227 protein-coding genes, 1 tRNA gene and 1 pseudogene (1 of these 229 cut by a window edge) are annotated in these 230,159 nt (G+C 36.3%); 122 read left to right on the top strand and 107 right to left on the bottom strand.

What is annotated here, in order from left to right; genetic code table 11:
• The 4 genes in view from ACN5L8_RS03340 to ACN5L8_RS03325 are tightly spaced (each overlapping or abutting the next) and all read left to right on the top strand, a layout consistent with a single transcriptional unit that may run on beyond the window.
• Positions 1–481: the 3' portion of a hydroxymethylglutaryl-CoA lyase gene (locus ACN5L8_RS03340; RefSeq protein WP_419172292.1), read on the top strand. 434 nt of this gene lie to the left of the window's left edge; 481 of the gene's 915 nt are visible here — the last part of the coding sequence; its start codon lies off the left edge, out of view; its stop codon occupies positions 479–481.
• A complete protein-coding gene (locus ACN5L8_RS03335; RefSeq protein WP_115363388.1) occupies positions 481–1,296 on the top strand; it encodes an enoyl-CoA hydratase-related protein in 816 nt (271 codons plus the stop codon). The genes ACN5L8_RS03340 and ACN5L8_RS03335 overlap by 1 nt, the downstream gene beginning before the upstream one ends.
• Entirely contained in the window at positions 1,253–1,654 is a 402-nt protein-coding gene (locus ACN5L8_RS03330) for a hypothetical protein (protein ID WP_115363386.1), read from the top strand. Before ACN5L8_RS03335 ends, ACN5L8_RS03330 begins: the two co-directional genes overlap by 44 nt.
• Positions 1,641–1,970 (top strand): hypothetical protein, encoded by a 330-nt coding sequence (locus ACN5L8_RS03325; protein ID WP_120405034.1) that lies wholly within the window; start codon positions 1,641–1,643, stop codon positions 1,968–1,970. Before ACN5L8_RS03330 ends, ACN5L8_RS03325 begins: the two co-directional genes overlap by 14 nt.
• Here the strand turns inward: ACN5L8_RS03325 and ACN5L8_RS03320 are convergent.
• Positions 1,951–3,999 (bottom strand): ATP-dependent helicase, encoded by a 2,049-nt coding sequence (locus tag ACN5L8_RS03320; RefSeq protein ID WP_115363382.1) that lies wholly within the window; start codon positions 3,997–3,999, stop codon positions 1,951–1,953. The two genes, ACN5L8_RS03325 and ACN5L8_RS03320, sit on opposite strands and share 20 nt — an antisense overlap.
• Positions 4,000–4,181: 182 nt before the next feature.
• Here ACN5L8_RS03320 and ACN5L8_RS03315 point away from each other — a divergent pair, with 182 nt between their 5' ends.
• The 5 genes and pseudogenes from ACN5L8_RS03315 (at position 4,182) to ACN5L8_RS03295 (ending at position 11,988) form a co-directional block, all read left to right on the top strand.
• Positions 4,182–5,198 carry a C1 family peptidase gene (locus tag ACN5L8_RS03315; RefSeq protein ID WP_133296978.1) on the top strand — a complete coding sequence of 339 codons (1,017 nt, stop codon included), beginning with the start codon at positions 4,182–4,184 and terminating at the stop codon, positions 5,196–5,198.
• A 400-nt stretch (positions 5,199–5,598) separates the two neighbouring features.
• Positions 5,599–7,044: pseudogene (locus ACN5L8_RS03310) on the top strand (FumA C-terminus/TtdB family hydratase beta subunit); the annotation flags it as partial.
• Between the two features lie 27 nt (positions 7,045–7,071).
• A complete protein-coding gene (locus ACN5L8_RS03305; protein ID WP_199506664.1) occupies positions 7,072–9,000 on the top strand; it encodes an acetoacetate--CoA ligase in 1,929 nt (642 codons plus the stop codon).
• A 107-nt stretch (positions 9,001–9,107) separates the two neighbouring features.
• The gene (locus ACN5L8_RS03300) at positions 9,108–9,809 is read left to right on the top strand and encodes a hypothetical protein (RefSeq protein WP_115363378.1); all 702 of its coding nucleotides are present in this window, start codon (positions 9,108–9,110) and stop codon (positions 9,807–9,809) included.
• Between the two features lie 4 nt (positions 9,810–9,813).
• Positions 9,814–11,988, top strand: a complete 2,175-nt coding sequence (locus ACN5L8_RS03295) for a hypothetical protein (protein ID WP_419172291.1) — start codon at positions 9,814–9,816, stop codon at positions 11,986–11,988.
• Here the strand turns inward: ACN5L8_RS03295 and ACN5L8_RS03290 are convergent.
• From ACN5L8_RS03290 to ACN5L8_RS03280, 3 genes are all read right to left on the bottom strand, one after another.
• A complete protein-coding gene (locus tag ACN5L8_RS03290) occupies positions 11,983–12,579 on the bottom strand; it encodes a hypothetical protein (protein ID WP_419172290.1) in 597 nt (198 codons plus the stop codon). The two genes, ACN5L8_RS03295 and ACN5L8_RS03290, sit on opposite strands and share 6 nt — an antisense overlap.
• A 102-nt stretch (positions 12,580–12,681) precedes the next feature.
• Positions 12,682–13,809, bottom strand: a complete 1,128-nt coding sequence (locus ACN5L8_RS03285) for a hypothetical protein (protein WP_419172289.1) — start codon at positions 13,807–13,809, stop codon at positions 12,682–12,684.
• Positions 13,809–14,168 carry a response regulator gene (locus ACN5L8_RS03280; RefSeq protein WP_115363369.1) on the bottom strand — a complete coding sequence of 120 codons (360 nt, stop codon included), beginning with the start codon at positions 14,166–14,168 and terminating at the stop codon, positions 13,809–13,811. Before ACN5L8_RS03280 ends, ACN5L8_RS03285 begins: the two co-directional genes overlap by 1 nt.
• Positions 14,169–14,373: 205 nt before the next feature.
• Between ACN5L8_RS03280 and ACN5L8_RS03275 the strand changes: the two genes are divergently transcribed.
• Genes ACN5L8_RS03275 through ACN5L8_RS03265 form a run of 3 tightly spaced genes read left to right on the top strand, consistent with a single transcriptional unit; the run spans position 14,374 to position 19,795 of the window.
• On the top strand, positions 14,374–18,483 hold the full coding sequence (locus ACN5L8_RS03275) for a proline dehydrogenase family protein (RefSeq protein WP_115363367.1): 4,110 nt from the start codon (positions 14,374–14,376) through the stop codon (positions 18,481–18,483).
• Positions 18,483–19,298, top strand: coding sequence for a pyrroline-5-carboxylate reductase family protein (locus ACN5L8_RS03270; protein WP_419172288.1), 816 nt, complete (start codon positions 18,483–18,485; stop codon positions 19,296–19,298). Before ACN5L8_RS03275 ends, ACN5L8_RS03270 begins: the two co-directional genes overlap by 1 nt.
• Positions 19,298–19,795, top strand: coding sequence for a DUF4442 domain-containing protein (locus tag ACN5L8_RS03265; protein WP_419172287.1), 498 nt, complete (start codon positions 19,298–19,300; stop codon positions 19,793–19,795). Before ACN5L8_RS03270 ends, ACN5L8_RS03265 begins: the two co-directional genes overlap by 1 nt.
• 1 nt (position 19,796) lies before the next feature.
• On the opposite strand, the gene ACN5L8_RS03260 is transcribed toward ACN5L8_RS03265, so the two are convergent.
• The 3 genes from ACN5L8_RS03260 to ACN5L8_RS03250 all read right to left on the bottom strand — a co-directional run bounded on the left by ACN5L8_RS03260 (position 19,797) and on the right by ACN5L8_RS03250 (position 24,255).
• A complete protein-coding gene (locus ACN5L8_RS03260) occupies positions 19,797–20,564 on the bottom strand; it encodes a Nif3-like dinuclear metal center hexameric protein (protein WP_115363361.1) in 768 nt (255 codons plus the stop codon).
• A 21-nt stretch (positions 20,565–20,585) separates the two neighbouring features.
• Positions 20,586–21,809: a tetratricopeptide repeat protein gene (locus ACN5L8_RS03255; protein WP_419172286.1), complete on the bottom strand. Its 1,224-nt coding sequence runs from the start codon at positions 21,807–21,809 to the stop codon at positions 20,586–20,588.
• Positions 21,810–22,020: 211 nt separating this feature from the next.
• Positions 22,021–24,255 carry a hypothetical protein gene (locus ACN5L8_RS03250; protein ID WP_419172285.1) on the bottom strand — a complete coding sequence of 745 codons (2,235 nt, stop codon included), beginning with the start codon at positions 24,253–24,255 and terminating at the stop codon, positions 22,021–22,023.
• 228 nt (positions 24,256–24,483) lie between these two features.
• Between ACN5L8_RS03250 and ACN5L8_RS03245 the strand changes: the two genes are divergently transcribed.
• Both ACN5L8_RS03245 and ACN5L8_RS03240 read left to right on the top strand, forming a co-directional pair.
• The gene (locus ACN5L8_RS03245) at positions 24,484–24,939 is read left to right on the top strand and encodes an acyl-CoA thioesterase (protein WP_115363357.1); all 456 of its coding nucleotides are present in this window, start codon (positions 24,484–24,486) and stop codon (positions 24,937–24,939) included.
• Between the two features lie 68 nt (positions 24,940–25,007).
• Positions 25,008–25,286, top strand: coding sequence for a hypothetical protein (locus ACN5L8_RS03240; RefSeq protein WP_419172284.1), 279 nt, complete (start codon positions 25,008–25,010; stop codon positions 25,284–25,286).
• Here the strand turns inward: ACN5L8_RS03240 and ACN5L8_RS03235 are convergent.
• On the bottom strand, positions 25,283–25,981 hold the full coding sequence (locus ACN5L8_RS03235; protein WP_419172283.1) for a M15 family metallopeptidase: 699 nt from the start codon (positions 25,979–25,981) through the stop codon (positions 25,283–25,285). The genes ACN5L8_RS03240 and ACN5L8_RS03235 overlap by 4 nt on opposite strands.
• 16 nt (positions 25,982–25,997) lie before the next feature.
• Entirely contained in the window at positions 25,998–27,842 is a 1,845-nt protein-coding gene (locus ACN5L8_RS03230; RefSeq protein WP_419172282.1) for a hypothetical protein, read from the bottom strand.
• Positions 27,843–27,972: 130 nt separating this feature from the next.
• Between ACN5L8_RS03230 and ACN5L8_RS03225 the strand changes: the two genes are divergently transcribed.
• Together ACN5L8_RS03225 and ACN5L8_RS03220 are read left to right on the top strand one after the other, a co-directional pair.
• Positions 27,973–28,566: a YiiX/YebB-like N1pC/P60 family cysteine hydrolase gene (locus tag ACN5L8_RS03225; protein WP_115363349.1), complete on the top strand. Its 594-nt coding sequence runs from the start codon at positions 27,973–27,975 to the stop codon at positions 28,564–28,566.
• A 3-nt stretch (positions 28,567–28,569) separates the two neighbouring features.
• Entirely contained in the window at positions 28,570–29,202 is a 633-nt protein-coding gene (locus ACN5L8_RS03220; RefSeq protein ID WP_419168358.1) for a class I SAM-dependent methyltransferase, read from the top strand.
• On the opposite strand, the gene ACN5L8_RS03215 is transcribed toward ACN5L8_RS03220, so the two are convergent.
• The 4 genes from ACN5L8_RS03215 to ACN5L8_RS03200 form a co-directional block, all read right to left on the bottom strand.
• Positions 29,203–29,571 carry a hypothetical protein gene (locus ACN5L8_RS03215; protein ID WP_115363345.1) on the bottom strand — a complete coding sequence of 123 codons (369 nt, stop codon included), beginning with the start codon at positions 29,569–29,571 and terminating at the stop codon, positions 29,203–29,205.
• A 235-nt stretch (positions 29,572–29,806) separates the two neighbouring features.
• A complete protein-coding gene (gene nqrM / locus ACN5L8_RS03210; protein WP_115363343.1) occupies positions 29,807–30,019 on the bottom strand; it encodes a (Na+)-NQR maturation NqrM in 213 nt (70 codons plus the stop codon).
• Between the two features lie 22 nt (positions 30,020–30,041).
• Complete coding sequence (locus ACN5L8_RS03205) at positions 30,042–31,070, bottom strand: FAD:protein FMN transferase (RefSeq protein WP_120405021.1); 1,029 nt, start codon at positions 31,068–31,070, stop codon at positions 30,042–30,044.
• Entirely contained in the window at positions 31,070–31,462 is a 393-nt protein-coding gene (locus tag ACN5L8_RS03200; protein ID WP_115363339.1) for a nucleoside triphosphate pyrophosphohydrolase family protein, read from the bottom strand. The genes ACN5L8_RS03205 and ACN5L8_RS03200 overlap by 1 nt, the downstream gene beginning before the upstream one ends.
• A 176-nt stretch (positions 31,463–31,638) precedes the next feature.
• Here ACN5L8_RS03200 and ACN5L8_RS03195 point away from each other — a divergent pair, with 176 nt between their 5' ends.
• The 3 genes from ACN5L8_RS03195 (at position 31,639) to lpdA (ending at position 37,098) form a co-directional block, all read left to right on the top strand.
• Entirely contained in the window at positions 31,639–34,365 is a 2,727-nt protein-coding gene (locus tag ACN5L8_RS03195) for a 2-oxoglutarate dehydrogenase E1 component (RefSeq protein ID WP_120405020.1), read from the top strand.
• A gap of 20 nt (positions 34,366–34,385) precedes the next feature.
• The gene (gene odhB, locus ACN5L8_RS03190) at positions 34,386–35,618 is read left to right on the top strand and encodes a 2-oxoglutarate dehydrogenase complex dihydrolipoyllysine-residue succinyltransferase (RefSeq protein WP_419172281.1); all 1,233 of its coding nucleotides are present in this window, start codon (positions 34,386–34,388) and stop codon (positions 35,616–35,618) included.
• A gap of 76 nt (positions 35,619–35,694) precedes the next feature.
• Complete coding sequence (gene lpdA, locus ACN5L8_RS03185; protein ID WP_120405018.1) at positions 35,695–37,098, top strand: dihydrolipoyl dehydrogenase; 1,404 nt, start codon at positions 35,695–35,697, stop codon at positions 37,096–37,098.
• Between the two features lie 20 nt (positions 37,099–37,118).
• Here the strand turns inward: lpdA and ACN5L8_RS03180 are convergent, their stop codons facing one another.
• Positions 37,119–38,060 carry a hypothetical protein gene (locus ACN5L8_RS03180; RefSeq protein ID WP_419172280.1) on the bottom strand — a complete coding sequence of 314 codons (942 nt, stop codon included), beginning with the start codon at positions 38,058–38,060 and terminating at the stop codon, positions 37,119–37,121.
• Positions 38,061–38,211: 151 nt separating this feature from the next.
• Between ACN5L8_RS03180 and ACN5L8_RS03175 the strand changes: the two genes are divergently transcribed.
• On the top strand, positions 38,212–39,702 hold the full coding sequence (locus ACN5L8_RS03175) for a PilZ domain-containing protein (protein WP_419172279.1): 1,491 nt from the start codon (positions 38,212–38,214) through the stop codon (positions 39,700–39,702).
• A gap of 90 nt (positions 39,703–39,792) precedes the next feature.
• On the opposite strand, the gene ACN5L8_RS03170 is transcribed toward ACN5L8_RS03175, so the two are convergent.
• Positions 39,793–39,879: transfer RNA gene (locus tag ACN5L8_RS03170), tRNA-Leu, on the bottom strand.
• A 32-nt stretch (positions 39,880–39,911) separates the two neighbouring features.
• On the opposite strand from ACN5L8_RS03170, the gene ACN5L8_RS03165 reads away from it, so the two are divergent.
• Both ACN5L8_RS03165 and ACN5L8_RS03160 read left to right on the top strand, forming a co-directional pair.
• Positions 39,912–41,255: a hypothetical protein gene (locus ACN5L8_RS03165; protein WP_120405015.1), complete on the top strand. Its 1,344-nt coding sequence runs from the start codon at positions 39,912–39,914 to the stop codon at positions 41,253–41,255.
• 7 nt (positions 41,256–41,262) lie between these two features.
• Positions 41,263–42,792 carry a hypothetical protein gene (locus ACN5L8_RS03160; protein ID WP_419172278.1) on the top strand — a complete coding sequence of 510 codons (1,530 nt, stop codon included), beginning with the start codon at positions 41,263–41,265 and terminating at the stop codon, positions 42,790–42,792.
• A gap of 75 nt (positions 42,793–42,867) precedes the next feature.
• Here the strand turns inward: ACN5L8_RS03160 and aat are convergent, their stop codons facing one another.
• The 4 genes from aat to ACN5L8_RS03140 are packed head-to-tail and all read right to left on the bottom strand — an operon-like array spanning position 42,868 to position 47,267.
• Positions 42,868–43,572, bottom strand: a complete 705-nt coding sequence (gene aat, locus ACN5L8_RS03155) for a leucyl/phenylalanyl-tRNA--protein transferase (RefSeq protein ID WP_120405013.1) — start codon at positions 43,570–43,572, stop codon at positions 42,868–42,870.
• Positions 43,559–44,659 carry an arginase family protein gene (locus ACN5L8_RS03150; RefSeq protein ID WP_419172277.1) on the bottom strand — a complete coding sequence of 367 codons (1,101 nt, stop codon included), beginning with the start codon at positions 44,657–44,659 and terminating at the stop codon, positions 43,559–43,561. The genes aat and ACN5L8_RS03150 overlap by 14 nt, the downstream gene beginning before the upstream one ends.
• A 14-nt stretch (positions 44,660–44,673) precedes the next feature.
• Positions 44,674–45,627 (bottom strand): NAD(P)-dependent oxidoreductase, encoded by a 954-nt coding sequence (locus ACN5L8_RS03145; RefSeq protein ID WP_419172276.1) that lies wholly within the window; start codon positions 45,625–45,627, stop codon positions 44,674–44,676.
• A 32-nt stretch (positions 45,628–45,659) separates the two neighbouring features.
• Positions 45,660–47,267: a YiiX/YebB-like N1pC/P60 family cysteine hydrolase gene (locus tag ACN5L8_RS03140; protein WP_419172275.1), complete on the bottom strand. Its 1,608-nt coding sequence runs from the start codon at positions 47,265–47,267 to the stop codon at positions 45,660–45,662.
• Positions 47,268–47,426: 159 nt separating this feature from the next.
• Between ACN5L8_RS03140 and map the strand changes: the two genes are divergently transcribed.
• Both map and ACN5L8_RS03130 read left to right on the top strand, forming a co-directional pair.
• Complete coding sequence (gene map / locus ACN5L8_RS03135; protein ID WP_115363315.1) at positions 47,427–48,197, top strand: type I methionyl aminopeptidase; 771 nt, start codon at positions 47,427–47,429, stop codon at positions 48,195–48,197.
• Positions 48,198–48,200: 3 nt separating this feature from the next.
• On the top strand, positions 48,201–48,899 hold the full coding sequence (locus ACN5L8_RS03130) for a (2Fe-2S)-binding protein (protein ID WP_419172274.1): 699 nt from the start codon (positions 48,201–48,203) through the stop codon (positions 48,897–48,899).
• On the opposite strand, the gene ACN5L8_RS03125 is transcribed toward ACN5L8_RS03130, so the two are convergent.
• Positions 48,892–49,491: a hypothetical protein gene (locus tag ACN5L8_RS03125; protein WP_419172273.1), complete on the bottom strand. Its 600-nt coding sequence runs from the start codon at positions 49,489–49,491 to the stop codon at positions 48,892–48,894. The two genes, ACN5L8_RS03130 and ACN5L8_RS03125, sit on opposite strands and share 8 nt — an antisense overlap.
• Positions 49,492–49,573: 82 nt before the next feature.
• Between ACN5L8_RS03125 and tatC the strand changes: the two genes are divergently transcribed.
• The 7 genes from tatC (at position 49,574) to ACN5L8_RS03090 (ending at position 54,751) form a co-directional block, all read left to right on the top strand.
• Positions 49,574–50,305: a twin-arginine translocase subunit TatC gene (tatC, locus tag ACN5L8_RS03120; protein WP_233500283.1), complete on the top strand. Its 732-nt coding sequence runs from the start codon at positions 49,574–49,576 to the stop codon at positions 50,303–50,305.
• A gap of 16 nt (positions 50,306–50,321) precedes the next feature.
• Positions 50,322–50,840, top strand: coding sequence for a hypothetical protein (locus ACN5L8_RS03115; protein ID WP_419172272.1), 519 nt, complete (start codon positions 50,322–50,324; stop codon positions 50,838–50,840).
• Positions 50,837–51,817, top strand: coding sequence for an ADP-glyceromanno-heptose 6-epimerase (gene rfaD, locus ACN5L8_RS03110; protein ID WP_419172271.1), 981 nt, complete (start codon positions 50,837–50,839; stop codon positions 51,815–51,817). The genes ACN5L8_RS03115 and rfaD overlap by 4 nt, the downstream gene beginning before the upstream one ends.
• Positions 51,807–52,232 (top strand): FliG C-terminal domain-containing protein, encoded by a 426-nt coding sequence (locus tag ACN5L8_RS03105; RefSeq protein ID WP_419172270.1) that lies wholly within the window; start codon positions 51,807–51,809, stop codon positions 52,230–52,232. Before rfaD ends, ACN5L8_RS03105 begins: the two co-directional genes overlap by 11 nt.
• 321 nt (positions 52,233–52,553) lie before the next feature.
• A complete protein-coding gene (locus tag ACN5L8_RS03100) occupies positions 52,554–53,057 on the top strand; it encodes a TraR/DksA family transcriptional regulator (RefSeq protein WP_419172269.1) in 504 nt (167 codons plus the stop codon).
• A gap of 91 nt (positions 53,058–53,148) precedes the next feature.
• On the top strand, positions 53,149–53,715 hold the full coding sequence (locus tag ACN5L8_RS03095; protein WP_419168367.1) for a hypothetical protein: 567 nt from the start codon (positions 53,149–53,151) through the stop codon (positions 53,713–53,715).
• Positions 53,702–54,751, top strand: a complete 1,050-nt coding sequence (locus ACN5L8_RS03090) for a hypothetical protein (RefSeq protein ID WP_419172268.1) — start codon at positions 53,702–53,704, stop codon at positions 54,749–54,751. The genes ACN5L8_RS03095 and ACN5L8_RS03090 overlap by 14 nt, the downstream gene beginning before the upstream one ends.
• 80 nt (positions 54,752–54,831) lie before the next feature.
• On the opposite strand, the gene htpG is transcribed toward ACN5L8_RS03090, so the two are convergent.
• Positions 54,832–56,757 (bottom strand): molecular chaperone HtpG, encoded by a 1,926-nt coding sequence (gene htpG, locus ACN5L8_RS03085; protein WP_419172267.1) that lies wholly within the window; start codon positions 56,755–56,757, stop codon positions 54,832–54,834.
• A gap of 172 nt (positions 56,758–56,929) precedes the next feature.
• On the opposite strand from htpG, the gene ACN5L8_RS03080 reads away from it, so the two are divergent.
• The 6 genes from ACN5L8_RS03080 to ACN5L8_RS03055 all read left to right on the top strand — a co-directional run bounded on the left by ACN5L8_RS03080 (position 56,930) and on the right by ACN5L8_RS03055 (position 61,760).
• Complete coding sequence (locus tag ACN5L8_RS03080; protein ID WP_120405001.1) at positions 56,930–57,466, top strand: asparaginase domain-containing protein; 537 nt, start codon at positions 56,930–56,932, stop codon at positions 57,464–57,466.
• Positions 57,467–57,486: 20 nt separating this feature from the next.
• Positions 57,487–58,173 (top strand): hypothetical protein, encoded by a 687-nt coding sequence (locus tag ACN5L8_RS03075; protein ID WP_419172266.1) that lies wholly within the window; start codon positions 57,487–57,489, stop codon positions 58,171–58,173.
• A 205-nt stretch (positions 58,174–58,378) separates the two neighbouring features.
• On the top strand, positions 58,379–60,256 hold the full coding sequence (locus ACN5L8_RS03070) for a hypothetical protein (protein ID WP_115363292.1): 1,878 nt from the start codon (positions 58,379–58,381) through the stop codon (positions 60,254–60,256).
• 59 nt (positions 60,257–60,315) lie between these two features.
• Positions 60,316–60,726 carry a methylmalonyl-CoA epimerase gene (gene mce, locus ACN5L8_RS03065; RefSeq protein WP_115363290.1) on the top strand — a complete coding sequence of 137 codons (411 nt, stop codon included), beginning with the start codon at positions 60,316–60,318 and terminating at the stop codon, positions 60,724–60,726.
• A 9-nt stretch (positions 60,727–60,735) separates the two neighbouring features.
• A complete protein-coding gene (locus ACN5L8_RS03060; RefSeq protein ID WP_115363288.1) occupies positions 60,736–61,473 on the top strand; it encodes a rhomboid family intramembrane serine protease in 738 nt (245 codons plus the stop codon).
• Between the two features lie 110 nt (positions 61,474–61,583).
• The gene (locus ACN5L8_RS03055; RefSeq protein ID WP_162929634.1) at positions 61,584–61,760 is read left to right on the top strand and encodes a hypothetical protein; all 177 of its coding nucleotides are present in this window, start codon (positions 61,584–61,586) and stop codon (positions 61,758–61,760) included.
• Between the two features lie 52 nt (positions 61,761–61,812).
• On the opposite strand, the gene ACN5L8_RS03050 is transcribed toward ACN5L8_RS03055, so the two are convergent.
• Positions 61,813–62,715, bottom strand: coding sequence for a LysR family transcriptional regulator (locus ACN5L8_RS03050; RefSeq protein ID WP_120404998.1), 903 nt, complete (start codon positions 62,713–62,715; stop codon positions 61,813–61,815).
• Between the two features lie 152 nt (positions 62,716–62,867).
• On the opposite strand from ACN5L8_RS03050, the gene ACN5L8_RS03045 reads away from it, so the two are divergent.
• The gene (locus ACN5L8_RS03045) at positions 62,868–63,290 is read left to right on the top strand and encodes a Kazal-type serine protease inhibitor family protein (RefSeq protein ID WP_115363284.1); all 423 of its coding nucleotides are present in this window, start codon (positions 62,868–62,870) and stop codon (positions 63,288–63,290) included.
• Between the two features lie 82 nt (positions 63,291–63,372).
• On the opposite strand, the gene ACN5L8_RS03040 is transcribed toward ACN5L8_RS03045, so the two are convergent.
• Positions 63,373–63,843, bottom strand: a complete 471-nt coding sequence (locus ACN5L8_RS03040) for a flagellar basal body-associated FliL family protein (protein ID WP_115363282.1) — start codon at positions 63,841–63,843, stop codon at positions 63,373–63,375.
• A 170-nt stretch (positions 63,844–64,013) separates the two neighbouring features.
• Here ACN5L8_RS03040 and ACN5L8_RS03035 point away from each other — a divergent pair, with 170 nt between their 5' ends.
• From ACN5L8_RS03035 to ACN5L8_RS03025, 3 genes are all read left to right on the top strand, one after another.
• Complete coding sequence (locus tag ACN5L8_RS03035; protein WP_158536911.1) at positions 64,014–64,160, top strand: hypothetical protein; 147 nt, start codon at positions 64,014–64,016, stop codon at positions 64,158–64,160.
• A gap of 126 nt (positions 64,161–64,286) precedes the next feature.
• A complete protein-coding gene (locus ACN5L8_RS03030) occupies positions 64,287–65,438 on the top strand; it encodes a hypothetical protein (protein WP_419172265.1) in 1,152 nt (383 codons plus the stop codon).
• Complete coding sequence (locus ACN5L8_RS03025) at positions 65,439–66,548, top strand: lipase family alpha/beta hydrolase (protein ID WP_419172264.1); 1,110 nt, start codon at positions 65,439–65,441, stop codon at positions 66,546–66,548.
• Here the strand turns inward: ACN5L8_RS03025 and ACN5L8_RS03020 are convergent.
• Complete coding sequence (locus tag ACN5L8_RS03020) at positions 66,538–66,816, bottom strand: barstar family protein (RefSeq protein WP_115363276.1); 279 nt, start codon at positions 66,814–66,816, stop codon at positions 66,538–66,540. The two genes, ACN5L8_RS03025 and ACN5L8_RS03020, sit on opposite strands and share 11 nt — an antisense overlap.
• A gap of 50 nt (positions 66,817–66,866) precedes the next feature.
• Here ACN5L8_RS03020 and ACN5L8_RS03015 point away from each other — a divergent pair, with 50 nt between their 5' ends.
• The 4 genes from ACN5L8_RS03015 (at position 66,867) to ACN5L8_RS03000 (ending at position 71,499) form a co-directional block, all read left to right on the top strand.
• Entirely contained in the window at positions 66,867–67,226 is a 360-nt protein-coding gene (locus tag ACN5L8_RS03015) for a hypothetical protein (protein ID WP_419172263.1), read from the top strand.
• A gap of 96 nt (positions 67,227–67,322) precedes the next feature.
• Positions 67,323–68,747 carry a glutamate--tRNA ligase gene (gene gltX, locus ACN5L8_RS03010; protein ID WP_419172262.1) on the top strand — a complete coding sequence of 475 codons (1,425 nt, stop codon included), beginning with the start codon at positions 67,323–67,325 and terminating at the stop codon, positions 68,745–68,747.
• On the top strand, positions 68,747–70,012 hold the full coding sequence (gene tyrS, locus ACN5L8_RS03005) for a tyrosine--tRNA ligase (protein WP_419172261.1): 1,266 nt from the start codon (positions 68,747–68,749) through the stop codon (positions 70,010–70,012). Before gltX ends, tyrS begins: the two co-directional genes overlap by 1 nt.
• Positions 70,013–70,032: 20 nt before the next feature.
• Entirely contained in the window at positions 70,033–71,499 is a 1,467-nt protein-coding gene (locus tag ACN5L8_RS03000; RefSeq protein WP_419172260.1) for an ATP-binding protein, read from the top strand.
• Between the two features lie 37 nt (positions 71,500–71,536).
• Here ACN5L8_RS03000 and ACN5L8_RS02995 read toward each other — a convergent pair whose 3' ends face one another.
• The 4 genes from ACN5L8_RS02995 to ACN5L8_RS02980 form a co-directional block, all read right to left on the bottom strand.
• The gene (locus ACN5L8_RS02995; protein WP_419172259.1) at positions 71,537–73,705 is read right to left on the bottom strand and encodes an APC family permease; all 2,169 of its coding nucleotides are present in this window, start codon (positions 73,703–73,705) and stop codon (positions 71,537–71,539) included.
• 79 nt (positions 73,706–73,784) lie between these two features.
• Entirely contained in the window at positions 73,785–74,054 is a 270-nt protein-coding gene (locus ACN5L8_RS02990; RefSeq protein WP_115363260.1) for a hypothetical protein, read from the bottom strand.
• A 61-nt stretch (positions 74,055–74,115) separates the two neighbouring features.
• Positions 74,116–74,757, bottom strand: a complete 642-nt coding sequence (locus ACN5L8_RS02985) for a hypothetical protein (RefSeq protein ID WP_205570948.1) — start codon at positions 74,755–74,757, stop codon at positions 74,116–74,118.
• Between the two features lie 40 nt (positions 74,758–74,797).
• The gene (locus ACN5L8_RS02980; protein WP_419172258.1) at positions 74,798–76,552 is read right to left on the bottom strand and encodes an NAD+ synthase; all 1,755 of its coding nucleotides are present in this window, start codon (positions 76,550–76,552) and stop codon (positions 74,798–74,800) included.
• Positions 76,553–76,666: 114 nt separating this feature from the next.
• Here ACN5L8_RS02980 and trmFO point away from each other — a divergent pair, with 114 nt between their 5' ends.
• From trmFO to ACN5L8_RS02960, 4 genes are read left to right on the top strand one after another with little or no spacing between them, the layout of a single operon-like run.
• Positions 76,667–78,034: a methylenetetrahydrofolate--tRNA-(uracil(54)-C(5))-methyltransferase (FADH(2)-oxidizing) TrmFO gene (gene trmFO, locus ACN5L8_RS02975; protein ID WP_120404989.1), complete on the top strand. Its 1,368-nt coding sequence runs from the start codon at positions 76,667–76,669 to the stop codon at positions 78,032–78,034.
• On the top strand, positions 78,034–78,966 hold the full coding sequence (locus ACN5L8_RS02970; RefSeq protein WP_115363252.1) for a DMT family transporter: 933 nt from the start codon (positions 78,034–78,036) through the stop codon (positions 78,964–78,966). The genes trmFO and ACN5L8_RS02970 overlap by 1 nt, the downstream gene beginning before the upstream one ends.
• Positions 78,967–78,985: 19 nt before the next feature.
• Positions 78,986–79,951 (top strand): NAD-dependent epimerase/dehydratase family protein, encoded by a 966-nt coding sequence (locus ACN5L8_RS02965; RefSeq protein WP_205570947.1) that lies wholly within the window; start codon positions 78,986–78,988, stop codon positions 79,949–79,951.
• A gap of 11 nt (positions 79,952–79,962) precedes the next feature.
• Positions 79,963–81,039, top strand: coding sequence for a hypothetical protein (locus ACN5L8_RS02960; protein ID WP_419172257.1), 1,077 nt, complete (start codon positions 79,963–79,965; stop codon positions 81,037–81,039).
• Positions 81,040–81,046: 7 nt separating this feature from the next.
• Here ACN5L8_RS02960 and ACN5L8_RS02955 read toward each other — a convergent pair whose 3' ends face one another.
• Entirely contained in the window at positions 81,047–82,834 is a 1,788-nt protein-coding gene (locus tag ACN5L8_RS02955) for a hypothetical protein (protein WP_419172256.1), read from the bottom strand.
• A gap of 184 nt (positions 82,835–83,018) precedes the next feature.
• On the opposite strand from ACN5L8_RS02955, the gene ACN5L8_RS02950 reads away from it, so the two are divergent.
• A complete protein-coding gene (locus ACN5L8_RS02950) occupies positions 83,019–83,642 on the top strand; it encodes an alpha-ketoglutarate-dependent dioxygenase AlkB family protein (RefSeq protein WP_419172255.1) in 624 nt (207 codons plus the stop codon).
• Here the strand turns inward: ACN5L8_RS02950 and ACN5L8_RS02945 are convergent.
• Genes ACN5L8_RS02945 through ACN5L8_RS02935 form a run of 3 tightly spaced genes read right to left on the bottom strand, consistent with a single transcriptional unit; the run spans position 83,616 to position 85,389 of the window.
• Positions 83,616–84,341 (bottom strand): arginyltransferase, encoded by a 726-nt coding sequence (locus ACN5L8_RS02945; protein ID WP_412473482.1) that lies wholly within the window; start codon positions 84,339–84,341, stop codon positions 83,616–83,618. The two genes, ACN5L8_RS02950 and ACN5L8_RS02945, sit on opposite strands and share 27 nt — an antisense overlap.
• A 13-nt stretch (positions 84,342–84,354) precedes the next feature.
• On the bottom strand, positions 84,355–84,927 hold the full coding sequence (locus ACN5L8_RS02940; protein ID WP_419172254.1) for a DTW domain-containing protein: 573 nt from the start codon (positions 84,925–84,927) through the stop codon (positions 84,355–84,357).
• Between the two features lie 6 nt (positions 84,928–84,933).
• Positions 84,934–85,389, bottom strand: a complete 456-nt coding sequence (locus ACN5L8_RS02935) for a hypothetical protein (protein ID WP_115363240.1) — start codon at positions 85,387–85,389, stop codon at positions 84,934–84,936.
• 188 nt (positions 85,390–85,577) lie between these two features.
• On the opposite strand from ACN5L8_RS02935, the gene ACN5L8_RS02930 reads away from it, so the two are divergent.
• Positions 85,578–85,751 carry a hypothetical protein gene (locus tag ACN5L8_RS02930; RefSeq protein ID WP_158536910.1) on the top strand — a complete coding sequence of 58 codons (174 nt, stop codon included), beginning with the start codon at positions 85,578–85,580 and terminating at the stop codon, positions 85,749–85,751.
• Between the two features lie 14 nt (positions 85,752–85,765).
• Positions 85,766–85,900 (top strand): hypothetical protein, encoded by a 135-nt coding sequence (locus tag ACN5L8_RS02925; protein ID WP_334678389.1) that lies wholly within the window; start codon positions 85,766–85,768, stop codon positions 85,898–85,900.
• Positions 85,901–85,904: 4 nt separating this feature from the next.
• Here ACN5L8_RS02925 and ACN5L8_RS02920 read toward each other — a convergent pair whose 3' ends face one another.
• Positions 85,905–86,333, bottom strand: a complete 429-nt coding sequence (locus ACN5L8_RS02920; protein WP_419172253.1) for a hypothetical protein — start codon at positions 86,331–86,333, stop codon at positions 85,905–85,907.
• Positions 86,314–87,207 carry an endonuclease I family protein gene (locus tag ACN5L8_RS02915; protein ID WP_419172252.1) on the bottom strand — a complete coding sequence of 298 codons (894 nt, stop codon included), beginning with the start codon at positions 87,205–87,207 and terminating at the stop codon, positions 86,314–86,316. The genes ACN5L8_RS02920 and ACN5L8_RS02915 overlap by 20 nt, the downstream gene beginning before the upstream one ends.
• A gap of 218 nt (positions 87,208–87,425) precedes the next feature.
• Here ACN5L8_RS02915 and ACN5L8_RS02910 point away from each other — a divergent pair, with 218 nt between their 5' ends.
• Complete coding sequence (locus ACN5L8_RS02910; protein WP_120404982.1) at positions 87,426–88,445, top strand: 3-oxoacyl-ACP synthase III family protein; 1,020 nt, start codon at positions 87,426–87,428, stop codon at positions 88,443–88,445.
• A gap of 50 nt (positions 88,446–88,495) precedes the next feature.
• Here the strand turns inward: ACN5L8_RS02910 and ACN5L8_RS02905 are convergent, their stop codons facing one another.
• From ACN5L8_RS02905 to ACN5L8_RS02890, 4 genes are all read right to left on the bottom strand, one after another.
• Entirely contained in the window at positions 88,496–89,053 is a 558-nt protein-coding gene (locus ACN5L8_RS02905; RefSeq protein WP_115363232.1) for a hypothetical protein, read from the bottom strand.
• Between the two features lie 94 nt (positions 89,054–89,147).
• Positions 89,148–89,759 (bottom strand): hypothetical protein, encoded by a 612-nt coding sequence (locus tag ACN5L8_RS02900; protein WP_115363230.1) that lies wholly within the window; start codon positions 89,757–89,759, stop codon positions 89,148–89,150.
• 86 nt (positions 89,760–89,845) lie between these two features.
• A complete protein-coding gene (locus ACN5L8_RS02895; protein ID WP_419172251.1) occupies positions 89,846–90,898 on the bottom strand; it encodes an NADP(H)-dependent aldo-keto reductase in 1,053 nt (350 codons plus the stop codon).
• Between the two features lie 24 nt (positions 90,899–90,922).
• Entirely contained in the window at positions 90,923–91,627 is a 705-nt protein-coding gene (locus ACN5L8_RS02890) for a VC0807 family protein (RefSeq protein WP_115363226.1), read from the bottom strand.
• A 195-nt stretch (positions 91,628–91,822) separates the two neighbouring features.
• Here ACN5L8_RS02890 and ACN5L8_RS02885 point away from each other — a divergent pair, with 195 nt between their 5' ends.
• The gene (locus ACN5L8_RS02885; protein ID WP_120404979.1) at positions 91,823–93,088 is read left to right on the top strand and encodes a S8 family peptidase; all 1,266 of its coding nucleotides are present in this window, start codon (positions 91,823–91,825) and stop codon (positions 93,086–93,088) included.
• Between the two features lie 59 nt (positions 93,089–93,147).
• Positions 93,148–93,567: a group II truncated hemoglobin gene (locus ACN5L8_RS02880; protein ID WP_334678393.1), complete on the top strand. Its 420-nt coding sequence runs from the start codon at positions 93,148–93,150 to the stop codon at positions 93,565–93,567.
• Here the strand turns inward: ACN5L8_RS02880 and ACN5L8_RS02875 are convergent.
• Both ACN5L8_RS02875 and ACN5L8_RS02870 read right to left on the bottom strand, forming a co-directional pair.
• Positions 93,490–93,888, bottom strand: a complete 399-nt coding sequence (locus tag ACN5L8_RS02875; RefSeq protein ID WP_419172250.1) for a DUF309 domain-containing protein — start codon at positions 93,886–93,888, stop codon at positions 93,490–93,492. The two genes, ACN5L8_RS02880 and ACN5L8_RS02875, sit on opposite strands and share 78 nt — an antisense overlap.
• Before the next feature lie 77 nt (positions 93,889–93,965).
• Complete coding sequence (locus ACN5L8_RS02870; protein ID WP_419172249.1) at positions 93,966–94,736, bottom strand: 3'-5' exonuclease; 771 nt, start codon at positions 94,734–94,736, stop codon at positions 93,966–93,968.
• Positions 94,737–94,846: 110 nt separating this feature from the next.
• Between ACN5L8_RS02870 and ACN5L8_RS02865 the strand changes: the two genes are divergently transcribed.
• The 3 genes from ACN5L8_RS02865 to ACN5L8_RS02855 all read left to right on the top strand — a co-directional run bounded on the left by ACN5L8_RS02865 (position 94,847) and on the right by ACN5L8_RS02855 (position 98,064).
• Positions 94,847–96,427 carry a sensor histidine kinase gene (locus tag ACN5L8_RS02865; RefSeq protein WP_419172248.1) on the top strand — a complete coding sequence of 527 codons (1,581 nt, stop codon included), beginning with the start codon at positions 94,847–94,849 and terminating at the stop codon, positions 96,425–96,427.
• On the top strand, positions 96,420–97,118 hold the full coding sequence (locus tag ACN5L8_RS02860) for a response regulator transcription factor (RefSeq protein ID WP_120404975.1): 699 nt from the start codon (positions 96,420–96,422) through the stop codon (positions 97,116–97,118). Before ACN5L8_RS02865 ends, ACN5L8_RS02860 begins: the two co-directional genes overlap by 8 nt.
• 130 nt (positions 97,119–97,248) lie before the next feature.
• Complete coding sequence (locus tag ACN5L8_RS02855) at positions 97,249–98,064, top strand: DsbA family protein (protein WP_419172247.1); 816 nt, start codon at positions 97,249–97,251, stop codon at positions 98,062–98,064.
• An 8-nt stretch (positions 98,065–98,072) separates the two neighbouring features.
• Here the strand turns inward: ACN5L8_RS02855 and ACN5L8_RS02850 are convergent, their stop codons facing one another.
• The 5 genes from ACN5L8_RS02850 to ACN5L8_RS02830 all read right to left on the bottom strand — a co-directional run bounded on the left by ACN5L8_RS02850 (position 98,073) and on the right by ACN5L8_RS02830 (position 102,686).
• The gene (locus ACN5L8_RS02850; protein ID WP_115363210.1) at positions 98,073–98,849 is read right to left on the bottom strand and encodes an endonuclease I family protein; all 777 of its coding nucleotides are present in this window, start codon (positions 98,847–98,849) and stop codon (positions 98,073–98,075) included.
• Positions 98,850–98,986: 137 nt separating this feature from the next.
• The gene (locus ACN5L8_RS02845; protein ID WP_115363207.1) at positions 98,987–99,742 is read right to left on the bottom strand and encodes a PilZ domain-containing protein; all 756 of its coding nucleotides are present in this window, start codon (positions 99,740–99,742) and stop codon (positions 98,987–98,989) included.
• Positions 99,717–100,928 (bottom strand): lytic transglycosylase domain-containing protein, encoded by a 1,212-nt coding sequence (locus tag ACN5L8_RS02840; RefSeq protein WP_133296972.1) that lies wholly within the window; start codon positions 100,926–100,928, stop codon positions 99,717–99,719. Before ACN5L8_RS02840 ends, ACN5L8_RS02845 begins: the two co-directional genes overlap by 26 nt.
• A 127-nt stretch (positions 100,929–101,055) precedes the next feature.
• Positions 101,056–101,922, bottom strand: a complete 867-nt coding sequence (locus ACN5L8_RS02835) for a vWA domain-containing protein (protein WP_419172246.1) — start codon at positions 101,920–101,922, stop codon at positions 101,056–101,058.
• An 8-nt stretch (positions 101,923–101,930) separates the two neighbouring features.
• Entirely contained in the window at positions 101,931–102,686 is a 756-nt protein-coding gene (locus ACN5L8_RS02830) for a MotA/TolQ/ExbB proton channel family protein (RefSeq protein WP_115363201.1), read from the bottom strand.
• A gap of 70 nt (positions 102,687–102,756) precedes the next feature.
• Here ACN5L8_RS02830 and ACN5L8_RS02825 point away from each other — a divergent pair, with 70 nt between their 5' ends.
• From ACN5L8_RS02825 to ACN5L8_RS02805, 5 genes are read left to right on the top strand one after another with little or no spacing between them, the layout of a single operon-like run.
• On the top strand, positions 102,757–103,185 hold the full coding sequence (locus tag ACN5L8_RS02825; RefSeq protein WP_412475749.1) for an acyl-CoA thioesterase: 429 nt from the start codon (positions 102,757–102,759) through the stop codon (positions 103,183–103,185).
• 9 nt (positions 103,186–103,194) lie between these two features.
• On the top strand, positions 103,195–103,923 hold the full coding sequence (locus tag ACN5L8_RS02820) for an ABC transporter ATP-binding protein (protein ID WP_334678398.1): 729 nt from the start codon (positions 103,195–103,197) through the stop codon (positions 103,921–103,923).
• Positions 103,916–104,749, top strand: a complete 834-nt coding sequence (locus ACN5L8_RS02815; RefSeq protein WP_158536909.1) for an ABC transporter permease — start codon at positions 103,916–103,918, stop codon at positions 104,747–104,749. The genes ACN5L8_RS02820 and ACN5L8_RS02815 overlap by 8 nt, the downstream gene beginning before the upstream one ends.
• Positions 104,749–106,113: a hypothetical protein gene (locus ACN5L8_RS02810; protein ID WP_115363192.1), complete on the top strand. Its 1,365-nt coding sequence runs from the start codon at positions 104,749–104,751 to the stop codon at positions 106,111–106,113. Before ACN5L8_RS02815 ends, ACN5L8_RS02810 begins: the two co-directional genes overlap by 1 nt.
• A gap of 23 nt (positions 106,114–106,136) precedes the next feature.
• Positions 106,137–107,408, top strand: a complete 1,272-nt coding sequence (locus ACN5L8_RS02805; protein WP_419172245.1) for an acetyl-CoA C-acetyltransferase — start codon at positions 106,137–106,139, stop codon at positions 107,406–107,408.
• Between the two features lie 74 nt (positions 107,409–107,482).
• On the opposite strand, the gene ACN5L8_RS02800 is transcribed toward ACN5L8_RS02805, so the two are convergent.
• Genes ACN5L8_RS02800 through ACN5L8_RS02790 form a run of 3 tightly spaced genes read right to left on the bottom strand, consistent with a single transcriptional unit; the run spans position 107,483 to position 108,915 of the window.
• The gene (locus tag ACN5L8_RS02800) at positions 107,483–107,758 is read right to left on the bottom strand and encodes a hypothetical protein (protein WP_115363188.1); all 276 of its coding nucleotides are present in this window, start codon (positions 107,756–107,758) and stop codon (positions 107,483–107,485) included.
• A 10-nt stretch (positions 107,759–107,768) separates the two neighbouring features.
• Entirely contained in the window at positions 107,769–108,116 is a 348-nt protein-coding gene (locus tag ACN5L8_RS02795; protein ID WP_419172244.1) for a hypothetical protein, read from the bottom strand.
• 58 nt (positions 108,117–108,174) lie between these two features.
• Positions 108,175–108,915, bottom strand: a complete 741-nt coding sequence (locus ACN5L8_RS02790) for an NAD-dependent deacylase (protein ID WP_115363184.1) — start codon at positions 108,913–108,915, stop codon at positions 108,175–108,177.
• 49 nt (positions 108,916–108,964) lie between these two features.
• On the opposite strand from ACN5L8_RS02790, the gene ACN5L8_RS02785 reads away from it, so the two are divergent.
• Positions 108,965–109,981: a metal-dependent hydrolase gene (locus ACN5L8_RS02785; protein ID WP_115363182.1), complete on the top strand. Its 1,017-nt coding sequence runs from the start codon at positions 108,965–108,967 to the stop codon at positions 109,979–109,981.
• Here the strand turns inward: ACN5L8_RS02785 and ACN5L8_RS02780 are convergent.
• Positions 109,970–110,635, bottom strand: coding sequence for a hypothetical protein (locus ACN5L8_RS02780; RefSeq protein WP_334678407.1), 666 nt, complete (start codon positions 110,633–110,635; stop codon positions 109,970–109,972). The genes ACN5L8_RS02785 and ACN5L8_RS02780 overlap by 12 nt on opposite strands.
• A gap of 36 nt (positions 110,636–110,671) precedes the next feature.
• On the opposite strand from ACN5L8_RS02780, the gene ACN5L8_RS02775 reads away from it, so the two are divergent.
• Complete coding sequence (locus tag ACN5L8_RS02775) at positions 110,672–110,944, top strand: hypothetical protein (RefSeq protein ID WP_133296971.1); 273 nt, start codon at positions 110,672–110,674, stop codon at positions 110,942–110,944.
• A gap of 11 nt (positions 110,945–110,955) precedes the next feature.
• Here ACN5L8_RS02775 and ACN5L8_RS02770 read toward each other — a convergent pair whose 3' ends face one another.
• Both ACN5L8_RS02770 and ACN5L8_RS02765 read right to left on the bottom strand, forming a co-directional pair.
• Positions 110,956–111,669 (bottom strand): diacylglycerol/polyprenol kinase family protein, encoded by a 714-nt coding sequence (locus tag ACN5L8_RS02770; RefSeq protein ID WP_334678408.1) that lies wholly within the window; start codon positions 111,667–111,669, stop codon positions 110,956–110,958.
• A 53-nt stretch (positions 111,670–111,722) separates the two neighbouring features.
• Positions 111,723–113,051, bottom strand: coding sequence for a cation:proton antiporter (locus tag ACN5L8_RS02765; protein ID WP_419172243.1), 1,329 nt, complete (start codon positions 113,049–113,051; stop codon positions 111,723–111,725).
• Between the two features lie 195 nt (positions 113,052–113,246).
• Between ACN5L8_RS02765 and ACN5L8_RS02760 the strand changes: the two genes are divergently transcribed.
• From ACN5L8_RS02760 to ACN5L8_RS02750, 3 genes are all read left to right on the top strand, one after another.
• On the top strand, positions 113,247–113,714 hold the full coding sequence (locus ACN5L8_RS02760; protein WP_115363172.1) for a hypothetical protein: 468 nt from the start codon (positions 113,247–113,249) through the stop codon (positions 113,712–113,714).
• A 7-nt stretch (positions 113,715–113,721) separates the two neighbouring features.
• Positions 113,722–114,072, top strand: coding sequence for a LuxR C-terminal-related transcriptional regulator (locus tag ACN5L8_RS02755; RefSeq protein ID WP_419172242.1), 351 nt, complete (start codon positions 113,722–113,724; stop codon positions 114,070–114,072).
• Between the two features lie 68 nt (positions 114,073–114,140).
• Entirely contained in the window at positions 114,141–115,055 is a 915-nt protein-coding gene (locus ACN5L8_RS02750) for an ATPase, T2SS/T4P/T4SS family (protein WP_419172241.1), read from the top strand.
• 8 nt (positions 115,056–115,063) lie between these two features.
• Here the strand turns inward: ACN5L8_RS02750 and ACN5L8_RS02745 are convergent, their stop codons facing one another.
• The 9 genes from ACN5L8_RS02745 to ACN5L8_RS02705 are packed head-to-tail and all read right to left on the bottom strand — an operon-like array spanning position 115,064 to position 123,708.
• Positions 115,064–115,198, bottom strand: a complete 135-nt coding sequence (locus ACN5L8_RS02745) for a hypothetical protein (protein WP_255509249.1) — start codon at positions 115,196–115,198, stop codon at positions 115,064–115,066.
• Positions 115,189–115,902, bottom strand: a complete 714-nt coding sequence (locus ACN5L8_RS02740) for a sulfite exporter TauE/SafE family protein (protein WP_419172240.1) — start codon at positions 115,900–115,902, stop codon at positions 115,189–115,191. The genes ACN5L8_RS02745 and ACN5L8_RS02740 overlap by 10 nt, the downstream gene beginning before the upstream one ends.
• The gene (gene ccoG / locus ACN5L8_RS02735; RefSeq protein ID WP_419172239.1) at positions 115,886–117,289 is read right to left on the bottom strand and encodes a cytochrome c oxidase accessory protein CcoG; all 1,404 of its coding nucleotides are present in this window, start codon (positions 117,287–117,289) and stop codon (positions 115,886–115,888) included. Before ccoG ends, ACN5L8_RS02740 begins: the two co-directional genes overlap by 17 nt.
• Positions 117,290–117,292: 3 nt before the next feature.
• Positions 117,293–117,901, bottom strand: coding sequence for a cbb3-type cytochrome c oxidase N-terminal domain-containing protein (locus ACN5L8_RS02730; protein ID WP_419172238.1), 609 nt, complete (start codon positions 117,899–117,901; stop codon positions 117,293–117,295).
• Positions 117,894–118,094 carry a cbb3-type cytochrome c oxidase subunit 3 gene (locus ACN5L8_RS02725; protein ID WP_419172237.1) on the bottom strand — a complete coding sequence of 67 codons (201 nt, stop codon included), beginning with the start codon at positions 118,092–118,094 and terminating at the stop codon, positions 117,894–117,896. The genes ACN5L8_RS02730 and ACN5L8_RS02725 overlap by 8 nt, the downstream gene beginning before the upstream one ends.
• A gap of 2 nt (positions 118,095–118,096) precedes the next feature.
• Entirely contained in the window at positions 118,097–120,250 is a 2,154-nt protein-coding gene (gene ccoN, locus ACN5L8_RS02720) for a cytochrome-c oxidase, cbb3-type subunit I (RefSeq protein ID WP_419172236.1), read from the bottom strand.
• A gap of 2 nt (positions 120,251–120,252) precedes the next feature.
• The gene (gene ccoS, locus ACN5L8_RS02715) at positions 120,253–120,459 is read right to left on the bottom strand and encodes a cbb3-type cytochrome oxidase assembly protein CcoS (RefSeq protein WP_120404961.1); all 207 of its coding nucleotides are present in this window, start codon (positions 120,457–120,459) and stop codon (positions 120,253–120,255) included.
• A complete protein-coding gene (locus ACN5L8_RS02710; RefSeq protein WP_419172235.1) occupies positions 120,459–122,942 on the bottom strand; it encodes a heavy metal translocating P-type ATPase in 2,484 nt (827 codons plus the stop codon). The genes ccoS and ACN5L8_RS02710 overlap by 1 nt, the downstream gene beginning before the upstream one ends.
• 52 nt (positions 122,943–122,994) lie before the next feature.
• A complete protein-coding gene (locus tag ACN5L8_RS02705) occupies positions 122,995–123,708 on the bottom strand; it encodes a Crp/Fnr family transcriptional regulator (protein WP_115363158.1) in 714 nt (237 codons plus the stop codon).
• Between the two features lie 222 nt (positions 123,709–123,930).
• Here ACN5L8_RS02705 and ACN5L8_RS02700 point away from each other — a divergent pair, with 222 nt between their 5' ends.
• Both ACN5L8_RS02700 and ACN5L8_RS02695 read left to right on the top strand, forming a co-directional pair.
• On the top strand, positions 123,931–125,688 hold the full coding sequence (locus tag ACN5L8_RS02700) for a DUF6178 family protein (protein WP_419172234.1): 1,758 nt from the start codon (positions 123,931–123,933) through the stop codon (positions 125,686–125,688).
• 129 nt (positions 125,689–125,817) lie between these two features.
• Entirely contained in the window at positions 125,818–126,315 is a 498-nt protein-coding gene (locus ACN5L8_RS02695) for a hypothetical protein (RefSeq protein WP_419168391.1), read from the top strand.
• Positions 126,316–126,340: 25 nt separating this feature from the next.
• On the opposite strand, the gene ACN5L8_RS02690 is transcribed toward ACN5L8_RS02695, so the two are convergent.
• Both ACN5L8_RS02690 and ACN5L8_RS02685 read right to left on the bottom strand, forming a co-directional pair.
• Positions 126,341–127,141 (bottom strand): LysR family transcriptional regulator, encoded by an 801-nt coding sequence (locus ACN5L8_RS02690; RefSeq protein ID WP_115363153.1) that lies wholly within the window; start codon positions 127,139–127,141, stop codon positions 126,341–126,343.
• 21 nt (positions 127,142–127,162) lie between these two features.
• Positions 127,163–127,594 carry a HesB/IscA family protein gene (locus tag ACN5L8_RS02685; RefSeq protein ID WP_120404956.1) on the bottom strand — a complete coding sequence of 144 codons (432 nt, stop codon included), beginning with the start codon at positions 127,592–127,594 and terminating at the stop codon, positions 127,163–127,165.
• A gap of 130 nt (positions 127,595–127,724) precedes the next feature.
• Here ACN5L8_RS02685 and ACN5L8_RS02680 point away from each other — a divergent pair, with 130 nt between their 5' ends.
• Positions 127,725–129,467 (top strand): M61 family metallopeptidase, encoded by a 1,743-nt coding sequence (locus ACN5L8_RS02680; protein WP_419172233.1) that lies wholly within the window; start codon positions 127,725–127,727, stop codon positions 129,465–129,467.
• Here the strand turns inward: ACN5L8_RS02680 and ACN5L8_RS02675 are convergent.
• A complete protein-coding gene (locus ACN5L8_RS02675) occupies positions 129,464–130,015 on the bottom strand; it encodes a 4'-phosphopantetheinyl transferase family protein (RefSeq protein WP_419172232.1) in 552 nt (183 codons plus the stop codon). The two genes, ACN5L8_RS02680 and ACN5L8_RS02675, sit on opposite strands and share 4 nt — an antisense overlap.
• A gap of 69 nt (positions 130,016–130,084) precedes the next feature.
• Between ACN5L8_RS02675 and ACN5L8_RS02670 the strand changes: the two genes are divergently transcribed.
• Positions 130,085–130,231: a hypothetical protein gene (locus tag ACN5L8_RS02670; RefSeq protein WP_158536906.1), complete on the top strand. Its 147-nt coding sequence runs from the start codon at positions 130,085–130,087 to the stop codon at positions 130,229–130,231.
• Positions 130,232–130,306: 75 nt separating this feature from the next.
• Positions 130,307–132,493 carry a glutamine synthetase III gene (locus ACN5L8_RS02665; RefSeq protein WP_158536905.1) on the top strand — a complete coding sequence of 729 codons (2,187 nt, stop codon included), beginning with the start codon at positions 130,307–130,309 and terminating at the stop codon, positions 132,491–132,493.
• 40 nt (positions 132,494–132,533) lie between these two features.
• Here the strand turns inward: ACN5L8_RS02665 and ACN5L8_RS02660 are convergent, their stop codons facing one another.
• The gene (locus tag ACN5L8_RS02660; protein WP_419172231.1) at positions 132,534–133,271 is read right to left on the bottom strand and encodes a glutathione peroxidase; all 738 of its coding nucleotides are present in this window, start codon (positions 133,269–133,271) and stop codon (positions 132,534–132,536) included.
• Between the two features lie 330 nt (positions 133,272–133,601).
• On the opposite strand from ACN5L8_RS02660, the gene ACN5L8_RS02655 reads away from it, so the two are divergent.
• Positions 133,602–135,701 carry a hypothetical protein gene (locus ACN5L8_RS02655; protein ID WP_419172230.1) on the top strand — a complete coding sequence of 700 codons (2,100 nt, stop codon included), beginning with the start codon at positions 133,602–133,604 and terminating at the stop codon, positions 135,699–135,701.
• A gap of 75 nt (positions 135,702–135,776) precedes the next feature.
• On the top strand, positions 135,777–136,601 hold the full coding sequence (locus tag ACN5L8_RS02650; protein ID WP_412473461.1) for an SAM-dependent methyltransferase: 825 nt from the start codon (positions 135,777–135,779) through the stop codon (positions 136,599–136,601).
• Positions 136,602–136,625: 24 nt separating this feature from the next.
• On the opposite strand, the gene ACN5L8_RS02645 is transcribed toward ACN5L8_RS02650, so the two are convergent.
• Positions 136,626–138,404 carry a S41 family peptidase gene (locus tag ACN5L8_RS02645; protein ID WP_419172229.1) on the bottom strand — a complete coding sequence of 593 codons (1,779 nt, stop codon included), beginning with the start codon at positions 138,402–138,404 and terminating at the stop codon, positions 136,626–136,628.
• Positions 138,405–138,745: 341 nt separating this feature from the next.
• Between ACN5L8_RS02645 and ACN5L8_RS02640 the strand changes: the two genes are divergently transcribed.
• The 3 genes from ACN5L8_RS02640 to ACN5L8_RS02630 are packed head-to-tail and all read left to right on the top strand — an operon-like array spanning position 138,746 to position 141,564.
• Positions 138,746–139,417, top strand: a complete 672-nt coding sequence (locus ACN5L8_RS02640) for a hypothetical protein (RefSeq protein ID WP_419172228.1) — start codon at positions 138,746–138,748, stop codon at positions 139,415–139,417.
• Positions 139,418–139,456: 39 nt separating this feature from the next.
• Complete coding sequence (locus ACN5L8_RS02635) at positions 139,457–140,542, top strand: hypothetical protein (RefSeq protein WP_419172227.1); 1,086 nt, start codon at positions 139,457–139,459, stop codon at positions 140,540–140,542.
• A complete protein-coding gene (locus tag ACN5L8_RS02630; protein ID WP_419172226.1) occupies positions 140,539–141,564 on the top strand; it encodes a hypothetical protein in 1,026 nt (341 codons plus the stop codon). Before ACN5L8_RS02635 ends, ACN5L8_RS02630 begins: the two co-directional genes overlap by 4 nt.
• Here the strand turns inward: ACN5L8_RS02630 and ACN5L8_RS02625 are convergent.
• Entirely contained in the window at positions 141,551–146,512 is a 4,962-nt protein-coding gene (locus ACN5L8_RS02625) for a hypothetical protein (RefSeq protein WP_419172225.1), read from the bottom strand. The two genes, ACN5L8_RS02630 and ACN5L8_RS02625, sit on opposite strands and share 14 nt — an antisense overlap.
• Before the next feature lie 378 nt (positions 146,513–146,890).
• Here ACN5L8_RS02625 and ACN5L8_RS02620 point away from each other — a divergent pair, with 378 nt between their 5' ends.
• From ACN5L8_RS02620 to ACN5L8_RS02610, 3 genes are read left to right on the top strand one after another with little or no spacing between them, the layout of a single operon-like run.
• Positions 146,891–152,212, top strand: a complete 5,322-nt coding sequence (locus tag ACN5L8_RS02620) for a hypothetical protein (protein WP_419172224.1) — start codon at positions 146,891–146,893, stop codon at positions 152,210–152,212.
• Between the two features lie 29 nt (positions 152,213–152,241).
• Positions 152,242–153,219, top strand: a complete 978-nt coding sequence (locus tag ACN5L8_RS02615; protein ID WP_115363125.1) for a hypothetical protein — start codon at positions 152,242–152,244, stop codon at positions 153,217–153,219.
• Between the two features lie 40 nt (positions 153,220–153,259).
• Positions 153,260–153,724 (top strand): cyclic nucleotide-binding domain-containing protein, encoded by a 465-nt coding sequence (locus ACN5L8_RS02610; RefSeq protein ID WP_115363123.1) that lies wholly within the window; start codon positions 153,260–153,262, stop codon positions 153,722–153,724.
• Between the two features lie 134 nt (positions 153,725–153,858).
• Here ACN5L8_RS02610 and ACN5L8_RS02605 read toward each other — a convergent pair whose 3' ends face one another.
• Positions 153,859–155,112: a CinA family nicotinamide mononucleotide deamidase-related protein gene (locus ACN5L8_RS02605; protein ID WP_419172223.1), complete on the bottom strand. Its 1,254-nt coding sequence runs from the start codon at positions 155,110–155,112 to the stop codon at positions 153,859–153,861.
• A gap of 79 nt (positions 155,113–155,191) precedes the next feature.
• Between ACN5L8_RS02605 and ACN5L8_RS02600 the strand changes: the two genes are divergently transcribed.
• Positions 155,192–156,739: an NAD(P)/FAD-dependent oxidoreductase gene (locus ACN5L8_RS02600; protein ID WP_334678426.1), complete on the top strand. Its 1,548-nt coding sequence runs from the start codon at positions 155,192–155,194 to the stop codon at positions 156,737–156,739.
• Between the two features lie 9 nt (positions 156,740–156,748).
• Here ACN5L8_RS02600 and ACN5L8_RS02595 read toward each other — a convergent pair whose 3' ends face one another.
• From ACN5L8_RS02595 to ACN5L8_RS02585, 3 genes are all read right to left on the bottom strand, one after another.
• A complete protein-coding gene (locus tag ACN5L8_RS02595; protein ID WP_419172222.1) occupies positions 156,749–157,579 on the bottom strand; it encodes a S1 family peptidase in 831 nt (276 codons plus the stop codon).
• Positions 157,580–157,586: 7 nt separating this feature from the next.
• On the bottom strand, positions 157,587–158,735 hold the full coding sequence (tgt, locus tag ACN5L8_RS02590; protein WP_115363116.1) for a tRNA guanosine(34) transglycosylase Tgt: 1,149 nt from the start codon (positions 158,733–158,735) through the stop codon (positions 157,587–157,589).
• 304 nt (positions 158,736–159,039) lie between these two features.
• Positions 159,040–161,253, bottom strand: a complete 2,214-nt coding sequence (locus ACN5L8_RS02585) for a hypothetical protein (protein ID WP_419172221.1) — start codon at positions 161,251–161,253, stop codon at positions 159,040–159,042.
• 169 nt (positions 161,254–161,422) lie between these two features.
• Here ACN5L8_RS02585 and ACN5L8_RS02580 point away from each other — a divergent pair, with 169 nt between their 5' ends.
• The 3 genes from ACN5L8_RS02580 to ACN5L8_RS02570 all read left to right on the top strand — a co-directional run bounded on the left by ACN5L8_RS02580 (position 161,423) and on the right by ACN5L8_RS02570 (position 164,575).
• On the top strand, positions 161,423–162,724 hold the full coding sequence (locus ACN5L8_RS02580) for a hypothetical protein (RefSeq protein WP_419172220.1): 1,302 nt from the start codon (positions 161,423–161,425) through the stop codon (positions 162,722–162,724).
• Positions 162,725–162,834: 110 nt separating this feature from the next.
• Complete coding sequence (locus tag ACN5L8_RS02575) at positions 162,835–164,142, top strand: DEAD/DEAH box helicase (protein WP_419172219.1); 1,308 nt, start codon at positions 162,835–162,837, stop codon at positions 164,140–164,142.
• A 16-nt stretch (positions 164,143–164,158) separates the two neighbouring features.
• Positions 164,159–164,575: a hypothetical protein gene (locus tag ACN5L8_RS02570; protein ID WP_419172218.1), complete on the top strand. Its 417-nt coding sequence runs from the start codon at positions 164,159–164,161 to the stop codon at positions 164,573–164,575.
• Here the strand turns inward: ACN5L8_RS02570 and ACN5L8_RS02565 are convergent.
• Entirely contained in the window at positions 164,572–165,027 is a 456-nt protein-coding gene (locus ACN5L8_RS02565) for a hypothetical protein (protein ID WP_419172217.1), read from the bottom strand. The genes ACN5L8_RS02570 and ACN5L8_RS02565 overlap by 4 nt on opposite strands.
• Before the next feature lie 2 nt (positions 165,028–165,029).
• Positions 165,030–165,428, bottom strand: a complete 399-nt coding sequence (locus ACN5L8_RS02560; RefSeq protein ID WP_419172216.1) for a hypothetical protein — start codon at positions 165,426–165,428, stop codon at positions 165,030–165,032.
• 48 nt (positions 165,429–165,476) lie between these two features.
• On the opposite strand from ACN5L8_RS02560, the gene ACN5L8_RS02555 reads away from it, so the two are divergent.
• Positions 165,477–166,166: a hypothetical protein gene (locus ACN5L8_RS02555; protein WP_419168406.1), complete on the top strand. Its 690-nt coding sequence runs from the start codon at positions 165,477–165,479 to the stop codon at positions 166,164–166,166.
• Positions 166,167–166,195: 29 nt separating this feature from the next.
• Here the strand turns inward: ACN5L8_RS02555 and ACN5L8_RS02550 are convergent, their stop codons facing one another.
• From ACN5L8_RS02550 to ACN5L8_RS02540, 3 genes are all read right to left on the bottom strand, one after another.
• Positions 166,196–166,627 (bottom strand): TraR/DksA family transcriptional regulator, encoded by a 432-nt coding sequence (locus tag ACN5L8_RS02550; RefSeq protein ID WP_115363100.1) that lies wholly within the window; start codon positions 166,625–166,627, stop codon positions 166,196–166,198.
• A 194-nt stretch (positions 166,628–166,821) separates the two neighbouring features.
• Positions 166,822–167,178 (bottom strand): hypothetical protein, encoded by a 357-nt coding sequence (locus ACN5L8_RS02545; RefSeq protein ID WP_419172215.1) that lies wholly within the window; start codon positions 167,176–167,178, stop codon positions 166,822–166,824.
• A gap of 17 nt (positions 167,179–167,195) precedes the next feature.
• Entirely contained in the window at positions 167,196–167,726 is a 531-nt protein-coding gene (locus tag ACN5L8_RS02540) for a hypothetical protein (protein ID WP_419172214.1), read from the bottom strand.
• A gap of 114 nt (positions 167,727–167,840) precedes the next feature.
• On the opposite strand from ACN5L8_RS02540, the gene ACN5L8_RS02535 reads away from it, so the two are divergent.
• The gene (locus ACN5L8_RS02535) at positions 167,841–168,542 is read left to right on the top strand and encodes a 7-carboxy-7-deazaguanine synthase QueE (protein WP_334678435.1); all 702 of its coding nucleotides are present in this window, start codon (positions 167,841–167,843) and stop codon (positions 168,540–168,542) included.
• A gap of 7 nt (positions 168,543–168,549) precedes the next feature.
• On the opposite strand, the gene ACN5L8_RS02530 is transcribed toward ACN5L8_RS02535, so the two are convergent.
• From ACN5L8_RS02530 to ACN5L8_RS02505, 6 genes are all read right to left on the bottom strand, one after another.
• Positions 168,550–168,927: a hypothetical protein gene (locus tag ACN5L8_RS02530; RefSeq protein ID WP_115363092.1), complete on the bottom strand. Its 378-nt coding sequence runs from the start codon at positions 168,925–168,927 to the stop codon at positions 168,550–168,552.
• A gap of 89 nt (positions 168,928–169,016) precedes the next feature.
• Positions 169,017–170,111: a SprT-like domain-containing protein gene (locus ACN5L8_RS02525; protein ID WP_419172213.1), complete on the bottom strand. Its 1,095-nt coding sequence runs from the start codon at positions 170,109–170,111 to the stop codon at positions 169,017–169,019.
• Positions 170,111–170,695, bottom strand: coding sequence for a redoxin domain-containing protein (locus tag ACN5L8_RS02520; protein ID WP_419172212.1), 585 nt, complete (start codon positions 170,693–170,695; stop codon positions 170,111–170,113). The genes ACN5L8_RS02525 and ACN5L8_RS02520 overlap by 1 nt, the downstream gene beginning before the upstream one ends.
• A gap of 141 nt (positions 170,696–170,836) precedes the next feature.
• Entirely contained in the window at positions 170,837–171,598 is a 762-nt protein-coding gene (locus ACN5L8_RS02515) for a succinate dehydrogenase/fumarate reductase iron-sulfur subunit (RefSeq protein ID WP_115363743.1), read from the bottom strand.
• A 29-nt stretch (positions 171,599–171,627) separates the two neighbouring features.
• Positions 171,628–173,562, bottom strand: coding sequence for a fumarate reductase/succinate dehydrogenase flavoprotein subunit (locus ACN5L8_RS02510; RefSeq protein ID WP_419172211.1), 1,935 nt, complete (start codon positions 173,560–173,562; stop codon positions 171,628–171,630).
• A complete protein-coding gene (locus tag ACN5L8_RS02505; RefSeq protein ID WP_115363086.1) occupies positions 173,562–174,233 on the bottom strand; it encodes a succinate dehydrogenase cytochrome b subunit in 672 nt (223 codons plus the stop codon). Before ACN5L8_RS02505 ends, ACN5L8_RS02510 begins: the two co-directional genes overlap by 1 nt.
• A gap of 147 nt (positions 174,234–174,380) precedes the next feature.
• On the opposite strand from ACN5L8_RS02505, the gene ACN5L8_RS02500 reads away from it, so the two are divergent.
• Together ACN5L8_RS02500 and mgtE are read left to right on the top strand one after the other, a co-directional pair.
• Entirely contained in the window at positions 174,381–175,238 is an 858-nt protein-coding gene (locus ACN5L8_RS02500) for an MBL fold metallo-hydrolase (RefSeq protein ID WP_419172210.1), read from the top strand.
• An 80-nt stretch (positions 175,239–175,318) separates the two neighbouring features.
• Entirely contained in the window at positions 175,319–176,653 is a 1,335-nt protein-coding gene (gene mgtE, locus ACN5L8_RS02495) for a magnesium transporter (protein ID WP_115363082.1), read from the top strand.
• Between the two features lie 34 nt (positions 176,654–176,687).
• Here the strand turns inward: mgtE and ACN5L8_RS02490 are convergent, their stop codons facing one another.
• The gene (locus tag ACN5L8_RS02490; RefSeq protein ID WP_419172209.1) at positions 176,688–177,434 is read right to left on the bottom strand and encodes a hypothetical protein; all 747 of its coding nucleotides are present in this window, start codon (positions 177,432–177,434) and stop codon (positions 176,688–176,690) included.
• Between the two features lie 196 nt (positions 177,435–177,630).
• Between ACN5L8_RS02490 and ACN5L8_RS02485 the strand changes: the two genes are divergently transcribed.
• Positions 177,631–178,083 carry a MerC domain-containing protein gene (locus ACN5L8_RS02485; protein ID WP_115363080.1) on the top strand — a complete coding sequence of 151 codons (453 nt, stop codon included), beginning with the start codon at positions 177,631–177,633 and terminating at the stop codon, positions 178,081–178,083.
• Between the two features lie 3 nt (positions 178,084–178,086).
• On the opposite strand, the gene ACN5L8_RS02480 is transcribed toward ACN5L8_RS02485, so the two are convergent.
• Both ACN5L8_RS02480 and ACN5L8_RS02475 read right to left on the bottom strand, forming a co-directional pair.
• Complete coding sequence (locus tag ACN5L8_RS02480; RefSeq protein WP_419172208.1) at positions 178,087–179,148, bottom strand: tRNA dihydrouridine synthase; 1,062 nt, start codon at positions 179,146–179,148, stop codon at positions 178,087–178,089.
• Entirely contained in the window at positions 179,103–179,816 is a 714-nt protein-coding gene (locus ACN5L8_RS02475; RefSeq protein ID WP_419172207.1) for a TatD family hydrolase, read from the bottom strand. The genes ACN5L8_RS02480 and ACN5L8_RS02475 overlap by 46 nt, the downstream gene beginning before the upstream one ends.
• Before the next feature lie 137 nt (positions 179,817–179,953).
• On the opposite strand from ACN5L8_RS02475, the gene rpsP reads away from it, so the two are divergent.
• From rpsP to ACN5L8_RS02460, 3 genes are all read left to right on the top strand, one after another.
• Positions 179,954–180,202: a 30S ribosomal protein S16 gene (gene rpsP, locus ACN5L8_RS02470; RefSeq protein WP_115363074.1), complete on the top strand. Its 249-nt coding sequence runs from the start codon at positions 179,954–179,956 to the stop codon at positions 180,200–180,202.
• A 57-nt stretch (positions 180,203–180,259) separates the two neighbouring features.
• On the top strand, positions 180,260–180,499 hold the full coding sequence (locus ACN5L8_RS02465; RefSeq protein WP_021267274.1) for a KH domain-containing protein: 240 nt from the start codon (positions 180,260–180,262) through the stop codon (positions 180,497–180,499).
• Positions 180,500–180,612: 113 nt separating this feature from the next.
• Positions 180,613–180,981, top strand: coding sequence for a response regulator (locus tag ACN5L8_RS02460; protein WP_334678440.1), 369 nt, complete (start codon positions 180,613–180,615; stop codon positions 180,979–180,981).
• 3 nt (positions 180,982–180,984) lie between these two features.
• Here the strand turns inward: ACN5L8_RS02460 and tatA are convergent, their stop codons facing one another.
• Both tatA and queF read right to left on the bottom strand, forming a co-directional pair.
• Entirely contained in the window at positions 180,985–181,197 is a 213-nt protein-coding gene (gene tatA, locus ACN5L8_RS02455) for a twin-arginine translocase TatA/TatE family subunit (protein ID WP_334678441.1), read from the bottom strand.
• A 21-nt stretch (positions 181,198–181,218) separates the two neighbouring features.
• Positions 181,219–181,803, bottom strand: a complete 585-nt coding sequence (queF, locus tag ACN5L8_RS02450) for a preQ(1) synthase (protein ID WP_419172206.1) — start codon at positions 181,801–181,803, stop codon at positions 181,219–181,221.
• A gap of 64 nt (positions 181,804–181,867) precedes the next feature.
• On the opposite strand from queF, the gene hemH reads away from it, so the two are divergent.
• Entirely contained in the window at positions 181,868–184,306 is a 2,439-nt protein-coding gene (hemH, locus tag ACN5L8_RS02445; RefSeq protein ID WP_419168412.1) for a ferrochelatase, read from the top strand.
• Between the two features lie 24 nt (positions 184,307–184,330).
• Here the strand turns inward: hemH and bfr are convergent, their stop codons facing one another.
• The 3 genes from bfr to ACN5L8_RS02430 all read right to left on the bottom strand — a co-directional run bounded on the left by bfr (position 184,331) and on the right by ACN5L8_RS02430 (position 186,112).
• Positions 184,331–184,816, bottom strand: coding sequence for a bacterioferritin (gene bfr, locus ACN5L8_RS02440; protein ID WP_115363064.1), 486 nt, complete (start codon positions 184,814–184,816; stop codon positions 184,331–184,333).
• Positions 184,817–184,888: 72 nt separating this feature from the next.
• Positions 184,889–185,104, bottom strand: a complete 216-nt coding sequence (locus ACN5L8_RS02435) for a (2Fe-2S)-binding protein (RefSeq protein ID WP_419172205.1) — start codon at positions 185,102–185,104, stop codon at positions 184,889–184,891.
• A gap of 105 nt (positions 185,105–185,209) precedes the next feature.
• The gene (locus ACN5L8_RS02430) at positions 185,210–186,112 is read right to left on the bottom strand and encodes an ATP-grasp domain-containing protein (RefSeq protein ID WP_419172204.1); all 903 of its coding nucleotides are present in this window, start codon (positions 186,110–186,112) and stop codon (positions 185,210–185,212) included.
• A gap of 88 nt (positions 186,113–186,200) precedes the next feature.
• Here ACN5L8_RS02430 and ACN5L8_RS02425 point away from each other — a divergent pair, with 88 nt between their 5' ends.
• The 5 genes from ACN5L8_RS02425 to ACN5L8_RS02405 all read left to right on the top strand — a co-directional run bounded on the left by ACN5L8_RS02425 (position 186,201) and on the right by ACN5L8_RS02405 (position 191,762).
• The gene (locus tag ACN5L8_RS02425) at positions 186,201–187,334 is read left to right on the top strand and encodes a M14 family zinc carboxypeptidase (RefSeq protein WP_419172203.1); all 1,134 of its coding nucleotides are present in this window, start codon (positions 186,201–186,203) and stop codon (positions 187,332–187,334) included.
• Between the two features lie 18 nt (positions 187,335–187,352).
• Positions 187,353–188,264 carry an agmatinase gene (speB, locus tag ACN5L8_RS02420; RefSeq protein WP_419172202.1) on the top strand — a complete coding sequence of 304 codons (912 nt, stop codon included), beginning with the start codon at positions 187,353–187,355 and terminating at the stop codon, positions 188,262–188,264.
• Positions 188,261–190,174, top strand: coding sequence for a biosynthetic arginine decarboxylase (gene speA / locus ACN5L8_RS02415; protein ID WP_334678445.1), 1,914 nt, complete (start codon positions 188,261–188,263; stop codon positions 190,172–190,174). The genes speB and speA overlap by 4 nt, the downstream gene beginning before the upstream one ends.
• 92 nt (positions 190,175–190,266) lie before the next feature.
• A complete protein-coding gene (locus tag ACN5L8_RS02410; RefSeq protein WP_419172201.1) occupies positions 190,267–191,415 on the top strand; it encodes a hypothetical protein in 1,149 nt (382 codons plus the stop codon).
• An 89-nt stretch (positions 191,416–191,504) separates the two neighbouring features.
• Positions 191,505–191,762, top strand: a complete 258-nt coding sequence (locus tag ACN5L8_RS02405) for a hypothetical protein (RefSeq protein WP_419172200.1) — start codon at positions 191,505–191,507, stop codon at positions 191,760–191,762.
• Here ACN5L8_RS02405 and ACN5L8_RS02400 read toward each other — a convergent pair.
• From ACN5L8_RS02400 to ACN5L8_RS02390, 3 genes are read right to left on the bottom strand one after another with little or no spacing between them, the layout of a single operon-like run.
• The gene (locus ACN5L8_RS02400; protein ID WP_419172199.1) at positions 191,742–192,206 is read right to left on the bottom strand and encodes an EVE domain-containing protein; all 465 of its coding nucleotides are present in this window, start codon (positions 192,204–192,206) and stop codon (positions 191,742–191,744) included. The genes ACN5L8_RS02405 and ACN5L8_RS02400 overlap by 21 nt on opposite strands.
• Positions 192,207–192,218: 12 nt before the next feature.
• Positions 192,219–193,094 carry a polyamine aminopropyltransferase gene (speE, locus tag ACN5L8_RS02395; RefSeq protein WP_419172198.1) on the bottom strand — a complete coding sequence of 292 codons (876 nt, stop codon included), beginning with the start codon at positions 193,092–193,094 and terminating at the stop codon, positions 192,219–192,221.
• A gap of 16 nt (positions 193,095–193,110) precedes the next feature.
• Positions 193,111–194,043 carry an adenosylmethionine decarboxylase gene (locus ACN5L8_RS02390; protein ID WP_115363045.1) on the bottom strand — a complete coding sequence of 311 codons (933 nt, stop codon included), beginning with the start codon at positions 194,041–194,043 and terminating at the stop codon, positions 193,111–193,113.
• A 207-nt stretch (positions 194,044–194,250) separates the two neighbouring features.
• On the opposite strand from ACN5L8_RS02390, the gene ACN5L8_RS02385 reads away from it, so the two are divergent.
• The gene (locus tag ACN5L8_RS02385; RefSeq protein ID WP_419172197.1) at positions 194,251–196,182 is read left to right on the top strand and encodes a sigma 54-interacting transcriptional regulator; all 1,932 of its coding nucleotides are present in this window, start codon (positions 194,251–194,253) and stop codon (positions 196,180–196,182) included.
• Positions 196,183–196,226: 44 nt separating this feature from the next.
• On the opposite strand, the gene ACN5L8_RS02380 is transcribed toward ACN5L8_RS02385, so the two are convergent.
• The 5 genes from ACN5L8_RS02380 to fsa all read right to left on the bottom strand — a co-directional run bounded on the left by ACN5L8_RS02380 (position 196,227) and on the right by fsa (position 200,840).
• Positions 196,227–197,807 (bottom strand): intermembrane transport protein PqiB, encoded by a 1,581-nt coding sequence (locus ACN5L8_RS02380; RefSeq protein WP_158536903.1) that lies wholly within the window; start codon positions 197,805–197,807, stop codon positions 196,227–196,229.
• Complete coding sequence (locus ACN5L8_RS02375) at positions 197,800–198,396, bottom strand: paraquat-inducible protein A (RefSeq protein WP_158536902.1); 597 nt, start codon at positions 198,394–198,396, stop codon at positions 197,800–197,802. The genes ACN5L8_RS02380 and ACN5L8_RS02375 overlap by 8 nt, the downstream gene beginning before the upstream one ends.
• Complete coding sequence (locus tag ACN5L8_RS02370; protein ID WP_419172196.1) at positions 198,383–199,039, bottom strand: paraquat-inducible protein A; 657 nt, start codon at positions 199,037–199,039, stop codon at positions 198,383–198,385. Before ACN5L8_RS02370 ends, ACN5L8_RS02375 begins: the two co-directional genes overlap by 14 nt.
• Before the next feature lie 72 nt (positions 199,040–199,111).
• On the bottom strand, positions 199,112–200,002 hold the full coding sequence (locus ACN5L8_RS02365; RefSeq protein WP_158536901.1) for a matrixin family metalloprotease: 891 nt from the start codon (positions 200,000–200,002) through the stop codon (positions 199,112–199,114).
• 193 nt (positions 200,003–200,195) lie between these two features.
• Entirely contained in the window at positions 200,196–200,840 is a 645-nt protein-coding gene (gene fsa, locus ACN5L8_RS02360) for a fructose-6-phosphate aldolase (protein WP_115363034.1), read from the bottom strand.
• 101 nt (positions 200,841–200,941) lie between these two features.
• On the opposite strand from fsa, the gene ACN5L8_RS02355 reads away from it, so the two are divergent.
• Positions 200,942–201,772, top strand: coding sequence for a hypothetical protein (locus ACN5L8_RS02355; RefSeq protein WP_120404916.1), 831 nt, complete (start codon positions 200,942–200,944; stop codon positions 201,770–201,772).
• Here the strand turns inward: ACN5L8_RS02355 and ACN5L8_RS02350 are convergent.
• Positions 201,769–202,743 (bottom strand): tyrosine-type recombinase/integrase, encoded by a 975-nt coding sequence (locus ACN5L8_RS02350; protein WP_419172195.1) that lies wholly within the window; start codon positions 202,741–202,743, stop codon positions 201,769–201,771. The two genes, ACN5L8_RS02355 and ACN5L8_RS02350, sit on opposite strands and share 4 nt — an antisense overlap.
• 146 nt (positions 202,744–202,889) lie before the next feature.
• Between ACN5L8_RS02350 and rnc the strand changes: the two genes are divergently transcribed.
• The 3 genes from rnc to ACN5L8_RS02335 are packed head-to-tail and all read left to right on the top strand — an operon-like array spanning position 202,890 to position 206,559.
• Positions 202,890–203,738, top strand: a complete 849-nt coding sequence (rnc, locus tag ACN5L8_RS02345; protein WP_419172194.1) for a ribonuclease III — start codon at positions 202,890–202,892, stop codon at positions 203,736–203,738.
• A 17-nt stretch (positions 203,739–203,755) separates the two neighbouring features.
• On the top strand, positions 203,756–204,730 hold the full coding sequence (era, locus tag ACN5L8_RS02340) for a GTPase Era (RefSeq protein WP_115363026.1): 975 nt from the start codon (positions 203,756–203,758) through the stop codon (positions 204,728–204,730).
• A 32-nt stretch (positions 204,731–204,762) separates the two neighbouring features.
• Positions 204,763–206,559: a GTPase gene (locus ACN5L8_RS02335; protein WP_419172193.1), complete on the top strand. Its 1,797-nt coding sequence runs from the start codon at positions 204,763–204,765 to the stop codon at positions 206,557–206,559.
• 8 nt (positions 206,560–206,567) lie between these two features.
• Here ACN5L8_RS02335 and ACN5L8_RS02330 read toward each other — a convergent pair whose 3' ends face one another.
• The 4 genes from ACN5L8_RS02330 to ACN5L8_RS02315 all read right to left on the bottom strand — a co-directional run bounded on the left by ACN5L8_RS02330 (position 206,568) and on the right by ACN5L8_RS02315 (position 209,175).
• The gene (locus ACN5L8_RS02330) at positions 206,568–207,398 is read right to left on the bottom strand and encodes an NAD(P)H-hydrate dehydratase (RefSeq protein ID WP_419172192.1); all 831 of its coding nucleotides are present in this window, start codon (positions 207,396–207,398) and stop codon (positions 206,568–206,570) included.
• Between the two features lie 53 nt (positions 207,399–207,451).
• Positions 207,452–207,826: a DoxX family protein gene (locus ACN5L8_RS02325; RefSeq protein WP_115363021.1), complete on the bottom strand. Its 375-nt coding sequence runs from the start codon at positions 207,824–207,826 to the stop codon at positions 207,452–207,454.
• A gap of 81 nt (positions 207,827–207,907) precedes the next feature.
• The gene (locus ACN5L8_RS02320; RefSeq protein ID WP_419168419.1) at positions 207,908–208,681 is read right to left on the bottom strand and encodes a hypothetical protein; all 774 of its coding nucleotides are present in this window, start codon (positions 208,679–208,681) and stop codon (positions 207,908–207,910) included.
• 14 nt (positions 208,682–208,695) lie between these two features.
• Complete coding sequence (locus ACN5L8_RS02315) at positions 208,696–209,175, bottom strand: hypothetical protein (RefSeq protein ID WP_115363017.1); 480 nt, start codon at positions 209,173–209,175, stop codon at positions 208,696–208,698.
• Positions 209,176–209,293: 118 nt separating this feature from the next.
• Here ACN5L8_RS02315 and ACN5L8_RS02310 point away from each other — a divergent pair, with 118 nt between their 5' ends.
• The 9 genes from ACN5L8_RS02310 (at position 209,294) to rplT (ending at position 216,972) form a co-directional block, all read left to right on the top strand.
• The gene (locus tag ACN5L8_RS02310; protein WP_115363015.1) at positions 209,294–209,956 is read left to right on the top strand and encodes a tetratricopeptide repeat protein; all 663 of its coding nucleotides are present in this window, start codon (positions 209,294–209,296) and stop codon (positions 209,954–209,956) included.
• Between the two features lie 9 nt (positions 209,957–209,965).
• Positions 209,966–211,096: a PQQ-binding-like beta-propeller repeat protein gene (locus ACN5L8_RS02305; RefSeq protein ID WP_419172191.1), complete on the top strand. Its 1,131-nt coding sequence runs from the start codon at positions 209,966–209,968 to the stop codon at positions 211,094–211,096.
• Between the two features lie 88 nt (positions 211,097–211,184).
• The gene (locus ACN5L8_RS02300) at positions 211,185–212,246 is read left to right on the top strand and encodes an IMP dehydrogenase (protein ID WP_334678456.1); all 1,062 of its coding nucleotides are present in this window, start codon (positions 211,185–211,187) and stop codon (positions 212,244–212,246) included.
• Positions 212,247–212,257: 11 nt separating this feature from the next.
• Positions 212,258–214,042 (top strand): 1-acyl-sn-glycerol-3-phosphate acyltransferase, encoded by a 1,785-nt coding sequence (locus ACN5L8_RS02295; RefSeq protein ID WP_419172190.1) that lies wholly within the window; start codon positions 212,258–212,260, stop codon positions 214,040–214,042.
• 14 nt (positions 214,043–214,056) lie between these two features.
• On the top strand, positions 214,057–214,959 hold the full coding sequence (locus ACN5L8_RS02290; RefSeq protein ID WP_419172189.1) for a cation diffusion facilitator family transporter: 903 nt from the start codon (positions 214,057–214,059) through the stop codon (positions 214,957–214,959).
• Complete coding sequence (locus ACN5L8_RS02285; protein ID WP_115363004.1) at positions 214,960–215,388, top strand: hypothetical protein; 429 nt, start codon at positions 214,960–214,962, stop codon at positions 215,386–215,388.
• 91 nt (positions 215,389–215,479) lie between these two features.
• Positions 215,480–216,079, top strand: a complete 600-nt coding sequence (gene infC, locus ACN5L8_RS02280; protein ID WP_255509247.1) for a translation initiation factor IF-3 — start codon at positions 215,480–215,482, stop codon at positions 216,077–216,079.
• Positions 216,080–216,282: 203 nt separating this feature from the next.
• The gene (rpmI, locus tag ACN5L8_RS02275) at positions 216,283–216,489 is read left to right on the top strand and encodes a 50S ribosomal protein L35 (RefSeq protein ID WP_115363003.1); all 207 of its coding nucleotides are present in this window, start codon (positions 216,283–216,285) and stop codon (positions 216,487–216,489) included.
• Between the two features lie 138 nt (positions 216,490–216,627).
• Entirely contained in the window at positions 216,628–216,972 is a 345-nt protein-coding gene (gene rplT, locus ACN5L8_RS02270) for a 50S ribosomal protein L20 (RefSeq protein ID WP_115363001.1), read from the top strand.
• A gap of 74 nt (positions 216,973–217,046) precedes the next feature.
• Here rplT and ACN5L8_RS02265 read toward each other — a convergent pair whose 3' ends face one another.
• Positions 217,047–217,466, bottom strand: a complete 420-nt coding sequence (locus tag ACN5L8_RS02265) for a secondary thiamine-phosphate synthase enzyme YjbQ (RefSeq protein ID WP_158536899.1) — start codon at positions 217,464–217,466, stop codon at positions 217,047–217,049.
• A 47-nt stretch (positions 217,467–217,513) separates the two neighbouring features.
• Here ACN5L8_RS02265 and cdaA point away from each other — a divergent pair, with 47 nt between their 5' ends.
• The 7 genes from cdaA to ACN5L8_RS02230 all read left to right on the top strand — a co-directional run bounded on the left by cdaA (position 217,514) and on the right by ACN5L8_RS02230 (position 223,939).
• Positions 217,514–218,320 carry a diadenylate cyclase CdaA gene (gene cdaA, locus ACN5L8_RS02260; RefSeq protein ID WP_419172188.1) on the top strand — a complete coding sequence of 269 codons (807 nt, stop codon included), beginning with the start codon at positions 217,514–217,516 and terminating at the stop codon, positions 218,318–218,320.
• Positions 218,321–218,322: 2 nt separating this feature from the next.
• Positions 218,323–219,255, top strand: coding sequence for a YbbR-like domain-containing protein (locus ACN5L8_RS02255; protein WP_115362995.1), 933 nt, complete (start codon positions 218,323–218,325; stop codon positions 219,253–219,255).
• Position 219,256: 1 nt separating this feature from the next.
• Entirely contained in the window at positions 219,257–220,621 is a 1,365-nt protein-coding gene (gene glmM, locus ACN5L8_RS02250) for a phosphoglucosamine mutase (protein ID WP_419172187.1), read from the top strand.
• Positions 220,621–221,385, top strand: coding sequence for a pyridoxine 5'-phosphate synthase (locus ACN5L8_RS02245; RefSeq protein ID WP_419172186.1), 765 nt, complete (start codon positions 220,621–220,623; stop codon positions 221,383–221,385). The genes glmM and ACN5L8_RS02245 overlap by 1 nt, the downstream gene beginning before the upstream one ends.
• A gap of 76 nt (positions 221,386–221,461) precedes the next feature.
• Positions 221,462–221,917, top strand: a complete 456-nt coding sequence (gene tsaE / locus ACN5L8_RS02240; RefSeq protein ID WP_158536898.1) for a tRNA (adenosine(37)-N6)-threonylcarbamoyltransferase complex ATPase subunit type 1 TsaE — start codon at positions 221,462–221,464, stop codon at positions 221,915–221,917.
• Between the two features lie 320 nt (positions 221,918–222,237).
• Positions 222,238–222,801, top strand: a complete 564-nt coding sequence (locus ACN5L8_RS02235) for an Rrf2 family transcriptional regulator (protein ID WP_115362987.1) — start codon at positions 222,238–222,240, stop codon at positions 222,799–222,801.
• Positions 222,785–223,939, top strand: coding sequence for a cysteine desulfurase family protein (locus ACN5L8_RS02230; protein WP_419172185.1), 1,155 nt, complete (start codon positions 222,785–222,787; stop codon positions 223,937–223,939). The genes ACN5L8_RS02235 and ACN5L8_RS02230 overlap by 17 nt, the downstream gene beginning before the upstream one ends.
• A 302-nt stretch (positions 223,940–224,241) precedes the next feature.
• On the opposite strand, the gene ACN5L8_RS02225 is transcribed toward ACN5L8_RS02230, so the two are convergent.
• The 3 genes from ACN5L8_RS02225 to ACN5L8_RS02215 form a co-directional block, all read right to left on the bottom strand.
• Positions 224,242–224,703, bottom strand: coding sequence for an ankyrin repeat domain-containing protein (locus ACN5L8_RS02225; protein ID WP_115362983.1), 462 nt, complete (start codon positions 224,701–224,703; stop codon positions 224,242–224,244).
• Positions 224,696–226,033: a D-alanyl-D-alanine carboxypeptidase gene (locus ACN5L8_RS02220; protein WP_419172184.1), complete on the bottom strand. Its 1,338-nt coding sequence runs from the start codon at positions 226,031–226,033 to the stop codon at positions 224,696–224,698. The genes ACN5L8_RS02225 and ACN5L8_RS02220 overlap by 8 nt, the downstream gene beginning before the upstream one ends.
• Positions 226,034–226,103: 70 nt before the next feature.
• Complete coding sequence (locus tag ACN5L8_RS02215) at positions 226,104–226,739, bottom strand: MarC family protein (RefSeq protein WP_115362979.1); 636 nt, start codon at positions 226,737–226,739, stop codon at positions 226,104–226,106.
• An 85-nt stretch (positions 226,740–226,824) separates the two neighbouring features.
• On the opposite strand from ACN5L8_RS02215, the gene ACN5L8_RS02210 reads away from it, so the two are divergent.
• Complete coding sequence (locus tag ACN5L8_RS02210) at positions 226,825–227,325, top strand: DUF805 domain-containing protein (protein WP_419172183.1); 501 nt, start codon at positions 226,825–226,827, stop codon at positions 227,323–227,325.
• A gap of 249 nt (positions 227,326–227,574) precedes the next feature.
• Here ACN5L8_RS02210 and ACN5L8_RS02205 read toward each other — a convergent pair whose 3' ends face one another.
• A complete protein-coding gene (locus tag ACN5L8_RS02205; RefSeq protein WP_419172182.1) occupies positions 227,575–228,270 on the bottom strand; it encodes a hypothetical protein in 696 nt (231 codons plus the stop codon).
• A 255-nt stretch (positions 228,271–228,525) separates the two neighbouring features.
• Between ACN5L8_RS02205 and fusA the strand changes: the two genes are divergently transcribed.
• On the top strand, positions 228,526–230,159 hold a 1,634-nt coding region (gene fusA / locus ACN5L8_RS02200; RefSeq protein WP_419172181.1), incomplete at its 3' end, for an elongation factor G.

Raw genomic sequence — 230,159 nt, 5'->3', positions numbered from 1 at the left:
TCTTTCAACAGTTTTTGGTTGTCCTTATGAAAAAGATATTGAGGATGAAGCCATTATTGATGGGATAAAGAGATTACTTGATTTAGGTTGTTATGAGATTTCTTTAGGTGACACTATTGGTGTTGCAAACCCAGTACAGGTTAGACGAATTACTAAAATGATTGCAAATGAGTTTGATCTTAATCAGATGGCCATGCATTTTCACGATACAGAAGGTATGGCCTTAGCAAATATCTATGCTTCTCTGGAAGAGGGGATTACTGTCTTTGATTCATCTGCTGCAGGTCTTGGTGGCTGTCCTTATGCAAAAGGTGCCAGCGGAAATGTTGCAACAGATGATGTGGTTAATCTTTTAAATAAATTAGGATGTGATACTGGTATTGATATGGATAAGCTTCATGCTGCAAGTGAATTTATCACATCAAAGATTGGACATCAGGCTCCATCGAAGTTTTTTCAAGCATATAAAGGAAGAAAGTAATGGCAATTTACGGATACGAGTTTGAGCAATTAAAAGTTGAAAAAAACGGACATGTATTATGGCTAAGTTTAGATAATCCTAAAATGGCAAATGCCATTACAAATAAAATGATCGCATCTCTTACTGAAGTCTTAGAATATGCTGATACTGATAGTGAAGTTAGAGTTATTGTTATAAGTGGAGAAGGAGATAACTTCTGTGCTGGCGGTGATATTAAAGCGATGCAGGCCCGAAAAGGTATGTTTGCAGGTGAGCCATTCGAGTTAAGAAACCGTTACTCTAAAGGAATTCAAAATATTCCTCGTACAATCGAAAAATTACAAACACCAGTTATTGCAATGGTTCACGGAGGTGCTATCGGTGCAGGTTGTGACTTAGTTGCAATGTGTGATCTTGCTATCGCTAGTGATGATGCAAAATTTGGTGAAACATTCTGTAAGCTATCTCTTGTTCCTGGAGATGGTGGACCTTATTTTCTAACTCGAAAAGTTGGTTATACTAAGGCAATGGAGATGTATCTTACAGGTCGTATTTATACTGCTAAAGAGTCGATGCATATGGGTCTTATCAATAATATTGTAACGGGTGAGGATCTAAAGCTTGCTGTTTCTGCTACTGCAAATGAAATTGCGGCCAATGCTCCTGTTGCTGTACAATTAACTAAAACAGCTATGAAGCGTGCTAGTCGTGATGATCTGGAAAGTCATTTAAATCTTATGAGTGCATATCAAGGAATAGCTCAAAGAACTAATGATCACTTTGAAGGACTAAGTGCTCTTAAAGAAAAACGTAACCCGGACTTTAAAGGTAACTAAGATTAAATTCTTAATTTTTTTAATATTTTTTGTTTCCTGCTCACATACTCTTTATACTGGAGATGGTGAGCGTCTATTACATATTTCAAAGCATGCCAATCGAGAAGTTATTATTCTAAAAGGTGATCACACTAACGATAATATGTTTTATGGAACCTTACCTAAGGTACATCACGTAAAAATGGGAAATGATTTCTTTAGAAGACGTAGTGAATATGTTTCGAGAGTAGAGATAACTGAAATCGAAACAACATGGTATCAGTGGGTCAAGTTTTTAAGTCTGGGTTTATTTTCACGCAAGGATGTAAAAGTTAGGGCCGTGACAGATATTGGGGAGAATGAATATGAAGTTTATTAATCTTCTCTTTGTTTCACTCTTAATTACTTCTTGCGCAAGTGGTGTGAAGTTAAATAGTCAGTTCTGTGCTTCAAGAAATGGTGTTTGGGCAAAAAAAGATGAAGTCCTTGATTACAAAGCATCCAAGAAAGTTGTTGGCTTTGGTATAGAAGAGAGACGAATAAGAGATATTCTTTCTCAAAGAAGTTATGACTGTCGTAAAGTAAGCCGTATGCGCGTAAGAATCGATCAGGATTTCTTCGATGCTCTTTTAAGCCTTATACCTGGTTATTCTTCAAACACAGTTACAATTGAATTTAATCTAGAAGATTCATAAGCCCTGAAAAGAAGTCCTTTTTATATTTATCAACTTCTTCTTGGCTTTCAAGGTGACCAAAGTTTTGGCGATCTTGTTCCTGATAAAACCTCTTGGCATCATCAGTTACAATAAAGCGAGAGCGATGTCTTGGAAGCATATTCCCATATATCTTTCTCTCTTTACACACTGTCATGATAAGCTTTTCTTGTGCTCGTGTAATTCCAACATAACAAAGTCTGCGCTCTTCAGCGTCACCTTCGTTATTAATGATTGTTCTCTTATGTGGAAGAAGTTCCTCTTCAACTCCAATCATATAGACTTGTTTAAATTCAAGGCCTTTAGATGAATGTAGTGTCATAAGAGTTACTTCATTCTTTCTAACATCGTCATCTTCTTCATCGTCATCTCTTGAATCTTGAGAGTCTTGTAGCATTAGTTTTTCTAAAAATTTAGATAATGTTGCAGACTCTTTAAAGTTTTCAGTAAAACGAGCTGCTGATTCTATAAAGAAGTGAATATCATCTTTTCTTCGACTTGCCTGTTTTGCTTGATCGTAGCACTTATCGATGTATTCAAAGTATTTTAGGTCTTCAATTAAGTTTGTTATGGCCTCACTAAGTGAATACTTATCAAAGTAATTCTTTGTGTTCTCAATTAGCTTAACAAAGTTTTTTATCTTTTCTTCACGACTTCCTGCAAGTTCTGGCGATTTCTTCATCGCAGAAAATAAGTCAATTTCATGGGCCTCACTTTCTTCAAGAAATTTCTCAAGTGTTCTTATACCGATTCCTCGACTTGGAACATTTAGTACCCGTCTTAATGCCATTTGGTCGGCCGGATTACGGATTACCTGAAGGTAGGCCATGATATCTTTTACTTCTTTCTTCTCGTAGAATTTTTGACCACCAATAATTGTATAAGGAACTTGTGAAAGCCTTAGTTGTTCTTCAATTGGTGCTGCTTGTGTATTTGATCGATATAAAATTGCAATGTCACCTAAATGTCCACCTTTTGACTGGTGGGATACAATATCTTCAACAACGATTTCTGCTTCGTGATCAGTATCCGCTAATTCCCAAAGAATTGGCTTCATATCACTTGGCTTATCTGACCACAGTGTTTTATCACGACGATCTTTATTCTCTTTAATAACTGAGTTTGCTAATTTCAAAATAGGTGAGACTGAGCGATAGTTTTGCTCAAGTTTTACAACTTTAGCTCGTGAGTAGTCTCTTTCAAAACCAATAATATTAGAAATATCGGCACCTCTAAATGAATAGATGGCCTGGTCATCGTCACCAACTACACAGAGATTATCATGGGCACATGTTAGATGACGAATAAGTCTAAATTGTAATGGATTAGTGTCTTGGTATTCATCGACCATGATATAGCGAAATTGTTCTGAATATTCGCGGGCCAACTCTGGGTTTTCATCAAAAAGTCTAACTGTAAGTAGTAGAATGTCATCAAAGTCGATTGCATTATAGAATTTCAATTTATCTTGATAGAATTCATACATGAAGTTAACTGCATGATCGTATGGATCTTCGCCGTCAAAAAACGGTGAGTCTGCAAAGTCTTCTGGTTTTATCCCTTCATTTTTTAGCTTACCAATCTTAGATGCAATGATCTCTTTTTTAAATGCACCTTTATTATCGTGATAAAGCCTAAGGCCTTCTCGTATAATACTTAATTGATCTGTTTGATCATAGATTGAAAAGTTCTTATGATAACCAAGATGAGTAATCTCTTTTTTTAGAATCTTAAGCCCTAGAGAGTGAAATGTTGCAAGGGTCATTCCTCTTGATTTTTGTTTACCAAGTAGGGTAATAACGCGCTCTTTCATTTCCTTTGCGGCCTTATTTGTAAATGATACGGCAAGGATACTCTTTCCAGGAATATGAAGGTTGTCGACCATGTGCGCAATTCGGTAGGTAAGAGTTCTTGTCTTGCCACTACCTGCACCCGCTAGAATTAGCACTGGGCCATCGATAGTCTCAGCTGCTTCGCGTTGTTTGTCGTTTAATCCTGCCAATGAAATCATATCCTATAATGTGCCCTCCTAGAGCTGATTAGGCAATCTATTTTGGCCACAAGTGAGAGAATATTTATGCACTGCTTGTTTATAAATTTATAAGTATTTAAAGTCGCAATGCATCTTGCTAAAACCGAGTTAAATGGTCAAAATTTCAAGTTATGAACACAACACTTATAAAAATTATTTTATTGAATTTGGTAATTCTCTTTAGCTCAGTCCATGCCGATGAGCTTCCATCTAAGAGTGATATTCACGGCCTCATTGGTTTACAAACTGCTGTAAAGTCTCAAGGCTCTCGAGGCACTTGTACAATGTTTACGGCCATTGGAATGGTGGAGCACTTGTTGATACGTAAACAAGGATTTTTACCCGTTGAGTTAGATCTGTCCGAGCAATGGATGGAGTATATTATTATGAAAGATAAGCTCACTGAAGGCTCTTCAACTTCGAAGAATATGAGGGCCATCTTAGATATGGGTGTTGTTTATGAAAAGACCTGGCCTTACTCACGTAAAAAATGGCCATCTCTTGATGAAGACTTCCCACAAATTAATATTGCAAAGAAAACCTGCGGGCACCTTGTTGTTCTTCCTAAGTATTTAAAGTCTTGCTTACTTGGTCAAAGAGATCCAAGACTTTTTACAATGTCTGATTATGATATTGCACAAATTGACCCTGACTTTATTCCAATTAGAAAGGAATCAATTTATCTAAGAGATACTTTAGTAAGTAACTTATTTAAGAGAAAAAAATCATATAAATCAAGAGACCTCAATAAAATTAAGCAATGGTTAAATGACGGGAAGTCCGTTATTATGGGTACTAAATTATATTACGGTTCTTGGAATTCTAAGAAGACAATTACTCACGAAATTCAAGAGCGTGATAAGTCTAAATGGTATGCAGGTATTGTTGGATATCCTGAGATTGGGACTCGAGATCGTCGAATTTCTTCTGTCAAAGGAGGAGGCCATTCTATGATCCTTGTTGGTTACGATGATGATGTTATTGTAGAGACAAAGATGCAAATGGAAGATGGTTCTTGGAAAGAGTTTGAATATAAGGGAGTTTATTATTTTAAAAACTCTTGGGGCGTAAAAGGTTTTGGGAAAAAATTTAAACTCGATGGAGTAAGCTATCCAGGATACGGAATGATTACTCAAAAGTATGCACATGAATTTGGAAGATTTTTCTATATCGATTAAATAATTTAAGGAGTTGGCCATGGCCGTAAAGAAGAAAGTAGCTAAGAAAAAAGTAGCTAAGAAAAAAGTAGCTAAGAAAAAAGTAGCTAAGAAAAAAGCAACTAAGAAAAAAGTAGCTAAGAAAAAAGTAGCTAAGAAAAAAGTAGCGAAGAAAAAAGTAGCTAAGAAAAAAGTAGCGAAGAAAAAAGCAACTAAGAAAAAAGTAGCGAAGAAAAAAGCAACTAAGAAAAAAGTCGCTAAGAAAGCAACTAAGAAAAAAGTAGCGAAGAAAAAAGTCGCTAAGAAGAAAGTAGCGAAGAAAGCAACTAAGAAGAAAGTAGCAAAGAAAGCAACTAAGAAGAAAGTCGCGAAGAAAGCAGCTAAGAAGAAAGTAGTAAAACTACCAAATAAGAATACGGCCCTTTTTGATTCTCTACTTGAGCTAATTCGTGTTACTTCTACAGTCCTGCCAGACGACGTACAGAAAGTTGTTCTTGAGGCCCTTCATAGAGAAGAAAAGAACACAACTGCTGAGTATGCAATGAATATTATTCAAGCAAATATTAAAATGGCAAAGATGAAGTCTCAGCCTCTATGTCAGGATACTGGAACAATTGTTTTTAAAGTTTCTCATCCTAAAGACTTTGATCAAGCAGCTTTTCGTAAAATCTGCGAGAAGGCCGTTTTAAAAGCAACTGAAATTGGATACCTAAGACAGAATTCCGTTAATTCTCTTACTGGAAAGAATGACTGTATGAATGTCGGTGGTGGCCATCCTGTCATTAAGTTTGAACAACATAAGTCAAAATCACTAAATGTAAAACTAATGCTTAAGGGTGGAGGATGTGAAAACGTCGGTGCACAATATTCACTTCCTAATACAGAGCTAAATGCTGGACGTGATCTTGATGGTGTAAGAAAAGCGATTCTCGATTGTGTACAAAAGGCACAAGGAAAGGGATGTGGACCAGGTGTTCTAGGTGTTTGTATTGGTGGTGATCGTGGAACAGGTCATGTCGCTGCTAAAGATCAATTCTTAAGAAAGCTTGATGATACAAATGAAAACCCAGAGCTTGCTGCTCTTGAGAAAGATATCGTTGAAACAGCAAATAAATTAGGTATTGGACCAATGGGATTTGGTGGAAAGACAACTCTTCTTGGATGTAAGGTAACAGATCTAAACCGTCTACCAGCATCATTCTTTGTTTCAGTTTCATATATGTGCTGGGCATTTAGAAGACAAGGTGTTGCTCTCAAATCAAATAACGAAATTAAGAACTGGTTATACTAAGAGGTCGAAATGAAAAGACTAGATTATCCTTTTACAAAAGAACAAATAAGAGAACTTAAAGTTGGTGACATGGTTCTTATTTCAGGAAAAATGTTTACTGGCCGTGATGCTGTACATAAGCGCTTACATGAGGGCACAGAACCTCCTGTTGATTTAAATAATCAAATTATTTATCACTGCGGTCCAGTCGTTCTTGAAAAAGATAATGGTACATATGAGGTAAAAGCAGCAGGGCCTACGACTTCAATTCGTGAAGAACCATATCAATGGGAAGTTATGAGAGATCATGGAATCCTAGGAGTTATCGGTAAAGGTGGAATGGGTCAAAAGACACTTGATGGTTGTAGAGAATATGGCTGTGTATATTTCCACGGTATTGGTGGTGCAGCTCAGGTTCTAGCTGAAAAGATTAAATCAGTGGATAATGTTTATTGGCGTGATCTTGGTTCACCAGAAGCTATCTGGGAATTAACTGTTGAGGAGTTTCCTGTTGTCGTAACAATGGATGCTCATGGAAACTCTCTCCATGAAAAAGTAGAAGCTGATAGCGCTCAAGCATTAAAAGGACTGCTTTAAATATAATCGAGTACTGAGGAAGAAGAAGTGAGTAATATTTTATACACGCCAAGCAACGTAAGAATTCAGTCATCAAATATGATGGAGTTCATTAAGTATATTAATAAGTCTCAAGGCCTTGATTGCCAGTCTTATCATTCTCTCCATAAGTACTCGGTTGATAATCCAAATAGTTTTTGGAAAGAACTCGTAAAATTCTATGATGTTGATTTTAGCGGAGAGTTAGAGCCTGTATGTACTGATCTAAGTTTTGATACTTATGGTTGGTTTCCAAATATGAAGCTTAACTTCGCAAAGAATATGCTCAAGAAAGGCCGTGATGTAAATATTGCTCTAAGCAGTGTTCGAGAATCTGGTAAAACAATTAAAACGACATTTGAGCAATTGCGAAAAGATGTTTCAGGATTACAAAAAGTCATAAAAGATCATATTTCTAAAGGCGATGTTCTTGCTTGTTATATGCCAAATATCACTGAAACTGCGACATCAATGTTAGCGACAACAGCTCTTGGTGGAGTATTTACTTCGACTTCAAGTGACTTTGGTATCGAAGGTGTTATTGATCGTTTTGGCCAATCAAAACCGAAGGTCCTTGTTACTGTTAACGGATACGAATATGGTGGAAAATACTTTGATCTAACAGATAAGATAAATGCTGTTGTTTCAAAGATTGATAGTATTGAAAAAGTTATTGTCGTTGATTTCAAGGGCGAGGGGATGGATGTTTCATCAATTCATAAGGCCGTCTCTTGGAGTGATATTGTAAAGCCAAGTGAAGATGAAATCGAATTTATAGAGTGTGATTTTAAAGATCCTCTTTATATCATGTATTCATCGGGGACAACTGGAAAGCCGAAGTGTATTGTTCACTCAATTGGAGGAACATTACTTAACCATATTAAAGAATTAGGCTTACATACAAATCTAAAAGAAGATTCGACAATAATGTATTTCACTACTTGTGGTTGGATGATGTGGAATTGGTTGATCTCTTCACTTTATTTTGGAGCAACTACAGTTCTTTATGAAGGATCACCTGCATATCCAACTTTCGGTGACTTTATTTCCTTAATTGAAAAAGAACAAATTAATATATTTGGAACGAGTCCTAAGTTTTTAAAGGCCCTTGAAGATTCAGGTATCGATCTTTCTAAATATGACTTTTCATCTTTAGAAACAATGCTTTCAACAGGTGCACCGCTACTACCTGAGCAATTTGACTATGTTTATAATAAATTTAAAAAAGATATCCAGCTTTCAAGTATATCTGGTGGAACAGATATTATTGGTTGCTTCTTCTTAGGAAATCCTATTCTTCCAGTTCATCGAGGAGAGTTACAATGTGCAGGCCTTGGAATGGATGTCACTTGTTTTGATTCTCGTGGAAAAGAGGTAAAAGGTGAGGAAGGGGAACTCGTTTGTCTTCAAAGCTTTCCATCTCGACCAATTTATTTCTTAAATGATGATAACGGCGAAAGAATCCATAAAGCCTATTTTGCAGAGTTTAAAGGCGTTTGGCATCATGGTGACTTTATTAAAATCACTGAAACAGGTGGTGCACAAGTTTTAGGGCGATCTGATGCTACTCTTAATCCTGGTGGTGTTAGAATTGGTACCGCAGAAATTTATCGCCAAACTGAAACAATTGACTTCATCGAAGATTCAGTTTGTGTCGGAAAGAATATTGATGGGGATGTCGAAGTATGGCTCTTTGTTGTCACAAAAGATGGCCATGAACTTTCAAAAGAAGATATCAAACTAATTCGCTCGCGTATTCGTGAGAACACAACACCAAGGCATATGCCTAAGAAGGTGATTGCAGTGAAGGGCATCCCATACACACGCTCAGGTAAAAAAATGGAAATGGCCGTAAGTCGTTTAATAAACGGACGCAAGCTCGATAATGTTCAAGCGGTATCAAATCCAGAAAGTCTAGATTATTTTAAAAGCCTCTAAAGACCGACAGATACAGTCGGCCTGGCCGATCTAAGCTAAATTAAAAAATTATAAGTAATCCCTAAAGTCAGTAACTTAGAAGCCGATTAGCTGACAAAGGATTACTTATGAATAAATTCATTTTACCATTTTTAACATTTCTTTTTGCCTTTCATAGCAGTGCTTTTGTGGGCGTAAGAGCAATTCAAGGTGCAGATGTTGACTGTCTAACTGAGTCAGTTCCACCTATTCTCGATCGTAAAAATGAACTTAACTTTAGAATGATTGCTGATGTAAAATCATATGGCACAAATACATCTTATCCAAATTATCCGGATAATATTGCTGATATTATGTATCCAAGTCGTAGGGCAGTCTGTGATGCTTATCGTACGCCAAATAAGCTTTTACCTTCATATAAAAAAATTATGCAACATATAGATGAAACATACAAAGAAGGAAATCATAGAGACTTCTTTTTTAAATATATGTTGTCTATGGATTGCTGGGCATTTAGTAAAAACTTTTTTGATCATGTAAGTAGTGGTGGTGATTACTCATACTATCTAGGTTCTATGATGAAGTCTACATATGGGGGCGTTGATCCTAATGCATATATTCGAATTACTAGAGAAGGTAAGTCATTTGAAGGACCCATGTTCTATGTCTTTGAACATCTAGAAAAAAATTATAAAAATTCAAAAAATGCGAAAGAGTACTCAGCTGTAATGAGAAGATTAAGGTCTGGTGAACGATTTAACTTAGTCCCAGTGAAGTCTATAAGAGAGATTAAAAGGTCTGAACCAAATATGCCAATAAACCTTAATTAAGGATATGATGAAGATATTAATTACGTTCCTAATGATTTTAGTATCACAATTAGCAACAGCTGAATGTCGCCAAGGGATTGTTTCGATTTTCACAGGTGGAGATAGCTTTGCTGATATTGCGGAACGTATGGGAACTGGTTTTCATTCTAAGGTTGGTAAGACTTGTGTTGAGAGTATCGGCTCTGATGTAAATATAGACTCTTACTGTGAATGTGTCTCTGCAAATGATAAAGCAGACTATAGTCAAAGTCGTAAGATTTTTCGTCAAAGAAATGGAAAGCACCTCAAGGGGAGTATTTTCATGATGGCAAGAAATTTAGTTAAGGCCGTTGATCAGGATTTAGAATTAAATTGTAAGCTCCATAAGACTCTTAATTCACATTGTAGTGAACAAATGATTAATGAGATGTTTCCTGAATATGTAGGAAAAGACTTTGCAAATGAATTAGGTATTGATTTTCATGAAATTTTTAGTTCAAGTGTTGATAATACAAATAATACTATAAGCAAGTTTAGAACAAATTCTTGTCAGTCTCTAATTAAGAATGATGTTGAAAGTTTGAGTATGGAGCAGTCTGACTTAGATAACTTCTGTGTTGATTTTAATCAGAAGGTTAAGAGCTTTTGCTCAGGTGAATCGATAACTTCTACAGAAAAAGACGATTTTGAATTTGAACTACCATTTTTAGAAAATGTAGATAGTTATAACTACTATTGTAAGATAAAAGATCGACCTAAGAGACAAGACTTATCATTAAATATATTTAGCACTCTTTCAGCCGCCTATAAGAATAATAACGAGGAAGCTAATCCTAGGTGTGAAAAGATATGTAAAGATAAAGCACCTTATTCAATTCATGGCTGTAATGTTGATAAGGAAAAAGCCTTAAGTGAATTTGTAAAGGAAGGATGTACTTCAAAAGAAAATCAAAATTTACCAAATTGTTTATTTTTAAAAGAGGCAATTGGAAACCAACTAATCAAAGATATTAAATCAGGGTCTATGAGTGAAGAAGATATCTCTTATTTAGAAGAGTATCTACATAAAGATGATTTTGATGATATTAAGTCTATGGTTGGACATGCAAAGAATGAGACGGCATCACTTAATAAAGGTTCTCTTGTTTCTCAATTCTTTGAGAGTAAAGATGGGGAGTCTTTTGATATTGGTGGGACAGATAACGAAAATATCGCACAGGAAGTTGTTGACAATAAAGGTAACTCAGTTGCCCAAGTAAGTTCTAAAATTAATTCTTCAAATGATTCTAATATTAATAATGTTGTTACGAATGCCCCTGCTCAGCAAATAGCACAACAGGGTCCAGTTCAACAAAGCAACTTAAACACAAATAATAGCGGAAGATTAACGATGGGATCACGCGGACGTGGTCGCAGAAAAGTTTCAGCTAGAACTAAGCAGATGGTTGAGACGATTAAGACATTACGTGAAGCAGGTAGCTCTTTAAAAGATGCGATTGCAGCGCAAGATCGTCGTATGAAGAAAGAGCGAGAGGAGCTTGCAAGAGCTAATCGTGAAAAGTATCAGCGCTATGATGCTGAGACTTTAGAGCCAATTAGAAGATCTCCTTCAAGTGATGATCGTAGAAGAAGTAATGATAGACAAATTGCAAATGTGGGGAGCCCAACTTCTGGAAGTGGTGGCAGTAATGGGATGAGCTCTGGAGCTGGTGGTTCTGGTGGTACAGGAAGCTCAACTTTCTTGCCTCCTGAAAAGAAGGCCACTGTAGTTGATATTACAGGACGTTCTGCTCCAGAGTTAGATTTAAATAATTTACAAAGCTCAGGTGCAACATTACCAGCATCAATAACAAATCATCCTGATGCATCTGAAATTTCTAAGATGTTTAATGGACTTGAATATAAAAAAGATAGTGGGCGAGGGCCTGCAAGTAAGGATGATGAAATAAAGAAGATAAAAGTTGATTGGTCTGCAAAAAGTATCGATCTTGGATCTCTTCTTATTAATGCTAAGGATATTAAGCCAGGTGAAGAGTTTATTTTATACAAAGGCGATATGGACCAATATGTTCGCCTTGTTCCTTCATATACTTTCCGTAGAGGAAAGAAGGTCTTTATAGGTTATCGTATTGATAATCGTAGTAGCGAAAATGCCGATCTAGCATCTAGTATCTTTGCTAAGAAATTTCTTATTTTATAATTCTTCAGATGGTAGATCATCCGACGGAGGTAGATCATCATCAGAGTCTGTTGGAGGCACATCATTAACTGGTGCTTCTGTTAGACGCTTATAAATTACAATGAGGCGATCCTTTTGCGCATTAAAGAATAGCACAAGGTAGAATTCGTCTGATTGATCATCTCTAAGAGACTCTAGGTTTCCTGATTGTTTAAGAGAATCAGCTTTAGTTGAAGAATAGAAGTCTTCAATTTTCTTTGTGTCTTCATATGAAAAACGACTTGAACCAACGTGTTCTGTTGCAAGAGTGTCCATAATGACATTGATTTTTTCGTCTTTTAGTGAAAGTTGTAATCTTCCTTCTCCTTCAAAAGGCAGGGCCGCTTGAAGTTTCTCTTTTAATTCTTTTGTGAAGTCAGCGTATGAACATTTATTGGAAATGAATACTAGCTCATTTTCAGGCTTACTCTCAAGACCAATTAACTTATCTTGACTAAGCTCGAGGCAGACTTGGTTATCATCTTGCCCATTATCACCAATTGTAGTGTCATCTTGAGCTGGATTTGCAATGATTGCGTATGAAATAAATAATGTTAAAAGTGACTTGATCATAATTAACAGTTCCCTAATATTTATTGTTGTGCTTGATATTCCCACATTTGTGAACATCAGGCAAGGAAATGCTAGGAAATAAGAGGTTTTTACCTGGTCTAACTAGTTGATTTTCTTAGCGCCAGAGTATTTAAGTCGCACAGTGTCGCTCATCCACTTGCCGGCCACTTCTTCGGCCATGAAATCGTCACAATGTAGGGCAGGGTTTCCGCGAGCAAATTTCACTTTTCCACTGTAGAAATTGAGGCACGTTTCACCATAGAAATTTAGGTACTCTGGAAAGTTTTCTGCAAAGCGTTTGATGATGATTTTAGATTTTTCAGCGACTTTTCCATTTTTGCGCTCAAAAATCTCACCACTAAGAGGATATTGCTTTTTAAGATTATCAAATATTTTCATTCTCTTTTTATAGTTGGCTGAAAGCATCTCTATCTGGTTCCAGGCCATATTCATGATTGGCCCCGGTTTAGGTGAAGTTAAAAGATACGTCATGAGATATGTGTCTGAAGTAATATCATCAATCTTCTCAAATGCACGAAACGTTAGGTATATGATTTCACTTGTATAATCTGCTTTGTCTAAAAGAGCATGGATATCTTCTTTTGAGAAACCATTGAGGCAATCAGGATTAAAGATATCTTTGGACTTTTTTACAATTGTATCCTTGGTATCTTCTCTTCCAATTTCATCAACAAGGATTTTGACTAAAGCTTTCTGGCCTTGCTCTTCTTTACAGTAGTAAATTGAATCATTACTTTTTAAAGGAGCTTTAACTAGGTTGTCATAATTTGATTTAATCGAGTTATTAAGGTTTTTATAAATATCGAAATCAATATCTGGATATCTGGCCGAGTGTGAAATGTATCGTTCGAGATCCTTAATACAGTTATTGCACTTCTTAAAATAGAGTCTTGCAAATTTAGAATAGGCCAATGTGTAAAATGCGTAGGCTTTTAAATTTTTATTTTCTATATACTTAGTTAAAAGATTGAAGTTTTCACGAGTGACTTGATCTTTCTTTATAAATTCATCAGCTTGGGCCGTGGCCATCTCTCGTGTCATCTTCTTCCACTCAAAGTCTCTTTTGGATGGACGTACATCGAGGTGATGCTTCATATATTCATTATATGACTTCTCACTATAGAGGACACGTAAGTCCGCTAGTGTATATGTCAGTGCAAGCGCTTGCAATGACAGAAGTGATAGAATGAAGCAAAAGCTTTGGCGCATTAAAGAATTTCCTCAATTAAAGATAAAAGTTGTTCTTTCTTAAACGGTTTTCTCATAAAGTGAACTTTTTGAGAGATATCGTCGCTATCTAACTCTTCGTCACCAGAGATAATTATATACTCAAGTTTTCCCGCTTTTGGGCCACTTTCAAAACGTCTTACGACTTCAGGGCCATTGATGACGGGCATATTCTTGTCTGCAATAACGATTTTAAGGTCATCGCTAATATTATGAAAATATTGCTCTACGTCGTGTTCTCCGCTTAGGGCCTTCGTCTCATGACCACCTGCACTCAATGTCATGGCAAATAGGTCAGCAATATTCTCATCGTCATCAATAAAAACAATTTTTTCTTTCATAGTCTTATCTTCGCAAAGTTAGACTATTATCAAAAGTAATATTTAGTTATTTTTGTGCTCTGTGACACTACGTAAATATGTTTTTTTAATATCTACTTTGTTTTATTATACCCTTTGGAAGTTAAATGACAAAATAAATCGGCTATCTTGATTCTAAGAGAAAGGATCAAGTTGCCAAATTTTTATAATTTTTAAGGGAGTTAATGTGAAGCTACCTGTTATTAAACAGATCAATTTAGATGAGAATTTTAGACTCGATTTTTATGAGCATTTCTCATCACTTATTCTCGATGAAGAGAATAATCTAAAAGAAGAAGTAAAAAAAGAATTAGTCTTTTGGACTTCTTTTGATAGTTCATTCAAATTTCAAATTGCTCTAGAAGGAACACAATTCCTTTTAGGTGTTGATAATAAAGATAAGGTTCTAAGACTTTGTAATGTTAAGATGGCAAATGAGATTTTTCTTCTTGATAATTTCAACGGAGAAAAGAATAAAGCCTATAAAGCATTTAAGAATCATGTAACGAAGGTTATGAAGGTTAGAATTGGGGACTTCCCTGGTGTTAGTCGTATCATTACAAAACGTTATAACTTAGATACACACGCTCAAATTGATACTGAAGAAGTTTCAAAAATGACTGAGACGATTACTAAAAAGCTTTTAGTATATATCAATGGATATTCTCCTGTCTTTTTTGAAAAAATCTCTGACTTTGCTTTAGGTCTTACGGCCAATTATGCTCTTCTAAGAATTCACTTACTTAAGTTCTTGGCAATTCTTCCTTCTCTTGATCACGATGATGAAGGAACAGAAGTTAAGAGGACTTTAAAAGAAGCGTTAAGACGTCTTATTGTCGATTCTAAGAAAGCTGAAGAACTTGGCCTAAAAGGGGATAGACAACCTCTTCCTTCTCAATTAGTTCTTCTTTTCTACTTTACTTTATTAATTGTAAAAGTCTTTCCAGCAAAACCACTTGCTGCCATTGTTCGTTTTAAAGTTCGATTTATGGCAAGAAGATTTATTGCAGGTGAGACAATTGAAACGGCCCAAAAGAATTTCTCGACGATCTTTAAGTCTGGTCGTGATGTAACCCTGGATCAGTTAGGTGAGTTAGTTGTATCAGAAGAAGAAGCTGATAATTATATGAATGAAGTTCTAAAACTAGTTAATGGTTTTAGTATGCATATCTCTCCAGGTCGTAGAAATAAGGCCGGAATTCTTCGTGCCCACGTATCGATTAAAGTTTCAGCTCTTTGTTCTGACTTTAGGCCAGAAGCTTTTAATTATACATATAGTTTAGTTGCTCCAAGACTTATCAAGATCTTAAAAGCAGGGATGGAGCAACAGGTTTTTATCAATATCGATGCCGAACACTATCACTACCGCGATATAGTTTTTGAGGTTTATAAAAAGGCGCTTCTTGATACTCCTGAGTTAAAAGATTATGCAGATACTGGTATTGTTGTTCAAGCCTACCTTCGTGACTGCTACGAGCATCTACAAGACATTATTGATCTAGCAAAACAGCGTGGACATAATATGCCAATACGTCTTGTAAAAGGTGCTTATTGGGATGCTGAAACAGTTGAGGCCGAAGCTCATGCTCACAACGCTCCTGAATTTTTAAATAAAGAAGAAACAGATATTAACTTTAGACAAATGATCGATGAGACATTTAAGGCCTTTCCACATATTAAATTATGTCTTGCCTCTCACAACTTCTCTGATCACGCTTTTGCAAGTGCTCTTAGAGAGACTAAATATAGTGATATCGATGAAATCGAACACCAGTGTCTACATATGACATATGAGGCCTTGTCTACGGCCATGGCCAAGATGGGATGGGCAGTCAGAAATTATGTACCTATCGGTTCATTAATTGTTGGTATGGCATATCTCGTTCGTCGTATTATGGAGAACTCATCTCAAGTTGGTGTTCTTACAATTATGAGAAGTCATAAGAAGAATGCAAAACTTATGGCACCAAATGATATTTATGCTAAACATCATGAGGAAGGGCTTCTAAATCTTGACTCAACAATCACAAATATCTTTGGTGATTTTTCTAATTGTCCACCACTGAAAACTTATCTCGAAAAAGAATTGAAGTACTTTAGAAGAGACTTTGAAAAGTTTGAATTAGGTAAAGATTATGAAAGTGATTTCAAACTAAGTGGTGAAGTTGAAAATGTACTTTCTCCTTCAGATGGAAAATCTGTCGTAGGTAAAATTACTTTTGCTACACTTGATGATGCGCAAAAAGCGTTAGATACAGTTGATAAATCATTCTATGATGGAGAGTGGTCGAGTTACTCTTGGCAGAAACGTGCCAGTATTATGGCCCATGCTGCTGAGATTATGTATATGCGCAGAAATTACTATTCTGCACTTATTATGCATGAGTCTGGTAAGGCCATTAGTGAGGCACTTGCAGATGTCGATGAAGCAATTGATTTTTTAAATTATTATATTCGCCGTTTACAAGAAGTTGGCCCAAGTCGAGACATCGATGCTCGAGGTCCATTTGCTATTATCGCACCTTGGAATTTTCCAATGGCCATCCCATGTGGAATGACTGCATCAGCACTTCTAACAGGCTCAAGTGTTATCTTAAAGCCTGCAGAACAAACTCCACTGATTACATGTGAGCTAGTTAATCTATTCCATGAAGTAGGTGTTCCAAAAGATGCTCTTATTCATCTTCCTGGTGTTGGTGAGACTGTTGGACAAAAGCTTGTTGAAGATGAGCGTATTGCAGGTGTTATCTTTACTGGTTCAAAACCAGTAGGGGTTCATATCGCAAAAGTTTGTAGCCAACGTTTATATCATAATCGCGAAACGCAAAAGACTTATCCAGTTAAAGTCATCACTGAGATGGGTGGAAAGAATGCTGTAATTGTAACGAATAACGCTGAACTTGATGAAACAGTTGATGGAATTCTCTACTCAGCATTTGCTCACGCTGGACAAAAATGTTCGGCGGCATCACGAGTTCTTGTTGACCGTGAAGTTAAAGATAAACTCATTGCAAGGTTAAAACAGGCTGCACTTGATATTAATGTCGGGCCAGCAACAGACTTTGCAAGTTATATTAATCCACTTGTAAGCCAAGAAGAAAAAGATCGTTTAATCGCTCAAGTGAAACAAGCATGTGAAGAAGCTCATAAGTATGGTGGTAAAGTTCACGTAAATCGTAGTGAGGAAGATCTTCCAGGTTATTGCGTTGGACCAACTGTTATTGAACTTCCAAAGTCTCGCGCCTATGATCCTGAAAGCTTTGCATGTCGAGAGTTATTCGCACCAGTCGTACACATTCTTCCTTATGATGATCATGACGATGCATTAGAGTTATTCAATAGCGTTGAATACGGACTAACAGGTGGGATTTTCTCTCAATCTCAAGATGATATTGATTATCTTTCAAAAGAGATGCTTGTGGGGAGTAATTATATCAACCGTGGTATCACTGGTGCTCGAGTTGCGATTGAGCCATTTGGTGGATTTAAAATGTCTGGTACAGGTCCAAAGGCCGGTGGTGAAGACTACTTACGAAGCCTATTTGTAAGGCCAAGTGATGAAGATATTTCTGAGTCTTTCTATGAAGAGGGTGGAAACGATTCTCCTGTCATCTCTCGCTCTTCTCGATCAGATCACTTTATTAGACGTGAAAAGATTCTAGGTGCTATTGATGAAATCCTTGGGAATTTTGGTCCTCTCTTTCCTGGAACATTTGGTGGTCAAAGACATAATATAATTGAATTAAAAAAATGGTTTGAAGTAGAATACCTTGAGCTCTTAAATCATGGCCGAAATAACCGCTATATTCCTGGTCAGATTAACTATTCTGTATTTGATGCTAATAAAGACCGCGCACTTTATTTAAGTTTAAATAAAGATATTAATATGCAGACATTCTTTGCTGTTCTAATGTCTTTAGCGGCAGGAACAGGTGTGACAGTTCTTTGCTCTAATAAAGCATCTTATCAATGGTGGAACTTCCTTATTGATATTTTAAAGAAGAATCGTTTCTCTAAGAAGAATATTGATTGTTACTTTGTAAACAAAGATAAAATGCATGAGCTTCTAAAAGAGAACTTTGATGTTGTGATTTGTGATGGAGATGAGGAGAATATTAGAGAGTTCAATAAAATTCAAGGTGAGTATAATGGGCAATCTGTAATGACGACTTTTATCACTCCTCTTGAAGACTTTATCAATTGTTCTTACTTTGATCTCTTCCACCTTTTCTCATGTGAAAGAAGTTACGCTGTAAATATCATGAGGCATGGTGCACCGATGGAGTTAGATCAGTAATGGCCTATCGACATCTTATTTTAGGCGCAGGGAATATGGTCCGTGCGCTTTTACCTAACTTTATTTCAGTTGCTAAAGAAAGTGATGAGAGTGAGTTCTTTGTGTTTACTCCTTCTGGGACAAAGGCCAAGAAATTCGCCGAGGACTTTGATGTAAGCTGGATTGAAAGTTTAGAGGACTTAAGAAATCAACATATCGACTTCATTTGGTGTGGATTTAAGCCACAACAATTAATGGAAGTTGCAAAAGAGGTTGAATTCTTATCTCATCCATATCTTACAATTGTTTCTCTTCTTGCGGGTGTTGATAGTACATCACTTGCTTCTGCTCTTGGAAGTGAGGAGGTTATTAGAATAATGCCTAATACTCCTGCTCAAGTTGGTCTTGGTGTAAATGCCCTTTATAAGTCTAAAAGAGTTCATCAGGATAAATGGAAGTACTTCTGGGATGCCTTTAATACAAAAGGAATCAATACTGTCTTTGAGAAAGAAGATGATATCGATATAATCACTCCTTTTTCTGGTTCTGGTCCTGCATATTTTTTTGAAATAGCTCGTATTTTAATTTCTGATCTTGAAAGAAGAGGAATTGATAAGAAGCTTGCACACCAAATGATTGCCGGTACAATAGAAGGTGCTGGGAAAATGCTAGTACAAAATGACGATGCTCAAGAACTTCGTGAAAACGTTACATCAAAAAAAGGTGTTACATTTGAGGCCTTGGAATCTTTAAAAGAATCAAATTTAGAAAAAATATTTAATATTGCAATGGAGCGTGCTTATCAAAGAACGCTTGAATTAAAGGGAAATAAGTAATGAAGAAAGTTCTAGATAAGCTTCCCGAAGGCTTAAGAAATACTGCTTTTGTGCGTCTTTTTGGTCTTACAAAAGTTCCAATGATCTTTTGGTTAAGGCCGACTGTAATAGAATTAAGCGAAGAAGTTACTGCCATCAAGATTCCATTATCGAGAAGATCAAAGAACCATCTAAATAGTATGTACTTTGGTGCTCTTGCTTGTGGAGCTGATTTAGCAGGCGGATTTGCAGCAATGAAGAAAACGATGGATAAAGGAAAGAGAGTCTCTCTTGCTTTTAAAGATTTCCATGCGGAATTTCTAAAACGTGCTGAAGGGGATACTGTCTTTACTTGTAAGCAAGGTAAGGAAATCGACGAATTCGTTGATATGGTTCTAGCAAGTGACGAAAGACATAATCTTCCGCTTAAGATCACAGCAACTTGTCCTGATATTGATGATGGGCCAGTTGCTGAATTTACAATTACTCTCTCTCTTAAAAGAAAGTCTAAGAAATAAGCTAGGCTGGGTTGGGTGAGTCGATGAAGACGCACTCAATCCCGTACTTTTCTTCAATCAAATCTTTAAGCGCAAGGACACCAAATCTTTCTGTCGCATTATGCCCTCCTGCAAAGAAGTGGATTCCTTCTTCTCTGGATTCATGCCAGTCGTGCTCACTCATTTCTCCCGTAAGATAGGCATCTAGCCCTTCGCGAACACAGTAGCGCCAATCTGAGTTAGCTCCACCTGTGATGATTCCCATCGATGAAATCTTTTCATCATTTGGTTCACTATGAATGATATCGTGATTTAAAATATTTTTTAGGAGGTCTTTTAGCTCGCTTGGACTAAGTGGTCTTTCAAACCTTCCTTGAAGCCCTGTAGGCATTCCTTTGTGATCCCCGTATGGTGCTAAGTCCTTTAGACCAAGCCTCTTTGCTATTCCAGCAGCATTACCATCCTCAAGATGAGCATCAAGAGGTAAGTGGTAACCAAATAGGTTAATATCATTTTTAATAAGAGGTTTAACTCTTTTTGCAAAGCTTCCTGTAACGGTTCTTACTCCATGAAATTTCCAGAATAGTCCATGGTGAACAATCATTGCATTTGCTCCCATTTCTACTGCTTTTTCAATTGAGTCACGTTGTGCTGATACAGCAAATGCAATTTTTGAAATCTCAGAACTACCTTCAATTTGAAGGCCATTTGGTCCATAGTCTTGATAATCATAAATATTTAAATGATTATTTAAAAACTTTGCTAGCTCACGTGCTGAAACTTTTGCCATAAATGATATCCATACCTTTAATTATTGTGTTGGTTGGTTATCATTATCGCCTTGGTTATCAGAGAAATCAACTTTGAACTTTTGGAAGCCGCGCTTTGTCGTATTATCTTCTTCTTTTAGTACTGAAGCTCGAATTTTACTAACAGTGTGGCGAAGTTCTTGATTTTCAGGAACTAATTTAAGAGCAACTTCAAACTCTTCCATTGCTTTGTCGAAGTTATTAAGTTGCATATATGCGCGACCAGCATTGATGTACGGGTATTCGCGATTTGTATATTTAGGGGCCTTCTTAGCAAGTTCATACCATTTGATTGATTCATTGATATGACCTTCATTTAAAAGTAGGGTTCCTAGATCGTTGTATGGAGCACCATATTCAGGATCGATCTCAATGGCCTTTAAGCAAAGAGATTTTGCTTCTTCATTATTTCCCATTTGAGAGTTTACCCAGGCCATCAGTGTTAAGACTTCTGCCGTCTCTTTATGGCCACGTGCCTTTTCAAATAACTCTAGGGCGCCGGCCAAATCTTTCTTAGATACTAGAACGTGAGCTTGTGAAATATTTTGCTCATATTTCTCTTCTCTTTTTGCATTCATTCCAAGTATTGGCGCAGTCTTAGCATGTGCAAGATTTAAAATTTCTAATGTTTCAAGAAAGTAGAGTGGAGGATTAAGGCTGGCCTCATCTTCAAACTCATCTTCGTCAACTTCATCAACACGTCCACCTTCAATCAAAGTAAAAGGACCTTTCTTGATAACTGCATGTGGTTTGATGACTTCTTTCTTTTCTTTGATATCAATTGCCTTAAGTAGACCCATGCGAGGAGTGGCCACATCAAGTGATGACTTTTCAATAAGAACGAGGTGTAATTCTCTTGTGTACTTATAAACGAGATTAATTAATCTTGTGATTGCACCAACAACTTCTTCATCATTCTTTGGCCCAAGAGCAACAAAGCTTTCAATAAAGTTATTCATTATTCTAAGATTTTCTCTTCCTTGGCGGAAGTTATCTTGGTGAATAAGATTTAGTTCTCCAAAGTGACTTGGAATAATTAGTTCACATACTAATTTCTCATATTCAGCGCTAAATTCTTGAATAACTACTCTAGCTTTAGGCGTTAGGTGAGTGTCACTCAATTCACATACTGCGTGAAGGATTCTTTCTACGTAACTTCTTGCTTGTGTTAGTTCACTTAATAGGATCTCTTGAACACTTGTCATATCTTCCCTTGATTTTTTCATATCTCAGTCCTTGAAATATGCACTTTCGGCATCATTATGTCTACGTTGCGACGCATCGTGCTCGCTCATTTAGTTACTTTATACACATACACGTTACGTGCCAATTTTCTTCTTTTTAAGTATTTGATTTTATTAGGGTAGAATTAGAATGGGGCCAAATTATCTGGCCCCAGTGTTTAAACTTTTGATGTATTTGTTCGTACTTTAGCTTCTATTCAATTGATTTTGTTTCGTACTTTAAAAGGTTTCCTTTATTATTGGCCTTATCATAGGCAGATGAAATTCTTTGGAAGAGATTTCCTGACTTTGAACCAATGGCCGCCTTACCTTTAAAGTTAAGTGAACTTAGGTTACGGTTCTTATTTTTATCGAACATATTCTTAAATGGATTTGCATCATTCTTTGTGTTCTTTCTTCTACTTGCGATTCCACGTCCACCAACAAAACTTGGTCCACGTCCACCGATATAGCTTAGGCCTTTGGTTCCACCTGAAGCCGCTGTCGCTCCGGCTTGTTGTTCACCGCCACCGCCTGCTGAGGAGCCTCCGCCGCCTCCGCCGCCACCAGGGTTACTTCCACCACCACCGGCACCTTGTGCTAGGCCTCCACCTTCTGTAACAGTTGCACCAGAACCAAATCTTCCCTTAAGTCCTCCGCTTGGAGATGACTTCGTTACCGCTGTTGATGTATCTACATTAGCGGCAGTTGGGTCTGAAGTTGTTGAAGCTGCTGAACCAGTTGATTCTGTTGTATCTGTAGGCTGGTAAGCTTGATTTGTTCCAAAGCCTCCAACGTTATAGTCGCCAAAACTTGGGACATTTACAGCTGCACCAAATCCTGTCTGGCAATCTGGGTGAGTAGGGTTTGCTGTACAAAATTGCATATAAACATCTTCATTTTGATAAAAGTCTTCTGGTAGTTCAAGAGTGTTCATCCCTTCTATTTTTCCAATCGCTCCATCAATCATTCTCTTTTGTTTTCCAAGTTGAGAAACGGCCATGGTCTCTGCCGCTACTTCAACACCTGCTTCTGCTGCGATCTTATTCCCAGCTCTCTTTGCATTTCCATTTCTAAAGTAATTAAATCTTGATCCATCTAGTAGATTTCGACAAAGTACTTTTCCCTCGCCAATACCTGTCGTTAATTGACTTACATGTGTATCAAATTTTGAAATTGCACCATCTACTGGATTTTCACAAAATGCTGGATTATCTAAGAAGTCATCAACTGTTGGGATGGCCGCTGAGAAACCAGCGATGGCCGCTAGTCTTGCTGCTTGAATGGCACGTCTGTTTTCTGCCATATCTTGTTGAGTGGCAAGATTATCTTTTTGTGTTTTAAGCGCTTCCGTTGTCACATTTGAATTAGGGTCCATATTCATAAGCTTTTGCTGCTGCTCACTACGAAGTGATTGGGCCTCATATTGTTGGAATGTATTATTTGCAGCTGTTCCAATTTCCGCACTATTATGAGCTACGATAAGAGCTGAACACTCGTCATAATCAAGTGTTTCTAGTCCTGTTAGGTTACAAGTGATCTTGCCATCCATTGATGTTAATTTTTCAGGATTAATATATGGATCTTCTTGTTCTCGTCCTTCTTTAAAATTTTCACCAAAGACTGCTGCTAGTTGAGAACAAGCTGCAACTTTCTTTGCTGCTTTTGAAACTGTCACAGAAGGAATTTCCTGACCTCTTTTAGAGTCGCCATGAAGACGTACAGTGAAAATAGCTACGGCCTTATTATAGTCTAGCTCAGCACTTCCATTAGAGTAAGTCTGCGTTGAAATATCTTTCCAATCAGTTCCATTTGCTGCTTTTACAAAGACTGCCTGACACTCTCTTGCAGCACTTGAACCACGATAAGCGACATCATCACTTGAGATATTTGAAATAACTAAATCATCCCAAGCGCTATTTGCGCATTCTTTAAACTTATCAGGGGTTAATGTCTCCCCATTGGCTGTCGAGTAGCATGTATTCCAAACGGTCTTATTATCATCGCTCGCATCTGGAGCTTCTTCCATTGTTGGTCTTGCTGCTCTTGCTGCACTTTGTCCTGCCGTTCTTCCTGCTGCATCTATCCCTTGAGCATCAAATACATTTCTACAAGCTTCAGAAGCTTGAGCAGCATTTGCACCTGTACAAGTTACTTGAACTGTTGCTGTTCCTGGTGAGCCTTGGTCTTGTTGAACTAAACCTGCTGGATCAGCCAACTCTTCATCACGAGATTCTTCAGTGTAGAGCGATAGACCTTCGTTAGCACATAGTTCTCTCTTTCTTTCTTGAACACCTGCACTAGAGCGACTATTGAAGCTGCCTTCAAAAATATCTCCAGTCGTTGCATTTATGCACCTGTACTCAAATTTTTGAGTACCACCATTGGCGAATGAATAAACTGGTAATAGACACGCTATAATGAGAATTTTATTTAATTTGTTGTTCATAGTTATCTCGAAAGTTAAGTTATCCTTACTTAAATTATAAGTTCTAATCGGTTAATTATTGTTAAAAGTTGAGTATTTAAGCATGTTTTGGCCTCTTGAGGGGTGTTGCATTACTTAAGTACTTAAAAACCTGTTCATTTATAGTTGAGCAAGAGGTAAAATAGCCTTTGGCCACTTGCCAAGTTAAATGGCCAATTTTAAGATTTCAGTAAGTTAGAGGTGCTAAATATGAGTGAACAATTTGATGTAAATATTGAAAATTACGATGTGGAAGAATCTGTCTTTGATTTTATTGTGCAAGAGACTCATTTAGATTTTTTAGGGCATATGAATAATGCCACATATTTAGAAATTTATGAGCAGGCACGATGGGAGATGATCACTAAGAATAATTGGGGTGTTGGCCGTATCATGAAAGAAAAACGAGGCCCTGTTATTATTGAGATCAATATCAAATACAAGGCCGAGCTAACATTAAGACAGCCAATAAAGATTCATACGAAGATTATAGAAATAAAGAATCCAAAGGTCTTAACGATTCAGCAAGAAATGCGTGATCATGATGGCAAAGTCTATAATACGATTACTATGGATGTAGGGCTTTTTGATCTTAAGGCAAGAAAGCTTATCGCTGCTAATAGTGAATGGTTAGATGCGATTGGCTTAAAAAAGAAAAGTTTGTAAGTTTTACTCAAAACTCATGCTAGAAGCTCAATTGTGATAAATAGTTTAAAACTATTTAGGGAGCCAGTATGAAGATTTTAGCAGTATTATCAGTTCTATTTATTGCACTTAGTGCACAAGCTTTTTCAGTTCAAGGTGAGCTTAAAGAAGTTAAGGTTGGAATGCTTGGAACAGCGATTCCTATTAAAGTTATCAAGACTCAGGATGAAACTCTTGTTGTAGACTTTAAACAAGGAAATTACCTTGAAGAATGTTCTAACGGAGAATATGAATTAACTCAGGTTACTTCAAATGATGTTGAAGGTTATAATAGCTTCTACGTTGAAGAATTAAATTGCCTTGATTAGGCCAAAAGTTTTTTAAAGAAATGATCATATATATGCTGTGAGTTTGCTTTCACTTCATCTAAGAAAGTAAGCTCACGCATCTTTTCATGCTCTAATAATTCACAGAAAATTTCGTATGTATATTGCTTGTGATATTTCGCGGAAATCTTAGCGTAACTAATATGCCATGCTTCAGGAGCAACTCCTCCTAGATCCTCAAGATATGGCCTATAGTAAGAATAGCTTTTTTGCTCTTCAATTTGCTTATTTAGCCATTGGCCAAATTCATAAAAAGGGCCATCTTTTTCAAATTCAGAAGGTATGAGTTGGATATGATAACCTTGTGGCCAGCTATTTCCATCAACGACATCTAGCTCTGTTCCCCAATGATGACGTGAAGTTCCTGGTAGGGCAGACCAGTTAATAATACTTTTTACAATTTCACGGGAAGATAATTTCTCAACGTCTAGCTCAACACCTTCACGATTATAGATCGGTCTTTTACCTTCACACTTTTCGTTCCAGATCCTTAATTGATCTTCAAAAGAGCGAAATGAGCTTGTTACATAAAAATCAATTCCATTTTCATGGGCGTATTTCTTAAATTCTTGAAAGTCATTATATGAGTCTTTGTGAAAGTAGCGGTTAATTGATTCATCAAAGATAAGATGATCTTTGGTCATACCAAATAGAACTTCCTTGTTAACATTACTCATAGTTTTCCTAATCTATCTATTCTTCAAATAATTTCTTTAGTCCTGACTGAACATAGCGATGTGAGATAACTTTAAAAATTGAGACGGACTTGTCTTTAATAATATCGTTATCACCGTAATCATAGCGCTTCTTTGAATCGCCATCACCAGCTCCTTGTCCATAACTTAAAACTTCAGAGCTTGAGTCATTACTAAACTTCCACTTACTACCAGTGCTTTTCTTATTTGATCGACGCGTATTTTGTTTTCTTACAACAAGAGACTTCTTTGCTGGAGAGTTTTTCTCTACACTAGTTAGCGCATTTTGAAATGATGAATCTGTTGGCCTAAGACGAGCAAATTGTTCACCTGCTCCGGCACCATTAAAGATAGCAACATTATTATTTCCACTTTTTGCAAGATCTCTAGCTATTTTATCTGCGACTTTATCAAGACTAACACCTGTTGATTTAGCAAAAGGTCCTTCGATTTTCTTCTTTAATGCCTGTATCGTCTTTCCGGCCATAGCAGCTGTTTTATCTGAAGTGCTAGCATTGTAAGTTCCACCGTTTCCTTGAAGAGCTTCATTTGCAACTCTTACACCTTCTGAAGCATCAAGTCCTCCAAGTGCTCCACTTAGGGAACCAGGTGAAACAGAAACTGTCATACAAGCGTTTTCACCCTTATTATTTTTTAACTTACGACACTGACATTCGCGGTCAAATTTCCCGTCTTTAAAAATACAGCCTTCTGGATTGCTACTTTTTGCAGCTCGACTTGAATCACTTGTTGCCACAAACTTACCAAAGTAACGATTCCAGTATGCTTGACATGTATTAGACTTTTCTCGATTTGGATTTCTATTTCCATCAGAAGTATAGCAGTAGCAAGGAGGATTACTTAAATCATCTCTTCCATCTGGACAGAATGAAGCAATGGACTTCGTGTACTTCTCTTTTAAGATCTTTACTTGTTCAACATTTGATTCTGCATCTTGTTTATTCTTCTTTGCCTGTGAAGAGACGAGTAGGGCAGATGGAACTGTAATAACAGAAGTCAAAAGGATACCACATGGATTATTAAAGAGGTTTTTCCAGTTTTTTGAAGGCTCAGATAATGCATCTTTCAATGGGCCACAGCTGGCACCAAAGTCTCCCCACATTTCCATAACCGCAACACCGGCTGCAGCTGTATAACCAAGGGCAAGAGTTTTAAATTGTTTTTCTTGCTTACCTGAAACTTCTGCAACATATTCTTGCTCTTTTTCTAGCATATCATAGGCTGATATCTGAGCGTTCTTCATTGTTTCAGCATTACTTGAGATCTCTTCGTATTCGTCTTTCATCTCATTGGTTTTCTTCTTAACGTCTTCTTTATTCATTTTTGTTTGATAGACACTATAAAGAGATACACCTGTTTGAATTAAGCAGGACTTACAAGTATCACTATCAGAACTTTCTCCTTCTGCTTTCGTTTCATCGCCACCCCACCATTCTTTTTGTTCACCAAAAGAGTACGCTGCAGCGATTCCATTCATAATTCCCCAAGCTTCCGAGAATCCTGTGAGAAGATTACCGTCACCTGTATCCTCTGCATCACCACCTGTAACACGTTTAGTACCATCGGAGTTCATTTCTTCAACGGCCTTGGCCTGGCGCTCATCTGCTGCATTCTTCATACACTCTTGTCTTTGGGCCTTGCCTTCGATCTTTTCACATTTCGTGAACTCATCTCGATTCTTGATTGAGCCTTCTGTGTACATACAGCGATTTAATGTTCGATTGAATGTTTGTCCAGTAGGGCACGACTTTGAGGAAGCAAAGATATCAAAGTGCCCAAGTGCGAAACTTAAAAATATGAACGTTAGAATTATGCCTTTCATTTTTACTTGTCCCTTTTTTTTAGGGTATAAATCTAGTTACTTAAGTAGTATAACAGCAAAGCTTGGTCTTATGATAGTAGGGAAATGAGGAGTACCTACTTTAAGTATCTGAAAAGATAGAGGTTTTGATATGAAGACAGCTGGATTAATACTGATAATGTCGATTTTTGCTAGCCTTAAAACATTGGCACTACCAATGGATGAGCTAAAAACAGGAGATATCCTACTTTTAGATATGGACTGCTTCAGCTGTGAGTTAATTGAAAAACAAACCAATGGGCCATTTTCTCATTCTGGTATTATTTTAAAATATGGAACGAAAGTATATGTGGCCCAGTCTCTTGGGATTGTTCATCATCTGCCGCTTGCAAAATTTCTTCGCTATACAAATAAGCCAGTTCAAGTTGTAAGACCTAAGTTTATAAATTTCACAAAGAGAAGAGCTCTTCTAGAAAGTTATCAAAATGATTTCTTAAATATGCCATTTGACCATGAATACACTTGGGATGATGATAAGCTTTATTGCTCTGAATTTATCTATAAGCTTTTAAAGAGTGTTTATGCAATTGAGAACTTTGCGCCAAAGCCGATGCGCTATGATGTAAATGAAGATGGTTGGCGCCGCTACTTTGGTGGAAATGAGCCTCCACATGGTCAACCTGGACTATCACCAAATGATTTTTATCGCTCAAGTGACTTTGTAGAGATGGGGCCGCTATACTAAGGTGTGGATAAGTTTAATAAGGCCCATTTAGATAGTGACCATTTTCAATTAGCTCCTAGCTTGCAAGAGCTTGTGGCAAAGGCCCTTGATTTAAGTTCAATTGATATTCATCGAGCTTTAGAAGTAGGCTGTGGTCAAGGTCTACAGCTGTCTTCTTTTGAATTCTTTGAAACTTTGGGCATCGACCGATCGCAAGAGGCGATTAAGAAGGCATCTCTAAACTTTCCACAAGGCTCCTTTAAATGTTTATCAAGTCTTTCACTTAATGAATTAGAAGGTGAGTTTGATCTCATTTTAGATTCTCATCATATTCATTATCTTTCATCTAAGGATGATATTTCTCATTACTTAGAAAACGTATTTCAAAAGTTAAGTGTAGGCGGGCTCTTTTGTATGGAGGCCATGGTTTCACATAAGAAGATGTTACTTGAGAATATGGAAGTGACTGTATTAGATTTTATGGAATATGAAAGACTATTTATCAATAAAGGATTTAGAATTCTTTATTTAATGATGCCTACAGGACGTAAAATAATTGCAGATAAAAAAAGAAAGGCCGCTCTTTCGAGCGACCCGGATGTCTTACTGGTCATTGCTACTAAGGAAGACGTAGCAAATTGTATTGAAAATAATTGATTACTCCTCGTCATGTGGTGTTCTTGCGATTTCTAACTTCTTTCCTCTCTTTGGTGCATCTCCACCAAATCTTTCAACATATAGAAATTTGATATCTTGTGCTGTTAAAGTATCACCGTTCTTAAGTCTGATCTCACGACCATCTTTAAGATCTGCTAAGTTTCCAAAAGTCTTGCGGATATTTGAGATTGAGCTGATATCGAGAAATTCTCCTCTGTAAGTCTCAACTGCCATTCCACGATCAAGTTTTTGTACTTGCTCAGGCGTGATTCTCTTCATTGTTCTTGCGTGAACTCTTTCTTGGATTGTTATTGATAACATAACTAATCCTAAAGTGATGTAAAGTGCTCTCCTCATTGTACTTTTCATATTGGCCTCTTTTCCCTAATGGTTCGCTCTTCCTGAAGCCGTCAGCTTTAAACTTCCTGTTTAATAGCTTTGTTGCCAATATAAAAGCATGAACTGTGCCAAGTTTGAACACGTACATTCAACTACTTACGCTGGTGCAAAAGTGCTTAAAGGGTTCCTTTTGGCCCTATAGGATAGTAAAAAGGCCCCAATTTGGAGCCTTTTTGTTATTTGAAATCTATTTGAGGAATTTTGATTATGCCTTTAGGCAATCTTGCGCTTCTTCAGGGTGTTCTTTGCATTCTTCTTTTTTTTCACAAAACATGCAATCTTCACCAATGATTTTTCCAAGTCCACCACAAGAGCCTTGAAGCTTACGATTTGAAAGGATGACACCTACTGCCATTCCCGTAATCGAGATAGCAAGGACAGCAAAAGTAACGAAAAATAGCTTAATATTTGAATCCATAATGTCTCCGTATCAGAGTGTTTTACTTGGTTATCTTATCAAATTCCTCTGTCGATGTCTCTAAATACTTTCCTGAACCATCGTCAGAACGATAGATGAAGAACGCTTTCAATTTATTTTTTTTAGCATAGGCAATGGCCTTCTCTTTACCCATTGCCATTAAGGCCGTGGCCCATGCATCTGCATCCATACATGTCTCTGAAACAACGCTCACTGATGCAAGTTGTGATGCAACAGGTGCTCCAGATTTGAAGTTGATCGTATGTTGATAGCGTTTGCCACCTTCTTTAAAAAAGTTTCGATAATCACCAGAAGTCGCTAGAGCAACGTCTTTCATTGTTACGACACGAACGACGGGATTGCCGTCTTTATTAGAAGGGGACTCAACTCCAATTTTCCACGGTCTTGTAAGGGATTCTCCCATTGTTCGTACTTCGCCTCCCACTTCTACTAAGGCATTTCGTATTCCTTGAGATTTCAATAGCTCAATTAATGCATCAACCCCGTAACCTTTGGCAGAAGCAGATAAGTCTAAGTAGACTCCATCAACAGACTTCGTAAGAGTATTGCCATCTAGTTTGATTTTCTCATAACCAACTTTCTCTTTTGCAGCTAGTACATCAGACTGTGATGGAATCTTTCTCTTCCCATTTGGACCAAAACCCCAAAGGTTTACAAGAGTTCCTATTGTTGGATCGAAAGTACCATCTGTCTTTTCCGCTACATCAAGTGCATGCTCAAGAGTTCTCTTAAAGTCATTGCCAGGGAAGAATTTCTCATCTTTACCCATTTTGTTAAATAATGAGATCTCTGAGTCGCTTATATATGTACTCATGGCCTTGTTGACTTCATCGAGACGAATTTCAACATCTTTTTTTAGCTTTAATTCATTGTATCCCTGTGGTGCAATAAATTTTATGTTGTATATTGTCCCCATAGTTGGGCCAGAAAGGCGATAGAATTGTAGTTTATCGCTCTGACAAGATGAGAAAGTAGTTAAGGCGATTAAAAAGATCGCCAAATTAAATATAAAGATTCTGTTAAGTTTCATTAGTTAAAAGCCTGACCCTCAAGAATTTTTCTTTCGCTTTCAAGATCGCGCTTGTCGGCCTTTTCTTCACTGAACTTTTCACCATAACGCGCCTTAAGTTTTGTGATATTGCGCTCCATTACGTCTTCAAACTTAATTCCTAGCTCATCACCAACAATTGCCATATACCAGAAAAGATCTCCTAGCTCTTCCGCAAGATTAACGCGGTCAAGTTCCTTACCGTAGAATATATGCTTCTTTAGAGCATCAAGGAATTCACCTGCTTCTGTTGAAATACCAATTCCAGCGTGAAGAAGTCTTTTAACTCCATCGTCTAAAAGACGTGTGTTCATCGCATCAAAGTCTCTTGATTCCGTTCTGATTGCATCACTCATATATTTTCTTGAGTCCATAAATTCTCCTGTTATTTTTTGTGTGGTGAAGCCGACTTTATCACTTTAATTTTTATCTAGTCAAAGCTTGCCTGTGCAAAAAGAAAACTTCACGAACTGTTAAGATATAATGTATATTAAGACGCCTAAATTATTAATTTGTAGTAACTGCAAAGCAGTAAAATGGATTTTATCAAATGGAAAAATTCGACTTTTCAACCCTCTCTAGTTCAGACATTTCTTACATCGACTCTCTCTATGAACAATACGAAGCAAACCCTCAAGAAGTTGAGGAGAGCTGGCGTAACTTTTTCCTAGGTTTTGAGTTTGGTGCAGGTAAGGGATCAGCTAGTGGCGGAGATGTCAGCGATGAAAAACTTCGCAAGGAATTCAACGTATTTAGACTTATTCAATCATTTCGTTCACGTGGACACTTACTATCGGATACAAACCCGATTCGTCCAAGAATTGATCGTCATGCCCATATTTCTTTAAAAGATTACGATTTAACTGACTCTGATTTAAAAGAAGTATTTACTTGTGGTGAGTTTGTTGGCCTAGGAGCAACGACTCTTCAAAATATTATGGACCACATGATGAAGCTTTACTGCGGAAAGATCGGTGTTGAGTATATGCACTCAGATGACACTGAAATGAGACGTTGGTTTAGAGAAGAATTTGAAAGCACATATTTAAAGAAAGAATTTACAGTTGATAAGAAGAAACGAATTCTTCACAAACTGAACGAAGCTAATGTTTTTGAAAACTTTCTTCAAACAAAATACACAGGTCAAAAGAGATTCTCACTAGAAGGTGGAGAGTCGACAATTCCTGGACTTGATGCCGTTATCAATGAAGGTGCAAGACTAGGAGCTAAAGAATATATTATTGGAATGGCCCACCGTGGACGTCTAAACGTTCTTGCCAACACTCTTGGTAAAACATATGAGTATATCTTCTCTGAATTTGAAGGAAACTCTGTTGAACAAGCTGAAGGTGAAGGTGATGGTGACGTTAAATACCACATGGGATTTACTTCTGTAACAAAAACAGAAGACGATAAAGAAGTTTATTTAAAACTTCTACCAAATCCATCTCACCTTGAAACAGTATCTCCTGTGGCAACTGGTTATGCTCGTGCACAAATTGATATTGCTTATGAAGGTGATGAAAGTAAGATTATCCCAATTGTCATTCACGGTGATGCGGCCGTTGCTGGTCAAGGGATTGTTTACGAAACATTACAAATGTCGGAACTTCCTGGTTACCGTACAGGTGGCTCGATCCACTTTGTTATTAATAATCAAATCGGTTTTACTACTGACTTTACAGATGCACGTTCATCTCATTACTCAACATCTGTAGCAAAGATGTTAAATATTCCAGTTATTCACGTTAATGGTGACTGCCCTGAAGACGTTGTTTACGCTTGTGAGCTTGCTGTTAAATTCAGACAGAAGTTTAAGCGTGATGTTTTCGTTGATATGGTTTGTTACCGTAAGCACGGTCATAACGAAGGTGATGAGCCGAAATATACTCAACCTGAACTTTACGGGATGATTTCAAAGCATAAGAATCCTCGAGAAATGTATATTGAAGAATTAGCAGCAAGTGGATCAGTTGATCGTGCAGTTGCAAAAGAGATGCAAAAAGAATTTAAAGACCTTCTTTCTGATCGTTTTAATAATGTTAAACAAAACGAAATTCCAAAGAAAGTACCAGGTCCACATAGAGAGTGGGGAGATCTTCGTTTTTCTAAATTAGAAGACTTTTTAAGCTCACCTGAAACTGCTGTTGAAAAGAGCGTTCTAGATAATATTATTTCATCAATAACTTCAACTCCTGAAGGCTTTAAGACTTTAAGAAAAGCTCAAAAGCTTCTTGATCAAAGAAAGGCAAGTTATGAGAATGATGAAATTGATTGGGCACTAGCAGAGCTATTTGCTTACGGTTCAATTCTGACAGAAGGAAATGACGTACGCTTTTCTGGTGAAGACGTCATTCGTGGGACATTCTCTCACCGTCACGCAAAAGTTTTTGATGAGAAAACAAATGAAGCATACTGTGGTCTAGAACACCTTACAACAGGTCAAGGCCACTTCTATATTTATAACTCACTTCTTTCTGAGTATGCGGTTCTTGCTTTTGAATATGGTTATTCGCAAGCAACACCACATGCTCTAAATATTTGGGAAGCACAATTTGGTGATTTTACTAATGGTGCTCAAATTGTTATCGATCAATTCATCTCATCTGCAGAAAGTAAGTGGAGAAGAATGAGTAACTTAGTTATGCTTCTACCACACGGTTATGAAGGAGCAGGACCTGAGCACTCTTCTTGTCGACCAGAGAGATTCTTACAACAATGTGCTGAAGAAAATATGGTTATTTGTAATATTACAACTCCAGCAAATATGTTCCATGCTCTAAGACGTCAGCTTAAGTGGGAATTTAGAAAACCACTGGTTGTTTTCACTCCAAAATCTCTTTTAAGACACCCTCTTTGTCAGTCTAAAGTAGAAGACTTCACAAGTGGGAAGTTTGAAGAAGTTTTTGATGATTCTTGGGTTAAAGCTAAAGATGTTAAGAAGGTTCTTCTTTGCTCAGGTAAAGTTTATTACGATCTACTTAAGCATCAGCAAGAAAATGACCGTAAAGATGTGGCCATTGTTCGTCTGGAGCAATTATACCCGCTACCAACAACTAAAATTAAGGAAATCCTTGATAAGTATCCTGATGCAACTCACCGTTGGGTCCAAGAAGAACCATCGAATATGGGAGCTTGGATGCACTTAAATCGTTGGCGTGATACTTTTAGAGATATTGATTGTGTATCAAGAAAAGCTTCGGCTTCTCCAGCAACAGGATATGCTTCGGTACACGTTAAAGAACAAGAGACTATAGTAGAAAAAGCTTTTAGCTAAAAAATAAATAAGGATAAAAAATGGCAATCGTAAAAATTACTATTCCACCAATTGGAGAATCAATCACAGAAGTAGCTCTTGGAGAGTGGCTTGTTGCTGATGGAGACTTTGTAAACGAAGGTGACGAACTTGTTGAAGTAGAATCAGACAAGGCGACACTTCCTCTTCCTGCTGAAGAAAGTGGTGTAATCAAGATTATCGCTGAAGAAGGTGCAGAGCTTGAAATTGGTGCCGTAGTTGCTGAGCTTGATACTTCAGCTTCTGCTCCAGAACAAGGTTCAAGTGATGATGCTCCAACTTCAACTGAAGCTCCTACAACTCCAGCCGCAAATGCACCTGAAGGTGGAGATAAGAATTATCCATCTCCAGCCGCTTCAAAGATTCTTGCAGAAAAAGGAATTGATGCTACAAGTGTAAATGGAACAGGGAAAGATGGCCGCATAACAAAGAATGATGCAGTAAATGCAAAAGCTTCTAAACCAGCTTCGGCTCCAGCTGCAAAAGCTGCTCCAGCTCCTGAAATTGAAACACAAACACCTATGGGTGGAGCAAGTAGAGGAAAAGAAGAAGTAAAAATGAAGCGTATCCGTAAGACAATCGCTAAGCGTCTTGTGGAAGCTAAGAATACAACGGCAATGCTAACAACTTTTAATGAAGTTGATATGTATAACGTGATGGAGCTTCGTAAGAAGTATAAAGATGCTTTCAAAGATAAGCACGATATCGGACTTGGGTTCATGTCTTTTTTCACAAAAGCATGTACAAAAGCTCTTATGGAAATCAAGGGTGTTAATGCACAGATTGATGGTGAAAATATCATCTATCACGACTATGCAGATGTTGGTATCGCGGTATCAACTCCAAAAGGTCTAGTTGTTCCAGTTATTAGAAATGCTGAAAGCTTAAGTCTTGCTCAAATTGAAAAAGAAGTAAGAAGACTTGCTCTTAAAGGTCGTGATGGAAAGCTTACAGTAGACGAAATGACTGGTGGAACATTTACCATTACAAATGGTGGTGTTTTCGGTTCAATGCTTTCAACGCCAATTATTAACGTTCCTCAATCTGCGATTCTAGGAATGCACAATATTGTTGAAAGACCTGTAGCTGTTAACGGACAGGTTGTTATTCACCCTGTAATGTATCTTGCACTATCTTATGACCACAGAATTATTGATGGTAAGGAATCAGTAACATTCCTTAAGATGGTAAAAGAAATGTTAGAAGATCCTGCTAGAATGCTTCTAGATATCTAAAATGTAGGGTGCCATGCACCTTTTGTTTCGCACATGCGAAACAAAAGGTGCATGGCACCCGTAGAAAGGAATAAATATGAGTAAAGAATTTGATGTTGTTATAATTGGTTCAGGTCCTGGTGGATATATCAGTGCTGTTCGTTGTGCACAACTAGGAATGAAAGTAGCGATCGTTGAAAAGTACGATACTCTTGGTGGAACATGCCTAAATGTTGGTTGTATCCCATCAAAAGCATGGCTTGATTCAAGTGAGAAGTATCATGAAGCAGTTCATGAGTTTGAGGCGCACGGAATCACAACTGGTAAAGTTAAGGCCGATCTAAAAAAGATGGCAGAACGTGTCGCTGGTGTTGTCGCAGATACTTCAGGTGGTATCACATACCTTATGGGGAAGAATAAAGTTGAAACTTTCCATGGGTTTGGATCATTTGTTGATGCTCACACTCTTAAAGTTGAAGGTGAAAAAGAGGAAACTCTTAAGGCAAAAAACTTTATTATTGCAACAGGTTCAAAGCCTGCAACAATTCCTGGAATCGAGATTGATAAAGAAAGAATCATCACATCAACAGAAGCTCTTAAGCTTGAGACTCTTCCAAAGCACTTCATCGTAATTGGTGGGGGAGTTATTGGACTAGAGCTTGGTTCAGTTTTCCTAAGACTTGGATCAAAAGTTTCTGTTGTTGAGTATGCTGATTCAATTCTTGCAACAATGGATAAGGACTGTTCGAAAGAGATGAGAAAAGTTCTTAAGAAGCAAGGAATGGAATTCTATACTGGTCATGGTGTAACTGAAGTTGTTAGAAAAGGCGCAAAAGTTCACGTTAAGGCCAAGAATAAGAAGAATGAAGAAGAGATTAAGCTAGAAGGTGACTACTGCCTAATGGCCGTTGGACGTCGTCCATATACTGACAAGCTTGGTCTTGAGAACGCTGGTGTAAACCTTGATGAGCGTGGACGTGTTATTACAGATGATCATCTAAGAACTAACGTTTCTCATATCTATGCAATTGGTGACGTGACAACAGGGCCAATGCTTGCGCATAAAGCGGAAGAAGAAGGTGTTGTTTGTGCTGAAATCATCGCTGGTCAAAAGCCACATATCAATTACAACCTTATTCCTGGTGTCGTCTACACTTGGCCAGAGGTTGCTTCAGTTGGTGTAACAGAGCAAGAGCTTAAATCTAATAAGACTCCTTATAAATCAGGGAAGTTTCCATTTAAAGCAAGTGGACGTGCTCGTGCCTCAAATGAGTCTGATGGTTTCGTAAAGGTTCTAGCTGATAAAGAAACAGATGAGATCCTAGGAGTTCATATCGTAGGTCCACGTGCTGCAGACTTAATTGCAGAAGCTGCAACAGCAATGGAATTTAGAGCTGCTGCTGAGGATATTGGACGCATTTGTCATGCTCACCCAACTTATTCTGAAGCATTCAAAGAAGCTGCTCTTGATGCTTTTGATAAAAAACCTTTGAACATCTAAGCAAATATTTAAAGGGCACCTTAGGGTGCCTTTTTTATTTCACCCGAAGATACTTCAAAACTCCCATCCACAAAAATCTTACGAATATAGCATCCATCAATTTGCTTACCTTCACGTCGCATGGAAATGATTTGTTGAACGTTAGTATCAAGCTCGCTGCTTTTTATTGTTTCTAAGTTGTCACTAAAGTAGATTGTGCGAGGAGGGTTTTGAAGTTCAATGGTAATCTTCTCTTCCTCATCAAAATAAGCTCTTAGGCCTTCTTTATCTGCAAACCAAGGCTTTCTATCATTTATTATCATAAGGTCGTCAGCGCTTGAGCTGATGCGGTTTAAAGATACGATAGCTTCACTGTCTCTTCGCTTGCTAAAGAAGTAACTCATTGGATTATGTCTTGGCATAATAAGTTTCGTAAATACTTCTTTATGCTTATATGCGTGGCCTAATCGGTTAATTAGTTGTCCGTGTGCCTCTATGGCGATAATAGGTGAGTCAATAATTTCTAAGATTTCCTCAAGTGCATCACATACAGGAAAGTAGAGAAAGATATAGTCTGGGCGATATTTTTCGACATGAGTCTTTCTAAAGTAGTCGTTAAAAAAGATATGTTTTGATGAATCCAGAATATTGATGGCGTAGTCAATTCTCTCTTTTACTGGCTCGATACTTACTATCGTTATTTTAGGAAAAAAGGCCTGGGCCACAAATGCCATTTTGCAATAGGATGCTCCAATATCACAAATGGTAACTTCCTCTCCATTACTTCTGGATTGTACTTCTTTTAAAATCTCATAAAAATCCAATAGAGATGTATTGATCGCTTCTTCTTTTAGGCCTTGAAGGTAGAGGTTATCTTGATCTTGTGAATGGCCATTATTTAGTTGAGACTCGATTTCAGAGACCTTATTTAGGTCAAAACCAACTATTTTTGCCAATTTTATTTCGTTTTCTATATTGTTCATAAATTTTTAAAATAAGTATTTTCAGTCACTTAGTAACCAATTCTAGGAAAACTTGATAACTATACTAAACAAATTGAATATAAGCCTTTGTTATTATTAAACTTTAATTAATATCTTACCGATATACTAAGAGTAGTAAAAGAGGATGACTTTGAAAAAGATTATTATTGCAGACACATTAACAGATTTTAGGGAAGTTGATCTCAACGATCTCTATGTTGAGGCGTTGTCTGGAGTCGTTTTTTCAAACCAATATGCTTTTGATTCTGGAAAGAGGATATGGAGTCATTTAAGTGAGCACCAGATTCCTGATGTGGTAAGAAAGGCCCTGCAAAAATCTCCTACAGATTTTGATTGTCCTGAAACTTCGCCAGAAGGTATGGCCATCATCCAAAAAGTTGAAGCACCAAGTACAGACCAAAATGAGTTAGTAGCTATTATTTCTAGGCTAATTAAAGAAGAGGTTGGTCAATTACGTGATGAAATGTCTGTAAAGGTGGAAGCAGTTGAAACACGTATTGGTGATGCGATTAAGAAAATTCCAAAACCAGCAGCTCGTGAAATAGAAGCTAGTGGAGTCGATGCCGGTGAGTACAAGAAAAAGTTTGAAGCATTAAAAGTTAAATATAAGAATCTTTCTGTAGAGAATAAATTGGCCAAGAAGAACCTTTCTAAGGTTATTGCTAAGGCCAAGGCCTTAAATGCTAAACTTGAAGTTGCAGAAAGAGAGCTTGAACACTTCAGAGAATATTCATTAAAAGCTTCTCAAACTCCTACAAATAATGTGGAAGAAGAAGTTTTAGAAGTTACGAATGAAACACAAGAAGTTAATCATCCTGAAGAAGATTTAAGGCCAAAGATTAATATGATCTCTCAAGATGTCCTGATCAGTGACGGCCCTGTTATTGACGAGACTGATGCCAGCGAAGAAGTAACTGGTGAATTTGATATTTCAAGTGGAGGACTAGAGATGGCCTCTTCTAGTCGAGCGCAATCAGATGATGACGAGCTTGAAAGTCTTAATCTAGACGGCCTTAAAAGTGGTAAGTCTTATGAAATCTCAAATAAGAAGACTTGGTTATATGATACAGGTGCTGGAGTTGTCGGTCCTCTTCGCTTTGATGAGATGCTAGAAGATCTTATCAAAGGAAATATTAAAGGCGACACTCTTGTGAAAAAGAAAGTTGGAGCTTCTTGGGTTCCTTCAAGAGACTGCCTAGAGCTAAATACAAAAGCAGAAAAGATCTTCGATGATGCGCAAAATCCAGAAAATAATAAATACTTAATAGAAAGAACTGAATATCGCGTTGGCCTACAAGAAATTGTTTCGTTCTCTATTCGCGGAGTTCAAAAAGAATTTAAAGGTTATTTAACAAACCTTTCTTTAAGTGGTGGCTTTATTGAGGTGACACAATTTGAAGATGTTTTTACGCAAGATTCAATGGGAACAATCTTTATCTCTGAAGGCCGCTTCGAAAGAGCAATAGCAGTTGATTTTACAATTATGCGTACAAGTGCTCAAAAGAGACCTAAAGGCCTAGGAATACGTTTTGAAGCAGTTTCAGATACAGTCTTAGAAGTTATTGGTGAGTGTATGTTAGAGATTCTCAATAACGACGATCAAAATAAATCTGCTGCATAAATTTCGCATTGAATAAATCCTGAAATTAATGTTTCTAATAATGAGCTTGATTAAGTTGAATGTTAAGTTGATAATATTAGAATAAAGAAATGGTGGTTCGGGCGGGACTTGAACCCGCACGGGGTTGCCCCCACTGGATTTTAAATCCAGATTGTCTACCAATTCCAACACCGAACCGTTAATTGCGTTTTAAGATTTTGGACTATAATGTGTATATTTGTCAATTCAAAAAAACTACTAAATTCATTTTTCTTTTACTTGTCTTTACTATAATTGGTTGTGCAACAAAAAAAATTGTACTTCCAACGAAAGAAGTTAACCCAAGTTGGTTTGATGCAGGTGAGAAATTTTCATACAAAAACTATGAAGGTAGAACAATTGGTCATCTATTCTTCGACTTTGCACCACAGATTGATGTAAAAAAACGCCTTGTTGATGTTTTTATTACAACGCCCCGTGATAGTGCCTTCCAATATGACATTGATCTTGTGAGTGGCCGTCTCTACAAAGAAAGAAATTATTGTAAAACTGAAGATATCTGGAAAAATTATTCCTCATCTATTAATAGGCCAAACTTTTCTTGGGCCTATATTCCAAGGCTACTTGGAAGCAATGGAAGACCTCAACGAGTTGCAGTATTTGGCGATTTAAAATATCTCGTTGATGGCAAGTTTCCTAATGAAGAAACAATTCAGGTTCAAGTTATAGGTGGTGTTATCCTTAAGAGTTGCTTGAGTGGTTTATGTGACTTGAGAAACCAGTGGGACTCAGAGGTTATTTTGATAGCAAAGAGTATGCTTGATGAAGATCTTACTAAAGCATATGGACTTAATTCGTTAAAGAAATATGTTGATTGGGATTATTTTAAAGCATTCCTTGAAAATTCAATGGGTCACAATGATATCGGTCGTACATCAAAAGGCGCTTATCGCTTAGAGTCTCCAATTCTTCCAACTAGAGCTTTAAAATACGTCATTAACTCAGGACATTTATTTACAAATAAAGAATTAGCAACCCTAAGAAATTCATGCCAAAGTGTTTATGATAAGGCCTTAAGGGTATTTAAATCTAAAGAGGGAATCGCTAAGAGATTTCAAAATTATCATAAGAATTATTGGAATAAATTTTTAATTTGTCGTAAATATGTCCGTCACTTTAATATTAAGAATCAGATGAAAGAACATTGGTTAATTGAATATTTAAGTGCATTTGAATATGCAACTGATTCTGGTTATTATTACAATTGTCGAAGTCGCTCATGGGTTAGAAATATCAGAGACTCTAAAGGGGAGTTTGTTGTGGATTCAGCAAAGGAGATTAGAGGCTGCAATGATAGGGAAGTAATGGGAGCTTTTCCATCTGCTATTAGTTTACTAGCTTCTTTGGCCAATGCAAATGCTCCACACTATCGTTATATTGAATATGATAGTGGTGCAGACACATTCAATCAAAAGATTTATAATTGGGTATGGTTCAACGGTAAGAAATTGAGTTGTGACAATACTAAAGTTAAACAAGTCTTTCCAGTTGATGTGAAGTTTAAATTAAATTAGGTTTTAAATGAAATTTATCAATATATTAGATTCTATTCGTATTTTATCAAAGTCTGAGTTTGCTCTTGAAGCATTTAGACTCAAAGACAATGATCATATTGTCTTTAATAGTTTAACTTGTCTTGATTTAATGAATTCGCAGAAAATTAAAGATGAGTTAGATCTCTTTAACGGAAGATTCTTACTTATTTATCAATTTCAAAACTTATTGGAACACAAAAGATACTTCTATGGAATTAGCCTGAGCTATGGGCAAACAATGTCTTCGTATGGACACTTGTTTAATGCACTAACTTGGCATGAAGCTGAAGTAAATCGAAACTTTGGAATTCATTTCTATCAAAAAGAAGATCGTATTCAAGAAGAAATTATCACTCCTCAAAAAAAGTATCGTTTTGAAAAGGATTCAGGCTCTAGTGAATTATGTAATACTTACTTTAAACAGGCTCCCCTTAGAGGAGAAGGTGTTGAAGTAAGCTTACAAAAGTTTTTAAATCCTGCTTCTAAATCAAAGATGATCTTTGATGTGGACTCTGATAAAGTTGAAAACTCTATTTTTAAATTTCACTTTGATAATCATATAAGCTTTGAAAAAAATATTGAAACAATGACTATTGAAAACGCCATCAACTCAATGTTGGGGACAAGCTTTTCAAATCGTCTAATGGCCTCGTTATTACTTTATGAATTTGATGAATATGTAAATCATAAAAATAAGCGCACAGACTTAAATATTCAAAGAATGTTTACGTTTGAAGTTTTTAGCGCATTAGAAAATATTAAATGCCTTGAAAAGACATTTGCAAAGAGTTCTGTGGCCGAACTTAAATGTATATTTAAATCTCAATATAATAAAATTATGCAACTCTTTGCTCCTGATGGAATTAAAGACCTTGAACAATTAAAGGCCATTTTAGAGATGCAAGATCGTAAATGGCTATATGACATAAGAGACTGCATTCATAATTTTGAAAAAGAATTAGATAAGGCCTATCAAGTTGTTGAAGGAAATGAGCTGTTTTTAAAGTATAAAGACTATTTTAATTCAAATCTTTCGGCACTTGATCATTCACTAAAGTCATATCCTCTACAAAGCTTAGGTTATCATTATAATTTAAAGAAATTTGAGAGTTTTTATGAATATGATGATTTAGACACTCAAGAGTTCTTAAGCCTAAATGGCTCTACTTATGAGTTGTTAATTATTCGTATTAAAGAACTGAGAAATACTTATTCGAATATCATTAAAATTTGTGAAGAATATCCTGTTGTGAAATTAAAATACCAAACACCTTCCTCGGATAGTGAAATAGAGCCTAAATCTGGGCTTTTCTTAGGTGTTACTCAAGTTTCATCTGGAGAGCTAGGTCTCGTACTAAATTTAAATGATGATGGTAAGTTTGATCGCTTGCACTATATTTCTCCATCTGTGACTAATCTTGAGTACTTCAAAAGACGCATCAAGAAATTTGCATTGCCTCAAATGGCATGTGAATGGAATGTTCTTGGCCTAGATGAAGAGGAGATTGTTAAATGATTTTAAAAAAGTCGATTTATAAAAGAAAGTCTCGTATCTTAATATTTTTTAAAAGATTAGCATTATTTATTAATGCTAAAAAGAAAGCTTAATCGCTAGTTCACTTGCTTTTATTGATGTTGTTGGAAGGTTTAAAGTACCTTTGTTAAATAAGGGTGTAATCGCCTTTATAAAATCTATTCGAGGAATCTCAGTTGCTCCAAATGATTCTGTAATAGGTGTAACCATTTGAGTGTCTAAAAATGGTATGCCTTCTTCAATAAGAATACTTAAGATGCCTAGTAGTGCAAGCTTTGAAGCATTTGTCTCTTTAAAAAACATGGACTCACCACTTAGGAAATGTCCAATTTTCACTCCGTAGAGTCCTCCTATCAAGTCGCCATTTTCGTTTTTTACTTCTACGCTATAAGCAAGACCTTGGTGGAAGAAGTTGTAATATCCATCAATAATTTCATCTGTTATCCATGTTCCATCATTTGATTTGGCATGTACTTTTTGACATTCTTTGATAACTCCCAAAAAGTCTTGGTTAAAACTTATCTTCCAATTACATTTTTTTACAAACTTTTTTAAACTACGATTAAATCGTATGTTTTCTTGTAAGATAACTCCTCTTTGCGGTGGTGAGAACCAAGCAAGGGGATATTCTTCAGAAATTGGCCAAGGGAAAATACCACTTTGATAGGCAAGTAGTAGAGAATCGTGATGAAGGTCTCCTCCGATGGCAAGAAGACCCTGTTCATCTGCTATATCGACTGGTGGAAACTCAATTATTGGCATTCGTCATGGCCTCAATCATAAGAGCACTCATTACGGCACCAACTTCTAATGTTGTTTTGGATCCTTGTTCGCTTAGCCCAACAAGTGGAGCAATTTCAACCATATCAGCACCTGTTAATGAAAATGCATTAGTAAACTCTTTGATCATTATAGCACATTCATGAGGCATAAGACCTTCAGGCTCTGGAGTTCCTGTCGCACTTGCTACGCTCTCATCAAGAGCATCAATATCAAAGCTAATATATATTTCTTCGATGCCTTGTTCTTGTAATTCTTTGATTGATTTAAGAGCAAGCTCTTTTGCTCCTATTTCTTTCACATCTTTTGCCCAGTATTGGTTGATTCCAAATTCTTTTTCCCAATGCTCTTTTGTTTTACCAGTTGAACGAATACCGTATTGGTAACAGTGAGAAGGGCTTTCTAGGTCATCCAGTACATGTGTAAGCCATGAACCAAAACAATAATCAATGCCAAGTCTCTCACGTAATAAGTCTGTATGGGCATCAAAATGAATTAGGCCAACTTTTTTACCAAGTGAGCGACGGTTTGTTATCCATGCCTTAACAAGAGGGAAACTTACTGAGTGGTCACCACCAATACTAAAAAGCTTAAGGTTTTGATTGAATTTAAAGACTTCATCAACACTTGCTTTTGCAATACTTAAAGGTGATACACTTAATTCTTTGCCTTTATAGAGTGCATTTTGAGCACTCTTAATTGTTTCGTCATTAAGATATTTATCGTGAAGTAGGTGGGGAATAACTCTGATATCACCAAGATCAAAACATGCCTTGTAGACTTCTTGATGATCTTCTAAGAGTGTATTTCTTAAAAATAATGGTCCCCAATTTGCACCTCTTTGAATTCCGCCACCACAATCAGATGCGACACCTAAAATAGCGCATCCATCTTTTTGTGAAAGAGATTCTAAACTTTGTCTCCACTTTTTCTCAATTTCCGAAGTTTCTGTACTTTGGTATAAGGATTGAGTGAGCTTATCTTTTCTTTCTTTTGCAGTATTGACGGTAAAAACGCCAAAGCCGGGAGGACAAAGGTAGTCGTTTAGTAAATTTTCTTTGTTACTCATATCGTTATTCCTATTTAAATTAAGAGATTTCCTTTTAATCGATTCTTCATTTGAGCATTCTCGTACTTACTGAGAGTGTTATCTTGCATGAATTCTCTTATAATATTTTTTTCAAAATTAATTATTGCTTCATTTATTCCATTGTAAACACCTGCAATATGAGAGCTAAGCTTTATATTAGAAAGATGTTTAAAAGTAGCAAACTCGATTGGTTCTTTCTCAAATACATCTATGATGGCAAAAGCCTTACGATTTTTAGTTAGAAAATCATTAAGTTGATCTGCGTCAATAAGCTTTCCTCTTGCGGCATTCATTATAATGATCTCTTCTTTCAAAAGAGAGAATACTTCTTCATTAATTATGTGATGAGAACTTTCATTTAAAGAACAGGCAATAATAAGGATATCTGTAGTCTTTAAAGCCTGCGCGAAGTATTTTTTGTTATGCGACTTGTCTTGGTATGGATCGTAGTAATTGACTCTGCCTCCCAGTGTTTCAAGCGTGTGTCCGACTTTACTGCCAATAGGTCCTTTTCCAATTATTAGAACATTCTTTTCGTTTAAGAGGTTTCGTCGAAACCGCCTCGATTCATCCCATTCTTTTGTAATCGGAATCTTACCGAGATGATTTAACAGGGATTGTATGTAAAATTGGGCCACGGCATTTGCTCTTATTTCATTTCCTAGAATAATTGGAAACTGAGCTTCTTTAATGAATTTATAACTGAAGTTATCATATCCAGAGTTTGGGTGAATCCAAAGTGAGATATTTGCATGAGAAAGAGATTCTACAATTTCTTCATTCTTTGTGTAGCTTGTGGAAATAACGATAACTTTCTTTCCATCAGGTATCTCTATACTTGTGTCGACGTACTTTATCCCTAGTTTACTAAGGGCATCTCTTTCATTTATACGAAAGCTTTCACCTTGGTAACTCGATATTTCTGGCCGATAGAGATAGTATGTCATGCCTCTAATTTAGCAAGTTTTTTACTACTTTACTACAGGTCGTTGTAGATTAGAGGCTTATCATATGTGGTGCATCGTCTATGGTAACGAGATGCACGATTATTCGCATGGCGATATGTCGTAACTGTTCGACATTTCTTTTCTTTCTTCGTGAAAAGGTCCTCTTGCGCATTGTAATCGATATCAAGATTTGATGCCATTTCAAATTTAGAGACAAGATTTAATCTACGATCACGTTTTGCCTTAAGTGATAAAATAAAATCGACACCAGAGCCTTTTGTAAAAGCATTTTGAATGATTTCATCTGGTGAAATAGTATGACGTCCCAGAACATAGCTTGTTGGCCATCTCTTATAACCAAATGCATGGTATGGAACTTCTGAACATACAACCTTATCTAATGTTGAGATATCAAAATTAAAGTCATATTCTTTCCATAGCTGCTCAAGTGCTACTTCAGCAGTCATTCTTGCTTGCCATTTATCATTGAGAATGTTTCGGTCGCGAATAATTGTAATCTCATCGATTTCTAGAAAGTCCTCTAGCGAAACCATACGGCTTCCTGGGCGAATCGATTCAACAATTGTTTTTCCTTGGCGGATAAGGTGATGATACTTGCGAACAAGAGGTGCATCCCATAAACCGTATTGTTTTAATTGTTCTTCAGTTCCTAAATAGATGGCAATGTGACCAAAGTGTCCTGGAATGAAAAAGTCTGTTGCCGCAAAAGGTGTTTTTTCAGCAATAATATCAAGGGGTCTTAAAACTTTATAAAGTTCATTAACGGCAACTTGATGGTTTTTCATGTAACCATGACGAAAGCGAATTGCTCCAACAAAGTTTCCAAAAAGACCTGATACAAAGTTTGTTGTTCGATTCCAGATTTCAACAAACCATGTTCCAACATTTTGAAGCTTTAATTTTGGGATTGCTCTTCCTAGTATCGTTTGCTCAATATTGTGTTGTTCTAATATTACGACGGCTTTTGTTACTGTCGGATTAAGTAACTTCAAATAGTAGTAGTGATTATCCACAAAACGATTAGCTTCAAATTGCAGGCTTTGTGCAAATTGATCTGTTTGTGGAATCTCTGAGAACTTCTCCATAACAGCTTTCTGTTTTGGATTATTGATCATATTAAAAATTTCAACCGCAACTTTCTTTACCTCGTTATTCTTAAAGAAGATCTCAACTGCTGATCGGTATAATTTAACATAATTAATTTTAACGATTAGACTTGCTAGTCGTTGCTGGGCAGTAGCAATTTCATTTACTTTAGAAGATGTTTTGAATGTATTTGTAAATAAACTCGTCTTCTCTAATAAGAGGATAGTTGAGTTCATAAGGGCCCTCATAATCGAGAGATCTTCGCCCTTTATTGGAAGATTATTTACAGCTCTTTTATGAAGAGTATTCGCATATTGTCTTGCTATGGCCTCTAGCTTCTTTGCTTGCTCATTAATCTTCTGATATTGCGCTAATTTTTCATATGCACCAGACTTGTTAAATGTTGTCTGATTTACCTTGTCGTCAATTTCATGCAGTGCCATGATTGTGGACTTCATATTCTGCTCAGCATGAACCTGAGAAGTTAGAAGGATGACAAAACTTAGCAAAATGGTAGTTAAAATATTATTCATGTAATAATTTCCTTAACTTACGTTAACTTGAATCAGATCATTTATGCCATTTTTAACGCTACATGTCCTCCCGATTGTAAAATTTTTGTAGTATCTATTCTTTCCAAGTATTTTCTATGTTAAAAGGATGTATATTTAAGGACTTACAATAGAGGATAAATAATGATTTCAATTAAATCAAAGCGTGAAATTGAGCTTATGAGAGCAACGTCGAAACTAGCTTCTTCGACTTTAGAATATATCGAACAATTTATTAAACCTGGTGTAAGTACTGAAGAGTTAAATGATCTTTGTCATGAATATATTATAAAGAATGGAGCGTACCCATCTCCATTAAATTACCACGGGTTTCCAAAGTCTGTTTGTACTTCTCTTAATGAAGTTATCTGTCATGGAATCCCAAATAAGAAAGATGTATTAAAAGACGGTGATATTTTAAATATTGATGTAACAACGTATTTAAATAAGTTTCACGGTGACACAAATAAAACATTCCTTGTAGGTAATGTAAGTGAAGAAGCTAAGAAGCTAGTTGATATTACATACCAATGTACAATTGAAGGAATTAAGCAAGTTCGCCCAGGTGGCCATATTGGTGACATCGGTGCGGCCATTATGGAAATTGCTCACGATCACGGTTATTCGGTAGTTGAAGATTATTGTGGCCATGGAATCGGTAGAGAATTCCACGAAGACCCTCAAGTTGTTCACGTTGGGAAACGTGGAAAGGGCGCAGAGATGAAGCCGGGGATGACTTTTACAATTGAGCCTATGATTAATATGGGTGTTAAAGACTGTAAAACTCTCAAAGATGGCTGGACTGTAATCACACGTGATAAGAAATTATCGGCACAATTTGAACATACAATTTTAGTTACAGATTCTGGTTTTGAAGTCTTAACATTAAGAAGTGATGAGGTTCATCCTTAATAAATGAATACTTCACTTATAGCACCTGATTTAAGAACTAAAAGGCCTTGCTTAATTGAATTAAGGTTTTCGAAATTTAATCAGGTTCGCGAATTCTTTATTGATACCGAAAATGATGAACTCAAGAATTATCTTGGTGATCTCTTATCTAGTGTCCAACAAAATAAATCTTCCCTAAGCGAAGTTATCCTAAGCTACCTTCAAAATGATGAGAGATTTAAAGTCGAATTATTTGATTTCTATAAAGAAGTTCTAATGTACTTTAATCCAAATCAAGGGCTTGTTATTGATACAAGTGAAATTCTTTGTCGCTGTTTTGGAATTACCCGTAATGAAGTACAAAACTTAATATCTAATGGTGCAAAGGATTTACTCACTATCACAAACTTAACGAAAGCAGGTGGAGGTTGTGGTAGTTGTGCTGTTGATATTAGGCCAATGCTTAAAGGACAAGGCAGCGAACGTAAAATTCCAGAAGTTACTTTTTTAAATATGAAAAAAGAAAAAGTAGCAGGAAAGAGGCCCGTTGATTTTCTTAGAGAAGATCTCTTTCCTTTTACGGATAAGTTAAATGATATTGATGTCGAAGGATTAGTTGGAAATCATCTCTATGTTGTTGGAGATGAGGAAAGTGAATCATCTTTAAAATTAAAAGACTTCTTGGCCCAAAAAGATAAGACGATTAGTTTATTTTTTATTTAACTGCTTTCGCTTGCTTCTTTTGGCACTTCTTTAAGATCTGATCTATATTTTCAAGTGAGTCATAAAGACGTAGAAGGTCTTCTTTTGAACCTTTTAATGCAATTGAATCAATCTCTTCTTCCAAATAGCGAAACCGAGAATAGAATTGAGTAAGGCCTGGAATATTCTTTGTCAGGCAATCAGCGCTTGCTGCTTGCATTTGAATCTTTGACATATATTGCATAAGAACTTTGATGGATTTCTTTCTAAATTCATCATAGGTTACCATGGCAAATTGCACGCCTGCATCACCCTCATCTTCTTTAAAGTTAAAAAGTCCTTTCTTCCCTAAAGTCATTGCTTTTAAAAGTTTTAAAGAAGGGCTCTGTTCTGGATGGGTACAATATTTCTTGTAATTTCCTGCTGCTAACTCTGGATTACCAACAGATGAAATCTCATTAATCATAATTTGATTTAGATGATACTTTGGGCCAGTGTAGTGTTTCTTTGCATAGAAGCTTTCTTCTTTACCAAGGCAAAGAAGAATTGTCTGAGCACTTGCTTGTGCTGGCATAAATATGAAAAATAGAGTGATAATTAAAAAGTATTTCATTCGCGTTTGTTATGTTAAATTAATACAGTATAATTATTTTACTTTAAGACTAAATTAAAAACTAGGGTAAGTTTTGAAAGAAATGGGTTTGATCGACCATTTAGAAGAATTACGTAGCGCATTGGTAAAGATATTAATTATTATTATGGCCGCCTTTGTCGCTTGTTATGCCTATGGAGACTTAATTCAAGAAATCCTACTAGCACCCCTAAGAGAAGCTTTAGGTGGTGACACTGGTGGAAAGGTTGTCTATCTAGGCCTTCTTGATAAAGTTCTTTCTCAATTTCAAGTTGCTTTCTATTCAAGTGTGATTCTTTCATGCCCACTTTGGTTCTATCAAGTTTGGAAATTTATAGCGCCAGGTCTTTATGACCATGAGAAAAAGGCCGTAAAGCCCTTTATCGTTATTGGTCTCTTTCTTTTTGCACTTGGTGTATCTTTTGGTTACTTCATTGTTTTTCCTTTAACTTTCCAAACTCTCATGAGCTTTGGTGTTCAAAATGTTGAAGCAACAATTGCTCTTAAAGACTATCTGGTCCTTTCTAGTAAGGTATTAGTGTTCTTAGGTCTTATATTTCAACTTCCAAACGTAATGCTTATTCTAGGCTTTATGGGAATTGTAACAAAGCAATCTTTGGCAAAGATGCGACGCTATGTCTATGTTGGCTTTGCTCTTGTCTCAGCAATGCTAACTCCTCCAGATGTTATAACTATGATGGGATTATGGGCACCGCTTGTTGTTCTCTTTGAAGCGGGGATTTTGGCCGTTGCGTTAATCGTGCACCCATATCTTGCTCGTCATCACATGAAATAATCGGTATGATTTCTCTATGAAATCATTAATGAAAAAGAAACACGTCTTATTAAGTTTAATTTTTGGTATTTGCTTAGCATGGTTTTTTGCCACAGCATTTATTGACTTTATCGCCGCTCCAAATATTTTTCGAAATGTGAGCTCTCTTAAAGAAGCGGGAACGCTAGGTGGGATTATATTTACATCATTTAATATAATCGAGATGATCTTTGCCATTGCTCTTATCTTTTTTACAATTCTTTATAAGAAGAAAGGATCAAAAGCAACGATACTTCTTAAAGTTCTGGCGGCTTCAACTTTAGTTCTAGCAATTGTTTATACGACGACATTATCTCCTGGTATCAGAGATACAAATATTGCTAAATCTAATTACACTCACACTGATGAAGAATATCAAGTTCTTGAAGAAAAACTTAGAATTTATCATAACCTCTATGTAAAACTTGATAGCTATAAATTACTCGCACTTCTTACTATGTGTGGGATAAGCATTACTGGGTTGGCCAGATTAGAAACTAAAGAAGGTGAGGCATGATCTTAGTTACAGGTGGTGCCGGATTTATTGGAAGTGTCTTAGTTGCCAAACTAAATGAAAAAGGCCGTGAGGATATTATTATTGTTGATCGTTTTGATCACAAAGATAAGTGGAAGAACTTAAGGGGACTTAAGTACGCTGAGTATTTCCATGCCGATGAATTCTTTGATATCGCTTTAGAAGAAGTACATAAGTCGATTTCTTTCATTTATCACATGGGAGCATGCTCATCGACGACTGAGATGGATATGGACTATCTTATGGTTAATAATGTTGGCCATTCAAAGTACTATTTTGAATTGGCCAGTGATCTAGGAATCCCATTTATCTACGCTTCAAGCGCTGCCACTTATGGTGATGGTGAACTTGGTTATGAAGATAATGAGGAAGAAATTGGTAAGCTTAGGCCACTAAATCCTTATGGTTATTCAAAGCAGCTATTTGATGAATGGGCCTTAAAGCAGGAGACTAAGCCAAAGCACTGGTTTGGTTTAAAGTTCTTTAATGTATATGGCCCTAATGAATATCATAAAGAAGAAATGCGCTCTCTAGTTCACAAGGCATTTGGACAAATAAATGAGACAGGCCAGGTAAAACTATTTAAGTCTCATAAAGATGGCTATGAAGATGGTAAACAACTTCGTGACTTCGTTTATGTCAAAGATGTTGTCGATGCTATGATTGAATTATCAGATAAAGAAATGGCCAAGCACTCTGGAATTTATAATATTGGAACTGGAAGGGCCGATAGTTTCTTAAATCTTGTCAATGCAACATTCAAGGCAATGGGCCTAGAACCAAAAGTCGAATTCATCGATATGCCTATGCACCTACGTAAGCAATACCAATACTATACTCAAGCTGATATGGAGAAGTTTAGAGGAATTCTTCCTAACTTCGACTTTCGCATTGTAGACGAGGGTGTTGAAGATTACGTTAAGAACCATCTTATGAAGGATAATCCTTATGTCGAATAAGAAGGAGAGTGGATTTAAGTCAATTCTTGAGGCCATCTCTTTAATGAATAAGGAAGAAAAGGATACTCTTATAGGTAACCTTTCTCGAATGGATGCTCAATTGGCCCAAAAACTTAAGGCCAATATGTATCGTCTTAAAGATCTTCTTTATATAACTCCAAAAATGCTAAGTGAATTTCTAAGAGAAGTTAAAACTGAAAGTTTTGGAAATGCTCTTAAGGTGGAAGATGAAGAGGTTCGTAGCGCAATTCTTGCTAAGCTGCCAAAGAGTATTCGCCAAGATGTTGAATTCTACATTGATAAGAAGGTCCCAAAAACTCATGCTTTTGAGGCCCATCGTGATGTTATGGCCGTATTCACTCAAATGATCGATGATGAGCGCCTTATTATCTCCAAAGACGATAAAACCGTCTAATCCGGTGCCATGCTCCTTTTGTTTCGCACTTGCTAAATAGAAGTTGCTTAATTAACTGATTTTATTATTTAGCAAGTGCGAAACAAAAGGAGCATGGCACCTCAGTGGTGCGTTATGACAGGGGCGAATCAGGCCCAAATACGCCAGAATGACACCAAATCTTACATAAATATGACTAAATTTCTAGATTACTAAGACAAAAACTTGGCATGGCCGTTGCATTATACATTGGCAGAGAAAGGAATCTCTCTAAAGTTCTCAGGAAGAAAGCTTTAGTTAAGACGTGATGGACTACTTATTTTTAGATTGGATGGAGATACTATGAACATTGAACAAAAAGAACATTTCAAAAATCTTTTTATTAATCTTAAAAATCAACTGGTCAATTCAACAGGAAGTGTCGAGCAAGTTTTAACTAATCAGGCCAGTGGTGACATCATCGACCAAACTTCTAATGAGAGAGATGCTCAACTAAAATTAAAACTAATGGGAAGGGATAAATTTCTTCTAAATAAAGTAAACCGCGCACTTGATAAAATCGCAGCAGGAACCTTTGGTGAATGTGAAGAGTGTGGTGAGAATATCTCAATGAGAAGATTACACGCTCGTCCAATTGCAACTTGTTGTATTGCATGTAAAGAAGAGCTTGAAAGAGAAGAGAACTCTCGTACATACGAAAAACGCTCTCATACAAATGGAAATAAACTGAGCGCACATAACAAAAATGTTGGATTCAATCATGCTGATGGTATGGATGAGAAAACAAATGTTGTCTCAATTGAAACATTTGCAAGAAAGTTCGATGAGAAGAACGCAGCTTTTTAATAATTAGAAATAAAAGGGATATATAAAAAGGCCAGCTATGAAGCTGGCCTTTTTTTGTAGGTAAGTAATTCTTATTGTGTATTTAAATTCAATGTTCACCTATAATCGTAAATATAATATCTTTATCATGGGGGAGCATATCAAGTACTTTTTGTTATTTATCATATCTATTTCTGGTTTCTCGACAGAAAAAAGATATCCCACTTTTGAGATTGGAAAAGAATATATTCTCTGTGGAAAGTTTCAAAATGGTGGAACTCTTTATAAGAGAAAGGATGGCGATAAACTTTTAGAACCTTTCTTAAATGATGTTATTGGAGAATGTCGTACATTGAGTGAACCTGATAATGAAACAGGTTCTTATCCTAGCTTTAAGATAATCAAAGTTGAAGATAAGAAGTTTGTTAATGTAACGTATTTGAAAAGAAACCAAATGTCTTATGACTTCTCATCTAAAGAATTACATTTTGATGCTTGGCTTACTCTTGACGAATTTTCGCCAGCTATAGTTATTAAGAATAAGGATGGAAGTAAGTCAGCCTCTAACATTAATGTATGTAGTTTGTTAGGAGAGAATACATCTAAAGAAAGTTTTCCTAAAACACTCGTCTACTTTCCAATTCCAGATTCACCGGGAGGCTTTTGTGATCCATTTTAAAATCATCTTTTATATATGTTTAGTAATACCCCTTCATAGTTATGCGAATAAAGTTAAATTTTCTGGATGTCGTGGAAGTGGTCATGGTCATTTTGGATTTCATGTTAATGGCCATATAAAAGGTGGAGCTATTACTGTAGTTAAAAATATGAATTTAGGTACTATAAGAAATCAATTTGGTGAAGTGACGTTTGATTGGTTCGGTCTTAAAAGTAAAAAGGTTGATATAGAGGCTTTGAAAAGAGGTATTATTATCCATAAATCAAGACTTGCAAATAGTGATATCAAGACCCTCACATATAAAAATGAAACTTGTGAGGTTAAGAAGAGTAAAAATAATAAATGGCGAATCGGAAATTGTTTAAAAAATGAGAATGCACCTATTAGCTCTTATGTTCGATATGATAAGAAGACAAAGGATGTAAAATATTTATCAGAGTACCATTTACACGAAAAAATATCGATTTCTGAGGATGAGAAGAATTCGATTAAAAACATTATTAAAAATTATCCTCTTCTGAGCTCAGACTACAAGACCCACTTCTTTAAGGAATTTGATTTAAAGGTTATTGAATCATACAAACTCGATCTTTCTGGGACTAAGTATTTTAATATATTAGTCCAAAGAGAAGTCTTGAATAAAAATGGAAATAAAACTGTAAAGAGAATTGTTGGATTTAAAGCAAACTTCCTCAAAAGAAATAATATTTTAAAACTAGTTGCAACAACTGCTATGGACCCAGTCTCTGGCTATACAGATAATATAAGCTATTTAGGGGGAGACTTCTGCAATCGATCTCCTAATATGGACAATTTAAAGATAACTAGTTCTTTAGATTTAAATGGTGATAAAAAAGCAGATATTATTTTTCTTGGAGTTGAAGAAGATAATGATGGTAAAAAGTTTCTACTTGGCTCGGCATATGTCATTTCAGATGATTTAAGAATAAGCTACTTTGAAGGAGGTACAAGCTTTGGCCCAGATTTCAATTTATTTGCAACTCCAGATGACATTTTAGTCTCAAAAAAGAATTAAAAAGGCCAGCTATGAAGCTGGCCTTTTTTATTTCCAGGAAGGTATGCCTATCGATTTTAGGCAAAAGCCTTAGTCGACATTTACTGACTTAGTTGACTTGATAGTTCACTAATGAGGTCTTGTGATCGTTTTACAAATGAATCACGCTCTTCTGGTTTTAGGCCCTCACTTGAGATACCTGCAAGGTCTTGTACGTGAACACATAACTTCTTAGCAAGTTCTTCATTCTTACCACTTGTGTGAAGTTTATACGCACTTTGAACAAGTGGGTTTGTTGCATTAACAACGAGTGTTTTCTTGATTGGGAATTGTTGTCCTCCACCCATTGACTGAGTCATTTGAGCAAAGCGCTTCATTGATTCATCAACCTTGAAATAAGCTGGAGTTGTGGCACTTGCAATGCGACCAATCTCAAGGCCACGATCACTTGGTGCTTCACCTTCTTTTTCTTCAAGTTTGATATCAAGGAATTTCGCAAACATCTCTTTAACTTTAATATCGTCTTCAGAAGTTGCTTCACTTGCAAGTAGGTTTTCAATTTCACTATCAACACTTACAAATTTGATCTCAACTTCTTCTTCACCTTTTTTGAATTTCTTCATTTCTGAGTGTTGAATAAAGTGTGGATCAATATGATTATCTGTTTCAAGTGCAGTTAATCCAACTTCCTTAAGCTGTGCTAGTAATGATTGATTAGCATTCTCTTTTTCAAAGTAGAGTACTTTTCCTTTCATCTTTTCAGCATAGTCAGCTGGAACAGATTCAAGATACTCATTAAGAGTAACAAACTTGCCTTCATTTGTTTTAAATAGGGCACGCTCACGCATGATCTTGTCAAACTTCTCATCAGAAACACATCCGTACTTAACGAAGAGTCCGATATCTTCCCAGATGCTCTCGTACTTTTCACGGTCTTTCTTATTTAGTACTTTTAGGGCCTCCGCAACTTTTTTCACAATGTAATTTGAAATCTTTCTTACGTTTGGATCACCTTGAAGAGATGAACGTGAAACGTTAAGTGGGATATCGTGTGAGTCAATAGCTCCTTTAAGAAGTCCTAGGAATTCAGGGATGATATTCTTTACGTTATCAGATACAAATACCTGACGGCAGTAAAGGCGAATATTCTTATCACCAACTGGCTTCATTGGATTATATTTTGGGAAGAATAAAATACCATTTAAAGTAAATGGGTGATCAACGTTTAGGTGAATCCAAAAAAGTGGCTCGCCGTCCAATGGAAAGAGTTTACGGTAAAGACCTTTATAGTCTTCATCTGTTAATTCTTTTGGATCACGCTTCCAAATTGGATTAGTATCATTTACGATAATTGGCTCAACATCTTTACCTTTGTCTTCGCCGTCTTCAATCTTTTCGTTTACGTCACGAAGAGAGATTTCATATGGCATGAAATCACAGTGATTAGAAAGAGTTTCATTTAGTTTCCACTTATTTAAGAATTCCTCTGAGTCTTCATTGATGTGAAGAGTGATTGTTGTCCCAACTTCTTTCTTATCAGAGTCTGAGAAAGTATATTCTGTGTCTCCTTCACAAGTCCATTTCGTTGCCGTTGCACCTTCATTCATTGATAGAGAGTCAACTTCAACTTTTCCTGCAACCATAAATGCCGAGTAGAACCCAAGTCCAAACTTTCCAATGATGTCTTTATTTGATTCACCACCAGCATCTTCCATTTTTTTGATAAATTCTTCTGCACCTGAGAAGGCAAGTTGAGCAATGTACTTTTCAACTTCTTCTTCAGTCATTCCGATCCCATTATCAGTAACAGTAATCGTCTTTGCTTCTTTATCAACAGCAACTGCTATCTTTCCTGTTGGAACTTCTAATCCTTTTTGGCGGCCAAGTTCAGCACGCTTTGTAATGGCGTCACTTCCATTGGCAATGAGCTCACGAATGAAGATATCATGCTCAGAGTAAAGCCATTTTTTGATAATTGGGAAAATGTCACTTGTAGCTACGGAAATTTGTCCTGTGCGGTTAGTCATCTGTACTCCTTATATTAATAATCAAATAGATAAGTGTCTTACAGCTATAACATGGTATGCTTTTTATAGGCGTCAAGGGTATTGGCCAAAAAAATTACATAAGATCTTAAAATCACTGATAAAACAATGTATAACTAAGTTCATTATTAGAATTCTTTAAAAAGGGTAGTTCATGGATAACCATGTTCAAAATATTCAGCTGATTTCAACTGGTGGTACCATTGAGAAATCATATAGTGAAAGTGATGGCTCACTTAAGAATCGTGATTCATTCATTCGACAAACTATTATCGATCGCCTTAGGCTTCCATATACGAAGCTTCACATCATGAATATCATCAATAAAGACTCTCTTTATTTTACCGATTACGATCGCCAAGTTCTTCTAAAAACGATTAAGTCTCAACTCGAGAAAAATATTCCTCTTATAATCCTTCATGGTACAGATACCATGGCAAAGTCTGCAAAGTTCGTTTATGAAGCATTAGACGGAGCAAAAGAGCTAAATGTTCCAATTATTTTTACCGGTGCAATGAAGCCGATGGGCTTTGTTGATAGTGATGCCTTTCAAAATGTTACAGAAAGTCTTTATGCTGCTAAAATAGTAGATGCTGGCATTTATATCTCTTTTCATGGACAATTATTTAAAGTCCCTGGTGTGAGAAAGAATCACGCAAAACGTACGTTTGAATATATAGACGACGAATAAAGAAGCATTTGGAGTATGCAATGGATATGCAAGATAACTCAGAAATAGAAACAGTAACAGTAACATCAAGCCAATATGGAATCATTGAAGCAATGTATGATGCTATTAGTATAATGAAAGAGCGTCTTGGCCCTTATTCTATTCTCTTTGTCTTCTCATTTCTTTTAAAAGCATATGCTATATACAATGCTAACCTAGGGGATATGGCAACTGATATGAAGATCATTGAAGCGGCCATCGTCAATGTTCTCGGTGCTGTTTTTCAATCTGTTTTAATTTTGAATTTCTTCTTCTTTGCTCTCAATGGCCTAGACTTTAAGATTAAGAAAGTCTTATGGGATATACCGACATATGTCTTCTTTGGTTTTTTAATGAGCTTATTAACTGTTTTAGGTTTTGCTCTGTTTGTTATTCCCGGCCTTTATGTCATGTATTTCTACATGGCCCTGCCAATGGTTGCGATTCTCTTTGATCAAGAAGGTGAATCGAATTTTAAGATCACAAAGACAAAGGTATCAAGTCTTGGTGGTACGTACGCAATTTACTTTGTTCTGACGATGATTATCTCTGGTGTTGGCACTATCGTTACAAATTATGCTCCAGGAACAGGAATTCCAATGGGAATTCTCTACATTTCTTGTCTGATTTTGACTCTTGTTCAAGATGTTATGGCCGGCCTTGTTGTCGCCCTCTTCAATAAAGCATAAGTATCTGAATATTAGTGTTTTTCGACGCCTGCTCTCGTTGGCAGGGGCTTCTACGTTACAATTCGTAATTTCAGTAGGTTAACTGAATTTAGGCAGTTTTTTCACGTTAAAGGTTAATATTTACTTAGGGTTAACTTAATTGTCAGTTAACTCGATAAGTTGAGGGAAGACTATCAACTTACAAAAGGTACTTAAGGCCAAAGTGATGATGAAAAAAACGATTACATTTCTATTAATGCTTACTCTCTTTGCTTCATGCATGGAGCAGCCTCGTTCAAGAAGAGCGAGTCTTGACTCACCAACTGATTCAATAGGTGATGGAAGTGGCAATAATGGGTCTTCTGGTGGAAATAATGCCACTGATGGAGATACTGAGGTCATCACAAATATTCCTGAAGATACGGCCGTTGAGATTACGCAAATTATTGATCCAAATACAGGCTCTTTTAAAAAGAAAGTTTCAATACCAAAGGACTTTAGAGGAAAGCTTCATCTTACAGGGCTAAATATTTCTTCACTTAAAAATCGTGTTATTAAAGGTCGCTTCTACTTTGGACGTGAGCGCACACCAATTGAATTAGATGGTGTTGTTGGTCAAGTTCCTGGGGAAGGGATCACTCAATATTCTACTATTAATGTCATTACTTTTGATATGGCAGCTAGAAAATTTTCTGATATTCGTCTTCTATATAGTCTCTTTGACTATAATGACTACGATAGTGATACAGCTGAGGATGTTATAACTGATCCAACAAATGCTGGACTTTACTGTCGCGGCCTTCGTTTAGAAGATGATCCTACTTTTACACCTTCTATTAGCCATCCATATTGTGATCAAGCAGGGGATGTTTGTCTCTATGCATATGCTGGTGTTGGTGATCAAACTCTTTGGCGTGAAGAAAATGTCGATGGAGAAATTGTAGAGAGAACTAATATTCCAACTTATGAACAAATTGATATTGATGGAAATTTACTTTCAGGTGAGCCTCTATCAAATAATCTTTTAAAGTGTCTTCCTGATCGTAATGACAGTTCGATGTTTCAAAGCTTATTTGGTGTAAATCATCCCGCAAATATTGGTACGACTTTAACTCTTGGTGGAAATCAATATGAGTATCGTGGTCCATATCGTATCTTCAATGAAGATGAATGGGAGATTAAAGGCGCCGCAATTTATCAACAAGGATCTGTACCTAGTGGTGTTTTTAAAGCACCTTTGGCCGGAGCAAGTTCATTTTCTAATGTGGCAGCAGGTATGCAGTCATATATGTTTCCAAGGGCCGGAAAGATTAATTATCAAACAACGGGGATTCAATACTTAGGATCAGATTCACCATTTTCTAATCGCTCAGTTCAAACACTTAACTCAGCAGGTGATACAAAGTATATGGATGGTTGTAATATTCGTGCCAAAAATTATAATGCGACAACTGGTGAGACAATTTCAAGTTGTAATGTAACTGGAACAATTGAACTTTTCACAATGGAGAATGGTTCAGAGGTTCAAATTGCAGTTACAAAAGATATTAAACTTCAACTTCTAAAATCGGGCCTAGGAGCTCAAGATGGTTATGATTACAATTCTCTAAAGTCTTGTAATGGAAACCGTGAATGTGGCTCTGGAGAGTGTTGTTTTAATAATCGTTGTTATTCAAGATCGATTGTCGGTCAGTGTAGTGATGATTACGATTCAACAGGAAACCAACCGACTGGTGAAAGTTGTAACTCAGACTTTGACTGTTCATCTCTGTGTTGTAACGGTTCAACTAATACATGCCAAGATCACGTAAATAATGACTTTGAACAAGTTCTTTGTTCAAAAGTTCCAAATCAATCATGTGTGTCGAAGGAATTTTGTCGAATTGAATACGTTCGTCAATGTTACTTAATTCGCATCAATGATCCGAATAATTCACTGACATGTGCTAAGCGTTGTTATTCAGTGCCTACATTTGGGGATTGTGTTTCAGGATATTGTAAACCTCCTGTAACGCCTCAAGAACCGGCCGCTCCAACAACACCGGCCGATTGTGCAGGGGATAATGTTCTTGATAATCCACCATTTAATTTAAGTGATTTATAGTCAGCTTGCTAAGGGGGAGTGACTTTCTTATAATGCTTAAAAATTAAGTGGAGAAGATTATGTTTAATAAAGATTGTTTCCTTGATCATATTGCTATTGCAGTAGAGAATCTTGATAATGCAGAAAAAATATATCGTGACTTAGGTTTAACTTTTAACCACCGAGAAGTTGTCGAAGATCAACAAGTAACAACTTCATTTGCTCATATTGATGAAAATGCTCATGTTGAATTGCTAGAGCCAATTGATGGAAAAGGGCCAATTGCTAAGTATCTTGAGAAGAAAGGTCCAGGGATTCACCATATGTGTTACCGTGTTCCTGATGTGACAAAAAAGTCCCAAGAGCTTCGCGATCTAGGTTATAATTTATTATATGAGACACCACGCCAAGGGGCGAATAATTGCTTAGTAAACTTTATTCATCCAAAGTCTACAGGTGGTGTTTTAATTGAAATTGCTCAAAAAATGTAAGGAGAAATAATGCAACAAATGTACTTACCACCGCTAACGAAAGTTAATAAATATCTCATTGGTATTTTAGTGGTTTCATTTGTCTTAGGGGCCGTTTTTGCAAAGGCTTTTGATATTTCCCTTGTGGCCATTCTTGGCCTTGATGTAGCAAGTTTAAAATCTGGTTTAATTTATAAGATGGTGACTTATCCTCTTGTGAGTACAGGTCTTTTTAACGTTGTCTTCACTGGGCTTTTATTTTGGTTTCTTGGTAGTGATCTTGAAGCGCGCTGGGGATCACGACGCTATATTCACTATCTATTAATTGCAACATTTGTAAATGCTTTTGCCTACTCGTTATTTGCAATCTTTATGGGTGGTGCTTCATTAAATTATCCATTTCATGGTATGGCCTTTTTATCGTCTGCTATGTGTGTGAGTTATGCCGTGATCTACCCAGATCGAATTTTTCAATTCTTTATGATTATCCCAGTTAAGGCCAAATACTTTTGTTTAATCCTGGCCGGGATGAATGTTTATCAAGGTTTCTTCTCTCCTGGAGGAGCTCAGGCATTTGGAAATATTGCTTCAATGATCTTTGGTGCAGCATTTGTTTTTGGTATGAGAGGACTTGGTTTTTATCTTAGAGATCAAGTTGGTAATCTTAAGAAGAAGCAAGGCAAGGTAAAGAAGAAGCGCAAGGGCCATCTCAGATTAGTGGATGATGAAGAAAAGCCAAATCCAGATGAGCCGCGTTATTGGCAATAAGCTCAAATATCCAGCAAGTTATTGATTACTTTAGACTTTGCAAAGCTTGTAACACATGATATAAAGCTACATTATTACGTTTATAACTCAATTTTACATAAGGAAAATCCATGAGACTTTCAAGAGCTTTAGAAGAAAAAATTCTAGACCTAAGATTAAGAGATAAGCTTATTGCTGAAGGTAAAGTAACACAAGCACAAGTAGATGAGTTTTTAAGCTCTCTAGGTGATGATGAAGCTAACGTGACAACTACTGATGAGTCACAAGCTCCAGGAATGAAAAAGTAATTTTCAATTCATTTTCATATATGAAGGCCACCTTATAGGTGGCCTTTTTTATTTAAATATTTTCTGTCAGATATTCAAATAGACTCAAGGCCACTGGCCCCATTTTTCTAGCATTCAGATAAGCGAGATTTAACTCGTTAATCATATGATCTTTCGTACCATTAAATTGTAATAACTTCTTTGAGTTATCAGATCTTTCAAGAACGTGCAAAGGTAATACTGAGATACCAACACCTGCTAAGGTGAGCCTTAGAACACCTTGAACATCCATTAATTGTGCTTTTGCTTCAGTTTGAAAACTCTTTTTAAAGTGATACTTAAACCAACTTGTAATTACTGGAGCACCTTCTAGATAGGCGATAAAATCAAGATTATCCGTTTTTTTAAACTTAGTCTCACTAGTTAATCTATGCTCTTTTGCATAGTCATGAGAACAGCAAAGAATGAGCTTTTCTGAAGAAAGATTCTTCGTTGCAATTTGTTTAGGAAAATTAAAGCTATCGGTAATAGCGAAGTCGAGTCCACCATTTAATAGCAGCTGACTTTGTCTTGCAGCGTGATCGTAATTAATACGAATAGAGACTTCTGGGTGCAGTTTTAACCACTGGCCTATAATTGGTAGAACCCTGTTATTTCCAAACTCAATTGGAAGACCAATATTTAAGATACCCTTAAGCTTATTCTTCTTTGCTGAAACTTCGCTTAATGCATCCTCTAGCCCTTGAAGTGCTCTCTTGCAATTTTCAAAGAGTAGGTGAGCCTGTTCTGTGGGAAGAACCTTTTTATTTATCCGATCAAAGAGACTTATTTGAAGTAAGCCTTCAAGAGATTTTATATGTTGAGAGACTCCTGGTTGAGTCATGGCAAGGTTTTTTGCCGTCTGAGACATATTCTGGGTTTGATAAACCTCAAGAAAGACTCTTAGTGTCGGAATGGAAATATGATCAATATTCATAATTTCAGCTACTTATTATTAATTCTTTGTATGAACTATAACATATAATTATGGATATTGATTAGTATATATAATTTTTACTAATTTATATTCTGATCTATAACTCTCTCACAAACAAGATAAGACTTAGATTCTTTTTTAGGGAGAACGTTATGAGCAAATTAATTTCAATTATTCTACTAGCAGTTGTTGCAACAAACATCAGTGCAAAAGAGATTATTCTTAACGGTGACTTAATTGATTCTCAGTCTTTTACTGGAAGAATTTTCAAAGTGATTATCACTGAGGAAAATGAAGAAGTTAAACTTGTTAATGAGTACTTTGAAGCACAAAGTTGTGAAAACGGTGAATTCGCACTTAAAGAAGAGTCTCTTGGAAAATATCGATTAGAAGCAGTTCTTAACTGTAAAAATTGGGTTGATCAACCAGAAGAGACACAGTTTTGCCCAGAGATCTTCTCACCAGTTTGTGGTGCAGTAAGTGGTATTGACGGTGATATGCTAATTAATTATTCAAATTCTTGTGAATTATATAGAGCAAAGGCCATCTTCGTAAAAGAAGGGTCTTGCGAGTAATTTAAAATTCCCTTTTTAAATTCCTTTAAAGTGTTGTTGTCTAAGGCCCGTGTTCCCTCGCGGGCCTATTCATTTAAAAATCTTATTGTACGACAAATTTAGAGTAGAAGACTTCTTTTACAACTCGTTTTTTCACTAGCTCATTAATTCTTTTTTTAATTCGACTTTCAAAAATGAGTTTTCCTGATAGAGAGTTGAGCTCTTCTGGAGAGATGGCCGCAGCAACATCAATTACGATATCGTAGATTTGAGGCTTATATTGATCAAGAATTTCACTGTCATCTTGATTAAAGAGTACAAGATTAATTTGTACATCTAGGAATCTAAGTCTTCGAGTGGCAGATTCTAAATTGAGAGTTATCTTGTCGAGAACATATGTTGAAGGGAAGTTTAACTCGCCAAAGTCTTCCTTTAGTGACGTTAATTCTTTCTGATTACTAGGAAGTTCTTTTTTATAGATCACATTGGTATAAACAAAGACTCCAACTGTCGCAATTGTCGTCAGTAGAGTTAGGGCAATAATGATTTGATCAAGTAGTTTTCTTCCTGTCATAACTCTATAATATCATAGTTATTTTAGTGATTTAACTGCTCATATTATGGGTAGAAAATACTAGCAAATAGATGTTTAAAACCGAGTGAAGCGCTTGGTCTATCATCGACAAGAATTTTAGTTTAAAATATATATTCAATATAAATTTCTCAAGGATGTGGAGAGTTCTCATGGGTAAGTCTCAAAAGAATAAGCGTAAGAAAAAGTACGTAATGAATAAAGAATCTAATAAAGCGAATAAAAGTTCTAAAATGAATACATGGATCTTAGTGGCCATGACAGTTGTAGGCGCAGGTGTTGTCATCTACCTATCGTAATTTTAGATACTTGAAAATTTCTCACTGCATTAACCCTCTTAAATTTTTGTGATTGTGTTTCAATTTTGCTAGCATTTTTCTTCACACACGCAAAATATTGGAAAATAAAAGTTTAAAGAGGGATAAATGTTTAAATTGATTTCACTTCTATCGGCATGTCTAGTTGCTACCACTGCAATGGCCGAGATTTCAGACCTTAATCAAAATCAAATTGAAAGAACTCAACAAGAAAAAGACTACGTTGGAGTCATTAATCCTATGTCACTAGAGTTAGCAAGCTCAAATGATGATATTACATCTGGTGGATTCAACGATCTAATGAAATATGTTGTAGCGGCACCTGATCAAGAAGATGCTGGTTCATGTCTTTATATGTCACATACTGGTGTCGTCGAGTGGTGGTATAACAGATTAAATAACTTAACTGGATCTCGTAAGGTGGACTTTGCTGAACGTTACTACATGTCTTTAAAGACTGAAAAAACAAATCAGGAAGAAATTGATAATTGGAGAACTGATAATATTCGCCGAATTAACAAAAGTTCAATCTTCTTTAGTAATAAAGATTACCGTTTTACTAAGGGTTACTATAAAAGAGTTGATGGTAAACGCGTTGTTACTGATAAAGAAGATGAAGATGCGAGCTATGGTACATCATATAATTGGATTAATTTAACAGATGAAATCTCAAAAGATGTAAATGTATTTAAGCTTCCAAAGTTTAAAAGGGAAGTGCTATTTGCAGATGCTGAACGTGACCAGTGGGCCGTAGGTAAGGCGCCAAAAGATATCGTTGAAAGAATCAAGAATGCTCTTCATAAAAGAAATGCACCTGTTCTTGTCATCTACAATCATAAAGGCTTTTGGCATGCAAATTATATCTTCGGCTATAATGACAATGCAGATACAAAGGGATGTCCTTTTACAACTTCTTTTATAACACGTATGCAAGAAAAGTATGACTACTGGATTGAGAAGTCACAAACAACAGAGTCTGATAAATGGCGTCAGAAGTATCTTGGATATGCTGATAAGGCAAAAAGAAGAGAAGCCGCTGTTAAGAACCGCTTAGAAGAAGTTGGTGGTTGTGCAAAAAAAGGTGTCTTCTATGTTAGAGATTCAATTTATGGAACAGACACTATGCCAGAGTATGATTATGACTTCTCTCAAAAAGGTGAAGAAGGGCATTTAAATGCACCTTTAATTGCTCGTGAGTTTGCTTGGGTACAAACGACACTTAATCATGCTATTCAGATTTACCCAGAAGGTATGGAGTAATTGAAAAGAAGTTCTTTAAACTTTTTAATATTATTTTTTTTACTTTTTTCTATCTCTGCTAGTGCCGAATGTGGCACTAGCAAAAATAATATTGTTTTCATTCATGGAATAGCCAGTAACAAAGGAGCCTTTGGTTACTGGGACCAATATGTACAAAAATTTCATAAAGATGAATGTTTAAGTTCACACTTCTTTGAATATGATACTGGAAATAATAGATTATCTTTAAATGACTTTGTTGAATCTTTTGATGAATTCATGCATCAAGAAAGCTTATCTGAAGGTAAGATTAAAATTGTTGCTCATTCTCAAGGAGGGCTGATAACTCTTTATTGGTTAAAGAGAATGCTAGATAATAATGATTCTATTAGATTTCGTGTAAATGGCCTTATGACGATGGCGACACCTTATTACGGTGCTAAAATAGCAAATCTTGGTTACAGTCTTGGAACATTTATTTTGCCGATACTTGGAAAAAAAGAGCTAAAAGATATGAGGATTGGCTCCAAGCAAGTAATGCAAACTTATGAGTTATTTAATAATAAGGACTTTCTTTCATATCTTAAAGATCTAAATTATATTTCAATCTCAGCACTGTTTGCTCCAAATCTCTTTGATGTAGAGGGTGATTTTGCAGTAGCGCCTTATAGTTCAAATCCTAATGTCGTTCTGGGAAATAATATTTCAAAGCACTATAATATTCACGGAGTGCATTTAAGATTTAATCTTCCGCGAACGCCTGCTACCACTTATGTTACAAAGACTTGCTTAGAAAAACCTGAACTTTGTAAAAATTCAAGTCTAGCTATATTTGAAAAAGAGTTTCTTTCACAACAATATGTTTCAATTGATAAAGCCGAAGATATAAATACCTTTGCGGTCTACTTAAAATTTGAAAAAGGCTCTTTACCAAGTGGCCCAATATTTGTTGGAAGTAAGGGGATTCTTAGAGGTCTTGCTATTAAGTTTCATCATATTCGCGATGGGCTTTATTATTATAAAGGAAGATTGTCTTCTGGTGATTCGAAAGGCTATTTAAGAACATATATTGATGGAAATAAAATTTTAATACCTGTTAAGGCATCTCGAAGTACATTTATCACTCGTTAATATAGAATTTAAACTCACTATGTTGGGAAGCAACTAATTCAAATATTTCTTTTAATCGATCAAAATCATTTCCAAGTTTTAATTGGGCCTCTTTTGCATTTGCCCAATAAACACTTAGATTTTTATCAGTATATGTTTGAAGAAACTCATAGAGTTCATCGAGATTATTTTGGTAAAAAGAAGGGAAGTTAAATAGTCGGCCACATTCAGATAGGTAATCCTCAAGTGTTTCTAGTCCATTTGAATTTAACTCAATTTCTTTTCTCATTTACTTACTTTTTATTTGCTTGATATCTAAATATCGTTAGAATGGTTATAGTGAATAAGTTAATGATTTTTCTATTTACCTGTCAATTATTGTTTTCATCTTCTGTTATTGCGAAAAAGCATATTACTATTAAGCAACAGCAATACCTTAAAGCTAGAAAACAATATCTTCTCGAATACACTACTTTCGGTGTTGATGAGTGTCTAAAGCTTTATAATAATAAGATTACGACGAAGAAGAATGAGTCTGGTAAGATTCTCGTTGGCTCACCCGAGTATTTTAGAATGCTCAGTATGTGTTTTCATAAGATCACTAATAAATGCTACGGTGAGAATTGCATCGTATCACGCTCAATGTCAAAGAGACTCGAGAACGTTAATCATGTGGATTCCATTCTAAAAAGCCTCTAAAATCAAGTATTTTGCCTATTTTCAAAGTGCCATTTCTATTCAAAAACGCTATAATGCATTGATATACGTTTAATTTATTTTTTTAAAAGGATTTGTATGACTGTTCGCGTTCGTTTTGCACCATCTCCAACTGGATACCTTCACATTGGTGGGGCCCGTACTGCTCTTTATAGCTACCTATTTGCTAAGGCAAATGGTGGTAAATATATTCTAAGAATTGAAGATACTGATCTTGAGAGATCAAAGCGTGAATACGAAGAAGCACAAATTGCTGATCTTAAGTGGATGGGAATTGAACACGATGAAGGACCTGATAAAGGTGGGGACTTTGGCCCTTATCGCCAATCAGAAAGATTACAAATTTATAAAGATATTGCTTGGGACTTCGTTAAGCGTGGACTTGCTTACCCATGTTTTTTAACAAGTATTGAACTTGAGCGCTTAACTGAAAAGGCCACAAGTGAAAATAAAGACCCACATGCCTATCACGGTCAATTTCGCGACCTTGATCCAGCGCAAGCTCAAAAGAGAATTGATGCTGGAGAAGAGTATGTGATTCGTTTTAAAAACCCTGGAAAGACTTGGGAGTTCACTGACCTTGTTAAAGGACACGTAAAATTTCCAGAAAATATGGTAGGGGATTTTGTTATTTTAAGAGCAAATGGAATGCCTGTTTATAATTTCTGTTGTGTTGTTGATGATGCAAAGATGGAAATGACTCACGTATTCCGTGCAGAAGAGCATTTAAATAATACTTGTCGCCAGCTTATGATCTACGATGCAATGGGTGTAACTCCTCCAAGCTTTGGTCACGTTTCACTTTTAATTGGTCACGATCGTCAAAAGCTTTCTAAACGCCACGGAGCCACTTCTGTTACTCAGTATAAAGATCAAGGCTACTTACCAGCTGCTCTTGCAAATTACTTATGTCTTCTCGGTTGGTCTCATCCAGATGAAACAGATATCTTTGATGTAAATGAGCTTGGAGATAAATTTGGATATGAGAGATTCTCCAAATCATCAGCGATGTATGATATTGCAAAGCTAAACTTCTTTAACGAGCAGTGGCTTAGAAAATTAGATGATAAGGATATTGCTGCTGGCTTTGATCGTTTTATTCCTGAAGGAAGCGAGTATCATAATCAAGATGAAGCTTGGAAGATCAAATTTGCAGGACTTATGAAAGAAAAGGTACAACTTTTTAGTCATATTAACGAACACCTGCCGATTTTCTTTGATGCAGCAGTTGAAGCTGATGATCAATATAACGAGGCCATGGGGTGGGAGACAACTCCACAAATTAAAGAATACCTAAAGGCTCAGCTTGCTGATCAGACAACTAACGTAACTGAAGAGCAAGTCGGTGAGTGGATGAATTACTTAAAGAAAGAATTAAAAATAAAAGGGAAGCCACTATTTATGGGAACACGTGTTTGTCTTACTGGACGAGCGCATGGGCCAGATTTAAAAACTGTCGTGGCGCTGACTCCAATTAAAATTATCAAAGAGAGATTAGCTTAATGAATTTTTTTGAAGAATTAGAAGCAAGAGGAATTGTAAATCAATTCTCGCATGATGAATTAAAAGAAATCTTAAATGAAAAGAAAATATCTTTTTACTGTGGATATGATCCTACAGCTAAGTCCCTACAACTTGGAAATCTTTTTGCTGTTGTGACAATGATGCGACTGCAGAAACAAGGACATAAACCTTACGTTCTTGTTGGTGGTGCTACTGGAATGATTGGAGACCCTTCAGGAAAGAGCGACGAGAGAAATCTTCAAACCCAAGATGATCTTGATAAGAACCTGGCGGGACAAAAAGCACAACTTGAAAAGCTTTTAGACTTTAGTGGTGAAAATGCCGCTACCATGGTTAATAATATCGATTGGATTGGTAAGTTTTCACTTATTGAATTTCTAAGAGATGTTGGAAAGCGTTTTAGAATAGGTGAAATGCTTTCAAAAGATTCAGTAAAATCACGTCTTAATTCAGATGCTGGTATTAGTTTTACAGAATTTACTTATCAAATGATACAAGGTTACGACTTTGCTCACCTTAATAAAGAATATGATGTAAGTCTTCAAATTGGCGGTGCCGATCAGTGGGGAAATATGGTTGCAGGAATGGATCTTACTCGTAAGATGCACTCTAAACCTGCCTTTTGTATGACGATTCCTCTTCTTACTGATTCAAATGGGAAGAAGTTTGGAAAGTCTGAAGGTGGAGCAATCTATCTTGATCCATCAATGACATCTCCATATAAGATGTATCAATTTCTTCTTAATTCAGATGACTCATTTGTTATAAAGTATCTTAAAACTTTAACTTTCTTAACACTTGAAGAAATTGCTGAATATGAAAAATTAGTAGAAACTGAGCCTCATTTAAGAGCTGCTCAGAAACGCTTGGCCGAGGAAATAGTTACTCTCGTTCATGGCAAAGAAGGGCTTGAGGCTGCCATAAGGGCCACTGAATTCTTCTTTGGTAAGGTTATTGAAAATACAACTGATGAAGAACTTGCTGGAATTTTTGATGATGTACCTTCAATAGAATTAGATAAAGCTCAATTAGGAGAGCTTTCTTATCTTGATATGCTTGCTCAAACACCTCTTTTTAAATCTAAGGGGGAGGCAAGAAAAATGGTTGGCCAAAATGGTGTGGCCATTAACAATGTAAAGAATAAGGATATCGATCACGTAATCTCAAAAGATGATCTCGCTAGTGAGTCGTGCCTTATCCTTAAAAAAGGCAAGAAGAACTACTGTGTAGTGAAATTTATTTAATTGTTAAACCTTAGGGAAGTATGAACTTAGAGAAGTTTATCGAATTATTAAAATACGGAAATTTTGAAGATCAAAATTCTCGCATTGCTATATTCGATAAAGATGCTCGTTTTGTTTTTGTTTCCACCAATCTTTTTGGCTTCACAGAAAACTATGTGGGTATGACTGTCTATGAATATTATCAAGGTCACCTTGCTGATTCAGAAGTCAAAAAAGTTAAAGACTGCTTTGCTAAGGCCTTAAATGGGGAACCCTCATGTACGCAGGCTATTTTAACGAATCGGTTAAATAAAGAAAAAATCACTTGGGACGTGGACTTTAATTCATTTGTGGATGATAAAGGTGATACCTATGTATTATCGAGGATTCGACCTCATGAAGTCAATCTAACTACAAGTTCTACAAATTTCTTTATTCGTGAAATGGTTGAACAAAGCTCTGATGTTTTCACAGTATTTGATAAGGACTTTTATATCGTTTACGTTTCAAAAGTTCTTGGAAAGTGGCGTGACGAGTCTGTTTTAGGGCTACATATCTCAGATCTTATTTCTGGAAAAGCTCTTGAAAAATTTTATAAGCGTTATAAAAAAGCAAAAGAAAATCCAGGCGTTGTCATCACTGATATTGTTACTATTGATGTGAGTTCTGATGATGAGCCTCGTAATGAGTTAATTCTAGAATCATCAGTTGAATTTCATGATTTTAATCAACTCGGTTGTTATTATCTTGATCGTACTTCTGATGTTACAGAAAAGGTTCTACGAAATCGTGAAATTGAAATTCAAAAAGCAACGATTGATAAAATGTCTAAATGGACAGCTCTTGGTCAAATGGCCGCTAATATTGCACATGAAGTAAATAATCCACTTGCAATTATTGAATTACAAACTCAAGCTCTAGAAAAGAGAGGCAAGGACTTAAAGATTGAACAAGTCCTTGAGAAGGTTCGTTCAATAGCTGAACAAAAGAATCGAATAGCAAATATTGTTAGCTCCCTTCATATATATTCTCAAGATGATCGTTCAAAAAGAGAATCTATAAGTCTCTCGTCTCTTATTCATGACTCTATTGCTCTTTTTAAAACTGCTCTTGTTGACGAAGACTTAAAGATCGTTTTCTCAAATGATTCTGATAACGATATTGTAATGGTTAATTCATCCGAGATTATTCAAGTTTTTATTAATCTTTTAAATAATGCTCATGATGCAATTCTTGATTTGAAAGATAAATGGATTGAAATTAATTTGGATGATAGTAATCATAAAGTCTATGTTGATATCATCGATAGTGGCCATGGAATTGAGCCTAATTTAGCGAGCAAGATCTTTAACCGCTTTTATACAACGAAGGGTGAAAAGAAGGGGACTGGCCTAGGATTAAATATTTGCCAAGAGATCATGAATGATCATGGTGGCCATATCTCTTATGTTAAGGATGCAGAGCATACGACTTTCTCATTAACTTTTCCTAGTGTTGAACTAAACTAAAACTTCAAATTAATCCTTCCTAGTCATTATTGCTTCTTTATGCTGGCGCTGTATGGATACCTAAAACAGAACAAGAAGCTTGAGCAATAATCTTATCATCTTCAGTACCAAAGACGTTATACCACTTATAATTAGTACTTGTGTTGAATAATAGAAGATCGTATTCAACACTTAGAGATTCAATCTTTTCAATCTTATTTTGATAGTGCTCGATGTGACCAACTGCTCTTACATCAAGTTCATCAGAGAGATCTCTAATATACTTTTCTAGGTTTGATGTTTCGCTAATATCCAAGTCTTTATTTGTTAAGTATACAAAAGTGAGCTCTGCATTGTTATTTTTTGCAATATGATATGCTGCTTGTGCAAGTACTTCATCATTAGAATTCTCATCAAGGATAATAAGAATTTTTCTTGTGTATCTTACTCCTTTATCTCTGTAAATTGCTAGGTGACAGCTTAGGTGTGAACGCAGCCACGCAACTGGACTTTGAGTTGTAAATGTACCGCGAAGTCTTCCTTTCCACTCCATGAATAACCAATTACAGTGAAGTCGTTGTCCAATTTCAAAAATTGACTTAGAAAGGTCGTGTGTAACAATAGGATCAAAGTTAATAGGTGTTGTTTTTTCAATGGCCATTGCAACAACACGTCGTCTTAATGAGCGAAGATTAGGATCTTCATCTGTAAAATCATTCAGGTCAGATTGTTCTGGCGCCTCTGTTAAATGGGCCACCTCTATTTGCTCTCCATCTGCGAGTGAAGTTCCAATATCAATGAGCATCTCTGGAGATTTTTCATTTCCAACCAAGGCAACGACGACATTGGCATCTTGGTCTAGCTCACAACGGCCAAGTGAGTGCATTGTTGGTGAAAAGTTTGGTGTATCATCGAATAGATCCTTTCTCTTTCCACGAATTCCAAGTACTCCTTTGCGGTTAACACGACTTTTTGCATATAAGAAGTATATCAAAATACCTGGGACTGAAATTGAGACAAGACCAATAATTGCAAGATCTTTCATCATTACTAATAAGTAGAAAGTTGAGATGATTCCAAAAATTTGTATATATGGATAAAATGGTGATTTATAAGTCGGTCTATACCATTGAATATGTGTTTCTCGTAAAGCGATGACAGTTATATTTACAAACATATAAAGCACTAAGATAAATGCAGATGCTAGTTTTGCAATTTTTGCAATATTTAAGAAATAGATAGCACAAGCAATAATAATCCCTGATGCAAGAATACTCCACACAGGTGTTAAAAATTTACGATGTATATGGCCAAAGGACTTTGGAAATAAGTGGTCTCGGCTCATGGCAAAAGGGAAGCGTGATGCTGCAAGAAGCCCAGCATTTGCCATTGAAGTCATGGTAAGGATGGCCAAGATGGCCATGATTGTTGCAAATGTATTACCCGCAAATACTTGGGCCAATGTATAAATTGGACGCAAATTACTTTTTAATTGATCAATAGGTAGAAATTTAGCAAGTGCAAGTGTCGTTACACAATAAAGCACCGTCACAATAAGTAGTGATAAAAGAATTCCTCTTGGGAGGTTCTTCTCTGGTGTTTTAATTTCTTCTGCAATAGCAGCAACTTTAGTCACTCCTGCATAAGAGATAAAAACAAGTCCTGAAGCTAATAAAATGCTATCCATATGTGAGAATGAAAATGGAATACCCGGTATGACGGAAGCAGTTGAAAGTGTTCCAATATTTAAAATGGTAAGTCCAAGAGTTGATGTAATGACAACAACAATGAGTAGCCCACTAACTTTACCAACACCAATAATATTTAAAATAGTGATGATAACTGTTAGAAATAACGCCAGATATTTTAGATCGAAACTTGTTGTCAATGTACTTAAGTATGCACCAAAACCCATGAGGGCAAATGCCGCTTTTAAAAGCAGGGAGATCCATAGTCCTAAGCCTGCAATTGTTCCGGCCATTGGCCCAAAAGTTCTTTCGATATAAATATAAGTACCACCTGAGGCAGGCATGGCCGTAGCAAGTTCTGACTTAGAAAGTGCTGCAGGTAGAACACATAGTGCTGCAATTAAATATGAAATCCAAACATATGGACCTGTTACTTCAAAAGCTAGACCTGGCAGAACAAAAATACCTGATCCGAGCATTGATGCAATACTTATGGAAATGACTGATGATAGCCCTAAATTTCTTTCAAGCTTCTTCAAATAATCCTCTCTAATTAGGGTAATTAAGTGTGCATTATCCCTTAAATAAAGAGGAATGTTAATAAAAATACTACGTTATCTATAATTCTCGCAATATCTCTTCTAGCGCCTTCTTTACACGATCACGCTTTGAGTCAAGATGCTGATCCATCTCAAATGCCTTTAGTGTAGAGCCTATCTGAAGGAAATTATAACAGGAGAAGCTACCGGCCATCTTGTGAAGAACTTCTCTAAGCTCTTTTTCACTCATAGTGGCAACCTTAGGTAATAAATGGTTGATTTCTGTTTTTTTAGACTGTTTAAACTTCGGAAGAAGTTTTTGAATATGTTGATTGAGACTTTTTTCCATGACTGCACCTTATATATGAGGGCAGAGTAGGACTCTGCCCAGGTTTTAATCATTTACAATTTTAAGCTCTTCTTGTTGATTGGCGAGTTGACTTCTTTTTTGAAGTCGAAGATTTGGCTTTTTTCTTTGCTGTCTTCTTTGCTGCTTTCTTGGCTGTTTTCTTTGCTGCTTTCTTTACACCAGTTGCCTTCTTCTTTGAAGTAGCTTTTTTGGCAGCTTTCTTCGCTGTCTTCTTCTTTGCAGAAGAAGTTGTTGTTTTTTTCTTTGCTACTTTCTTTTTAGCAGCTTTCTTTAGGCCTGTTGCTTGCTTGGCCTTTTTCTTTATAGTTGATTCAGCTTCTTTCACTTTTTTTGAAGCTTTTTTCTTAGCTTTTTTCATTTCATCTTTAAGAAATTTATCCAGCTGTTTTTGAAGCTTTTGAACATCTTTAATATGTCCATCTAGGTATTTCTTAGCAGCTTTAACTTCTTTTTGTATTGTTGAATCAACAAGCTTCTCAACTTTTTGACCTTCTTTCTTTAATGTTTTCACTACTCGAGGAATATCTTTATCCATTACATTTTTGGCTTCTTTTTCAACTTGGCCAATAAAGTCTTTTACATTTTTTTCAACTTCTTTAACGGACTTATTTGCCATAACTCCATCAACCATAGACTTAACTTCATCAAATGAGCTAAGAACTCTTTCAAAGGCTTTATTCATTTCATTACTCCTCTTAGTATGCGTATTCGAATCACTATTGTTATTCGAGATTAAAATCAACCTTCTTACATATCGGCACTCGTCGACCAAAACCAAAGCTTTTGTCTTTCAATTTTAGTATAGGACAAAATTGTTGTCTTTTGTACTCACTATTTAATATCAATTTTATCACCCTTTCAACTTCAGTTTTGTTTAACCCTAAATTAAGAAGATCTGGTAAGTCGTAGCGATAAGAAAGGTATGATTCTAATATCATATCCAGTGTTTCATATGGAGGTAAAGAATCTTCATCTTTTTGATCGGCCCTTAATTCTGCACTTGGTGGCCTTTCAATAACCTCAACTGGAATAATATCATTGAAATTCTTATTGATATGTCTGGCCAGAGCAAAGACTTCACTTTTGTAGAGATCTCCCAATAGGCTAATGGCACCAACAGAGTCTCCATATAGAGTCGAATAACCAACAGCTAACTCTGACTTGTTTGATGTATTTATAACCATGGCACCTGTTTGATTTGAGCGAGCAAATAGTAAGGAGCCTCGTAGTCTCGATTGAATATTTTCATCTGCAAGGCCTTCTAATGGGTCGAGGTTATCATTAAAGAGGTTTTGCACAGATGAATGGAGGAATTTGATTGGTAGATTATGTAATTTAATTCCAAGATTCTTGCATAATTTATCACTAATTTCCCAACTTAGTGATGCGGAGAATTTACTTGGCATATAAATGGCCTCAACTTCTTGGCCCGGCTTTAGAAATAACTTCACAAGCGTTAGAACAAGTGCCGAATCAATTCCTCCTGATAGAGCTACCAAGAATTTGTTCATGCCACACTTTCTAGCGTAATCTTGTAAACCTAGGTTTAAAGCACCTAAAATAGCATCAAGTTTGTCATCGCTGAGCTTTTTAAGGCTCATTTTTCCGTTTATCTTTTCGATATGTGGCCCAAATAATGACTCCCAAGAGTTAGCACCAACAGGGGCCACTCCAAGATTCTCAATTTTTGATTTTTTGGCAATCTCAACCTTCATAAGATCTGATTTAAAGGATTTTGCTTTGGCAATGACTTGTGTTTCATTAACGACAAAACTTGCACCATCAAAGATGATTTCATCTTCTGCACCAACTTTATTCACATAGTAGAATGGTGTCTTAAATACTCGTGATATTTCGCTGGCACGCTTAATTCTCTTTTCTTCTTTATCGATATTCCATGGAGAAGCTGAAAAATTGATTATTCCATTCAACTCTTTGCCATTGGCCTCATCCATTAGCATTTGTAGCGGGTTAACAGCATATTGTTCAGAATGCCACATATCTTCACAAATAACTAGGCCGAAATCACAACCTGCATGAGACCAGATACATGGGGCACTCCCAGGTGTATAATATTTAGATTCATCAAATATATCGTAATCTGGAAGAAGACATTTTGTGTAAATATCATTGAAATTTGATTTCTTTGTTACTTCGTAAATAACGTTATAGATATTTGAAGGAATATCTGCGTTATCTTTAAATTCGTAGCGTAGCCCACCAATAAGAAGCGCCGTTTTATCTGAAAGCTTTATCTTTGCAAATAAATCTCTCAGGGCCTGTAAAAGTTCATGGTATTGGCGAATAAATGTTTTTTGTAGGACTAAATCCTGAAGAGGATAGCCTGAAAGAAATGTTTCAGGAAAGATATGTATATTATCTTGAAAGTCTTCAGAACTCGTTAGGTTTTCTATGTATTTGTAAATTTGTGTAAAGTTGCCAATTGTGTGATCTGTTTGGTGAATGACTATTTGCATTGCGTCGTCTCTATGTTAATAATAATACTTAAATACTGGTAATTAATGGACTTTATAGCATGTTTGCATATATAAGGTCTATATCATCATATAAGTATATTAAAGAGGTTGAAATTGTCTAACTCACACAAAGTTATAGTAATTGGTGCCGGTATGGCCGGTAGTGAAGCAGCAAACTTTCTAGCAAATCAAGGTGTTAAGGTTGTCTTAGTCGAATCGAAAACTGTTAAGAAGAATCCTGCACAAAAGATTGATGCTTTTGCCGAGTTAGTTTGTACCAATTCTTTAAAATCAATGAATCCAGCTTCTGGCCACGGACTATTGAAATACGAAATGGATGCACTTGGATCAATCATCCTTGATTGTGCTCGCAAGCATGCAGTTCCAGCAGGGGATGCTCTTGCCGTTGAGCGTGATGGATTCTCTGGAGAAGTAACTGATCGCCTTCATAATCATGAAAATATTGAAGTTGTGGCCATGGACGCAAGTGATCCACAAGAGTTAATGGCAAAGTATGAAGCAGATGCATGTGTTATTGCTTCTGGTCCATTAACAACAGAAGGTCTCTCGAATTGGATTGTTAAGAATATCTCTGATGATGACTTTTATTTCTATGATGCTATTGCCCCAGTGGTAGATGGCGATAGTCTGGATTACTCAAAACTATATTATAAAGATCGCCATAAGCCGGTAAGTGAAGAAGAAGGGGAGCAGGCAGACTATCTTAATGCTCCAATGAATAAAGAACAGTATGAAGATTTCATTGCTGAGCTTGTTAAGGCCGAAAAAGTACCAGCTCAAAACTTTGAGGATTATAAATTCTTCGAGTCATGCCTGCCTGTTGATATCATGGCCGAGCGTGGCGTTGATACGGCCCGTTTCTCTTGTATGAAACCAATTGGACTTGAGCTTCCTGATGGTTCTCTACCATATGCTTGTGTACAATTAAGACGTGAAAACTTACTTGGCTCAGCTTTTAATATGGTTGGTTTCCAAACTCGTCTAAAATATCCTGAGCAAAAACGCGTCTTTAGTAAGATCCCTGGATTTGAAAACGCTAGTTTTCTTCATCTTGGCTCTGTTCATAGAAACTCTTTTATCAATTCAAGAACTCTTCTAGACTTTGATTTAAGTGTTAAGAAGTTCCCAAATATTTACTTTGCAGGTCAAATAACTGGTGTTGAAGGCTACACTGAGTCTGCTTCAATGGGACTTTATGTTGCTTTTCAACTACTTAAGAAATTAAGAGGTGAAGAAGTAAGGCCATTTCCAGTTGAAACAGGAATGGGAGCACTCGTAAACTATGTAATGACTGTGCCAAAGCCTGTGCCATCAAATATTAATTTCGGATTACTACCACCGGTTGCTCTTACAAAGGAGCAAAGACGTGATCGTAAAAATAGAAAGAAAGTAAAAAAACAATTGGCATCAGATCGTGCCAAAGAGTCATTTGATAACTTTATGAAGGAATATAATAAGTAGTGAAAGGATTAATTTTCATTCTAATTGCCTGCTTTATTTGGGCCCTTGATACTCTTATAAGATATCCTCTTCTTTATAAGTATAAGAGTAGTGAAATTATTGTCTTCGGTGAGCATTTGTTTTTAACGATTATTTTCTTACCTGGTCTCTATGCGGCAAGAAAGAAAATCATGAGAATGAAGGCATTTGAACTTCTATGCTTTCTCATAATTGGAGCAATGGGTTCAGCAATTGCTACATTGTCTTTTACAAAGTCTTTCTCACTTATAAACCCTTCTCTTGTTATTTTACTACAGAAGTTACAACCATTTGTGGCCATAAGTCTTGCCTATATAATTCTAAAAGAAAGAATCACTAAACGATTTCTTGTATGGGCGCTCCTAGCTATTTTAGGAGCTATCTTAATTAGTTATTATGATATTGTTAGTGCAATCAACCTCATTAAAACAGGAAAATTGAGCTTTGATCGCTCATCATTGTATGGACTTTGTCTTGCCTTAATTGCAGTCATAAGTTGGGGGAGTGCGACAGTTTTTGGAAAGTATTTAATCAAACAGGGATGGATTGAAAAAGAAGTTATGGCCATCCGTTTTGCCGTTGGTTTCATTGCAATTATTCCATTTATGGCCGCTAATGATGTTGGCCTTGTCTTTCCAATGGAGTTGTGGGCAAAAGTTAGTGTACTCGCTCTAATATCAGGTGTTTTTGGTATGTATTTCTACTACCGAGGTCTAAGCTTGGTAACGGCAAAAGTTTGTACTTTGGCCGAAATGTCATTTCCATTCTTTGCTGTGATTATTAACTGGGTTGCCCTTGATCAAAAGCTGAGCTTTGTTCAGATTACAGGTGGTATACTTTTACTGTTAAGTTCCACAATGCTACAATTGGCCAATCGAAAACAAGAACGTCTTGAAGCACAAACGAATTATTAAAAGTACGGAGAATATATAGATGTTAGAATTACCAATGGATCACAAAGGGAAGAATTTCTTAATTGCAGGTGCAGCCGGATTTGTTCCTTCTACTGTGGCACAATTATATTTAGATAAAGGTGCTACTGTTTATGGTTTAGATAATTTTATTACAGGGTCTAAGTCAAATATTGAATTACTATCTAAATATGAAAACTTCCACTTTACGGAATGTGACATAACTCATGGCCTACCAGATTTCGGAGATATAAAATTCGATTATATTTTATCCCTTGCTTCTCCAGCTTCACCAATTGATTTTAAGGTTATTCCTTTGGAAATTATGACTGTAAATTCGATTGGTACACAAAACTTATTAGAGCTTGCAAAGGATCATGGGGCACGCTTTTTAGAGGCATCAACTTCTGAGGTTTATGGAGACCCAGAGATTCACCCTCAAACCGAGGATTATGTTGGTCATGTAAATCCAATTGGTCCAAGAAGCTGCTATGACGAAGCGAAACGTTATGCTGAAGCATTAACAATGACTTATCGTCGAAAATATAATGTGGATACAAAAATTATTCGTATCTTTAATACATATGGGCCAAGAATGCGTCCAGATGATGGGAGAGTTATTCCAAACTTTATCAATCAAGCCTTAGAAGGACGAGATATTACTGTTTATGGTGATGGAAGTCAGACGAGATCATTTTGTTATGTGACGGATCTTGCTAATGCTATTGATCACGTTTTAATGCTTGGTGATCATATGCCATATAATATTGGAAACCCTGATGAGTACTCAATTAAAGAAACAGGGGAGTTGATTGTTGATGCTCTTGATTCATCTTCAAAATTAACTTATCAAGAATTACCAAAAGATGATCCTAAGCGTAGAAGACCAGATATAAATCGTGTTATGAAATTAGGATATTTACCAAAAGTAACATTTGCTGAAGGGATTGAGAGAACGGCAAAATTCTTTAGAGAATACAAAAAGTAGAAGAGAAATATATGCTAAAAGTTGTTGTAAGTTGTGATGCTGTTGTTGAAAGAGACTTTTATATTGAATGTCTTGAAACAATGATGGGTGTAATTGGTGAAAATGTTGAACTCTATACACTTGTACATAGACAGGGGCAGGTAATTGGGCCAGTTGAGCAACGTAAAATTCATTCAACTTTTTTAAGCAAGATGGTTAAGTCTTGGGATGAACTACTTGATAAGTCTCATCTTATTCATGGAGCTGCCCAGGGACTATTTATACCTTGTAGTGTTGATTTAGTTGTCAATCTCTCTCGAGGTTTTTCACAAGAAATCAAGGTTTGTGATAAGACCCATCTATTTACTTATCTCATTGAAGACATTAATCAAGGTAAGAAAAACCTTTCTCTTTTGAAAAGATTTTTTAGCTCCTTTGTTCGTTCAAAGCAAATGAAGTACTTAAAGAGGGCCGACACTCTTTGGACTAATGAAGAATATATCTTATCTCAATTTCCAAATGCAAAACAGGTAACACCGGCAACATCTCTTAAAGACTATAAAGTATTACCTGAGGGCATGTTTAAAAGGGATTACTTCTTAATAAATTGTGAACCTCTAAGTATTGAAGAAGCACGCCTTTTTATTGAAACTTATAAAGATCATAAATTTAAATTCATTGGTAAAGAAGATCATTTAGGTGAACTTCTTGGCCAGTATCCTCAATTCTTTTTTGGAAATAAGTGCTCAGGCGAGCTAGCTCCTCTTTATGCTGGTGCTAATTATGTCATTGATACTGAAGCGAAGTTTCCACATTTTGCCCTTAAGGCACTAAGTTGTGGGCGCCCTGTTTTCACTATTGGAAATAAGTTCTTACCATTTGGTCTTGGTGTTCATAAACTTAACGATGACTTCTTTGCACAAACAGCTCCAGTGGCCTTAGATGTACCTGAAGAAGATCCTAAAAAGCGTCATGGCATTTCAGCTAATTACGAGATGGTGAAGTTTAAACATATCTTTCATCGAGAATTTCAAAAGATTTGTGATGAGCTAGAGGCAAAGAAAGCTTCACAGGCATCAAAGTCAAATGACTCATGCTGTGAAGCTTAGAGTTTTTTTAATCTAGAATTTTCTTCAATTTTATTTCGTTATAACGATTTGAAATAATTTTCCATAGAGAGACTCCAGAGTCTTTATGAATCGTCTCTTTTGGGTCTTTGTTATTTTGGTTTAATTGATCAACAGCATTGCTATCAACAGTTGGGTCTCCAAAATTACTCATGGCCATAATTCCTGTATCATCAGCTAGGAGCGATTCATAATCTTCAAGTTGGGCCTTGATTTTCTTTAAATAATCTTTTGACGAGCTATCGTAGGCAACGGCCGTTTCAGGTTTTACTTTTGTATTATTTTCTAATTCTTTACTAGCATTTGCACCACCTGCTTTACGGTAATTTAGTGCCATGGCAATAGGGGATGTATTATCTGCTAAAGTATTAGCAAGAAATCTTTGACTATCTTCACTATTAGGATTTAGAAATGCATTTGCCGCAGACTTTGCTTTATCGTCGGCCTTCTTTGATTTTGCGACTAGTTCTAATACCTTTCTTGCTGCTTTTGAAATTTTAGCTGCATTCTTATCGATAGAATCGTTAACATACTTTGTATCACCTTCTTTAACTGTGCGGTTGAAGCCTTCGATTACTTCTGCTCCACCTGTTTCGTTAAGAAAGTTCTGTCCGTTTGTTCCAAGTGAGCCCATATTAACATTCATTTCAGGAACTTCCGAAATGACTTCTCCTTGAACATTTCCTGCAGATGCTTCATTTTGAGATACTGAAGCGTTTTGGAAGTCAGACTGACCGACGGTTCCAGCGGAGCTCGTTGCAATCTTTTGCGTTCTCCCTGCACTGTATTGGTTATTATATCGGCTTTCTAATTTCTTTAAAACTTTCTGAGCTTTTTGACGTGCACTTTGCGCACTCTTCATGGCCTTTTTCGCAATTTGATTAGCTTTCATCTCTAAGACAAAGGCGACAGCACTTAAGCCAAAGGCCCAACCAGAACATGGATTACTTACACTACAACCAGTCCAAGTTAAAGCGATACAAATACCAGCTAAAATCCCAACAATTGATATTAGTGTGGATGTTCTCTGATGGTGCTTCATCTTCTTCTTGGCTGCTTTTTCCATGTCCTTTAACATATCAATTTCTGCTTTTAGTGCTTCTCTTTGAATTCTATGGTTCCAGCCTTTTTCATCAGTTTTCTCTAGGTTCTCAAGACGTTTCTTTGCATTCTTAAAGTCATCCTTATATGTATCTCCCATTAAGCTCATGACTGCTGATGACATAATAATAACTGCTGCTAGCTGTAGACCAAAGTCGGTATCACAACCACCGGCTCCAAGGAGTACACATCCATATCCAATATTTGCAGCAACTTTTAGATAACGAAGTACATCGTCTTTGGATTTTACGGAACTAGCATCAGTGGCCTTATGTTCTGTGAACATTTTAGCATCCGCTTTAAGTTCTTCCTGACACTTCTCACTACCACCGCATTTCATATACTCTTGGTTGTAGTTTTCGTTATCTTCATTCGCTACACAGCTCTTTAGATGGCAATTATAAACATACTTACTAGGGCAGTCCTTAGCACTACCATCTTCATGGCAGTAATTAGGATTCATACTCGAAGGTGGTGTGCTATTTTGCGTCGTCGACTGTTGTGATGTTTCAGTTTCAGTCTCTGTGCCTTCTTGATGTGCTGAAGTTTCCTGCTGTGTTGGAGTAGTCTCTTGCTGTGCCAAAGCATTTGCTGTTGGTGTAAATAATAGAGACCATGAAATCACAGTAATTAAGATTTTTTTGAATATGATGAAATTTCGTTGTGCCATATGCATAGCAAACTCCTTACCTTGTATACTAATTTTAGCGAACCTTTGGTTAATCTCTTACTATTATATAAGATTTATAGAGATTTTAGGTACTTAGGCAGGAATTACGCTATTTATGAGCGTGTCCTATTTTTGGCATTTTTAGACTTGTGATTTGAAGAGTTTATGCTCTTAGTGCTAATATCTGGCCATGAATCAATTTGACCTCTTTGGAGAAAGTACACAAGAAACGAGTGATGAAGTTGTCTATAATTTAAAAGACGCTAAAGTCATTTATTACCCAAATTTCTTTGGACGCACAAAAGTTGACTTTGAGGCTTTGAAGAACTCGTTAAATCTACGCCAAGATCACATTACGCTTTATGGTAAAACTCACGATATTCCTAGACTTCAGGCATGGTATTCAACTGATATGGAATATAGTTACTCAGGAATCAAGCTTTTACGAAATGATTGGAATAAAGAATTAAAAACGATTAAAGATGAAATTGAAGCAATAACAGGTGAAAGATTTAATGGCTGTCTTTGTAATCTCTATCGCGATGGAAGAGACTACGCCTCATGGCATAGTGATGATGAAGAAAGTTTAGGGCGAAACCCAGTCATCGCTTCGGCCTCTTTTGGTGAAACTCGAAAATTTGTCTTAAAGCATCGATTTGATAAATCATGTGAAAAAGTAGAAATCGAGTTAGAGGATAGAAGCTTACTTATTATGAAGGGAGCAACCCAACATTACTGGAAGCACCAGTTAAATAAAACTGCAAGAAAAGTTGGGCCAAGGATAAATTTAACCTTTCGAAGAATTATCCGCTAATTTCCAAGTCTGCTCTTTCCAGTCATATAATTGATGAGGGGTGTAGCGGGATTTATATCTCATGTACTTATTTTCTTCAACCCAGTATCCCAAGTAGTAATATTCAAGGCCTATACTTTTTGCATATAAGATCTCACTTAATGCTCCAAGGTGACCCAAGCTCATTTTCTCGTAGTCTGGATCATAACTAAAATAAACGCTACTAAGAGCACTTTCTGACTGCTCTAAGATACCAAAAGCTATCAATTTACCATCCTCAAAAATTTCACTCAATAATTGGGTTCCAGTAAAGCGATAAAAAGTCTCTTTAAATAATTGCTCATTATCTATAATTGAAGCATCAATACTATTTTGAAATCTCTCGATACCGTGCTTTCTATATATTTCATAATGTCTTTTTCTAAAGATTAGAGGAGTAAACTTAATTTGCAGGTGTTGATGTTTTTTTAGAAACTTTCTTTGATTCTTAGTTGCTTTAAAGCTGGAGAGGTCAACTCTAAGAGGAATACATTTTGTGCAATTTGGACACGTGGGGCGAAAGACGAATTGACCAAATTTTCTCCAACCGTGTTGCAAAAGATAATCAAGTTCATCTAAGGCCAGCTCTCCCGCAAAGAAGAATTCATGTTGTTCCATGTGACCTTCTAAGTAAGGGCATGAGTCAAGTTCACTAAGGCGAGGAGAGACAAGCATCTTCATACAATATATTGTATCATTTTTTGAAAGCTTCTTGTTGTTCAATTAGCTTTTTTAGTGGAGAAATTAATTCCTCATAAGAATTTTCATTGAGTTCCCCAAGTGCTTTTAAAGTCATTCCTATGGCCTCTAAAGTCGATAAATGTTCTTCACCACAGGACTTTCTTATTGAGGAGTAGATCGTTCTTTGATCTTCTTCAAGGTGGTAGCACGGAATCGAACTTAGCTTAGGCCATTTAAAGTAAACACCTTTGGCCTTCTTCCATGTTCCATCTAAGACTATCATCTCTCCCTTTGGAAGATCGCTTTTAGAAATAGGCCTTGAGTGTTCATTCTTAAATAATAGAAACGATTCTGTTGAAGTAAGATCGTCTATTATTTCTTCTGTAATATCATCACTTTTTATAATCCTAATCTTATCACTAGCAAGTGGCCCAAACTTTGCTGTGTTAAATGGGTGCTTTGCCTCATCTTTACTTTGAAGAATAGTAATAGGAGTTTGAATTTCTACTGGTTTTACATGTGCGCATAGACAAGACTTCAAAGGCCTGTGACATTTATCACAATGAGCGCGTTTTTCTTTATTCATAAGAGTCTATATATTGACTTCTTTATTATACTTATCCATTAGAATTGGCTTACGGTAGTACATAATGAAGTAGACGATAGGGTAGATTAAAAGATCAAAGAGAAAGTTTTCTGTTTTATACTTTATATTATCTGTTATTTTAGTCATGCCATTTTCAAGCATACGAATATGATAAGTGTGAATCCAAAGATTAAACGGGAATGGGCACTCTGTGGCCTCTGTTCGAATAATTATACCTTTGTCGGTTCTCTTTGTTTGCATCACTTCAATTATCCAAGACTGGTAGTGACCAAGGATAGAAGTAATCATATGTGTCTGATTAGCATATTCAACTCCATCAAAGCGCGTAACTTCAAGATTGATGAAGGGTGGAGTTGCTTCTTGCATTGTTTTTGCATTGAAATTGCTCAGAATTTCATCCACTGAAGCCTTTAATGTCGTGTTTATCACTAAGCTTTTCATTTATTAAATTATACCCCTTTGCGGTACTTAACTCAATAAGTAGTATCTAACTTCTTAAAACTTAATTAATGGTTTAGAAAAACTTAATTTTATGCACTTTGAAAATCTATAACTCTCTTAAGTTGCTATTGATGCACCACTGTGGCCAAATAGAATATATTTCCCAAAATGTGACCAAGGAGAAATTTATGAACCTGAAGGAAAGACTCAAGCTTGAAGAGAAGGAGTGTAAGAATCTCATTCAAGCTTACTGGCGATTTAGGAAGCGTCCCGATGCGAAGAAGAAAGGTGAAGAGGAAGAACAAGAGTTAATCAATGGAGAAGAGCTGGGAAAGCAGTTGGGGCCAATTCTGGAAAATTAGATAATGTAACAGATTTGTCTTTTAAACGAATTGAAAAGGCAAAACAAAAGGCCCAAGAAAAACAAGACGAGCAAGCCAGAGAGCAACAAAAGCAAGCTAAGAAGAATGATGATTCATCAGATGAAAAAAAGAAGAAAACAGCAAATTAAACTTCTATTTAAGAGATTTTTTTACACAGTCAGTTAGTCTTCTGTCTCCGGGATTATATTCTTGGAGACACTTATCAAAAATACGAGTCGATAATTCATCACAATTATCCATACGTTGTTTTATGCAATGGAATGTTAGTAATTGCTCTATTTCAATTCTTTGTCCATGTGGATCAACTGGGATAATTTGTGGCCTCTTTTTCTCTTTTTTCTTTTGGCGCTTAGGCTGAACCGATATTTTCTTGTCTCTGTGATATGAAGGAGTCGATTTTTTCTTCTTTGTTATCTCCTGCCACTGGGCAGCTCTTAGACGTTGGTAATATAGAAGTTGACGCTCTCGACGAGTGAGAGGCTTAGTTTTTTCTTTAGTAGGAGTGGCACAAGAAATAATGGCCATTATAAAAATTGAGTATTTAAAAATCTTTAATAGCATTGACTAATTCTTCGTCGTCAATAAATGGGTTACGACTATTTTGAATTTCATAAATTCGATTGTTAATTTGCACTTCAAAATCATCAACTGGATCTTCACGGTGCCATCTTCTTAAGTAGTACTCTTGGGCCTCATCAATTGCTAAGTTGTAGCGAGTAGAGAAGTAGAATAGAGCGCGAGCAATGTTCCCTCTTATCTCTAGTGGCGGTTCAAAAGATGTGGTTAGTTGATTCTCGTAATTAACCTCTCCTATTGAAGAAGATGTACAATTAGAGTTTACAGCTCGCCCAGTTACTTCGCCAAAAGGATGATTGCTTCTTGATGAATTCGCTCGAGAGTTTACTGGAAAGAGGTGGTGAAGGTCATTTTTCTGTGTGTTGCGACTTTCGTTAGGGTTAAATTTAGATTGAGGCCAGCTATGTTCACAATTCATGACTCGGTGATTTGGAATCTGCATTGGCCCGATACCATCGTTTTCACCAATTTCTTGGTTACAATAAACATCTTTAACAAGGTACTGACCGCGACTTTGTCTCAGATAAATATCTCCAAATAGATACTTTCTTGCTTGCTTGTAACTGTCAGGAGCTTTTTGCTCGTAGCAATTTTTTAGACCTTTACATGAACTTGTTAAGATATCTTTTTGCCCGGCCTTTCTTATATGTCCTGAGACAATAATATTGCGCAAGGCCTGCTTGAGATTTTGTTTTGAATTGTTTTTTGAATGAGTTTTATTTAGATACTTTTCAATATTCTTAGGATAGTAATTTATTTTACTGAGAGGGGTTGAGGTAAGATTAAAGTGAACACTTGCGTGAACACTGAAACTTATTTGAATGGATAAAAGCACCAAAAGGTGACTAAGCTTAGTCATTTTAATTCCTTCCTTGGAATATAAATATGTTAACAAGAAAAAATATGATGGCCAATAAAAAAACAGGGCAAATACTCGAGCATAAAAGTTATGTCGGGGCAAATTAATAAAGATAAAATTGTAAGGTAGCTATCTATCGCATCTAAGAATATTGTGTTAAATTTGTAAAATATCATTCACCAATTCAAATGTAAGAAGATTTATGAAAAGGAAATACTATGGGTGTATTGGCAAGTAAAATTATTGGTGTGGGCTCTTACGTACCACCAAAAGTTTATAAGAATACTGATATCGAAGAAATGATGAACACTTCTGATGAGTGGATCGTTCAAAGAACGGGAATTGAGCAACGTCATTGGGTTGATTCTAAAACATCAACATCTGATTTGGCCGTAAAAGCAAGTGAAGAAGCAATTTCAAATGCTGGGCTTAATAAAGAAGATATAGATATGATTGTTTTTGCAACTCTTTCTCCTGACTTTGACTTTCCTGGTACAGGTTGCTTTCTTCAGGCAAAACTTGGAATGAGTGAAATTCCTTGTCTAGACTTAAGACAACAATGTTCTGGCTTTCTTTATGCAATGTCTGTTGCAGATAAATTTATTTCCACAGGAACAAATAAAAATATTCTTGTTGTTGGAGCAGAAGTTCATTCAAAAGGCTTAGATCAAACGCCTGATGGAAGAAATGTTGCTGTTTTATTTGGCGATGGAGCCGGTGCAATTGTTATGAGTGCATCTGAAGTTAACGATAAAAAAACAGAGCCATGTTTCATCGATGCAAGTCTTCATAGTGATGGAAAGTATGCTAAGGAATTATGGATTCCAGCTCCGGGAACAGGATTTGATTCATCTGAAAGAATGTCTCAAGAAATGCTTGACGAAAAATTACATTACCCACAAATGAATGGGCGCACTGTTTTTGTTCACGCAACGAAGAGAATGGCAGAAAGTCTTGGTGCTCTACTTGAAAAGAATAATCTTACAATTGATGATGTGGATGTTTTCTTATTTCACCAAGCAAACCTAAGAATTAATTCTAAGGTTGCTGAAATGATGGGAATCCCAGAAGAAAAAGTATTCAATACAATTCAAAAATATGGAAATACCACAGCGGCAACAATTCCACTTGGAATGCATGATGCCATGAAAGAAGGTGTTTTAAAGCCTGGTATGCTTGTGGCCTCAGCGGCTTTCGGTGCAGGGTTTACTTGGGCATCTGCTCTATACCGTGTTTAATAAAGTATCTAGGATAGAAAAAAAAGCCTCCGAAATGGAGGCTTTTTTTATTATTGGCAATAATTATAATCGCGGAAATATCGACTACAGTAGTTAGAAGGGAAGCGGCAGTCATCTAGGTTGCTTGACCAGTAACTTGCTTGAGGGCAGTATTTCGTTTCTTGTTTTTCAACATTAACGACAAACTTTCCTGTTGCAACTTCGCGTCCATCTTTTTCAAGCTTATACTCAACTTCATTTTCTCCGTAATAATTTAGGAGAGGTCTTTGAAAAAGTGTATGTATCCAAAGATTGAATCTATTCTTACTTTCACCTTTTTCAGAGTCAAAGCGTGATGATTTTGATTTCGTGCGACCCTTGTGGTCTTTGTAGTAAAGAGTTACTTCATCAGCATCAACTCTTTCACCTTCACCAAGAACGAATTTTGAGAATTCTGATGGACTTAAGAAGTTTGCGCGGCAATCGACAAAGCGAAAGTCTCTTCCATTACGATCAGAGCATGTAAGACGGATTGTTCCCTCAACAGGGTTTGACGTTAGGTCATTTCCAATTTTAAGCCCAGCACCAAAGGCAGGCAGAAGCAGTAGTAAACTTATGATTACTTTCATTATAAACTCCTTTTTATAATCCTATTAATGATATTAAGGAGTTTTAATTTATGCAATTTAGTAAAGCTTAAAGATAGAACTTGTAAGTTTATCTTTAAAGTTCACGGGCCTTTACTTTGCAATAATTGTAGATCAATTCACGCCAGTATTGGATATATTCAGGTCCACATAATTTAGCGTAGGCAGGATTACTAGGAATATAGTCGTAGAGGAAGTACTCCATGGCAAATTGCATTGTTTGCATACCTAGGAATAACTCTGTGAAGAAATTAATATCACCACGTTGATAATAAGAGATGAGTTCGGCAACATCCTGGTGGAATTCACAAGATGAACAGCCATTACACATTCCATAATTTTCAACAAAGTTTAAATGATGCTGTGTTTGAGTTGCGATAATTTGCTCTCTTTCATCAACATCAGCACTAAAGCTATCAATTAAATCAAGTGCGCGCTCTGGATGAGAGGCGATGGCCTGAAAAATTTTTTCATAAAATGTTGCATATAGTGATGTGAAGATAGAGTCTTCAATTAAATAGTAGAAGAAGTCTTCACTCGATTTTGTGCTTTCACGTAGAGACTCATAAGTTGAAAGGGCCATTTTTAAAGGTGCATCTTCAAACTCTTCAAGTTCAAAAAACACTTTCGCTAACTCTTTTTTACCCTGATCGAATTCATTATTGGTCTTTCTAATTCGATTAAACATGAGTTCCTCCACATCCGTTCATAAATAGATTTTAACAAAATATGTAAAATCAAAAACTTAGTGGAGGACTAGGCAAGAAATTCCAATTAAGGGCAAGGAATCGTGAAGATCTTATGAATATCTTCAATTCTTTGGAGAGTCTCAGTATCTAGTGTGATCTCATTACTTGCTAGATTCTCTCTTAATTGCTCAAGATTTGTAGCACCGATAATATTTGATGTTGTAAATTCTCTGTCATTAACAAAGGCCTGTGCTAGGGCGGCCGGTGTTAGTCCAACATCATTTGCTAGTGTTGCATATTCTCTAATTGCATTTGCTGCATGCTCAGATGAATAGCGTGTGAAGTATTCACCAAAGATCGTTAATCTTGCACCTTCTGGCTTAGCACCTCCAAGGTATTTTCCACTTAAGGCTCCAAAGGCAAGTGGCGAGTAGGCCAAAAGCCCAACTTTTTCTCTGATGGCCATTTCTGAAAGGCCAACTTCAAAAGAGCGATTTAGAAGAGAGTATGGATTTTGGATAGAAACGGGTGCATCGACACCACATTCTTTTGCAGCGTTAAGGTATTGCATCACACCCCAAGGTGTTTCATTTGAAAGACCCCAAGTACGGATTTTTCCTTCTTTTATCAATTCACCAATCGCTTCTACACGTTCATGAAATGATACTTCTATTTCTGGTGTGAAGTGCTCGTAATTTAGACGGCCGAAGAAGTTAGTTATTCGCGCTGGCCAGTGAATTTGGTAGAGATCTAAATAATCTGTTTTAAGTCTTTTTAATGAAGCTTCACAAGCTGTTTTGATATCGGACTTTGAAAAAGGAGTTTTTCTAATCTCACTTTCTCTTATGTAGCTATCCATGCTACCCGGACCTGCAACTTTAGAAGCGAGAACAAATTGGTCTCTCTTTGTTTGCATCTTATCCCAAGTACCAATATATTGTTCTGTTTTAGTATATGTTTCTTTTCGTCCTGGCACAGGATACATCTCTGCTGTATCGATGAAGTTGACACCGTATTCGAGGGCCATATCTAATTGCTCATGGGCCTCTTCTTGTGTGTTTTGTTCACCCCATGTCATTGTCCCTAGACAGATCTTACTTACTTTTATTTGTGAATGTCCTAATTGATTTTGTTGCATCTATCCCTCTCGTTTTCGTTTGGGTTATTGTTGTTTAACCATGGCCTCTAGAGGCAGGTCTGTTTGCTTCTTTATATAATTAACAAGTCCAAAAATAATAAAACCAGTGGCAATAACTGTTGGAATTGAAATTACTGGGAAACTTAGGGCCGTCATTCTACCTAGACTCTCGTTAAATTCAACGCTTCCTGGAGAACCTTTCAATACGATTACAGCAAGTACATAATTTAAAACTGCAGACAGAAAGAATGTGCAAGAGAAGTAAAATCCAGCAATATAGATTTTTTGATCAAAGTCGTCTTTTATATTTTTCTCTTCCATTGCTTGATGGATTTTTTCTAAATCAAAAATTTGCTCTATTAAAGTCTTAACAAGTGGCTTCTTAGTAAATTGTGAAGCTAGAACAAATAAACCAATAACTAGAGGAAGGGCAGTTTCTTTTACAATCATCCAGGTCTTATTAAGTTGGAAAAGTCCAATTCCACCAGTAAGTAAAACACTGATAAGACCAATGGCCGCAATCCAGTTAAACTTTCTTTGAGAAATAAAGTCCCATGCTCCATAGATAAGGGGAAAGGCCAATGCTATGATTAAGGCATTAACTTGTCCTAAATATTCTTCAGATGAAAATTTCGTTAAAATTACTGAAGGAATAACCACATTACATATTAGATTAATGAATGGGTTCTCTTTTTTTCTTGTTTCGTTATTATTTGGCATATCCGTCATTTGTGATCCTTAGCTAAACGCAATTATCATACCCAATTGTCTAAGCTATTCAAAGTTTTAATCATCCGACATGTAAAGTCGGGTATCGTAACAACTTCTTACACCTTGTAAAGTGAACTTGTCTTAAGAAAATTAATTTGAAATAGTTTTAGAATTGAAAAACTTTTGGTCACGGAAGAACATAAGGATAAAAACATGAAAAAACTATTTCTAGCACTTGGACTAACTTGTGCACTGAGCGCATCAGCTCAAGACTTCAACGGTTACATTGTAAAACTTAAGCCAGGATACGAATCATTTGTTAATACAACGTATGCTGACGCTCAAATGAGAAAGCTTAGCTTTGGTACATTTGCTGTTGTTAAAGAAAAATTTGAAGGGTTAGTTGCTGATCCTGCAGTAGAGTACGTTGAAAAGAACTGGATCATTAACTTAAATGATTTTAGTGCTCCTCAATCAGTAGAATCTGCTCTAACAGAGAATCGTGATGAGCAATTCTCTAAGCAATGGGGATTACTAAATGATGGACGAAACTCTGGTGGTTGGTTTTCAAATGGTAAAGCTGGAGAAGATATTAATGCTACTCAAGCATGGAATGTTGAAACAGGAAATCGTGATTTAGTAGTAGCGGTAATTGATACAGGTGTTGATTACACTCACTCTGATTTAAAGGCCAATACTTGGAAGAATGAAGGCGAGATTGCTGGTAACGGGATTGATGATGATGGAAACGGATTTGTTGATGACGTTTACGGATATGATTTTGCTAATAAAGATGCAGATCCAATGGATGGCCACTCTCACGGTACTCACTGTGCTGGTGTAATTGGTGCTCGTCATAATGGAACTGGGATCATGGGAGTAATGGCAAATGTAAAAATTATGTCGATTAAATTCCTAAGTGATAGTGGTTCAGGTGAAACAATTGATGCAATTTCTTCAATTGATTATGCCGTTGCTAATGGTGCAAAAATTCTTTCTAACTCTTGGGGTGGAGGAGAATATTCAGAAGCATTAAAAGAGTCAATTGAGAATGCACGTGATAAAGGTGTTCTGTTTGTTGCTGCTGCAGGAAACTCTCGTTCAGATAATGATGTTAGATCAACGTACCCAGCAAATTATGAAGTTGAAAATGTAATTTCAGTAGGTGCAATGGACGGTAAAGGTAATCGTTCATCATTTTCTAACTACGGACAAGAAACAGTTCACGTATTTGCTCCAGGTTCTAATATTCTTTCAACAGTTCCAGGTGAGCGTTATAAGAAAATGTCAGGAACTTCAATGGCAACACCAATGGTTTCAGGTGTTCTTGGACTTCTATTATCAAAAGAAGATCAACTTTCATTTTCTGAGATCAAGGAAAGAATTTATAAGACAGCAGTTCCAAATGCTACTCTTATTACAAAAGCTAAGTCGGGACGTATCGAAGCATACCGTCTACTTAACAATATCCAAAATTAATTCAAATATCTGAATAATAGTGATATATAAGAGGGAGTCAATTGACTCCCTTTTTTATTATGAAAATTAAACTACCAGAATTTCTCATTCGTAAATTTAAAATGACTCCTTATGAAAAACTAGGTGGCGCAGCTGGCGTCCAAGAGCTTGTGGATGATTTCTATGAAATCATGGATACTGACCCAAAAGCATCAAAGTGTCGAGGGCTTCACGCTACTTCCCTTGAGGGTGCAAATAAGAAATTATTTATGTTCCTATCAGGATGGCTTGGGGGCCCAAGTCTTTATATTGAAAAATATGGCCATCCTCGTATGAGAAAACGTCATTTCCCATTCAAGATTGGTTTTGCTGAGCGTGATGAATGGCTCTATTGTATGAGAAAAGCTCTTGATAAAAAGCAGCTAAAGCCTAAGTTTGATGATGAGATCTGGTCTGCTTTCCAGCGGTTTGCTGAGCATATGAGAAACCAGAACTTTTAATTCCATAAGTTCGATGCCGCAAAATTCTTCGTAATCTAATTGGTCTAATAATTCAAGGCAGCGCTCAAGGTGAGTGGTGCAAGCGCTTTCTTGGCCCATATCTCTTTTAAGTAAGCCTGCCGCAATTTTAATGATGGCCTTAAAGAGGATGGCATAATCATCAGTTCGGTTATGTTCATTCCAAAGTGATTCAAGATACGCGTGACATTCCCAGTAATAGCCGTGATTAATCAGGTCAATAGCGTATAGATAATCTGAGTTATTTCTAAAGTCTGCACTACTTTTTAGAGCATTTGTTTCTGGTTCACCTGTAAATTCCATATGCCCATCTTTTTTGAGTGGGTGAGGGTTCTTTCCTGGGCGAAACTTATATACAGGTAGCGCTCGATCAGAATATCTTATGAGAGTCTCCAGTCAAAGTCATACATGAGCTTACCTTCATCAATATGAACTTGAGAAACAATCTTAGACCATTCTTTTACATTTGGATCCCATTGAAAGCGAGCACGTGCAACTTTGTGCTTGATAGTATTAAACTTTTCAACTTCTTGCTTATTCTTCCAATTTGGTGCCTTCAGCTCCGCTACGATGCGAACTTTTGGTGCACTTGCAAGCTTGGTCATTCTTGCATAATCATAGTGAGAAGCAATTTTAAGCATTGCTAGAACATCTGTAACCGCACGGTGTGGAAATGGATTAATAAAGCCGTGAGAGTGCTCAAGCATTGCCATTGACTTATGTCTGATTTTACTTGGGTATTCGATATCTTCTTGGGTATCAATCCAAATCTTATTTGGCATATCTACTTCATATCTTTCAAACATGGCCGTTAACATTGGCTTGTCATATTTTGCACCGTTGTGCGCCATAAGATAGTCTGCTTTTTTAATTAATAGAGCTAATCTTTCAAGGGCCATCTTAATTTCGTCACCTCGGCTTCCCCAGTCTTTTAATAATTGCTCATCAATTCCTGTTAATTCGATAACTTCTTGAGTAAGTTTAAGACGATCTTTTTCGTCAATAAGCTCTGAGAAGATTCTCACTGGAGAGTTGATTCGTGTATCCCATAGGACTGCACCAATTTCAGTAACTCTATCGACATTGAGGTTTACGCCTTTCTGTGTAAGATTTTCGTTGATTCCTTCTAAGTCGACACCAAGAATGAGCATGAGATTTCCTTTTGCTTTGTGTTATGGCAGAATTGACAAATTTCTGACTAATCTAGGACAATTATGAGCGATACAACCTCTAATGTAAATGCTGGGATTTTAAAGATTTAATGAAACCATATATTGTACTCATATTCACGGCCCTAATTGTGGCCTTTTTCTCTGGAAGTTTTGTTTTAAGGACTTTTGCACCTCGTTTTGCCAGCCAATATCAAATTGAAGAGATAAACGATATTAAAGAGCAGATGAAAAGTCAGATCACGCCTTATGCAATAGTGAACTTCTCGTCTCTATATTATTCTGATGAACAATTCCAATTATTGAATCCATCAATGGCAATTGAAGAATTTGATTCTGACCTTTTATCAAGTTCAAAAGGATGCTCAAATATTGAGGTTCTTCAGTCCCAATTAACAGCAAGTCGTAAGAAGGGGATGTGGGAGCTTATTAGATGTGGCCGTATTAGAAGTATTCCAAGATGGTTTGTTAAGACCCCGCCATTTCTACATGACTCTGGTGTTAGTTATGCATATTTATTATTTCAATATCAATTAGCAACAGGACAAGCAGAAAACACATCTTGGGTCAGAAGAAGACTATCTTTTTTCCACGTTTCTGAACTTTCTCAATTACAACGTGAGATTGGGCCACTTGGTGGAATTTATGGACTACTTGCTTCTTTATCTGAAGACACTCTAAGAGATATCATCAATGAGGAAGCTAGGATCTTAGCAAAGAATTATCTACTTTCTAGAATAAAGTATCCACGCCAATACAATGTTCTTGAGTATCGTTTTTACACAATGGACTCTATTGAACGCTATTTAGAATCGACTCCGTATCAAATCTCTCGAGCAAGACCTGGTAAATGGTGTGTTTATACTGAAGGTCAAATTTGTTGGCGTCAAAGTACGAAGCACTTATTGCAAACTGTTTCAACTTCAACCTTAACTTCCTTCATTGGAATTCTCGTCATATTCTTCATTATCTTATGGCTACTCTTTAGCAAGATTAAGTGGGACAAAGTAGAAGAGAATCGTAAGAAAATGGCCTTGCAAGTTTTAACACATGAGTTTAGAACGCCAGTGGCATCTCTTCTTCTAATTATTGATAAACTCAATCGTGATATTGATAAATTTCCTGAAGAGCAGCAAGAGGACTTATTAAGAATCTCCGGTGAAGTTTATCGCCTTCAGAGGTTAACTGAGAAGTCGAAACATTACTTACAGGGGGCAAATGCAAGAGGAATGCTCTCGTTTACATATCAAGAACTCGAAAATCCTGAGGACTTAATTTATGATACAATAATTCCTATTAAGGATACTTACCTAAAGGAAATTGATATCAATATCGATCTTAAAGGCCCTGTCTTTGTGGATTTTTATTGGTTTCAAATTTTAATAAAAAACTTAGTGGAGAACTCATTTATCCACGGTGAAGAAAAGCATTATATTAATGTTTTTGAGAAAGATAAAAACTTTGTCATTGAAGTTGGTGATGGCGGAGAGTTGAATAAGGATCTAGAGACCTTAACAAGTGAATTTGTTAAAGGATCAAAAAGTTCTGGAACAGGTTTAGGATTAAATATTATTAAAAATATAGTAGATGAATGGGGCGGTAAAATTGAGTTGGTAAAAAAGCCAACGAAATTTATTATTACGCTACCTAAGAGGAAAAAGCCAAATGGATAAATTATTACTAGTAGAAGATGATGTTTCTTTAGGCAAAGGGATTATGGACTTCCTAAAGATGGAAGGCTTTGATGCAATTTGGGCGCAGACCTTAGAGGATGCAAGAAAGATTGATCTTAAAGATGTCGATCTTATCATTCAGGATTGGATGTTACCTGATGGCCAAGGAATTGATTTTCTAAAAGAGTTACGCTCAAATGGAAACACGACGCCAATGATTATCCTTACGGCAAAAACTGATCTTATCGATAAAGTTGTTGGCCTTGAGTCAGGAGCAAATGATTATATGACAAAGCCTTTTGAGACAAGAGAACTTCTTGCTCGTATTCGTGTTCAGCTAAGAATTGGTGAACAAGGTGGGAATAATAATGGCAATAACGCCGTTGATACAAAAGGAATTCTAACCTTAGGTAAACTTAAGATCGATAATGATACTCGTGAAGTAACTTGGGATGGTGGCCTCGTTGAGTTAACTAAGATGGAGTTTGATTTTTTAAAGCTACTTGTCGAAAATCCAAATCGCGCTCTTTCAAGAGATGAGATTTTAAATAAGGTTTGGGGTTATGAGTGTTATCCTTCAACACGTACTGTGGATACACACGTTCTTCAGCTTCGTCAGAAGTTTAATGAAAACTTAATTGAAACAGTTCGAGGTATCGGTTATAAGCTTCGACCGCAACATGCTCAATAAATAATTGAAAGGGGGAGTCCTTCCCCCTTTAGTATTCACAACTTTTCAAAGAATTGACATAACTCTAACGTAGCTTCGATAAAGCTAGTGCATAATTGTACGATAGGTTGTTAACAACTTAGGAGAAATAATGCTTAGTTCTAACAAAACATTTAACTTTTCAATTCTACTTGTGCTGGTTGCCTTGTTCTTAGCATCTTGCTCAAATAAGAACTCCGCGCAAGATATTAGAAAGGCACTAGAAGACGATCCGACAATTCTTACAGATGTTATGAAGAAAAACCCTCAGGTTTTTATGGAAACATTACAACAAATAGCATCTGAAATGAAACAACAGGCATTGGCCGATCGTAATCGTAAAGAAAAAGAGATTCTAGAAGATGCTTTTAAAAATCCAATTCAGGTTCAATCTCATAGTGATGATCTTATTATAGGAAATCCAAATGCCAAGGTTAAGATCTATGAATATTCTGATTTTCAATGTCCATTCTGTTTTAGGGCCCTTGAAACTGTTAAACAGTTAATGGATGAATATGGTAAAGATGTGGCCTTTATTTATCGCCACTTACCAATCGATTCAATTCATCCTCAAGCAAGATTAGCAGCACAGTACTACGAAGCTATTCGTATTAAGCATGGAAAAAAAGCATTTAAGTTTCATGAAACAATCCTTCATAATCAAGCAAAGATTCGACTAGGAGAGAAGTACTTATTAGAAGTCGTTAAGAAAATGGGACTTGATACTAAAGAAATTAAAAAGCTAGCTAATTCAAAGCAGGTTGATGATAAGATTGCTTTTGATATTGAAAGTGCAAATAAGCTTGGCTTCAGTGGAACACCAGGATTTGTAGTTGGCGGAGTTCCTGTGAAGGGTGCTTATCCTTATGCTCACTTCAAGAAGATTATTGATCGTTTGTTAGAGAATAAGACTGCTGATACTAAGTAAGTCTAGGCCTATAGATTAGGAATTAATTTTATTAATTCAGGGTAGTCGATAAATGGGTTACGGTTACCCTGATACTTTTCAACCATTTCATTTCTAAATTTTTCAAAAGAAGAAACAGGGTCAAGTTTGTCCCAAGCTCTTAGAAACTCTTCTTCTCTATCGTCGATTGGAAGCTCATACATTACAGCAAAGTAGAAGAGGCCTCTTGCAATATCACCTTTAACTTCATCAGGTGGCTCAAAGAATTGTACTTGAGGGTATTTAGAGTTTTGTCCCATTTTGGAAGCTTCACATAATTGGCCTTTATTTTCCTGATCGACTTCTCCAAAGAAGTGATCACCACGCTTTTGATTTACTAATGAGTCAGTTGGATAGAGGTGATGCATATCAGATACCATTTCATCATAAGTGTTTTGATGATGAGGTACTTGCGGACCATAATCAAAGAAACGAGACTTTGGCCAAGTGTGTTCTGTATTTAAAACATTTCCATCAGGAAGGTCATCGTTATCCATAAAGATATCAACATTATTCTGGTATTCAACTTCACAGTAGATATCTCTTATAAAGTTATTCTCACTTCCTTCTTTATAATAAGCATAGATTTCATTAAATAGATGTAGTCTTGCTTCTTTGTAATAAAGAGTCTTTTTATTCTTCTTCATTAGGACGATTAGCTTTTGTCTTAATTCAAGAGATCGCTCTGGTCCTAGCGGTGTGATTTCGCCAGCAAGTATTGAGGTTGAAAGAATAAATAGACTAATAAGAGTTATAAATCTGCGCATGAGATGTTTTTACGGCCATTTATGAATTCTTGATAGGTTATTGTAGAATTTACGTGTAAATAAAAAGACAGGACCCCGTAAGGTCCTGTTATTATTGAAATCAAGCGCTTGGTTATCAGGCCACTTAAAAACGTGTTTTAAGCAGCTTTATTAAATTGTTGGTACTCTTTATTTTCTTCTTCTACACTGTCTCTAAGACTGTTTAAAAGCTTCTCAAGTTGGATTCTCTCGCTAACGCCAAGGTCGATAAATTGTACGCCCATTCCTTCTGGGTAACGTCCTACGGCCATAGACTTTCTAACTACTTTTGCCTTAAGTTCTAGCTCCTCACCAATATTAAAAGTGAAAACATCACCACATGAGAAAATATCCTTTTGAGTTGGAACATTATAAGAAATATAGGCTCCAGTTCTAGAGATATCAAAAGTATTACCTAAGTTAATTGGAATATCTGTTGAAGATACTTTTGTTGGTAGTGGTGCCTTATATCTTAGGGCCGTCTTCCACCACTGAGCAGCTGGTGAGTTAATTACATTTGTATCCTGACTTAGAATAAAATATGAGGTCATTAAGATATATGCGAATGTCGATAAAATAACTGTCGCTGCTTCAAAATCATTTCCATAAACGAGAACAATCGAATTATTTAAACAAACAAAACCAATTGAAAGAGGGAAGCTCCACTTTATATCATTTTGGGCCGTGAATGAGAAGTATGCATTAATACAGCAAGATGCCATGACCATTAAATTAAAGAATGTCATCTTGGACCAGATTGCACCAATATCTGTTGCGTTGTACCCATAGAGGAACATTACTTGGACTGGTATACTTACAGCAATTGCTAAAAATACAAATGCATAAACGTTAAAGATTAACGGCTTGATCTTCATGGATTTCTCCTTGTTCTTGATTTTGGCTAAAGTGATAACAGTAGCTATTTACTTTATTAATATAATTCTTTGCTTCTTTTAGGCGATCTGATTGACGCCAATTTGTACTTAGTTTTATTAGCTGTGACTTTACTCGAAATGGGCCTGAGTTATAACTTGCTAGAATAAGATCAGTGAATAATTGGCTTTTTTCAAATGATCTCACTGTCTTAATTTTTGGATAAGACTTTTGAATCAGATCAAAATTTCCTCTCCAGTACTTTTTTAGGTAGTTAATATATTCAAGGCCACCTATAACAGACTTTTTCTTATTAAGACGCCAGTCATTTTTATAATTAATTTTTCCTGTTCTAACTAAGAATTTAACAACACCATAAGGAAGCTTTTCAATTCTTTTATCAACCTTCCATTTATCATGCTTTTTAATAACATGTTGGCTTGCTGCATCTGTTACTTGTGTAAGGCCTATGGCCTTGGCCGAACTTACTGAGCGATAATTAAAACCAGATTCCTGTGCAATTAGGCCAAGAAGCATAGAAGGGTTTGTCTTTTCCTTATTTGCTTCTTTTTCAACTAATTCAATAAAGCTATCTTTTACATTAAAAGGATCAGTAGAAGATATTTTGATCTTCTCTTTAGATGCTTGACGACATGAAGGTTCTTCATATCGATAAAGAGATCTAATTTCTCCGCGATATTGATATCCAACTTTAATGTCCGTAGTAAGTCTAGCAGGTAGGCTTAATCGATTTATCTTATAGATGATATTCTTTTCATCTTGAAAGATAACTTTATTATTATGCTTAAAACTTGAGGTAACATTTTTTCCATTCCAAAAGATAACGATATTATCTGGATTTAGCTTACCTCTTGTTGAATTTATTTTTACGTATAAGTCATAGATGGAATGACGGTTTTGTTTTTTTGGGAAGAATTCGATTCCGATAGTACTTGTACCAACATTATCAAAGTTAATATGCTCATCTAAGATCTTTGTAAATGCTTGTAAATTCTCAAAATCATCACGATCATTAATAAGAGATAGAGTGTCACTTCCAAATGGATTCATTGGACCTGCACATGAACTTAGAAGGACCGTGGCCCCTAAAAGTAATGCTGAGAAACAGGCTCGTGTTAAGGCACGGGCCATGTAATTGATAAATGTTTGTTTCTTGGAAGCGTTCATTGACAATATTATGTCAATTTTGTGTAAGTTGCAGTAGATACTGGGAAGTTAATTTAATGATTACAGAGTCTTAACCCATTTTTTCTATAAAAATTCTAGTTATGAAAAATCGTAAATTTCGCCAACTTTAGAAGCCATAGAAAAAACCGTTATTGGATTTTGTTAAGTTTCTTAGGAATTTGTATAAGTTAGAGGATTTACTGAAGTTTTTGGCCCCTACTCCGATAGCATTAATCTGAACCTTGCGAAGACGGTTCTTAGTCGTGACCTGTTTGACGATATCATCGATATTATCGGGAGATGCTGTTGTTCCTGACTTTGTTGGTGAGCCATCACTTAATAAGACAATATCACTCAGATCAGAATATTGATCGAGGGTGTACATTAAAGCTGCTCTAGTTGGTGTCGTACCATTTGGAGTAAGCCTAGCAAGAAACCCATATACTTCTTCTTTTACTTTTAGATTATGAAGGCTTTGTAAAACACCCCAAAGAGAATAATATGATGAGCGATTAGGGCCTGGATAATAAATGATATCAACTTTATAGTCTTTACCCATTGAGGCAATTAACATTTTAAGGCCAGCCTTTACTTCTCCTATACGGTCATCTGTTGCCATTGATCCAGAAACATCAATGACAAAGGCAACATTCTTTCCTTTAAAGTTAAATCCTACATCATTAGTATTTGATTTATCATCTTGCTTCTTAGTGATCTTTTCTACGCTATCTTCTTTCTTAGGTTTTATACTTTCCTTAAGCTTTTGATTAAGCTCTTTTATAAGCTCTTGTTGTTGCGCTACAATTTTTTGACATTGATCTAGTGCCTGTGAGTTATCGACACAGACCTCTTGCTTTTGTGGTGGCTTTTGGGCAACTGGCTTTTCATTTTTTGGAACGACAATAAATAAAATAATGACAGCGCCGAGGGCACCAGAAAGTAGATCAAGAAATGAAATATTAAAGACGTCGATGGACTTTCTTTGGCGGCGCATAGACTTCCTTATACTTCGATTTTATTAACAAGGTTTTCAATGACATATTCCTTTGTTTTCATATGGAATTTGTCTGTTTTCTTTTGTAGGTCATGAAATAACCACATGAGAATAATACTTAAGATTAGTGCAACAAGTGTTGTATCGAAAGCTACACCAAGTGTTGCTGTAATGAGATTCATATCTTTTGAATTTGCAATCATCAATGCACTTGAGATACCTAGAACAGTTCCAATAAAACCAAGAGAAGGAATGGCCCACAGTAGGTAGCGAATATTTGATTGTTCTGTTTCAGAATTATCGCGATGAAGATCAGTGATAATATTAATAACTTCTAAGACTTCTGAAATACTTTTTGAAGAGCGAAACTTTGCACAAGAATTTTTTATTAATTGAGTAAGTAGAGTTTTTGAGTATTTCTTTTCAAATTCTTTAACATTTCGGCCAATTTCAATGACTTCATTTGCCATTAAAAGGTGACCTTCATTAGTCGGTAAAAGATTTGCTTTAAAATATGATTTTTCAGCTTTGATTTGTGCTTTTAAAGATTTGATCTCTTTATAAGACCAAATAAATGCCATATAGGTTAACCACTGTATATAGCCGCCTTTAATAAAGTCTCCACCTAATAGGATTAATATCCTTGAGACGATACCATCTTTTGCAAAAATATCCGACAGATATGCTCCGTTTAAAATGACAATAAAAACAGTACTGAAAACAACGGCCTGTCCAATGAGTTGCAATTCTTTCTTTTCTAGCATTGAGCTACCTTTTAAATTATGATGATAAGTATATGTTATTATAATTATATCGAATTTTAAAAGGATATAAATGGTGGGAAAAAATAGTGAAGCTCAAAACGAGCAAGAAAATATTCAACCTGAAGGTGAGCTTTCAGTAAGAACTCTAACAATGCCATGTGATACTAATCATAATGGTGATATATTTGGAGGTTGGGTTCTTTCTCAAATGGATATTGCAGGTGCAATCTATTCAGGAAAAAGATGTAACGGAAGAACTGCCACAATCGCAATTGAGGCCATGAAGTTTATTCAGCCTGTTGGTGTTGGGGATATTCTTTGTTGTTATTGCTCTACTGTCAAAGAGGGAAATACTTCTTTGTCTGTAAAGGTTGAGGCTTGGGTTGTTCGTAAATTTGAAACAGAACGAGTTAAAGTAACAAGTGGTGTTTTCACATATGTTGCTATTGATGAGGACAAACGTCCAAGAAGTATTAATTCTAAAACAGTTCTAAAATAAAGGTTATCTATGAGTGTTATTGATGTACGAGGTGTATCGAAGAGATATCGTGACCAATTGGCCTTAAGTGATTTTTCTTTAAGTGTTGAAAATGGCGATGTTGTGGCATTGCTAGGGCCAAACGGAGCAGGGAAAACGACATTTGTAAAATGTATGTTGGATTTAATAAGCGCTGATTCAGGTGAGATTACAATATTTGGAAAGTCTTCTAAGGATCCACGCTCGAGAGAAAGTCTCGTTTATCTTCCAGAGAAGTTTAATTTTTATGATTATTTCACAGTAAAAGAAACCCTTAAGTTCTTTGCAGAATTTCACGGTGTGGAAAAGTCTCAAGTAAATGGAAGAATTGATGAGGCCTTAAAGAAGTTATCGATTGATAAGTTTGAAAAGAAGAAGTTAAAAGAACTTTCTAAGGGACAAATGCAAAGAGTTGGTCTTTGTATTGCTGTCGTTGCTAATAAGGAGCTTATCATTTTAGATGAGCCTTTCTCTGGCCTTGATCCAATTGGAATTAAAGATGTAAAAGATATCTGCCTTGAATTATCACAACAAGGAAAGACGATTTTAATCAACTCTCATATTCTTTCTGAGGTCGAGAAGTTTGCAACAAAGGTAATTATTCTAAATAACGGTCAAGTCAAAGCTCAAGGTCCTCTAAATGAAGTAAGAGGGGATATCTCATTAGAAGAGCGTTTCTATGATTTAGTTAAAAATGATAGTGGAAGTGAACATGCTTAATTTAATAAATTTTACATTAATTAAAAATACAGTAGAAAAAGAAATAAGAAATAAGTCAGTTATCTTTTTATTTGTTCTAACATTTGTAGTTATGTACTTAGGTGGCGTTTTAACCAATACACTACAAATTGAAATAGAAGAGTCTGGCTTTAGTACATATCTAGCAAATGCTAGTATGACAGTTGTTATTTGGGTCATTAGCTTAAGTGCAAAACTTGTGGCGGCCCTTATCGCTGCAAATATCTTTAAAAGTGACTTAGAGAGTGGAGTTATTTCTCAGATCTTAGCATTACCAATTAAACGTTCTTCATATGTTTTAAACCGTATGCTTGGTGGAGGGATCTTAAGCTTTCTTTATCTTGTGATAATTCTTGTTATTGGTATGATTATTTTAAGTGTAAATAATCTACTTCCTAAGGGAATGGACTTACCAGTCATAAGTATGATTGCTTCACTTATTCCCCATTTTATACAGATTATAATCATTATGTTTGTAAGCTGTTTTTTAAGTTTATACTTTAATAAAATTGGGACTTTATTATTAACTTTATTTTATGTTCTGGCTTCAATCGGAACTTATGCATATATTAGCAGTGGAAACCCTGTTATCACAGGTTTTAATATATCATCTATATTTGGAAGTATCTTTTATGGAATCTTACCACGTATTGGTGAAGTTTCTGCTATTTCTGATATGCTTTCATTTGGGGCCGAGCTTGATGGTGAAAAAGTTAAGAGTATAATATTTGGTCTAATTCATTTAGTTGCAACTTTAAGTGCATGGGGATTTTTATTTAATTATTTATTTAGAAAAAGATCGTTCTAATGAGAAGAATACTTATTATACACTCAGATCAAGGTGTTCAATCTAGCTTGCGAGAATATCTCTCAAATGAATACTCATTTGAAGTTGAGTCGATTAGACATTTTGAAGAGATTAAATCACCAAAAGAGTTATCTACTTTTGACGGCATTCTTTGTGAAAATAAGTATACTGATAAGGAAGGCTTTAATGTTACTTCTGGTAGAAACTTAATTAACTACTCTATCGATCATTCAATTAAAAAGCCAATCATTATCTTAGGTGAAGTGGAAGTTGACTATGGAAATTATGTCAGTCTACCTTCACGCTTTTCATTAAGAGACGTGAGTCTTCAGTTAATCAAGAGCCTTGGTGTTACTGAAGAAGAGTTAAGGCATCTTAAAATGCCTGATTATATCCAGGTTGAGATATCCAACTTCTATCAATTATCAAATCCTTGTTGTGATATTTATATTAAAATGACTAAGACAGGTGAGGATCACTACGTTAAGCGTATTTATGCTGATGATGTTCTAGATAAGGATATCGTTCGTCGTTATGAAGATAATAATCTAACTCATTTCTATGTTCAAAAGGAAGACTTTGAAAAATTAATGGGACAAATTTTATCTCAATCATTAAGTAAAGTCGTTAAAGCTTTTAAGCAAGGAAGTAAGGTATTAGAAACAAGTTCTGATACTTATGAGATCTCTCAGAATTTATTAAATGATATGGGAATAACTCCTCAGACTGTTAAACTTGCTAAGACTTCAATTGTGGCCATGCAAAAGACTATTGCTGGCTCTAAAAAGTTAATGCCACTTTTAAGAGGATTACTTGAAAATGAAACATCTTATGCCTTTAAAAGAAATTATCTTATAAGTTTATTCTTTTATCAGATTATTCCAAATCTCGGCTGGGGGCGTGGTGACCAGTTAAAGCAAACTATGGATAAGGTATGTTATATCTGTTTCTTTCACGACATTGTTTTAAGAGATGAGGAGTTACTAAAGATTCACGACTCTGAAGACTTGGCCTTGGCCGATATTACAGCAAATCAAAAGAAGCTTGTGTTAGAGCATGCAAATATGTGTACAACACTTCTACAAGAAATTTCAGGGATTCCTAGTGGGATTGATGTTATTGTACGCCAACATCATGGGGCATTAAATGGAATTGGATTCCCTGATGTCTACACATCCAATCTTTCTCCTTTAGCAATTTGTTTTATTGTTATTGAGAAGTATGTCGTTGAAATTCTTAAGTGTCTTGAGAATCGTGAAAAATTAAAGCTTAACTCGATACTATTAGAGCTAGATGACTTTTTTCATTTAAGTAGTTATCGTAAGATAGTTTTCGAATTAAAAAGCCTTATTAATCCTAATTAACATCATAATATAAAGGGAAAGTTATGAATCAAAGAAAAGTATGTATCGTTACAGGTTCGAGAATTCCATTTGCTCGCTCTGGAACAAAGTATCAAGGAGTTTCTAATAAGGAGCTAATGACAGCGGCCCTTAAAGGTCTTGTTGATAAAATGAATTTAAAGGGAAAAGAAGTTGGTGAAGTTGTTCTTGGAGCTGTTAGTAAACATGCTTATGACTTTTCTTTAGCACGTGAATGTACAATTGAAGCAGGGCTTTCATTTCATACTCCTGCAACAGATATTCAAAAAGCTTGTGGCCTCTCTCTTGAGGCCTCTAATATTATCGCCATGAAAATTGCTACAGGACAAATTGAATGCGGTATTGCAGGTGGTGTTGATACAAATAGTGATATTCCAGTTGAGTTCTCTAAGAATTTCTCAGATGCTATGAGTAAAGCAAATTATGCTCGTTCAACAGGTGATCGTATTAAGGCCTTATTAAGTATTCGTCCAGCGGACTTAAAGCCTTCATTTCCTGCTGTGAAAGAGCCTCGTACAGGTCTTTCTATGGGACAAAGTTGTGAGCTTATGGCGCAACGTTGGCAGATTCCAAGAAGCGAGCAAGATCAATTAGCATGGGAGTCTCATCAAAATGCAGATCGTGCATATAACGAAGGCTTTTATAGTGATCTCGTTGTTCCATTTAAGGGATTAGAAAAGGATGGGATTTTAAGAGCGGATACGACAGTTGAGAAAATGGGAAGTTTGAGAACGGCCTTTGAGAAGTCTGATAAGGCGACATTAACTGCTGCAAATTCAACTCCTCTTACTGACGGAGCATCTGCCGTTTTCTTATGTAGTGAAGAATATGCAAAAGAAAATAACCTAGAGGTTCAAGCTTACTTTACAACTTGCCAGTCTGCTGCAGTTGATTTTATTGAAGAAGAAGGGCTTCTTATGGCCCCTGTTTATGCCGTTCCTAAACTTTTAAAAAGAGCAGGCCTTACTCTTCAAGATTTTGACTTCTATGAAATTCATGAAGCCTTTGCTGCTCAAGTTCTTTGTACATTAAAAGCCTGGGAAGATGAAGAGTTCTGTAAAACAAAACTAGGGCTTGATGGCGCACTTGGATCAATTGATCGCTCGAAGCTAAATGTTAAAGGTGGATCACTTGCTCTTGGACATCCATTTGGTGCTACTGGCGCAAGAATTGTGGCAGGCCTTGCTAAAATGCTTAATGAAAAAGGCGGTGGAAGAGGACTCATCTCAATCTGTACAGCAGGTGGGATGGGAGTCGTTGCCATTGTTGAAAAATAAATAATTATAAAAATAAAAAAGGGCATCAATGATGCCCTTTTCTTTGTTCAAATATAATCTTTAAATTTTAAAAATTATTTTTCGTTACAAGTTTCGTAACAAAGATTTCTTTGAGCTTCGTCAGCAACAAGTGCACACTCATCGTAACACCATGGCATCGACTTATTTCCTGATGCATAGTATGGCCCGTTTAAACATGAGTCCATGATTGCATTATGACATGCCATGAAATCATCTTTATTTGTTATTTCTTTACAAACTTCATTTGCTTGTTTTGCACAAACTTTTAAAACGCTTGCTGAAACATTTACTGATAATACTAAAGTAGCTGCTACTAATAATCCTTTCATATTTTTCCCCTTATAGATCATACACACAAGATGCTTTATTCCCAGTTAGAGACTCTAGCTTTGCTAGTGCCGCTTCGTAGTAATAGGCATCTTCCCCAATAGATTCTTTTAATACATATAATGTTTTGTAATTTGGTAATTCTTTTTCTTTTAAAACTTTAAAATTATCTGAGTATAAGATATTTTCAAGTTCCACAAGTGCGTGGTCTGAGGTTCTTGCCCAATTAACGACAATCTTATATTGATGTAACTTTACGTAACCTGTTGCATAATATGCATTTTCACATTGCTCACGTAGCGTCTGCGCATTTGCAAAAAAACTAGTAGCTAGCATTAATATTGCTATTATTTTCTTCATGACCTCTCCAATGTAATTGGCCACTTATAACGAACGCATAACGAAAATAAAAGTTAATTTAAGAGATATGTAATAAGTTCTCAACTATTTTTATGACGCCCTCTGTCGCAGTCTTATCTATTGTGTAGTCAAATAATTGAGCGTTATTAGTTGGATGGGGATTAATTTCAAGACAATATGCACCAGCGCTTTTGGCCATAGTTACAAAGTTGGCCGCTGGATAGACTAAACCTGACGTTCCAATAGAGATAAATAAGTCACAATCAAGTAAGATCTGTTGGATTTCATCGAGATGATGGGGGACTTCTCCAAACCAGACAATATCTGGCCTAAGATTGCCCTTTGTATGACAACACTCACAGCGACTTTCGCCAGTTAAATCGTCAAGCCATTGATAGACACGACCCGTTTTTATACAGCGGGCCTTTAGAAGTTCTCCGTGCATATGATAGACGTTCTTTGAGCCACCAGATTCATGGAGGTTGTCCACATTTTGCGTAATGATATTAACTGTATACTCACCACTTGCTTCAAGTTCACCAAGTTTTATATGGGCAGCATTGGGAGTTACCTCATCGCTTAAAAGCTGACGTCTTCTTTGATTGTAGAATTCATAAACTAAAGTGGGATTGTTTTTAAAGGCCAAGGGGGAGGCCACTTCATAAATATCATGATTTTCCCAAAGGCCATTCTGATCACGAAAAGTCTTAAGACCTGACTCTTTTGAGATACCTGCACCACTTAAGACACAGATATTTTTTATTGAATGTGAACCTGTAAGCTCTTTTAGAAAATCCATGGGAATATGGTATCATAAGCGAGTGAATTTAAAAATATGAGGTTTATAGGTGGATCCAGTTTCTCAAGCCGTTGTGGGAACAATGGCAGCTCTTGGAAGCATACGTAGAAAGAAAACTAAGACGACTGAAAAGGAGTCTGGCCCAAGCTTTAAGGCCATTGCCTTGTGGGGTGCTCTGGGGGGATTAGCTCCGGATTTAGATGTATTAATTCGCTCAGCTAGTGATCCTCTTTTCCACGTACAATTTCATCGCCATTTTACTCATTCCATTTTCTTTATTCCCATAGGTGCTCTTGTCGTCAGTTTATTCTTGCGATTATTTAGAGTGCCAATTAAAAGAAGTTATCTCTATACTTTCCTAGGTTATGCCACTCATGGAACTCTTGATGCTTTTACTAATTACGGGACACAGCTTTTTTGGCCACTCAGTGATATGCGTGTTGCTCTAAATGGTGTTGCAGTCATTGATCCTCTTTGCACAATACCGCTAGTGATTCTTGTCTTAGTCGCTATTAGGCTTAAAGATATACGATTTAATATAGCGGCCATTACTTATCTTTGTTTGTTTATGAGTCTAGGCCTTTACCAAAAGCAGAGGGTGACTGAGTTTTTGATTAGTAAATCGCTAATTAATAATGAAACAACACGCTTTATGGTTAAACCAACAATCTTTAATAATGTCGTATGGAGATCTATTGTTCTAGATCAGTCTCAAGCGAAATTCTATGCTGTAAAAAGTATTCCTTTTGGCGAGATTAAACTTTATCCAAAACATGAAAGCGCAAAGATTGTAAAAGAGGATGAGATTGAAAACTTACTCAAGCATTATGATTCAAAAAAGTTCTCTTATGATTATGAACGCTTTAAGCACTTTACTAGTGGCTACCTACATTGGGGAAAGAATAACACTATAGTAGATTCTCGCTATAGCATTCTGCCATATTCTTCTGAGGCCATGTGGTCTGTTCAATTTCATAAGGGCCCAGGTCACGTTCATTTTAATACTGAAAGGGCCGTTGATGTGAATGCTAGAAAAGAATTCTTAAAGCTACTCTTAGATTTCTAAGAGGTAACTTGATAGGTATTCAATATTTTCTTCTTGCAGCTCGTGAGAGTTAATTTTAAAACTCTTATATTGTGCATTTGAAATGATGGTCTTCAGTTTTTCAAAACTTTTATAAGAGTTCTCATACTCAACAACAGGGTCTCCCTCATTGTGAACTGAAAGGTGAGTGAAGTCTTTATTTTGCCCTAATTTATCAACCCTAGTATTTGAGTTAATGGCAATAGATGACTTAATCCCGCTTATCGACGAGGCCATAATCGGAGCAAGATACCCTCCTTGAGAATAACCAATTAAACTCACTGTATTCATAGGCACATTTAATGTATTTAGAAAGTTTTCTAAGGCCATAATTGGTGCCTGCATATCAATATGATAACTACCCTTACTATGATCAAAGAAGTACCAACTATAACGATAATGAATAACTTTTGGCCTTATCTTTGGAATGGGAAGGATGCCATTAGGGATAAGGATTCGAAACTTATCTTTAACTTCATCTGCTAATTTATCAACTAATGTCTCTTTTATTTGCTCAGCATTTTGGGCAAAGCCGTGCAAGACAAGTAGAGTTTGCTCGGCGTTCTTATTTCCCATCTCAATATAGTCAATCGGTAAAGTCGTTTGGACATTTATTCGGCTAGTATTATTTTCCATATGTCATATAATAGTAGGGGCGAGGAGATATTAAAAGTGAATTCTAGTAGTGTGGACTTGGCCCGTGAAATTGTTTTAGAAAATATTTCATTCTTTGAATGGATGAATATGGAAAATATTCTTATCTCGATAAAAAAAGAAGATCTCACTCTCTTAGATGAGGTCAATATGGAAGTCCTGGAAGATTACTTAAGTGAATTCTTAAATGAGGACTTAATCGAGAGAAAAATTGAAATAATTAACTCTCGAAAAGAGCCTTATTATCGCCGCAAGCAAATTAAAAAGAAAAAGAGGTTTGGAATCTTCTAAGCTTCTCTCTTCTACATAATCAATGCAAGAAATACCCAAATTGAAGAAGCTGTCACAAGTGGAATTGTGAGATTGTCATCAATTTTAAAGTCTAAGAAGTCAAAACCGGTTACGACAATTGAACTAAAAACACATACTAATGCGAGTTTCACATCAAAAGTGTAAACACTTGTAAGTACACCAATGTGGATTGCTAGAGTTGCAATAAGAAATGCAACAGTACCTTCAAGAGATCTATTTGGCGCTAGCTTTGTCTTACCAAATCGAATTCCAATAATGGCACTTAATGGATCACAAACAGCTAGTGTGAAGATGGCCACAAGTGCAATAATTTTTGGAAATGTTAAAATTGTAAGAAGTAGGCCCATGAGATAAGGCATTGATGCCGATTCTTTAAGCTGCTCCTCTGCCCTTAGAAGATATTTTGAACCAAGTTTTGTTAACTTGTTTTCTGGATAGTTTAAACGAATTTGTTCAAGAATATAGAAAAGACACGTGGCCACCCCTAGGATATGCACGGCCTGAGTGTGAGTAAGAAAGTGCTTATAAATCATTCCTGCAATAACTCCCATCGAGAAATGGAAGATACGACGCGGCATATGAAGGTCTTTACGAGTTTTTGTTATCTCTTCTTTCTTATCGTTATTCTTATCTGTATTTTCTGTCTCACTTGCTTTCACTTCACAAGTGTCTTGTTCATTAGCAGTCATTGAGGTTGTATCCATGTCTACATCTTAACTCACAACGTAAATCCTGACAAAGATATTTCAGTATATTCCTACTTTTTAAGGGCGGAAATACTATTATCAATGAAATCTTTCGTAATTTTAAAGAAACTTCGTGTTTGATTAGGTCCATAACGACTTGCAGCATCGTTCATCATCTCCACTGATATCTCTCCACTTCGCTTCAATGTTTCCTTTAGGATAAGGGGACCAGCTAACTCAAATATGAATATACTAGAGATAATTGTTTGAAAGATTATTTCACTAGTTACATGTGGGATTTCTCCAATAACCATTGCAACCGCTATGGCCGTACCTGCATGTGAATATAGACAGTGGCCAAGATTGTGGTAGTCATTTTCTTTTACACGATAGGCAAAGACTTTATTAGCAAAGTAAATTGAAATAACTCTAACGACTATATACATAAGAACATAGAGGGCGCCCTCAGAGATAATACCTGCAATATTGATATGGGTACCAGCATAGACGAAGAAAATTGCATAGAGAGAGCTTCCTATATCTCTTACGGTAGTATGAATGAGGCGACCTTTGGAAGAGGCCTGAGTGATGGTAAAGCCCATCACTAAGGAAACCAATAGAACGTTCAAATTTAAAAAATAAGTAAGGGTTTGCGCAAATATCAGCATTGTTACAATTGAAAAGAGAAAGTTTCCAATTTTATTTTCAAAATTCTCTAGCCAGGCAAGTAGGATTCCTAGAACAACACCGATAGCAATAGAGCCAAAAATGACCTTGGCCATACTTAAGATGGTCTCGTATGGAGTATTAAAAGATGGCCACACGCCAGTGGCCTCAAAGATAGCAGTAAAAATGAGAGTTCCTATAATCGTAACACCAGTGACAATTCCAAGGTGAATCATAATAGCGTCAGTTAGGGGGCCATGGCTATTATACTCTTTCATAACAAGAACTGTTGTAGGGGGAGCCGCTTCAACACTTATAACAGCAAGCATAAATGAAATAATAAGGATATTACTAAAAGTGAAGGAAGAAAAAATCAATAGGGTGATGGCAAAGAGAATAAAACTAAAGAAGAACATGAGGGCAACTTTTATATGTGATTCTTTCACAACCTGCTCTGAAATACGCCTCAAAAGATACTTATTAAACTCGCCACCTATATTGAATAGAATAAGTCCTAGGGCAAGATCCGAGAGGTAGCTTGTTTTTTCTAAGAACTCATGAGTTATCACACCACATACATATGGCCCAAGAAGTATGCCCAAGATAATGAAACCAGAAACTTTTGGGATCCCAATATTCTTCGAAAACCTGGCCACAATAAGACATAGAAGTAGGCATAGTCCCAGAATAGGAATAACGGCCTGAGTGTCTGATGGGTCAATAAAGTTGAACAATTTTTACCTCGAGCGTTTTCTGAGTACCATGAGTAATTTAATGCAGTGAGAAACTTTGACCAACTTAAGAGGTCTTAATTTTTACAAAATTAGTTTTTTGCGGATACAATAGAATAAATGAAGGGTGCCATGCACCTTTTGTTTCGCAATTGCGTAACAAAAGGTGCATGGCACCCACACTAAAGAGGGTGTTCAGTGAAAAAAAAGGTCTACTTTATTGTTTTTATTTTAGTCATTCTAGCAGGTTTACTGGGGTGGGGAATTCTAAATTACCCTAAGTCTGATGGTTATCGTTCAGGAAAACTTGTTCGTATCACAAAAAAAGGTGTTTTTTTTAAAACATATGAGGGAACTCTAGACCTTGGAAGTGGAGACAGATTAACTTGGAATTTCTCCATTCATGATGAGTCCATTGGTGAGCAGTTGTCAGCACAGGCCGGAAGAGATGTAAAACTTAAATACCAAGAACTCTTTTTCAAATTATTCTATGAGACTAATAATGTCGTACAATCGTGGCAAGTTGTGGAGAGTCGTGAAGATAATGTCTTCTTATGTCGACTTGTTCGTATTCTACAAGAAAACTCATCTGTCGTTGAATACTTAAGACCTAAGATTCAAGCACAAGATAGTGAACTACTTCAGCGTATGCGCGACTGTAAGTAGGTCTGTTGTGGATCTACTAATTGAAGAACTAAGAACTTTAGCAAAGGAATGTCGTCTTTACGCTAAATGTAAGTCACCAGAAGCTGGTCTTCGAAGAGTTGCTAGAACAATAGAATCATTACTACAATCTTTTGATGATGAAGCTATCTCTATTGAAAATCCTCTAACTAAAAGAGAGGCAGAGATAATAGAGCTCATTTCTCTTGGCTATACTAATAAAGAACTTGCAGTTGGACTGTCTATCTCTGAGAAAACAGTTGAATATCATATAACCTCTCTCTTAAAGAAGACTCAAGCGAGTAAACGTACTGAAGCTGTCACAAATGCCATAAAATTCAAATGGTTACATCTTTCTTAGGGTTCTCCCTAGGTGATTTAATTCTTAATAATGGGCATAATTGATAAAACAAACACAACGGAACAATTATGACAGAAGAGATAAAAAAATTATTTGGCCCTTTATACCCTTTATTATCAGATGAAGAAGTTGGTGAAATTGCAATTGACTCATATCATGAAGTCTTTGTTAACAGAGTTGGTTACTGGAAGAGTGAAGTTGTTTTTACTTCTCCTAAGCAACTAGATGAAATTGTCGAAGGTATAAGAGAGCACTTTGGTATTAGTGAAAAGGAAGGTGTCTTTTCTCGCTATTTAACTGAAGTACTATCAGTCACTGTAATACAAAAACCTATTGCCTTAAAAGGCGCAAGTATTAGAATCATGAAATTGCCTAAGAGGATTTTTGGTTTAGAGGATTATTTAAAATTTGGTGCAATTGATAAAGAATCAAAGAATAAAATTGAAAAGATTCTTAAGTCGAATGAGGGAATTATTTGTGGTGGTGACTTTGGTTCTGGAAAAACAACTTTATATAATATGCTTATAAATTCATTACCTTCTGATATCTCTATTGTATCAATTGAACCTCAAGCTGATTTAGTTTTTCAAAGACAAAGAGTTTGCCGCTTAATGCCTCGAGGAAGAGAAAGTAAGGATATTAATGAAGTTATTGATGCCGCTTCAAAAGCCGGTGGTGATTTTATTGGGCTGAGTTTCTTAGATGAACAATGGACTTATCCATATTTAGATATGCTACGAAATAACTCAAATGGGATCACTGCTGCTACCGGAAGTAGTCCAAAGAATGTTCTTGATCGAATTGTTAGAAATACCGTAGTAAGCTCTTATGGATATAGCTTAGAAGAAGCGTCATTACTAATCTCTGAAGTATTTAAATATATTATCTTTCAGGAAAAAGATAAGGATACAAATATCAGAGGAATTTCTTCAATTTGCGAAATTAAGAACGAAGACGGGGTTTTGAAAGTTGTAGAGATATAATCCCTTCTTCACCAGTACTTCGCAGTTAGGGCGACTAGTAAGCATGGAAAGAGAATGATTACTGTGAAGATCAGAAAGTTGAATGCATAGTAATCAGGGTCACGAAAGAATTTCATAATAATTTTCTTTATATTTAATGACATAGTGGGGCTCCAGCTTGGGGGTTCCACATTGTATATACTCGATATGCAATTGTCACCGTTCCAATGATTAGAAATAAGTATGGGATTCCCATTTGCACCTTGGTCGGGAATTTAATTTTTTGAATAAGTGTTGGGCCAAAAACTAAACCTGGTAAAGTTCCAAGCCAAAAGAAGAAAACAAAAAGGGCCGCAAGGGCAGGGGAAGCTGCACTGATCGCAAGAGCTAGCATCGCCCAAAGTAGACCACAAGGAAGTAAGACGCTAATACTTCCAATAGAAAAGTTAAATAGGTAAGGCCTATTTCCAACCTTCTTTGATATTGCAGGCCAAAGCCTTGCGTTTAATTGATGAAGCTTTTGAGAGATCTTTGCAGCAAATTTAAAATTATTAAACTTAAAGACTTTCTTTGCACCCATCCATATAAGAATGAGTCCAATACTTAGACTCGAAAAAAGCATTAAGTAAGGGTTGCCTTTAAAGTCAAGTAGAGTAAAACCTAGAGTTGGTATAATTAGTGCCACTGATAGGTAACCAAGTAGTCTTCCCAATTGGTATGAGAGGTTTTGACCGACATTTCTTGAGACGGCCATTGTTATACCACCACACATTCCCACACAGTGGAAATTTGCCACAAGTCCCATTGTTAAGCCTGCGCTTATAATGAGATATGGAGAAATGCCTTGGAGACTACTTAGTTGGTCCAACGAGTACCGCCTCTTTTTTTATAACTTTATTTGTATCTAAATCAGTAATGATAAAAGTAAACTTACGACTTCCTTTTTCTAATATACTATTATTGAAGACAATAAATACGTTTTGTCTCTTGTGAGTTGTCGTAAACTCAAAAGGGTTTCTTTGCATTTTTATCTCATAGTTTTCTTTATCAACACCTTCGATAGCAAATTTCACATTATGAGTTTTTATATCACCACTTTGTTCTAAAACAATTTGGAAATGATTTAATGTCTTTGTATCTGACTGTACTCTAAAAGGTGTACCTGGACCTCTGAGGACAGTCGTCGTAATTCCTTGTGACATTGAGACACTGAAAATAAAGCCGATTAAAAGTCCAATTAAGACAATAAGATAAGCGATATTTCTAAATGAAAAAATGTGGCGGCCTCTGCCTTCGATGTTACTTTGAGTGTCGTAGCGAATAAGGCCCTTTGGTCTATTTGTTTTAACCATAATGTCATCACATGCATCAATACAATTTGTACATGCGATACACTCTAGTTGCACCCCTCGGCGAATATCAATTCCAGTAGGGCATGCTTTGACACAAGCATAGCAGTTAATACAGTCTCCGTGTTCGCTAGGTTTTTGACCTGGTTGGCGCCTTGGTTCCCCACGCTTTTCATCGTAGAGAATTGCCATTGAGTTTTCATCCATTATTACTGATTGCATTCTTCCATAAGGGCAAGCAATAATACAAAATTGCTCTCTAAACCATCCAAAGTCTGCAATAATAATTCCCGTAATTATTAGCATTATTGTAAATAATGTGAAATTTTCGGAAGGATTTTGAAGACTTATTCCTATTAAGTTATGTGTTCCAACAAAGTAGCCTAGGAAGGTATGTGAGATATGGAGCGAGAGAACAAGAAATAGTATCCACTTTATTGTTTTCTTTACAATTTTTTCTCGATTCCAAGGTGCTTCTTGTAGCTTCTTTCTTTGACGTGGTTTACCTTCGACCAGTGCTTCAATACGTAGAAATAATGCATCAATGAAGACTGTTTGTGGACATGCCCATCCACACCATACTCGGCCAAAGATACTTGTTATAAATCCAATAAAGAATAGAAACCCAAGAATGATGAAAATGAGTATTGGCGCGTTATGAGCATAGAATTTGTATGTGAAAAATGAAAACTCTCTTGCCGGGATATTTAACAAAATCAGCTGTTCTCCATTGATATATATCCACGGTAAGACGAGGTAGATAATGATAAGAAACCAGTAGAATACTTTTCTTCTGCTCCTCCATATTCCTTTTACTTCTTCAGGGAATAGGAATACTCGGTGACCATGGTCATCAGTCGTACCTAAGCGTGAGTCATGTAATTCAAACTGTGATTTCTTTGTCATATCTTACTCTATTATTTTTTCACCTTGAGGTTCTTTAGCTTTAGCAGGAGTTGTGCCATGTAGATTCATTACATGAGATGTAACGGCCATTATATCCTCTTTACTTAAGATATCTCCCCAAGCAGGCATTCCCATATCTTCATTTCCATGTACGACAAACTTGTAGAAGTTCTCTGGCTTAAACTCTTTAATATTAATCCAAAAGTCATCAGTTAGGTTTGGCCCGATATCACCACCACCATCTTCTAGGTGACAAGCAGCACAGTTTTCTACAAAGACTGTATGTCCTAGTTCTTTTGCAGAATCTGTTGCTACATATTTATTATAAACTTCAATATCAAAGTTTGCAGTATTTGCAGCTTCTGCTTCGATAATCTTTTGCATCTCCTCCATATCTTTATTGTAGGTCTCTCTAAGAGTTGGCCCATCCATAAGGACATAGTACATAAAATATGGAATACAAAAGATGAAAGAGAGGGCCCAAATCCCACTCCACCATCCAGGTAGAGGGTGGTTGAGCTCTTGAATCCCATCATAGTCATGATCTAGGACTAGGTCTTTTTCATCTTCAAGGACTATATTTTTTTGGTTAGAGTCTTTATTATTACTCATTGTTACTCCCTTTGTTTTCACTGTTGACCTTTTGGCCATCAGAAAGAGCGTTAGCTGTTATTTGCTCATAAAGCTCTTTAGAGCCCGGTCTAAATGACCAGAAAAATGCCCCAAGGAATACAAGCACGAAGATTATTAAGCTAAGTACAGGCATCCATTCCCAAGGCATATTTTGCATAACTTCTGATTTCATTATTAATCTCCTTGTTCCTTAGTATCGATACCAAGTCTTTGGAGGTATGCAATGAGTGCAATAATCTCTTTGTCTTGCATTTTCATTGGTACACCAGACTTATTCAAACCTTTTGTGATTTCATTTGCCTGCTTCATAGCACTGTCTATTGCATTTTCGACTTCCGCTTTTGAATAAGGAGTACCTAATGCAACCATTGCCTTCATCTTCTTTGGAAGCATTTTAAAATTAACCTTCTTTCTTGTTAGCCAATCATAATTAGGCATGATTGAACCAGCTGTTACTTCTCGAGGGTTTATCATATGGCGGTAGTGCCACATATCATTGTACTTTCCACCAACACGAGCAAGATCAGGCCCGATTCTCTTTGATCCCCATTGAAATGGCCTATCATAGACAGACTCTGCAGCAGTCGATGGATTACCATATCTTAACTTTTCGGCAACTGTTGGCCTAATTTGTTGTGAATGACAAACGTAGCATCCCTCGCTTACATAGATATCTCGTCCGATTAGTTCAAGAGGAGTGTAAGGCTTGACTCTCGGGTCTTTTTCCACAAAGCGATCTGAGATTAGTGAAGGAATGATTTCAATAGCACCACCAACTAAAATGGCAACAAGAGTAAGAACGGTAAAGACCATTGGAAGGCCTTCTAGTTTACGGTGACTGTCAGCGTCCTTTTCTTCCGGCTTTGCTGAAAGAGGAGCGGCCTTAAAGATATCTTTTTCGGCTTCTTTTCCTTGATTGGCATACTTTGATTTCTTATAAGTCATCCAAATATTAAAAATCATTAAAAAGAAGGCAACTAAAACAAAGACGCCACCGATACCTCTAACCCAGTACATTGGAATAATTTTAACTACTGTCTCAATGAAGTTTGGATAAACGAGTTTTCCAGTTGCATCTACTGCACGCCACATTAGACCTTGAGTAATACCAGATACCCACATTGACATCATGTATAGTAATAGACCTACTGTTGCTAACCAGAATTGAGTATTTGCAATTTTCTTAGAATAAATCTCAGTTTTCCAAAGCTTTTCAGTACAATAGTACAGAACACCGACGATTAGCATATAATTCCAACCGATAGTACCAGCATGAACATGGCCAACAACCCAGTCAGTGAAGTGACCAATGTAGTTCACTGATTTGATTGAAAGTAGAGGACCTTCAAATGTGGCCATCCCATAAAAAGTAACAGCTGTTGCTAAGTACTTAAGGATTGGCTCAGTTCTTACCTTATCCCAAACACCTCTTAGTGTTAAAAGGAAGTTGATCATACCACCCCAAGATGGCATCCATAGGATTATAGAAAATGTCATCCCTAAAGTTTGAACCCAGTCTGGTACAGATGAATAGAGTAGATGGTGTGGTCCGGCCCAAATATAGATAAAGACTAGTGACCAGTAGTGGATAATCGAAAGTCTATATGAGTAGATTGGTCGATTTGCTGTCTTAGGTAGAAAATAATAAATGATTCCTAAGAACGGAGTAGTTAAGAAGAAAGCAACAGCATTGTGTCCATACCACCATTGAACTATTGCATCTTGTACACCTGCATAAATTGGATATGACTTTAAAAAACTAACTGGTAATGATAGTGAGTTGAAAATGTGTAGTACTGCGATTGTAACGATCGTTGCAATATAGAACCAAAGAGCTACGTACATATGACGTTCACGTCTCTTTATCAGTGTTCCAAAGAAGTTTACAGCAAAGACAACCCACACAACTGCAATAGCAATATCAATTGGCCATTCTAGTTCTGCATACTCTTTACCAGTTGTAATTCCCAGTGGGAGTGTAATGGCTGCAGAAACAATAATTAGCTGCCAACCCCAGAAATTTATCCATGATAGAATATCGGAAAACATTCTTGCTTTACAAAGCCTTTGAGTTGAATAATAAATTCCCAGAAACATACCGTTTCCAACGAATGCAAAGATTGCAGCATTCGTGTGGAGTGGCCTTAGGCGGCCAAAAGTTGTCCACTCTAAGCCAAGGTTCAATTTCCAATAAGCTAGTTGAAATGCAATAAAAACTCCCATAAATAGAGCTACTGCACCCCAGACAATTGTTGCCATTAGGAAAGCTTTCGAAATTTTATCGTCGTACGAAAACTCTTCTAATTGGGCTTCATGATTTGTACTCATAATCACTCTTCCTTTTTGTTTTTAACATCATCATTTATATGATTTTTTTTCTTCTCAGTTTTAATATCTTTATCGTCATCAAATAACATTCTTACTGATGGCGTATCTAAGTCATCATATTGTCCGCTCTTTGCGGCCCATATAAAGAAAACTAGAAACGCCACACCTAGCATTATCGCAAGAGGTAACAAAACAAATATGACTTCCATCAGCTTTTACCCTTTATTTTTAAAATTCTCTTATCAAATCCAATAAGAGGTATTGTGCTAGAGAGCAATACAGTTAAAGAGCTCAGTGGCATTAGTATTGCCGCATAAAGAGGAGTAATTATATTGGCCATTGCTAAACTAATTCCCACTAGATTATAGCTTACGGCAAAGAAAATATTTCGTCTAAGTGTTTGCCTTACATTTGAAGCAGCTTGAAATAGAATTTGGATAGGAGAGAGATCATCATTAGCAACGTAGATGTCACAGCTTCTCATGGCCATATCTGCTCTTGCTCCTATCGCTATTGATGTATTGGCCTTAACCATTGCTAAGGCGTCATTATCACCGTCACCAATAAATGTAACATTCTTAAGCTTTGCTGCTAATGTTAGTTTTTCTTCAGGCTTTTGTTCGATGTAGATATGTTTTGGATTAATTCCAAGCTTTGTTGCAACATCGTATGCAGAATCAGAATGATCACCAGTTGATAAGTGTATATTGATATCTTTTTCTTTAAGGTAATTAACGACCTGTATACTTTCAGCTCTCACACTATCTGATACTTCAAATGTTGCAAGAAGAGTTGAATCTTCAAATAATCCAATAAGATTCTTTTCTTGTTGAGTAATCGCTTTTATTTCATATTGAGCTTTGTTAATAATTGCACTAACGCCGCTTCCTAAAATATTAACAACATCAATAAGTTGGTATTGATTTGCTTCTTCTTTTGTTAACTTCGATTTTGCATACTTTTTTATAGCAATGGCAATTGGATGTTGAATACTTCGCTCAATTCCTAGTGCTATTGCAAGAATCTCATTATTGCTATATTGAGACTTGTTAATGAAGTGATTAACGGCAAAGTCACCTTTAGTCAGAGTCCCTGTTTTATCAAAGATTAAATTCTTAGTATTATTTAATTCTTCAAGAGAAGATTCATTTTTAATATAGATACCAATTGATTTTAATTTATTAATTCTTGTTGCAATAACAATAGGTGTAGCAATTGCAAAAGCACATGGGCAGCCTACAATTAAAATGGCCAAGATCTTCTCAAAGCTTGTTGTAAGATTACCTGTATATAGGCCTTGTAATAGAACGATTGTACTTAAGAAAATAATTCCAATAGTGAAGTACTTCGAAATTTTTTTGGCCCATAAATTAGCAGGGTTCTTTTGGATTGAATTTGATTCAATTCTCTCTAGTGTCTTTCCTAGTTGAGTTTGTAGTCCTATTTCTTCAACCTCAAGAGAAATACTAGGGCCAATGCAAATTGCTCCGGCCTTAATTTTGTCGCCTTTATTAAGAACTATAGGGTGGCTTTCTCCTGTGTTGATTGTATTGAGAATAATTCCTTTTTCACTCAATAACTTACAATCAAAAATTATGCGCTCATCTTCTTCAACGACAATTGTATCGCCGACTTCAATCTTACTCGAGTAAACCTGTTCTTCTTTTCCATCTTTAACAAGTTTCACACCTGTATTGTAGAAAAGAGAAGAGATACCTTTTGTGGACATTGATTTTTGCGTTAATACCTTAACAGCAAATCGCGATAGTAAGATTAGGAAAACTAATGTTGTGATTGAATCAAAGTATACAGGACCTGATCCAATTAAAAAATTATATGTTGAGAGGATAAAGCCAAATGCAATTGCCATAGCAAGTGGTATATCAACACTTGTACTTTTAAGTTTAATCGCGCTTAAACTGCTAATAAAGATAGGTTTTGCGCTAAAGAGAATAACAGGTAGGGCAAAAGCAAGACTAATTCCATCAAATAGACGAGCGTACTCATGAGTTGCTCCTGCATAATTTGAAATCGCATAGATCATAATATTCATCATGGCCGAAGCAGCAACTCCGATTCTTAAAATCTCTGTACGATTACTAAGTTTTACACTCTTATTTGATGCTGGATTATAAGCATGAGGAAGATAACCAAGTCCTTCTAATGTAGCGGCCAACTTTGCTATTGAATAAGGCTTCTTAGTATCGATAGTAAAACTTGCGACATTGTTACCAATATTAACTTGGCCATGATCGATGAAGTCCAGTAGCTTAGAGATTCTCTCAATTAACCACACACAAGCAAGGCAGTGAATTCCTTCTATTAGAAAGTGTACTCTTAGCTTGTCATTATCAATTGTGATAAAGTCATTTAAGAATTCTTTCTTATCCATAAATTGATACTTATCACTTAACTTTTCGTAACTTTCTTTACTTGTTGTTTGTAAAAGTTTTGGATTCTTAGACTTCTGGACATCTTGATATTGATAGAATTCTTGTAGGTTATTTGAATGAAGTAGGCCATAGACACTCATACAGCCGTAACAACAAAAGTGATATTTCTTACCACTCTCATTACCATCACTTTCTGATGTGATAATGTTATTGGCATCAAGAGGTTCACCGCAGTGATGACATATGCCATCTTGAGCTGCGACTAAGTGCTCTTGGGCCTGGGCCCTTTCAAAATCCATTTCTCAATTCTTCGTTATAATAACAATTCTTTAAACTTAATTAAGTAAAATATTAGTGAACCCCGTCGGCTCTTTTTTGTAGCTCTTTGCGATCTTTAATAACTATCAATTTACCATTTTGATCAATAAGGCCATCCTTTCGATATTCAGAGATGATGCGAATTAATGTTTCATTCGCTGTCCCAATCATTGTTGCCATCTCTTCTCTTGTAAGCTTGAGGTTAATTTGAACTTCGCCGTTACCAAGATCAACACCGTGCGAGTCTGAAAGTTCCAGTATAAGCTGTGCAATACGCTCTCTTACATTTTTTTGATGAAAAGAACTTGAGCGCTCTTCAGCAACACCCATATCACGGCTAAGCTTGTTAATTAATTCTAATGCGATTGATGGCTTATCATTGATTAGCTTAAGGACATGATTGCGATCGATAAAACAAACCACGACATCATCAAGGGCCGTAGCTGTTCCGTGAAATTCTTGTGCTGTAAAAAGAGAGCGGTGACCAATAACATCACCATGAGTAACAATTCTAATAATTGTTTCTTTCCCGTCTTGACCAGTTTTTGTAAGTTTTATATTTCCAGATTGAATGCAGTAGATTCCTTCTGGGCTATTTCCCTGAGAGAAAATACTTTGGCCACGTTTAAATTTTAATGTGTGTGTCGTCGATGAAACTTCCATTGCTTCTTGGAAAGTTAGACCACAAAAAATTCCCATATCTTTTGATGGGCAATCTGCACATTGTTTCTTATCTAAAACTGCCATTTTCTACCTACTCGTTCCTTACAAACATAAATTAACACTTATTTAAGTTAAATAATATTTTTGTAAAAAAACATGATCTTCATCATATTAGTTGCATTATTTATAGTCAAATTTTCATATACTTAGCCAATTTAGCCTCTTTTTGTTGACGCAGTGTTTCTAAGTGCTTATCAAACCAATATAAATATTAACATCTTATACCAAATGCCGTAAATTAGGTATATGACTAATGATTTAAAAAATAAGAAAGAAATCAAAGATAATTCTAAGAAAAATCCCGGGAATGCATCGCTTCCTAATACTGATGTTATTAACCTTATTCTTAAAGAATCTAAGGCCTACACTTCGATGGAATTAGTTAATAGCTATATTTCAAAGGGAGAAAGCCTTGAAAAACTACCTGTTCAGCCTCTTTATGTTTCTATTAAGGCCTTGCCAATTGAAGTTAAGACTCATGCTCTAAGCCTTTTATCAAAGGAGCAAAGAGAAACTTTCTACGATATTGATCTTTGGTCAAAAGATGACTTAGACATTAACGAATTCTCATCGTGGGTAAGCTCTGTTGCTAAGAGTCCAGATGATCATATTCGTTACGAGTTTATTGAATCTGATCAATTTATTCTCTTTCTAAAGGGACGCTTCAATGTATGGACTTTTGATGTTGAAGATCCTGAGTACCCTGACCACGATAATTATTTCTTAACTGAAGATAATTTACTACTTTTTGAATTTGATGAAGAAAATGAAATTGTTGATGAAGTAAGACAATTAATTCGTGATCTCTATACAAATGTTGGAGTCGAAAAGGCCTATCAGCATCTTTTTAAAATGATCTCTGAAGATTATATGATTTATAATGAAAACCAATACCAGGCCAAAAAAGAGAGGCTTAGAGAGTATGGTTTTGTCGATTATTTTGATGCGCTAGAGGTAATGAATGCATTCCCATCAATCAGTCATATCGATTTCTTTATTAAAAAGAGAGAGCCCTTAACTGGAAATATTTCTACTCTTGGCAAGCTTCAAACTCTTCATCAGAACTCAATTATCGCTTTTGAAAAGAACTCTGGAAGTATTCATGAGGAACTTTCAAAGGTTTCAGATGAAAAGCGTTTTAACTACCTTCATTTTAACTTTATTCGTATGCTCAATGCGAGTATGGAATATTATGGCGTTCTAAAAGATGGCCCAGTGGCCATGACAAGAATTGGAAACCAAAACCGAGAACTTGTCTTACTTGGAATGTCTTATATCAATGAACAAAGATCTTTTGATAATGAAAGTCTTTTTGATTACTTTGATTTTACAGATATATATAAAATTGGAAATTCTCTTATTCGCATCTTACAAAAAGATGTGAAAAAGGCCCTTCGTAATAATCTTATGGAGGACTCAACAGATAACTTCTTAGGTGCATCTTTTGATCTTTTCCTCGATGATTTCTTTAGTGATCTGGTTAAGTATCGTGATGATGATAACAAAATTGTCGTGGTCAATAATGCTGAGGTTTGGCGTAAACTTCAAAGTAAGTGCAACCTGTTAAGAGAGCTTATGCCTTTTATAAAAGGGTTAAAAGAAACATATCTTTCATTAAAAGATGATGGTCTATTATCTGATAATTACTATTTAAATTACGATGTGAATTCGATTGATTTTGAGGCCATTATTCTTTCTACTTTTATTAATTTTAGTTTAGAGAAATTTAAAAAAGATGAATCTCGAAAAATGGGTGTTTCCATTGAAGAATTTAAGGACTTTCTAGGAAAGTCTAAGCTTAGTGAAGGAATTTTTGATAATCCATATATTAAAGAAAAGATTGTTCTTTTTGCTCAAACCTTTGGATTGGATAAGATAGATAATATTCACGCCTATATTATGAAGATTTTACATGATCATTTATCTGGTTATGAATTCGAAAATTTACGAGATGATGAGTTTAAGCACATCGGTGGCCCTATTATTTTCAATACTTTAAGCTGAAGCTAATAGTGCTTATTAGTTTAAGCTAATGCTTGTTGGTCTTCAACGAGTGGAGCATGTAATATTTTCTCTCCCAAAAATTACGAAATAATGGCAGTATGCCTTATCAAATTGGAAGGGAGAGTAAATATGAAATTACTTATTCAATTATCGATTGTGGCATTTGTAGCAACTAAACTTATGGCCGCACCAGTTAAACTTGTTCACATTACAAATGATGAAGACAAGTCATACTACCATCTTGGTATTAATGTCGATGATGAAACTTTGGAGGTTGAATCTCTTTATAAGAATGAATTCGATCAAAATGGAAAAGTTATCTCAACACAGACATATACCTTACAACAGCTTCTTAAAGGAGTGACTCTGGTTGAGCGCTCTGATCGTCAAGTTGTAAAAATCAAGGCTTCAAACTTAAACCCATCGGATGGTGCCGATATCACAATTGATACTTTGTACTCAGGTATTAATGGTGAGAGAAAGCATTACGATGCCTCTGTTGAAAGAGTTGGTTCAGATTGGAAGTTTAACTTTGAATCGAGAGCTTCTTCAAAGCTTCACTTTGTTTCTAATAAGAAATTTCTAATTGGAACAATTGGTATCAAAGACATCAAAAGAGTTAAATAATTATCTAAAAAACAGGCGAGCGTTTCTAGTTCGCCTGTAATATCTTTGAAAATTCTTTTAAAAATGGTGGCATATTCTTATAGCTAAGAGTGGTCATATAAATATTCATATTCTTAAGGCCTGTAATAGGCTCTGTATGAAATTTATGATTCTTAGATAGGGTATGATCAGGTACCACAGCAATACCTACACCGTGCTTAACTAGCGCTTTTATACTTTCAAGAGAACTAACAACAATCTTTTTTGCGGGAGCCTTCTTTGAAAGCTTGTATAAGTGGTCTAGTTCACTAAAAACAATCCATGTGTACTCGTGAAGCTTCTTCTTGTTAATTTCTTCTTTTGAGATAATAACAAACTTCTCTTCAAATAATTTCAATGACGAAGTTAGGTCTGATTGAAAGCCATCAGTTGAAAAGATCATGTCATAGACACCGTCTTCAATACCTCGTCTAAGGGCCGGAGAGTCTGCTACGTGTACATATATATCGCGTTTATAATTTTGGGCATACTTTGCAAGAATTGGATTAAACCAATTTACTAGTAGTCCATCCAGGATTCCTATGTGAATTGGCTTATCTTGATTTTTTTCAAAGATTTCACCAACGTCAACTTCAAAGTGCTCTATCGACTTAAGAAGATCTTTTGCTTTTTTCGTAAGAATAACTTTCTTACTAGAGCGAATAATAAGTTCTTCATTCATCGATTCTTCTAATAGCTTTACTTGACGAGATACCGCAGATTGAGCAATTTTTAACTCTGCTGCCGCTTTTGAAAAGCTTAGGTATTTTGCCGTTAGAGTAAATGCTTTTAGATAGCGATAATCCATATTTTATCCTACTGAATTTTGCTATTGAACTTTTGGAGGAATTTTTGACTTATCTTTACGCCAAAATTTTCCTTGGAACTCATCTTGTTGCTTATTAACAACGACAAAACCTTCTTCGTCGTTAATGTAGTTAAATTGATAATCGATCTGCGTTTCACCTAAGTAGAAAGCAGTAAATGGATCAATGGCCACTTCAATATCCATTTCCTTCACAGGAACTAGAAAGTCATCATCATTTAAGTCGTGGAAACCTATTGAATATTTAAATCCTTCGCATCCTTTACCACTTATAAGAATTCTTAAGTACTTCCCTTGTAGAGTAAAGTCGTTTTCAAGCATAAGATTAAGCTGATCTTGGGCCATTTGAGTAAAACTTAATTTTGGTAGCGTTACTTGAGAGCGATCGATATTGTACGACGCACTGCTTTGCGCTGATTTTGATTCAGTTTTCATCGGTTGTCTTCCATTAAATTGTGTTGTTAATGGCTTTTAGCAAGTAAACGAACCCTTTTCAAGAGGTTTTTGATGAAATAAATTAGAGTTATCTAACAGTTATAAAGTAAAGATAAAAGGAGCTATAGAAGTGCTTAAATATACGATTGATATTCCAAATCCACACACTCATCTCGTCAATATTAGTTTAGAAGCAGATATCAAGTCTCAAGGTGTAGAAGGTGATAATTTTCGTTTCTATATGCCATCTTGGTCACCAGGCTCTTATTTAATGCGTGAGTATGCAAGGCATATTAAAGAGATAAAAGTTGAGGACTCTAAAGGTAATCGACTTTTTCACAAGCAAGTATCTAAGAATGAATGGGAGGTTCAACTTGATCATCCTGTTTTCAAGTCAGAAGTGATTAAAGATGATTCAAAGGTTCTAATTCAATATAGTGTCTATTGTCATGACTTAACGGTTAGAACATCTCACGTGGATAATACACATGCCTTCTTACATGGGCCAAGTGTCTTTATTGCATTTGAAAATCAGCAAGGCCCTGCTCAAATTGAGATCAAGATTAATCCTCTTTGGACTAAAGTTACAACTGCATTAAAAGATGTATCTCCTGAGAGAACGACTTTCTTATATGAAGCAGATAATCTTGATGAATTAATGGATTCTCCCTTTGAAATAGGCTGTCATGAAACTAATGGGTTTATGTATAAAGATAAGGAACATCACGTTGCTTTCTATGGAGATTTTGCTTCACAAAAAGATGTCTTCTCTGGACTAATGGCGGATATGGAAAAGGCCGTTCACGAGACAGCAAAGATTTTCGATGAAGATTTACCTTATGATCATTATTATTTCATCACTCATCTAACTCCTAATGGCTTTGGAGGTCTTGAGCATCTCGATTCTACAGTTCTTCAATTCTGTCCATTTGAATTAGCAAAAGAAAAAGGAAGGAAGCAATTTATTGAATTAGTTGCCCATGAATATTTTCACCTATGGAATGTTAAAAGGATTAGGCCAAAAGAGCTTGGACCTTTTGATTATAAGAATGAGAATTATACTCGTATGCACTGGCTTACTGAAGGACTAACTAGTTTTGTGGATCAGTTAGTAACTTATCGTGCAGGTTTTTATTCACCAAGTGAGTATATGGAGTGCATGAAGAAAAATATTAATAATTTTCTTTCAACACCTGGCCGTGGTTATCACTCTTTAGAAGATTCATCTTTTAATGCATGGGTAAAGCTTTATCGCGCAGGGGAGAATTTTAAAAATTCTTCAGTTAGCTATTATTTAAAAGGTGGCCTTGTATTCTTCGTCCTAAATGTTCTTATGAAAGAAGAAGGTAAGGGGATTAATGACCTAGTCCGTGCTCTATGGGCGGATTATAAGGAAGGGCCTGAGACTGGTTTAACTAAAGATGGCTTCTTTAAAATCTTATCTTCTCTTGTTTCTCAGAAAGTATGTGATGAATTTAAACTTCTAGTAGAAGGTGTTGAAGAGATTGATTTTGAATCTCATCTTAAAAAAATGGGTGTTGAGGTTGAATGGACAACTCCTAAACTTGATCTTGGTGTTAATCTTTCGGATGAAAAGGGAAGAATCAATATTAAGTCAGTAAGACAAGGAAGCTGCGGATATAAAAGTGGCCTAAATGCTGGAGATGAAATTATTGCAATCAATGCTTTAAGGGTAGATAAGAAGATCATCGATAAATTGGATGAGATGTATAGTGAAAATGATCAAATCGATCTTTTAATTGCTCGTACAGGTAAGTTGCAAACTGTAACAGTTACTCTAGGTAATGGGTTAAGATCAATTAAAGAACTTAAAGTTAATGATGAAGAATTATTTAAAAAGTATTTGAGTTAATATTCTGCGAGGACAAGGATAAATTCTTTGTCCTCTAATTTTTGCTTTGTTAGTGAAAAATCAAAGGTTTCACCGTTTGGGGCCAACAAGGTCGCGTTTTCTTTAATTACAAAATCAGTTAGAACAAGTGTTTTTTGCGATTGATCGTGAAATGGATAATAGGCCTTAAAGGCCGCTTCTTTTATGCACCAAATCTCTAGGGGAGAATAGAGTTCTAATTCCTCTTCTTTTGAAACAAAGTATTTAAAGCTTCCATCCCTTATTTTTCTTCCAACCCATTCGATATCGATGCCGATAGAACGTACGTTTTTGTTGATGCATAGCGCACAGGCTGCTAGCTCCTTGGTATGACTTATTGATACCAACTTAGTCTCGTCAGCTTCCATATGTAAGTGATTGGATATACTTAAGTTCTCTTCTTGGGTCAGCTCTTTTAGGCACCATCTGGATAAGCGGTGATCAAGCTTGTGATCCATAAGATAGTCTTTTGGAACTTCTTTTGGTGTCACATATAAAAATGTACTTCGTTTAAAATTTTTATTGCTCATCAGCATTTCTTTTGCAATTATGCATTTATCTATCAATTATTTTTGTAGCTTAAAGTTTTGGAGTTCGCAATGTTACCACCAGATGCATATGAAGCAATATTAAAAATGGTCTTTGTTTTAATGGCAGGTTGTGTTCTTTGTATGTCTAAAATCAAGGCCGAAACAATTGATTATTCTAAAATCCAAACATTCCAAGAAATTCAAATTTCTCAATAAGATTTTGTTGGCATAAATATTCATCCTTTCCTATAATATTGGTAATAATAACTCACTGCCATGGAGAGGAAGTATATGAGTGTTCAAAGTAGTCTTAATGACACTATCAGTCAAGGCTTAAGTTTTTTTCGCCCTAAGGATACAGCTGGAAATTATCACAAGATATCAGATTATTTCGGTGAAAATACATTTGATATTCAAACAGCTGAAGAAATCCCTGATTCTATTAGAGAAGAAATTAACGAAGTCATTAATAGTAACGCTCAAATCACAGAGTCTCAGGCGCAGATTGTGGCAAAGGCCGTAACTGCTTGGGCCTTAAATAAAGGCGCAACTCACTTTTGCCATTGGTTCCAACCCTTAACAGGTGCAACTGCTGAAAAGCATGACGCCTTTCTCGATTACGATTATTCAACAGGACAGCCAATAGAAGAATTATCAGCGACTCAACTTATTCAAGGTGAGCCGGATGCATCTTCTTTCCCAAATGGGGGAGCGAGATCAACTTTTGAGGCCCGTGGTTATACAGCATGGGATTTAACATCTCCAATGTTCTTAATCGGCTCTGGACAGTCAAAAACACTTTGTATTCCAACGGCCTTTGTTTCTTATCACGGAGAAGCTCTTGATATTAAGACTCCATTACTAAGATCAAATTCAGCTCTTGGTGAAGTAGCAAAGAAGTTCTTGCACTTAACTGGAGAAACTGATGTTAAACGCGTTATCGCAACTTGTGGGGCAGAACAAGAATATTTCCTAATTGATAAGGCCTATTACTACCAAAGACGCGACCTCGTAATGACTGGACGAACTCTCTTTGGTGCTGCTTCAACAAAGAACCAACAACTAGATGATCACTACTTTGGCGCTATTAATGAAAGAGTTATGGCGTTTATGGAAGAGCTTGATTTTGAACTTCATAAATTAGGGATTCCTGCAAAGACTCGTCACAATGAAGTTGCTCCAGGACAATTTGAAATTGCTCAGATTTTTAGAGATGCAAATATCTCTGCAGATAATAATCACATGGTTATGGCGACAATTGAAAATGTGGCCAAGCGCCATGACTTTGAAGCTCTAATGCATGAAAAACCGTTTGCTGGAATCAATGGATCAGGTAAGCACCTAAATTGGTCACTTGCAAGTGATACTGGAATCAATTTATTAAATCCAGGAAAAGAGCCTCATCAAAATTATCGCTTCTTAGCTTTTACTGCTGCCGTAATTACTGCGGTAGATCGCCATGCAAAACTACTAAGAGCTTCTATTGCTTCTCATAGTAACGACCATAGACTTGGTGCAAATGAAGCTCCTCCTTCTATTATTTCAGTTTTTACTGGATCAACAATTGAGAAAATTTTTAAAGCAATTAAAGAAAAATCTGACTTTGCTCCAGAGTCTCAAGAAATACTAGATCTTGGTGCTGGACAACTTGCCAAGCTTCCAAAAGATAATACGGACCGAAATCGTACTTCGCCATTTGCTTTTACTGGAAATAAGTTTGAATTTAGAGCATGTGGTTCTGATCAATCAATTGGATTTCCTCTAACAATTCTCAATGGAGCTGTGACAAGTGTTCTTGAAGAAGTTAATCATAAGCTTGAAAGCAAAATTAATGAAGGAACACCTGTTGATCAGGCCTTATTAGATGTTTGTCATGAGTTATTAAATGAGTCTTGGAATGTTATTTTCAATGGCGATGGTTACTCTCAAGAATGGTTAGAAGAAGCTGAGCGTAGGGGACTACCAAATCTTAAAACAACTGCAGATTGTTTAGAGTATTTAGTTAATAAAGATGAGACTTCATTTTTAACGAAGCATGGTATTTATCGCAATTCTGAATTAGAGACTCTTTATAACGTTCACTTAGAAGCTTATATCACTAAGCGTGAGATTGAATTTAATACTCTCATTGGAATGGTTAATCAGCATGTAATCCCTGCAGCGATTCAATATAAAGAAAAACTTACGAATTCAATTCTAGCGAGTAAATCATGTAAGGTTGAGGCAACTGTCGAAAAAGAACTTCTAAAAGAGCTACAATTCTCTCTTGAGGGTGCATTTGAGCAAACGAGAAACCTAAAGAATGCCCTAAGTGACTTACATGAGAAAAACTCAGAAGAAGAAGCTGCTAGAAAAATTGCTTATGACTTGATGCCTGTAAGTGAATTGATTGCACAAAATTGTGCTAATCTTGAGCAGATTATTCCTGATGATATGTGGCCAGTTCCAACTTACTTCGAAATGCTTTTTTGTATTTAAGATATATGTAGAAGGCCAGCTTAACGCTGGCCTTATTTTTTTACTTTGAAGCGTATAATTCTTCTAATTTATCGCGTCCACCAATTAGCTCCCCGTTGATAAAAATTTGCGGAACTTTTGTTTGACCTGTGATAGCGAATAGGGCCTGATTTGAAGTATCCTTACCAAGGATAATTTCATTATACTTATGGCCTTTTTCTGTTAAAAGCTCTTTTGCACGATGACAGTGAGGACAACCTGGTCTTGTAAATAGAGCAATGGCCTCAGGTGCTTTAGCTTGCGGGTTTAAGTATTTTAACATTGTATCAGCGTCAGATACTTCAAATGGGTCACCTGGCTTATCAGGTTCAATAAATGACTTTTCTACCACACCGTCATTTACCACCATTGAGTAACGCCAAGTACGTGATCCAAAACCAATATCTGATTTATCAACAAGTAGTCCAATACCTTTTGAGAACTCACCATTACCATCAGGTAGGACGTGAATATCTTCTGCGTTTTGATCCTGTATCCAAGCATCCATTACAAAAGCATCGTTTACTGAGAGAACATAGATCTCATCAACACCTTCTTTTTTGATTGCATTGGCCAGTTCATTATAACGAGGTAAGTGTGTTGATGAACATGTTGGTGTATATGCACCAGGTAGTGAGAATACGACAACTCTCTTTCCCTTAAACACATCATCATAACTTAAATCTACCAGGCCACCATCTCTATAAACTTTAAACGATGTCTTAGGTACTTGTTTTCCATCAATACTTTCAAATTTCATTCTTTTCTCCTAGTTATTTACTCAGTAATTATTAGTTAATTTATAAACGATTTTCATCGCTTTAACTTGTTAAACTTATTATTGAACGGTTTAGGATATAAATCCAGTAAATTAATATTAAGACGTATTCAATATTATCTATCAAAAAAAAAGGGTAAATATATGAAATTAAGCTAGTGTTAATAATGGATAAGAATATTCTTGCGCTGCGTCGATAAATGAACGAACATCCCTTTTAGGCTAAGAATCTGTATTGCACGTTAGTTTCCGTTTCTTTTCCTACCAAAGGTCCAATGTGGATAGTCCACAGGGGAAATAGGGGGATGAACCGTGAACACTAAAGGTAATGCAGAGAAGAATTTGAAAACTCTACTTCTCATTTTAACATTCACAACTTTTACTAATCTAAATCTTGCTTTTGCACAGACAGGGCAGGAATCTGTTCAATTTTCTAATTTCAGTGTTGATAAGTATAAGTTAGAAAGTGAGTTTTCCGATACAGATCTGGCCGACATATCGCCGATTTATAAAACGATTTATGACAATTACGAAGCAAATTACCAGTCCATTGGTGATCGACTTAGTAATGAATCAAATGGTTTCTTTGGTGGTGTCAATCTTGTGGGGTGGAGACACGCTGGAAATTTTCATGGTTTTAAAGTTATGTTTAATCGCTCAGCTGCACCTTCTCTTTTTGATGAGGATCAGTATCTTGTAAATGATGAGATGGTGATTGAAATTTCTGCCCGTAATTTCTTAAGCGCTCTTCAAGAAAAGGGGATCATTGATATTGCTCCTGGGGTTTTGAAGTCTTATAGTAATTTATCTCTTAAAAGAACAATTCGCTACAATCACTTTGCTGCAAATGCAACGGATGCTCTTCAGACAAACTTTGATCGTTTATTCTTTATGTATCGTTATTTGAATCCAGAAAATTTTGATAAATTAAGTGATTACGATTTTATCAAAAAAGAAGATGCACTTACTTTTGCAGCTGGAGCGGCAGCAACTGCTTCCTATCAAGGTATTGGTGTTGCAGCTGGTGCACTTGCTAGCTATGAAAGAAAGTCCTCTGTTGAAATACAAAGACTTGGCCCGGCAGATAATGCAAAAGAAAATGAGTTAATACGTCTTACAGCAGAAGATTCTAAGTTAATTTCAGCTGGAGTAAATATCACGCTTATGGCGGACTTTTTAAATATTGTTAAGCTTACATTATTTCGCTATGACTTTAGTTATAGTTTTGAAAAATCATATAAGGCCTATATGTCTATTTATGTTCAGGACTTACATGATAGAGAGAAGTTATCTGAGTTAAAAAATGTAACTCGTTTTGGAAAATTTAATTATTCAAAATTAGCAGATAATATAACTAGCTATGAAAATCGTAAAAAAGAATTAAAAAAGAGTAAGTACTTGGCCTTTATTATAGGTGGGGTCAAAGACTCTCAAACAGAATCGACAGAGGTCGTAAAAGATGGAAAGGTTTATAAATTCTTTTCTCATCGCTATGAACGTCTATCGTATACACAAAACTTTTTTACTAAATTACTTAATATCGTTCTTGGTCAACTAGTTGGCTATGATCAATTAATCTCAAATGATCGAGTTGATTCTAAGGTCGTTGATATCAATTATGAATCAAATGAGGAGCTTATTAAGTCTCGTCGTGATTTTGATATCTTTAGCTCTAATGTCTATACCATGACCCTTGATCAGCAAAGCAAGGTAAATAAGGACTATAAGTGGAGTAAGAATAAAACCGAAAAAAAGATGAGAGGTCTTATTAGAGATCGCACTCAAAGTTATGGTAACTTTGCTTCAGTCTTTGATAACTATACAGTTAAGGCACCTGCTGAGTTTTCATCTACTATGACAATTGATAATTCTAATATGGCAAATTTCTTAAATCGTAATTCATCTGAAGTTTACGATATCTTTAAAGAAGCTTGTGGTGGAAAATCAAAGAACTTTTTTAGACGCCTAAGGTCTTTTTTCAGTGCTTGTCGTCACAAGCTTTATCGTTCATATGGGACATTCTTAAAAGAGTGGTCCGTTGGAAAGTATACTTCTGAAATAAAAAGAAAGTGTGAAAGAAAGTATCGTTGGAAGTATTTCTTTAGGCCTTCAAAGCGCAGAAGAATGGTCGCAGCATGTATGGAAATAGGTTCAAAGCAACTCTATGCAAAGTATAAGCATGAACTACCACTGTGGCGTTTTAAAGATATTGCTTACAATATTAATAATCACGTTGAAAAAGACTATCTCATTCGTCGACTATTTGGTTCTTATTCAAATAAAGGAAGTTTTAGTGCTAATTTAAATGGTTCAATACCTTATAAGAATTATTATTCTGAAGGAGAGAATAAGGAGAATATCTTTACTCAATTTCAGATTGAACAAAATCTTCGTTCACCTGCATCATTATAATTTCAATATACTTGTGTATACGCCCATAAACAATTTATGGGCGCATGTGCATATAAATCATGTTAGGATGGGCCTATGAACGATTTTTACTTATTTTTCTATCATGAAAAGCTAAAGGATCTTCTACTTGAAGAAATTAAGTTAAAGCATCCTAAGCTTAGATTAAGTTTCTCTAATAAAGAATTCATCAGTATGAAAGGCCCTTCTTCATATGAAGAACAACTAACATCAAATCCCTTAATCTTTGCACGCAGACAAGCAGTCTTTAATGAGAAGAGTCAGGAAAAGCCATGTGCTGGAGAGTTTGTCGCAGTCTCAGAGAATCAATTCTGGTCTTATCGTACAATTTCTACTTCGCTCGATACATTTGATATTGAAGAGGTTGAATTAGCGCAGGAAGTACCTGCTCGTGCATATCATAAGATTAACCAAGCATTTACACTATTTAATATAGAGCTATCATCAGATGATCAGGTTATTGAAGTAGGGAGTGCTCCTGGTGGAATTTCATACTATGTATTAGAAAGAGGTGCTAAGCTCGTCTCAATTGATCCTGCTAAGATGGATCCAATTATTAGTGAAAAGTTCGGTAATAGTTTTGAACATATTAAAAAGAGTGTATTTGATATCACTCGAACTCAATTACCAAAACATTGTGATTGGTTGATTTCAGATCTAAATCTAAATGGAGACTTAAATACAAATCAATCTCGACGCATTATGGACTTTTATAAAGATATTAAAGGTGGCTTTCTTACGATTAAAACACCAGTCTTAAGTGATTTAGAAAAGATTGATTTGTGGGTAAAGAACTTCTCGGATAAATATGATGTGACAGTTTTTCATTTACCATCTCATCGCAGAGAGATCGGCTTTATGATAAGGCCGCTTAATAAGTAAGATCTATTAAGCGGCCGAGATCAATTATTGATTTAATACTTCAATTGCTTTTGAAATCCATCCTGACATGTAGTTTTTAGAATCTTCTAATGTCTCTACATATTCAATATCTGCCTTAACAGGTACATTTTCTGAATTTAGTTCATAGGCCGAGTCTAAACCTAGGTCCTGTTTGTAGCTAACTTCAGATTGTCCGTAACCAAATAGCATATTAGGGATCTGAGTAGAGAATACATGAAAACGGTCTTTAAACTGTGTATTGTATTCATCATTTGAGCGATAACCTGCCCCTGTTCCATTAGCATGTGTACCTATTAACTTAGCTCGTTTTGATCCTTTAAGAAGAATACTTGTGATATCACACGCTGAAATACAATTTGGAGAGATAAGAGCGACGATTTTTCCATTGTAACCACCAACTTCTTCATCTGCTGTAATATCTTCATTTTGTACAGCTCTAGAGTATGGACGTTCGTTATATGCTGCTTCAAAGAATGCATCTGATTGTCTTTCCCAATCCATTCCATTGATATCTTTAAATAACTCTCTTACCCCATAGTATTCTATTAATTGGCGCATATAGCGTGTTGTTGCTGTTGCCCAAGTTGCATTTGGATAAGTCTCATTCTCTTGAGTTAGCATTGAAAGTAGTTGTGCAGGGTAACCACCGTTTCCACCACCATTATTTCTTATGTCTAGAATTAGGTCTAGGCCTTGATCTTTAAAATATTTAATGTTTTGTCTTAAAGCATCAAGGAAGCTTTTGCTTTGGCCATTGTTATAAACAGTCGATACCGAAAATGAATTTACAGCAAGGTAAGCATAGGCTTTAGTGTTTTTAAGTATTAAAGCTGAGTGAACAATTGGACTTCCTCCACCATTTGCAGATGTCCAATTCTCTAGTTCAATTGCACCTTTTGGTAGTCCTGAATCGAAGCCTTTTACTTTAAGGCTAGTGTTCTTTACAAATTTTCTTTCTTTATCTGAAAAAGTAAATCTTAACTCTTTAAGCTTTAGGAAACCTTTTTGCTCAAGGTAGTATGAAATATCTTTCTTTCTAATAACTGATGTATCACCAGAGAAATAAAGTGGTAGGCGTACTTTATAAATGCTTCCGTTTTTAGCACTCTTAATTTCTGCATCAAAGAAAGGTCTTGATGGAAAAAGGAAGTATCTTTCTAATAGAAAACGTCCTGCTTGTGACTTTGCAAAACCAACGCTTGATGCATCCATATATGGCATAAGGTTTTTCATGGCCTCTTTTACTGGTACACCGTCAACGCTTAGTAGCTCATCTCCAAGTTCTACTTGCTCGATAACTCCTGAGCGGCTTTCTAAAACCGTCTTTTGAATAACTTTCTCATACATTTGTGCAATAACAACTTTATCACTTGCTGGGATGTATTTAGTATTAAAGCCAGATACAATCCAAGGTGCAGGTATATGAGTGTTAAGTCCAAAGTGAGTATCTTGGAAAGTTGCGATGATCTTTTTAGTACGATCGTAGAAATTCATATTGCTTCTTGCTTGAGCAATTGCACCATCGACATCAGCAATTGTTTTTTCTGCTTCGATTGCCTCTTTAAATAACTTATCTCCATCAACACCGATACGCTTTTTCTTAATTTCCCAAAGAGCGTATTCTGCTTTTGTTTGCTTATAAAGATCAGTTAAGATTTCTACACGGTCTGCCTGATCGATATACCAAAATTCTTTGCCAGAAAAGGCCGTTTTATTGATTGCCTGAATATTAAAAGAAATATTGAGGATGGTTAAGATTAAGACATACTTTATCGTATTCATGGGGCTCCTTTTGTGAATGAGGGAATTTACCAATCCTTGATGTACACGTCATGACTCTTTGCGTAAATGTATGAAAGCATTACAAAAATGACTCTTTTCATATGGTGGCATGTTGACACTAATAATTGTTGTAAACAGATCTTTTTTGACGAATATGGCCAAAACTGTTGTTAGATTTTGAATAAGATTTTCATTGGCCCTTTATAAGCTCCTATTTTTATAGGTATTATATGTACACTCAAGGAAAATGGGGAAATCTTAATATTTGGATGAGATTTTACTTTTGGCTGCTGTACTTTCTAAGATAGTCCCCGGTTACATACTCTATGGAGGAGAGAGATATGATAAAGCAATTAGCTGTACTACCTGGTGTTATTGTAGGAACAGGACGCCGTGTAAAGCGTATCTACCGTTCGGAGCTTAGAAATATTACTGAGGTTGATGAACTAAATGAATTTCAAAGATTGGCCTACCAAAGAATTGGAGTTAAGTTTCCAATCGACTTTCTCGCTAGAAATAAAACATTCGCACTTTTTAATCGTCACGGCGTTATGTGTGGTGGTTTTACTTTTGCACTAGGAAGTGACTCACGTGTTGTTAAAAGTCTACCAGATGAGGCCTTAGCAAAACTTAAAAAAGATGTACCTGACTTTGAAAATGATCTCTTCGAGGCCACCGCACTTTGGATGTCGCGTTACCAAAGATGTCGCATGCTTGGTGTTTACTTCTGGCTTATGATGTATCTTGAAGCTACTAAGATGAGAAGAAACTTCTATATTTATGCATATTCAAGTTCTAAACCAAAATTAGGTGAAATTTATAATACTATTAGACCTTTTAGACTTTATAAAGGATATACTAAGTTACTTCCAGGGATGACTGAACCAGATGATGAAGTTATCGAGTATGGAACAATGATGAATGTCCACTTTTCATTTGGTCGTATTGTTACTTTCTTATTAAAGAGATTAGTTAGAGCAAGATCAGTAAGAAAAGTTAAATCTTATACTTAGATTTTTTAAAGTCCGATTTAAGTCTTTAAGGAGGCGTCTATGTTGACCTTAGAAGAGGTCATGGAACCATATAGTCATATCAGACTCGCTACAAAATCCGATAATGACGCCATCTTAAACTTCTACAAAGATATACATATGCAAACAGGGACAGAGTCCCTGTCTTTTGATCGTGGTGATAACTTCTTTGAATTTTATGAAAGAAAAGGAAATCACTACTGGAGTTTCGTCTTTTTAAATGATGATGAAACAATTTGTGGAGTAGGGACTATTATTAGACAAATTCGCCATGTTAATGGAGAGTTTCGACCAGTTGCTTATTTTTGTGACTTACGAGTTTCTCCCGTTGGGGGCAGAAGAGCTAAAGTTCAATGGAGAAAATTGTTTAAAGATATCATTGAGGCCCTGCCAAATTTAAGTGAAGAGTTAAGATGTGAAATGTCTTATACTGCAATTTTATCTGATAATGAGCGTGCCATTAAATCCTTGACGAAAAATGGCCGAGGTTTCAATTACCGTCATATTGATAATTACCATGTTTACTCCGTTGTCTGTCCTCCAGTTTTTAATCCAGCAAGAGGGAGAGTTCAAAAAATAGATTTTAAGAAATTTAATGATTTCTATCGTAGTGAAAACTCTAATCTTGAACTAAGAGAGCAGATCACTGATGAGAAGGACAATAAATACTTTGGTGTATTTGATGGAGCAAAGCTTAGTGCAGTTTTTATGATTACAGACAAGTCATTGGGACGTCGTTATAAATTATATAATATGCAAGCACCTAAGAGGCTATTAACAAAGCTTGTAGAATTGATGGGAAGACCAGGGGTTAGTAATGGTATCTTACAAACTCTTGAAGTTCTTTATTTATCATTTGAAAAATCATTGAGTAATGAAGCAAAAAAAGAAATGATAATGAGTATTCTAAAATATTTCAGTCTTAATAAGACGATGAAGGATTTTCATATTTGTAATTTATATACAGGTCAGGAAAAGTTTAATTTCTCGTACTTTATTGATGGGATAATCGTTGAATCGACAGGGCATATGTTTGAAATTCACGGTGATACATCAGGTCCTCTTTGGCCAGCGAGAAAATTCCGATTTGAAGGAAGTGTTCTGTGATCTTTTCTATTTGGCCATTTAGTATTTTAAAAAACCGTTACCTCTCTAGAGATTGGGTAGGTGTTTGGTATGAGATTCTAAAAGAAAGAGGAGAGAATGATCAATGTGTTATTGGTAGGGCCAAATATATTGATGGTGATATTCATGAGCCTCAGTATTTTGAATACTCACACTCCTTAATGGATGGTAGTGCTTCAATTCCTTTTTATCTTACTAAGCTTGGGGCAAAAAGAGGTCCAATCTTTTCTAATTACAAAAAAGAGATTAGTTTCTTTGATCATATTAAACTCGCTTTTAGAGCAAAGGATATCTCACCAGCACACAAACCTAATTGGAAAATTCAAAGTCAAAAACGACCTAAGAATAATTATGAGTTTGCGCTAAAGGCCTTAAGTGTAGATGAAACAAAAAAGTTTAACGATTACTTGAAAGAGAATAAACTTTCGCAAAATATCGTCATCTTAGAATTATTGAATCGTTTTGTATTTGAGTTGATAAAAGAAGAAAGTCAAAATGAATCATATTCTTGGTTACTTCCAATTAATATTCGAGGCATCGTCAATAAAATTAATCCTTATGAGAATCATACATCATTTGTCCAGATGCGCTTAAATGCTAACTCTACATATGAAAGTATTAGAAAGGTTTTTAGTGCAAAAGTTAAGACTTTAAATCATATAGGACTTTGGTGGGTACATCACATAGGTGTGCTCTTTGGTCGAGGCTATATGGCAAAGTTATCTCGTAAATCAGCAGGTAAAAATTTTTGGCTTGGTACATTTTCAAATGTCGGTTCATGGGATGTGAGAGATGAAACTTATGATAGTTTAGGGGAGCAAGAGGTGTGGTTTGCAACGACTCCTGGTTCAAGAAATTTTCCCATTGGATTAGTGGCCATGGAGTTTAACGCTAAACTTTCTCTTACTTTAAAAGTACATCCTTTCATAAGCGAAAATCATGTTGATACCGCAAAAAGTATCTTAGATAAAATCATCACTGAAATAAGATCTAATTACAGTTAAGAACTTGCACTGGTGGTGTAGCGCTTTGAAGTGCGTTAGCTGTAGCTTGTGGAATACAATAAACATTTGAGTTCCACTTCATTCCTTCAAGGAAGTAGTCCACGCGTCCTAATTCATTATCATTATCATAGTTTTGCATGAATCTTTTTACATTACCTGCACCAAGTTGATCAGCGTCCTCAAGAGTCTCTTCAGGAAGTCCATATTGTCCGTGAACAAGTCCAAAAGCAACAAATCCTTCTGCACACATTTCTCTTTCACATGCAATTACCGCTAGTTTCTCTCGGTCTGTCATCATACCTGTTGTTGCTTCAAACTCTGTGTCTGGTAATGTTTGTAGCTCACTTGAGACATAGCGATTTGTATAGGCCGTTACATTAGTATAATTCTTTAGCTGACATTTATTGTTTTGTGGGTTGATGTATCCCGTACAACACATATTAGCATCATCTCCTGCTGCCATTTGAGTTCCTGCTGGCATACAACATGCAAACTCATCGGCCTCAAATACTGTTTTAAAGTCTTGTCCGGCCTGTGTTGTTGTATCAACATCTCTTGTCGCGTTAGTTAGTCCGTTTAGAGTATAGAAGTCATCAGTATATTCATCTTGATTAGCATCAGGAGCAGCTCCATTTGAATATTCTGGAGTCGCAGCTGCTGATCTATATATTGGTTTTCTACACATTGGGTAGGAAGCTGATGTATCATGAACAGATTCAATATGATCCTTTATGACAACATTAGGAATACCTGTTAGTTCATAATAACTAAGCCATTTCGTTATATCTAGAGCGATAGGCTCTGGGATATCGAGTAGAGAACATAGATTACCGTTTAGCGCATTATTCCCATCACATGTTGCCTTGTCTTGCTCAGCATAATTATAACATTTGAAATCAGATAGGGTTTGTTGACCATGGGGCTGCATCTTATTAGGACCCCATTCATGGCCGCCACCGTTTTCATCTTTATTAAAACTTCTGACCCAGTTTTCAGAACAACACATCTTCTTACCATATGTTGTCAATAATTTGTATTGTCTATCAACAGATGGTGTTGTTGGGTCTGAGATATCAACTGTGAGATCATTTCTTTGGATTTCCATTGTATTAAGAGAGTCTGTATTTCTCTCGTACTCTGTTAGAACATTACCTGAGAAGCGTGTTGCTTCCTTGGCCCCGATTTCTGCTGCAGGAACTCTTTCAAGATCAACAGTGTCTGTTGCTGTAATAGATGAATCTGTAGAAATAGGTGAGCCAGTCGTTTCTAGAGTCGGAAGTTTAAATGTATTTCCAATTTCTGAACAACAGCGATTATTTCTAATATCATAGTCACTGTCTGTTACTCTGGCCGGTTGAGAACACACAAGTTCTGTTTGCCAGAATGATAATTCATATTGGCTTGTTAGAGTTAAAATATCTTCTAGTGCAACACCTTTAGTGTTGTCGGCCACAAATTTAGAAGCTGAGCAGTCAAGGTCTGTGAAACACGTTGAACCTGGCGCTCTTAAACAAGCGTTAACCGGTAGAGATAGACTTTCGATTATACTTGTATCACTTTCATTTAAATCTGTTAGAAGCTCTTCGTTTGTTAGACCATCAAATACTTCTAAGAAGTATGTACTTAAGTTTTGAGAACGTGATAGTAATTGAAGTTCTGTCGTCTTAGTTGTTACATCTTGAAGAGGATCAAATGCTACATAATTTCCATTAGTATCAAAAGTAGGGCAGCTTAAGAACATATTCTCATTAGTATTATTTTGCATATCTGATACTGTATTACCCATATTTCCAATAAAGTCAGGCATGAATTCAGATGGTTCATCCATAGATGTTACGACATCTTCTAAGTTTGCATCACGGCCTGGTAGACAGAGTCCTTTTACATCATTAAGGATAAGATTTCTTCTTGCTTGGTAGTTTGGCTCTTCATCACCTCTATATTTAAAAGGTCTTCCAAGGCTTGGTGCCACTAAACCTACAGTTGAAACCATTTCAGTATCATTGTCAGCTTGCCCATTTTGAAGAGCTAGAGAAGTTGCTTTTCTAGAGATACGATTATTGAAGTATTTGTTGTCTGCTCCTTCCAGAGGTTGACAGTGATTATTAAAAGAGCAACCGTGAAGTTTCTTTGTCCCTACAGCAGTATATGAAATAGATGATGAATTTGTTTCATTATACTCTGGTCGACAAGCAGCACCGCGACCTCTATATACACATCGTTTCACATTACCTGAAAAAGTACCATTTAAAGATAGTAGGCGATCTATATCTAACTCTTGTGGAATCTCATTAGCATTGATATCAAAGTTTGGATATGGAGAAGATACTGTTGAGATATTCTCACATACATAATCCCAACCAAGAGATGAAACACATTCATTATCTGTGTTACAAGTATGAACTTGCTGACAAGTAGCACCATCTGTTTCAAAGTCAGTTGTTGGAATACTAATACTTCCATTAATAGTAGAGTCTTGAACAGTTACTGAATAACTATTTTCAACTGTTTGATCTGAAAACTTAGCATTTATTGCAAGAAATAATTTATTCGTTGTGGCCTTGATACGTCTCTTTGTACCTACAGCAAACCATTTTACTCCATCAAATGATCCAATGACTGATCCATAATTGAAACCATACCAATCGCGATCATAACCATTGGCGAACATGAAGTGTTGTGTACGCATACGATTTAATCTCTGCTCTTGCACATCTTCAAAAGTCTGATGGGCCCATCCAATCATTGTTGCTGGAACAAAACAGGCGCGTCCAAAGAGAAAATCATCAGAGCGGTATTTACTTGTCTCACTTCTTGAAGAAGTGGAAAGGTCTGGCTGGTAACCAGCAGGACCATTTTCAAATTCATTAGGGAACATTTTTACAGAAGAAGCGTAGTAGTCATTTCCACAAGATGTACAGCTAGAGTAGTTACCACCTGATACAAAAATATCATAAGTTGTACCTTCTTTAACTTGAATCTCTTTAGCTGGTTTTGCTGAACTACTTGTTAAGTCAAAACTTCCGTATATTTCATTAAATCCAACATATCCATCAATGTTATTTGGCTTCGCCTTGTCTCCACTAATATAAGCAAAAGCAGATCCTTCTTGAGCAAGTGTAGGGTCGGCGATGACATCTGAAAGAGTTAAGTCTTTCTTTGCTACACCGTTTGAGTCAAAATATCTTTGAGGTGCAGTCTTAGCAGAAAGATAGAAGTTTTGTTGTAGCGGAGGATCATCTTGTGTTGGTTTTAAATAACACTGATAATCGACAACTGTATCACTCGTGTTTCTAACCTCTTCAAGAGCACATTCTCTTAGTGCACACTTACAATATGATGCGATTTCTGCTTGTGCCTTTTCTTTTGCATCAAGTATTGTTGTGTGATTAGTTAAATCAACATAAAAGATGATCTTTACAGTTTGTGAGTCTTGTACAATATGTGAGCTATTAAAGACAACTTCATTGATTGCGCCAACTTCTAAGTTCCAAGATGTATTTTGTGTACGAGTTACATCATCAACTTGTACAACTAATTTATTTCCTAGATTTGCATAGTATGGAATTTGAAAGCGTTGTGTACCAGGGTAGTGGTCTGTGATAAGGCCTTCATTTTGTCCTTGTTTATACACCTTATAACATTGTGCCTGGAAGTTATTGATTCTCTTACATGAAACATCAGTATAAGCGTCTATTTCTAGATTTTTATATTTATTATCTTCATCATATGCTGTGGTAATTGTAAGCTTTGTTGTGTCAGTTAAGTTGTCATTTTCACCTGAGATTGATACCTCTCCAGGTCTAACTGATGAGCCATCTTTATAGATAACTGCATTTTGATATCTTACTTCGTGTACAGAATTTAAAAATGGTTTAGTCCCTTTATAAATATAGTCAAAGTTTGTATCATCGATATTCGTTTCGTAATTTGAAACGAGATCTGTACGCGCACCTTCATAAATAGTTGTACAAATACCTCTTTCTCCATCGATTGGAGTTGTACACTGATATAATTGTTTTAAACGATTAAAGCGAATAGCTGCTTCTTCATCTGGAGTATATTGATCTTCGTTATCTGTAGGTGGAGTGCTTCCTACTGTACAGATATTGTAATAATTTGGATAATTGTAAATAGCAGATGGATTGAGTTCAATTTCATTAAGAATTGAATTTGGTACTGTTTCTGTTTTTTGTGAAAGATCTTGAACACATTGATTACTTAAACAGCAAAAATCACTTCCGTATGTTGCACATGCACTATCGCTACTGCAGAGGTTATTGCTCCCACCACTATTGTCGCCATTGTATGTAAAATAAACTTTAAAGGCCAAGTTGTTTCCAAGATTCGTTGATAGGTCTTTTCCCATTGAGGTGGCAAACTTAAGTGGCCCGGAAGTAACTGAAACATTTGATAAACTTGAAGAAAGGTCTGAGACTTTGTAAGTCACTTTAGACCAGTCAAGACCGTTTGCTGTAAAATAAGTTTGTAAGTTACCGCAATAGCTCTGTGATAATCCGGCATCATCCTTACGATAAGTGAAACGTATAAAGTATTCACGTGATGAGTCTTCTACATTTATAGTGTATTGTGGAAAACCAACCACAAGAAGAGGTGTTCCCGAATTAATAGAAGGAAAATTAACAACTGCACAATATGTGTCTGCTAGGTTTTCTTTAACGTAATTGTGTACACCTTCACCTTTAAGTGTAATCTGATCATCAAAGTAATTATCAATTTCAAAGACTGAAGAGAAAGTGCTGCCACCATATTGAATATATGTTGCCGACGACTCAAAGTCTGGTTCGTTGATGTTACTACCAACGTCTTCACTATCTGTACTAGAAGTTAGACGATTATTGGCCGCTTCAGGTACACACGATGACGCCATCACTAGCACTAGTGTACTTACCAGTATGAATTTTAACTTATCCGTGTATTTCTTCATTTACTATCCCAAGTAATTATCGTCTCAATCACGTAACTACTTAAGATTAATATAAAGTAAGGTTAAAAAATGCCGTAGTAATTTTCAACTTTTATGAGCTTTCAGCTAGTTGCACCTGAAATATGTGGACTTAAACTTGATGGATTAGCTCAGATAGTGGGCATTCATATCTTTTTATTTAAATGAACTCAATGTGACTATTTTAATTGTCAAAATATCACCATATTTAAAAAAGCTGTTTTTGGCCCCTAATATGCTCAGTAGAACTTTATCTATCTGATTTTATTGATCATTACTAAATATATAGCTCTGTATGCCATGAGTATCTTTTATAAGTCACAGAAATCGCTATTCTAGGTGCTATTCGAGGGTAGGATTATGAAAAAAGAAGAAAGAAAAGACGACGGATCAATCTGGAGTTCTTATTCAGATATGTTTACGACAGTTGCTGTCGTTTTCCTAGTTATGTTCGTTTTTGCCATGATCAAGGTCGGGGTAAAGTCACTCCAGCAAGCTCAACAGAAAAAGAAGCATGAAGAGCAGATGCAGGGGATGGTTTCAAAAGAGCAGAAAATCAAAGAAATGAAGGCCAAGAATAAGATTGAGCAATCAATCAATGAGGTCACTGACTATAAGAACGTCATTAATCAAAAGATGGTAGAGCTTTCTAAATTTGTTGAGAAGTTAGAGCAAAACAAGAAAGTTATGCAGGATATGGTTAAGGATCAAATCAAAAAAGAATCAATTGTTGAAAAAGTTGGAAAGCAACTTGATAAAGAGAAATATAAATCATCTAAAATATCTCGTGAAAACACAAAATTAAAGAAAGAAATTAATGAGAAGTCAGAGGAGCTTAAAAAGCGTCTTGAAGAAATTCGTAAAAACAAAGACGATTTAAAGTCAAAAGAATCTCAATTAGACAAGCTGTCAAAGATGATGGAGCGTCAGAAGAAAGAAGAAGAAGAGCTTGAAAAAAAGATAAAGAAAATCGTTCAAGAAATGAAACAAAAGTCTAAAGAGAACGAAAAGCTTTCTAAGAATCTTGAAAAAACAAAAGAAGAAGTAAAGAAGAAGGCAGAAGAAGAAGCAAGAATTAAGCAACTTTTAGAATTTAAAGAAAAGTCTCTCGTTAATCTTAAAAAGAAGATTGAAGATCGCGACTCTATGCTCGCAAAGGCAAAAGATAAGGAAAATATTCTTTTCTCTAAAGTCGGTGAATTAGATAAGAAAAAGAAAGAAGTTGAGGAAGAAAAGAAGAAAATTGAAGAGATGCTTGCTTCAGCTAAGAAAGTTAAGTCTCAACAAGAAAAGAAGTTAAAAGAGCTTACAACACAAGTATCTAAGCAAACACAGAATATTAAACAAATTGAAAATGTTAAAACAAAGTTAGAAACAAAACTTAAGCAAGAGCAGCAAAAAGTACAAGAACAAGTTGCAGAAAATAAGCTTGTGAATAATGAAATCGTAAAGGTTCGTTCAAAGTTAGCGAATACTCTTCAGAAATTATCAGAAGATACTAAAAAAATTCAAGAACTTCAGCAAGTAAAGCGTAAGAATGAAGAAATTATTGCTAAAGCTAATCGTGAAATACAAGGTCGAATTATTGCTCAAGAGAAGCTAGAGGAAAAGATTGTTGAACAAAAGAAGGCCCAAGAGCAGGAAGTTCAAAAGTTAAATCAAGATCATATTCTCAAAGTTGAGAGCCTTAATAAGAAGTATGCCAATATTATTTCAACTAAAGAACATGAGATTAAAACTCTAAATGCCCAACACCAGAATAAAGTTGCTGATCTTACTAAACAATTTGAAAAGAAAGAGCAAACTCAAAAAGCAGGCTTTGAAAAGAAGGTTGCAGATTTAAATAAGAAGTATCAAGCAGAACTTGATACGAAGGCCAAACAACTTGCCGGACAAAAGAAAGAGTCACAAGAAACTATTGCTCGTTTAAACTCTGACCACCAAAAGAAAGTTGCTGATTTAACGAAAACTTATCAAAAGCAGCAGCAAGATACGAAAATGGGCTATGAGAAGCAAATAGCAAATCTTAATAAGAAGTATCAGTCTGAACTTGATACTAAAGAGAAGCAATTAGCAGGACAAAAGAAAGAGTCTCAAGAGACAATTGCTCGTCTTAATTCTGATCACGCTAAGAAAGTCGATGACCTAACGAAGTCTTACGAGAAAAAGCAGCAAGATACAAAGATGGGATATGAATCTCAAATAGCAAATCTAAATAAAAAATATCAAAGTGAGCTTACATCTAAGCAACAACAACTTGATGGTCAAATTAAAAAGTCAAAAGAAACAATCGCAAAACTAAATGCAGATCATGCAAAGAAAGTTGACTCTATTACAAAGTCATATGAGAAAAAGCAACAAGATACAAAAATGGGTTATGAAACTCAAATTGCAAATCTTAATAAGAAATATCAATCAGAGCTTGATACTAAAGATAAGATGCTTGCTGGTCAAAAGAAGAAGTCTGATGAAACAATTGCTAAGCTAAATGCTGATCACGCAAAGAAAGTGAATGATTTAACTAAGTCATATGAGAAAAAGCAGCAAGATACAAAAATGGGTTATGAAACTCAAATTGCTAATTTAAATAAGAAATTTCAGTCTGAATTAGAGACTAAAGATAAGCAATTAGCAGGAACAATTAAAAAATCTCAAGAAACAATTGCAAAACTTAATTCTGATCATGCTAAGAAGATCAATGATTTAGAAAAAATGCACCAAAGAACAGAAGCAAAGACGAAAGCTGGTTATGAAAGTCGTATTGCTGATTTAAATAAGAAGTATCAGTCTGAGTTAGACACAAAAGAAGCACAACTTGCTGGTCAAATTAAAAAATCAAAAGAGACAATTGCCAAGCTTAACTCTGATCATGCTAAGAAAATTACAGATCTTGAGAAAATGCACAAGAAATTTGAAGCAAAACAAAAAGCAGGTTATGAGTCTAAGATTGCTGATCTTAATAAGAAGTATCAGTCAGAACTTGATACAAAAGAAAAGCAACTTGCAGGTGTTAAGAAGGATGCAAAGTCTCAAATTGCAAAACTTAATGCTGATCATAAACGTGAGCTTACTGATTTAACTAAGCAATTTGAAAAGAGTAAGGCCGATCAAAAAATGGCCTATGATAATCAAATCAAGGATCTTAAAGGAAAACACGCCCAGGCGATGGATTCACTTACAGCTCAAAAAGATTCTCAAATTAAAAAGCTTAATGCGGATGTTGCCGCTCGTGATGGAAAGATTGCAGGCTTAAATGATGATGTAAAAGGTCTTAAATCAAATCTTGCACGCTCTCAACAAAATAACCAGGGTTTAAAAGGTGATATTAAAAACCTTCAATCAAAGCTAGCTCAAGGAGACGCGAAGAATAAAGGTCTTGCTGGAGAAGTTGATCGTCTAAAGGCGATGGTTGGAAAACTTGAAGGTGATAAGAAGTCTTTAATGGCACAAAATGGTGGACTTAAAGATGCTCTAGGTCAGGCCGAAGGTAAACTTAAGGGAATGGCCGAAGAAAACGGTGGCCTAAAGAAGGCCCTTGGTCAGGCCCAAGGAAAGCTTGCAGGTATGCAAGAAGAAAATGGTGGTCTTAAGAAAGCTCTAGGTGAAGCTAAAGGCAAGATGAAAGGAATGGGCGAAGAGATCGGAGGCCTAAAAAAAGCTCTTGGTCAGGCCAAAGGAAAACTTGCTGGTATGTCTGAAGAAAATGGCGGACTCAAGAAAGCTCTAGGTGAAGCTAAAGGCAAGATGAAAGGAATGGGCGAAGAGATCGGTGGTCTAAAAAAGGCACTTGGTCAGGCAAAAGGCAAGATGGCCGGTATGGGTAAAGAGATCGGTGGACTTAAAGAGGCCCTTGGTCAGGCAAAAGGGAAAATGGCCGGTATGGGTAAAGAGATCGGTGGTCTTAAAGACGCTCTTGGTAAAGCAAAGGGTGAGCTTGCCGGTCTTGGAAAAGAAAATGGTGGTTTAAAAGAGGCCCTTGGACAAGCGAAAGGAAAGCTTGCTGGTATGGGTAAAGAAATAGGTGGTCTAAAAGAGGCCCTTGGTCAGGCAAAAGGAAAGATGGCCGGTATGGGTAAAGAGATCGGTGGACTTAAAGAGGCCCTTGGTCAGGCAAAAGGCAAGATGGCCGGTATGGGTAAAGAGATCGGTGGACTTAAAGATGCACTTGGTAAAGCTAAAGGTAAGCTTGCTGGTCTTGGAAAAGAGAATGGTGGTCTAAAAGATGCTCTTGGAAAAGCTCGCGGTAAGATGGCCGGTATGGGTAAAGAGATCGGTGGACTTAAAGATGCACTTGGAAAAGCTCGCGGTAAGATGGCCGGTATGGGTAAAGAGATCGGTGGACTTAAAGATGCACTTGGAAAAGCCAAAGGTGAGCTAGCTGGTCTTGGTAAAGAAAATGGTGGCCTAAAAGAAGCACTTGGAAAAGCAAAAGGTAAACTTGCAGGTATGGGAAAAGAGATCGGTGGACTTAAAGAGGCCCTTGGAAAAGCTAAAGGTGAGTTAGCTGGTCTTGGAAAAGAGAACGGTGGTCTTAAGAAAGCTCTTGGTGAAGCACAAGGAAAACTTGCAGGTCTTGGAAAAGAAAATAAAGGACTTAAAGATCAACTTGGAAAGGCCAAGGGTGATCTCGGTAAGGCAAAAGAGAAGATTGCAACTCTTAATAAAGATAATAATAATCTAAAAGGTAAGGTTGCGGGTCTTGGTAAAGAAGTTAATGATCTTCAAAATGCACTTGCTAATAAGAATGATGAAAATGGTAACTTAGGTCGTAAAATCGCCTCTCTTGGTAATGATCTTAATAACTGTCAGGCAGGTAATGCTGACTTAAGCAAGAAAGTTACAGAACTTGGAAATGGGCTAGATGGAACAACTAAGAAGCTTAATTCTTGTTTAACTGAAATTAACGATAAGAAAGACTTAATGAAGCAAGTTAAGAAGATTGCTAAAAAGGTTGATGATCAAAAGCGTAACCTACGTGCCAATATCGCAAAGAATCTTGCTAATAAGTTTAGAGAAAACGATATTGATGCAGCAGTTGATCCGGTTACAGGTAACGTAACACTACTTATGAATAAGAACTTATTATTTGAGACAGGATCGTCAAGACTTAGTCGCCATGCAAAGACTAAGCTTAAAGGCTTAATCCCTCTATATTCTGAAGTTCTATTTGAAGATGATACTGTTAGAGAACAAATTGATAGCTTCAACGTTGAAGGGCACGCTTCACCACTATTTGCTGGTAAAGCAGTTGATCCAATGATGGCCGAAGCATATTCATATAACTTTAACTTAAACCTTTCGTCACGAAGAGCTCTTGCTATCTCTAACTATATCTATAGTGATGGCATGAACTATCCATATAAGTTCTATATGAGAAATGTGACGAAGTCGATTGGTTACGGGTTCTCAAGACCTGTTCCAATCAAGAAGGTAATTGAGCGCCAGCGCGAATCAATCGCAGCAGAGCTTATCGAGCCGAAAGGATTCATCCTTGAAGACCGTGCTCCTGCAAGTGTGATCGCTGTACCACTTCAAAATGAAGATATGAAGTGTGGTATTTACAGCTGTTCTGAATCACAACGTGTTGAGCTTAGCTTTACGCTTAAGGATGATCCAAAAGCGATGGAGCGTTTAATGAAATTAGATCCAATAGTGAAAAAGGATAACTATACAACCAAATAGTCGAGGATTTGGTAAACAAAGAGGTACGTATGATTGAGTTAGTATTAGGATTTTTCGGTAATTATCTTATCGAATTTATGATGGGGCTACTATGTTGTGCTCTTGTCTTCCGCTACTTGGCCTATCGCCACAGTAAAGATGATGATGCTTATTATTCACGTTTTACAAGAGAATTAGATGCTTGTATCGATGATGATAAGCAAAAGAATATTCCTATTGATGATATCGATTCTTATATGTCTAATTTACTTGGACGTGTAAATGCTGCATTACCTGATAACGCTCTTCGTTTCAGTAATAATGCTAATATTCAAAATCGTCACTATGACGGTAAAGAGGCTATGCAACAAAGGGAAATTGATAAAGAGGCGCAGAGTTCTGATGGAACAAGTATTTCTCTAAATCAATACATTGGTTCTAAGCACGGTCTTATTGCATCCATTCATGGGGAGAGTTCGGTTTTTAAATCAACTGTTCCACCAAATTATACAGAACTTACTGATCGTATTATGAGTGATGATAGAAATTGGACGAAGCTCTATGGACATATTCCAATTGATGGTGCTTCTCGTATGATCGATATTCTTCCAAACTTATTCATTGTATTTGGGGTTTTTGGTACTTTCATTGGTATTGCCATGGCACTTCCTGAGATTGCTGCCATTGACTTCAATAATATTGAAAAGTCGTCAGATAATCTTACAAACTTCGTTATTAACGTTGCCTTCTCCATGAAGACATCGATTGCGGGGATTTTCTTCTCTTTAATCTTAACTTTCCTAAACACTCTTTTCCCATTACCGGAGAAGCGTTTTAAGATCTTTAAGAAAGTTGAAACAAGTATGCAAAACCTTTGGTATCACCTGCAAAGAGGTAATGCTAAAGAGCAAATTGCAATGGAAGGTGTTTTAAAAGTTCTTCAAAGTATTGAAAGGTACTTAAAAGAAGATGCACCTTTAAAAGAGCAGCAACACGCAAAGCGTGATGATAAGAAAGATGCTGCTTAATTAAAAATTGTAATACTACTTTTAATAAAGAGAGGAAGATATGAGTGTATTATCAATCGTTAAAGGTTGTCCGCTATTTTTCGACCTTTACGACAACGAAATTATGACTATATGTGAGCGCTGTAAGGTTCTAACTTTAAAGCCTGGTGACTATGTATTTAAGCATGGCGATGTGGGTGAAGAGCTTTTTTTGATTCTTAACGGTTCTGCTAAGGTCTTTAATGTAAATGATAAAGAGATTGCTAAATGTAAAAAAGGAGACCTCTTTGGTGAGATGGTTCTTCTAAAAGAAAATGTCCGCTATGGGACAGTTCAATCAGATAATTATACAGATGTTCTCGTTATGAAGTACTCAGACATATTCGGCCTGTACAAAACCAATCCTCGAATATTTTCACTCTTGATACTCAATCTATCAAGGTTACTGGCCGGACGTTTACAAGGCGCAGGTAAACGGATCTCTAACCTTATCACGGAAATGGAAGAATCTAAAAAAGCTGCCTAAGTTGAAGTACAGATGGGGGGAGGGGCCTGGTCACGAATCTGGCCCCTCTTATTTTTTAAGGCGTCATTTTCCAGGATGGAAAAATGATGCCGCGAAACGCATGGCCACACAGGAAGTGTGGCCAGGTGAAGCAGCTACGAACTTCTAATCTCATTCAATAAATCGATTAATCCTTGCTGACAGAACTTATTCTTCAACCTTTTTCGGTCACCGCGAAACTCATATCTGCTTGCACTTACTCCGTTCTTAGTAGCAACACCTATGCATACGGTTCCAACAGGCTTACCTGGAGTAGCTCCGCCTGGACCAGCAATACCGGTATAAGAGATGACAATGTCAGCGCCAAGGGATTTTCTTGCGCCATTGGCCATCTCACTAGCTGTTTCAATACTTACAGCTCCATTTTCTTTTAAGGTTTCTTCTTTAACGTGAATAATACTCTCTTTGATGGAATTAGCGTAACTAACCACTGAGCCTAGAAAAACCGCTGATGATCCTGAGACATCTGTTATTGTTGAACTTGCAAGACCTCCTGTACAGCTTTCTGCAAATCCAATTGTTAAGCCTTTTGCACTGGCTTCATGAACAATAACTTCCTCGATATTACGAGGCCCATAAGTCCATATATTATCTTTTAAGGGAGTTTCTTCTAATATTGCTTTTAATCTTTGACGACTTTCATCGTTTTGATGCTCTGGCCTTAGGTCTACAGTAATATCCACACCAGAGATAATTGGAAGAGAGCTGACTTTTCCAAACTCCTCTAATGTCTCCCACAAGTTGGGGCAAAGTTTAAAGAAGATGGTTTCTTCAGGAATACTGTGAGTTCTACATATGAATAATTCATGACCACTTTGAGCACGATCTTTTAACATTGGAACGATTGTCTCACGAACCATTGCCTGGCATTCTCTTGGAACTCCTGGGGTGCAAAAAACTTCACACTTATCAACTTTAGCGTGAATTCCTGGTGCCATTCCCGCAGGATTGTATAAAGGTAAAGATCCTTCAGGCATCATATGATAGTGACTATTTTCTTTTGACCACTCTCTACCAAAGTTGGCATATTGCTTTATAGCATATTCTCTAGCAAGTTCATTTTCTACTAAAGAGACACCTAAAGCATTAGCGATAATCGACTTCGTAAGATCATCTTTAGTAGGGCCAAGGCCACCAGTGATGATTAAAATATCATTTTCTTTAGATTGTTTTTGTATCTCATTTGTTACTTGATCGAATTTGTCACCTAAGACGGTGCATTTTTTAAAGCTAAATCCTAAAGGTGCGATCTCTTTTGCAAGTATCTGCAAGTTAAGATCGTTGATTTTAGCGTTTAATAGTTCATCTCCAATAATTATCATGGAGACTCTAAGGGAAATTTTAACCATGTTAATCCTTTAACTTTACCAAGATAGGTTATAATATACGCTGATATTTTATCATATAAATTTACAAGAAAGAGATTGAATGAGTAAAATTACAAATTTTAAATTAGACTTTGATCAAGACTTAGAATTCTACTTAAATAAGAACTTTCCAGGTTTTGAGGATTATCGTATTCATAATAAGGCACTTGATGCACGTGGTGCTAACCGTGGTAAAAAGCCAATCTATAATTATAAGATAGAAGTTATTTACCCTGGTGAGAAATTTAGTGCTTATCAAGAACAATTCAATTTTCTAGGTGAGTTCAAAGAAAAGCCTATTATTGTAGGAGCAGGGCCTGCTGGATTATTCTGTGCTCTAAGACTTGCTGAATATGGAATAAAGTCAATTGTCATTGAAAGAGGAGATCGTGCCCATAATCGTATGAAGCATATTGCTCGTTTTTGGCGATATAATGAATTTGATAAGGATAATAATGTTTGCTTTGGTGAGGGTGGCGCGGGCCTATTTTCAGATGGTAAACTTATTACTCGTATTAAATCTCCATATGTTCAATATGTAATGAATAAATTTGTTGATTTTGGTGCTCCTCCTGAAACGGCCTATGTTTCAAATCCACATCTTGGATCAAATAAAATTAGAGGACTAATAAAAAAGATAACAGATCACCTTAAAGAAAAAGGTTGTGAGATCTACTATAACGTGAAGGTTGATGAGGTTCTTTTTGATGAATCTCAAGCTCGTGGTGTAAAGCTTAGTGATGGTAGATTATTAGAAAGTAACAATATTGTTCTAGCAACAGGCCATTCAGCTAAAGAGATGTATCGTCATTTAAAAGAAAAAGAAGTTAAGATGGTACCAAAGGACTTTGCTGTTGGTGTTAGAGTTGAGCATCGTCGTGAGTTAATTGATTTTCTTCAATATGGACGCTTTGTTCACGAAAACCTAGGTGCTGCTCGCTATAAGCTTACATATCACAATAAAGATAATGACAAAGGTACCTATTCTTTTTGTATGTGTCCTGGAGGATATGTCCTTTCATCTGGAACAGATGAAGATGGTATTGTGGTTAATGGAATGAGTAACTTCGCTCGTAATTCGCCATGGTCAAACTCGGCCCTTGTTGTTTCTGTTCAAGCTGGTAAAGACTTCTCAACTGATGATGTCTTAAATGGCCATTACTTTCAACGTGATATTGAGAAAAAGGCATATGAAGCTTCTATGGAGCATGCTGAAGGTAAGCAGGTCCCAACCCAAAGACTTAAGGACTTCTTAGAAGGTAAGGTTTCAAAAGATCTTCCTAAGACTTCTTGTCCATCTGGAATCTTTTCTCATTCATTAAACTCTGTTCTACCTGACTTTATTGCAACGGGCTTAAGGGAAGGACTTGAAAGCTTTGATAAGAAAATGCCAGGTTTTATAAATAATGATGCTATTCTAATGGCCCCTGAAACAAGAACCTCTGCTCCTGTAACGATAAAGAGAAGCCGAGCAACTTTTGAGTCAGAATCTCACAAAGGCCTATATCCATGTGGTGAAGGTGCTGGTTATGCAGGTGGGATTACATCTGCTGCTGTCGATGGTGTGAAAGTCGCCATGGCCATGATTCGTAAAGAAAAGAATGTTTAGGTGATGAAGTTATTTTAATTTAATTTTTCTAAGATCAATCGACATTGAAGCATTGGTGTAGAATTCCATATAATCCGTACCGAGATTGTCTTGAATCTCTTTTGATGTGAGAGGATTACTGCGCTTTTGATCGGCAACAGCAAAGAAGAGTCCAATTATATCACCAGTCTCTAAATTCATTACAGCACTTCCAGAGTCTCCTGATTGAGCATCACAGGCAGTGAAGAAAACATCTCTGACTTTATCTTTATTGAAAGTTATATCGATATTTCCATTTAAATAAAGGCAATCGCGATCCATTGATATTTTAGCATCATATCTTCTTAGGTTTGCTTTTCCCGCGCCAAAGCCTACACTCACAAGTCTGTCTCCGATTACCGGATCAGAAAAATCAGTACGAACCTCACTTATTTGAGATAAGAAGTTTAATCTCTCCTCTTTATTTACTTTAAAGTAAATATAATCACTTCCTGACTTGATTGTACCTTCTTGAATAACTCCATCACATGAAGCGTAGCGCTTATTGAATTCAGAATTAATAAGAAGAAGTTTTGAGTCGCGACATTCTCTGTTGCCAGATATGACGTGGTAATTTGTTAGGAAAATATAGTGGTCAGCATTCTCTTTATAAAAGAATGCTGTTCCAACTTTTCTTTTTTTTGTATTTACGACTTTTACAGTTCTTAAGATTAGCTCTTTTATAAAATTGTCTTGCTTTTTAAAGAAGCTTTTATTTATACGTGGCCTATTCCACTGGTCACCACCTATATATCTCTTTGCATTAGTTGATAATGCGAAAGTAAGAAGAGTCAATAATAAGCTTAACCTAATCAGTGCCATTGCTTTCCTAGTTATTCTTTGAACCGTCGTCTTTTTTATAACTCTTTAAGAAGTCTTCTTTCCACTGTGAGTAACGATTATCTAGAATTGCTTCACGAGCTTCTTCTGCCATATTCTTATAAAATTCAATATTGTGCATTGTTGCTAGAACTTGTCCTAGAATTTCATTTGAATCAAATAAGTGCTTCACATAAGCGCGTGTAAAGTTCTGGCAGCAGTAGCACTTACAATTTGGTTCAATAGGAAAGAAGTCACGACGATAATTCTTATGACGTATTCTAATCTTTCCTCTTCTTGTAAAGAGAGTTCCACCACGAGCAAATTTCGTTGGAATGATACAGTCACTCATATCAATTCCATTCTCCCAGATCATACAGAGATCTTCAGGATTACCAACACCCATTACATAACGAGGTTTATCTTTTGGCATCTTAGGACCTGTGTACTTTACGATCTTCTCCATTAATTCAGGGCCTTCACCAACTGATACTCCACCAATGGCATAGCCTGGTAGATCTCTTTTTACGAGTTCATCGAGACATTCGTCACGGTAGTCATCGTATGTTGATCCTTGAATAATTCCAAAAAGTGCTTGTTTTGGATTTGTCCAAGACTCAATACAGCGGTCTAGCCAACGATGTGTTCGATCAATTGACTTCTTAGTGTATTCGCGTGTTGCAGGATATGGAATACACTCATCAAAGGCCATCATAATATCAGATCCCAGCTCTTGCTGAATCTCAATTGATGTTTCAGGAGAAAGAAGAATTGTCTTACCTTTATGGTCTTTAAATTCTGCTCCTTCTTCTTTGATACTTTTTCTCTGCAAAGAAAATACTTGGAACCCACCAGAATCTGTTAAGATTGGGCGTGGCCAATTCATAAATTTATGAAGGCCTCCTGCTTTCTTAACAAGTTTTGAACCTGGTGATAGGTGAAGGTGGTATGTATTTGATAGAATAATTTTTGTATCTAAGTCTTCTAGAAAGTTAGGTGGTAATGCTTTGATGGCACCGTGTGTACCAACAGGCATAAATACAGGTGTCGGAATTTCTCCATGAGGAGTTGTGATGACACCAGCTCTTGCCCCAGACTTTTTGTCTTCGTGGACAACCTTAAATTGAAAATGTTCTTTGACTTGATCTTGAATGCGCATGGACTGCCCTTTGTCGTAACTCGACTTATGTATTCGTTCTAATAACTTTAGTTATTTAAAGTATTTAGCATTAATAAGGCCATTAGGCTTGCTTGTCTATTTAAAACTCTCTTATCTGTAAAAATTAAACAAGAGACGCATACACAGTCAGTGATGAGAGAAATAAGCAAACCATAAAAAATAGGATAAAAAAGTAGTTCATAAGCTCAATTAAACATATCGAGTCTATTGTCACCATTGTTATGAAATATTTATAGAGCAGATAAGGCCAAGATTGATTTACTTGGCCTCATTTATTGAAGTTTTAGTTACTTAGAATATTTAGATTCAGAATTTGTGTTGCAACTCGATTGGCAGATTCATTACCTGAGGCCTTAAAATATTCCACAAGATATTGAGTGAAGTCTCTAAATGCCTTTCTACTTTCATTATTATCTGTAACGGTAATAATCGATTGAATAGCTTTTAATTCTTTGATTAAGAAAGAATCATTTGTTCCTTTAAATGCTTTTTCTACTGCATCAACATATTCAATTCTAACTTTAGGACGTGCAAGGAATGTAAAACCAGAAAGCTCGCTTGATCGCATTGTGCCAGCAACTTTTGCAAATTGCATTAGCGAATTATCATTTATGTACAAATAAACATCCTCAACCTTTGAGCGATAAAATGATGTGAACTTGTTTAAGTTGCGATATTCAATATATGGAAACTTAAAATAATTGAATATTTTCTTTGATTGATCAATTGCGAGAAAATCTAGATACATTAAATCTTCCGTTGCCATTCCTTTAATGATTTCTCCACCCCATAGAATCTTAGAAAAATCTTCTCTTACAAGAAATGATGATTTTTCATCTTTTAAGAAACTACTTAGGTAAGGATAGCGATATTTAAAGAATGGTATAGTTTCTAAAGTCTTTTTAAATGAAGCAAAGAAAGTAGAAGATGTGTTCTTTAAATAGAGTGATCTTCCAGACTTCTTATTAATAATAAAGTAGCTCGGTCGAGTCGCTGGTATTCTTAGAATAATATTTTCTTGTGAGAATTGTTTTGAGATAAGAAGCTCTTTCATTTTTAAAGGCCTCTTTCCTAGGTTCTTAGGAATATTTATTTTTTCTGGAGGATTACTATTAGATAATCCTTGTTCAATAATAGGGTATCCAACACAAATAAATGTAAATATTGAAAGGGTTACTAGTGGAATATAGCGAAAAACTCTTAGGCGATAGCTGATAGGGCCCCTCGTTATAATCTCTTTCAAAGATGGAGTATCAAAAATAACTGGTGTTTCAAAAATTGGAAAGAAATGTGCAATAAAGTCAAATGGCGTTCTTAAAATCGCCTTCGCTCTCTTTGTTAGAAAGCTTCCTTTTGTTGTTGCCCCACAAATAAATAGTGTAGGAGAAACACTAAAGAGTAAATTTGAGATAAAAAGAATAATAAATAGGACAATTAGTGACTTTGTAATTTCTGGATTGAAGCTAAAGTCTACAAATTTTGCAATTTGTGTGTTGATGATTTCAGTTCCTTTATTACTCAAAGAGTTAACTGCTTCATTTTCAACTTGAGCACTAAGTAAGACTGTCACAAACATTAGAGATAAAGCACTTAAGAATCTCGTAAATGGCCCAACTAATTTATGATCATTTAAAAGTTTTGATCTTGATCTTGCTTTCTTCTTTGAGTCTCTCTTAGCGCGATTTCCTTTGTAATCACGTGCCGTTGTGATGGCCAATCCTGAGTCTGAGGCATTCTTGCTCTTTTTCTTTCCCGATTTCTTCTTGGCCTTCTTTTTACTTTTTTTCTTTAATGGCCTACTTACATGCTCATCATCTTTCTTTGATGCTTGCTTTTCATCTTCTTGAAGTCTTGCAACATTTAGGACTTGAGTGATACTCATTGTACCAGAGTCTTTTTCTTCATCCTCATTTGTATCTTGAGCAAGGTTAGTATCTAATTGAAATGAGTAGCCATTTCCTGAATTCTCGACATCAGACTCATCTTCAGAATCAGGTGAGTCAGCTGAGTCTGGTGTCTCTTTTGATTCAGTGATCTCTTTGGCCTGTTTTTCATTACTTTCGTCATCATCTGCATCTTCAAATTGAATACTATTATGACTTTCTTCATTCTCTAGACTTAACGATGGTGATTGGCCCAAGTCCTCATTGACTGAGTTTGGCGCAATTTCATCATTTTGTGTGATAGTTGGTTCTGGAATAGGTGATGAGGTATCAAGAGTTTTTAATTCATACGTGCTGTCTTTGTATGAAAGTTTTTCTCCGATTTCCATGAAGTAAGTAGAACCCTCTTGGAGGCTTGCTTCTTCTAAAATGGCATGTGGGATTTTTTGTATGACTTTTAAGATTAGGCAATCATCATCAATTTGAGCACGGATACTTCCTCCGTTTTCAGAGATAATGAGTTCATTATTTTCTTCTTTAAAATAAAATTCATGATTAGAGACACTAACTTCCTGTGAGTCCCCCTGATTGCTGTGGGTAAAACCAACCTGCATACTCAACCTTTTCTTACGTAATCTATTAATTTAATTACTATTTTAAGGTGAATATATAAATTTTCCTACTAATTTTTTCTCTCATGCTCATGGTAAAATCAGTTAACAAAAATTTCATGCTTTATTAAGTTCGAAAGACTCGAATAATTATAACAACTAGGGGACGTTGATGTTTAAAATGAAGAAAAAATCAATCCTAACAAAGGCCGCTTTAGCGACTCTTATGGTGGGACAGGTAGCTTACGCAGCAGATGCTGATTACAATGTGCTTGATCGCTTCCGTCTAATGGAAGACAAGTTTCAAACTCAAGAATTCTTAAGAGAGCCAGGACATGACTTTCTAATTGATATGTCAGTCTACTCTAATACTGATATTATGGAGCTTGCTTCAGATGTATCAGATGCTGAAGATTCAACTGCTGCCGCTGAAGTTCTTAGCGAATATGCTGATACAGAACAAAACTTAAGAGTAAATGTTGAAGTCGGAGTTCCTCTTCCTTCATTTAATGCTTTTAAAGGAACAATTAGCCCAAGTGTAAGACTAGGGGTTAATGTTGGCTCTCTTATTGGAATTGGAGAAGAAGATATTGAAAAAGATACTCTAATTGCGGCCATTCCAGCAGACGCTTCTGCAAAGACAATTCTAGAAGATAAGTTAACACAAGATATTGTTAATGATGTTCTAGCTGGGACTACTACTACTGTTTCTGATTTAGCAACGGCATTAGGACTAAGTGGATCTGAGAGAACTCAATTTGAAACAGAGTTAACAGAAGCACTAGGTGGTACAGCTATTCCATTTGCTGGATCTGGACAAACTGCAGCTATTATCGATGCTTATGTAAAAGCTGATGTTACAGCTGGATTAAACTTTGATTATAAGAATGAGAACCACTTTGGTGGATTTTCTCTATATGGCCTATATAGAGCTGACGTAAGACGTGTTCTTGATCAGGATGCAATTGCTGGAGATGGTGATGCTATCGACACTGAAAACCTTGATCAGAATATGACTCTTTATGCAATGGCCGATATTACTTATGGTTTCAATTGGCTAACAAACTTTAGAACAATGTTTAAGATTCAAGATATTGCACTTGCAACAATTATTGAAAGTGATGAAGGATATCTTCCAATTTATGAGCCAGAAGTTGGTTACCGTATGCACACTGACTATAGTTTTGATCTTTCAAACTTAAAACTTCGTCCATTTGTTGGTTTCCATATGAGAGATGGATATGATTTCGCAGATGGTGTTTATGCTGGTACAGATGTTATGCTTCACGTATGGAAGCAAAGAATTGCCTTAACTCTTAGAGGGATGGTTGATTCAGAACACCTGACTCTGACTCCAAGATTTAAGCTAGGATTCATGGATTTCATGTATTCTCTTAAGCAACCAATCACTTCTGAGGTAAAAGGTGTGGAAATTGCAACAATTCACTCTGTAAATTTCAGACTACACTTCTAATACAACTGCCATTGTGTTACATATTGGGGGATCTTTGATCCCCCTTTTTATTTTTACCGTGTAGGCTACGGGGAGCCGCGAGCGGAATTGTCACTTTAGGAGAGTACATAATGGCAAAAGACTCACGAGATTTTATTGATTTAATTAATATGGACCTATTTGCAGGTTTTCTAAAAGAAAATAAACTTGCAGCACCAACTGATGTTCAAGTTCAGTCAATTCCTGTTTTTCTAGATGGAAAAAATATTCAAATTCAGGCGAAAACTGGTAGTGGTAAAACTCTAAGCTATCTTCTTCCACTTTTTCAAATGCTTAAAGAAAGTGAAGCAAATCTTAGTAAGAACGATCAAAAACCTGGTTCTCCACGTGCAATTATACTTCTTCCTATTAAGGAGCTTGCAATTCAAGTTGCCGATGAGTGTAAGAAGATCTCTCACCATGCAAAGCTTCGAGTTAGACTGGCACTTGGTGGAGAGAAGGGAAAGAAAGTAAGTTCTCTAAAGAGTCAGAACTTTGATATCCTAGTGGGTGGCCCTGGAAGAATTAAGTCTATGATTGAGAAAAAAGAAATTCGTCTAGATAATCTTGAATTTCTCGTTATCGATGAAGCAGATCAACTTCTTGATATGGGATTTATGCGTGAGCTAAAATCCATTAGAAGACATTTAACAAATGATTATCAAGCGGCCCTTGTTTCTGCAACCATGGCCGATGATTTTGACCTATTAAAAGCAGACTTCTTCTCTGGAATGGAATTTGAGACAATCAGCTTAACTGATGCTCACGGTCTATCTCAAACTATTGAAACTTATAATATCGCTCTGGAATATACTGAGAAAAATGCCATGCTTGATGTCTTTATGAAAAATGAGGCCAAAGGCAATGGTATTATTTTTGTGAATCAAAAAGAGAAGGCCGTTGAAGTTTATAATTATATGAAAGAGAAGAAGCTTGCAAAAAAGCTTTTCCTATCTCACGGTGATATCAGCGCAAGAGAGCGAAGTGATAACTTTAAAAACTTTAAGTCTACTGGTGGTGTTCTCATCACAACAGATATGGCCGCCCGTGGAATCGATATTAAAACACTTCAATGGGTTTTAAATTATGATCTTCCATTTGAAGCTGTTTACTATATTCACCGTTCAGGACGAGTTGGACGTGCTGGAAGAAGCGGACGTGTATATAATTTTGTTACAAAGAAAGATCAAAAGCTCATTGGTCAAATCAATGATGCCATTAAAAATCAGGATACACTCAAAATTGATCCAATCTTTCTTAAATCGACAATGGGTAAGGCGAATAAGGGAGCTTCTAAGAAGAAGGCACCTGCTAGACGTGGACGTATGCCTAAGAAACCTGTTGTATCTGGACGAAACACACCTAATAAGTCAAAAAAATCTCGCGGCCGTCGCGGTTAAGTGATAAAATGCTAATATGTCTAAACATATTAGCATTGTCTTTCTATTTACATTATCTCTACTTTTTACGTCTTGTTCAGAAAAGGATATTTACACTCCTTTAGAAATGTTTGATATGGCCTATAAATTTGATAATACAATTGAAGAAGTTCGTATTGCAGCAAAGGATAAGGATCGTCATTTAGAGTGTAGTGATTATCCTCAAGAAGGTTGTCTTAAGGGCTCTCCTAAGCGCTTTAAAGTTCGACTTGTGGAGATGATCGTTGTTCAATACATGACAACTCGTGATGCTTGTCGTGCGGCCGCAAAGATTGGTCAATGGCATGCTCGTAATTGGCTTCTAGATGATGTGACAGGTGAGCCTGTTCTTGAGGACTTTGTTAAAAAAGTTTATAAGGCCAAAAATCCTAAAACTGTCGAAAGTTGTAATTAGCTCTTAACCCAATTTCTGAGTTCTTCATAAATTTCATGAATCTCTTTATTTGACTGAAAAGCATCAGTTGTCATAATTTTTAGTCTCTTAGAGTTATTCAATTTTATCGTAATAAAGTAATTGCCTGCATTCCCACTGCCACGCCCTCTATTAAGTTCAATTTCTTCAATCTCGTCTAGACCAAAGTTTTCAAACTTCTTTCTTATAAGAGAGCGTGTTTCCAGTCTTCCTGTGTTGCGAGGTTTATTGAGCTCAAGATGACGCTTTTTTAATATTGAAACAGTTGCAATAATTGGGATGAGAAAAATTATAATGTCTTTTGTTGCAGGCCTTGGGTCTTTGAAGATAAGCGTTAAGATTAATGCTAGTAAGAAGAAGGTGCAAATTAAGAATATATTTCTAGAATAGCTATCAATTGTGACATATTGAATATTCTTCTCATATTTAATCATGCCTATCCCCCAAAAAAATACTTTTCAAAGCCTACTTTAAAAGTATCAATCTTATGTTCCCAAATATTAATAAATTTTGGATCTTCAGATCGATTTTCCTCTAGGGTTTGTTTAAATAATATTACCCATCGACCTAGCTCTCCCTTTCGAATCTTTAAATACTCGTGGGCCGATAAGAGGTGATGGGCCCCTTTAGGTAATTTTATTCCAAGTAATTGGGCCTGCCAAAAGGCATTTATTGATTTTAGATGCTCGTTGAAGTCTTCAATATTTGAGATCGGCCCGTTGTTTGAAGTTAATTTACGAAAGTGATAACCAATGAAAACGTCATTTATGGCCTTTTGATAAAAAGACCGAGTAACTTTCTCAATTAACTTAATACTTTCTTCCTGATTTTTCATAACTTAAGTCTACACTAAATATTGCATCATAAATACCGATTCATATGTATGAAGAAAATTTTAGATAGCTCCCGAGTATTCTTATTTATCATGATTGTGACTTCAAGCTCACTATTGGCCGGTCCTTTAACTTCTGTTGGAAATGATACCTGCTGGTATAAAGAAGGTGACTATCGTACAAAAATTGCTTCATTCAATGATCAAATAAGTTTAAATACCTCTCGTGATGATATTTTAGCTCCCGTGGTTAAGTTTTTTCATAAGAAAGGATTTAAAGCTGATCAGATTGATGCCATCCATACTTATGGAATTTGTGGCCCTCGTTTGGCCATCGCATTTCGTGTGACTTACGATGCTGTAGAGTATTGTCTTCGTGCAAATGCCAGTAAAGATGGAGAGTTAGTTTTTGATAAAGGTGAGGATATGTTGCCATTGGCCGCTTCACGAAAAGGTGCTTGTGAAGGGATAAATCCACATCGTCTTATCGTTTCGATTAAATCTGATCTTGTTGTGGATCTACAAAAATATTTAAATGCCAAAGGGCATATTGTTAAGAAAGCACAACACTTATCTGGCTCAGTTTATGTCTTAGATTTTTCAGTTGAAAGAGATGAGATTAAGAAGATTAAAACTTCTGTCGAGTCTTCTGGTTTTGCCCGTTCTGTGAGCTTCTCGTCCGGCCAATACCATATTGCAGATGAGTTTGAATTACTTAGTCTTAGTTATTTCAGAAAATAAAAAGGCCGCATAAGCGGCCTTTAGTATCTTTATCTTTTTCCAATTTCAGCAATTGTTTTTCCAAGAGATTTCGAACGCTTTAGATAAACATTTGATTTCTCTTCATGCTCAGCTTCTTCTTTACATGCAATACAAAGTTCTGCTGTATTTCTTGCCATAAGGCGATCGTAACCGATTTCAATATCACACTCATCACAAAGGCCATATTCGCCTTTTTCAATTTTTTGAAGTGCTTTATTGATTTTCTTTACGTAGAAGTTCTCACGATTTCTGAAACGAATTTCCTGCGAAGTTTGGACATTTGCTACTGCCTCATCTAGAGGATCAAGTAGTTCATTCTTGTCCATGCAATACTGCTCTTTCTCACTGTTTTTGTTAAGAATTCTTTCTTTGTCCGCAAGTAGTGCATCTTTTAGTGCAGCTATTTGCTTGTCCGATAGATACGAGTTTGCTCTTTTCATTTCGACTCCCTTGTGCCGTGTTTCTTCCAGTGAAACAAGTTGCTTGTAGCTGTAAAATTTCGATTTGGCAAAATTAAAGCTATTTACAACAAATATTGTGTTCGTGTGTTGTAGAAAGAATTTACTGGTCTAGAAAGTGTTAGTAAAAGGTATTTTTCTTACAAAGATTTACTTTAAAACGAGATTTCAGATACTTACCCGTGATTTTTTGGAAACGGTGCTTCACAGTAGGGGCAAAACTTCCAAAATTGCTGATCAACCTGAGTTTTACAACTTGAACAAGTGATTATTGCGCTTAATTCCTCAAATGCTTCGTCATACATATTTGCAAAGAGATCACTTCGCATTGCGGCGATAGTTGTTGGGTGGGCGCGAAATGTTCCAGGCATAGTTTGATTTGGAATAAATTTAGCTGGAGAGACGCTCTTATCTGGATAGATTTGAACTTTTACTTCTTGAGAAGGGCGCTTTTCATACATTGCCCGTCCTGCAATATTGCGCTCATTCTTTAACAATTCAAAATTTTCATTAGCATCAAACTTTCTATTCATAGGGCTATTATAACATCTTAGCCCCAGCGACGCTCAAGAAGCTCAATTATTTCCGTGCACGCCTTCTTGTGCTGGTTAAATCGAGCAAAAAAGCCTGGTTTTGCCTTTAAAATGGCCTCTTTAAAGAAGATAGACTGTGAGCCAAGTCCTTCTATTAGCCTTAGATTCCATTCGAATACTTCCGGGTTACTATGACCGATAAGGCCTTCAAGTACCTCTAGGAAGTCAAATGGAAGTCTCTCTCCACGCTTGTGGTGCTCATCAATAATCTGCTTTCTTGCAACTCCTAATATTAGAACAAGAACCTCATTATCATCACATTCTTTTATTGCATGGATTATTTGGGGATATAATTCGTGATCGAGTGTTATCGTATTATCGAGAATACACAGAAGGGGAATTAAGGCCTGCCAGTCTCTCTTGTCATTGAGTCGAATAAATTCATCTTTAAAGACTTTTATATCTTGTTTGGAATAGCTGCAATTTGGTCTTTTCCCACTTTGTAAGTCCTTAATGACAGCTTGAAACTGTTCATTTATATCAATCATAATCATTGCCTTAAGTTATTTCGTGTAGCTTTTACTTGATTTTACATAATTCTATGACATTTTAAAGGCTTATGCTATATAAATAGGCTTAAACATTGGTGTTTAGAAGGTTTCATGGAATTTTTAATTAACGATATTTATCGCGCGACAGAAGGTGAGGGAGTCTTTGTCGGACGCTCACAAGTCTTTGTGCGTTTTCAAGGATGTAATATCGGTTGTGTTAATTGCGACTCAATGGACACCTGGAGTTTTGATATTGAGAGCACTTCTCTTAATACAATCTTTGAAAGAATTCTTGAAGAGAGTTATCAAGGTAAAATTAATTGGATTTCTATTACTGGTGGTGATCCTCTTCATCCTAAACACGTTCCAAGCGTTGTGGAGCTTACAAAGTTTTTAAAATCGAGAGGTTTTAAAATTAATCTTGAGGCCGCTGGAACTCGAGTTGTTGACGAGGTTTTTGATCTTCTTGACTATATCTCTTATGACCTAAAAACTCCTTCAACAGGAGTTAGAACACGTCTGTCACTTATCGAAAAGATGGCACAGCAATATCCTAATCGCTTTCAAGTGAAGGCCGTGATTGCTGATCGAAAGGATTTTGAATACACATTAAGCGCTTATCGCGAACTTGAATCAAAGCTTGGTAATATTGAATTTCCTTGGGTTTTGACTCCTTGTTATGAGCCAAGTGAAGAATTTCCTATGCAGCGATTTATCGATATTCAAGAATGGAATCAAATCGAAGGTGGTCCTTTCCGAGTTATTGGACAACAGCATAAGTGGATTTTTGGCGCAGATAAGAAAAGTGTCTAAAGGCCTTTTAAGAGGCTTGTCTTTGAGCTCTCTGCTTAGCATCGAGCATTTCAACACCGTATTGCTTAATCGTACCTAGAGAAGTGATTGTATACTGACTGGCCTCTGCCTTTGAACGATCCTCATCGGTAAAATCATTACAGATGACCACTAGGCGAGTGCCTTCTGGAAGTTTCTTGAGAGCAATTTTAATAATACCCTGAACTTTTTCAAGTGAGTTTGTGCAGTAGACGACATACTTTTTATCGTCTTTAGTTACGCTAAAATGCCAAAGGTTCTGCTTATTCTTAGATTCAACTACATTGTAGTCGTAGGACTTAAATACTAACGTACATTGAGTAATGAATCCTCTAATAATCTTTTTAGAATTTGCTATTTTTGCCATTTACACTCCAAACTTCACATTAACACATATCGGAAATCCGCTCAAAAGTTTTAGATAATCTTAAAATAAAGCGAATTTTGTTACGGAATTCAGTAAGTTATTAATTTTGTGGAGGCTTTGCCATTAATGCCTTTGCCAATTTTAAATGACTTTCCCGCTTTATTACCTAGGCTCCAGGCCTTTGGATCAAAGCTCGAAGATTGGCTCGACTGAGAGCTAACGCGGGGATAGACACGATTGCGATGGGCCGAAGTTAGGCCATTTAAGTGGATAAGCTCACGAGAGCTAATATGTTGTTGTTGAGATTTCTTTAATTCTTGTAGAAAGGACTTTGTGAAGCTTTTAAAGTACGTATTCTTTGCTCGAACACCTTTAAGCTTAGATGACTTCTTAGCTTGAAGCCAAAGTCCGTTCATGGCCTGTGTTGTGTAGTCATAAATATAATGGGCCGCTTCGACATTTTCCTTTGCGCCGATCACTTCAAGGTAGCCGCCACCACGGCCACTGCTAAATACTGGTGCAACTGAAAACTCTTTTAGAATATCATAGAGACAATCATGTAAGAGGTTTCGTCTTTTAAATGAGGCGACTCTTTTGACATAGGTGTCTTCAAGCTCACGCATATCGATCTCATTGCGAGTGAAGTTAGTAAGTCTTACTTTTTCTAGATTGTGTTTTGCAATAAGATCATTGGCCTTTCTTGCTGCAAGCTTGGCCTCAAATTCGTTATCAGATTTAGCAAGTTCAAGTAGCTTTTGAATTTTTTGAGTAACTTGGTTACTAGTCTTTGTGTAAGCAGCTAGATTAATCTGTGATTTTGAAAAGTCCTGATTCCACGCATATCTTTTAAAGATATTTCGAAATTCAACGCCATGTGCTTGTTCACTTATGCCGCACGTTACGTGTACCATAAAGTGAGCAATTTCGTGCTTTAGAACATTTTCTAAGAGCTCTTCATCATTCATGGTCATAAAGCACTTATTAATTCCAATTTGGTAAATAAGTGGATCGTAGAAGCCCAAGACTTTATCTGATTCATTAACCACAAAAGATAGGGGATACATTACACCCTTATAATGCAGGCGACTTCTTTTTAGCTCAAGTCCCATGCCCGCAAAAATATCACGGGCCTTGAGACGAACTTTCTTTATAAATAATTGAGTATTTTCATTATAAATAAACATTAGTATTTAACGCTACATCCATATGGTTTAGTTTTTGCCGTTGAGACCTTCTCTCCCTTAGCAATCTCTTTTATAGCTGTTTTAACATAGTTTTCGGCTTTTTGAATATCGCTTTTATCGGCCGATGGGATACTGTCAATCGCACCCATATAGTCGATTCTTCCCTGCTCATTGATAATGAAAATCTCTGGTGTCGTTTTCGCATTATAGAGTCGACCAGTGACTCCTTTCGTATCAAGTAGAAAGTGTTGCGCTCTAGATCCCTCTGCATTTAAGCGCTTCTTTGCCGCTTCAGAATCCTCTATATATCCTTGTTTTCCTACATTTGAAGAATTAATTGTCAGCCATGTGTAGCCATGTCTCAATGCAAACGTTTGAGTCTCTTGCATATTCTTTGAATCATAATGTTTACGAACAAATGGACAACCTTCGTTATACCATTCAAGGACAATTCTTCGGCCTTTTAAGTTCTCAAGCGAGACGAGCTCTCCTTTTTGATTCATTAAAATAAATTCAGGAGCTTTCTCTCCTGGAGAAAGGGCGAAAGTTAGGGATGTGAGTAATATTGCTATAAGTAACTTCATCAAAACTCCTTTTTTTTGTTTTCTACATTTTAGAAGAACTTTTCTTAAGTCCCAATGAAATCAATAAAAGTTTACTAGAAATTAACAAAAAAAGGCCTACTTTCGTAGGCCTCTTAATTATCTTTTAACTGTTAAGCTAAATTATACTTTTGGTGTCGTTTGAGAAACAACTGCAGCTTTTAGAAGCTCTCTGTTCATACGAGCGATATTTGTGATTTCAATTCCTTTTGGACATGATGCTTCACATTCTGCTTCGTTAGTACAGTTACCAAATCCAAGATCATCCATCTTCTTAACCATGTTTTGAACACGTTGAGAAGCTTCAGCTTGTCCTTGTGGAAGAAGTGCCATTTGCGAAACTTTTGCTGAAACGAAAAGCATTGCAGAAGCATTCTTACAAGAAGCAACACATGCACCACAACCGATACAAGCAGCTGCATCCATTGCAAGGTCAGCGTTTTCTTTAGGAACTAGGATAGCATTTGCATCTTGAGCGTTACCAGTATTTACTGAGATAAATCCACCAGCAGCGATGATTTCATCAAATGCACTTCTATCAACCATAAGGTCTTTTTCTACTGGGAAAGCTCTTGCTCTAAATGGCTCGATTACAATCGTATCACCGTCAGAGAACTTTCTCATGTGAAGCTGACAAGTTGTTGTTTCAGCTTCTGGTCCGTGGGCCTGACCGTTAATCATTAGTGAACACATACCACAGATACCTTCACGACAGTCGTGGTCGAAAGCTACCGGCTCAATTCCTTGTGGGATAAGTTCTTCGTTAAGTTGATCTAGCATTTCTAGAAAAGAAGCATCTGGAGATACATTCTCTAGTGTGTAATCCGCCATTTGACCTTTGTCTTCACGGTTTTTTTGACGCCAGATCTTTAAATGTAAAGTCATATTATTATTACTACTCATATTAATACCTCTTACTTATAACTTCTTTGCGTTAGTGGAACGTTAGGGAAGTCTAATTCTTCAACGTTTCTAATTGGGTCGCTATCTTGACCAGTGAATTCCCAAACAGCACCATGACAGTAGTTTTCATCATCACGTAAGGCTTCACTTTCTTCAGTTTGAGATTCCTCTCTAAAGTGTCCACCACATGACTCTGGTCTCTCTAGTGCATCACGTGCCATCAGTTCACCAAGTTCTAAGAAGTCGGCAAGTCTATTTGCTTTTTCAAGCTCAATATTGATTCCATCTGGAGTACCTGTAACTTTAACGTCTTTCCAGAATACTTCACGAAGTTTTTTGATTTTCTCAATACCTTCTTTAAGAGTCTTTTCATTTCTGGCCATACCAACGTGGTTCCACATAATACGTCCAAGCTCTTTGTGAATTGACTCAACAGATCTTGATCCATTGATTGAAAGAAGCTTTGTGAATCTTTCTTTTGAATCAGTAAGTGCTTTGTCGAATTCAGGATGATCTGTACCAACTTTTTTACCCATTAGTCCTTCTCTAGCTAGGTAGTTTGGAACTGTGTATGGAGCAACGAAGTAACCATCTGCAAGACCTTGCATAAGTGCAGAAGCACCTAGACGGTTTGCACCGTGGTCAGAGAAGTTTGCTTCACCAAGAGCAAATAGTCCTGGAACTGTTGTTTGAAGGTTGTAATCAACCCATAAACCACCCATTGTGTAGTGAACAGCAGGATAAATTCTCATTGGAACTTTATATGGGTTTTCATCAGTAATTCTTTCATACATATCAAAGAGGTTACCGTAGCGCTCTCTAATTGCATCTTCACCATCGCGCTCGATTGCAGATGCAAAGTCTAGATAAACAGCTTCTTCACCTTCACGTACAGATTTTCCTTGATCGATTTGTTCTTTTGCATTTCTTGAAGCAACGTCACGAGGAACAAGGTTACCAAAAGATGGATACTTTCTTTCTAGGTAGTAATCTCTTTCTTCTTCTGGAATATCATTTGGAGCTCTATAGTCACCAGCTTTCTTTGGAACCCAAACACGTCCGTCGTTTCTTAGAGACTCTGACATAAGTGTTAGTTTCGACTGGTTTTCACCGTGTCTTGGAATACAAGTTGGGTGAATTTGAGTGAAACATGGGTTAGCAAACATTGCACCTTTCTTATAGGCTTTCCATGCTGCTGAACCATTTGAAGTCATAGCATTTGTTGATAGGTAGTAAACGTTTCCGTATCCACCAGTACACATTAGAACTGCATCAGCTGCGTGCTTTTCGAATTCACCAGTGATTACATTTCTTGTGATAATACCACGGGCCTTACCTTCAACAACTACTAGCTCAACCATCTCACGACGAGTAAGCATTTCTACTTTTCCACGTCCTACTTCTTTCATTAGAGAAGAGTAAGCACCTAGAAGAAGCTGTTGACCAGTTTGTCCACGAGCATAGAACGTACGTGATACTTGAGCACCACCGAATGAACGGTTAGAAAGTGTCCCACCGTATTCACGAGCAAAAGGAACACCTTGTGCTGCACATTGGTCGATAATATTATTTGAAACTTCAGCAAGACGATAAACGTTAGCTTCACGTGCTCTATAATCTCCACCTTTTACAGTGTCATAGAATAGTCGCCAAATCGAGTCACCATCATTTGGATAACTTTTAGCTGCGTTAACACCACCTTGAGCTGCAATCGAGTGAGCACGTCTTGCAGAATCTTGTAGGCAGAAACACTTAACATTATATCCTTGCTCACCAAGAGTTGCTGCAGCAGATGCACCAGCAAGACCTGAACCAACAACGATAATATCAAACTTACGTCTGTTGGCAGGGTTAACAAGTTTCATTTTGAATTTATGATCAGTCCAAACTTTTGTGATGTCATTTCCCGCAGGAACTTTTCCATCCATCTTCTTAATATTTGTCATTACATTCCTCCCTTAACGTGACACCAAATAGCGATAGTCGAGTAACCAACAGTTAAGATCACAGCATAAAGCTTAGAAATGAATTGAATTGCTGGCATATACTTAGGGTGGTTAAAGCCAATTGATTGAAATGCTGACCAGAATCCGTGAGATACGTGAATTCCAATTGTAATCATAAATAGTACATAGATTCCAACATTCAGTGGTGAAGCAAAATAATCAATAACAGTTTTGTATAGATCACGAACTTCCATTCCGTTAAGTGTTGTCATGTAAACATCACCGTACTTAAAGTTAATTAAGTGCATAACAAGGAAGAAAAGAATCAACATACCTGTGTAAGGCATAGTTGATGATGCAAATGTCGAACCTCTTCCTGTCGGTTGCTTCATGTAGTACTTAACTGGGCGAGCTGCCTTATTCTCAATCGTAAGCTTAAGCGCCATAAAGATGTGAGATAAGAAGATCACTAAAAGAACTGCTTCTGCTAAGTAAATTAGCGGGTTGGAAGTAAGGGTGTATGCATACTGATTGAATGCATCCTTACCTGCGATTAATAAAAAGTTTCCTAACATGTGTGAAAAAAGGAATCCACATAGAAGTAGTCCCGTCACTCCCATTACCTGTTTCTTAGCAATGGAGTTCGTCAAATAAAAGCGTAATGCTGACATTGATCCATTTCCTTTGTCTGATTTAATAAAGTTTTAAATGTTATTTGATTTGGATTATAATCCTTAAATCACCAAAACTTAAGCGAATTTTTAGTAGTTTTTTTACTGCGTGGTGCAACAAGTTGTTAATGAGAAAAGGAGTTCTAAATGTTGGTTCATTCTATCTTTGATAAGGTCACTAATACAATGACATATATCATTTATTCATCGGTCTCAAAAACGGCCATTGTTGTTGACCCCGTTCTGAACTTCGATTACGCAAGTGGTAGTGTTTCAAGTGAAGATATCCATCAAATAGATTTATTTCTAAAAGAAAATGAATTGAGTTTAAAGTATATCTTTGAAACTCATGTTCACGCCGATCATTTGTCGGGAGCATCTAAACTAAAATCGCTTTATCCCACTGCGCAAGTTGTTATTCATAAGAATATTAAGTTGGTTCAGGGTGTATTTAATGCTGTCTTTTCATCAAATGTTAAAGAGGATGGTTCGCAATTTGATATTCTTACACAAGAAGGTGAGTGTTTTGATGTTTGTAGCGATATTAATGTGAAAATTATTGAGACTCCAGGCCATACACCTGCGTGTATGAGTCTTTATGTAAATGAGAAGGCCCTTTTTGTAGGTGATGCGATATTTATGCCTGATATGGGTACCGGACGTTGTGACTTTCCAAAGGGAAGTGCAGATAAGCTATACAATTCAATTCAAAAGATTTACGCACTTGATGATGAATGTGAGATTTATGTTGGCCATGACTATGGACCTGGTGGGCGTGAGATAAAATATAAAACAACAGTAGGTGAGCAAAAGCGTAGCAATATCCAATGTAAAAGCTCGACTTCTAAGGAAGAGTTCTTAGAGTTTCGTACTAATCGAGATGCACAGCTTAATGAGCCAAGATTAATTATACCTAGTATCCAATATAATATGAATGGCGGAGAGTTTATATTTACTGAAGCTGATGGTGGCCCTTATATCAAAGTTCCTTTAAAGTTTAAGTAGGAACTTGAGTAATATAACTATCTAATTTTATTTAAGTTTTATTATTCGATGTCGACAAGTAAGATGTTGGAGTAATTATAATGACAAACGAATTTCATTCTGAAATTGAAAAGACAATGCAATTTACTAAAATTGGTATTGCCTTAAAAGACTGGCCGTCTCTTTCGGAGTCGCAGCGTCTTGAGATTTTTAATAGTTTGTCAGAAGAAGAGGCAAGTGACTTCTTTGATTCACTAGATTCGAATTACCAAGCTGACTTATTTGAACAATTTGATCGTGACCTGAAAAGAAGATGGGCCAATGACCTGGCCTATGATGATCTTGCAGATATTCTCCAGCTTCTTGAACCTGAACAAGTTGAAGAAACATTAAGCTTATTAGCAAAACACGCTCGTATCGAAGTCATGGCCCTTATGGCCTACGCAGAAGATGTGGCCGGTGGTTTAATGAATTCGAATTATATTCGACTTCGCGCCAATATGTATGTTGAAGAGGCCATTCGCTATATTCGAACTCAAACTTTAAGTAATGTTGAAACAATTTATTATACTTATGTAATCGATGCCACTCAAAAGCTTCTAGGTGTTGTTTCCCTTCGTGAACTCTTTGGTGCACGAGATGGTCAAAAGGTATCAGATCTGATGACTAGTGGAGATGACCTCATTGCTATTCCTGATAATATGGACCAGGAAGAAATTGGACGCGTCTTCAGTCGTTTTGAACAAGTTGTTCTTCCGGTTATTGATGATGAGTTCAGAATGAAAGGTATCATTACAATTGATGATATTATCAAGGCCGTTGAAGAAGAGACCACGGAAGATATGCAAAAAATTGCGGCCGTCGAATCTCTTGATGCTCCTTATCTTGAAGTAGGCTTCTTTGAGATGACAAAAAAGCGTCTCGGTTGGCTTGTTATACTCTTTATCGGACAAATGTTAACTGCGACGGCCATGACTCATTTTGAAGCGGCCATTGCTCACACAGTAGCATTAGTGACTTTTATTCCTCTTATTATCTCATCTGGTGGGAATTCAGGTGCTCAAGCTTCGACTCTCGTTATTCGTGCGCTTGCCCTAGGTGAAGTTAAAAATAGTGACTCTCTTCGCGTCTTCTTTCGCGAATTAGGCTCAGGTCTTTTTATGGGATTTATTCTTGGAATCTTTGGATTCATGAGAATTTACTTTTGGCCTCATGCTAATGAAGCATACGGTGTGAACTTTGCTCAGATATCTTTAATTGTTGGATGTAGTATTATTTGTATCGTAATGTGGGGGACACTTGTTGGCTCAATGCTGCCATTTCTCTTAAAAAAGTTACGCTTTGACCCTGCTACAGCTTCAACTCCCTTTGTTGCAACGATTTGTGACGTCACGGGGATCATTATTTATTTTTCAATTGCTCACGCACTCTTATAGAAAGGCCCTGAATTTCAGGGCCTAGTATTAGTATTTATTTTGATTTTTTCTTAGTAGCTTTCTTGGCCACTTTCTTCTTTGCTGTTTTTTTGGCAGCTTTCTTGGCAGTTTTCTTGGCAGTTTTCTTAGCAGTTTTCTTGGCAGTTTTCTTAGCAGTTTTCTTTGCTACTTTCTTTTTCGCTGTCTTCTTGGCAACCTTTTTCTTCGCAGTTTTCTTCGCAGTTTTCTTTGCAGTCTTTTTGGCTACCTTTTTCTTGGCAGTTTTCTTTGCTGCCTTTTTAGCTGTCTTTTTGGCCGCCTTTTTAACAACCTTCTTCTTGGCCGCTTTCTTTAAGTCACTTGCAACTTTCTTCGTTGTTTTGCGTACCTCTTCAACGGTTTCTTCCATCTCATCAGAAACATCTTTGGCCGCTTTCTTAACGCGATTAATTGCCTTCTTAGTCCCTTTTTTAACATTTTGATATGTTTCCCCATGGCCAAGAGAAGCAATCTCTTTTTCAATCTTCTCTTCATATTGGGCCAAGACTTTCATTGGATCTTTACCAAGACGATCGAGTTCTTCTTTTAATTCTTCATAGAATTTTTCAAGTTTATGCTTTTGCACATTTACTTTGTCGTAACGAAAACGAAAGTGGTAATAGAGTTCATCGTACTTCTCACTACCTTCATCTTGAATTCGCTCTAGTAAATGCTTACACTTTTTTAGAATCTCATCACTTGAAGAAGTTAGGGCGTGTTTTGCCTGTTTATTCTTCTTCTTTAAAAAATCTTCTAAGCTCATTTTTATCCTCGCTATCGATCTTCTTGGTTAAAATCTCAACCGATTCATTCTTGAATGGGTATCAATAATATTACCTTAATACGGTAAACTCATTAGCAAGTATTTTCAACACTTTAATACCCTGAATAATTTAATATTTTCTTGCTTTGGAGTTAAGAATTCTCTATATATACTTATAATAAATAGTTGGACGATTATGGATAATGATATGGAAGAAACAAAAGTAACAAATTTGAACGAATCTGCGGATCGCGCGGGACTTATCGTTTCTGTCCTATGTTGCCTACATTGTATGGCAATCCCTTTATTGGTGATGTTTACGCCTTCAGTGGCAAGTATCTTTGAAAATCCATTAATTCACAGTCTTTCTATCTTCATCGTGGTTCCTGTTGGCCTCTACGCTTTTGTTAAGAATCTTAAGGTTCACTCGGATAAGAGACCTCTTATTATCGGTGTTCTTGGTATGGCGGCCATTTTATTTGGGCATTTTAAGCATCTCTTTCTACTTGCAGAACACGCAGGACATGCACACCATGTTCATACTATCGGTCCAGTTGAAATCGTTGCTTCTATCATTGGTGGACTTGCATTGATTGCTGCCCATATGCTTAATATTAAGCTTTGTCGCTGTCATCACTGCGATCACTAAATATTAATATCTAAGATTTGTTCGAGCTGACATTTTAAGAGAAGAGTTTGACATGAATTGGTCAATGGCTTCTTTGTACTCTTGTAGCGTCTCAAGTTTAAAGAGCTTCTTTGAAAAGCTATGCCCAAAATTAAGCCAGACGTGTCCCACTTTTAGAAAGAAGCGTATTCTCTTTAAAGCATCTTTAAAATCGTAATAACGAAAACAAGCTTCAATATAGGACTTCACAAATTCTCCATACAAGACAGCGTGGGCACTTGGGTCTTTATTTATTATTGCTTCTTGGTATTTATTTAGCTGATGTCCACTTTCGTAAGCATATTGTGTAATAATCCAAGGTTTTGCTGTTAACGCCCTTCCAAGCATAGCGGCTTGGCAGCCAGTTTCTTCAAGCATGCGAGTGATATCTTGAGCTTCTTGAATATCGCCATTGCCAATAATTGGTATATCGATACTTTCTTGAAGAAGCCTAATTTGTGACCAATCTGCACTTCCTTTTCTTTTTTGCTCTGCTAGGCGAGGGTGGAGGATAAGCCAATCCGCTCCACCTTCCTTAAGAGCATGGCAGAATTCAAGTAAGAAGCCCTTATCTGATTGAAGTCCGGCCCTTAGCTTCACTGATACTGGAACAGTGGCATATTTCTTTACACAAGAAACAACTTGGGAGGCATATTTTATATCACCCATTAATGAGACCCCATAATTATGTTTTAAGGCCTTTTTTACTGGGCAACCCATATTTATATCAATTGCTTTTGCTCCCCATTCTTCTAGCTTTGGAATTGAATCTTGAATATATCTTTCTTCGTTACATAGAATTTGGGGATAGAGATTTATATCTTGTTGTGACTTTAGGGTCTCTGGTGTTTCCCCAAGCCTTTGGCCTGGAATTCGACGCGAATTTAGCATCTCTGTTGTCCAAAGTGTTGGTGTATCCTCTGGAAAGTAGGGACGTAGGGCATCTCTTAGGGCCACATGTGAGAGTCCAACCATTGGGGCCAGGAGGGCCTTAAATTGGACTAACTCGTTAAATTTGTGCCAAGAAGGGCCTTCAGGTTTTGCCAAATTCTATCCTTTAAATCATCAATCTCTATTTCTTGTTTTTGAGCAAACTTTTCATAGATTGTTTGGATATTAATATCACCTCGCTCATCTGTCTCAAAGAAAATAAGATTCAAATCAATTTTGTGATCAGAAATTGTATGAGCAATCCTTGCGGTTTGAGATTCATAAAAGCGTGGCCCAAGGCTCATGGCAATGCTTCTTTTTTGGCATTCTTGGATATCGCTAAGACTTCCATTAAAGTCGTGTAAGACCCAATTCGAGTGATTTGGGTATTGCTTGTGGAGGCGAAAAATTTCGGACAGGCATTTCACATTATGAATGATAAGTGGTTTTTTAAGCTCATTTGCTAGCTGAATATGCCACTTAAAGACTTCTTCTTGTTGTTCTAGGTCACTATCATCCACGATTGAGCGATCAAGTCCTGCTTCTCCAACCATTAGACAATTACTTTCACCACATAATCTCTTTACCCCTTCAAAGCTTATTCTTGCATCTTCAATCTCCCATGGGTGTACACCTGCGGAAAAGAATTGGCCCTCTTCAGGTAAGTCATTGATTTTGGGAGAGTAGGAATAAATATATAAGAAGTCTCTATCTTCGCTTTTAGAAGAGCTGTGATGGCCGTGGAGGTCGATAAATTTTGCACTCTGGGATTCTTTGCTTGTCATATGACAGATATTTTAATACATTACCGTTCTAATTAAAAATTTGAAAAAAGATATTGCTTATCTTTTTAAAATCAATTATTTATTTAGAAATATTTAAACTGATTATTATAGCGTTACTATAGATGTAGGAGTACTTAATGTTAACAATTAGATTACAACGCGGTGGTAGAACTCACATGCCTATTTACACAATCGTTGCTGCAGACTCAAGAAATGCAAGAGACGGTAAATTTAGTGAAAAACTAGGTCAATACAATCCACAACTTAAAGAAGGTAACCTTATCGATGTTAAAGCTGAGAGAATTTCTGAGCTACTAGGTAAAGGTGCTACAATTTCTGACACTGTTAGAACACTTCTAAAGAAAAACGAAATTACTCTTAACTAAGAATTTCGATTTTTCTTAAATTAAGCGATAACGGCATTTTTGTAGAAGGAGTTCATGATGAGTGAGTTAAAAGATTTAATCGACACAGTTAGTCGCGCACTAGTTGATATGCCAGAGCAAGTAGAAGTAAATGAAATTGTTGGTGAGCAGACAACAGTTATCGAATTAAAAGTTGATAAGACTGACCTTGGTAAAGTTATCGGTAAGCAAGGTAAAACAGCTCGTGCACTAAGAACAATTCTTAACGCTGCATCAACAAAATTGAAAAAAAGATCTGTTTTAGAAATTATAGAATAATTTACTTGAATCAATAATTTTTATGTTTTAAAAAAGCCTATCGAAAGATAGGTTTTTTTTTGCTCAAAATTGAGCATCTACCAATAAACAAATTTCCAATCCTAGGAGGATGTGTGGAAAGAATTATGAATTCAAAGCGTATTTTACTTGTGGATGATCAGGTTGAGATATTAGAGCTTCTTCAAGATGCACTAATTTCTGAGGGCTATGAAGTTGACGCTTGTGCTGGTGCTAAAGAAGCATTAAACGCTTTAGGAAGTAATCATTATTCTCATATTATTTCAGATTATCAGATGCCTGAGGTGAATGGAATGGAGCTTGCGAGTCAGGCCAGAGGCTTTCTTAAAGAGGATATGCCTTCGTTTATTTTGGCCACAGGTGATTGCACAATAAATGATGATTCTATTAAGGGTATGGGTGTTTCTGGAATTCTTCCAAAGCCTTTTACTCTCAAACAAGTTATTTCAGTGATCCAAGAATAGCTTTTAGCTATTCTTGGTGTCATCTTTCTTATTTTCACTCTGTTCTGTTATTTTCTTTGCTGTATTTGTTTCTTCGTTTTGCTCTTCTTTTAGTCCTGATTTAAAGCCTGTAATTGCTTTTCCTAGTGATTTACCAAGTTCAGGAAGCTTCTTACCACCAAATAATAGGATGATAATAGCTAAGATGATTAAACTTTCTGTTATTCCAAGACTCATAAAATCCTCTTTTATGCTAAATTAATAAATTTTAGATAAGTCCATTGTATACTTACCTGGGGCATATTCGCTAAACCTTTTTGCTCGAATTTCCTTATAAATCTTCTTATTATTGGAATTTGAGGCATATGGATAGATACAAATACCACCACGAGGTGTGAATTCACCAATAACTTCAATGAACTTTGGCTTCATGAGCTTTGTTAAATCGTCACAAATTTTTTGCACACAATCTTCGTGGAAATCTCCGTGATTTCTGAAGCTGAACAGATATAGTTTTAGTGACTTAGATTCCACCATTTTCTTGTCTGCAATATAGTTGATATAGATTCTTGCAAAATCTGGTTGTGCTGTTTTTGGGCATAGAGAAGTGAACTCTGTACAAACAAATGTTGTCCATGCATCACTGCCTGGATTCTTGTTATCAAATGCTTCTAATACTTCTGGAGCATATGTATCTGGATATTGTGTATTTGCGCTACCAAGGGCAAATGCTGTTAGCTCTTCTACGTTACGACCTTTCTTTGGCGCTTTCTTAGTCGTCTTCTTTGTCGCTGTTTTTTTCTTTGTTGCTTTCTTTTTGATAGATTTCTTCGATGCACTCATTTATCGACTCTCTTGAATTATTTTGATAGGTTATAGTCATCTAATTTAACACTATCAAGGACCAATGACAATGCGTCATGAGCAATTAACTTTTCCAGCATCTAAAAAAAATGCAAAGAAAGTCATTAAAGTCGTTCTCGTTCAACTAGGCTCTCCAAAGAGTCCAAAAGTTTCCGATGTACGATCATATTTAAAAGAGTTTTTAGGGGACCCAAGAGTTGTTGATATTAATCCAACTCTATGGAAGATTATTTTAAATCTCTTTGTCATACCATTTCGGCCTAAGCGCTCAGCTGCTTTATATAGCAGGATTTGGGAAGGCAATGAATTTCCTCTTACTCGTATCACACGGGAGTTTACTCATAAGGTAAATGAGTTAACGCCTGAGCATATTGAAGTTGAACACGCTTTTCTACTTTGTGAGCCTAGAGTTGCTGATGTCTATGCGAAGTGGGAAAAAGAATTAGATGAGAGAAGGGATCCAGCTCAAAAGCTCATCGTTATACCTATGTTTCCACAGTATTCAGAATCAACAATTGCTAGTGGGATAGACTTTCTAGGTAAGCTATTAGGGACAAAGGTTAGGATTCCTAACTTTGAGGTCATTACTAATTTCCATCGTCTCCAAGCTTTTATTGATAACTCTGCAAGACTAATTAATGAAAAGTTAAAAAGTGAACAGATCGATGATTTAGTTATCTCATTTCATGGTATCCCAAAGAGGAGAGTGATTTATAAAAAAGATCCATACTATCAACATTGCTTTGAAACTTTTGAGTTGATTAAAGATCGCGTTTCAGAAATTGATAGTCATCGCATACATTTTACTTTTCAATCAAGATTTGGAAGTGAAGAGTGGTTAACTCCTTATACTGATGATTATGTTTGTGAGCTTGCTAAAAGTGGAAAGAAGAATATCGCTGTTTATTGTCCTGCATTTGTTGCAGATTGTTTAGAAACAGTTGATGAAATTGGTACTGAGTTACAAGAAGAAGTTGAAGAGTTTGGAACAACAATACATGCAATCCCTTGTTTAAATGATGATCAGAAGTGGTCTGAAGGTTTTGCCAATTATGTAGAAACACTTTGTGACAAACCTAATGAGGTTGCACAATTAGAATATGAAGTTGAAGAGGAAAAGTATATGGATATGCCAAAAGTTAATATGGAATCAGAGCCCTTAAGTGACAATGCTAAGAAGTCTCTAAAAATTGTGTTCTTAACATTATTCTTAGACCTCGTTGGTTTCTCAATTATCTTTCCATTATTTCCGGCCTTGGCCAAATACTACTTAACGGTTGACGCTGATAACTTCTTTTTAAAAGCAATCTTTGGCTCAATTGATACACTCACAAATGTAGGAGGAGCAGGAGAGTTTTCTGCTATCGTTCTCTTTGGTGGTGCCCTTGGTGCCTTATATTCTTTATTGCAATTTGTTGCTGCACCAATTTGGGGAACTATTTCCGATCGAATTGGGCGAAGACCAGTTCTACTTATCTCTGTATTTGGACTCTTTGTAAGTTATGTTCTCTGGGCCGTTGCTGGCAACTTTACTATTCTCATTCTTGCGCGTTTTATCGGTGGAATTATGGGAGGAAATATTTCAACAGCGACAGCAGTTGTTGCTGATGTGACAACTAGAAAGAATCGCTCAAAAGGAATGGCCATCATTGGTATTGCCTTTGCACTTGGATTTATTATTGGCCCTGCAATGGGTGGTATCTTATCTCTTTTTGATTTAACAAAAATGTATCCAGCACTAGAGTCTATTGGAATAAATCCTTTCTCTATGGCAGCCATTGTTGCTGGACTACTTTCATTATTTAATCTTGTTAATTTATTTAATAAATTTGATGAGACATTACCTGAGGAAAAAAGAGGTAAGCATGAGACTGAAAGAAGTGCTAATCCTTTAAAGTTATTTAAGCCTCTTCCATATGAAGGAGTTAATTTAACAAACTTTGGATACTTCTTATTCCTATTAGCATTTTCAGGAATGGAGTTCACTCTAACATTCTTAGCTGCTGAGAGACTAAATTATTCATCAATGGATAATGCTTATATGTTTATCTTTATTGGATTTATTCTCGCAATGGTTCAAGGAGGATATGTTAGAAGAAAAGCTCATCAGGTAGGTGAGAGGAAGATGGCCCTTCAAGGTCTTATTGCAATTATCCCTGGACTTGTTCTAATTGGATTGGCCTCTTCAAGTTGGCTAGTTTATGCAGGTCTTTTTTTCTTAGCAATTGGATCATCATTAGTTGTACCTTGTTTAACTTCTCTTGTTTCAATGTACTCACCATCAAATCATCAAGGTCATGTTATTGGTGTATTTAGATCTCTAGGTGCTCTTGCCCGTGTCTTTGGGCCTATTATTGCATCTCTTATTTATTGGAGATACAACTCTGCAGCACCTTATTTTATTGGAAGTGTATTTTTAATTATTCCTATTATAATGGTGGCGAAGTTACCTAAGCCTAGTGAAGCAAAAGCAGACTCCTAAGAGTCTGCTTTATATTATGCGGCCTTAGTGGCCAGATGATTTCATTTCGATTTGAGATTGCATGTAGTTCTCAACACCAACTTTTTTGATAAGTTCTTGTTGCGTTTCTAGCCAATCAATATGCTCTTCTTCAGAGTCAAGAATCTTCGATAGAAGATCACGTGAAACATAGTCTTGCTTCTTTTCACAAAGCTCGATTGCTTCTTTTAATAATGGAATTGTTTCTGCCTCAGTTTCAAGGTCTGACTTGATAATCTCTTCAACATTTTGACCTATTCTGATTCTTTCTAGCTTTTGCAGATTAGGTAAACCCTCAAGGAAGAGAATTCTTTTAATTACTTCATCAGCAAATTTCATCTCATCGATACTTGCTTTGTATTCTAGATGACCGATTTTATCGAGTCCCCAGTCCTCAAGCATGCGTGCGTGAAGGAAGTATTGATTAATTGCTGTAAGCTCTTTTGTAAGAACACCATTTAGTGCTTTTATGACGTCTTGATCACCTTTCATGATTAAACCCTTTCATTAAATTAATAATTGTATGGATTAATGCTATAGAAGAAGTGAATGTGTTTCAAGAAATTATTTTTTTGATTGAGTTAAGTTTTTCTTTGCCGTCTGTTGACTTGCTTCAGCTTTCTTTTTGGCCGCAAGACCTGAGCTTACTTTTTCAAGTACACAAACACCGCATGAATTACCAATCCCTAACTTATTCATGACTTCTTTTTCGCTCTGACCCTGCTTTATCGCATTGTCTAGCATATCTTGTGTAATGGCGTTACATATACAAATATACATATAAACTGTCTCCTGCTTCTATCTTATCGACAAAAGTTTTAATAATCAAACAAAAAGTTGAGTTGCGATATATTTTTTAGAGTTGCCTAATATGATTTCAGTACGTTATACAAGTCTATTGAAATCTGATTTCAGGTATTGAAGATAAGTTTCAATAATATTGGTGGAATTTGACTGCTTTTGTAGCAGATTTGATACCCCTTCAAGGCCAGGAGAACTATTGATTTCAAGAAGCTTTATCATAGCGTTCTCATCTTCTAAGAAGTCGATGGTGATAAAGTGAAAATCAAGTTGTGAATTTATGATAATACCTACCAATTCCTTAATAACCTTAGGGACTTGATTGTCTTTGATTAAACTTGGCGAGGAGTTTTCAAAATTTAGAATATAAAATGGAGACTTCTTATCTAATGGTCTTTTTTCAAGATATATTAATTTAGAATGTTTCGAATCTAGGCTTTTAAGAATTAGGACACGAATTTCTCTCGATAGAGGGAAGTAGGGCTGAATAATATAATTATGATCACCTTTGGCCATAAGGTCTTTGGCATCTTTTTCAAGATCGACGCTTGAATGTATCCCTTTGGCCTTTTGTCCTCTTCGTGTTTTTATAATCCACTTTCTTTGTTCTGGAGAGTCGATAAGTGCTTTTTGATATTCTAACAAGCTATAGGTAGTAATTAGGTTTTCATTAGGGATAAGACTTCTTAAATATTCGGCCTGTCGTAATTTATCCCTTAAGATCCTAGAGCAATTAGGAGAGTTAGTTAAAAGCTGTTTATCTGGCCTAAGTACTTCTTCAATAAGTTCTAAATCCTTATCTGAATAATTTAAGCCAGTGTTTCGATTGATGATAATATCAGCACTTTTTAGTGTATCTATTTCAAGACTTTTAGGTGAACAAATGTTAATTAGATGACCTTCTTTCTCAATATGATTTTCTAACTGCTTAGCAGCATAGACATTGGGGTTTGTGGTGATAATGAGGAAGTTGATGGCCTTGTGCATAAGTAGTCTTTTGACTCGATAAAATATTGATAATATTTGTTAATTATATGATATTATAACACTTTAACAATATGCCCTTTTGGTGATTATGAATTTAGTAAGTAAAATCTCTCTTTTTCTTTCCTTAACTTTAACACTTATTAGCTGCTCAGGTGTTGAGATGCTTGAAATTTCTAATGAGAAGAAAGAGGAGTTAAAAGTTGCGCGAAAGAAAGTCGGGCCCCCAAAGTCTAAGAAGACTGATAAGAGCAAAGATATTTTAGATGATTCAAAATTTACAGATCACTCTCATAAGAATGAATTTGTTAAAGTTGAAAATACGAAGGCCGTTTCAGACTATTGTAATAAGATAGATGAGAAATTTCGTAAGTATGGTTGGGGTAAATCTCATTGTGATTCTTATAAGTGGATTCACGTAAGAAATAGCCACCTAGGTCAGCCAATAATGTGGACTGTTTTTGGTGATGAAGTTGAACACCGTATCGAGCCAAAGAATATGACTCTCATTTTTTGTGGCGTACATGGGGATGAGATTACACCAATTAAATTCTGCTTTGATATTTTACATCACCTCTATCATGAAGTCGCTACTGTTGAAGGACAGAAGAAACTTAAAAATAACTTAGTAGCAGTGGCACCAATTGTGTCACCAGATTCTTTTTTCAAAAGAAGACCTACGAGAACGAATGCTCGTGGAATCGATCCAAATCGCAACTTCCCAACGAAAGATTGGGATAAGAAAGCTTTAAAGCTTTGGAAGACACGCTACCGAGCAGCGAAGAGACGCTATCCTGGAGTTCGTGCAAATTCAGAACAAGAAACGATCTTTCAAGTAAATATCATTGCTAGGTATAACCCAGATAAGATTATTACTGTACATGCTCCTCTTACGATTCTCGACTATGATGGCCCAGTTGTAAGTAATCATGTTCATGATGAAGATGGCCTGGCCCTAAAAGCAGAAGAGTTATTAAATGTTATGAGTGAGAAAGCAAATGGCTATCGTGTTAAAAATTATCCCTTCTTTCCTGGAAGCCTAGGCAACTATGCTGGGAATGAAAGGAAGATACCAACTTATACACTTGAGCTGCCTTCAAGTGATAATCGTAACCATAAGAAATATTGGAAGATGTTTCGTGAATCAATCGATTTCGCTCTCTTTCATGCACCCATGACTCGTCGAGAGTTTGCCGCTAATAGGAATAAAGAAAAGTTAGATTAGACTTTTTGGAGAAGTGCAATGTTAAAACTAAAAGGGCCAATCGCGCCTGAAACTCCATATGATATGTCAATTGCTACTGATGAACTTAGAGAGTCATCTGTTTCTCTCATCGGTTTTGGCTTTGATGGTACCGCTTGTTTTCGAAAGGGAACTCGCCTTGGGCCTGATGCCCTAAGAGAAGTCTCAGATGGTATAGAAACATATTCACCATATCTTGACTTAACAACTGAAGATTATACTTTCTATGATCTTGGAAATTTGCCAGTAAAAGATCAAACTGAGGCCAGTTGGCAAGAGGCCACGAAATGTTTCGAGGATAACTTTAGTCAAATTAACTTTGAAGAACATGATATCAAACTTATGACTCTAGGTGGTGAGCATTCCATCTCATATGCTCCGATTAAAAAATATCTGAATGATTTTGATGATCTCGTTCTCATACATTTAGATGCCCATGCGGATCTAAGAGATGGTTACTTAGGCTATCATTATTCACATGCTTCAATCATTAAAAGAAGTCTTGATCACTTCAAAGAAGGGCATGAGCTAATTCAATACGGTATTCGCTCTGGAACAAAAGAAGAATATGAATATATGAATAGAACTGGATCGATTGCTAAGTCTCGCAAGGAATTTCTTGAGAGAGTATCTAAAATCGACTCTAATAGGCCAATATACTTAACTTTGGATCTCGACTACTTTGATCCAAGCTTCTTTCCTGGAACAGGTACTCCAGAGCCAGGTGGTGAAGATTTTCATTCTTTTATTAGTTTTGTTAAGATCCTAACAGAGAAGAATATTGTTGGATGTGATGTAGTTGAGCTTTCTCCTGAAATTGATTCAACAGGAAATAGTTCTGTATTTGCAGCAAAAGTTGTTAGGGAATTAATTCTTCTTCTAACTTCGAAAACAAAAGGGGCCATAAAATGACAAATGGTACTTGGACAATTGATGATTCAGACCGACTCTACAATGTTAGTAAGTGGAGTAATGGTTATTTTAAAATAGATGAAAGTGGAAAGCTTAAGGCAACGCCTAATCCAAAAAAAGATGTAGGAATTCTCATCGATGATGTAATCGAGGATGCTAAAGAGCAAGGCCTAAGCCTTCCTCTTGTTATTCGATTCCATGATATTCTTCGCTCTCAAGTAAAGCTTCTCAATCGTACTTTTCAAAAAGTTATTGATGAAGAAGATTACGGTGGAAAGTTCTTTGGGGTTTATCCTGTTAAGGTTAACCAAATGAGAGAAGTTGTTGAAGAAATTGTTGATGCAGGTTCACGATATAATTATGGGCTTGAAGCTGGGTCAAAGCCTGAGCTCTTATCTGCTCTAGCATATAATACAAATATCGATTCACTAACTGTTCTTAATGGTTATAAAGATCGTGATTATTTAAGACTTGCTATTTTAGGAACTAAGATTGGGCGTAAGATCTTTGTTGTTATTGAAAAATTTTCTGAACTTAAGATGCTTGTAGAGCTCTCAAAAGAATATGGTGTTATCCCAAATATTGGAATACGTGGAAGAATGACTGTTAAAGGTCGTGGTAAGTGGGAGTCAAGTGGTGGAGAAAAGGCCAAGTTTGGTCTAACGACATCTGAAATTATTCTAGCAATTGAATATTTAAAAAAGCATAAGAAATTAGGTGCACTTAAATTATTTCACTTCCATATCGGATCTCAAATCACAGATATTCGCTCGATTAAAGAGGCCATTGAAGAAGGCTCTCGTATCTATTGTAAGATGCAAAAAATTGGTGCACCTCTGGAGTATTTTGATGTTGGAGGTGGACTCGGTGTTGATTACGATGGAACAAATTCAACGAATGATTCGTCTATAAATTATTCTATTAGTGATTATATAACAGATATCGTCTACGGCCTTAAAACAGTTTGTGATCTTGAAAATGTTGAGCACCCACATATTATTACTGAAAGTGGCCGTGCTATGACGGCACATCACAGTTGTGTCATTACAAATATTATAGGTGAAATTGATAATACAAAGATTGAATTTTCAACGAAGAAGAAGACAGGAGAGCATCATCTTGTTACTGAGATGAGACAAGTAAAAGAGCTCCTTGATAAAAGTAAAAATTGGCAAGAAGCTTATAATGACTCTGTGAAGATTAAGTCTGATTCAATCCATGCTTTCAAACTTGGTATTTTAGAATTAGAAGAGCGTGCAAAGATCGAGACACTTCACTTACAAATTCTTAAGCAGATCAATAATCTTGTTCCTGATGAAGATTTTCAAACCGAACAAATTGCAGAACTTGAAAATAGCTTAAGTGGCCAGTATCTTTGTAATTTTTCTGTTTTTCAATCTGCATGCGATAGCTGGGCAATTGAACAAGTCTTACCTGTTGTTCCATTAACAAGATTAAATGAAAGGCCAACAAAGCGTTCAACTCTTGCTGATATTACCTGTGATAGTGATGGGAAGATCGACCGCTTTTATGACCCAGATGAAGGCTTTAAGAAAACACTTTCTGTACACGAGTTAAAAGAAGGGGAGCAATATAATATTGGTATTTTTCTAACTGGTGCTTATCAGGATGTAATGGGTGATATGCATAATCTTTTTGGCCGCGTGAATGAAGTACATGTATACGCTGATAAGCATGACCCTAAAGGCTTCTACATTGAAGAGACCGTTCCAGGCTCTTCTGCACGTAATGTTTTATCGACGATGCAGTATAATCCAGAATATATGGCGTTTAAGGTTAAAAGATCAATTGATAAACAAGTCGCTAGGGGAACAATTAGACCTCGTGACGGTGTGTCATTAGTTGATTTCTATGAGAGCTGCTTAAAGAGTTATACCTACCTTTCGTAAAAATATTGGTCCCTGATAATTGACTTACTTACTTTAGTGTCTAATAATTATATTAACATTGAAGTTAAAAGAGTTTATCAGGGATCGATAACATGTCATTAAAGTTTGATCAAAAGTTAAAAGAGGCCACTAAATCAGCTTCTGGAAAGAATACAAATCCAAAATCAAAAACAAATTACTTAATTATCTGTGCATTGGCCTTGCTTACGCATGGAGCGTTAATATATAACTGGTTCTTAAATAGAAACCTTCTGAACTTAATTTTTATGGCCTCTGCCATTGCTTTTGCTATCTTGGCAATTATCCCAATGATCAAAGAGTATTATGCAAAAGTAAGAATCCACAATGATAAAGAGTTACTAAGTTTAGAGCTAGAGCGAATCAATGAAGAACTTTCAGAATTAAAAGAAAGTAAGCATTCGCTTCAAATTAAGCTTTCTCAAGAAATCGAAGATTCAAATCGTTTAAAGTCTGATATTGAAAAAATGGAAGCAGATGATCTAGAAGTTATTGCAGCAAGCGATGATATTAACGATCAATTACTTCTCGTTGAAGATACTAGCAAGTCGCTAGATTCTGTTGTTAATTCTTTAATAGATGCTCGCAGAGAGCTTATTGATTTTGAAAAAGAAATGTCTGATAGCTTAAAGCATAAGAAAGATAATGAGCAGACTCAAGAACAGGATGAGATTAAATTTCATGAACTCTTTGATACATTTATGAATGAGTTTAAAGATATGAAAGATCTTATTTTTCATCTTAAGACTTTAAGTTTTAGAGTTGATGTACAAGCTTCACTTAGCAATGATAGCGAATTAACTCAAAGTAGTGTCGAGCTTGAAGGGCTAAGTCGTAATTTGGCCAAGTTCTTCAATAATACCATTGGGCTTCTTTCTAACCTCGAACAAGAAGTAAGATCTGGACAACAGGATCTAACAGATCGTCTCACTAGTTGCTTAGAGCAATTTAATTTAGAATTAGAGGCCAAGCAAGATCTAAGCTCTCAGTTGATGGACTTGAAAGAACAGCTAGATAGTGTGAATGAAATTTCTTGTGATAAATTAGATCTTGTAAGAGAGATTCTAGTTGACTCTGTCGTTATTGCTGAAGATGATCTCGATGATCCAAATATTGATGCTGATAGTGAGGAAAGCTCTGTAATTACAGATACTAAAGCCTCTACGGGCCTTGTTTCAAGCTCTCAGGACCCTTTAGTTGAAACAGCTTCATTAATTCAATAAACCGCCAAAATACTCAAATTTAATTTTTACTTAAATTCTACCGATACTCTATTTAGCTTTAATAAAGTTAAGAGGGTATTGGGGAATTTATGGCAGCAGAAGACTTTGATAATCAAGAAGGTGGCGGAGCAAAGGTTCACCAGTTTGGTGGTACCCACGGCCATAATGATCTCTCTCATCTTTCTCTCTATTATAAGCAGCCAATTAAATCATTGCTTGGACGAACGGGAATCGTAATTTTAAGCTTCTTTGCAATTGGCCTAATCTTAAGCTTTGCAACTCTTTTTTTGAGTTATACAAGTTTTGGACGTGAGTTTCTTCAAGGTCTAGTTTTTTACATCTTTTAAAATTAGTTTGGCAATCTTTTTAGGGATAGGCATTATTGATAGGCGAGAGCCTTTCTTAACTAGTGGCATCTCATCATATCGTTTATCAGCTTTCATCTCTTTTAAGCTGAGTTGTTTTTCAAACTTTTCTTCAAACTTTATATCAACGAGAAACCATCGCGGTTCTTCTTTTGTTGCCTTAGGGTCATAGTATTTTGAATTTTTATCAAATTGAGTTTTGTCAGGATGTGACTCTTTTACAACTTCTGCTATTCCAACAATCGCTGGCTCTTTACAACTTGAGTGATAAAAAAAGACCTTATCTCCCATCTTGATTTCATCGCGCATGAAGTTTCGTGCTTGATAATTTCTTACCCCATCCCAAGATTCAGTTTGCTTGGGCCTTTTGGCAAGGTCATCAATTGAGAAAGCATCAGGTTCACTTTTAAAGAGCCAGTATTGCATGACGATTCCTTATTATGGATTTTGTATTAGTCCTTCAAGATTCTTCTTCATAAAAGTAGGAAGATAGAATGCAGCTTGATGAAGCCCCTCATTATAATAAGAAAATTCTAGGCCACTTGCTGCCACAGCTTCTTTTCTAAAGTCATTGATTGGGTGGGTGTCACCTTTTGTTGCAAATGTAAATGACCAAAGCCCACCTGGATAAGTTAGGTTAGAGAAATTATAGATAAATGTATTCTTGAAAATATCATTTAAAACACCAAGCATGCTCTTTTGAATCTCTGCTTCAAACCAAGGAGATTCTCCTTGAGAGACAACGATACCGTTATCAGCAAGGCACTTGTTAACATTTGTGTAGAACTCTGGTCCAAATAGTGGAGCTGCAGGCCCGATTGGATCTGTTGAGTCGATGATAATGACATCAAATTTCTCATTCGTAGCTTGGAACTCCTGGACAAATTTAACACCGTCACCGATGATAAGATCTAATTTAGGATGACCTTTTAAAACTTCGGCCGTTTGTGGAATGAATTCCATACAAGCTTCGCAAACAGCACCATCGATTTCTACCATCGTACACTTTTCAACTGAAGAGTGACGTAGAACTTCACGAGCTGTACCACCGTCACCACCACCAATTACAAGAACATTCTTTGGATTTGGATGAACAAATAATGGAACGTGAGCAATCATATCGTGATAAGCGATTTCATCTCTTTCTGTTACCATAACTAGGCCGTCGTTAAGAAGCATCTTTCCATGCCCCTTTGTTTCTACAACGTCTACAGTTTGAAATTCAGTCTTCTTAGAGTAGAGAACATTTTCTACTTTATATCTCATTGCGTAAAAATCTTTATATCTTTCTTCGATCCATAGATTGCTATACATGGTAACTCCTATTCATTTAAAGTAATTTATAAGGCTTTAGGCGATTTGGGCGTACTTTATAAAAGTGTGAAAAGTACATTATATAGCCACATTTTAGATAGCTTTCAACTTGGGTTTTAGCTATATAATCTTCTTTCTTTAGATTTAATCCACAGCTTCCATCTTGATTTGGACAGAACTCGATAAAGTCATATGAAATTGGCTCCATTGCTTCGATTAGAACATCTGCAATTTCTTTCATATTGATATCAGTCTCAAAACTAATATATGGGCACTCTTCCTGAGGTGTAATATGACATGTGAAATAATTATCATCTTTGATGGCATTTAAAGAGTAGCCGTATGGATTAAATACGAAATCATCCAATTCAAAACCAGGTAAGATCTTATCAAGTTTTAAAAGTTGGCGAATTTCATCTTTTGTCACACTCTCATTAGTTAGAATTTCTCTCGCTTTACATGAGATTTCATACATAAGTAACTCATGAGTGTGATCATCTGCACTCGGTGCATATTCTTGATCGAGAAAATAGATGAAGTTATGATGATCATCTATATTTCCGAAGCGTAGCGCTTGTCCTGAGAATTTATTTTCTAATAGCTTCACATCATCTGCAAAAGTTGAGTGTTGCATATGAGAGAAGTACTCATTCTTTCTTTGAAAAATTAATTGTTTGATTACATCTTTACCAAAGCGATCTGTGAAGAAGTCGATGGCCTTGATTAAGGTTGTTTGTCCACATGTGATTATCAGCATGCGATCTTTCCAAACAAAAAGCGAGGATTCAGATAAGAGAAATGCTTTTATATTTTCATTATTAATAGTGGATAAAATTGTTGCTTGTGCTTTTTCGACTAATTGAGACCAAAAGTCGTCTGAGATATCCAATAGATTTAAGTTAGGCCCAACAATTATTTCGGCCTTCTTTTCAGAACCTTCAAAAATCATTTACTCTTCCTGTCACTCTTGCAAGTGCTTAAAATTACGATCTTTTTTTAAGCATCATCATACGCAAAAGCTTAAGTCTAGGCAAGTAGTAAGGAGTTGATTTTCGTGTAACGTATAGAAATTATAGCCAATTTTTGTGGGCATTTACCTAAAGTTTAAAGCAAATTTACCGATATGTTCACAGTATAGTTTAATGAGGGGATTAACATGCTCGCTAGTTTTTCAGAATTTAAGTTTTTTCAATCGTTTCGTATTCCAGTTGAGGAAGCCGATAATCTAAGGTTTTTGATACAAAAAGAAGACGACATGGGGAGGCTTTCTTATATCGATGATGCAAAGCTTGTGGACATTTCAGTTACAGGATTCGGTTTTAAAACACATGAAAGAATCTCTGTTGGAACTGAGTTGGAAGTTTCTCTACAATTCAAAAAACGTCACCTTGATCTAACTGGTCGAGTTGTTCGTGCATTTTCAAATGTTTTAGAAGACGAAGAAATTATATATGGAGTTGAACTTGATGTTGAAAAAGGAATTAATAAATTCCTTGAAAGTTACATTATGAGTTTCTCTTCAGAAAGATTAAAAGACTGTCTTATTCAGTCAGCACTTAAGGAGCGATATACAGACCCTAATGAAGGGTTTGAAATGTTTTCTCTACTTCTTTCATTATTTAAAGATATTACACATTTTGGAGATAAAGAAGGATTCCTTGATACAATGCTTGAAGAGGTTATTCGTATCCTAAATGCTCAACGTTCTTCTATCTTTCTAATTAATCCAGATACAAACGAATTAGAAGCAGTTGCTGCTCTAGGTTTGGATAAGACAGGATTAAAGTTTGATTATCGTCTTGGTATTGCTGGATCTGTTTTTACAACAGGTGTGGCCTTAAATATTTGTACTGAAAGTGATGACTCTCGTTTTAATAATGCATTTGATGAAAAGAATGGATTTGAAACGAAATCGATTATTTGTTATCCGATTCATAATCGTGAAGATAAGATAATTGGTGTAATTGAAGTTATCAATAAAAGAAATGAAGATCGATTTACTATAGAAGATGAAAAGACAATGAAAGTTCTTGCTCTTGTTTTCTCTTCAGTATTTCATAGTTTTAATCCAATTTCGACGACTTCTAAAATTCGCCGCTTCTCAGCGCCTTATGATCGTCAATTTGCAATCATTGGTAACACGCCAGGTGTAAAATCAATGAGAAACTCTATTTCAAAACTTAAAGACCTCGATAGTCCTGTACTGATCACTGGTGAAAAAGGAGTTGGTAAAAATCTTTTTGCCACTGTTCTTCACTATGAAGGTAAGCGTGGGCTACATGATATTACAACAGTTGATTGTAAGCTAAAAGATCTCAATAGGCTTGAAGCAATGCTTTTTGGCCCTAATGAAGAAGAATGTGTTTTTACTAGCACTCAAGGTGGAACTGTTGTTCTAAGCCATATTGAGCACTTGTCATTTGAGTGGCAAGAAAGACTATTTCAACTTATCGAAAAGAAAGGCCTAGAAGGTGGAATCGTAAGTTTTGATTGTCGTATTATGGCCACATCAATTAAAGATCTTGCCATAATGACAGATGAAGGAAAGTTCTATCGTGATCTGTTTGAATATATCTCACAGGCCCAGATTAATTTAGATCCACTTCGTCGTCGTGAAGAAGATATTGAAATGCTTGTTGAATATTTCTTAAAAGTTGAATGTAAACGACAAGGACTTCTATTAAAGAGCTTCTCTAAAAAAGTAATGGATCAAATCAAACAATATGATTGGCCAGGAAATGTTTATGAGCTAAAGAAATGTATCGAAAGAGCTGTTCTTTATCATCCAAAATCTCATATCATATCTGATATTGAAATTAATGATGGTGTTGCGCCTCTAGTTGATATTTCAATGAAGCAAAAGCAATTTGGTCAAATTGATCATGTGACAGACTTCACACTTCCTCTAAAAGAGCGTTTAGCTCTTGTTGAGAGACAAATGATTTTAGAGGAGATTAAGCGTAATTTTGGTAATAAATCAAAAGCTGCTAAGGAGATGGGAATTTCTCGTGAGGCATTACGTAAGAAGTTAATTTATTCTCAAGAGGTTCTTGATTCTCTTGAAGGAAATGAAAAGAAAGCTGCTTAATAAAAGCATAAAAAATATCAAGGCCTCATACGAGGCCTTTTTTATTATAAATTAATTATTGGTGTCCATTCTAGCCATTCTTCCTGCGCTTTCTTATGAACTTGAAAATATTGTTTCTTGCGCATTGAAAACTTCTCTGGGGTTGCAAATTCGACTCCACCAGAAAGAATACTTTCAATTGATTGGGTACTTATTTTTGCACCTGAAAATAGGCCAAACTCTACATCGACACCACTTGTATTCCAAAACTTTGTTTCTTCCTTTACCAGCTTGTGATAAGGAGAGTTGATAAAGATTTCTGTTATAACATTCTTTGCTCGTGTATTAAGTCTAACATCTGTTATAACACCTACTTGAACGCCTCTATAGTAAACTCCCTGGCCTTTTGCTAATGAATTTCTTCTTGAACTAAATAGGTTTAAATGGGTTCCGTATTTATTGTGAACTTCTTTTAATGGAGCTTGGGCAAGAGCTGTAAAGGTTCCTGCAGGCTTTGATTTCTTAAAATTATAACGACTGATATCAACTGCGATATAGTTGCCAGTTATTGCATCAAGATTATCAATTCCTTTAAGAGAGATTTTTGGTTTAACTTCCCAAAACTTCGCACCTTTAACAATAATATTCTCAAATTCTTTCTTTATCGTCGCTTCTACTAAGAGTTGGGCCTTATTGCGATCAACTTCTGAACCTGTAACAACTCCGATATTAATATTTCTAAACTTAATTGGAGTCTTCTCTTTTGCTACCGCACTTCCTAGAGGAAATATTACTTTTATTTTTTTTCCTGGGACAGTATGAGCATAGCTAGGGTAGAGAGTATATTTCTTTTCAAAGTTAGTAGTTACTTTCTGATTATTCTTATTCTCTTCTGATTCATGATTAACAAATGCAATTCCGCCTTTGATGATTGAAATAAGTGAGTCTGATTGAACCTTTACTCCTGCTAGAGAGGCATCTAATTCAAAGCCGCTAACATTGTAAAAACGAGATGTTGTTAGAAGTAGGTTGCGATAATTTTCTTCAATAAAGATCGTAACTTCAACACCATTGCCATCCATATCGAGATCAAAGTTTGTAACCTCTCCAACTTGTACCTTATTAAAATAAATAGGTGAGCCAATTGAAACTGAGTCTAGTTTTTTACTGTGAAGTTTTACATAAAGGCCGTCTTTTCTTAGACCTCTTGGTGGCTCTTCAAAAGCGTTGAATACTTTTACGGCCTTTCCCTTCACTGGAAACATATTGATAAATTTTCCACTTATAATGGTACTTAGCCCTGAGATACCAGATAGATTTACTGTCGGACTTACAAGCCAAAACTTTGTATCTTTAGATAGATAGTTTTTCATTTGTGGAGACATCTCAATATGGACAGCAACACTTGAGAGGTCCTTATTTAATTCAGTATCTTTTACTCTACCGACAATCGTACCTTTGTAGATAACAGTGGTCTTTCCTGGCGTGATACCATCTGCATTTCTAAAGTTTATAGTGATATATGAGCCACGGGCCATAATGCTAGTATATAAAAGCCAAAGTCCAATCGATACAGCAGCAACAGGAAAGAACCATATAGGATTAATTCCTCTTTTGTTTTCTACTTTAGGCGTGGCATTACTCATACTTTTCCTTATCATCCCAGATTAACCTAGTGTCGACTTCATTTGACGCTAGTATGGTCAATATAACAACTGCAGTGAAATATAAGACTGCAGGCTCAGCTCTTATCTCTGATATAAACTCAACCTTGACGAGAATAACTAATAGGGCAATAACGAAAATATCTAACATGGACCATTTACCGACAACATGTACGACTCGATAAAGTCTTGTGAGCATTAGTTTTTTCTTTTCATTTAAGGTGTTTATATTATCTATGATATACCAAAGTGAAACTATTTTAAATATTGGAACAATTATACTAGCTGCAAAAACAATCATGGCAATGGGATACATTTTCAGATTGATCAGATTGACGACACCTCCAACAATTGTACGAGGGATACCATGGTTGAATTTTAAAACCGTCATAATTGGTAGGATATTAGCTGGGATATATAATGCAATTGCTGCAATTAAATAGGCCTTACAGCGTGAGATACCTTCATAATTTCGAAGTTTGATGGGAGTTCCACAGCGCTGGCAGGTGAGTATTGAATTTACTTTATAGCACTTTGGACAAAGGGCCTTTTGATGATCAATTCCTCTCATATAGCTTCTTCCATAACTCATCATAGTGAGTAACTGATTGTAGTAAGATATTATTAACCATTAATAGGATAAGGCTTAGTGTTCCAATAGTGAGCTCTACTTCAGAACGATCAACCATTTTAGCAACCGTTACAATGATTCCCATAAAATAGACATCAATCATAGACCATTCGTGTGAGGCCCTTAGAAATCTGATGAAAGTTCTTCCAAGGTGATGATTGATAAATTGGTTTTTAAAGACAACAGTTAAGTATGCAACGAGGCGAAAGAGGGGAATTAAGATTGCAAAGAGTACAACACTAATTGCTATTGGCCAATACGCTTTAGTTGTAAAAGCAAATATCGATTCGTAAGTTGAAGTTTCAAGGTTTGCTCCGGCCATCCTTATTTTCAATACTGGTAGGAAGATTGCTGGATAAAAAAGTAGTAGTCCTGAAATCGTTAAGACTTTCACCATCGTTATGGTGCTGTCTCCATTATAAAGAATTTCTCCACAGCGATGGCATTTTGCCCTTTGTCGCTTATTGATCATTTCAAATAGATAGATTTCATCACATTCTGGGCAAAGTAGAAGCTTTGAATTATCCTTCAAAGTTTCTTCATCAATTTGACTTTGATAAATGTTTTCGTAATTGTTGCCCATACTACTATTAGGCCATAAGTTATGGATTTTTTTTAGAGAGCAAAATGGTGCATTCTTAAAATTTGTTAAAAATTAAAAGACTTTATGATCGTGTATTAGGCTTCCATCTTGAAAATGGCGACAATGTCCGTCGGCCCTTAATTCGATATAGCCGTGGATAATCTTCGGTTTTTCTTGGCCATCGTCAGCGTTCTTCATTGATTCGTCTACGCTAGCTGAACTGAATGCTTGGGCCGTCTTAAGTGCTTGAGTATTTGTGTCGTATAGATTTGAAATTGATAGGGAGTCATAGTAACCAAGAGTTCTCTTAACTTCTGTTGAACCAAGTTGTGGGTACATGATTGATTGAACTGTTGATGAGGTTGTATGTTTAAGTCCTAAGAGGTGGCCTAGTTCATGTAAGATGACAGAAGGAAGGTCGTAGTAAGTCGTTGACTCCTGAGTTCTGGCCTTATCAAATGAGAAATAATAATCACGGAAATTTACAATAATATCACCATGAACCATTCTTAAGTGATCTGTTCGTTGTTCTGCAAAATATGAAGTGATTGCCAAAACACCATAACCAATACTTGAAAACCAATTCTCTGTTACATAAATTCCGATTTCTCCGTCGTAATAGTCATCTAGGTCAGTATATGGGTCTGCTCCAGCGGCTTGGCCGTGGTCAAGAACAAAGTATTCTCTTGCATCATCAGCATCATTCCATGCCTTTTGCATCTCCTGCATTAAATCGTAATCATCATAGAGGCCATCATCAGCGGCCGCTAATGGAAGATCATCTGATGATCCATCAATTGCATTTAAACTGCTAAAATCTGCATGAACTTTTACTGTTAAAGGAAGTGCACTTTCACGCCATTTTAAAGGCAGGGCCGTAATAGAAACTTTCTCTGGCTCTTCGACACACGATAGAGTCAGCAGAATCACCAAAACTGATAATATGGTTCTATTAATTTTCATCCCAAAAATACCTTGAAAATACATATACAGGTACAAAGTTGAGCTTAAAGCTCGACTATGACGTGCTTTGCACCATTTTATACGATATCGGTATTTAAGATTTTAAATTTAGAAAAAATAAAGAAACGGGGACTGTAAGCCCCCGTTATTATATAGATATTATTGAATTAGTTAATAAGTCGCCTAATTGGTATTATTTTTGCGACTTCTCATAATCGGCCAAAAATTGTGCCAGTCCTTTATCTGTTAAAGGGTGGTTAAAAAGTGACTTGATTACTTTATATGGCATCGTTGCAACGTCTGCACCTACCATCGAGCAGTGTTTTACATGGTCTGCGTGACGTACAGATGCTGCTAGAACTTCTGTATCAAAACCGTAAACATCATACATATGACGGATCTCTTGAATAAGAGTCATGCCATCTGCACCGATATCATCGAGACGGCCGATGAATGGAGAGATGTAAGTAGCACCATTTTTTGCTGCTAGTAATGCTTGGTTTGAGCTGAAACAAAGTGTTACGTTCGTTTTAATATCATTGTCACTAAACCACTTACAAGCAGCGATTCCAGCTTCTGTCAGTGGAAGTTTAATAACGACATTCTCGTGAATCTTTGCAAGTTCACTACCTTCTTTGATCATCCCTTCAGTATCTGTTGCAATAACTTCTGCTGAAATTGGTCCATCAACGATTTCGCAAATGTCTTTGATTACTTCTTCTTGAGTACGCCCAGTTTTGGCAATAATTGATGGGTTAGTCGTAACTCCGTCAATTAGGCCCCATTTTACTGCTTCTTTGATTTCTTCAATATCACCTGTATCGATAAAAAATTGCATTCTATTCTCCTAATAAATTTTCTAAAAATTTATCATGACCACAGGTAATGGACAAGTTTTCTCCCCCTATTGTCTGCTTAGATTTGCGTTATAATGAACGTATGAGAAGATTTTTTCTATTCATTTCATTGAGCTTAATAACGCTGGTCTCTGTTGCAAATAGTGATGGCTTTATTATTAAAAGAGATGAGGTTAGAAATAAAGATATCAAAAATGATTATGATGCCTACGATAATTATATCAAGGATCATGGTTATGATACTTTCTACGATCCTAGCATTGATTATTCAAAATTCTCTGGCCGAGTTACAGATAAGGACCCATCAAGTACTGTGTTTAAAATTCAAGTCGAATCAAAGAATGTTAAGTTCTTGAAGCCTTCTGATATTGTTTACTTCAATGTGGCGCGACGTATGGATGAAGATAAGTGCAAGGGCCACGTCAGAAATAGTGAAGATATGTATATTACAATCTACGCAAAAGACCTTGAGAATTGTTGGGGGCAAAACTCGACTTTAAGACGAGGAACAATTCTTGTTTTTGAAAGTGATAAGCTAGCATTGAGAATTAAGGAAGCTTCTCGTTACCGTTTAACATTGTTGGCGAAAAAAAGAGATTTCACATTTCAATTAAATGAAGTGAATAAATTTGTCTGGGGCTTTTCACAGAAACAAGTTGAGGTCGCTGCAGAATACGATAAGCAGATTCTTGAGTTACAACGAAAAAAAGACGAGGCCTTAAATTTACTTCTTTCTAAGAAGAACGATCAGGTCAGACTACAATCTCAGCTAATCTATAGTTTGGATAAATTAGATAAAGATCTCGACTTCTATCGTATTGAAAAAGATGAGCTTTATACAGATCGTTGGCACCTCGATAAGGATACCGGCCTTCCTGTTTATGATAGGCCAGTTCCAATTAAGCAGCCTTAAATCAATTTATCTTCATTAAGTGCCAATTCAATAAATTGTTGATTATAGAAATGTGAGTCCATATGCTCTTTATAAAGTTTTAAAGAGTATGCTGGCGAGACACCAAGCCATTCCTTTATGGTTGTATCATTAACCCCGTCGTGGAGCCAGGTAAAGACACAGGCCTGTCTTAAAGTCTTTGGGGTTATTTCAATCATAAGTCTAGAGCGCCAGTCTTCAAAGAGTAGCTCCATCCCACGTGCAGATAGCCCACCTGATAGAATCTTATGAGCGTTAGCATTAAAAAGTAAGTGGTCAAAAGAGACACCTTGGGCCTTTTTAACCTTCTCTAATAGCTCAACATATTCATAGAAAATACGGCCAAAGATACTTGGAAATGTGACGGTATAGGGGTCTCTTTTCTCATGTGTAATAATGGCCTTGATTTCATCGCGAAATGAGAAGCTTGCAACTTTTATTTTAGATAGTTCTGAGACCTTAAGGCCTCCTAGATAAACGGTTGCAAAAATGATTCCATTTCTCTTGGCCTTAAGTTTTTCAAGATCACTTTGTGCATTTCTTTGATCATTGAGTAATGTGTGCCAAAGACTTTTAATATGTGAAAACGAAGCTGGCCTTGGTATATCTAGGAATTTTGGAGAAGTTGGTATTTTTCGTACTGGATTGACGTTAAAGACACCTTCTTCTACTAGGTGATCAAAGAATATTCTTAGGGTCTGGACACGGCGTCTTCGTGAATTATCTGACTTATATTTTTCTTCTAAATACTTTCCGTATTCTTGAATCTCTGGAATTGAATATTTTTCAATATCCGTTTGTTTCTTATGTTCTGTTACATATTGATTAAAGCAAGCAAGGTCAGTGCGATAGTTTTTCAGGGTATTATTTGAACGGCCCTTGGCCGCTATTTTCTTGAAAAATGCATCTTGCCACTTATCTAATTTCTTTTTATTGACTTCTGTTAGTTCCATAAACCACCCTAAGGACTTGTAACTACGTATATTACTGTAAGAGATTTTAACGAACCTGTTATTCTTTCACAAGTAGTAATCTTGCACTTGCAAATGATGGGCAGAAGCATTATAAATCGTTTAACAATTTAATATTAGGTGATTACATGCTTGAGACGACCTCACTCAACCCACAAGGGAAGAGTCCTACATTTGCACACGCATTTTATAGGCTAACTATTGCAGATTTTAAGCAATTAGGTGCTGGTAATGGCGTGTCTAAGCATGAAGTCACAGATCTATTTTTTGATCAATCCAATATTCAATCAATTTTCTTAGATAAATTCGACCTAAAATTTAATGACAACTCTCTTGTCATGAGGGCCTTTACTCATAGTTCATATGTTCATGAGGCCAAACTAGAGTTTAAAAGTTATGAGCGACTAGAGTTCTATGGGGACTCTGTTCTTGGCTCATATGTGACAAAGAACCTCTTTTTAAATTTTGAAGATATGAATGAAGGGCAACTTTCAAAATTAAGAAGTGCACTTGTAAATGAAGATAGCCTAAGCTCATTAACTGACTTTTTAGGACTTTCTCAATTTCTAATCGTTGGAAAAGGTGAATTAGACCAAGAAGTAAATAAAGGGATTCGTTGTGACCTTTTTGAATCAATTCTTGGGGCAATCGCTATTGATCAAGGAAATGATAAAGCAAACTCTTATCTCGACCAGGTTATTGCGACTTATGAAAAGGAAAGTGGAGAGGTCTTCTTTAATGCTCAAAAACTTGTGGATTTTGATCCAAAGACAAAGTTACAAGAGGAGACATTGGCACGATTTAAATGTCTACCTGAGTACCGCACAAAGGCCTTAAATAAAGGTCAAGAGTTTGAAATCGAACTTTATATAAATGGAGAGTTAATATCGAAATTAATCTCCAATAGTAAAAAAATAGGAACAAAAGAAATCGCAAAAGAATGTTTAAAAAATAATCTATTAGACAAAATTAAATAAGGACAACGGAGAAAATTATGTTATTGACTGATCAACACCCAGACAACAAATCCATTATGGCAGCAATCGTTGGTGCACCAAATGTAGGAAAGAGTTCACTTGTAAATTACTTACTAGGAATGGACCTTTCAATTGTAACGAGTAAACCACAAACAACACGTAATAAGTTTCACGCAGTTTTCACAGTTGATCATACTGAGGTTGTTCTAGTCGATACTCCAGGTCTACACACCTCAAGCCAGGAGCTTAACAAGCGTATTAATCAACAGGCCGTTGAAGGTGTTGATGGTGTTGATGTTAACTTACTTCTAATTGATCTAACAAAAGATATTCTTGAGCAAATCAAGGCCTTCAAAGATTTCATTGGTGGAAAAGAGAAAGAGTTATCGAAAACATGGCTTGTTTTCACTAAGTCAGATCGTGTTGAAAATGCAGAAAATATGCCACTAGATAAGGTATTTGAACAAGCAAAAGAAGTTATTCCAGCTCTTGAGCAGTACTTTGTTATCTCAACTAAGTCCGGAGATAATGTACACCTTTTAACAGCAGCTCTTTGTGATAATGCTCAGCCAGGTTCACACTTATACCTTGATGGTGCTATCTCGAATAAGAACCAAAGATTCTTTGCTACTGAGTATATTCGTGAGCAGGCATTTGACCTTTTAAAGGATGAGCTACCATATGAGATGGCCGTCATTATTGATGAATATAAAGATTTTAAAGATAAGACAGGTGCTTTTACTTCTCACATCTCAGCTTCAATTCTTGTTAATCGTCCATCACAGCGAGCTATCGTTGTTGGTTCTAAAGGTTCGATGATCAAAGAGATTGGAACACGTGCTCGTAAGAAGATTGCAGCAATGACTGATGGTAAGGTTCACTTAAACCTACACGTGAAAGTATCACCAAAGTGGTTTAAGAATAACTTTGTTCTAGAAGAACTAGGACTTCCACGTGCAATTAACTCTGCCCGTGTATGGAAACAAAAATAATTATAAATAATAAACTTAAATAGGATTTTGAAATGCAAAAGCGTTCAATGATTATTTCATTAATTGGTAGGCCAAACGTTGGGAAAAGTTCCATCTTTAACCGCCTAATGAAAAAACAACATAAGGCCATTACTCACGATATGCCAGGTGTAACACGTGATCGCCACTATGGAATTACATCTTTTAATGATAAAGATGAAGACCGTCCATTAGATGCGATTCTTGTTGATACTGGTGGATTCTATCCAACTCAAGTTGATGAGAGTGGAAAGAATGATCAAGAAGTTAATGCAAATAAGTTCTTCAATATTATGACAGATCATGCTCATCAAGCGATTGAAGAATCTGATCTTGTTCTCTTTGTTGTCGATGTAAGAGAAGGTGTTCTTCCTTTTGATAAGACCATTGCTAATTATATTAGAAAGCAAAAGAAGAAGATGTGGCTTGTTGTTAACAAGTACGATTCTGAGTCTCAAAGTGGAGATGAGTATAGCTTCTATGAACTTGGTGTAAATGATGACGAAATGTTTGTTACTTCTGCCGCTCACGGTAGGGGAATGGAGACATTGCGTGAGAATATTCATGAGGAGATGATGCGTTTTGATGACTCTGCTGATGTTATGAATATTACAGCTCTTCAAAAAGGAGTAACTCCACGTGAGAATGTTGTGGCAAAACTTGCACTAATTGGTGCACCTAATGCTGGTAAATCAACTCTACTAAATCAACTTCTTGGAAGTGAACGTGCGCTAGTTTCTGATATTGCTGGAACTACAGTTGATCCAATTGATGGATACTTTGATATCTACCTTGGAGATGATGCTAGAAAGCTTGATCAAGCAAAAGAGCATTTTAAAAATGATAACCTTCTTCAGTCTCAATATGAAGACTTTAAAAAGAATAATCCTGATCTCTATAACGAACTTGTTTCATCTTATGATGTTGAAGAAGAATTAGATACTGATAGCTATGAGCTTGAAGGTCTTGAGGATGTAATGCTCGAACAAGATGAGCAGCTGGATGAAACATCTGCTAATCGTATGGAAGCACAAGTTTTCGGTGAAGAAACTACTGGTGAAGAAGTCGAGCAAGAATTAGTAGAAGATGAGCAAGAAGTTTCTGAAGGAAGCTTCTGGCGCTCAATACACATCGTAGATACTGCAGGGATTAGAAAGCAAAAGAAAATTGATGACTTTGTTGAGTCGCAATCAGTTTATCGCTCACTAAGAAGTATTGCTGATAGTGATATTTGTATCTATATGATTGATGCAACAAAGGGTGTTTCACACCAAGATAAGCGTCTTCTTGATATCGCTATTGAAAAAGGTGCTTCTGTTATTGTTTGTCTAAATAAAGTTGATCTGATGGGTGATAAGTTTAGAGATCAAGAGTCTCGTAAAGAATGGCTTCTTGATATTCGCGATAAACTTCCATGGCTTAATTATTGCGATATTATTCCAATCTCAGCAAAGCATAAGAGAGGTCTTAAGCGTCTTAAAAAGATTCTTACAAAAACGATTTTCATTAGAAGACAAAATATCGCAACAGGTGCGCTTAACCGTTTCGTATTTGAGCTTATTGAAAGACATCCTATTATCCTCAAAGGTTCTCGTGGTAAGAGATTCCGTGTTAAATACGCTTCTCAAATTAAAGCGAATCCACCAACGTTCTTATTTTACACAAATAAGTCACGTGGAATTCCTGAAAACTACCGACGCTACCTTAAAAACGGTTTAAGAGGGGCCTTCCCGCTTGATAATACGCCGATTCACCTGATCTTTAGAACAGGGACAGATCTTCAAAAGCGTATGAAAAAAGTTTCAAAATAAAATAGATATTAGCCAATGACCTCTTGAATATAAGCAAAGAGGTCAGAGGCTATACTTCCTCGTATTCCTCTTGTATTTTCCCTTAATAAGTCACTGGCCTTGCCATGTATCCAAGTACCAAGACAAGCTGCTTCAGTTAAGCTCAGGCCTTGGCCTAGAAAGCTTCCGATAATTCCTGCTAGAATATCTCCTGTCCCGGCCATTGCTAAGATGGAATTTCCTGTATCGTTTTCATAGATATCTTGATCATTTGCGATAAGAGAATGGTCTCCTTTTAAGACAACGCATTCACTTATTTGTAGAAGGTTTTTAGCTGCTTCTTTTTTATCTTTTCTAATTTCTTCACTCGTACAGTTTAGAAGACGTGCGGCTTCGCCAAAATGAGGGGTGATTATTGTATTTTGATATCTTTGCTTTTCACTTCTTTGACATAGGTTCCAAAGAGCGTCAGCATCTAAAACTTTTGGTACCGTGAAATCTTCAATCATTGAACATATATGATTTGCCCATTCGTCTCTTCCAAGGCCAGGGCCAATAACGATAGCATCTGCTTTTTCTAAGATTGGTCTGGCCTGATTGATTCCAGAAGTTTGTGTGTTAAAACCTCGCACCATTAGCTCAGCTCTTGTTGAAACAATTGAAGAAACATTCTCTTGCCTTGTAAGGACTGTAACTAAACCTGATCCTGAACGTAGAGCTGCTTCGGCACAGAGTTTGACTGCTCCTGCATAACCGACATTCCCACCGATAATTACAACGTGACCAAAACTGTACTTATTTGATTCTTTTGTGAAAGGTGGAAGCTTTTGTAAAAGTTTTTTTGAATCAATTTTTTTCATAATATGATCTTAGTATTTAATGAAAAAAAAAGCTCCCTTGTGGGAGCTTAAGATTATGCTTTAACTGAATATTTACCACCATTAGAGAAAAAGAGTCCGATGTATATAATTGCATACATTATGGCCTTTTCTTTTCCAGAGAATGGATCGCTTGCGTGAACGACAAAAGCCGCTACAAGCATAGTAATTGCTGAAATTGCAGCAAACCATCTCGTTTTAAATCCGATGATAATAAAAATCTGGCAAAACACTTCTGCAAATACTGTTGCAGAAAGAGCAAAAGGTGAACCAAGTCCAATTGGATCTGGGAATTTTGTCATTAGAGTACTAAAACCTGCAAGCTTTCCCCAACCATGCCCAAGTAGCATCGCTAGTCCAACTGTGATTCTAAGCCATAACCAACCTAAATCTGAGTTTAAACGATTCATAAATACATCCTTTTATTTTATGCAAATTAAGTTTGCGCTTTGCGATCATCATCGAGCTAAAGCTCTCTGAGATTATTGTTTTTACCAATTCCAAACATAATTAACTGTTAGTGAGTAAGCGAATCCTGATAAATCAGGCACGCCAGGTCCTCCATCCTTAGATGCGTATTTTATCGTACGCACATCTTGTAGAGCAACAGTGTGAAGAAGTGCTTCAATATTCACATATGATTCTTTTATTTTTATTGGAAATTCAAGACCGCCACCTAATGCAACACCTGCGCCTCCAAAGCTGTCTTCTTTTTTTTCACCTACAGTTTCAATTTTTTCTTGTTCATACCAATATTCAAATCTTGCAGTTATATAAGGATTTGAATAAGTTATGGCCGTACCAAGGTTTGAAGTGTCGATATAGTAACGGTATCCAAAGTACATGCGAAGCATTGAAATATCGATTGATGCTGCACTACTGATTCCTTGAGTCGGCTTTGTTAAACTTATATTGTGCTTAGAATATGCAAAACCAATATTCCATGCCGATTGAAAGTCTGAGAAGTATTGAACTGTTAGGTTGAAAGTAGGAGGAAGATCCTCATACATCTTTCCACGATTGCCATCCCAAGTTGTGTAACCAATACCCATTGAGAATGAAAAGAAGCGTCCGTATTTGTAGTAACGTTCATCTTCATAGATTTGTTGTTCTTGTAGGTCTTCATTAAAATCTGAGAAAATATCGCCACCGATATTTAAGTCATCATCTGCACCGATCATCCCATCTTGTGCTTTTGTAAATTGCGGAGACACAATTGCAAAAAAGAAGACAAGAATGAAGGCCATGTATTTAGATATATGCATTCAATAATTCCAATTTAAAGATAAAAGTGAATACCTGCATTTAAGAAGTTTTCACCCATTGTCGTAACTTCAAAGTCATCCAGATTTTTGAAGCGTACGCCAAATTCAACGCTAAAGCCTAGGCTGTCAATTCCTTGTAGAGAAAACTCTGCTCCAAGTCCCACATCGCCTTGAAATCCTGATTCGCTATCTTGGCCAGGTACTTTTTGGTTGATCAATGTCGCGGCGCCAACTGTATAGAATGTGAGATAGGGTTCATCAAAGATATTACGGTAAAGTCGAATTCCTCCGTGCCATCCTCCGTCGTCAGCAGTGTTTACTCCAAAAATTGCTCCATATGAGAAAGTCGAGCTTCTTTGGACCTTGATTGACAGAGAAGGAATAGAGTCAGAGATAGTATTTGAAAAACCAACTCCTAATCTTCCTACTCTTTCAATGGCAAAAGAGTTAAGTGAAATAAATAAGGTAATTATTAAAAATGAAATCCTTTTCATGGTGCGTAATAATCCTTTATGAAATTAATTAATTTAATTCTAACAATACTCATGTATTTTTGACAACTTTCAATGTTATTTATTAAAATGATAAAAATTTTTAACTAGAGGGTAATGGATGACAACACAAGTAGCGCCAAATGAAGGCCTAAATTCTGAATTAAATTCAACTGAGCTTGGTGCTTTTATCGCTAAGAATAAGGCATTGGTTATTGGATTAATCTTACTTATTATCGGTGCGACTGCAGGTTACGGTATTTTTTCATATGTTAAAAACCAACAAAATGAGAAAGCTGCCCAAACTCTTTATAGCTTTGAAACTGGAAGTTTAGAGAAGTTTAAAAAAGGTGAGATCGACTCTGCCGCAATGGTTTCTGAACTAAAAACTATTCTTGGTGAGTTTGGTGATAGCTCTGCTGCTATTTCAACAACTTTATTGGCCGTAGATCACTTAACGAATAAAGGTCAAAATCAAGAAGCTTTTGAAATTATTAGTCTAATAAGCGCATCTAATTCATTACAATCATATTTTATCAATGTTCGAAAGGCAGTGATACAGCAAGATTTAAAAGACTACGATGGAGCAATTGCGACACTTAAAGAACTTAAAAGTAATGATCGTGCACTATCAATGGGTCGAATTGAACTTGAACTTGGACGTAGCTACCTTGCAAAAGGTGACACTGCTTCGGCCAAAGGACACTTTGAAAGAGTCCTTACTCTAACAACTGAAAATGTATATAAGTCGCTAGCTAAATATCACTTAAATACAATCAAATAAGCGGAATTTATGAAGTTATATCGTAATATTTTAGTGGTCATAACAATGGCCACTTTGCTTGCCTCTTGTTCAAGCATAAAAAAAGTAACAAGTAAGTTAGAAGGCAAGAAGCTTGAGGTGGACCCTCTAACTCTTACTTGGACTAAGAATCTAGAGCCAAGTTACGAGTCTGGAAATCTTCCGATTTCATTATCTTCACCACTAATTGCTGATGGAATTCTCTATGCTGCTGATGGCCGTGGTAATTTTAATGCTTATAATGTTGAAAATGGCCGCCTAATTTGGACGCACAAGATTAAAGGGCAAATGACAAGTGCTCCAATTATTTTTGAAAATCTATTAATCTTTGGTGATGATACTGGAAGAGTTTATGCAAGAGACCTCAATAAGGGCGAGCTCGCTTATGAGTTTGACCTAGATGGTGGAATCGATTCAACTCCTGTTACATCAAACGGTCGATTATTCATTCATACTCGAAATCATAAATTATTTAGTATTGATGTTTATACTGGTCGCGTTATTTGGTCGTACAAGAGATCTGTTCCATACTATTCAACAGTGCAACGCGCTTCAACACCATTAATACTTGATGGACGCTTATACGCAGGTTTTGCTGATGGATACTTTGTCTGCTTCTCTCTTGAAGAAGGTCAAGTACTTTGGGAAAGAAGGCTAAGCCCTGGGCAGAAATTTGTTGATGTTGATATGCGACCTGTCATTTTTAATGAAAAGATCCTTGTTGGCTCAGTTGATGATCGTACAGAAGTGATCGTGCCGAAGTCTGGTGTTCTTTTTAAAAAATTGAACTTCCGTACAAACCGCGCAGGCCTAGAAATTGGTAACGGCCAAAATATGGTCTTTGGTAGCGTTAATGGTGAACTCATTTATATTGATAAACAATTTCAAGAATATAAGAGAGTGAAGCTTTCAGATGAAGCAGTGTCGTCTCTCGCTCCTTGGAAGGGTGGCGTTGTTGTCACAACAGTTGGTAAAACTGCTTTTTTCATCGACTCTAATGGAATGATCAAACAAGAGTTTGACTTAGGTTCTGCCTACTCGGCCGTATTTGGTCACATGAGCTATGACGATGAGTTTCTAGCTTTTATTTCATCACGTTATCGTCTTTATACTTTCAGATAAAACCTAAAATTCCCTTGTGTGTGTCTTTTCGACAATGATATTATGACGTTGAAATTACACACACGGGATTGTTATTTTAGGGGAGAGTATGGATTTAACATTCAAAGCAAATGGTATTTTAAGTCGTGGAAAAGGTTTAACTTTTGATGACGTTTTATTAATTCCTAGGTATTCAGAGATTTCTTCTCGAAGACACACGAATTTAAAAACAAAAATTACTAAGAACCATTCAATTGATATTCCAATTATTGCTGCAAATATGGATACAGTTACAGGACCAGAGATGGCAATGGAGATGGGACGTCTCGGTGGCGTTGGTATTCTTCATCGTTTCATGTCTCCAGAGCAACAAGTTGAAGATGTAAAAGCAATTCAAAAATATTTCAAAGAACATTCTATCTCTCTTCCTATCGCAGCTTCAGTTGGTGTTAAGGATGAGGGAAAAAAGAGAGCAGACCTACTTGCTGAATTAGGAGTAGAAATTCTAACTGTTGATATCGCTCATGGTGATTCAATTATGATGATGGAAGTTCTCGAGTATATTAAGAAAAATTATCCATCAATTGATGTTATTGCAGGTAATGTTGCAACACCAGATGGTGTAAAGCGTATGATTGATAAAGGTGCTGATGCTGTTAAAGTTGGTATCGGTCCTGGAAGTATGTGTACAACACGTATCATTACAGGTCATGGAGTTCCACAATTAACAGCTGTTGCAATGTGTGTTGCAGAAGCACAGAAAGCAGGGATCCCTGTTATCGCAGATGGTGGACTTAAGAACTCTGGTGACATGGTAAAAGCATTATGTGCTGGAGCTAATTCATGTATGGCCGGATCACTTCTCTCAGGAGCATTAGAAACTCCAGGTGAAGTTAAGGGTGGAATGAAAGAATATCGTGGAATGGCTTCAAAGGCCGCTCAAGTTTCTTGGCGTGGGGAGCTTCCAAAAGGTATGGCCGCAGAAGGTGTTGATACAATGATTCCTTGTAAAGGGCCAGTTGAGAATATTATCAACGAACTTACAGGTGGTATTCGCTCAGGGATGACTTATCTTGGAGTTGATCAACTTGATCAAATGAGTGAAGCCGGATTATTTATGGAAATGTCATCTTCTGGTATGGCAGAGAGTAAACCACACGGAAAACAATAAAAGGCCGCTCTATGCAAACTGATATCCTAGATGACTTATTAAGTTATCCTAAGATCGTAAAACGCATCAGTGATAGTAAAGATCCTGAAGCGACTAGGAAGAAAGTAATTGCAAACTTTAAAGAAATGCGTGCAATTAACTCACCTTCATATATGAAGTCGATGGAAAAGTTCTTTGATGCTACTTTACCAAGACTTTATGATGGTATCAGTTACAAAGAAAATGACACTGATCTTCGAGCTTTGCTTGAAAAAGACAGTGTCGTTCTCGTTCCAAATCACCAATCACATGCCGATTATATTGCTATTAATTATAAATTCTTCAAAGAATACAAACGTATGCTCTATGTTGCAGGTGGTGATAACTTAAATATATTCCCAATTGGTAAAATATTTAGAAAGTCTGGATGCTTCTTTATTAGAAGAAGCTTTCAAAACGACATTCTCTATAAATTTACAATGGAAGCCTACCTCTTTGCCCTATTAAAAAGGAAAGAGCCCATTGAATTCTTCTTTGAAGGTGGGCGTACTCGCTCTGGAAAACTTAGGCCACCAAAATACGGCCTATACCAAATGCTACTAGAGGCACATTCACATCTTCCAAATGCAAAAGAGAGAGGATTAGCATTTGTTCCTGTAAGTATTGCTCATGAGTATGTTCCAGAGCAAAAAGCACTGGCAAAAGAGATGATGGGTGGAAAGAAGAAGAAAGAGTCGACAGGACAACTCTTTGGCCTTCTAAAGCTTATGGCCTATCAATTTGGTAAAATCCATATCAATCTTGGTAAGCCTCAATATGCATATAAATTAGATGATCCAGATGAGAATAAGAAGCATGTAAGAGACCTTGCATTTAAATGTTTTAGAAGTGTTGGTGATCAAATGGTTATCACGCCGACTAACTTACTTGTTCTAATTCTTCTTGATGAGCCAACAGGTGCTCTTAAGTGGACAGATATCATATTAAAAGCTCAGGCAATTTTAGAATATTGTAAGTCATATAATATTCCTTTTACTGATGGTCTAAAAGACTCTCTATTAGAAGACTCTATTGGCCGTGCAATGGACATCCTTATTGGCAATAATAAGGTTGATGTTATTGGGCAAAAAGAAGTTGGATCTTCTCTATTTTATTCAATTAAGAAGGACTCAAGAGGAGAGCTTCTCTTTTTCAAAAATACAATAGTTCATCACTTCATTATACCTTGGACCATATCTCTTGCTTGGTTTAATGTTTTTAGTGGTGAGATAGAAAATGCCGATTGTTTAAAACAATTCTTCATCAAGCAAAGAAGCTTATTAAAGATGGAGTTTTATTTACCAACTGTAAAACAATACTATTCAAAGACTCTTAAGATACTAAGTAATGTTGTGGGAAGAGATATTGCTAATTTAAACGAGGCCATTGAGTTCACTAATAAAGACCTCTATGAAGTCGCTTCCAAATTAAGTATCTTTGCTCGCTCTCTTACTTATATAAACGAAGCATACTTTGTGTCGGCCCTGACGTTAGAAAGTTTTCAAAAGAATAATGTCTCTTTTAAAACGGCGGATTATATGAAGCGATTTGCGGATGTTTATAGTGCAGAAATTCAAACTCAAAGAGTCATCCGTTTTCCAGAAAGCCAAAATGTTGAATTAATGAAAACTGCTCTGCAGTATTTTGAGCAAGTCGGTGTTTTAGGTTACGAAGACAATTCTTACTACGTAGCAGATAGAGATAAACTCGCTGATTTTATCGAGTCTACTGAGAAGATTCTATTAGACCAACTCAAACTTAATTTTAAAGTGGTATAACTAAAAGGCTGCATTTGAAGACAGAATTACTATCAAGAGAAAGTGCAATAAAAAAAGTTTTACTAATAACTTTTTTCTTAAATATCACAGTCGCTCTAATTAAGCTCTTTGCCGGTATTCAATTTGATTTTCTTTCTCTTAGATCTTCTGGGATTGAGTCTCTTTTTGATGGCTCTTCAAATATCTTAGGTTTAATCACGATAGCAATCGCTGCAAAGCCAAGTGATCGTAGACATAATTACGGCCATTATAAATTTGAAAACCTTGGAGCACTAATTATTGCTCTAATGTTATTTGGTTCTTCAATTAAATTAGGTATTGATTATCACGACTTCGTTTTTTCTGGGGAGCAGGCCAGAGGTTTATTTGGGGCCATCCCAATATTATCAATACTCATCTCAATTGCGGTAAGTGCATTTGTATCAAGTTATGAAGGTCGAAAAGGGCGAGAGTTAAATTCTAAGATTTTAATTGCAGATAGCGGGCACACGTTTGGTGATATGGTCATTAGTATTGGTGTTCTTATCTCAATAGTTTGTGCTAAGTTTGAAATCTTTATCGTCGATTATATTGTTGGTGGACTTATTATCTTCTACCTCTTTTATCTAGCGATTCAAATTACATTAGATAATTTAAATGATCTTCTCGATGTATCACCAGTTATTAAGGTTCGTTATCTAAAAGCATTAGAGGATATGCAATATGTCCGTGATATACATGAGTTTAGAGCGCGTGGAAATACGACATGGATGCAAATAGACTTTCATCTTCTACTTGATCCTAAGCTCTCATTAACAAAGGCCCATGAAATTTCACATGAGGTTGAAGATCGCTTAAGATCACTACTTAAGGATTATTGTCGCGATATTGATATTTTAATCCATATTGAACCAGATGATGAGACTCACGAGGACTAAATGGATTTAGGTAAAGATAAAAATATTAGAAAAATTGGAAATATTCGATTGGTTCACGGGGCCACTCATAAAGAATTAGGCCGCATTTTCTCTGAAGCGGCCCATTTAATGTCTGAAATTGTCCATGGTAATCTTATTCATTTCAAATACGATGAACTCTATCTTCTCGTTAGTAGGGATGAAGAGCAGGACTTAGAATATATTGTAGGGATTCCTATTATAGGTAATATACAGAATAAGAATCTTATAACTAAGGATCTAAATTCTGGAGATATTGAAAGTGTAGAGATTGGCCTAGAAAAGTTAAGAGAATATAAGAAGATTTCTGAGTTATTTAATGATTTAGGTATAGATGAGGACTATTTTTTACGAATATCTTCACATGAAGGGGATTATCAGGTTTTTTATGAGAAATATCTCCTTCATTAATGTATACTCGAGGAATATTTTTTGTTATGTTTGCAATCACAATTGTAAACTATTAGAATTGTATATGATCAATTCTTGATATTTATTTATTATGAGACCAACCGCTAATAATTGGTCTTATTTCCGGAGGTGTTTTATTAGCAACAATTTTAAAGGTGGAAGGGGTAGAAGAAAAGAGAGAGGCCCTAGAACGAATGACCAAATCAGAATTCCAGAATGTCGTCTAATGAGTGATGAAGAACAGTATGGAGTCGTTTCTATTGATAAGGCACGTGAAATTGCTGAAGAACTTGGCGTTGATCTCATCGAGATCGCACCAACAGCTAAGCCACCTGTTGTAAAGCTAATGGACTACGGTAAGTTTAAGTACGAACAACAGAAAAAAGCTGCTGAAGCAAAGAAGAAGCAAGCTAAGGTTCAACTTAAAGAAATTCAGCTACGTCCAAATATTGAAGCACATGATCTTGAAACTAAGCTTAAGAAGGCCTACAAATTCCTTGAAAATGGCGACAAAGTAAAATTTGTTATGCAATTTCGTGGACGTGAAATGGCCTATAAAGATATGGGGAAAGAGAAGTTTGAGTCGATTCTTGCAGGAGTTTGCGAAGAAGCCTCAGCTGCTATTGAGTCTCCAATTAAGATGATGGGGAATCGTATTATTACAATCGTTGCCCCTGTTAAAAAGAAATAACTCTTTTTCATATGTAAGTGCCTGATTTTACGTCAGGCACTTCTTCTCATATACTTCCTAAGTACCTGATATTTTTTTACTAAAAGATGATTATCCTTTGCATTAAGTGTGCAAACCTGCTACAAATATGCACTTATAGTTTTGTTATATTTTGTTGAATTCTCGATCTGTGTTTTAACACAGAAAAATTTAAGGAGTATTTAATGCCAAAAATGAAAACAAGAAGAGCTGCTGCTAAAAGATTTAAGCCAGTAGGTAACGGTAAGTTCAAAAGAAAAAGAGCAAACCTAAGACACATTCTTGAAAAGAAACCAACTGATGCGAAGAAAAGAGCTGGTAAAACAGATTACGTTCACGCTTCAGATACTGGTCGTGTAAAAAGAATGTTACCTTACGCTGCAAAAAACTAAGCGCAAGCAATTCAAAAATTAAGTTGGTCGAAACTATAAATCGACAAAACAATTTGTTTTTTTAACCTGATTTTTGGGAAGTACAAGAGTTGACGATTAATGAGTTAACCCCCAAACGTCAAAAAAATGGAGTAAATTATGTCTAGAGTTAGAAGAGGTTTTAAAGCAAGAGCGAGAAGAAACAAGGTTCTTAAATTAGCGAAAGGTTTTCACTTTTCAAGAAGAACTAAGTACTATCACGCTTCTGAAACAGTAAAAAGAGCATTACACTACAGATATATCGGTAGAAGGCTTCTTAAAAGAGATATGAGAAAGCTTTGGATCGTTAGAATCTCTGCAGCTGCTAAGCTTCTTGGTACTTCTTATTCAAAGTTCATGGGACAGCTTAAGAAGAACAATGTTGAAATCAACAGAAAGATGCTTGCGGAAATCGCTGCTAGAGACTTTGAAGGATTTAAAGCAATCTACGAATCAACAAAGTAATTCATTAAACTATTGATTTAATAAAATAAAAAACAAAACTATATAACAGGGCCTCTTTATGAGGCCTTTGTTATTTATCCCTCTATAAATTTCACTTTTACTTTTCTTTCTTGCTTGTGATCTCGAAACTCACAAAGATAAATGCCCGACCATCTGCCAATATCAAATTCTCCATCTTCAATAATTAGGGTCAGTCCTGTTTGCATAAGAATAGACTTCATGTGTGAAGGTGAGTCATCTGGGCCTTCTGCCGTATGTGTGATAAAGTTTAAGTCTCTTGGAACAAGATATTTTAAGAAGTTTTCCATATCTTCTTTTGCACTTGGATCAAATGCTTCATTAACACATAGTGCCGCGCTCGTATGTTGAATTTGTAAAACTAGGATTCCATCACGCTCTTGTGGGTTAAGTTCTTTTGCGCAGTGACGAATTTCTTTTGTAATATTATAAAAGCCTTCCCCTGATGTGTTTACTATCTGCGTTTTTATAGGCATCATTAAACTCCAAACATTTAATATTATTAATAATAAAAGAATTATATATGACTTTATTCTCCACGCTATTAAAGCAGCTCAGTATAAAAGACTTTTTCGATATGGGAATTGTCGCTTTTATGATCTATCAAGTATTAAAGATTGTAAAAGGTACCAGAGCAATTCAAGTATTATTGGGGATGGTTTTTTTGGCCATTCTTTACTTCTTAGGAATTAACTATAATCTCTACACTGTTAATTGGATTTTAGAACACTTTTTTGATTATATTTTCATCATTTTCATCGTTATCTTTCAAGATCAATTACGAGCAGCACTTGCGACTGTTGGTACTGGACGTAAGATGTTTAACTTCTTCGATCGTTCTCCTGTTAATTACGACCTTGAAGAAGTTATAAAAAGTGTCACGGCATTATCAAAAGAGAGAACTGGTGCACTAATTGTTGTTGAAAGAAAAAATGGACTACAAAATTATATCGACACTGGAACTGTCTTAGATGCTCAGGTTCACTCTGATTTAATTTATTCAATTTTCCAAACGATTTCTCCACTTCATGATGGTGCAATCATTTTACGTGCTGGAAAGATTCTGGCCGCTGGATGTTTTCTTCCTCTGTCTAAGAATATTGAAATTGACCGCCACTTTGGTACACGCCACAGGGCCGCTCTTGGTATCTCAGAAGTTTCAGATGCTATTGTAATTATCGTTAGTGAAGAGACTGGAAAAATCAAACTTTGCTATAATGGAGAGTTCTTATATTGTCATAACGAAAACGAATTACGTGTACTTCTTAAGAAAGCTTGGTCAGGTAAAAGGCTTGATTCACAAACTAATCTTACAGGACAGGGAGTTTAGAGATGTTACGTAAAATTGAAAATAGTCGACTATTTGAATTCTTACAAAATCAATTTCTTATCCTAACAAGTTTAGCGCTGGCCGTTTTTCTATGGTTCTACGTTGTAAACTCAGAGCCAATTGAAACTGAGAGGATCTATAATCTAAGTGTGCTTCCTGCAACAAGTGTTGATGTTACATCTGTTTCTGCAAAAGAGATTCATGTCAAACTAAAAGGTGCAAGGGCCTTTTTAAAGGACTTTCATGGTGATGATCATTTAAAGTTTCAAATTGATTTGAAGAAATTGAAGGTAAAGCGCAATACTAAAAGAATAAAGTATACGATTAAGGATAGTGATCTGGTTGTCCCTTTTGGTGTTGAAGTTGTAGAAATTTCTCCAAAATATGTAACCATAAACCTTGATAAACTCATTTATAAGAATGTCCCAGTAAAATTAAATTATACAAATAATCTCCCGAAGGACTTGAAACTTATTTCGGCCGATATAGAGCCTTCTAAAGTTAGAATTGAAGGAGCAAGAGATATTATGCGAGGAGTAGGGCTTGTTAAAACTCGTATGATTGATCTATCTGAGTACACTGGACAAGGTGAGGCCCAAGTTGAACTTGAAGAGCTGCCAGACTTCTTAAGATACGGGGAAAAGAATATCGTAAAGTTTAAATATGATATTAGGCCGCAAAAAGCCAATTTAACATTAAAGAATATTCCTATTCTTTTTGTCGCACCTAATATTAAATTTCGCTCTCGAGTGAGAAAAGTTTCCCTAGATGTATTAAAGACAGGAAATGATAAAATTAAAGAAAGTGATATAAAGATTTATGCAGATATTCCTGCAGATATGGGCAAAAGTGCAAATATTCGTTTAAGGGCCGAGCTCCCTGATGATGTGCACTTATTAAAAATACACCCAGAAGTAATAAAAGTGAGTCGTTAAAATGAGTGAAAGAAAATTATTTGGAACAGATGGAATTAGAGGAAAAGCTAATATTTACCCAATGGTTCCTGAGATCGCAACGGCACTAGGCCGTGCAGTAACATTTTATTTTCAAAAGAAAAATGAAAATAAGAAAGCACCTCTAATCATTATCGGAAAAGATACTCGTTTAAGCTGCTATATGATTGAACAAGCTTTCTCTGCTGGAGTACTTTCTCAAGGTGGACGAGTTATTTTTACGGGACCTCTTCCAACTCCTGGCGTGGCTTTTGTTACAACTTCCATGAGAGCAGATGCTGGAATTATGATCTCGGCCTCTCATAATGACTTTGATGATAATGGAATTAAAATATTTGATGCTCATGGTTTTAAGCTTCCTGATGAAGTTGAGCTTGAGCTTGAAGAACTAGTATTAAATCCTAAGCTTATCCCGCCAAAGGTTGGTGGTGAAATTGGCCGTGCTAAGAGGTTAGAAGGTGTTGAAGGACGATACGTTGTTCACGTGAAATCAGCAATTGCTGAAGAATGTGACCTTACTGGAATGAGAGTCGTTGTCGATAGTGCCAATGGTGCTAGTTATAAAGTCGCTCCTCTTGTTATGAGTGAGCTTGGTGCAGAAGTTTTTTCAATTGGAGTAAATCCAAACGGTGAAAATATTAATTTAAATTGTGGAAGTCTTCATCCTTCAGAGGCTGCAAATGAAGTTGTAAAGCTTCGTGCTGACATTGGCTTCTGTCTTGATGGTGATGCTGATCGTATTCAGGTGATTGATAAGAACGGAGGCCTTATTGATGGTGACCGATTAATTGGAATTTTTGCTAAGTTACTTCTCGATCAAGGTAAACTTAAAAAGGGAGACACTGTTGTTGGTACAATAATGTCGAACTTAGGACTTGAGAATTATCTGAAGAAACTTGGCCTTAACTTTCATCGCACTAAAGTTGGTGATCGCTATATCATGGAATATATGAAGAGCGAAAATGCCCTTTTAGGTGGTGAGCCTTCTGGTCACATCATTTTCCTAGAGCATGCAACGACAGGGGATGGAACACTTGCTGCACTTAAGGCCATTGAAGCAACTTTTTACTTTAAGAAATCAATCAATGAACTTTCTGAAGAAATTGAATTATATCCTCAAATCCTTAAGAATGTTTCAGTTTCTCAAAAGAAAAGCATTGAAGAGATGCCTGGCTTTGAAAAAGAATTAAGAGCTTGTGAGCAAGAGCTTGGAAATGAAGGGCGTGTGATTTTCCGTTATTCAGGAACAGAGCCTCTTGCTCGAGTTATGGTTGAAGGAAAGAGCAGTGCTTTAATTGAAGCGGTATGTGATCGTCTGGTTGCCGCTCTTAAAAAGGAAATAGCGTAATGAGTACAATGAATATAGCTAGATTAGGTGTTAATATTGATCATGTTGCAACGTTAAGACAACAACGCGATGAAGGTTATCCAAGCGTTGCCGATGCAGCTGCTCATGTATTAAAGGCCGGTGCGGATCAAATTACAATCCACCTAAGAGAAGATCGAAGACATATTCAAGATACTGACTTAACAAGTGTTATGGCCGTAACAAAACGCTATGAAAAACCACTTAATCTAGAAATAGGATGTGCCAAAGAGATTGTTGAGATAGCAGCAGACTTTAGGCCAGAGTGGATTTGTCTTGTTCCTGAAAAAAGGGAAGAGAAGACAACTGAAGGTGGTCTTGATCTATTGAGTGATAACTTTTCTAAGGTACAAGATTCAATGAATTATCTTCGCGAAAAGACACCAAATACGAAAATTTCACTCTTTGTAGAAGCTGATACTAAAGTAATGCAAAGATGTATTGACTTGAAGGCTGATGCTGTAGAAATTCACACAGGTGCTTATGCAATCGACTTTTTAAAAGAAGGCGACTTAAATCCTCATTTAGAAAAATATGTTCAATGCTTCAATTATCTTAAAGATAGTGGGGTTTCCTTCCATGCTGGTCATGGCCTTACGATGGAGAGTGTAAAACCTCTTTTAGAGCAGGGTTTATTTGTTGAATATAATATTGGTCACTGGATTGTATCTCAGGCCGTCTTTAGCGGAATAGCTAATGTAACTTCTGATATGCTTAATTTGTTTAGAAACCATCCAATTAAGTAAGGAATGCTTTTCCTTTCGTTGCTTTAAAAATTTTAATCGTTGAAAATATTCTTAAATGAATTTTAAGGAGAAACCGTTGTTTGACTACAAGGACGTTAGACATTGGAAGAAAGTTTACCAAAGCGATATTTCAAATATTATTGTCGAATTAAAAGAATCATTAAAAGAGCCAGCAATCGTTGTTTTAAATGGGCCAGTTGGTGCAGGTAAGACAACTTTTACAAATATTTTTCTTGGTGAAGATAATTCTGGATCTCCAACATATTCTCTAATCAATGATTGCGGAGAAGTTGTCCATGCTGACTTCTATCGTCTTGAAACAGCAGAAGAGATCATGCATTTAGAACTTCCTATGTACTTAGAAGAGAAGAAGTACTTCCTAGTAGAATGGGGAAAAGACTATATTCGTGATATTTATCGTGAACTCTCAGATGATTTCCATTATTTTCAATTAGACATTGAAAGCAATGAAGTTAAAGATGGACACGATGAAGCCTCAAGAAACTACTTTCTGAAAAAAATTATTTTTTAACATCTTCTAACAAGTGGGCAGAAATAACCGAGTAAGTCTGTTTTTAAATAGATTTACTTGCTTCTTTTTCATCTTCAAGTGTCTGAATTTATTAGCTTTCTGTAGATGTATTAAATGAAAAATATTTTTTCATAATAATTGATTAAATCGAGTTGACTTTAAGTCTGATGGGCTGACATAATATTTAGGAAGAAAGATTTTATAGATAAGGTCTTTCAAGGAAAGGATAGCATGGAAAGCGACTCCTGATTAGCACACACTTGCTTAAAGTATAAAAAACTAATTTTTTATTTAACATTTGGATTTATGGAGGAAGACCAATGAGACTCACTTCGAAAGGACGCTACGCAGTTAGAGCAATGCTTGATCTAACTACAAACAGCAACGGTAACCCTGTTAGACTACAGGAAATTTCAGAAAGACAAAACATTTCACTACACTATCTTGAGCAGCTTTTTAGAAAGCTAAGGAATGGTCAAGCAGTTAAGTCTGTAAGAGGACCAGGTGGTGGTTATGTTCTTGCTCGTTCGATGGAAGAAATTACAATTAAAGATGTTCTTGAATGTGTTGGTGAAAACATCAACCCTGCTAAGGATATTCTTGGAACAGAAGCTGAACAAGCAAATACAGTAGAGTTCCACCTATCAAAGAATTATTTCCAAAACCTTGGTTTCATTATGAGCGAATACCTATCGACAACTTCTCTAGGTGACCTTATTAGAAAATCAGGTGAGGTTGAGTCTGAAGTAAGAGGTAACGAAGAGCGCACTAATGAGCAACCTTCACAAACAGTTGAAGCTCAAACTCAAAGCACATCTACAGAAAGTGCATTTAGCGAGTACGCTTCAGGAATCAGATCAGGCTTAGGTGAAATTAATCAATAATTGTCTTTATCTAGATTATAATGCTACGGCCCCCTTAGTGAAACCAGTTGAAGATTGGCTCACTAAGGGGGCCGCATGCTTTGGTAATCCGGCCTCTACCCATCAATTAGGTAGAAAGTCGAAATCTCTTATCAATGCAACAATTGATACAATTCAATCCACTTTTAATGCTAAGGAATACGATGTCTTCTTTCACTCAGGTGCAACAGAGGCCATTAATAGTGTTGTAAAAGGCTTTAGCTTCAATTCATTAAAAGCAAAGAGGCCATTTCATGTTCTATGCTTTGATAGCGATCATTCTAGTATGGTCAATCAAAGAGAGCACGTAGAAATATTAGGTGGTACGTTTCAAGTGCTAAATACTAAGGATGGTGACTTCAATAAAGAAGAAGTTATTAAGGCCTTAAAAGGACTTGAGGGTGATAAGCTTATTAATTTCACTTACGTAAATAATGAAAGCGGTGTTGTTTGGGATTTAAATGAAGTGTTGGAGATAAAGAATGAGACAGGTGCAACTGTCCATATTGATTGTGTTCAACTTGTTTCTAAGGTTAAAGATTGGCAAAAGCTTCCTTTAGGTCTTGATTACTATACATTTTCTGGCCACAAATTTGGTGCCATGAAAAGTGTTGGCTTTTCTCTTATCTCGACAAAGTCTAATTGGACTCCACTTATACGTGGAGGCGGTCAACAGAAGGCCATGCGTTCGGGAACGGAGAATGCATTTGGTACAAATACTATTAAGCTAGCTCTTGAATACAATCTTGAAAAATTTGATTACGATAAAGTAAATAATGCCAAAGTCGAAATTGAAAAATGGTTATTAGAAAACTTTAAAAATGAGATTACGGTAATTGGTGCTAATGCTAAAGGCCGTAATGCCACGACAATCTTCTTTAGTATAGGTGAGCGAGATATTAATACCCTTATGATGGCACTTGATATGGCCGGTATCTGCGGATCAAGTGGCTCAGCATGTGCTTCAGGTATTATAAAGCCTTCTCGAGTGGCAAAGGCCTATGGATTAGATGATATTTCTTCGACTAATGTTCTACGATTATCTCTTTCTCCGTTCACAGAAAGCTCTAGTGAGATCATTCAAAAGCTAGATCCTGTTCTATCTAAATTTCTAAAATAATCTCCGTATGATGCGCCGCAATGTGCGCTTTGACATCAAGGATGTATTTTGAAATGAGTTCATTTTGACCTCAGGACGCATTATGCACCTCGATTAACTATTTGAATTTACTTGAGTGAACCGGTTCGAAAGTTGGCACGTGCATTGCTTTAATTAAAGTATCAATGGTTGGATGGCCTTGGTTCTTTAAAAAGAGTCCCACTTAACACTTCTACCGACCATGCTGAAAAACAAGAATTTGTTTTTTTCTCTTGCTCTAAAATCCTACCTTTTCTTTTAAAGTACAAGCCAAGGCCCCATTTTTATTTTGCACCAGAATCAATAAGAATATTTATACACTCTTCATTTCCATTTCTCTTGGCATAATCAAGTGCACTTTTATTGTGAGTATCTTTCATATTTAAATCGGCCCCCGCTTCAATTAGGGCCATAAGAATTTTAGGGTTACAATTTAAACTCTTATCCATTGCCATGGTAAACTTTCGATTATTAAAGATTATATTTGGATTTGCACCTGCTTTTAATGCATGAATAACTTCTTCGTCATCCTCCATCGCTAGGCTTGCAATTAAGGCCTCATCAAAATTTTTATAATTGCTATGATTTTTTATATTAGTGCGCTCTAATTCTTTTCTACTCTCTCTTGAGATTTCAATAGGAACAGGAGACTCGAACGTTGTATTAGCGGCCTTTGTTCCGTTACGAGAAATATAAGTAGCAAGACCTATAAAAAATATGACAAGTGGAATGGTAAGTTTATTCAAGTAGCACTGCCTCTGATAATTTTAGTGGGAAGAATTGTTTTGGCCTTTTGTAGATAAGAGGTTTTGCTCCTCCAAATTCTTCAATTAAATATTCTGTCATAAGATCTTGAACAATTTTTGCATTATATTGTTCGCTTCCATTGGCCTTATATACATGATGAAAGAAGCCAAAGAATATATCTCCTGATTTCGTCTTTAGCTTACCTGCTAGAGACTTTGTATTCATTAGAGTTCCTGTCTTGGCCATTATTGATCCTAGGTTTCGACGTGCATTTAAACGATTGGCCAATGTTCCTATATCAACTCCAGCAACTGGTAATATATCGCTAAGTCCTTTGCCATAGTCTGCTAATTCTAACTCTAATTGTTCATATGCTTTAACTATAATTGCACAAGTTGCGTAATTATCAACACGCTCATCATTGATCTTTGAATCTAGGCCTGAGCCTGTGTAGAGTAGTGCATGGGGCTCTTGATCTTTAAATCCAATTCGTTTTTGGTAGTAGTCGTTTCCAAATGATTCTTCAGCTAAATTTTCTAGAAACCAGTCTCCATATGATCTTGCGCCAAAGCTTCGATAAGTTATATCTGCAAGCCAATTATGCGACACTGAGTTTTGATACTTAAGATAAGTCAGTAGTTTTGGAGCAGTTAGTGTGAAATTGTAATTATAATCAATCAAAGGAATTCTTGTACTGTAGAAAACTCTTTTAGTACTCATTTTGTAATCAGAATATCTTGAAGAGATTCCAAGCTCGTTTAGTATTTCAACCGGAGTATTTTTTAGAAATCTTCTTAGTCTCGATTGAATGTCCTTATTAGTATCTAAATTGAAATATTCTTCAAGTTGCTCAATATTATATTCTTTTGAATACCACGCTTCGCTCATACTCATGCGTGAGTATAGGGCAATTGCAAATATTGGAGTGTAGTTATCAAAACTTAAATTATCTAGTTCTGTTATTCCCAAAGCATTTAATCTGCCTATGAGATAGAAGATTTTATCTTCGTTAAACATGCCATCATCAGATCCAATAAGATGTATATTTCTTCCATCGGAAATGACTTCTGTTTGATGCTCATAGTTTGGGCCTTGTGTTTTTAAGGCCATAAGACTTGTTAGAGGTTTTGAAGTGGATGCTAGCCTCGCTTTTAGATGGGCCGTTTTTCCGTATATTTCTCCATTGTAGAGATAGCAAAATCCATGCTCCTTGCTATCAAGGCCAAATTCTTTAGAGAGCTCTAACCATTTATTGGCAATCCCATTGTGGATATTAGCATTTACACTAATGGCAAAAAGGAAAATGGATATAAGTTTGAACGAATTCATGAAGGGGGATTCTAGGTAATTTGGTCTCTTCGGTCAAGAGCTGATGTCTTTATGCGTTATTAAGATTTTCTTAAAGTTGTGCTTTTAGAATTGGTAGAATCGATGCCAATCCATTTGTTATCATTTCAACAGACATGGCCAGGAGAAAGAGCCCCATGACACGTGTTGTTACATTGACACCAAGTTGGCCAACTTTTTCACTAATTGTATTCGCATTGATCAGAGCAATGTAGATGCATAGAACGGCAAGAAATAGGATCGGAATACTTAAGGCCCAGTCAATTGGAGACGTCAGTTTTTGCGCGTAGATGATAGTCGTTGATATGGCCCCTGGTCCAGCAAGAAGTGGAATGGCCAAAGGTACTATTCCAATTTCACGAATTGAATCGTCATCCATTTCATCTTGGGTAAGCTTAGATTCAACGTCTTTTGCATTGATCATGGAAGTTGCCATAGAGAAAATAAGTATACCTCCTCCTACAGTAAAGGCCCCTATTGATATGCCAAAGAAGCTTAGGATTTTCTTTCCAATAAATAGAGAGATCACAAGAGTAACAAAGACGGCAATGGAACAAACTCGCACCATACTCTTTCTTTGAGTCTTTGAAAGGTTCTTTGTCAGTCCCATAAACATTGGGAGTGCTCCAATTGGATTAACAACAGAGAGGAGGGCAACAAAGAATGAGATCATGTGAGCAGTTTTCATATCTAGATTATGACTGCTTTCAATAAATATTCAAGTTAGATTTTTTACGTATGTTATAATTTTATAAACTAATTTTGGGGGAGACGTGATTCTAGACTTTTTAACATTCAGAGGACATGGAGCGAGAAAAGAGTTTCTGATGTTTGGGCTTATCTTTCCAGTAGTGATGACTCCAATTGTAATCTTCGGGCCTATTGCTGCTTTTCCTGGTGATAAAGGAGGGTTCTCTATGTCACCGTCTGGAGAGGTCTTGTTTGCTATTTTAATATGCCTTACTTTCTATATTCTAATCAGTTCATTTGTTAGAAGAACTAGAGATATATTCGGTAGATTCATGCCAGAGTATATATTGCTTGCTCATGGAACAATGATGATACCAATTATAGGACAACTTTTCTTGGCCGCATTTCTTGTTCTTTGTCCTGGTTATATTTCAAGTGAATATACAAGAGTTGCTAAAAATAAGTATGTATTAAAGTTCTTCTCCAATCGACTCGTTTCGATTTTAGTTTCTTTTTTTGTTTTTCCTATCGCACCGGTTTTATTTTTTGTCGCTCAGTACTATTACAATTTAAGTAATCTGTAAGTATCGACGTACCTATTTTCTTTAAAACTAAGCTTACTTGTAACTGTCTTGTGTATGTGATTGAAGTGTCGAAAAGTATCGACGTACCGGTTTGCCGGTTTGTGTTTTGTCTTGCTGGTGCTTTCCCATTGCTCCAGAGGCAACAAAGCCGGGCTTGAACCCGGCTTGTTGAATTAAGTATATTAGCTAAAGAATGGGGGGAGCTGTCGACGCGTCCAATAGTCTGCCTTTGGGCAGACAATGCCGCGTCTACTCATCAATTTTATCCCAATCTAGATCATTTGAAATCGTTACACCGGAAATTGTTTTTTGAACATCCTTTTTAATAAAAGGGAAGTTGATTGCAGTCGGGTTAAAAGGCTCTAGAACTCCTTCTTCTAACACTTCATCAAAAGCGATAAAGATTGATTTTGGAGAAGCTTCAACTAAGTGTGAAAAGTAGAAGTCTTCAGGAAGCTCTGGAATATCAATTTTGATATCCTCTTCTTCACGCCCTTCTAAGATTGCTTCATTCATTGCCGCTTCTGCTTGTAGTGCCATGATTTGTTTAACTGGAGACTCTTCAGTCGTGTCACGAACAATAATTGATCCTTTGATATTTGCAGGATTAAGATTCTTCGTTAGGTTCCAGCTAGCAATATTGAAGAAGTCTAAATAGAAAGTAGACTTTCCATATTTGATCTTTCTTGGAATCTGTAATTGCTGTAAGAATTTACGCGTTGATTCATCTTTTGACTTACGAGCAAGCTTTTGCGCTAACTTCGCATCCTGAACTCGAATAATGTAAGCTCCGGCCTCTTTTGTTGATCTAAATAACATATATTGGAACGCCACACTAAAGAGGGTATATAGTTTATGTTGGGCCAAGTGTATTAATTGTGCATCGCTTTCAACTAGTGTTTTTACTGATTCGTACAGATCTTGTTTGCTTAACTGTGAAGACATACGTTTATTCCTTAATTTTAGTGTGAAAATTTTTTTAAGAACTACGTCATTTTTTGTCAACCGCTTTTATCAAAAATAAATACTTAAATATTCTTTGTTTTGGCCGTAAAAAAGCCTTATAACTCGTTGACTTGAATGGCTTTTTTCTCTAATATGCAACACTGATTATTTTGTATTTAAGGTATCTGTAAATTTGGACATCCATATTTATTTGGACTCTTTTAAAATATTAACAACCTCAAAACGGAGTTAAGAATGGTTAACAACAAATTGATGGCGAAAACGAGAAACATCGGTATTTCGGCGCACATCGACTCTGGTAAGACTACTCTTTCAGAGCGTATCCTTTTTTATTGTGACATGATCCACAAGATCGAAGATGTTCGTGGTGGTGGTGCTGGTGCAACTATGGACCACATGGAGCTAGAGAAGGAAAAAGGGATTACAATTACATCTGCTGCAACGACAGCACACTGGAAAGGTATTACAGGTAAAGGGACAACTTTTGCTGACGGTATTGAAAAAGATACTCGTATCAACCTAATCGATACTCCAGGTCACGTTGATTTCACTGTTGAGGTTGAAAGATCACTACGTGTTCTTGATGGTGCTATCCTTGTTCTTTGTTCAGTATCTGGTGTTCAGTCTCAGTCAATCACTGTAGACAGACAGATGAAAAGATATAACGTTCCAAGAATGGCTTTCTTAAACAAGATGGACCGTATGGGAGCAAACCCATTTAATGGACGTGACGCACTTAAAGAAAAACTAAACCACAATGCTGTTCTTATGCAAATCCCTATTGGTGCAGAAGATCAGTTCACAGGTGTTGTTGACTTAGTAACTAAGCAAGCAATGTACTTTGATGGTGATAACGGTGAAAACGTTAGAATCGAAGAATGTCCAGCTGATCTAGTAGATCAAATGGAAGAGCTAAGAGCTGAGATGATCGACGCTGTAGCTGAGTACGATGATGATGTTATGGAAGCATACCTAGAAGGTAATGAGCCAACTGAAGAACAACTTCACCTATGTATCAAAAAAGGTGTTCAATCTCTTCAACTTACTCCAGTTTACATGGGGTCAGCTTTCAAGAACAAAGGTGTACAAGCACTTCTTGAAGCAGTTGCTAGATACCTTCCTTCACCACTTACTTGTGCTCTTCCAACAGCTGTTGATTCAGAAACTGAAGAAACTGTTACGATCACTCCAGATCCAGAACAAGATCTACTTGCGATGGCATTCAAGATCACTGATGAGCAATTCGGTCAGCTGACTTATACAAGAATCTATAGAGGTACACTAAATAAAGGTGATACTGTTTACAATACAAGAACAGGTAAGAAAGTTCGTATCGGACGTATGGTTCGTATGAACTCTAACGATAGAGAGAATATCGATTCAGCACACGCTGGTGACATCATCGCTATCGTTGGTATCGACTGTGCATCAGGGGATACTTTCGTTGGTAACGACGATAATATGAACCTATCACTAGAAGGTATTCACGTTCCAATCCCAGTTATCGAGCTTTCGATTTCTTGTAAGGATAAGAACGAGCAAGCAAAAATGTCTAAAGGTCTTGCAAAATTCCTTAAAGAAGACCCGACTTTCCACGTATACACTGATGAAGAATCAGGTGAAACACGTATCGCTGGTATGGGTGAGCTACACCTTGAGATTTACGTAGAAAGACTTAAGCGTGAGTTCGGTGCTAACGTTGAAGTTGGTGCTCCACAGGTTAACTACCGTGAAACAATCAGAACTGAAGCTCAGTTTGATTATACTCACAAGAAGCAAACTGGTGGTTCTGGTCAATTCGGTCAAGTTGTTGGTCTACTTAAGCCACTTGCTGAAGAAGATAAGGATAAAGAAGATCAAGTATTTAA

Origin of the sequence: Halobacteriovorax sp. (assembly GCF_048381875.1) — a bacterium.
Classification (GTDB): domain Bacteria; phylum Bdellovibrionota; class Bacteriovoracia; order Bacteriovoracales; family Bacteriovoracaceae; genus Halobacteriovorax_A; species Halobacteriovorax_A vibrionivorans.
The sequence above is the reverse complement of the archived record's forward strand: the minus strand, read 5'-3'. Positions and strand labels throughout refer to the sequence as shown.

What these genes read in the sequence shown, in the direction of transcription:
- hemH (WP_419168412.1), top strand. Translation starts at nt 181,868, where the DNA reads ATGACAATGCGTCATGAGCAATTAACTTTTCCAGCATCTAAAAAAAAT.
- ACN5L8_RS02215 (WP_115362979.1), bottom strand. Translation starts at nt 226,739, where the DNA reads ATGAAAACTGCTCACATGATCTCATTCTTTGTTGCCCTCCTCTCTGTT.
- ACN5L8_RS02940 (WP_419172254.1), bottom strand. Translation starts at nt 84,927, where the DNA reads ATGAATAAAGAAAAACGCGCTCATTGTGATAAATGTCACAGGCCTTTG.
- ACN5L8_RS02955 (WP_419172256.1), bottom strand. Translation starts at nt 82,834, where the DNA reads ATGCATATGGCACAACGAAATTTCATCATATTCAAAAAAATCTTAATT.
- ACN5L8_RS02840 (WP_133296972.1), bottom strand. Translation starts at nt 100,928, where the DNA reads ATGAACGCTTCCAAGAAACAAACATTTATCAATTACATGGCCCGTGCC.
- ACN5L8_RS02745 (WP_255509249.1), bottom strand. Translation starts at nt 115,198, where the DNA reads ATGTCATTAAATATAAAGAAAATTATTATGAAATTCTTTCGTGACCCT.
- ACN5L8_RS02350 (WP_419172195.1), bottom strand. Translation starts at nt 202,743, where the DNA reads ATGGAACTAACAGAAGTCAATAAAAAGAAATTAGATAAGTGGCAAGAT.
- queF (WP_419172206.1), bottom strand. Translation starts at nt 181,803, where the DNA reads ATGAGTGCATCGAAGAAATCTATCAAAAAGAAAGCAACAAAGAAAAAA.
- ACN5L8_RS02910 (WP_120404982.1), top strand. Translation starts at nt 87,426, where the DNA reads ATGGGTGTATTGGCAAGTAAAATTATTGGTGTGGGCTCTTACGTACCA.
- ACN5L8_RS02285 (WP_115363004.1), top strand. Translation starts at nt 214,960, where the DNA reads ATGGATTTAGGTAAAGATAAAAATATTAGAAAAATTGGAAATATTCGA.
- ACN5L8_RS02780 (WP_334678407.1), bottom strand. Translation starts at nt 110,635, where the DNA reads ATGGAAAATAATACTAGCCGAATAAATGTCCAAACGACTTTACCGATT.
- ACN5L8_RS02390 (WP_115363045.1), bottom strand. Translation starts at nt 194,043, where the DNA reads ATGATTTTTGAAGGTTCTGAAAAGAAGGCCGAAATAATTGTTGGGCCT.
- ACN5L8_RS02835 (WP_419172246.1), bottom strand. Translation starts at nt 101,922, where the DNA reads ATGCGCCGCCAAAGAAAGTCCATCGACGTCTTTAATATTTCATTTCTT.
- ACN5L8_RS02625 (WP_419172225.1), bottom strand. Translation starts at nt 146,512, where the DNA reads ATGAAGAAATACACGGATAAGTTAAAATTCATACTGGTAAGTACACTA.
- ACN5L8_RS02380 (WP_158536903.1), bottom strand. Translation starts at nt 197,807, where the DNA reads ATGAGTAATGCCACGCCTAAAGTAGAAAACAAAAGAGGAATTAATCCT.
- gltX (WP_419172262.1), top strand. Translation starts at nt 67,323, where the DNA reads ATGACTGTTCGCGTTCGTTTTGCACCATCTCCAACTGGATACCTTCAC.
- aat (WP_120405013.1), bottom strand. Translation starts at nt 43,572, where the DNA reads ATGCCAATAATTGAGTTTCCACCAGTCGATATAGCAGATGAACAGGGT.
- ACN5L8_RS03045 (WP_115363284.1), top strand. Translation starts at nt 62,868, where the DNA reads ATGAGCAAATTAATTTCAATTATTCTACTAGCAGTTGTTGCAACAAAC.
- ACN5L8_RS02650 (WP_412473461.1), top strand. Translation starts at nt 135,777, where the DNA reads ATGAACGATTTTTACTTATTTTTCTATCATGAAAAGCTAAAGGATCTT.
- ACN5L8_RS03290 (WP_419172290.1), bottom strand. Translation starts at nt 12,579, where the DNA reads ATGATCAAGTCACTTTTAACATTATTTATTTCATACGCAATCATTGCA.
- ACN5L8_RS03130 (WP_419172274.1), top strand. Translation starts at nt 48,201, where the DNA reads ATGAATACTTCACTTATAGCACCTGATTTAAGAACTAAAAGGCCTTGC.
- ACN5L8_RS02545 (WP_419172215.1), bottom strand. Translation starts at nt 167,178, where the DNA reads ATGAATAGAAAGTTTGATGCTAATGAAAATTTTGAATTGTTAAAGAAT.
- ACN5L8_RS02895 (WP_419172251.1), bottom strand. Translation starts at nt 90,898, where the DNA reads ATGCAACAAAATCAATTAGGACATTCACAAATAAAAGTAAGTAAGATC.
- ACN5L8_RS02580 (WP_419172220.1), top strand. Translation starts at nt 161,423, where the DNA reads ATGTTTAAAATGAAGAAAAAATCAATCCTAACAAAGGCCGCTTTAGCG.
- ACN5L8_RS02565 (WP_419172217.1), bottom strand. Translation starts at nt 165,027, where the DNA reads ATGATTAAATATGAGAAGAATATTCAATATGTCACAATTGATAGCTAT.
- ACN5L8_RS02585 (WP_419172221.1), bottom strand. Translation starts at nt 161,253, where the DNA reads ATGCAGGTTGGTTTTACCCACAGCAATCAGGGGGACTCACAGGAAGTT.
- ACN5L8_RS02330 (WP_419172192.1), bottom strand. Translation starts at nt 207,398, where the DNA reads ATGAAAAAAATTGATTCAAAAAAACTTTTACAAAAGCTTCCACCTTTC.
- ACN5L8_RS02710 (WP_419172235.1), bottom strand. Translation starts at nt 122,942, where the DNA reads ATGGATTTTGAAAGGGCCCAGGCCCAAGAGCACTTAGTCGCAGCTCAA.
- tatA (WP_334678441.1), bottom strand. Translation starts at nt 181,197, where the DNA reads ATGAGTCTTGGAATAACAGAAAGTTTAATCATCTTAGCTATTATCATC.
- odhB (WP_419172281.1), top strand. Translation starts at nt 34,386, where the DNA reads ATGGCAATCGTAAAAATTACTATTCCACCAATTGGAGAATCAATCACA.
- ACN5L8_RS02550 (WP_115363100.1), bottom strand. Translation starts at nt 166,627, where the DNA reads ATGAAAAGAGCAAACTCGTATCTATCGGACAAGCAAATAGCTGCACTA.
- ACN5L8_RS02235 (WP_115362987.1), top strand. Translation starts at nt 222,238, where the DNA reads ATGAGACTCACTTCGAAAGGACGCTACGCAGTTAGAGCAATGCTTGAT.
- ACN5L8_RS02730 (WP_419172238.1), bottom strand. Translation starts at nt 117,901, where the DNA reads ATGAGTAATAATAAAGACTCTAACCAAAAAAATATAGTCCTTGAAGAT.
- ACN5L8_RS02475 (WP_419172207.1), bottom strand. Translation starts at nt 179,816, where the DNA reads ATGACAAGCAAAGAATCCCAGAGTGCAAAATTTATCGACCTCCACGGC.
- ACN5L8_RS02635 (WP_419172227.1), top strand. Translation starts at nt 139,457, where the DNA reads ATGTTGACCTTAGAAGAGGTCATGGAACCATATAGTCATATCAGACTC.
- ACN5L8_RS02790 (WP_115363184.1), bottom strand. Translation starts at nt 108,915, where the DNA reads ATGGATTTTCTAAAAGAGCTTACAGGTTCACATTCAATAAAAAATATC.
- ACN5L8_RS02385 (WP_419172197.1), top strand. Translation starts at nt 194,251, where the DNA reads ATGCTCGCTAGTTTTTCAGAATTTAAGTTTTTTCAATCGTTTCGTATT.
- rpmI (WP_115363003.1), top strand. Translation starts at nt 216,283, where the DNA reads ATGCCAAAAATGAAAACAAGAAGAGCTGCTGCTAAAAGATTTAAGCCA.
- ACN5L8_RS02595 (WP_419172222.1), bottom strand. Translation starts at nt 157,579, where the DNA reads ATGGCACTGATTAGGTTAAGCTTATTATTGACTCTTCTTACTTTCGCA.
- ACN5L8_RS03225 (WP_115363349.1), top strand. Translation starts at nt 27,973, where the DNA reads ATGAAGACAGCTGGATTAATACTGATAATGTCGATTTTTGCTAGCCTT.
- ACN5L8_RS02670 (WP_158536906.1), top strand. Translation starts at nt 130,085, where the DNA reads ATGTTACCACCAGATGCATATGAAGCAATATTAAAAATGGTCTTTGTT.
- ACN5L8_RS02320 (WP_419168419.1), bottom strand. Translation starts at nt 208,681, where the DNA reads ATGCATATATCTAAATACATGGCCTTCATTCTTGTCTTCTTTTTTGCA.
- ACN5L8_RS02465 (WP_021267274.1), top strand. Translation starts at nt 180,260, where the DNA reads ATGAGTGAGTTAAAAGATTTAATCGACACAGTTAGTCGCGCACTAGTT.
- ACN5L8_RS03140 (WP_419172275.1), bottom strand. Translation starts at nt 47,267, where the DNA reads ATGAATAATATTTTAACTACCATTTTGCTAAGTTTTGTCATCCTTCTA.
- ACN5L8_RS02500 (WP_419172210.1), top strand. Translation starts at nt 174,381, where the DNA reads ATGTTGGTTCATTCTATCTTTGATAAGGTCACTAATACAATGACATAT.
- ACN5L8_RS02365 (WP_158536901.1), bottom strand. Translation starts at nt 200,002, where the DNA reads ATGAAAATTAATAGAACCATATTATCAGTTTTGGTGATTCTGCTGACT.
- glmM (WP_419172187.1), top strand. Translation starts at nt 219,257, where the DNA reads ATGAGTGAAAGAAAATTATTTGGAACAGATGGAATTAGAGGAAAAGCT.
- ACN5L8_RS02530 (WP_115363092.1), bottom strand. Translation starts at nt 168,927, where the DNA reads ATGGCAAAAATAGCAAATTCTAAAAAGATTATTAGAGGATTCATTACT.
- ACN5L8_RS02605 (WP_419172223.1), bottom strand. Translation starts at nt 155,112, where the DNA reads ATGGTTAAAATTTCCCTTAGAGTCTCCATGATAATTATTGGAGATGAA.
- rpsP (WP_115363074.1), top strand. Translation starts at nt 179,954, where the DNA reads ATGTTAACAATTAGATTACAACGCGGTGGTAGAACTCACATGCCTATT.
- ACN5L8_RS03270 (WP_419172288.1), top strand. Translation starts at nt 18,483, where the DNA reads ATGGCCTATCGACATCTTATTTTAGGCGCAGGGAATATGGTCCGTGCG.
- ACN5L8_RS03100 (WP_419172269.1), top strand. Translation starts at nt 52,554, where the DNA reads ATGAACATTGAACAAAAAGAACATTTCAAAAATCTTTTTATTAATCTT.
- ACN5L8_RS02600 (WP_334678426.1), top strand. Translation starts at nt 155,192, where the DNA reads ATGAGTAAAATTACAAATTTTAAATTAGACTTTGATCAAGACTTAGAA.
- ACN5L8_RS02575 (WP_419172219.1), top strand. Translation starts at nt 162,835, where the DNA reads ATGGCAAAAGACTCACGAGATTTTATTGATTTAATTAATATGGACCTA.
- rnc (WP_419172194.1), top strand. Translation starts at nt 202,890, where the DNA reads ATGCTTGAGACGACCTCACTCAACCCACAAGGGAAGAGTCCTACATTT.
- ACN5L8_RS02560 (WP_419172216.1), bottom strand. Translation starts at nt 165,428, where the DNA reads ATGAAAAATCAGGAAGAAAGTATTAAGTTAATTGAGAAAGTTACTCGG.
- ACN5L8_RS03060 (WP_115363288.1), top strand. Translation starts at nt 60,736, where the DNA reads ATGCAACAAATGTACTTACCACCGCTAACGAAAGTTAATAAATATCTC.
- nqrM (WP_115363343.1), bottom strand. Translation starts at nt 30,019, where the DNA reads ATGGATTCAAATATTAAGCTATTTTTCGTTACTTTTGCTGTCCTTGCT.
- ccoG (WP_419172239.1), bottom strand. Translation starts at nt 117,289, where the DNA reads ATGACAAAGAAATCACAGTTTGAATTACATGACTCACGCTTAGGTACG.
- ACN5L8_RS02905 (WP_115363232.1), bottom strand. Translation starts at nt 89,053, where the DNA reads ATGAAAGTAATCATAAGTTTACTACTGCTTCTGCCTGCCTTTGGTGCT.
- ACN5L8_RS03000 (WP_419172260.1), top strand. Translation starts at nt 70,033, where the DNA reads ATGAACTTAGAGAAGTTTATCGAATTATTAAAATACGGAAATTTTGAA.
- ACN5L8_RS02830 (WP_115363201.1), bottom strand. Translation starts at nt 102,686, where the DNA reads ATGCTAGAAAAGAAAGAATTGCAACTCATTGGACAGGCCGTTGTTTTC.
- ACN5L8_RS02555 (WP_419168406.1), top strand. Translation starts at nt 165,477, where the DNA reads ATGAAGAAAATTTTAGATAGCTCCCGAGTATTCTTATTTATCATGATT.
- ACN5L8_RS02610 (WP_115363123.1), top strand. Translation starts at nt 153,260, where the DNA reads ATGAGTGTATTATCAATCGTTAAAGGTTGTCCGCTATTTTTCGACCTT.
- ACN5L8_RS02485 (WP_115363080.1), top strand. Translation starts at nt 177,631, where the DNA reads ATGGATAATGATATGGAAGAAACAAAAGTAACAAATTTGAACGAATCT.
- ACN5L8_RS02815 (WP_158536909.1), top strand. Translation starts at nt 103,916, where the DNA reads ATGCTTAATTTAATAAATTTTACATTAATTAAAAATACAGTAGAAAAA.
- ACN5L8_RS03260 (WP_115363361.1), bottom strand. Translation starts at nt 20,564, where the DNA reads ATGGCAAAAGTTTCAGCACGTGAGCTAGCAAAGTTTTTAAATAATCAT.
- ACN5L8_RS02800 (WP_115363188.1), bottom strand. Translation starts at nt 107,758, where the DNA reads ATGAAAGGATTATTAGTAGCAGCTACTTTAGTATTATCAGTAAATGTT.
- ACN5L8_RS02965 (WP_205570947.1), top strand. Translation starts at nt 78,986, where the DNA reads ATGTTAGAATTACCAATGGATCACAAAGGGAAGAATTTCTTAATTGCA.
- ACN5L8_RS03145 (WP_419172276.1), bottom strand. Translation starts at nt 45,627, where the DNA reads ATGACATACTATCTCTATCGGCCAGAAATATCGAGTTACCAAGGTGAA.
- ACN5L8_RS03040 (WP_115363282.1), bottom strand. Translation starts at nt 63,843, where the DNA reads ATGACAGGAAGAAAACTACTTGATCAAATCATTATTGCCCTAACTCTA.
- fsa (WP_115363034.1), bottom strand. Translation starts at nt 200,840, where the DNA reads ATGCAATTTTTTATCGATACAGGTGATATTGAAGAAATCAAAGAAGCA.
- ACN5L8_RS03235 (WP_419172283.1), bottom strand. Translation starts at nt 25,981, where the DNA reads ATGAGTAATGTTAACAAGGAAGTTCTATTTGGTATGACCAAAGATCAT.
- tgt (WP_115363116.1), bottom strand. Translation starts at nt 158,735, where the DNA reads ATGCGCATTCAAGATCAAGTCAAAGAACATTTTCAATTTAAGGTTGTC.
- cdaA (WP_419172188.1), top strand. Translation starts at nt 217,514, where the DNA reads ATGACTTTATTCTCCACGCTATTAAAGCAGCTCAGTATAAAAGACTTT.
- ACN5L8_RS03020 (WP_115363276.1), bottom strand. Translation starts at nt 66,816, where the DNA reads ATGAGAAAAGAAATTGAGTTAAATTCAAATGGACTAGAAACACTTGAG.
- ACN5L8_RS02405 (WP_419172200.1), top strand. Translation starts at nt 191,505, where the DNA reads ATGGCAGCAGAAGACTTTGATAATCAAGAAGGTGGCGGAGCAAAGGTT.
- ACN5L8_RS02700 (WP_419172234.1), top strand. Translation starts at nt 123,931, where the DNA reads ATGACTAATGATTTAAAAAATAAGAAAGAAATCAAAGATAATTCTAAG.
- ACN5L8_RS03150 (WP_419172277.1), bottom strand. Translation starts at nt 44,659, where the DNA reads ATGAGTAACAAAGAAAATTTACTAAACGACTACCTTTGTCCTCCCGGC.
- htpG (WP_419172267.1), bottom strand. Translation starts at nt 56,757, where the DNA reads ATGACTAACCGCACAGGACAAATTTCCGTAGCTACAAGTGACATTTTC.
- ACN5L8_RS02880 (WP_334678393.1), top strand. Translation starts at nt 93,148, where the DNA reads ATGAAAATTAAACTACCAGAATTTCTCATTCGTAAATTTAAAATGACT.
- ACN5L8_RS02255 (WP_115362995.1), top strand. Translation starts at nt 218,323, where the DNA reads ATGTTACGTAAAATTGAAAATAGTCGACTATTTGAATTCTTACAAAAT.
- ACN5L8_RS03115 (WP_419172272.1), top strand. Translation starts at nt 50,322, where the DNA reads ATGAAATCATTAATGAAAAAGAAACACGTCTTATTAAGTTTAATTTTT.
- ACN5L8_RS02795 (WP_419172244.1), bottom strand. Translation starts at nt 108,116, where the DNA reads ATGAAGAAAATAATAGCAATATTAATGCTAGCTACTAGTTTTTTTGCA.
- tatC (WP_233500283.1), top strand. Translation starts at nt 49,574, where the DNA reads ATGGGTTTGATCGACCATTTAGAAGAATTACGTAGCGCATTGGTAAAG.
- ACN5L8_RS02525 (WP_419172213.1), bottom strand. Translation starts at nt 170,111, where the DNA reads ATGTTTATTTATAATGAAAATACTCAATTATTTATAAAGAAAGTTCGT.
- ACN5L8_RS03080 (WP_120405001.1), top strand. Translation starts at nt 56,930, where the DNA reads ATGGATAACCATGTTCAAAATATTCAGCTGATTTCAACTGGTGGTACC.
- ACN5L8_RS03280 (WP_115363369.1), bottom strand. Translation starts at nt 14,168, where the DNA reads ATGAAAGAAAAAATTGTTTTTATTGATGACGATGAGAATATTGCTGAC.
- ACN5L8_RS02515 (WP_115363743.1), bottom strand. Translation starts at nt 171,598, where the DNA reads ATGACTTTACATTTAAAGATCTGGCGTCAAAAAAACCGTGAAGACAAA.
- ACN5L8_RS02750 (WP_419172241.1), top strand. Translation starts at nt 114,141, where the DNA reads ATGACAGAAGAGATAAAAAAATTATTTGGCCCTTTATACCCTTTATTA.
- ACN5L8_RS02900 (WP_115363230.1), bottom strand. Translation starts at nt 89,759, where the DNA reads ATGTTTAATCGAATTAGAAAGACCAATAATGAATTCGATCAGGGTAAA.
- ACN5L8_RS02810 (WP_115363192.1), top strand. Translation starts at nt 104,749, where the DNA reads ATGAGAAGAATACTTATTATACACTCAGATCAAGGTGTTCAATCTAGC.
- ACN5L8_RS02945 (WP_412473482.1), bottom strand. Translation starts at nt 84,341, where the DNA reads ATGAAGATGCTTGTCTCTCCTCGCCTTAGTGAACTTGACTCATGCCCT.
- ACN5L8_RS03245 (WP_115363357.1), top strand. Translation starts at nt 24,484, where the DNA reads ATGAGTGAACAATTTGATGTAAATATTGAAAATTACGATGTGGAAGAA.
- ACN5L8_RS02885 (WP_120404979.1), top strand. Translation starts at nt 91,823, where the DNA reads ATGAAAAAACTATTTCTAGCACTTGGACTAACTTGTGCACTGAGCGCA.
- ACN5L8_RS02510 (WP_419172211.1), bottom strand. Translation starts at nt 173,562, where the DNA reads ATGACAAATATTAAGAAGATGGATGGAAAAGTTCCTGCGGGAAATGAC.
- ACN5L8_RS03125 (WP_419172273.1), bottom strand. Translation starts at nt 49,491, where the DNA reads ATGAAATACTTTTTAATTATCACTCTATTTTTCATATTTATGCCAGCA.
- ACN5L8_RS02860 (WP_120404975.1), top strand. Translation starts at nt 96,420, where the DNA reads ATGGATAAATTATTACTAGTAGAAGATGATGTTTCTTTAGGCAAAGGG.
- ACN5L8_RS02770 (WP_334678408.1), bottom strand. Translation starts at nt 111,669, where the DNA reads ATGGATACAACCTCAATGACTGCTAATGAACAAGACACTTGTGAAGTG.
- ACN5L8_RS03070 (WP_115363292.1), top strand. Translation starts at nt 58,379, where the DNA reads ATGATGAAAAAAACGATTACATTTCTATTAATGCTTACTCTCTTTGCT.
- lpdA (WP_120405018.1), top strand. Translation starts at nt 35,695, where the DNA reads ATGAGTAAAGAATTTGATGTTGTTATAATTGGTTCAGGTCCTGGTGGA.
- era (WP_115363026.1), top strand. Translation starts at nt 203,756, where the DNA reads ATGTTATTGACTGATCAACACCCAGACAACAAATCCATTATGGCAGCA.
- ACN5L8_RS02870 (WP_419172249.1), bottom strand. Translation starts at nt 94,736, where the DNA reads ATGCTCATTCTTGGTGTCGACTTAGAAGGAATCAACGAAAATCTTACA.
- ACN5L8_RS02370 (WP_419172196.1), bottom strand. Translation starts at nt 199,039, where the DNA reads ATGGGCAACAATTACGAAAACATTTATCAAAGTCAAATTGATGAAGAA.
- ACN5L8_RS02675 (WP_419172232.1), bottom strand. Translation starts at nt 130,015, where the DNA reads ATGAGCAATAAAAATTTTAAACGAAGTACATTTTTATATGTGACACCA.
- ACN5L8_RS03320 (WP_115363382.1), bottom strand. Translation starts at nt 3,999, where the DNA reads ATGATTTCATTGGCAGGATTAAACGACAAACAACGCGAAGCAGCTGAG.
- ACN5L8_RS03325 (WP_120405034.1), top strand. Translation starts at nt 1,641, where the DNA reads ATGAAGTTTATTAATCTTCTCTTTGTTTCACTCTTAATTACTTCTTGC.
- ACN5L8_RS02615 (WP_115363125.1), top strand. Translation starts at nt 152,242, where the DNA reads ATGATTGAGTTAGTATTAGGATTTTTCGGTAATTATCTTATCGAATTT.
- ACN5L8_RS03195 (WP_120405020.1), top strand. Translation starts at nt 31,639, where the DNA reads ATGGAAAAATTCGACTTTTCAACCCTCTCTAGTTCAGACATTTCTTAC.
- speA (WP_334678445.1), top strand. Translation starts at nt 188,261, where the DNA reads ATGACAAATGGTACTTGGACAATTGATGATTCAGACCGACTCTACAAT.
- ACN5L8_RS02820 (WP_334678398.1), top strand. Translation starts at nt 103,195, where the DNA reads ATGAGTGTTATTGATGTACGAGGTGTATCGAAGAGATATCGTGACCAA.
- mgtE (WP_115363082.1), top strand. Translation starts at nt 175,319, where the DNA reads ATGACAAACGAATTTCATTCTGAAATTGAAAAGACAATGCAATTTACT.
- ACN5L8_RS03230 (WP_419172282.1), bottom strand. Translation starts at nt 27,842, where the DNA reads ATGAAAGGCATAATTCTAACGTTCATATTTTTAAGTTTCGCACTTGGG.
- ACN5L8_RS03105 (WP_419172270.1), top strand. Translation starts at nt 51,807, where the DNA reads ATGTCGAATAAGAAGGAGAGTGGATTTAAGTCAATTCTTGAGGCCATC.
- ACN5L8_RS02205 (WP_419172182.1), bottom strand. Translation starts at nt 228,270, where the DNA reads ATGTCTTCACAGTTAAGCAAACAAGATCTGTACGAATCAGTAAAAACA.
- ACN5L8_RS02310 (WP_115363015.1), top strand. Translation starts at nt 209,294, where the DNA reads ATGACAACACAAGTAGCGCCAAATGAAGGCCTAAATTCTGAATTAAAT.
- ACN5L8_RS02705 (WP_115363158.1), bottom strand. Translation starts at nt 123,708, where the DNA reads ATGGCAGTTTTAGATAAGAAACAATGTGCAGATTGCCCATCAAAAGAT.
- ACN5L8_RS02935 (WP_115363240.1), bottom strand. Translation starts at nt 85,389, where the DNA reads ATGAAAAGCTTAGTGATAAACACGACATTAAAGGCTTCAGTGGATGAA.
- ACN5L8_RS03200 (WP_115363339.1), bottom strand. Translation starts at nt 31,462, where the DNA reads ATGGACTCAAGAAAATATATGAGTGATGCAATCAGAACGGAATCAAGA.
- ACN5L8_RS03295 (WP_419172291.1), top strand. Translation starts at nt 9,814, where the DNA reads ATGATGAAGATATTAATTACGTTCCTAATGATTTTAGTATCACAATTA.
- ccoS (WP_120404961.1), bottom strand. Translation starts at nt 120,459, where the DNA reads ATGGAAGTCATATTTGTTTTGTTACCTCTTGCGATAATGCTAGGTGTG.
- ACN5L8_RS02685 (WP_120404956.1), bottom strand. Translation starts at nt 127,594, where the DNA reads ATGAAAACTGAATCAAAATCAGCGCAAAGCAGTGCGTCGTACAATATC.
- ACN5L8_RS03265 (WP_419172287.1), top strand. Translation starts at nt 19,298, where the DNA reads ATGAAGAAAGTTCTAGATAAGCTTCCCGAAGGCTTAAGAAATACTGCT.
- ACN5L8_RS03075 (WP_419172266.1), top strand. Translation starts at nt 57,487, where the DNA reads ATGGATATGCAAGATAACTCAGAAATAGAAACAGTAACAGTAACATCA.
- ACN5L8_RS02430 (WP_419172204.1), bottom strand. Translation starts at nt 186,112, where the DNA reads ATGCACAAGGCCATCAACTTCCTCATTATCACCACAAACCCCAATGTC.
- ACN5L8_RS02355 (WP_120404916.1), top strand. Translation starts at nt 200,942, where the DNA reads ATGAGAAGATTTTTTCTATTCATTTCATTGAGCTTAATAACGCTGGTC.
- speE (WP_419172198.1), bottom strand. Translation starts at nt 193,094, where the DNA reads ATGTATAGCAATCTATGGATCGAAGAAAGATATAAAGATTTTTACGCA.
- ACN5L8_RS02845 (WP_115363207.1), bottom strand. Translation starts at nt 99,742, where the DNA reads ATGAAGATCAAGCCGTTAATCTTTAACGTTTATGCATTTGTATTTTTA.
- ACN5L8_RS02690 (WP_115363153.1), bottom strand. Translation starts at nt 127,141, where the DNA reads ATGGATTATCGCTATCTAAAAGCATTTACTCTAACGGCAAAATACCTA.
- rfaD (WP_419172271.1), top strand. Translation starts at nt 50,837, where the DNA reads ATGATCTTAGTTACAGGTGGTGCCGGATTTATTGGAAGTGTCTTAGTT.
- bfr (WP_115363064.1), bottom strand. Translation starts at nt 184,816, where the DNA reads ATGAAAGGTGATCAAGACGTCATAAAAGCACTAAATGGTGTTCTTACA.
- ACN5L8_RS03205 (WP_120405021.1), bottom strand. Translation starts at nt 31,070, where the DNA reads ATGAAACTTAACAGAATCTTTATATTTAATTTGGCGATCTTTTTAATC.
- ACN5L8_RS02335 (WP_419172193.1), top strand. Translation starts at nt 204,763, where the DNA reads ATGCAAAAGCGTTCAATGATTATTTCATTAATTGGTAGGCCAAACGTT.
- ACN5L8_RS02265 (WP_158536899.1), bottom strand. Translation starts at nt 217,466, where the DNA reads ATGCCTATAAAAACGCAGATAGTAAACACATCAGGGGAAGGCTTTTAT.
- ACN5L8_RS02220 (WP_419172184.1), bottom strand. Translation starts at nt 226,033, where the DNA reads ATGAATTCGTTCAAACTTATATCCATTTTCCTTTTTGCCATTAGTGTA.
- ACN5L8_RS02825 (WP_412475749.1), top strand. Translation starts at nt 102,757, where the DNA reads ATGGTGGGAAAAAATAGTGAAGCTCAAAACGAGCAAGAAAATATTCAA.
- ACN5L8_RS02400 (WP_419172199.1), bottom strand. Translation starts at nt 192,206, where the DNA reads ATGCAATACTGGCTCTTTAAAAGTGAACCTGATGCTTTCTCAATTGAT.
- ACN5L8_RS02645 (WP_419172229.1), bottom strand. Translation starts at nt 138,404, where the DNA reads ATGAATACGATAAAGTATGTCTTAATCTTAACCATCCTCAATATTTCT.
- ACN5L8_RS02665 (WP_158536905.1), top strand. Translation starts at nt 130,307, where the DNA reads ATGAGTGTTCAAAGTAGTCTTAATGACACTATCAGTCAAGGCTTAAGT.
- ACN5L8_RS02620 (WP_419172224.1), top strand. Translation starts at nt 146,891, where the DNA reads ATGAAAAAAGAAGAAAGAAAAGACGACGGATCAATCTGGAGTTCTTAT.
- ACN5L8_RS02375 (WP_158536902.1), bottom strand. Translation starts at nt 198,396, where the DNA reads ATGAGAGGAATTGATCATCAAAAGGCCCTTTGTCCAAAGTGCTATAAA.
- ACN5L8_RS02890 (WP_115363226.1), bottom strand. Translation starts at nt 91,627, where the DNA reads ATGACGGATATGCCAAATAATAACGAAACAAGAAAAAAAGAGAACCCA.
- ACN5L8_RS02535 (WP_334678435.1), top strand. Translation starts at nt 167,841, where the DNA reads ATGGAATTTTTAATTAACGATATTTATCGCGCGACAGAAGGTGAGGGA.
- ACN5L8_RS03050 (WP_120404998.1), bottom strand. Translation starts at nt 62,715, where the DNA reads ATGAATATTGATCATATTTCCATTCCGACACTAAGAGTCTTTCTTGAG.
- ACN5L8_RS02875 (WP_419172250.1), bottom strand. Translation starts at nt 93,888, where the DNA reads ATGGAATTTACAGGTGAACCAGAAACAAATGCTCTAAAAAGTAGTGCA.
- ACN5L8_RS03095 (WP_419168367.1), top strand. Translation starts at nt 53,149, where the DNA reads ATGTTCACCTATAATCGTAAATATAATATCTTTATCATGGGGGAGCAT.
- ACN5L8_RS02855 (WP_419172247.1), top strand. Translation starts at nt 97,249, where the DNA reads ATGCTTAGTTCTAACAAAACATTTAACTTTTCAATTCTACTTGTGCTG.
- ACN5L8_RS02295 (WP_419172190.1), top strand. Translation starts at nt 212,258, where the DNA reads ATGCAAACTGATATCCTAGATGACTTATTAAGTTATCCTAAGATCGTA.
- ACN5L8_RS03335 (WP_115363388.1), top strand. Translation starts at nt 481, where the DNA reads ATGGCAATTTACGGATACGAGTTTGAGCAATTAAAAGTTGAAAAAAAC.
- ACN5L8_RS02980 (WP_419172258.1), bottom strand. Translation starts at nt 76,552, where the DNA reads ATGCAAATAGTCATTCACCAAACAGATCACACAATTGGCAACTTTACA.
- ACN5L8_RS02425 (WP_419172203.1), top strand. Translation starts at nt 186,201, where the DNA reads ATGAATTTAGTAAGTAAAATCTCTCTTTTTCTTTCCTTAACTTTAACA.
- ACN5L8_RS02490 (WP_419172209.1), bottom strand. Translation starts at nt 177,434, where the DNA reads ATGAGCTTAGAAGATTTTTTAAAGAAGAAGAATAAACAGGCAAAACAC.
- ACN5L8_RS02410 (WP_419172201.1), top strand. Translation starts at nt 190,267, where the DNA reads ATGTCATTAAAGTTTGATCAAAAGTTAAAAGAGGCCACTAAATCAGCT.
- ACN5L8_RS02570 (WP_419172218.1), top strand. Translation starts at nt 164,159, where the DNA reads ATGTCTAAACATATTAGCATTGTCTTTCTATTTACATTATCTCTACTT.
- ACN5L8_RS03255 (WP_419172286.1), bottom strand. Translation starts at nt 21,809, where the DNA reads ATGAAAAAATCAAGGGAAGATATGACAAGTGTTCAAGAGATCCTATTA.
- ccoN (WP_419172236.1), bottom strand. Translation starts at nt 120,250, where the DNA reads ATGAGTACAAATCATGAAGCCCAATTAGAAGAGTTTTCGTACGACGAT.
- infC (WP_255509247.1), top strand. Translation starts at nt 215,480, where the DNA reads ATGAGACCAACCGCTAATAATTGGTCTTATTTCCGGAGGTGTTTTATT.
- ACN5L8_RS02435 (WP_419172205.1), bottom strand. Translation starts at nt 185,104, where the DNA reads ATGTATATTTGTATATGTAACGCCATTACACAAGATATGCTAGACAAT.
- ACN5L8_RS03240 (WP_419172284.1), top strand. Translation starts at nt 25,008, where the DNA reads ATGAAGATTTTAGCAGTATTATCAGTTCTATTTATTGCACTTAGTGCA.
- ACN5L8_RS02850 (WP_115363210.1), bottom strand. Translation starts at nt 98,849, where the DNA reads ATGCGCAGATTTATAACTCTTATTAGTCTATTTATTCTTTCAACCTCA.
- speB (WP_419172202.1), top strand. Translation starts at nt 187,353, where the DNA reads ATGTTAAAACTAAAAGGGCCAATCGCGCCTGAAACTCCATATGATATG.
- ACN5L8_RS02990 (WP_115363260.1), bottom strand. Translation starts at nt 74,054, where the DNA reads ATGGAAAAAAGTCTCAATCAACATATTCAAAAACTTCTTCCGAAGTTT.
- ACN5L8_RS03160 (WP_419172278.1), top strand. Translation starts at nt 41,263, where the DNA reads ATGAAATTTATCAATATATTAGATTCTATTCGTATTTTATCAAAGTCT.
- mce (WP_115363290.1), top strand. Translation starts at nt 60,316, where the DNA reads ATGTTTAATAAAGATTGTTTCCTTGATCATATTGCTATTGCAGTAGAG.
- ACN5L8_RS02865 (WP_419172248.1), top strand. Translation starts at nt 94,847, where the DNA reads ATGAAACCATATATTGTACTCATATTCACGGCCCTAATTGTGGCCTTT.
- ACN5L8_RS02950 (WP_419172255.1), top strand. Translation starts at nt 83,019, where the DNA reads ATGAATCAATTTGACCTCTTTGGAGAAAGTACACAAGAAACGAGTGAT.
- ACN5L8_RS02960 (WP_419172257.1), top strand. Translation starts at nt 79,963, where the DNA reads ATGCTAAAAGTTGTTGTAAGTTGTGATGCTGTTGTTGAAAGAGACTTT.
- ACN5L8_RS02805 (WP_419172245.1), top strand. Translation starts at nt 106,137, where the DNA reads ATGAATCAAAGAAAAGTATGTATCGTTACAGGTTCGAGAATTCCATTT.
- ACN5L8_RS03035 (WP_158536911.1), top strand. Translation starts at nt 64,014, where the DNA reads ATGGGTAAGTCTCAAAAGAATAAGCGTAAGAAAAAGTACGTAATGAAT.
- ACN5L8_RS02985 (WP_205570948.1), bottom strand. Translation starts at nt 74,757, where the DNA reads ATGAATAAAGCCTTTGAAAGAGTTCTTAGCTCATTTGATGAAGTTAAG.
- ACN5L8_RS02505 (WP_115363086.1), bottom strand. Translation starts at nt 174,233, where the DNA reads ATGTCAGCATTACGCTTTTATTTGACGAACTCCATTGCTAAGAAACAG.
- ACN5L8_RS02305 (WP_419172191.1), top strand. Translation starts at nt 209,966, where the DNA reads ATGAAGTTATATCGTAATATTTTAGTGGTCATAACAATGGCCACTTTG.
- ACN5L8_RS02325 (WP_115363021.1), bottom strand. Translation starts at nt 207,826, where the DNA reads ATGAATCGTTTAAACTCAGATTTAGGTTGGTTATGGCTTAGAATCACA.
- ACN5L8_RS02520 (WP_419172212.1), bottom strand. Translation starts at nt 170,695, where the DNA reads ATGAAGTTACTTATAGCAATATTACTCACATCCCTAACTTTCGCCCTT.
- ACN5L8_RS02915 (WP_419172252.1), bottom strand. Translation starts at nt 87,207, where the DNA reads ATGACTAAGCTTAGTCACCTTTTGGTGCTTTTATCCATTCAAATAAGT.
- ACN5L8_RS02540 (WP_419172214.1), bottom strand. Translation starts at nt 167,726, where the DNA reads ATGATTGATATAAATGAACAGTTTCAAGCTGTCATTAAGGACTTACAA.
- ACN5L8_RS02930 (WP_158536910.1), top strand. Translation starts at nt 85,578, where the DNA reads ATGAACCTGAAGGAAAGACTCAAGCTTGAAGAGAAGGAGTGTAAGAAT.
- ACN5L8_RS03285 (WP_419172289.1), bottom strand. Translation starts at nt 13,809, where the DNA reads ATGCGCCAAAGCTTTTGCTTCATTCTATCACTTCTGTCATTGCAAGCG.
- ACN5L8_RS02695 (WP_419168391.1), top strand. Translation starts at nt 125,818, where the DNA reads ATGAAATTACTTATTCAATTATCGATTGTGGCATTTGTAGCAACTAAA.
- ACN5L8_RS02640 (WP_419172228.1), top strand. Translation starts at nt 138,746, where the DNA reads ATGATAAAGCAATTAGCTGTACTACCTGGTGTTATTGTAGGAACAGGA.
- ACN5L8_RS03250 (WP_419172285.1), bottom strand. Translation starts at nt 24,255, where the DNA reads ATGAACAACAAATTAAATAAAATTCTCATTATAGCGTGTCTATTACCA.
- ACN5L8_RS03180 (WP_419172280.1), bottom strand. Translation starts at nt 38,060, where the DNA reads ATGAACAATATAGAAAACGAAATAAAATTGGCAAAAATAGTTGGTTTT.
- ACN5L8_RS03030 (WP_419172265.1), top strand. Translation starts at nt 64,287, where the DNA reads ATGTTTAAATTGATTTCACTTCTATCGGCATGTCTAGTTGCTACCACT.
- ACN5L8_RS02315 (WP_115363017.1), bottom strand. Translation starts at nt 209,175, where the DNA reads ATGAAAAGGATTTCATTTTTAATAATTACCTTATTTATTTCACTTAAC.
- tyrS (WP_419172261.1), top strand. Translation starts at nt 68,747, where the DNA reads ATGAATTTTTTTGAAGAATTAGAAGCAAGAGGAATTGTAAATCAATTC.
- ACN5L8_RS03300 (WP_115363378.1), top strand. Translation starts at nt 9,108, where the DNA reads ATGAATAAATTCATTTTACCATTTTTAACATTTCTTTTTGCCTTTCAT.
- ACN5L8_RS02725 (WP_419172237.1), bottom strand. Translation starts at nt 118,094, where the DNA reads ATGAAATCAGAAGTTATGCAAAATATGCCTTGGGAATGGATGCCTGTA.
- rplT (WP_115363001.1), top strand. Translation starts at nt 216,628, where the DNA reads ATGTCTAGAGTTAGAAGAGGTTTTAAAGCAAGAGCGAGAAGAAACAAG.
- ACN5L8_RS03055 (WP_162929634.1), top strand. Translation starts at nt 61,584, where the DNA reads ATGAGACTTTCAAGAGCTTTAGAAGAAAAAATTCTAGACCTAAGATTA.
- ACN5L8_RS02660 (WP_419172231.1), bottom strand. Translation starts at nt 133,271, where the DNA reads ATGAAATTTGAAAGTATTGATGGAAAACAAGTACCTAAGACATCGTTT.
- ACN5L8_RS02300 (WP_334678456.1), top strand. Translation starts at nt 211,185, where the DNA reads ATGGATTTAACATTCAAAGCAAATGGTATTTTAAGTCGTGGAAAAGGT.
- ACN5L8_RS02245 (WP_419172186.1), top strand. Translation starts at nt 220,621, where the DNA reads ATGAGTACAATGAATATAGCTAGATTAGGTGTTAATATTGATCATGTT.
- ACN5L8_RS03215 (WP_115363345.1), bottom strand. Translation starts at nt 29,571, where the DNA reads ATGAAAAGTACAATGAGGAGAGCACTTTACATCACTTTAGGATTAGTT.
- ACN5L8_RS02920 (WP_419172253.1), bottom strand. Translation starts at nt 86,333, where the DNA reads ATGCTATTAAAGATTTTTAAATACTCAATTTTTATAATGGCCATTATT.